We start from the raw sequence: 227,728 nt of genomic DNA on the forward strand, positions 1-227,728 counted from the left end.
GCCTTCTTCATGCCCCGGCTGGTGCTGGTGCTGTATTCCGCGCTGGACCCGAGCGTGATGGGCGCGTGCGCGCGGGCGGGGGTGGCGGGCTATCTGCCCAAGGCCTCCAGCCCGGACGCACTGGCCGCGGCGGTGAGCCTGGTGATCGCGGGGGGCGAATGCTATCCGCAACCCGCGGGCAGGCCGCAAGGGGCGCCGCACACCTCGGTGCAGGAACTGCGCGAACTGACGCAGCGCCAGGAAGAGATCCTGCAGTTGCTGGTACAGGGCAAGACCATGCGCGAAATCGGGCAGCAGGTAGGCATATCGGTGGCCACCGTGAAAAGCCACGCGCGCACGCTCTACTGGAAACTGAACGCGCGCAACCAGGCCGAGGCGGCCTACATCGCGGTGCAGATGGGATTGGTCAGAAGCGCCAACGGCCCCGCGCCGGGCAAAGGCGAGACGGGCTGAGGCGCAATGGAGTCAGGGCCTGTGCGGGTTGCGATGGCAGCCCCCACAGGCCCTGGTTCGTTCAGAAGGAATGGACCCTCGGACCCGCGATGTCCGTGGCTCCGCGGTCGATCAGATATCGCCTTCGCGGGCGCGCGTATCCGCCGGCGCGGGCTTGCCCTTCGATGCCACGATGGCCGCGAATTCGCGTTCCGCGGCGCTCAGCACGGCATCCACGTGCAGATGGGCAAGGGCGTACTGGCGCGCGGCCGCGCCCAGGGTCTCGCGGATCTGCGAGTTGTAGCTCAACTTGCGCACGGCTTCGGCCATGGCCACCGCGTCTTCGGGCGGCGTCAGCAGGCCGCAGTGCGCCACCACGCCAGCCAGCTCCGTGCCCCGCGCCGCGCCGCACACCACGGGCCGGCCGCTGGCCAGCATGCCGGTCAGCTTGGACGGCATGACCAGGTCCGCCGCGCCGGCCCGTTGCGGCAATAAATGGATATCCGCCGTGTTGAGCAGCGCGCCCAGGCGGTCGGCCGGTTGCAGGTCCAGGAAGACGACGCGGGGCAGGCCCTTGCATTTTTCTTCGAGTGGCGCGCGTTCCGGGCCCTGTCCGCAGAAGATGAACCACAGCCTGTCCTCGCGGCTCAGCCTGCGGGCCACCTCCGCCAGCGTCTGCAAGCCCTGTTTGCCGCCCATGTTTCCGGAATACAGGGCGACGATGGCGCTGTCGGGGATGCCGAGCTGGGCGCGGTACGCACCGCGCTCGGCATGCGGCGTGATGGCGTTGACGTCGATCCAGTTGGGCAGCAGCACGGCGCGGTCGGGGGCCACGCCCTTGGCCAGCGCCAGTTCCAGCATGCGGTTCGATATGGTGGAGACGCGGTCGAAACGGCGCATCAGCCAGCGCTCCGCGCGCTTGACCAACGCGCGCAGGCCCGCGCCCTTGAGCAGGCCCAGCTCGAACGCGGCGTCCACTTCATAGTCCTGGATGTGCAGCCAGGCACGGGCGCCGCAGAGCCGCGCGGCAAGCCAGGCGCCCGGCGCGCAAAAGAGCGCGGGCTCCACCACGAGGATGACATCGGGCCTGCGCGCGGCCGCACGCAGCAGCGACGGCAGGCTGGACAGGGCGAAGCTGGCCAGGTGGACCAGGCGCTTCGCGCCGCCCGGCCTGGCGGGCACCCACAGCGGCGCCCGCCGCACCGTCACGCCCCGGCGTTCTTCCGTGGCGTAGCGGCCGGCCCGGTAGCCGTCGTGGACCCGCCATTGCGGATAGTAGGGCGGGGCGGTCACGACGCTGACCTCATGGCCGCGCGCGGCCAGCCATTCGGCCATCTCGGCGCTGTACTTTCCGATGCCGGTCAGTTCGGGCGCGTAGTTGATGCCGTAGATGAGTATTTTCATGTCGACGTGGCCGCCCGGGGCCGGATGGGGCGGCACGGGTTGCCGTGGCAGACCATGGCCGACGGCATGTTGCGGAACACCGAGCTGCGCGCACCGACCACGGCCTCGCGCCCGATGGTCACGCCCGGACCGACAAACACGTCGGTCGCCACCCATGCGCCTTCCTCGATTCGCACGGCCCGTTCGCGCAAGGGAAAATCGGGCTGCCCGGCGTCGTGGTCCGCCGCGCACAGGTAGCTGCGCTGGGACACCACGGCATGCGCGCCGATGTGGATCGGGCCCAGGCTGTATATCACCGCGTCGTCCCCGATCCAGGCGTAGTCTCCGATCTCCACCTTCCAGGGGTAGGTCACGGTGGCGGTGGGCCGGATCAGCACCTTGCGGCCCACGCGGGCGCCGAAGCGGCGCAGCAGCCAGCGGCGAAAGCCGTAGGCCACCTGGGGCGACCAGCGGAACAGCGTCCCTTGCACCATCCACCAGAGCTGCACGGTCAGCGCCGAACGGCCGCGCTGCCCCGGCGCCAGCGCAAACTGGTCCAGGCGTTGCAGTGCGCTCATTTGGTCGCTCCCGCCACGGCGTCGCGCTGGGAGGCCGCCGCGCTGGCCCGCCGCGCCTTCAGGATCTCTTCGGTCTTGATGCGGATCTGCCAGTAATACATGGCGCGCGCGACCGCGTAGTCATAGCCGGCCTTGCCGTCCAGGAAGCCCAGCCGGAAGACATAGGAATGCAGGAACGAGATCGGCGCCTTGAACGGCATGGCCTGGAAGATCCGCTTGAGCAGGGCGCGCCCGCCCACGTTGGCTTCGCGCGGGTCGTTCATCAGCCCCTTGGTGCGCAGATTGGCCTCCCAGTCCGAATAGCGGTTGTGCTTGTCGAAATAGTGGTAGAGCGAATCATGATCGTTGTGGACCATGCGCTGGCGCAAGGCGAACGTCTCGCCTTCGACCTGCGGCTGATAGTGGCCTTCCACTTCCCACATGTTGGCGACGTCCAGGTCGTCATAGTCCAGGAAGCGGGAGCGGTCGCGCGCCAGCAGCGCCAGCTTGTATACGCGGTGGCCGTGTTCCAGCTTCTTGCCGCAGAACACATAGTCGAACGGCACGAAGGCGCCGCCAGCGCCCGCCGCGAAGCGCGGCAGCGTTTCGCGTATCTCGGCGGCCAGGCCGGGCGTCATTTCCTCGTCGGCGTCGACGTACAGCACGACGGGATGCGTGAACGGCAATTGCTCCAGGCACCATTGCTTCTTCTTGGGGTACTTGCCGTCCCACTGGAAGTTCGAGACGCGGGCGCCCAGCGCGGTGGCCATCGCGCAGGTGGCGTCCGTGCTGTTGGAGTCCACCACAAAGACTTCGTCAAATTCCACCAGCGCTTTCAGGCACTTGGTGATGTTGCGTTCCTCATTCTTCGTCATGACCACGACGGATACCGGTATCTTCTGCATGATGCTGTCCTGTTCAGGGCGTGCCGCGCTGCATGAGGGGCTGAAATAGCTCGATGACGTTGCGGCAGTGCCGCTCCAGGGAAAATGCGTCCGCGCGCTCCGGCCCCTGGGCCGCCAGCTTTTCGCGCATGTCGCCGTCGTAGGCCAGGCGCCGTACCGCCGCGGCCAGTGCCTCGGCGTCGCCCACCGGCACCAGCAGGCCGTATCGGCCCGCGTCCAGGATCTCGGCGGGGCCGTGGGGACAGTCGGTCGAGATCACGGGCACGCCCAGGCACAGGGCTTCCACCAGCACGTTGCCGAAACTCTCCCGGATGGACGTCAGCGCGAACGCGCCGGCGCCGGCGATGAACGGAAATGGATTGTCGATGTGGCCCGCCAGGGTGACCGGACTGCGCGACGCCTTGTCGTCGATCCGCTTCTGCAGGGCGGCGTGTTCGGACCCTTCACCCAGGATCGTGAAGCTGATCCCGGGATCGTCCAACAGGGCGGCGGCGTCGATCAGCGTGGCGTAATCCTTGACGGCCTCCAGCCGGCCGACGGCCACCACCTGATAGGGCGCGTCGCGGGTGGCGCTGTCCTGCTGGCGCGCGCCCTGCTGCCGCACGTTGTCCAGCGGCACGCCGTTGTAGATGGTGTGGACCTTGCCCCGCAGCGGCGGAAACATGCTGACCAGGTCTTCCTTCACGCCGCGCGACACGCCCACCACGGCGTCGTGCCGCCGGTAGGTCTGGCTGACCAACCAGCACTTCAGGCGCCGCATGCGGGAAGCGCCGTAGTGGATGGCGGGGCTGCTGTGTTCGAAGGCCACGGTGCTGAAGTTGCCGCGCAGGATCTTCTTGGCCAGCACGACCAGCATGTTGCACAGCAGGCCGTGCGAGCAGACGATGGCCGGTTTGTCGCGGCGTATCTGGGCAAGCAGTTGGAAGAACGCAAAAGGCAGCCTGAGCCGCAACTGGGTCGGGGACTCGATGATGGGTAATGCGCGCGTGACTTTGGGGTTGGCGATGGGATATTCGCGGTTGCGTGAGCGCAACAGGAACAGGGCGGAATCGACTCCCTGTTCCGGCAGGGCATCCACGATGAAGGCGACGCATCTTCCGACGCCACCGTGCAAGTCCGGCGCGACAAACAAAACATCAGGCATGGGGTAGTACTCGCGGTGGCACCCGGCGCATGACGTCCGGGCGAGGGCTGGGAACGGACGGTTCTTGATGAGGCACGGGCATCGCCTGCGCATTGCGCATGAGCGACAGGCAATAGCACAGCAGGAATCCGGTGAAGGCGGTCTTGGGCGCGTAGGCCAGGCCGCCGGACAGCGAATCGATGAAGATGTAGATGGGAGCCGTTGCCAGCAGGTAGCGCCGGTGCATGTCCAGGCCGGGATGGGCATAGCGCCTGAACAGCGTGAGCAGCAGGATCAGCAGGGGCGGCAGCATGATCATGATCGTGCCCACCACGCCGAACTTCATCAGGTAGAAGGCCCAGGAATTGTGCGCGAACGTGCTCAGCTCGAACCCGTTCTCGCCCATGACCCAGCTACGGAAACCCGCGCCCTTGCCGAACACGGGGCTTTCCGCGAAGAAGTCCATCTGCCCTTGCATTTCCTGGACGCGCGCGCCGTAGCTGGAGTCCTCGTCCAGCTTTTCGACGCTGAAGATCCGGTTGGCCAGCACGTCCAGGTAGCCGATGCTGGCGAATATCAGCACACCGGCCACGGCGGCGGGCGCGAACACCAGCACGGCGCGGCGCCGGATGTCGGCGCTGCCCGCCAGCAGCACGGCGATCAGGACCGAGATCGCAAGCTGCAGGTACTGGCTGCGGTTCAGCGAGAAGACCAGCGCCATCACCATGTACAGGGTCAGCGCGTAAGCCTTCGGGCCCGACACATTCAGGGTGCGGCGGAAGTACAGCAGCGACACCACGCCCATCGGGATGGCCCAGACGCCCAGCCGCACGTTGCGCAGCGGGTTGGCCACGCTGAAGCCCTGCATCTGCTCCAGCAGCATCAGCGTGGCCACCGCCAGGCAGGCGGCCACGATGTACTTCTGCAGCACCGCGTAAGCGCCCGGACTGTCGATGTCCTTGTAGCAAAGAAAGGGCGTGCACAGGAAATAGAACACGATGCGTAGATCCCGCGCCACATCGCCGGCTTCTATGCCCGGGTGGTCGATGGACACCAGCAGCAGGTAGATCACCGACATGGCCTGGAACGCCAGCAACATGCCCAGCATGCCTCGCGGCAGCGAGTAGGCGCGGGGGTCGGCCAGCCTCAGCGCCTTGACTACCAGCATCGCGACGAACAGCACATCGAAGGGCGACAGCTTGAAGCTGCCCACCCCGACGATGAACCGGTCGTCGTTCAGCGCAAGCGCGGTGAACACGAAAAGGCCCAGCAGGTGCAGGGTGGAGAGGCGGCGGCGCGTTTTCATTGCAGCTCCGTTTCAGGATGAGCCGGCGCTAGTGCGCGGCCCAGTCGTCGCGCCCGAAAATCTTGGTGGTCAATTTTTCGAGCAGGTACGACAGGTCTCCCTGGCGCGCATGGGCCGCCACCTTGGATGCGCGGCAGGACAGTTCGAACATCCGCCCCAGGCCCGGTTCGGTGCGCCGGATCCGATTGACGATCTGTTCGCGCTCTTCCAGCAGCACGTCCTGCATCAGCGCGGTCTTGGTTTCGTCGTGGGCGGTGTAGACGCCCAGCGCATCCGGAACGATCAGGTTCTTGCCGTCGCGCAGCAGGCGGCTCCAGAGTTCCAGGTCCATGCAGTAGCGCATGCTCTCCTGCAGCAGCCCGTACTTGCGCAGCAGGTCGCGGCGGAAGATGGCGGACTGGTTGGGGATGGACGCCTTCACCACCGTCAGCGTGCCGCGGTTGACGGGGGTGTAGTGGATCTTGCGGAAGATGCGGTTGTCGGCGTCCGCCACGAAGAGATTGCCGCTCACGATGGGCGCGCGGCCGCGCGCCGCCGCCGTGCCCAGCTTGCGCAACGCGCCCGGGAAGTACAAGTCGTCCGAATTCTGCCAGCCCACGTAGTCGCCGGTGGCGCGCTCGAACCCCTTGTTGATGGCGTGCGACTGGCCGCGGTCAGGGGTGCTTTCCCAGTACGTCAGGTAACGCTCGTACTTCTTGATGATGTCCACGCTGCCGTCGGTCGAGCCGCCGTCGATGATGATGTATTCCAGCCGCGGATAGCCCTGGTTCAGCACGGACAGGATGGTGCGCTCCAGGAACTTGGCCTGATTGAACGAGGGCGTCACGATCGTCACTTTGGGCAGCAGGCCGCTGGCGATCGGCGCTGGCGGGCGGAGCTCGCGGACGAAGTCGATGAGCTGGCGTGAATACTCGTTGTGGCGCTTGCGCATGTAGGACCTCAGCATGTTGGTTAACGGGTGGCCGCAGGCATGGCGCCCGGGAAGTCGGGGCGGGATTGACGGATGGCGAGTGCCACGCCGGCCAGCGTGATCGCCGCATAGGCCATGCGGCCCCAAGCCGCGGCGTGTTCGCCCGCCACGTGTACCAGTCCCGCCATGACGCACAGCATCGCCAGGCCGCCCAGTCCGTTCAGGATCGCGACGGCGCGGGAGTTGCCGAGCCCAAGGAGGGAGAAATGCGCCGCGGCGTTCAGGGACAGCAGGCCCGAGGCCACGATGAGCAACTGGAAGGTGCCGAGATGGCCGCTGGCGACGTTATCGCCCAGCAGCAGGTTCAACAGCGGCCGGCTGACCGCCAGCACCGCGAGCGTCGCGCCCGCCGAAAGCGCCAGGTTCCACAGCATCATGCGGCGGATCTCGCGTTCGGCGGCGCCGGCATAGGGAGGCGACACGGACAGGCGGCTGATGCGCGGCATGGCCTTCTGGAAAATGGCGACCGACGCGGTATGGATGATCTGGCCTACCTGCACGCCGACGGTATAGATGGCCAGCGCGGCGGGGCCCATCAGGCTGCCCACCAGCACCCGGTCCACCGAGCCGAACGCCAGCGCGCTCAGGCTGTTCAGCCAAGACCAGCGCGAGAACTTGAAGGCGTCCATCATGGCGCCGCGGTCACGCACCGGGCGCACCAGAATGTGGCCATAGGCGCGGGAGAACACACGCATCTTCACGGTGCCGGCAAGCAGCAGGCCGGCCGCCTGGGCCAGGCCGGTCCAGGTGGGCGACGCCGTCAACGTGGCCGCCGCGCAGGCCAGCGCCATCGTGCCGGCGCGGCTGAAGACCTCGCACAGCGCGGTGGAGCGGAAGTCCTCGCGCCCCTTCAGGCAGCCCGAGAATAGCTGGTCATACTGCTGCGTCAGATAGATGGCGAGCGCCGGCATGGCCAGCATCGTCACCGCCACGCCGCCGAACGTGGCGGCGGGCCAGCCCAGGCCGACCACCCCCCACAGAAGAACCGCCGCCAGTGTCACCACGGCCAGCGCGCAGCCGATCAACGACATGCTGACGCCCGCCGCGCGGTAGGCGCCGCCCGGCTTGTGCATGCTCTCGGACACCAGCTTGGTCGCGGTCACGGCGGCGCCCAGGTTGGCGGCATTGCCGAACCCGGCCAGGGCAATGATCATGGAGTACTGGCCAAAGCCCACCGTCCCAAGCTGCCGGAACAGGATGGGCAGCGCCACCAGCGCCGCCACGGGGCCGATGCCGTATTCCACCAGCCCCCAGAAGGAAGCATTGCCGGCGATGTGTTTCCGTACGAACCCAAGCATCGGGAATCCTATTGTTCATGCTGCGCGGTTGTCAGGCCACGGGCAGCGCATGGTGGGTGCGCTCACGCAGGAAGTGCCCATAGGCCAGCGTGATGCCGTGCGTCAGCGAGATCTCCGGCCTCCAGCCCAGCGACTGCACGCGGGACGAATCCATCAGCTTGCGCGGTGTTCCGTCGGGCTTGCCGGTGTCGTAGACGATGTTGCCGCCGTAGCCCACGACGCGCGCCACCAGCCGCGCCAGATCGGCGATGGAGATGTCCTGGCCGGCGCCGATGTTGTAGATGCCCTCGGCGTCCGGATGCTCCATCAGCATCACGCAGGCCTGCGCCAGATCGTCCACGTACAGGAACTCGCGCAACGGCGTGCCGGTGCCCCAGATCGTCACGCTTTCCTGCCCGGCCTCGCGGCCCTCGTGGAACTTGCGGATCAGGGCGGGCAGCACGTGGCTGCTGTGCAGGTCATAGTTGTCGTGCGGGCCATACAGGTTGGTCGGCATGGCGCAGATGAAGCGCGCGCCATACTGCCGCTGGTAGGCCTCGCACAGCTTCAGGCCCGCGATCTTGGCGATGGCGTAGGGCTCGTTGGTGGCTTCCAGCGGGCCGGTCAGCAGGGCGTCTTCGCGGAGCGGCTGCGGCGCCTCGCGGGGATAGATGCATGACGAACCCAGAAACAGCAGCTTGCGCACGCCCGCCGCATACGCGGCGCGGATCACATTGCACTGGATCATCAGGTTCTTGTAGAGGAAGTCCACCGGATGCGTCTGGTTGGCCAGGATGCCGCCCACCTTGGCGGCAGCCAGATACACCACGTCTACCGGCGTCGTCGAAAAGAAGCGGTGGACCTGGTTCTGGTTCTCCAGGTCCAGTTCTTCCCGGCTGCGCGTCAGCACGTTGGGGTAGCCGCGGCGGTGCAGTTCGCGGGTGATCGCCGCGCCCACCATGCCGCGATGGCCGGCGACAAACACGCGTTGGTCCAGGTTCGTCATGTCTGACTACTCCTTGTAGGCGTAGATTTCGTAGCCGTTCTGCTCGACCAGCGCATCGCGCCGCGCGTCCTTCAGATCGCTTTCGACCATTTCCTTGACCAGTTCCGCGAACGTGGTGCGCGGCGACCAGCCGAGCTTTTCACGGGCCTTGGTGGGATCGCCCAACAGGGTCTCGACTTCGGTCGGGCGGAAGTAGCGCGGATCCACGCGCACGATGACCTGGCCGGGCTTGATGTCGTGGACCGGCGAGAACAGCACGGTCGCCGTTTCTTCCAGGCCTTCGCCTTCCCAGGCCAGCAGGATGCCGAGTTCGCGCGCGGCGGTGTTGATGAATTCCCGCACGCTGTATTGCATGCCGGTCGCGATGACGTAGTCCTCGGGCGTGTCCTGTTGCAGCATCAGCCACTGCATTTCGACGTAGTCCCGGGCGTGGCCCCAGTCGCGCAGCGCGGACAGATTGCCCAGGTACAGGCATTCCTGCAGTCCCAGCACGATGCGCGCCAGGCCGCGGGTGATCTTGCGCGTGACGAAGGTTTCGCCGCGCTTGGGCGATTCATGGTTGAACAGGATGCCGTTGCACGCATACATGCCATAGGCTTCGCGGTAGTTCACGCTGATCCAGTAGGCGTACAGCTTGGCGGCCGCGTAGGGGCTGCGCGGATAGAACGGCGTCGTTTCCTTCTGCGGCGTTTCCTGCACCAGACCGTACAGCTCGGAGGTCGACGCCTGATAGAAGCGCGACTTGTTCTCCAGCTTCAGGATGCGGATGGCTTCCAGCAGGCGCAGGGTGCCCAGGCCGTCGGCGTTGGCGGTGTATTCCGGTTCTTCGAACGACACCCCGACGTGGCTCTGCGCGGCCAGGTTGTAGATCTCGTCGGGCTGCACCGACTGGACGATGCGGATCAGGCTGCAAGAGTCGGTCATGTCGCCGTGGTGCAGCACGAAATTGCGGGGCTGGTCGTGCGGATCCTGGTACAGATGGTCGATGCGCGCGGTATTGAACAGCGAAGCGCGCCGCTTGATGCCGTGAACCTCATAGCCCTTGGCGAGCAGCAGCTCCGCCAGATAGGCCCCGTCTTGGCCAGTAACGCCGGTAATCAGTGCCCGTTTTGGCATGGTTGTGTCCTTAAGACTTAGTAACTGCACGAAAGGAGCCGATGGCTGCGGTAGCTATGTGCAATGAGATTACTGTTGCACCAGCCGCTAAGATATCGGCCAAAAGGTCTAAGAGTTCAGCCTGTCGGTAGGGAAAAAAGGACTGGATTGATTCATCCAGCGCACCCATGGCGGTGGCCGCCAGCATGGCCACCAGCGCGGGGCGCCGGTTGACCGAGACGTAGATGAGCCCGGTCAGGAAGGCGTAGGCGGCCAGATGCAGCCGCTTGTCGCCAAAGGCGTCCGACATGTCCGCCGCCAGCCCGGGCACGTTGCCCACCGTCACCAGCACGGCGAAGAACAGCGCCGCCACGGGCAGGCAGATGCGGGCCATCCCCGGCCGCCAAAAGGGGGCGGGCTCGGCTACGCCTTTGCGCCGCTCCGCGACCGCGGGATTGGAGACCGGCGGTTCATACACGGCCGTACATGTCCTGGAATCGGACGATGTCATCCTCGCCGAGGTAGGCGCCCGATTGGACCTCGATGATCTCCAGGGGGATCTTTCCGGGGTTTTCCAGGCTGTGGATCTCGCCCAGCGGGATGTAGGTCGACTGGTTCTCCGTCAGCAGGTATTGCTTGTCGCCGTTGTAGATGCGCGCGGTGCCGGACACCACGATCCAGTGCTCGGCCCGGTGATGATGCATCTGCGAGGACAGGCGCGCGCCCGGCTTGACCGTGATGCGCTTGACCTGATAGCGGGGGCCCTGGCCCACCGAGTCGTAGGAACCCCAAGGCCGCTGCACCTCGCGGTGGTGGTTCAATTCGGACCGGTGCTGGGCCTTGAATATCTCGACCAGGCGCTTGACGTCCTGCGATCTGGACTTGTGCGCCACCAGCACGGCATCGGCCGTTTCGATGACCACGATGTCGTCCAGGCCCACGGAGGCGACCAGGCGGCTGGTGGAATGGATCAGGCAGTTGCGGGAGTCCTCGACCATGACGTCGCCGGTGGTGGAATTGCCCTCCAGGTTCTTCTGGGCGATGCCCCAGACCGCGTCCCAGGCCCCCACGTCGCTCCAGGAGGCCGCCAGCGGGATCACCACGGCGCTGTCGGTGCGTTCCATGATGGCGTAGTCCATCGAGTCGCTGGGGCAAGCCTCGAAGGACGGGCCGTCCAGGTGGAACAGGGCGTTCTCGCCGTGGCCCGTGGCCACGGCGGCCTGCACCTGCTCCAGCATCTTGGGCGCCAGGCGCGCCAGCTCGGACAGGAAGACGGACGCCTGGAAGGCGAACATGCCGCTGTTCCAGTAGTAGCCGCCGTCCTCGATGAAGCGCTGCGCGACCTCCGGCGAGGGCTTTTCGACAAAGCGGCGCACACGGCGCGCGGGCGCCATCGCGCCGGGCTCGTCGGCCTGGATGTAGCCATAGCCGCTGAGCGGGGCGGTAGGCGTAATCCCGAAGGTCACCAGGGCGCCCTGGCGGGCGGCCTGATAGGCCTCCGCAAACGCCGCGCTCAGCACCTCGCCGTTTTCGAGCACATGGTCGGACGGCATGATGAGCATGATGGGGTCTTCGCCGTCTCGCATGGCCCGCAGCGTGGCGGCGGCAATGGCCGGCGCCGTGTTGCGCGCGAACGGCTCCAGGATCACCTCGACGTCCTTGATGCCCAGTTCCAGCGCCTGCTCCGCGGCGATGTAGCGATGGGCGTCGTTGCACACGAGCGTGGGCCTGGCCTGGGCGCCCGCCGCGCCCAGGCGCAGCAGCGTGTTCTGCAGCAGGCTGCGGTCATCGGTCAGACGGATGAACTGCTTCGGCAGCAGTTCGCGCGACAACGGCCACAGGCGCGAGCCTGAACCGCCGCAGAGGATGACTGCCCGGTACGGGGGAGGGGGATTCGTCATGGCGCTCACTCCTTGAAGTAGGCCTGGGTGTACGGATGCACGCCGGGGTCGGCGGCGATCACTTCCGCGGGCAGCCAGCGGTAACCGTTGTGCTGGACCAGGGGAAGGCTTGCGGTATCCAACGAAAGCTCGGCCTCATAGGCGAGGACGACATAGTGGGTGGAGCGTCCGGCTTCACCCGCGAAATTGGTGCCATAGAAGTGCTCGTACACGCCGCGAGGCTTCCATGCGTGCTCCGGCAAGGACAGGCCCAGCTCGTCATGGACGATGCGGCGCAATGCGTCGCGCAGGGACTCGTTCTTTCGGATCCGCCCGCCCGGCACGAACCATGCGCCCTGGGCCGGGGGATTGGCGCGCAGGCCGGTCAGGTAGTGCCCCGCGGCATCGCGCAGCAGCAGGTCGATCGATACCAGCGGCAGCATCTCCACCGCCTGGCGGAAGTCCGACTGGGCCAGCACGCCGCCGCGCGTCACGGGCGCTTCCCGCACGGGCCATCCCAACGGTTTAGTAGACATTGCGGCCCGTCCATCCCGATACCGCCGTGCGGGCGATGATCAGCAGGTCCATCCTGAACGTCCAGTGCTGGATGTAGTAGATGTCGTGTTCGACCCGGTCGCTCATCTTGCGCAGCGTGTCGGTCTGCCCGCGGAAACCGTTGACCTGCGCCCAGCCAGTGATGCCCGGCTTGACGCGGTGGCGCATCATGTAGCGCTGCACCAGGTCCTTGTACAGTTCGTTGTGCTCCAGCGCGTGGGGGCGCGGCCCCACGACCGACATGTCGCCCATCAGCACATTGAGGAACTGGGGCAGCTCATCCAGGCTGGTGCGCCGCAGGAAGCCGCCGATCCGCGTGATGCGGTTGTCGTTGCGCGTGGCCTGCGTGACCACGCCGTGCTCCTGGTGCACGGTCATGGTGCGGAACTTGTAGACGTGGAACACCTTGCCGTCCACGCCCAGCCGGGGCTGGGTGAAGAAGACCGGGCCGCGCGAGGTGACCTTGACCAGCAGGGCCACGGTCAGCATCACGGGAGACAGGCCGATCAGCGCGCAGAACGCGAAGCTGCGGTCGAAGACCTCCTTGGCCCAGCCGCGCACGCCGGCCGCGGGCAGGCTGTTGAGCTGGATGGCGGGCAGGCCCAGGAACTCGCCGATGCGGTGTCCCAGCAACTGGATGGACATCACGTCGGGAATCCAGCGGATGTCCACCAGGTCGTTGCGCAGGTGATACAGCACTTCGCGCAGCTCCTGGCCTGCCTCCATCGGCAGCACGATCCAGATCTCGCGCACATTGTTCTCGTGCACGAAGCCGTGCAGATGGTCGAGATCATGCAGGCGGCGGACCTGCGGCGGCAGGATCTCATGCGGTTCCGCATAGATGCCGGCCACTTCATAGCCGGCTTCCCGATATCTTTCGACGCGGCGCCACAGGTCATGCCCCAGGGCGCCGAAGCCCACCAGCAGCACGCGCTTCTTGTTCAGGCCGCGATCGCGCGCGGCGCCCAGCACCGCATAGACGGCAATGCGTACACCGGCCAGCGCCAGCGCCGCCATGCCGAACCAGGTAGCCGCCCATATGCGGGATACCGCGCCGGTCTGGTGCATGAGAAAACTGACGAATATGCCCAACGCGAAAACCGTGGCCCACGCCGCCAGGCTGCGCACCACCAGATCGGTCAGCAGGCGGCCGCGCCAGGACACGTACAACCGGAAGGCCGGGAAGATGGCGATCACGCCCAGGCCGCAAAGATAGATCAGGAACAGATGAATCTGCGGAGGTTCGGCCAGCGCATCTTCAGCGAATTTCAAGCCGGTGGCAGTCAGGCCGCAGGTGATGACTATCGCGGCGTCGAGCAAGCGATAGAGATAGCTTGCCCCGCTGAACCTTGCCGACGTGTCCGTTTGGGACGGGTCCATCGTGCACTCCTGTTCGCGTGGAGCCGGTCTTCGCACAAGTCTTCAACTCGTACTCCACATAGAAAAAGCCTCTGGCTCGAGGGAATTTGCCTGCCGTCCGAGTAGCGGCATTGCGGACTATCAAACTAAAGCTTGCGAAGGGCGAAAGACATCAGACATGTCAGATTTCTTCGCTGGAAAGCCGCAGCTATCATGGCGGTCCCCTGAGCCTGATCCCCCTGCAAAAAGCGAAATAGCGCAGCGCCGCAATGCCTGTGGCTACCGACAAAATCTTATTGAGTGCGCGGCTTACCCGAAACCTCCAAACGATGTAGGAGAAGGCTTAGGACATCCGTCGAATGTGCGGGCCTAGGAAAAGAGAGTGGAATGTCGCAACCCGTTACGCATCGGGCTCCTTTCCAAGCAACGAAGTCATTCACTGTGGATTTGCCATGACTACATTTTTCGGAACGTTGAGCCGAGCCATAGCCGCTATCGCGCTCGTGTCCTCGCTGGGCGCTTGCGCCTTGTCTCCCGGTATGACGTTCAACGCCAACCAGCTCGCGGATCCGCTGGACCCGAACTCCAAGGCGGTCATCAAGGAAATCACGCCATCCCTGGTTCTCGAAGATCAGCGCGCGCGCATGGCGCTGCTCGACAACGAGGGTATCGGCCATCTGATCGGCAAGCCGGGGCCTTACCTCATCGGGCCGGGAGACATCCTCTCGATCGTGGTGTGGGATCACCCCGAGCTCGTGCTTCCGACGCAAACCTACGCCATTGGTTCTGGGGCAACGGAACTAGCCATTGGGGATACCGCCTCGGGCATTCCGGGCTATACGGTCTCATCCACTGGATATATCCAGTTTCCGTATACCGGACTGCTGAAAGTGGCGGGGTTGACGGAACTTCAGGCGCGCAATCTCATAGTCAATAGTTCGGGCAAGTACATACAGGACCCGCAGATCACCGTCCGTGTTCTGGGATTTCGCAGCAAGCGCATTTTCGTCGATGGCGCGGTGACGACGCCGGGTACGGTCGCTATCAACGATGTCCCGATGACCCTGTTGGAAGCGATCAACAGGGCCGGCGGCATTCTGCCGACCGGAGACCGCAGTGCGGTCTACGTGATCCGCGACGGCCGGCGTACTCGCGTGAACCTGCCCGCGCTGATCGAGCGTGGCCAGGACCTGAACCAAGTGATGCTGAAGTCGGGCGACATCGTAAGAGTCACGCCGCGCGACGACAGCAAGGTATTCGTGATGGGCGAAGTGTTCGTGCCCAGCGCGCCAGTGATGCGTGACGGACGCATGTCGTTGACCGAGGCGTTGGGTTTGGCGGGGGGGCCGAACCAGCTCACTTCGGATCCGTCGCAGATATTTGTCGTACGCAGCACGGAGGACGCGACGCCGCTGGTGTTCCATCTGAATGCCGGATCGCCGCAGGCTCTGGCCGTAGCGGAGAAGTTCGAGTTGCAACCCAAAGACGTCGTGTTCGTGGATTCGGCGGGCCTGGTGCGGTGGAACCGCTTCATCAGCAACCTGTTCCCGAGCGCGCAAACCGTTCAGACCGTCAAGTCCATCGATTAGTTCGCCTCAGAAAACCACGCCTTTGGGGGCGCCGCGAGCGCGGCGGCGCCCTCTCTTGGAGAGCTGCATGTCGTTGCCCATCGAAACGTTCGAGCCATCAGTCCCGGCTCGTCAGCAGGAAACCCCGTTGTCGTCGCATGTGGACGCCATCTTTTCCAACCGGTGGATGATCATCGCGATCACCATGGTCGCCTTGCTCGGCGCCCTGGCCTATGTGATGGTGACCCCCTCAGTCTATTCGGCTGACATCATCGTGCAGGTCGAGGAGGAAATGCCAAATGGGCAGGCGCGCAGCCTGCTCGGCGATGTTTCATCGATGTTCGACACCAAGGCGGAAACGTCGGGCGAAATGGAAGTGCTGCGTTCGCGCATGGTCGTCGGCCCCGCCGTCGACAAGTTCCTGCTGTACATCCACGCCAAGCCGCGCTATTTCCCCGTGGTGGGAGAGTGGCTGGCGCAACGCTACGAAAGCCTGCCGTACCCTTCCAGCTTTCCGCGCGGCGGCTACGCCTGGGGCGGAGAAGCCGTCGCGATCTCTCAGCTCGATGTGCCGAACGAATGGCTGGGCAAGCCCCTGCGCCTGACCACGCTGGGAGAAGGGCGCTATACGCTGAGCGACAAGCTGACCGGCGCGACGTTCACCGGCACGGTCGGCAAGCCCGAGCATTTCCTCTTGCCTGGCGGCGGCGCGATGGACGTGCACGTCGATGCGCTGGCGGGCCGCCCAGGCACCGAGTTCACGGTGTCGCGCAGTTCGCGCCTGGCGGCGATCGAAGGCGTGCAATCGCGCATGGGAATCTTCGAGCGGGGCCGCGCATCGGGCGTGATCGGCGTGACGCTCGAAGGCAATGATCCCGCGCTGACCACCGCGGTCCTGAACCAGATCGGTCAGGAGTATGTGCAGCAGAACGTGAACCGCAAATCGGCGCAGGCCGAGAAGTCGCTGGCGTTCCTGGAGCAGCAGCTTCCCCAGCTCAAGGGCGAGCTGGATGCCGCCGAAACCAAGTACAACGCCCTGCGCAACAAGCGTGGCACGATCGACCTGAGCGAAGAGGCCAAGCTCATCCTGGCGCAGTCCGTGGATGCGCAGACCCGGGTGATGGAGCTGCGTTCCAAGCGCCAGGAACTGATCACGCGCTTTGCGCCGACGCACCCCAGCATCGTGGGCATCGACCGGCAGATCGCTTCGCTGACCGGCGACGTCAACCGCATCGGCAACAACATCAAGCAGCTTCCCGACCTTGAGCAGGACGTGGTGCGCCTGGTGCGCGATGTGCGCGTCAATACCGAGCTCTACACGGCGCTGCTCAATAACGCCCAGCAGCTGAAGCTGATCCGGGCGGGCAAGGTGGGCAACGTGCGCATCCTGGATGCGGCCGTGCAGCCCGACAAGCCGGTACGCCCCAAAGGCGCCATCATCATCGGCGTGGCCACGGCCATCGGCCTGATCTTCGGCATCCTGTGCGCCTTCGTCCGCAGCGCGCTGTTCGGCGGCCTGTCCGAGCCGGAAGATGTCGAACGCCATACCGGCCTGCCGGTGCTGGCCGCCATTCCGTACAGCGACGTCCAGGACAAGCTGTGGCGCCGCAGCCGGCGCAAGAACGCCACCGTGCCGGCGTTGCTGGCCCAAAGCCAGGGCAACTCGCCGCCGATAGAAAGCCTGCGCTCGTTCCGCAATGTGCTGCAGGCATCGCTGCGCCAGTCCGCCAACAACATGGTCATGTTCACCGGCCCGGTGGCGGGCGTGGGCAAGTCCTTCCTGTCCGCGAACTTCGCGTTCATCCAGGGCGGGGTGGGCAAGCGCGTGCTGCTGATCGATGCCGATTTCCGCAAGGGGCAGCTGAACCGCTACTTCGGCCTGCCCAAGGAAGACGGCCTGTTCGAAGTGCTGTCGGGCACGATCCCGCTGAACCGCGTCAGGAAGCACAGCGTGTCCGAGGGCGTGGACTTCATCGCCACGGGCGCCGTCACCTTCGACCCCTCCGAACTGCTGGCTTCTCCGGTATTTGGCGAAACCCTGCGCGAGCTGGCCACCCAATACGACATGGTCATCCTGGATACGGCGCCCGTGCTGTCGTCTCCGGATGCGGCCGTGGTGGGCACGCACGCCGCGGCGGTGATGGTGGTGGTGCGGTCCGGCATGAACACGGTGGGCGAGATCCGGGAAACGGCCAAGCGCCTGATCCAGGCCGGCGCACCGGTGGACGGCGTGCTCTTCAATGGTCTCAAGCTCCTGCCGGAACGCTTCGGCTTCCGGTCCAAGTACGGCGGTTATCGATACTCCCGTGCGGCGTACTACGGCGATTTCAAACAGAACGGTCCCAAGTAAACGCCACCCGGAGAAACTGGCATGCACGGAACTTTTGGCTGGGACACCCCGCAAATTCTGGATGCGGTTTTCAAGGCTTATGACATACGCGGCACGGTGCCGGACGAGATTGATGCCCGATTTGCCCACAGCCTGGGCATGGCGGTGGGGACCCGGGCGATGGAGCAGGGGGCGAGGTCGATCGTGGTGGGGCGGGACGGCAGGCTGAGCAGCGTGGAGCTGGCCGCGGCGCTGCAGGCCGGCCTGCGCTCGGCCGGTGTGCACGTCATCGATATCGGCATGGCGACCACGCCCATGGTGTATTTCACGACCCGCCTCATGGACACGGGCGCGGGCATCGCGGTCACCGGCAGCCACAACCCGCCCGCGCACAACGGCTTCAAGATCGTGCTGGAAGGCGCGTCGCTCTATGGCGAAGGAATCACCGCCTTGCGCGACGCGATGCGCCTGCCCATCGAATCGGCGGCCACGCCCGGCGGCCGCACCCAAATGCAGATCATGCCGTGCTATGCGGCGCGCCTGGTGGGCGATATCCGCATGGCCCGCCCCATGAAGATCGCCATCGACTGCGGCAGCGGCGTCGCGGGCGCGGTGGCGCCCGCGCTGTTTCGCGCGCTGGGCTGCGAAGTGACGGAGCTGTTCTGCGAGGTGGACGGCTCTTTTCCGGGCCATCATCCAGATCCCGCCGATCCGCACAACCTGCAGGACCTGATCTATTGCCTGCGCTATTCGGACTGCGAAGTCGGCCTGGCATTCGACGGCGACGGCGACCGGCTCGGCGTGGTGACGAAATCGGGACAGATCATCTGGCCGGACCGGCAACTGATCCTGTTCGCGCGCGACGTGCTGGCGCGCAACCCCGGCGCCGAGATCATCTACGACGTCAAGTGCAGCCGCCATGTGGCGCGCGCCATCACCGAGGCCGGAGGCAAGGCCACGATGTGGAAAACGGGACATTCGCTGATCAAGGCCAAGATGCGCGAGTCGGGAGCGCTACTTGCTGGAGAGATGAGCGGCCACATTTTTTTCAAGGAGCGCTGGTACGGCTTTGACGACGGCATCTATGCCGCCGCGCGCCTGCTGGAGATCCTGTCGTCGGCGCCAGACCCGTCAGCCTTGCTCGAAGGCCTGCCGCAGTCCTGCGCGACCCCCGAATTAAAACTGGAGACCGCCGAAGGCGAAAGCGTCGAGCTGGTGGAGGCATTGCGCGCGCAGGGAGATTTCCCGGGCGCGGTGTCGATCAACGAGCTGGACGGCATCAGGGTGGACTACGCGGACGGTTTCGGCCTGGCGCGTCCATCCAACACCACGCCGACGGTGGTACTGCGGTTTGAAGGAGACAACGTGGCCGCGTTGGCCCGTATCGAGGAGGATTTCCGCAACGCGTTCAGGCGCATTGCACCTCACATCCGTTTACCGTTCTAAGGAGCATCAGGCGATGGGAAAGGCTCAACTTGCGATTGAGGCGTTACGGGCGAATTCCGGGCTGGCGGACAGCCCGGAATGGGTGGCTTTCGCGCAGGCCGCGCAAAGCGCCGAACTGGACGCCAGCGCGCTGAAAGTGATCGAAGCGGCAGGACTGTGCGTGGATTTGACGATGCAACGCCAATCGTCGGCGCTGGACGCCGCGGCGCTTGCCCTGCTGCAGGCGCGCGGCTTGCAGGATGCGCGCGACAGGCTGTTTGCCGGAGAACCGGTCAACTGGACCGAAGGCAAGCCCGCATGGCACACGGCGCTTCGGGCGGGGCGCACGCGCGAGCAACCGGACGGGCAGGATGTGGACTCCGTCTGCGAGTATTCGCGCATGACCGACTTCGTGCGGCGCGTGGACCAGACCGCCGATTTTTCCACCATCCTGCACATCGGTATTGGCGGCAGCGATTGGGGGCCGCGCCTGGCGGTCCAGGCTTTTGGCGGCCCGCAGCAGCGCCGGCAGATCCGCTTCGTGTCCAACATCGACGGCCACGCCTTCCATGACGCCGTGGCCGGGCTGGACCCGCGCCGCTGCCTGGTGGTCGTCTCGTCCAAGTCCTTCACCACGGCCGAGACCCTGCACAACGCGCGCGCGGCCATCGCCTGGCTCAAGCAGGGCGGCGTGGCCGATCCGTCGGAACACCTGGCGGCCGTGACCGCCAATGTGCCGGCGGCCCGGGCGCTGGGCGTGCCGTCCAGCCAGATCTTCAAGATGTGCGATTGGGTGGGCGGGCGCTATTCGGTCTGGTCCGTCGCGGGCCTGTCGATCGCGCTGACCGTCGGCGCCGACGTGCTGATCGGCATGCGGGCGGGCGCGGAAGCGATGGACCAGCATTTCCAGCAGGCGCCGTTCGCGTCGAATGCGCCGGTCCAGCTTGCGCTGTCCGGTCTGGTCAATTGCAGCGTGCTGGGGCAAAACTCGCTGAACATCGCGGCCTACAGCGCCCGCCTGCTGCACCTGGTGACCTATCTGCAGCAACTGGAAATGGAATCGCTGGGCAAGCGTGTCGCGGGCGACGGCGCGGCGGTGGGCGTGCCCACGGCCCCCATCATCTGGGGCATGCCGGGCACGGACGGCCAGCACACTTTTTTCCAATGGCTGCACCAGAGCGAGGAAGGCGCGCCGGTGGACTTCATCGCCAGCCTGCAAGGCCACGCGGACAGTCCGGACGCGCATCGCATGCTGCTGGCCAACTGCCTGGCGCAGCGCCAGGCGCTGCTGCGCGGCAAGAGCCTGGAGGAGGCGCTGATGGACGTCGCCCACATCGACGACCAGGAGCGCGCGCTGAGCCTGGCCCAGCACATGGTGCATCCGGGCGGGCGGGCTTCCACCCTGATCGTCCTGCGCCAGCTCGACCCTCGCGGGCTGGGCGCGCTGCTGGCCCTGTACGAGCACAAAGTGTTCGTGCAGAGCGTGGTCTGGGGCATCAATCCCTTTGACCAATGGGGCGTGGAACTGGGCAAGCGGCTGGCCAGCGGCATCGAGCGCGAGCTCGCCGTGCCGGTCTCGGCCGGTGTGGTCGATTGGGGCCATGACGCCTCGACGTCCTACTGGATCGATCGCTACCGCAGCCACGCGCAGGCCCCGCGTCCCCGCCATGCGTGGGTGCCCGGCATGACGGCCCATCTTTGACGGAGCGAGGACATGCCGGACACGCATGTGCTGGTGACGGGCGGCGCGGGCTACATCGGCACGCACACGCTGGTCGCGATGCTGGCGGCGGGCCAGCGGCCGCTGGTGCTGGATAACTTCAGCAACGGCAGCCGCGAGGCCGTGCGCCGCGTCGAGCGGCTTTGCGGCGCGCCCATACCGTTGATCGAAGGGGACATCCGCACGCCGGGGTTGATCGAGTCGGTGCTGACCGACGCGGCGGCCCAGGGCCGGCCGGTGCAAGCGGTGCTGCACCTGGCGGGCTGCAAAGCGGTAGGCGAATCGGTGGCGGACCCGCTCAAGTATTACGACAACAACGTGAACGGGTCGCTGGTCCTGCTGCGCGCGATGCGGCTGGCGGGCGTGCGCAGGCTGGTGTTCAGTTCGTCCGCCACCGTCTACGGCGAACCGCGCTATCTGCCGTTCACCGAAACGCATCCGCTCGCGCCCACCAATCCCTACGGCCGCACCAAGCTCATGGTTGAGGAAATGCTGCGCGACGTCTGCGCCGCCGATCCCGCCTTCAGCGCCGTCACGCTGCGTTATTTCAACCCGATCGGGGCGCATCCCAGCGGGCAGATCGGCGAGAGCCCGCGAGACCTGCCCAACAATCTCTTTCCCTTCATCACCCAGGTGGCGGTGGGGCGGCAACCCTTTCTGCGGGTGTTCGGCAACGACTACGACACCGCCGATGGCACCGGTGTGCGCGACTACCTGCATGTCATGGACCTGGCGCGGGGCCATGTGCAGGCGCTGTCGTATTCGGACGGCCATCCGGGATTCGTGGCGGTCAACCTGGGAACGGGGCAGGGCACCAGCGTGCTGGAACTGGTGCATGCGTTCGAACGGGTCAACGGCTGCGAGATCCCGTTGCGCACGCTGCCCCGGCGGGCGGGCGATGTCGAACGCATGTGGGCCGACCCGGGGCTGGCGGCGTCGCTGCTGGGCTGGCGCAGCACGCACGACGTCGAGTCCATGTGCGCCGATGGCTGGCGCTGGCAGCGGGGCAACCCGCAAGGGTACGAGGCGGATCCGGCCGCGGCATAACCCCTGCGCCATGTCGGGCGGATTCCGGGAAATGCGCGCAAGCGGTTACAGTTGACGGGATTATTGCGAAGCAGCATCGTCCCCGCGGTCCGGCCGTCCGGACGATGCACCGTCAGCGAGGCACGCCCATGTTTGAATTCCTTTCCTACGCCGAATCCGCCGGCGCCCCGTCGGGGGCGCGGCAATGAACGGCCCCACCCATATTCCCCCCGCCCACTGGAACCTGGACAGCATCGTGTCCGGCCTGCGCGACGCGCGCGTCGCCTGGCGCGGTCCCCGAGGCCGGCTGCGCGACGACGCCGGCCTGCGCGAGTTCCCCTCGCAGGAAAGCCTGCGCCAGATCGTCAAGGATCTCTGTGGGGCCTTGTTCCCGATGCGCCTGGGTCCCATCGACCTGCGCGAAGAGGTCGAGGACTTCTATGTCGGACACACCATCGGCGCGGCCCTGGATGCGCTGTTGCACCAGGTGCGCCTGGAACTGCATTACGTCGGCCGCCACGATCCTGCCCTGCATGCGGAAACGCAGCAGCGCGCCACGGAGATCGTGCGCCGCTTCGGCGCCGAACTGCCCGCCGTGCGCGCCGCGCTCGACCTGGACGTGATGGCGGCCTATCAGGGCGATCCGGCCGCGCACAACGTGGACGAAGTCCTGCTGTGCTATCCCGGCGTGGCGGCGATGATCCACCACCGCCTGGCCAACGTCCTGTACCGCCTGGGCGTGCCGATGCTGGCGCGCATCGTGGCCGAGATCGCGCATGCCGATACCGGCATCGACATCCATCCCGGCGCCACCATCGGCCGCAGCTTCTTCATCGACCACGGCACCGGTGTCGTGATCGGCGAAACCGCCATCATCGGCGACCGCGTGCGCCTGTACCAGATGGTCACGCTGGGCGCGAAGCGCTTCCCGCCCGGCGAAAACGGCGAACTCAAGAAGGGCCTGGCGCGCCACCCCTTGATCGAGGACGATGTGGTGATCTACGCTGGCGCCACGATTCTCGGCCGGGTCACGATCGGCAAGGGATCGACCATCGGCGGCAATGTCTGGCTGACGCGCAACGTGCCTCCGGGCAGCAACGTGACGCAGGCCAGCCTGGTCAGCGACATGCCCGACTGCGGGCTGGGCGGCTGAACGCCGTCTTCCCGCGCGCGGCATCCGCCGCGGCGCGGGGCCGCGAAAAAGGAATCAGGATGGACACAGGAGTCTCGGAGCTGGCCGCGCTGCGGGGGTTCATCGACCGCCACCCGCGGCTGTTCGTACTGACGGGAGCGGGCGTCAGCACTGACTCCGGCATCCCCGACTACCGCGACACCGACGGCGAATGGAAGCGCCAGCCGCCCATGACGCTGCAAACCTTCATGGGCACGGACCTGGCCCGGGCGCGCTACTGGGCACGCAGCATGGTGGGCTGGCGCCGCTTCGGACAGGTGGAGCCGAATGCCTCTCACCGCGCGCTGGCCGGCCTGGAATCGCGCGGACACGTGGCCATCCTGGTCACGCAGAACGTGGACGGCCTGCACTCGGCCGCCGGCAGCCAGGACGTCGTCGATCTGCACGGGCGCCTGGACGAAGTCCGCTGCATGCACTGCGACTGGCGCGGCGGCCGGCACGGCTGGCAGGACGCGCTGCATGCCCGCAACCCCGATTGGGCGCTGCTGGACGCATCGGATGCGCCGGATGGCGATGCGGACCTGGATGGCGAGGATTTCTCCCGTTTCTCCGTGCCGCCCTGTCCGCACTGCGGCGGAATCGTCAAGCCGGATGTGGTGTTCTTCGGTGAAACCGTGCCGCGGGACCGCGTGGACCGCGCCAACGCCGGTCTGGCGAGCGCCGACGCGGTGCTGGTCGTGGGCTCGTCGCTGATGGTGTATTCGGGCTATCGCTTCGTGACCGCCGCGTCGCGCAGCGGCCTGCCTATCGCCGCCATCAATCTGGGGCGGACCCGCGCCGACAGCCTGCTGACCCTGAAGGTGGAACAGCCTTGCGCGGTGGCGCTGGACGCGCTATAGCGCGCGCCGGAGCGGCCGGTTTTTGACCGGTTTAAGCAAGTGCTTGCCCAGCAACGGTTTTTTCGCGCGGTTACAGACCTGTCCAAAGGGTTGTCCACAGGAACTGTGGATAACCCCTAGGGATTACCCCATATTTCGGCCCTGCACCGGACGTTTCTGTCAAGTGTCGGGGGTTTCCAACGCGTCCCCGAGCAGCGCCTTGCGGGCGGCATGCCAGCTTCCCGCGTCGGGGGCGTACAGCAGGCCGCCCGTGCGGTGCGTGGGCTTGTAGGGCGAGCCATCGAAACGTGCCGCGTAACCGCCGGCCTCACGGTGCAGCAGCCAGCCGGCGGCGTGGTCCCAGGCGGTGAGCTGGTTGTACAGGGCCACGTGGCAGTGCCCCGCCGCCAGCATGCGGTATTCGTGCGCGGCGCAGCGCAGCGACGCGGTGCTGCCCAGGCGCGACAGATTGCCGTTGACAGCGGTGCGCAGGGGCTCGGGCAGGGCGCCGGTGGCGATCAGCCCGTCCATGTCTTCCGGGGGCGCGGGGCTGGCGACGGCCAGCGGCGCCCGTCTGCCGTTCTCGTATTCCATCCAGGCGCCTTCGCCCCGCACCGCCAGCGCGCTGTCGCGGCTGACGGGGTCGTAGATGACGCCCGCGATCACGTCGCCGCGGTGGCAGGCCGCGATCATCATGCCGAACAAGGGCAGACCGGCGACGTAATTGCGGGTGCCGTCGATGGGATCGATCAGGAAGGCCAGATCGGCATCGACCAGCATGTTCAGCAGGGCGGGATTGCGCGCCGAGGCTTCTTCGCCGATCAGCACGGCGCCCGGGTGCAGCTTGGCCAGGCGCGCGGCGATCAGGCGTTCGGCGGCTTCGTCGGCGTCGGTGACGAGGTCGCGCGGGGAGCTCTTGCCGCGCACCGAGCCTTCCGGCAGGTTGCGAAAGCGTGGCATGACCTCCGCCAGCGCGGTTTCTGCCAGGATAGCCGCCAGCTTGCGGGTGTCCTCAAGGGTGAAAGTTCTGCTCATACCGATTCGTCCACGGAACGCGCGAATCTATCATGCCTGCGTGACGTCTGTGGCATCCCGGGTGCGCGGCGGCGCGCCGCGCACCCAGGGCATCAGGCGCCCAGGTCGACGCAGAGGTACTTGATCTCCAGGTACTCTTCGATGCCGTACTTGGAGCCCTCGCGGCCCAGGCCCGACTGCTTGACGCCGCCGAACGGACCGACTTCGTTGGAGATCAGGCCGGTGTTGATGCCGACGATGCCGTACTCCAGCGATTCGGACACGCGCCAGATGCGGGCGTAGTCGCGGGTGAAGAAGTAGGCGGCCAGGCCGAAGATGGTGTCATTGGCCATGCCGATGACTTCTTCTTCCGTTTCGAAGCGGAACAGCGGCGCCACCGGGCCGAAGGTTTCTTCGGTCGCAAAGCGCATCGACTGCGTCACGTCGCGCACCACGGTCGGCTCGAAGAAGGTGCCGCCCAGCGCGTGCGGCTTGCCGCCCGCGATGACCTTGGCGCCATGGGCCGTGGCGTCGGCGATGTGTTCCTGCACCTTTTCCACCGCGTTGCCGTCGATCAGCGGGCCTTGCGTCACGCCGTCGGCGAAGCCGTCGCCGACCTTCATGGCGTTGACCTTGGCCACCAGGCGCTTGGCGATTTCCTCGTAGACGCCGGCCTGCACGTAGATGCGGTTGGCGCACACGCAGGTCTGGCCGGCATTGCGGTACTTCGAGGCCAGGATGCCGTCGACCGCGCGGTCCAGGTCGGCGTCGTCGAACACGATGAAGGGCGCGTTGCCGCCCAGTTCCAGCGACAGCTTCTTGATGGTGGGCGCGCATTGCTCCATCAGCGTGCGGCCGACTTCGGTCGACCCCGTGAAGCTCAGCTTGCGCACGACATCGCTTTCGCACAGCGCGGCGCCGATATCGCGCGAGCTGCCGGTGATGACGTGGAACACGCCCGCGGGCACGCCGGCTTCTTCAGCCAGCACGGCCAGCGCCAGCGCGGTCAGCGGCGTCTGCTGGGCCGGCTTGACCACCATGGTGCAGCCGGCGGCCAGCGCCGGACCGACCTTGCGGGTGATCATGGCGGCGGGGAAGTTCCAGGGCGTGATCGCGGCGGTGACGCCGATGGGCTGCTTGAGCGCCAGCAGGCGCTGCCCGGCCTTGGGGCTTTGCAGAATGTCGCCGTCGATGCGCTTGGCCTCTTCGGCGAACCATTCCAGGAACGACGCGGCGTAGGCGATTTCGCCCGCGGCCTCGGTGACCGGCTTGCCTTGCTCGGACGTCATGATGGCGGCCAGGTCCTGCTGGTTCTGCATCATGAGCTGGGCCCACTTCAGCAGGATCGCGGCGCGTTCCTTGCCGGTCTTGGCGCTCCAGGCGGGCAGCGCGGCCTGAGCGCTGGCGATGGCCTGTTCCGTTTCCTTGCGGCCCAGCTTCGGCACGGACACGATGGTCTTGCCGGTGGAGGGGTTGTCGACGGGGATGGAGGCGCCGCCGCCGGCGCCTACCCACTTGCCGTCGATGTAGCAGGCATCGCGCAGCAGATCGGGACGCGAGAGGGGATGGGTCAATGCTGTCATGTCGTGAGTCTCCTTGATGGATGCGGCCGGCCAAGCGAAACGGGCGTGGCGGGCACCGGCCTGGGATCCAAGCCGGAATGCCTGCTACGCCCGCGATCCTTGCGCCTGTCGGCCGGATAACCGGTTATTCAGGGCCTGCGTCTCAGGCTGCGAGCGTCTCGGACAGGATGTCCAGCGCGCGCGCGAACTGGGCGTCGGGAATGGTCAAGGGATACAGGAAGCGCAGGACGTTTCCGTATACGCCGCAGCTTAGCAAAATCAGGCCGCTTTCGAGCGCGCGCGCCTGCACGCGCTTGACCGCTTCGGCGTCCGGCTTGCCGGCCGGGTCGTTCAGTTCCAGTGCGACCATCGAGCCCAGGCCGCGCACGTCGGCGATGCCCGGGACCTTGGCGCGCAGGCCTTCCAGGTGCGCGCGCAGCTTGTCGCCGAGTTCGGCGGCGCGTTCGCACAGCTTTTCTTCGGCAATGACGTCCAGCACCGCATGCGCTGCGGCGACCGCCAGCGGGTTGCCGGCGTAGGTGCCGCCCAGGCCGCCCGCGGCGGGGCCGTCCATGACGTCGGCACGGCCGACCACGCCCGAGATCGGCATGCCGCCGCCCAGGCTCTTGGCCATCGTGATCAGGTCGGCCTGAACCGAGTGGTGCTCCATCGCGAACAGCTTGCCGGTGCGGCCAAAACCCGTCTGGACTTCGTCGGCGATCAGCAGGATGCCGTGTTCGTCGCAGACCTTGCGCAGCGCCGTCATCAGTTCGGGCGGCGTGATGTTGAAGCCGCCTTCGCCTTGCACGGGCTCGATGATGATGGCCGCGACGCGCTTGGGATCGATGTCGACCTTGAACAGCATGTCCAGCGCCTTCAGCGAATCCGCCACACTGATGGCCTGCGTGGCGTTGGGGAAGGGCACGTGATAGATGTCACCGGGCATGGGGCCGAACGACAGCTTGTAGGGGGCGACCTTGCCGGTCAGCGCCATGCCCAGCATGGTGCGACCATGGAACGAGCCCGAGAAGGCGATGACGCCCGAACGGCCGGTGGCCGAACGCGCGATCTTCACGGCGTTTTCAACGGCTTCGACGCCGGTGGTGAAGAAGGCGGTCTTCTTCAGGCCGTCGATGGGCGCCAGGCGGTTGATGCGCTCGGCCAGCGAGATATAGCCTTCGTACGGCACGATCTGGTAGGCCGTGTGCGTGAAGTTGTCCAACTGCGCGGTGATCGCGGCCTTGATCTTCGGGTGCAGGTGGCCCGTGTTCAGCACGGCGATGCCGCCGGCGAAATCGATGTATTCCTTGCCATTGGCGTCCCACAGCGTGGCGTTTTCGGCGCGCACGGCATAGAAGTCGCACATGACGCCGACGCCACGGGGCGTGGCCAGGGAACGGCGGGTATTCAGATCCTGATTCTTCATCTTGGCCTCGAAGCGCGTGATGGACGGTAAAAACCTTATTTAATGCTACGATGGCCCCACTTGTGGGAACCACTTTGATAAATCAGGTAGAACCAATTGCGTTCCATCGTAGGTGACTTGCTGCTGCTTCGCCTGGCCGACGGGTCCAGTGATCCCATGAACAAGCGGCTGTACCGCGGCGTGCGTGAAGCCATCCTGGATGGTTCCATCGCCGCGGACTCCCGCCTGCCCGCCACGCGCGACCTGGCGGCCGAACTGGGCATCGCCCGCAACACGGTCGTCCACGTCTACAGCCAACTGCTGGCCGAGGGGTATACCCGCAGCCGCCAGGGCAACGGCACCTTCGTCAACGCCTCGGTGCCGGATTCCTACCTGGCCAGTGGCCGCCGCCTGCGCCAGGCGCAGCAGGCCCAGGCCCGCCCGGCGCTGTCGCCGCGCGGGGCGGCGATCGTCGACAGCGTATCGGCGTCGCCCTACCAGTGGGGCGCCTTCATGCCCGGCGTGCCCGACCTGACCGAATTCCCGCACAAGAAATTCGGGCGTATTTTCAGCGCGCTGTGGCGCAACCCGTCGCCCGACCTGCTGACCTACGCCTATGGCGGCGGCCTGCCCGCGCTGCGCGAGGCGCTGGCGCAGCATCTGGCGCTGACCCGTTCGATCGACTGCGATCCGGAACAGATCATCATCACCGAAGGCTCCCACCAGGCCATCGACCTGACCACCCGCATCCTGGGCGAAGCAGGCGAGACCGCCTGGGTCGAAGACCCGGGCTACTGGGGCGCGCGCACCATCCTGCAGGCCAACGGCCTGCGCACGGTGCACCTGCCGGTGGACGAAGAGGGCATGCGCCTGCCGGACACCGTCGGCGTGCCGCCGCGCTTCATCTTCGTGACGCCGTCGCACCAGTACCCGCTGGGGCCGGTCATGTCGCTGACCCGCAGGCGTCAACTGCTGGCGGTGGCGCGCCAGAGCGGCAGCTGGATCATCGAAGACGACTACGACAGCGAGTTCCGTTTTTCCGGCCGGCCCATCGCGTCCCTGCTGGGCCTGGAGCCAGACGCGCCGGTCATCTACATGGGCACCTTCAGCAAGACGCTGTATCCGGGCTTGCGCGTGGGCTATCTGGTGCTGCCCAAGGCCCTGACCGCGGCGTTCCAGGCGGCCCATGCGGAGCTGTACCGCGAAGGCCACCTGATGACGCACGCCGCGCTGGCGACCTTCATCTCCGAAGGCCACTACGCCGCTCACATCCGGCGCATGCGCATGCTGTACGGGCGCCGCCGCGCCATGCTGGTCAACCTGATCGAACGCCGGCTGGGCGCCGATTGGCTGCATCGCGACGCCAGCATGGCGGGCCTGCACCTGGTGCTGACCCTGCCGCAGGGCATGGACGATCTGCGCGTCGTGGACGTGGCGCGCGGCGAGGGCGTGCTGACGCGCGCGCTGTCGCGGTACTACGTCAACGACGAGGGGCGCCGGCCCGGCCTGCTGCTGGGCTATGCCTGCGTGCCCGAACACGACATCGCACGCAAATTCGAAGTGCTGCTGGAAAGCCTGGCCGAAGTGGCGCGTTCGCCTATGCCGCCCATACCGGCCGCGGCCCTAGAACGGCAGTAGCGCCGACGCGAAGGCCGCGGCGTTGCGCATGCCCTGGTCTTCGAAGTTGGTGTTGAACACGGCATGCGACTGCGCGCTTTGCGCCGCCAGCCGGGTGAAGCGTTCGGCCAGTTCGGCCAGTTCCTGCTCGGAATACTCGTACTGGAAGCGGCTGGAAGAGGCCGCGCCCGACACATTCCAGGTGGCGGCGTTGCGTCCATGCAGGCGCAGCAGGGTCAGGTCGGGATGGGTGGATTCCCAGACCGCCGGCACGGTGTTGTCGAAGCCCTGCGGCGCGTCCACCACCGTGTGCGCGACACCCAGGTCGCGCTCGAAGGCCAGCGTATCCGCCGTGGCGGCCGCCGTGTCGAACCAGCTTTTGTGGCGGAATTCCACCGACACCAGGTGTTCGTCCATGCGCCGCGCGCAGTCGGCCACGCGCGCCATGCCGCGCGCGTCGCGCCGCACCCACGGGGGAAATTGGAAGTGCACGGCGCCCAGCTTGCCCGGCAGGCGCAGGGGTTCCAGCGCGAGCTGGTAGCGGCGCCAGAGCTCGTCGCGCAGATCGGGCGGCATGCGGTCGTGGTAGATGACCGGTTCCGTCCATCCGGCGAGCTCCCGGCGGATGTCGGCGGGCAGGGCGGACAGTGGCGTCTGGTGGCCGGTGAACAGCCGGAAGGCCTTGATATTGAAGACAAAATCGTCCGGTGTCCGCGTGGCCCACAAATAGGCGTTTTCCGCCGTGGGCATGGCATAGAAGCTGGAATCGATCTCGGCCATGGGAAAGCGCGACGCATAAAAGCGCAGCCGGGCTTCGGCGCTGCGGGCCTCGGGGGGGTAAAACCGTCCGCAGGCCAGCAGGGTCGGGTCGGTCCAGGAGGCGGTGCCGGTCAGGATGCGAGGCGGGCTGGGGGTCACGATACAGGGGCGGATGCGTGGGGCAGGGCCCGGGAGGGCGCGGCGCCCGGGCGAATCAGACGAAACCGAAAAAATTCTGTATAAATATACAGTGCTCATCCGGAACCGGGCAACGCCAGGGTTCCTCAATCTTGCGGCCGCAGCGCTGCGGCCCCGCTCCATGTCCGACCCAGTCAATTTTCCTTCCCCGCCCGCCCAAGAACGTCCCGATCCCCTGGCCGACCTGAATCCTGCCCAGCGCGAGGCGGCCGAATTCGGCGTGGCCGGCGCGCCGGGGGACGACGGCCCCTTGCTGGTGATCGCGGGGGCGGGTTCGGGCAAGACCAACACCCTGGCCCATCGCGTCGCGCACCTGATCCTGAACGGCGCGGATCCCCAGCGCATGCTGCTCTTGACCTTCTCGCGCCGCGCGGCGATCGAAATGGACCGCCGCGTCGGCTCGGTGCTGCAGCGGGTGATGAACCTGCGCTCCTCGCAGCAGGCGCCGTCCTTGCCCTGGGCCGGCACCTTCCACGCAATCGGCGCGCGCCTGCTGCGCGATTGCGCGCAGCGCATCGGCCTGTCCGAGGCCTTCACCATCCACGACCGCGGCGACGCCGAAGACCTGATGGGCATGGTGCGCCATGAACTCGGCCTGTCGTCCACCAAGTCCCGCTTTCCGCTCAAGGGCACCTGCCTGGCGATCTATTCGCGCGTGGTCAACAGCCAGACTCCGGTGGCCGACGTGCTGAAGACGTCCTTTCCGTGGTGCGCCCAATGGGAAGACGAACTGAAGAACCTGTTCCGCGCCTACGTGGCGGCCAAGCAGGACCAGCAGGTGCTGGACTACGACGATCTGCTGCTGTACTGGGCCGAGATGATGTCGGATGCCGAGATCTCGGCCGACGTGGGCGCGCGCTTCGACCATGTGCTGGTGGATGAATACCAGGACACCAACCGGCTGCAGTCGGCCATTTTGCTGGCGATGAAGCCCGACGGGCGCGGCCTGACGGTGGTGGGCGACGATGCCCAGTCCATCTATTCCTTTCGCGCGGCCACGGTGCGCAACATCCTGGACTTCCCGGCCCAGTTTCCCAAGCCGGCGCGCGTCATCACGCTGGACCGCAACTACCGGTCCTCGCAGCCTATCCTGAACGCGTCCAACGCCGTGATCGGACAGGCCACGGAACGCTACGCCAAGGACCTGTGGACCGACCGTCAGTCCTCCCAGTTGCCCGAGCTGGTCACGGTCAGCGATGAAGCCGGGCAGGCGCGCTGGGTGGCCGACCAGGTCCTGGCTCAGCGCGAGGGCGGCGCCACGCTCAAGTCGCAGGCGGCGCTGTTCCGGACGGCCAGCCACAGCGCGGCCCTGGAGCTGGAGCTCACCCGCCGCAACATCCCCTTCGTGAAATTCGGCGGCCTGCGCTTTCTGGAAGCCGCGCATGTGAAAGACCTGCTGTCGCTGCTGCGCTGGGCCGAGAATCCGCGCGGGCGCATGGCGGGTTTCCGCGTGGCGCAACTGATGCCCGGCATCGGTCCCGCCACGGCGGGCAAGCTGATGGACGCCATGTCGGCGTCGGCCGAGCCCTTGCGCGTGCTGCGCGAATTCAAGCCGGGCGCGGCGGCGCAGGAGGAATGGGGCGCCTTCGCGGACACCTATGCCGCGCTGTGCGATCCCGGGCTGAAATGGCCCGCCGACGTGGACCTGGCCCTGCGCTGGTACTCGGGCCAACTGGAACGCCTGTACGACGATGCGCGCGTGCGCAAGACCGACCTCGACCAGCTTGTGCGCATCGCGGCCGGCTACCCGTCGCGCGAACGCTTCCTGACCGAGCTGACCCTGGATCCCCCCGACGCCACCAGCGACGAATCCGGGGCGCCGCTGCGCGACGAAGACTACATGATCCTGTCGACGATCCATTCGGCCAAGGGCCAGGAATGGAAGGCCGTCTATGTGCTGAACGTGGTCGACGGCTGCATTCCGTCCGACATGAGCACCGGCACCGCCGAAGAGATCGAGGAAGAGCGCCGCCTGCTGTACGTGGCCATGACGCGCGCCAAGGAACGTCTGCAGCTCGTCGTGCCGCAGCGCTTCTATGTGCACCAGCAGACCGGCATGGGCGACCGCCACGTGTACGGATCGCGGACGCGCTACATCACGAACGCCATGCTGCCGCTGTTCGACCACCTGCCCAAGCTGCCCGACCTGCCGGCGGGGCGCGGCGAGCCCAAGGAACCGCAGGCGCCGCGCATCGACGTGGCCAAGCGCGTGCGCAATCTGTTCTAGGGCGTGGGCCTTCAGCGGGCTGGGCTATCATCGGCCGATACGCATAAGCTGTCCGGCAGGGATCGATTTGTCCAAGGATGTATATGTCTACTGAAGAGCAGGCCGCCGCCGCGCCCAAGGGCGAGGTCGTGGCGTCGATCGCCTATGTGAACGGACGGCGGGACCGCGAGGTTTCCATCGATGAAGCGGGTCAGTACGTCAGCCAGCGCCAGGGCCAGAGCATGCTGTGGATCGGCTTGCGCAACCCCAGCCCCGAGACGATCGCGAAGGTCTCGAGCGAACTTGGCGCCTGCGGCAAGAACCAGGAAGAAATGCTGGAAACCCACCGGCGGCCGAAGATCATCGACTACGGCAACATGATCCTGATCGTCGCCATCACGGTCGAAGTCGAGGCCGAGCGCCCCATCTTCGGCGAAACCCAGTTCCTGATCGGCGACGGCTTTCTGGTCACGGTTCGCCGTGGCGCCACTGCCGGCCACAGCCCCTTGCGCGAGCGCCTGGAGGCCTCGCCCGACCTGCTCAAGCGGGGCAGCGACTACGTGGCGTCCGAACTGCTGGACTGGCTGGTGGACCGCTACGTCGCCGCGGCGGTCAAGATCGAATCGGTGGTGGAAGGCGCGGAACAGAAGCTGCTGATCCGCGGCGCCAAGGACTCCGACATCCGCAGGCTGTACCGGCAGCGCCGGGACCTGCTGCGCATCCACACCGTCGTGTCGCCGCTGGCCGAGATCTGCCGCCGCCTGGCGCGCGTCGAGATGTCCGCCGTCGACGAACACGCCCGCCCGTATTTCGGCGAGGTCGCCGACCGCGTGCTGCGCGTGGACGAACTGTTCAATTCCCTGCGCGAATCGCTGGCGTTCGCGTTCGAAGCCAGCCTGATGATCGGCCAGGCCGCGCAGAACGACACCACCCGAAAACTGGCTTCCTGGGCCGCCATCCTGGCGGTGCCCACGGCCATCGCCGGCATCTACGGCATGAACTTCGAATTCATGCCCGAGCTCAAAACCCCCTGGGGCTATCCCATCACGCTGGGCGTCATCGCGTCGGTCTGCTCCGTGCTGTATTGGCGCTTCCGCAAGTCCGGCTGGCTCTGATTCGCCTGGGCCTGGCACCGCTGGCGGGCGCCGGCATGGCCAGCGGGCTTGTGGCAAACTGCCTCTCGTTTTCTCAACTGGAGCCCGGCCGGTGCGTGGCAGACCTTCTTTTCGAGGCGGCAGCAAGCTGACCGCCCTTGTCGTCGCCCTGATCCTCGCGGCGGCGGGAGCCATCGTCAACTGGCTGCAGCCCTCCGGGCGCCAGGAGCAGCGCCCGGGCGAACGGCCGGCCGCGTCCGCGCCCTCGGTCCAGAACCAGCCGGGGGCCGCCGCGGGTGGCATACCCCAGGGCAGCTATGCGCTGACCGGCACGATCGTCAACGTGGCCGACGGCGACACGGTGACCCTGCGCACCGCCGAAGGCCAGCGGCGCATCCGCATGGACAGCATCGACGCGCCGGAAGAAGGGCACGGCACCGAACAGCCCGGCCAGCCCGACGCCGAGGCCTCGCGCAAGCATCTGGCCAGCCTGGTGGCAGGCAAGACGCTCACCGCCCAATGCTACGAGCAGGATCAGTACGGCCGCGACGTCTGCGCGCTGATCCTGGACGACGGCCGTTCCGCCAACCGCGTGCAGGTCGAAGACGGCTATGCCTGGGCCTACACCGCCCGCAAAGGCGATTACCTGCGCGACAAGGCCATGCCGGAGCTCCAGCGCCAGGCCAAGGCGGCCGGACGCGGGCTGTGGACGCGGCGGGATGCCGTGCAGCCCTGGAAATGGCGCTACGACTGCTGGCGGCAGCGCCAATGCGGCTGAGGCCCTAGGGGGATGCCTGGGTACTGGCTGCGGCCCGCGTTTGCTATCCTCTGTCCGCAACAATACGAAGGGAAGGTTTCCATGGGTGTAATGAAGCGGCTCTGGGCGTCGGCCATGCTGCTGTCGCTGGCTTTGACGGGCTGCTCGCAAGAAAGCCCCATCAACAGCCCGTATCCTTCCGGCGCCGAAAGCCAGAACACGCTTTATTCCGCTTTCGTCAAACGCTCCCCGAAGTACCTGGATCCGGCCAGTTCCTATTCCGGCGACGAAACACCCTATACCTACAACATCTACGAGCCGCTCTACGGGTATCACTACCTGAAGCGGCCCTACGAGCTGGTGCCGCGCGCGGCGGCCTCGATCGATCCGCCGGTCTATCTGGATGCGCAGGGCAAGCCCCTGCCGGCGGACGCGCCCGGCGAACAGATCGCCCAGAGCGTCTACGACATCAAGATCCGGCCCGGCATGCGTTTCGCGCCGCACCCCGCCTTTGCCCGCAAGGCCGACGGCAGCGACGCCTACTATCCGCTGGCGCCCGGCGAACTCGACGACAAGTTCTACATTCCCGATTTCCCGCTCACGGGCACGCGCGAGCTCACGGCCGACGATTACGTCTACGCCTTCCGGCGCCTGGCCAGCCCGCGCGTGGTGTCGCCCATCTATTCCTTGATGGCCGAGCATGTGCAAGGCATGAAGGACTACGGCGACCGCCTGCGCAAGCGCGACCAGGCGCTGCGGCGCGACATGCCCGGCGGCGCGGGCGCGCCGCCCTGGCTGGACTTGCGCGACGCCGACGGCTTCACGGGCGTCGAGGCCCTGGACCCGCACACGCTGCGCATCCGCGTCGACGGCAAGTACCCGCAGTTCAAGTACTGGCTGGCCATGACCTTCACCGCGCCCATCCCCTGGGAGGCGGACCGCTTCTACAGCCAGCCCGGCATGGCCGCGCACGACCTGTCCTTGAATACCTGGCCCGTGGGCACCGGCCCGTACATGCTGGTCGAGTCCCTGCAGAACCGCCGCCATGTATTGGGCCGCAACCCCAACTTCCATGGCGAGCCCTATCCCTGCGAAGGCGAACCGGGCGACGCGGCGGCGGGCATGCTGGCCGATTGCGGCAAGCCCACGCCCTTCATCGACCGCGCGGAATTCAGCGTCGAAAAGGAAGCGATCCCGCTGACGGGCAAGTTCCTGCAGGGCTATTACGACGTGCCCCAGATCGAGCGCGGCGAATATGGCGTGGCCATGCTGGTGGCGGCTGGCGACAGCCAGGACAAGGCGCGCAGGTACCACGAGCAGGGCATCAAGCTGCCTACCACGGTCGAAACCGCCAACTGGTACATGGGATTCAACTGGCTGGACCCGGTGGTGGGCAAGGGCGACACGCCCGAGCAAGAGGCACGCAACCGCAAGCTGCGCCAGGCCATCAGCATCGCTTTCGACTGGGAAGAGTATGTCGCGGTGTTCGAGAACAGCCAGGCGTCCGTGGCGTACGGCCCGGTGCCGCCGGGCGTGCTGGGCTACCGGGATCCGCCCGAAGGGGTGAATCCGGTCGTCTATGACCTGGTCGATGGCAAGCCCGTGCGCAAGCCCATCGACGAGGCCAAGCGGCTGCTGGCCGAGGCCGGTTATCCGGACGGCCGCAACGCCACGACGGGCGCGCCGCTGGTGCTGTACTACGATTCCATGTCCGGCGGCGGGTCCAACCCGCAGTTCGACTGGATGCGCCGCCAGCTTGCCAAGATCGGCGTGCAGCTCGATGTGCGGGCGACCGACTACAACCGGTTCCAGGACAAGATGCTGCGCGGTTCCGCGCAGATCTTCCTGTGGGGCTGGAATGCCGACTATCCGGACGCCGAGAACTTCCTGTTCCTGCTCTATGGCCCGAACGCCAAGGCCAAGGGCGGCGGCGAAAACGCCGCCAATTATTCCAGCCCCGAATTCGACCGGCTGTTCGAACAGATGAAGTTCCTGGACGACGGGCCGGAAAAGGCGGAGCTGATCGCCAGGATGATCGCCGTCGTGCAGCGCGACGCGCCGTGGATGTTCGGCTACTTCCCCATGTCGGGCGGCGCCTATCAGCAATGGGTGGGCAACGCCAAACCCACGCAGATGGTGCGCAATACGCTGCAGTACATGAAGATCGACCCCGAACTGAGGCAGCGCAAGATCGACGAATGGAACTCGCCCAGGTGGTGGCCCATCGCGGTCTTCGTGCTGTTGCTGGCGCTGGCGATCTGGCCTTCGTATGTGGCGCTCAAGCGGCGCGAACGCCAGACGGCCTTTGGCCCGACCGAGCGCAAGGAGCATCAATCATGATCGGCTACGTGATCCGCCGGCTGCTGTATGGCGTGCTGATTCTGATCGGCGTGAATCTGTTCACCTTCATCCTGTTCTTCGCGGTGAACACGCCCGACGACATGGCGCGGCTGGCCATCGGCGGGCAGCGAGTCAGCCAGGACGCGGTGGAAAAATGGAAGGTCGAGCGCGGCTATGACAAGCCGCTGTTCTTCAATGCCGAAGCCCAGGGCACGGCGCGGCTGACCGACACCGTGTTCTACCGGCGCTCCGTGCCGCTGCTGGTCATGGACTTCGGCGCGTCCGACGGGGGCCGCGACATCGGCCGCGAGATCAAGACGCGCATGGGCCCCAGCCTGGCCCTGGCGGTGCCCACGTTCTTCCTGGGGCTTTTCGCCAGCATCGTCTTTTCGCTGACCCTCGTGTATTTCCGCGCCACCCGGCTGGACTTCTGGGGCGTCGTGCTGTGCGTGATGCTGCTGTCCATTTCCAGCCTGTTCTACATCATTGCCGGCCAGTGGGTTTTTGCCAAACTGCTGCGGCTGGTGCCGTTCTCGGGCTATTCGGGCGGTCTGGACATGGTCAAGTTCCTGGCGCTGCCGGTGCTGGTGGCCATCGTGTCGCGGCTGGGGCCCGAGGCGCGCTTCTACCGCACGCTGTTCCTTGAAGAAATCGGCAAGGACTACGTGCGCACCGCGCGTTCCAAGGGACTGGCCGAGCGTGTGGTGCTGTTCCGCCACGTGTTGCGCAACGCCATGCTGCCCATCCTGACCAGCACGGTCGCCGCGCTGCCGCTGCTGTTCATGGGCAGCCTGATCGCGGAATCGTTCTTCGGCATCCCCGGCCTGGGCAGCTACACCATCGACGCCATCAACGCGCAGGACTTCTCCATCGTGCGCGCCATGGTGTTTCTGGGCGCGGCGCTCTACATCGTGGGGCTGATCCTGGCCGACATTTCCTACACGCTGGCCGACCCCCGCGTCCGATTCGAGTAGCCGCCATGCCCAAGTTTGTTTTTCTCTGGACCGATATCGCGCTGTGGCTGATGGTGCTGGGCGCCCTGGCCTACGTGTGGCACGTGCGGCGCAGCCCCAATCTGCGGTCCACCTGGGCACGCGTGGCCCGCGACACGCCCGCCATGTGTTCGGCGGTCATCCTGATCGCCTTTTCGGCGGTGGGCCTGCTGGATTCGGTGCACTACCGTCCGCTGCTGCCGCCCGCGCCCGGCGTCGCCGCGAACGCCCCGCCGGTCTACGCGCCCGTCGTCAAATCCGCCCTGGACGGGCTGCTGGCCGGCACCGTCCTGACCCGGCCAGAGAAGAACTACTCCGCGCCGCTGGCGGCGCACCTGTACACCAAGGAAACCATGCTTGTCGACGACAAGCCGGTGCGCGATTTTCCGCGGCTGCGCGGCGCCGCCACGCATCTTGACGACCCCGCCGAGGAACGCCTGGCCGATATCGGCAAGCGCCTGGGGCTGGGCCTGGCGGTGGGATTGCTTGTGTCGCTGGCAGGCGCGGCCTTGCTCTTCGCCTGCCTGGCGCGTGCCGCGGGCTCGGCGTCGCATGCCGCCGAGGAGCTGCTGGCCGGCCGTGCCGACGTGCCCTGGCGCGCCATGGCGATCACCTTCGCCCTGCTGTGCCTGAGCGTCGGCGCGCTGGCCGGCCTGTCCAGCGGCTATCACGCGCTGGGCACGGACCGCATCGGCAACGATGTGCTGTGGCAGGCCCTGAAAAGCATACGCACGGCGCTGGTCATCGGCAGCCTGACCACGCTGGCGATGCTGCCGCCCGCCATCGTCTTCGGCATCGCCGCCGGCTACTTCAAGGGCAAGGTCGACGACGCCATCCAGTACCTCTACACCACCATCACGTCGATTCCAGGCGTGCTGCTGGTGGCGGCCTGCGCGCTGATGATGCAGGTGTACATCGACAACCACGCCGATCTGTTCGATACCGCCGCCGCCCGCGCCGACCTGCGCCTGTTCCTGCTGTGCATGATCCTGGGCCTGACGGGCTGGGCGGGGCTGTGCCGCCTGCTGCGCGCCGAAACCCTCAAGCTGCGCGAACTGGAGTACGTGCAGGCCGCCCGCGCATTCGGCGTGTCGCACTGGCGCATCATGACCCGCCACCTGCTGCCCAACGTCGCGCACCTGGTGCTGATCACCGTGGTGCTGGAGTTCTCGGGCCTGGTGCTGTACGAAGCCGTGCTGTCCTACCTGGGTATCGGCGTGGATCCCAGCATGAACTCGTTTGGCTCCATGATCGACGGGGCCCGGCTGGAAATGTCCCGCGATCCCATGATTTGGTGGAACCTGATGACCGCCTTCATTTTCATGCTGGCGCTGGTGCTGGCGGCCAATCTGTTCGCGGACGCGGTGCGCGACGCCTTCGATCCGCGCACCCGCCGCTTCAAGCCCAGCCGTCTAGCGCGCCTGGGCTTCTTCGGCCGCCGGCCGGGCGCGGTGCTTGCCGCCGACGCGCGCGCGTCCCGAACCGGAGAAGCGCCATGAGCCACGATGCGCCTCTGCTTGTGGTGAAGGGCCTGGACGTCGACGTCGCGGGCGAAAGCGGCATGACGCATGCGGTCAAACGCCTGGAGCTCGCCATCTCGAAACGCGAGACCTTCGCGCTGGTCGGCGAATCCGGCTGCGGCAAGAGCATGACCGCGCTGGCGCTGCTGCGCCTGCTGCCGGATGCCGGCCGCATCGTGGGCGGTCAGATCGACCTGGACGGCGAAGACCTCAACCGGCTGCCCGAAAGCGCCATGCGCGGGGTGCGGGGCGGGCGCATCGGCATCATCTTCCAGGAACCGTCCACCAGCCTGAACCCCGTCATGCGCGTGGGCGACCAGATCACCGAAACCCTGACCGCGCACACGCCCCTGCGCGGCGCGGCAGCGCGCGCCAGGGCCATCGACTGGCTGCGGCGGGTCGGCATCCCGGAACCCGAACGCCGCATCGACGACTATCCGTTCCAGTTCTCGGGCGGGCAGAAGCAACGCGTGATGATCGCGATCGCGCTGGCGGCCGAACCCGTGCTGCTGATCGCCGACGAACCGACCACCGCGCTGGACGTCACGGTGCAGGCGCAGGTGCTGGACCTGCTGGCAGGCATCCAGCAGGAAATGGGCATGGCGGTGCTGCTCATCACGCATGACCTGGCGGTGGTGAAGAACGTGGCGCACCACGTCGCGCTGATGCGCGGCGGCGAAATCGTCGAGAGCGCTAGCGCCGAGGAGTTCTTCCGCGCGCCCAAGCACCCCTACGCGCGGCAGCTCTTCGAAGCGATCCCGACCTTCGACAAGCGCGGCGTGCCGCTGACGGAACAGGGACGCGACGCGGCCGCGCAAACCCGCGGCCAGCGCGCCGTGGGCGGGTCCGGTCAGACGGCGGGCGTGGTGCTGGACGTGCAGGACCTGAAGGTTCACTACCCGGTGCGCAAGGGCCCGTTGCGCCGCATCGTGTCCTGGGTCAAGGCCGTGGACGGCGTGACCTTCACGCTGCGCGCGGGCGAGACCCTGGCCCTGCTGGGCGAATCCGGCTGCGGCAAGACCACCACCGGCAAGGCGCTGCTGCGGCTGATCGAGGGCGCGCGGGTGTCGGGCCGCGCCATGCTGCAAGGACAGGATCTGTTGTCCGCCGACCGCGGGCAGCTACAGCGCCTGCGTCAGGACATTCAAATCGTTTTCCAGGATCCCTACGCATCGCTGGATCCGCGCATGCGCGTCGGAGAGATCCTGGACGAAGGGCTGGCGTCCCTGCGGCGCGGCATGAGCAAAGAGGCGCGGGGCAAGCATGCGGCGCAATTGATCGAGCGGGTCGGGCTGCCGGCCAACACCCTGACACGCTATCCGCACGAATTCTCGGGCGGCCAGCGCCAGCGCATCGCCATCGCGCGCGCGCTGGCCGTGGAGCCCAAGGTGCTGATCTGCGACGAACCCACGTCCGCGCTGGATGTCTCGGTGCAGGCCCAGATACTGGACCTGCTGCGCGAGCTTCAGAGCGAGCTCGGTATCGCCTACCTTTTCATCACGCACAACTTCGGCGTGGTCGAATATCTGGCCGATCGCATTGCCGTGATGGATGGCGGGCGCATCATCGAGCTGGGGCAGGCTGAATCGGTGCTGCTGGCACCCCGCCAGGAAGTGACGCGCAGGCTGCTGGCGGCGGTTCCGCGCCTGCATTTCGGGCCGCAGGCTTAGGCCGAATCTTGTATTCTGGGCGTAGAACCCCATATAGATGCCATGGCCCTCAAAGTTTTTGACCTTCAGTGCGACCACAGCCATATTTTCGAAGGCTGGTTCGGTTCGCACGACGACTATGACGCGCAACAGGCGCGTGGTCTTGTCACGTGCCCGGTTTGCGGTTCCGCCAGCATCACCAAGCGCTTGTCCGCGCCCCGGCTGAACGTCGCCCATCTGCATGCGCCCGCGGCACAGCCCGCCGTGCCGGCCGGCGCCTCCGACGCCGAAAAGATGGCGGCGCTGCAAGCGGTCGTCATGCGCCAGGTGCGCGCCTTGGTGCGCAGCACCGAAAACGTGGGCCCGCGCTTCGCGCAAGAGGCGCGCCGCATCCACGACGGCGACGCCGACGACCGGCCCATTCGCGGCACGGCCACCCCCGAAGAGCGCGAATCGCTGGCCGAGGACGGCATCGAGGTCATGGCCGTGCCCGACTTCCTGGACGACGAACGCCTGCAGTAAGCGGCCGCGCGGTGTACTGCAAAAAAAAAGCCAGACCCGTGTAGGTCTGGCTTTCTCGTGCCTGCCGCCGGATCAGTTGTTGACGCGGCTGCGGTATTCGTTCGTGCGGGTGTCGATTTCGATCTTGTCGCCGATGGCGCAGAACAGCGGCACGTTCAGTTCGTAGCCGGTGTTGATCTTGGCCGGCTTGGTCACCTTGCCCGACGTATCGCCACGGACGGCGGGTTCGGTGTAGGTGATTTCGCGCACGAGCGTCGTGGGCAGTTCCACCGAGATGGCGCGGCCGTCGTAGAAGACCACTTCCACGGGCATCGCTTCTTCCAGGTAGTTCAGGGCGTCGCCCATGCTGTCAGCTTCGATTTCGTACTGGTTGTACTCTTCGTCCATGAAGACGTACATCGGGTCGCCGAAGTAGGAATAGGTGCATTCCCTGCGATCCAGTTGGACCACTTCGAACTTTTCGTCGGCCTTGTAGACCGATTCGCTGGCCGAGGCGGTCAGCAGGTTCTTGAACTTCAGCTTCACAACGGCGGCGTTACGGCCAGACTTGTTGTATTCGGCTTTCTGGACCACGAGGGGATCCTTGCCGACCATGACCACGTTGCCGACTCGCAATTCCTGAGCGGTTTTCATCGATAAAACTCCGGGGGTGATGGGTGCACTCGCCGTGCTTGCAGAAGTCGCCGTTGCAGAGGCGGGTCTGGGTAGACCCAAGTCTGGGTAGACGGTTTCGTGCACACCCCGGGAGGCGTCATAGTTGAGGCCCGACAAATTCAGGGCAACTCAGAAAACTCTCTATTCTAACGTTTCTTGGCCAACTCTGCGCAAAACGCGACCAGATTATCAGCCAGACCTGGCAGCGCCGACTGGCTGGCGTCCCATTGCCGGGCGGCGGCGGCCCAGGCCTGCCCGGCGGCAGGCTCCAGCACGGCCTTGACCGCGGCCACGGTCTGCCCCGCTTGCGGCTGATTCCAGGCCCGGATCAGCGCCTGCGCCGACTCGGGGGCCGGATAGCGGGCGAGCCAGGCGTCCAGTTTTTCCAGATGGACGTTCTGGTCCTGAGGGTAGATCTGCCAGACCAGCGGGCGGGCGGCCCAGGCGGCCCGGACAAAGGAATCCTCGCCGCGCACGAAGTTGATGTCGGCGCACCAGAGCAGGCGGTCGAAATCGGGCTGGGCAACGAAGGGCAGGCGGACCAGCCGGGGCGCGCCGGGCGATTGGCAGGCCGCTTCCAGGCCGGGCGCCACGCCCTGGGGCGCGAGCAGCACGGTGGCGCGCGGATCCGCCGCCAGGGCCTCGACGAGCTCCCCGGCGGGGGCGGAGGCGTAGCAAAATAGGGACACCGTGCGCGCGCCTTGGCGCCGGAGTGCCAGCGCCTCGTCCGGCACGCCGACCGACCGCAGGAAACTGTCTTGCGTGGCGGTCGATCCCTGCAGCGCATCGCGCTCGGCGGACAGGCCAGGTTCGCGCAGCAGTCCCCCCGTGGCGGGGGTGAAGCCGGGAAAGAAGAAGTGCTTCACCAGGCCGTCGGGCCGTTGCGAAGGCAGGCCGTGGCAACTTTCCACCCAGGATTCGGCGCTCAGGTATTCCAGGTTGATCCAGACCGGATGGGTGCGGCGCATGCTGTCCACGAACGCTTCGGGCGGATCGCAGGCGAACGCCTCGATCACCACGTCGCGCGCGGCCAGCACCGGGGCGGGCGTGTCGGACCAGTGGACGATATCCACGCCAGCCAGCCCCTGGCGCGGGGAGCGCGCGTCGATGCCGGGCTGGATATGCGCAAAACTGGCCAGATCATCGACCCACAGCCGCACATCCCAGCCGTGGCTGTTCGCAAGCTGGCGCGCCAGGCGCCAGCAGACGCCGATATCGCCGTAATTGTCGACGACCCGGCAGAAGATGTCCGCTTGCATCGCCGCCCTAGTGGAACTGCGCGGGGGCCGCTTCGGCGTCTTCGGGCAGCTCGGCGTGCACCAGCTCGCCCAGCGGGTTCGGGAAGTAGGGCGCGCCGCAGTCCTCGCAATACTCGGGCGGGAGCACGCCCGGAATACGGCGCACCTCGGTAACGCCGTATTCCTTCAACAGCGCCGCGATCTCGTCGACCACGTCGGGCTGGCCTTCGTCGGACACCAGGTCTTCCTCGCGTCCGTACAAGGGCCACACGCAGCCGTAGTAGACGTCGTTGCTGCTGCGCGCAGTAAAGCTGATGCGGTATTCGTCGATGCGGCCTTCGCCGCAGCCGGCCACCACGGCTCGCAATTGCGAGGCTTCAAGGCTGACGGCGCCTTCCAGCCAGCTTATCGCGGCGCGCAGGGACAGGGGACGCACCTGGCGGTCCGCCTCGCGGTTGCTGACATAGTAGGCATCGGGCAGCAGCGATTCAAACCCGCAGCCGGGCAGCAGCGTGGCCAGCGTAGGCTGGGCCTGCTCGGCCCATTGCTTCAGGCAGGCATCGCGGCTGGCCTCGGCGTCGCCCAGGTGTTCCTGCCAGCGGAAGATCGGCTCGTTTTCGGGGACCGCCACGGCTCCCACGATATAGCGCGTGTCGGCCAGCATGTTCGCCGTCTCGACTTCGGTATTCAGCACCGGCTTGGTGGTTTCGGCGCCCAGCGCCTGCGAACCCAGGCGTTGCAGCCAGTGCCAGGTCTCGGAGAAGGTGCGGGGCATCTGATCGACGCTGACCACCAGAGGCATCAGCGCGCTGCGGGCCTTGCTGGACAGGACATGCCCGTGCAGTTGGGCCTGCAAGGCCTGCTGGGCGCTGGCGGAAACAGGGCCGGTCGGGATGGCGTAACGGGTCCAGGCGACGATGGGGGCGACGATCAGCAACACGTCGTACCGGACACCGTTCTTTTCGATCTTCATCGATTCGGACAGCGTTTCGGCCTGTTCGATCAAGACTTCGTAGGCGCCCACGTCGCTTTGCGCAAGGTGGTCCAGCGCCGCCTCCAGGGGGGCATCCTGTCCCGCCTTGAGCAGCTTGGGAATCGCTTCGCCAAGCTGGTTCTCCCAGAACACGTCTTCGACGCGGCTGCCCGAACGGTTCAGCGCCTGGGCAAGCGCAACCAGGCGGGTGGCGTCACGGGTCATGCGGGGAGTGGATTGGCTGCGGGATCGGGCCATAACTTCGGGGGACGTCCAGTAAGTGTGTAACGACGTAGTTTAACGCCCGCCACCCTCGACCGGGGGCCGGCGCGCTGGGTCTGGCTGGAGCCGGCTCCGGCCATTCCTTGCGGCCGGGGAATCCAGGCGCGGGATCGGATCGAATTGATGCTGTTTTAGCAACAGATTATGTTGGTGTGGAGGGTTTATTGCCGCGTTGAAACAGCCGAAAATGACGCCATCGACATGATTTTATGGAGGCATCGCCATGCGTTGGCCTACGCTTTTTGTTTCCCACGGTTCCCCCATGCTGGCCGTTGAACCGGGCCTCACCGGTCCGGTGCTTGCCGATTGGAGCGCCGCGCAGGGCCGCAAGCCCCGGGGCATCCTGGTGGTGTCGCCCCACTGGATGGGCGAAGGGCTGGCGCTGTCCACGCGCGACCACCAGGTGGCCTGGCACGACTTCGGCGGATTTCCGCCCGAGCTCTACACCTTGCAGTACGCGGCGCCGGGCTCGCCGGAACTGGCGGCGCGCACGCAGGCCCTGCTGGCCGAATCGGGCATCGCCGCGGACCGTGATCCGCGCCGTCCCCTGGACCACGGCGCCTGGGTGCCCTTGCGCTATCTGTACCCGGACGTGGACGTGCCCGTCGTGCAGCTATCGCTGGACATGGGGCGCGATGCGGCAGGCCAGATGGCGCTGGGCCGTGCGCTGGCGCCCTTGCGCGACGAAGACATCCTGATCATCGGATCGGGTTCGCTCACGCACAATCTGCGCCACGTCCGCATGCCGCAGGACGCGCCCGCGGCGGCTTATGTGCCCGCATTTCAGGAGTGGTACGCCCGCAATCTGGCGGACCACAACGTGCCGGCCCTGCTGGATTGGCAGGCCGAGGCGCCCGCCGCCCTGCAGGCGCATCCGCACGATGACCACCTGATGCCCCTGTACGTGGCGCTGGGCGCGGGCGGTCCGGCGGCCAGGGCGCGGCGGCTGAATGACGAGATCTCGTACAGCGCACTGGCGATGGACGCGTATCAGTTCGACTGAGGGCGCGCGGCGGCGTCCGGCTCGGCGGCGCCGCCGCCCCTAAAAAAAACGCCCCGGGACCGAAGCGCCGGGGCGTTTTTTTGATGTGTGCGCCCAGCATGGGCGCACTCCGGTATGAGCCCGCATGCCGGGGGAAATGACAGCGGGCAGCCCTCTCGGGCTGCCCGCTATGCCGAAGCGCCTACCGTTCAGGCGGCCAGCAGTTGGCGCAGCACGAAGGGCAGGATGCCGCCGTGCTGGTAGTAATCGACTTCGATGGGGGTGTCGATGCGCAGCAGCACCGTGACGTCCTGCTTCGAACCATCCTTGCGGGTGATCGTCAGGGTCACGTCCTGCATCGGCTTGATGCCGTTTTCCAGGCCCGAGATGTCATAGGTTTCTTCGCCGGTGATGCCCAGCGACTGCACGCTGTCGGTGCCCTTGAACTGCAGGGGCAGCACGCCCATGCCCACGAGGTTGCTGCGGTGGATGCGTTCGAAGCTGCGGGTGATCACGGCCTTCACGCCCAGCAATTGGGTGCCCTTGGCCGCCCAGTCGCGCGACGAGCCGGTGCCGTATTCTTCGCCGCCGAACACCACGGTGGACGTGCCGGCCGCGACGTACTTCATGGCCGCGTCATAGATCGACATCTGTTCGCCGGTGGGCTGGAACAGGGTTTCGCCGCCTTCGAAACGGCTGCCATCGGGCAGCGACGGGATCATGAGGTTCTTGATGCGCACGTTGGCGAAGGTGCCGCGCATCATGATTTCATGGTTGCCCCGGCGCGAGCCGTAGCTGTTGAAGTCGGCCTTCATCACGCCGTTTTCCTTCAGCCACTTGCCCGCGGGCGAGCTTTCCTTGATGGAGCCGGCCGGCGAGATGTGGTCGGTGGTGACCGAGTCGCCAAACACGCCCAGCGCGCGCGCGCCCTTGACGGCCGGCATCGCGCCCGGCGTCATGCCGAAGCCTTCGAAGAAAGGCGGTTCGGCGATGTAGGTCGAATCCGGCCAGTTGTAGGTGTCGCCGTTGACGCCCTTGATGTTCTCCCAGAGCTTGCCGGGGTTGCTCTTGACCTGGCCGTAGTTGGCCTCGAAGACCTTGGGGTCGAGCGCATGCTTGAGCAGCGCGTTGACCTCTTCGGCGGTGGGCCAGATGTCGCCCAGCCAGACGTCGCCATTCTTGCCGCGGCCCACGGGTTCGGTCATCAGGTCGCGCGTGACCGTGCCGGCCAGCGCATAGGCCACGACCAGCGGGGGCGAGGCCAGGAAGTTGGCCTTGATGTTCGGGTGGATGCGGGCTTCGAAGTTGCGGTTGCCGGACAGCACGGCCGAGCACACCAGGTCGTTGCCGATGATGGCTTCGTTCAGGTCGGGAGTAAGGTCGCCCGCGTTGCCGATGCAGGTCGTGCAGCCGTAGGCCGCGACGTCGAAGCCCAGCTTTTCCAGGTAGGGCAGGAGGCCCGTCTTGGTCAGGTAGTCGGTGACCACGCGCGATCCGGGGGCCAGCGAGGTCTTGATGTGCTTGGGCACCTTCAGGCCGGCTTCCACCGCCTTCTTGGCCAGCAGGCCGGCGGCCAGCAGCACGTTGGGATTGGACGTGTTGGTGCAGGACGTGATGGCGGCAATCAGGATGTCGCCATTCTTGACCTTGGTGCCGGCGCTGGTGGTGAAGGTCTGTTCGAGCTTCTGGGCGGGCTGGTTGAAGCCGTTCTCGGCGATCGGCTTGGAGAACAGGTCGATGAACGTGTTCTTGACGTTGCCGATCTCGATGCGGTCCTGAGGACGCTTCGGGCCGGCCAGGGACGGCGCCACGGTGGACAGGTCCAGCGTCAGCAGCTTGGTGAAGTTGATGTCCTGGGCTGCCGGGATGCCGAACATCTTCTGCGCCTTGAAATAGGCTTCGAAGGCGGCGATTTCCTCTTCGGTGCGGCCGGTGCCGCGGAAATAATCGATGGTGTGATCGTCGACCGGGAAAAAGCCCATGGTCGCGCCATATTCCGGCGCCATGTTGCCGATCGTGGCGCGCTCGGCCACGGTCAGGCTGGCCGTGCCTTCGCCACAGAATTCGACGAACTTGCCCACGACCTTTTCGCGGCGCAGCATTTCGGTGATGGTCAGCACCAGATCGGTGGCGGTGACGCCGCCGCGCAACTGGCCCTTGAGCTCGACGCCGACCACGTCGGGCGTCAGGAAGTACACGGGCTGGCCCAGCATGCCGGCTTCGGCTTCGATGCCGCCCACGCCCCAGCCGACCACGCCGATGCCGTTGATCATCGTGGTGTGGCTGTCGGTGCCCACCAGCGAGTCGGGGTAAAAGACATTGTTTTTCTTGTCCTGGTGCACGCCGCGCGCGAGGTATTCCAGGTTGACCTGGTGGACGATGCCGAAGCCCGGGGGCACGACGCCGAACGTGTCGAACGCCTGCATGCCCCATTTCATGAACTGGTAGCGTTCCTGATTGCGCTTGAACTCCAGCTTCATGTTCAGGTCCAGCGCGTCCTTGGTGCCGAAGTAGTCGATCATGACCGAGTGGTCCACCACCAGGTCCACCGGCACCAGGGGCTCGATGCTCTTGGGGCTCTTGCCCATCTTGTCTGCCACCGAGCGCATGGCGGCGATATCGGCCAGCAGCGGCACGCCGGTGAAGTCCTGCAGCACGACCCGCGCGACCACAAAGGGAATTTCGTCTTCACGCTTGGCGTTGGCCTGCCAGCTGGCGAGCTGCTTGACGTGCTCTTCGGTGACCTTCTTGCCGTCGCAATTGCGCAGCACGGATTCCAGGACGATGCGGATGGACACCGGGAGCCGCTGCACATCGATGCCCAGGGCCTTGCCCAGCGCCGGCAGCGAGTAGTACTGACAGGACTTGTTGCCGATCTTGAAATTCTTGAGTGTGTCTAGGGTGTTGTGCGGCATGATGGACTCCGTGGTTTTGCCCAGCTGAAGGCGGCATTTTCAGGCGTTTTGGCGCGTTTGTCATTCTATGTGAGACAAGCGCGCGGGTAGTCTTGTGTCTTGTATCTTATATAAGACTCAAGCTGTGCGTCAAAGTTCCGGCCCGGTTTCGCGCCGGACTATTCAGGCTGCGGCGAAGCCCCTACTTTGGCGGACGCGCGCAAAGCCCGCAAGACCCCTTGGCGCCAATATCCCCAGTCATGCCAGAAGCGCGGGCAGTTCCGCGCTGGCGTATTCCACGAAACGCCGCAAGGCCAGGGGCTCGCCGCGTCTGGCGGGCATGATGACGTAGATGCGCGCGGGCGTGGCGTCCCAGGCCGGCAGGATATGCACCAGTTCGCCCTTGGCCAGCAGCGCCGCGCACAGATAACGCGGCACCAGCGCCACACCCAGGCCCCCGCGCGCCATTGCCCGCAGGGTCGCCATGTTGCTGCTCAGGCTGCGCGGCTGGAATTCAACCGATTCCGCGGCACCCGCCGGTCCGGTGAAGCGCCAGGTCTGCGTGCCATCCTGCGTTGCATGGGCCAGCAGGGGCAGGGCGGCCAGATCGCGCGGATGCGCGGGCGCGGCCTTGGCCATGGCGGGGCTGCACACCAGGATCAGGGGAACCGTGGCGATTTCGGCAGCGTGCAGCCGGGAATCCGTCAATGAAGAGGCCTGGGCGCGGAACGCCAGATCGTAGCCTTCGCCAACCAGGTCGATGATCTGGTCGCGCGAGTCCAGCAGCACCCGGACGCCGGGATGGGCCAGGCAGAAACGCGCGACCAGCTCGCCAAGCAAGGTGACTGCCATGGGGGAGGGGGCGGTGATGCGCAACAGGCCGGCCGGGGTGTCGCCCATGGACGCGGCCAGGTCATAAACCGTTCGCGCTTCGCGGACCATTGCCTGCGCGTGCGCGTAGATCTGTTCGCCCATCGGCGTGAGCGATACGCGGCGCGTGTTGCGCTGGAGCAGCCGCACCCCCAGGCGGGCTTCAAGTTCGGCCACTCGCCGGCTGAGCTTGGAACGTTGCATATTCAACACACGGGCAGCCGCCGAGAAACCGCCTTTTTCCACGACTTCACTGAACAGCAGCAGGTCGTCCAGGCGATGAAGAGAGGTAGGCATACAGTGTTTAAAAGAAGATGGGGGAAGTTGGAGCATTGTCCTGTATGGCAGGACAATTATTCCTGAAATTAAACTCTACTGCCCGGTTAATAGAACTCATAAGCTGTGCGCTGCGATATTTTCAGCATTACTTCAGGCAGCATTTCTTGACCCTTCACCTCAGTGCCGTCGTCGCCGGTTCCATCAAGTCCCCGGACGACGCGTGCCAGATCCGGCAGTTCCGTCATACCGATTTTTCCAGGGGCATGTCGCCGGTGGTGCTGGTGGACCACTTCGTCATGACCGGCCCGTCCTTCGGGCCCCATCCGCATGCCGGCATCGGCGTGGCCACGCTGTTGCTGGAGGACAGCACCGGCGAGATGCAGAGCCTGGAAAGCATCGAGAACAACCGCGAGATCCGCGCGGGGGACCTGCACTGGACGCTGGCGGGCAAGGGCATCGTTCACGCCCAGCGGCCCGCCGGGGAAGCCCGGTTGCACGGTTTGCAGATATTCATCGACCTGCCGGAACACGCGAAAGCCCTGCCTGCCTCGACTTCGCTCCTGCGCGCTTGGGAAATGCCCGTCATCCAGACCGTTTCAGGGCGGATCAGGGTGGCAGCAGGCAGTTACGGCGGCTGGCAGTCGCCCCTGCAAATCCCCGAGCCGTTGTTGATTCTGGATGGTTGGCTGCGGCCGGGCGCCTCCATGCTGGTTACCATGCAGCCCGGCTGGAATGCCTGGATCTATGCCGTGCAGGGCGACCTGGGCGTGCGCGCCAGGCATCGCAGCAAAGGCGCCGCGCCCTTACCCAAGATGGCGGGCGGGGATCCGGACTTCGCGGTCCTTCCGGCGGGATCGGCGGTGGCCGCGGGCGCCACGCCGGATGGCGAGGAAGGCGTGCTGATGCTGATGGCGGGCAGGACGCCCGCGCATTTCGTGCTGATTTCCGGCCCGGCCGCCGACGTGGCCGCGGGCAGCCGGGGCGTGTCGACGCGGGCCGGCCAAGAGGCGCTGGCCCAGGCGCTGGCGGCGTATGAAGGTGCCGAAACCGTGCCGCAAGGCGTCGCCATGTGAACCAGAAGGGTCATTTGTTGCAGTAGCGCAACGAATAGAGGGAATTCTCATGAGGGACGCAATGAGAACGATTCTCTTTTGGTAACATCTGTCGCGTTAGACCTCAAGACCCCAGCGTGAGCGGGCTTTGCAAGTGCCGGTTTGCCGGCGCCGCGTCAGTTCAGATCGGGATTTTGCGGATCTCCTACCGCAACGCGGTTTCCTCCGCCCCACCAGCGTCCCGTTATGAAAATTCGAACTCTTGCTTGCATGGCCGCCGCGCTGCCGTGCTTCGGCGCCGTCCATGCCCAGACCGCGCCCCAGGTTGCCCCCCAGTCCCAGCCGGCCGCGACAAACGGCTCCGTGACCTCAATGGACGCCATCCGGGTCGAGGCCAGCGCTGACGCATCGGCAGGCGGTTTGTCCGCGCCCTTCGCGGGCGGGCAGGTGGCGCGCGGGGGACGCGTCGGCATCCTCGGCACCGAGGATTTCATGAGCACGCCGTTCAGCATCACGAGCTACACCAATGAGCTGATCCAGGACCGGCAGGCGCGCAGCGTGGGTGACGTGCTTCAGAACGATGCGGGCGTGCGCGTGGCGCGCGGTTTCGGCAATTTCCAGGAGTCGTACTTCATCCGCGGCTTCGTCCTCAGCTCGGACGACGTAGCCTACAACGGTCTGTTCAGCCTGTTGCCGCGCCAGTACATCGCTACCGAGCTGTTCGAACGCGTTGAAGTGTTGCGCGGCGCATCAGCCTTCCTGACAGGCGCCCCACCCAGCGGCGGCGGCATTGGCGGTGTTATCAATTTGGTGCCCAAGCGGGCGCCGAACGAACCTTTGACCCGCGTGACGACGGGCGTGTCTAGTGGCGGGCAGTTCCAGCTATCCACCGACATCGCGCGCCGCTTCGGTCCGGACGACAGCACCGGCATCCGCTTGAACGCCGCGCAGCGCAGCGGCGATACAGGCATCGACGATGAGCATTCTCGCACCAGCCTGGTTTCGCTGGGTTTGGACTGGCGGTCGGCGGACACGCGATTGTCGGCTGATATCGGGTGGCAGGAAAACAAGCTGAAACGCACGCGACCGAACGTGACTTTGAGCAGAGACGTGACTGTGGTTCCCGATGCACCGGACGCCAGTTCCAACTTTGCGCAGCCGTGGTCCTACTCTAATGAACGCGACGTGTTCGGTACTGTGCGGGCCGAGCATGATTTCAGCGACAAGCTGACGGGATGGGCCGCTTACGGTTTCCGACGCAGTGATGAATCCAATTCTTTGGGTAACGTGACAGTCACGAATGGGAGCACCGGCGCTGCACAATTCTCGCGGTTTGATAATGTTCGCGAGGACCAAGTCGATACGGGTGAGTTTGGGCTGCGGGCGAATGTGCAGACCGGGTCTGTGGGTCATCAATTTGTCGCCTCGGCCGCGTTTTTCCAATTGAAGAAAGACAATGCTTATGCCACGGGCGGCACGCGCCTGACCAACATATACAACCCCGTTTCGTACTACGACGCGCCTCCGCTTACGAGGGTTGTAGGCAATATGGATGATCCGTCTTTGCAGGGTCGCCTCAAGACCAGCAGTTTTGCATTTGGCGACACGATGTCCTTCCTTGATGATCGTGTTCTGTTTACTGCTGGGATTCGACATCAGCGCCTGTCGAGCCGTAGCTATGACTACGACAGTGGCAGGGAGACCGGATCGTACGATGCGAGCCACAATTCCCCGGCTGCGGGGCTCGTAGTCAAGGTTTCTCCCAACGTGTCTCTTTACGCGAACTACATCGAAGCGTTGGTCGCGGGTGATACCGCGCCAGCCACTGTCTCTACAAGCGCAGGCGCGTTGGATGTGGTGAACGCTGGTCAGATCCTGGCACCCTATGTTTCCAAGCAAAAGGAAATTGGGGTGAAGTACGAAGGCGAGTACTTTGGCTCCACCTTGGCACTGTTCACCACCGACAAGCCTCGCGCCTACACGGACCTTTCAGATCTCACTTTCAAGGAGGCAGGCAAGGATCGTCACCAGGGCGTTGAATTGAACGCTTTTGGGGAAGTGTCACGTAGCGTGCGCCTCTTGGGAGGCTTCACGTGGTTAGATGCGGAACAGCTGTCCACCGGGGATCCGGCTATCGATGGTAACCGCGTTATCGGGGTTCCGCGATTCCAGACCACCATGGGCGCGGAATGGGATATCCCCGGTGTACAGGGCCTGACGGTCGACGGTCGTGTCGTCTATACCGGCTCTTCATACGCGAATGCGCAAAATACCCTGAAAGTGCCGGGCTGGACGCGCTTTGACGCTGGAGTTCGCTACATGACGGACGTGGCTGGTCACACGCTGACGTTGCGTGCTCGTGTGGAGAACATTGCCAACCGCAATTATTGGGCTTCCGTTGGGGGCTATCCAGGCTCCGGTTATCTGGTCCTGGGCGGCCCGCGCACGTTCTCGCTGTCGGCCAGCATGGACTTCTAAAGCCGGTCGGCCCCGGCCGGCAAATATGAAAAACCCCCGCTCAGGACCGGCGGGGGTTTTTTTTCGCCGGCATGCAGGCGCAGGGTTATGCGGACGGCGTGTCCTTCTTCACCAGAGCCATCCCCCGCGCGTCAGATCGCCCTCGCAGTTCTTGTACTGCGCCGTGAACTTCTCGGCGCGCGCCTGCACCTTTTGCGAAACGGTCTTCAGCCAGGCCTTGCGGTCGTAGCTGCGGTTGCGGTAGCCGGTCCAGCCCTCGTGGTAGTTCAGGTACTGTCCGTACGCATCCCATTTCGAGATGCCGTTGATGCGCTGGGTCTTGCTCATGTACCAGCCCATGAAGTCCAGCGCGTCGGCGAAGTCGTCGCGGCTGGATCCCCAGCCGCCGGCGTCTTTCTTGTAGTCGGCCCAGGTTTCGTCCTTGGCCTGAGCGTAGCCGTAGGCGGAACTGACGCGGCCCCACGGGATGATGCCCAGGAAGTAATAGCGGGGCGGCACGGCGTCCTGCTTGAAGGAGGATTCCTGGTACATCATGGCCATGGGGACCGGCACCGGGGCACCCCATTTCTTCTGCACCTTGAGCGCGGCATCGTGCCAATCGGGCTTCTCGCGGAAGATCGCGCAGATGTTCTCGGGGTTCGAGGGCGGCGCGGTGGCGCAGCCGCCCAAAGCCATCAGTAGGGTCAGCAGTAGCGGCGGCCCTGGTCTCATTGCCGGTTTCCTTGTGCACAAGATGGCCGCATTCTAAGGGTTCTTGCACACCAGTCCACCGGGTCGCCGTCAATTTCCGCGCGGATCACTGCAGCGCGCGGGGTTCCCAATGCCAGGGCAGCCGGCATCACAACATTTCGACGGTAATGCACCCCAGGAAGCATAAGGAGCGGATGACTTGCTCACGTACTTTGACCAATGGGAAAACAGATTCTCGTTGTCCACGTTCTGCGAGATGCACGACTCCTTCTGCGGCACGCACGCGAAGTCGCATTCATGGACTCGTCTGAATTCACCGTAATCACATCGAAATTTGTTTCTAATCTATTGCGCCTCTCTATTAAAACAAGTAGATTAACTCCATCATTCCTAGAGATTTCGTCTATTTCTGGTAAATATTATGGATAATAATAGCTATCGTCTCCTAATTGCCGTGCTCGTCATTGTCGCCCTGATTGCTTTTTTTTTGTACTGTGACTACAAGATGAGTAAGCGAACAGGAAAGAGCTTGGTCAAATATATTTTAGGATCTTTCGCATTGTTAATCTCTAATATTTTCTTCTGACTACATATTTCTCAGGTCGGCCACCCCACATTCGCCGAAATTTGAAAAAATATATCCTAGTCGCAATCCCGTCATCCGATCGGCCCTGTCTACACGTAACACGATTGTCTGTATATTGCGGTGATTATTGGGGCGCCAAATAAAACTTGTTCCGTTTTTTTCGAACGGACCATATTTGTTTTCTAGAATTCTTCCGATTTTAACCAGCGATGCCTGTATCTCTAGCTCAGGTGCAGCCTTGCTAATGGCTGTGACTCGACATAGCCCAACTTCGGGAGAAATCGTATAAACATAGGAAACGAATTCTTTTTTGCTCGAGGGCGCCTTTGTGCTTATATACTCACTCTTGCGACCCGTAAGCGGTCTAATGTCCACTTGCTCGCTTAGTTGAGTGTGGGTCATTCCCATATGTACACCAAAGGGCCTCAATTCCCTTGAATACGAAATTCTTGCAAAGACTATAAGAAAAAATATAAGTGCTAGCTTTGCAATACGCTGTGATCGCCTGGGATTTTTCATTTTTGTCCTAAAATTTTGATACGCTCATAGAGCGTGTAAATCTATATCCCATCTATCATTGCAGCCAACCTTGACTGAGCAATCATAAGCGCAGAAATAGTTTTATTTTTTTCCAATGCTGCATCCGTCAACGCCTTTTGCGCCTGCAATAGCTCCAGCATGGTGCCCACGCCCGTCTTGTACCTTCCAAGTGCCAGGTCATGCGATTTTTCTGCTGCGTTTAGCAAATCCGAAATTAGAACTAATTTCGATAATTGAATATCTATCTGTTCTTTCTGTTGCCACAATTTAAGAGCCGCCTCTCGTTCCGCCTTTAACGTGGCAGCAATCCTAGAATTTCTCTGTGCGATCGCCGCCTGCTCGCTATGAAAACTTGAAAAACCAGAGAATAAGGGGATTTTCACCTGCAGCCCAATTGACCAGCCCCGAATTCTCTGCTCTGTGGCTGATTCAGTGGGAGGAGTCAAACTCCGACTAGTGCTCGCCGCTAACGCGACCGTCGGCCGCCGCTCAGCCGCCATCAACGCAATATTTGCCTGTGCGGCATTTGTCTCCTCCACTGCCGACATAACCGCCGGATTCCGACGTACCCCTTCTTCAAGCAAGTAGGCCATGTCCGATTGAATCAAATTTGGATTCACATCCTTTACCTGCTGTGTAACTCTGATTTCAGCGTCCCGGCGCAGGCCTAAGATACTAGCCACTTCGGAGAGGGCTTCGCGTTCGATAGCAACAGCTTCCCCCAAATCTATGCGGGCTTGTATAAAAGTAGTCTCCGCCAACAACATGTCGCCGCGCGCCCCTACGCCCAAATCAAGCAGTCTCTTCGCCAATTCGACGCCGGTACGGCTTCGGGCTACAGCTTCTCTTCCTGCGGCGACCGATTCAGTCGCGGACTGAGCTTTGTAGAATGCGTCGGATGTCGCCATGAGTGTTTCCATCAAGACACCGCTATTCACATGCCGAGCGACAGCCAAAAGGTACTCAGCCTTATGCAGATTCGCCTCTCTAGCTCCGCCGTCGTACAGCACCCAGTTCAGCGATAAACTTGTTGCGCCCGTAAGCCCGCGCAACGAGTAATTCGCTTCAGAGAAACTTTTGTAATATACGTTTTTACTAAATCTGCTGCCGGAGATATTCGCCTCCAGGGTGGGCCAATATTTCGAATTTGCGAGATGGACGTTCGCCTCTTGTTCAGAAATTGACGCGACACTCATTTTCAGCGAAGGATTTGAACAAAGGGCAGCACGAAGGATTTCATCCAAACCCAATGCCAAATCTGTCGCAATATTTTCTGCACAAGCCGATGGAGGATTGAATACAGCCCCCGAATGGTGTAGGTCCGGCGGGCGAGCCAATGTCGGCCAGGTTGCCGCTTGCAAGGCCGCTGCCGGGCCGCTTAAAAAAAACGATGCGATTAGCCAAGAATAAATAAAATTTCGGCGGAAAGATGACATAAATGTTTACGCAATTGCATTCGGAAGGTTTTCGAAGAGATAGCCGTTTTTGATGTTAAGGACTCGGTCGGCAGACGAAATCAGTTCAGGGCGGTGAGCCACGTATATTTTCGTTAGAGGGAGCTGATTTAATGCGCGTACAATCTCCGCTTCTTTGTCGACGTCCAAATGACAGGTCGCTTCATCTAGGACTAGAATTCGGGGCTCCATATAGAGCGCGCGCGCCAATAGAATTCTCTGCTTCTGTCCTCCTGACAAAGAAGTGCCCATGTCGCCAACCAACGTGTTGTAGCCCATTGGCATTAGAACGACTTCATCGTGAATGCCACATATGGAGGCATATTTTTTAACTCGTTCGATATCTATTGCTGGATCAAAAAAGCTTATATTTTCCGAAATGGATCCTGCAAACAAAACGTCGTCCTGAGTTACGGTTCCCGTAATGGATCTTAATGAAGTTATTCCCATATGTTTTACATCAGTAGCTCCGAGAAACACACTTCCTTGAGTTGGTGTCAATACCCCCAAGATTATGTTTATCAATGTTGTCTTGCCGCTTCCCGTCTTGCCAGTCAAGGCAACGCTTTCGCCTGCTGAAATAGTAAGGTCTATTCCTTTCAAAACAGTTGCCTCGCCGTGTGCGTAGCGGTACTCGACCTTTTTTAAACAAATTGATGGATCCGCGCCCGGTAATAGGTTTGAGTCTATTGGAGTTTCCTGCATAGGCTCAGCAAGAACAATGTCTGCTAGCCTCTCGCTTTGCAGACTAAGCATTTTTAATTCAAAATAGTTATCAATTAATGCCCCTACTCGAGAGTTAAACTGGCTCTTGTAGGAATTGAATGCCATAAGCATGCCCACACTCATCAGCCCATCCATGACAAATTTTGCGCCTAGCCAAATAATTAAAATGCTCTCGATGCCAAAAATTAACCCGTTTCCTTGCTGGTAGATCAATTTCAGTTTTTGACTCTTCAACCCTACATTGATTTGATCAATCAGGAGGGAGAGCCAGGCTGATCGTCGGTCATCCCTTCTGCCGAAGAGTTGAATTGCCTTGATTCCACGCATCGTTTCCAGAAAATGGCTTTGGGTCTTAGCAGATCGAACGATTAACTCGCTGCTGACGGAACGGAGAGGTCTATACCAAAGTACTCTTCCTATGCCATATAGAATCATTGCGGAAACGGCTATAGCACTTAGCTCCAAGCTAAAAGCAAACATCATAGTTAACGTGATGCAAGTCATAACTCCGTCAAGAATTGCAGACACTAGTGATGCGCTTAGAGTTTGCTGTATAGTATCGACAGATCCAAACCGTGAAATGACATCTCCAATATGTCTTTTCTCAAAGTACTGAGTAGGCAATCTTAGTAGATGGTTAAAAACATTCGCCTTGCTTTGATAGCTGAGGTTTGTGCCGAAATTCATGACCACTAAACTGCGCAAGCCACCTATTGCTTGTTGAATCAATAGGAGTAACCCAAATCCGATAGCCAGCGTAGTTAACAAATCTGCGTCAGCGCTGACGATTACGTGATCGACGACCCACTGCAGAAACAATGGGCTGAGAACGGCGAATACCTCTAAGACACTCGACAAGAGTATTACTTGGATTATTGAACGCTTAAACCCGACGATTTTTCCAAGCATCCCCCTTAGTTCTATCTTCGGAGCTACCGTCTTTGGTGAGAAGTCCGGCCCAGGCCATATCTCTAGAGCAACTCCAGTGAATCGCTCGACGACCTCTTTCATAGGGTGTCGTACACGGCCACGCGCCGGATCGTGCAGCGTCACATTGCCACGACCGACTCTTTCTAGAACCACAAAGTGATTCATCTCCCAGTGTAGGATGCAGGGCAATCGTACGCGGCCGAGGTCTTCCACATCTAGGCGTACTGGCCGAGCTGCGAGATTCAGTTGCGCACACATCTTCATGAGCTGAGCAAGAGTCACTCCCTTGAGCGATACTGGAAAGCGTTGTCGCAGATATGCTAAATCCAAGGTAAGTCCGTGAAACTTGGCGATCATCGATACGCAGGCGGAACCACATTCAGCAGATTCCGTCTGCAGAACAACTGAAAGCCGCGGTTGACCAATAATTTTGTTCGAGCCGTGTTTCATGGGGACCTCTCTGTTTCTAGATCATCAACCTGATCAAACTCAGACGCAGTTCGCGAGCCTCGCTGGTTGAACGCAAATAGTGGCTCGAAAATCCACTCAAATATTGTTCTTCGATCACGTAGGATGTCTGCGTCAACCATCATGCCCGCGACCAGAGGCAAGGTCCGTTTTGGATCGAGATCGCCAGGTTCGATGTTCACTGAGATTCGGTAATATTGCTCTTGGTTGTTGTTTAGATCAGCCCCTGGAAGGCTCCCAGTCAATCTGGATAATTCAGATATGGAAAAGGCTGCTACTGATACAGATCTGATTCGAGCTGCGCGTTGTCCGAATTTCTGGTACGGATATGCTTGAATCCTTAGTAGAACAACATCACCAGGGTGCACAAATCCTATACTTCGGCTCGGAGCATATAGTTCAGCTCGGAGTGTGGAATTGAGAGGCACGATACTGGCGATTGGAATAGAACCGTCGACCATCGCACCAACCTCGCTAAGCAGACCCGTAACCCTGCCATCTCCAGGCGAGATAATGTGAATTTCACGTTTTTGCTCGCTCTCAATTAGTTCTTGCTCAGACTGTAGAAGGTTGCGCTTTAACTGATTTTTAATGTTTTCGTGTTTCAGCGGAACGGAAGCAATTTCGGATTTAGCTGTTTCAAGCTCGAGCTCCTTTTCATCATGCTCTCGCACGAGCGCGCGCAGTTTCGTCTGTTGCTCCAGGAGATAGATCTGCTTTTCCTGTAGTTGATCCATGGAAATGAATTGTTCGCGTGATAGGGCGGTGTACCTTTGCACGCCATTGGACGCGACCTTAATCATGCTACGCACGCCTACGAGTTGGTCCCGTATCGCGCGTATCGAGACCTCCAAAGATTTCGCTTTTATGTTCAGAGCGTTAATTTCATTAATTTGCAGTACCTGCGTCGCCGCTAATTCCGCTCGAATTGAATTTTGACGAGACCGAATTTGGGAGCTCACAGCCTGTAGAGATTGGCCTTGAAGCGCGCTTGACCGTTCCCCCGATATTACGAAGAGCAGGTCGCCAGTTTTAACAGTACTACCCTCCTTTACCAGCTTAGAAACAAGAATGCCGGGCGCGGGTGAAACCACTTTTAAAACGCCGGCATCCGGGATGATTTGTCCCGTAATAGTTGCTCTCTTGGTATATTCACCGGTGAATATAAATACCAGTAGGCATGCGCCGACGCCCGCAAAGAAAATTGTCAGGAGAGTGAAGGTAAGGGGCTGTGTAATTATGACGCTGCCCAACAGCTTTGGTCGGGTTGCCGAGATAGCCTCATGTCTAAAGAGAGGCGTCTCACTTCGATTTGCGTTCTTCATTAAATAGGTTCTTTTGAATATAAAAGAGTCCGGGCGGCTCTATAGACCACCCGGTTTCTATACTCTTTTTTTTAAATCAGTACCCATCTCCGTCATTTCCGTCATCGGGATAGTAGTCTTGCAAGCCCCACTTGCAAGCATTTGAGACTGCAAAACTAGTGACCGCTGATAGCAATGGCGAACCAGCGGCGGCCACGACCCCCACCCCTTTTCCGATTGCCATACATGTCGCGTAAAGTCCAATATTGAGCTCAGCGAATGGCGCGTTACCTCCTTGAGAAAGTGTTATGAACCAACTGCCCTGCGCAGATTGATAGAAGTTGACATCCAATCCCCCTGCGCCCACGTCAACTATAGAGTCGATAACGACCATATTCATTGCGCCCGACACTTGCATCACTTCATCCTCAGTTAATAGTCGCATTTCTTTCCTTTAGGTTGGTTTTTTAGGTTGAAACGTTCGTGCTGCGGCACGAGTCTTAACGCGCGCATCTCTTTTATACAAAGAGAGCTGTTCATCAGTGTTAGATTTTTTTCAATATGGAATGAACGAACTGAGATGCCTATTGCGCATGGAGCCTATCCCCTCCATGTATTCCGTTAAGCAACACGGATCTGCAAGTCTGTCGGCGATCGCCTTCGCCGCCTCCCGAACTATCGACGCGTTGAGGTCATGTGCACCAACTTTCAGGCCGCGGCGGAAAACTACATATTGCGGAAGGATCTGAAGGCATAGCCATTCAAAGTAGTCCACCACTTTTGTTGTGTGGATTCCAGCTGCAATATGAAATGATGCCTGTTTGGGGATCGGAATGGCTTCATGCCACCATCCACGAGGTAAGTACAGAACATCACCCTCTTCTAATACCCGATCTATTACAGGATCGCAGGGGCAATATGATTTGTAATTGGTACTCCGCTGTTTTGGAAGCGGGAGCTCGTATGATGGTTCGTAGATTTTCCAGTGCTTTTTTCCCTGCAACTGAACGATGAATACATCATGCGTATCCCAATGCCTACCGAATGTCCCGCTCCCTCCAAATGCCAGATATCCGTTGGCTACTATTTTTTCGTTTGCGAATTCGGACAGCTCTCTGCATATCTCTGCGAAGTAGGTGGATCGCCTTTCCAGGCGATTTAAAACTAATGACGCACCCTCTTCAAGGTATATCCGTACACGATCCGGTAACAGGCGAATTCGGATATCATTTAAATCTTGGTAGCGTTCCGAATAATAACTCTCTGGCAACCGGCCATCTTTATACATGGCCACGGTGCCGGCTGAGGAGTCCCATGTTTCCAGTAATGATTCAATCGTTTCCGTAGAGAAGGCTGTTGTAGGTGTAAATCCTCCAGATGAAAAGTACGGCTTCTTGTCATAATGCGAGGCGACAAATTCTTTGGAGTCAATTCCCAGTGTGAGCATTTGAACCTCTTGGCTAGTTATTTTTTAATATGGATTAACGGTCGATGAAAATTAACAAATGAATGCTGACAATTTCCTGAAAAAAAATTGGTCAAATTTTTTTGAATGCCGTGGCTCACCCTATGCGTACACGATTGCATTGAAAAGAGAGTTTTTTAGTATTAGTCATAGTCGATGTGGGAAAAAGTTGAACTGATCAGGGGGGCGGTTTCTTATAAAAATATTTAATAGTATTTATTAGAATTTGCGCTTTAGATGGAGGCGGCGATTGGAACGCCCTGATTGCTCGTCGTACTTTGGGGTGTTCACAAGTTTGGTCGTCATGCGGCGCGAATGCCTTAGAGGCGCGATGGCAGGGACGCTGTGGCCCTATGCAGGATGCCGGCCGACCACGAGGGCATTTGATAGGCGCTCGATGAAGTCTCGGAAATGAAGATGGCGAACGCGCTTCGTTCACCTCGCTGCATACGACGTCGGGGGGCAAGGGAGATCATGAGGTGCCGGGCATTTGGCCACGCCCAACTCATGGGCGTGGGACCGCACGTCGCGTTCTGGCGACTCGGCCGGTATACGGTGGCTCAGGATCAGGTAGCAGTTCCGACATGCCGGAGATTTTGTTGCGTTGCTCTGTCAGAGCTTTGTCCAAGCCGTGTCGTTCAATCATGGGTCTATGCCGCATGACGGTGCTCTGGGCTGTTTTGGCTTTGGTAGCGACCGAGGTTGCCTAGGGCTCGACTTCAATCGACAGCCCATGCAGGCCAAAAGCGTCGGCCGAGGCGTGGAATGGAGCAATCGACTCAGTATTTGAATGGTCTGCGCGCACGGCGCGCCAGCGTCTGCAGCTGCAAGTCGCTGGTCTCTCTGCCCGAACGGCACTAAAGAAAACCGCAGCGGCAACTAGTGAAAGGCCGCCGGCAGTGCAGAGTTGTAGGGAAAAATCGATAAATGCCGGGACTTTTTAACTGACGCCGACATCATTTTGCGGATACCTGCGCGGCTTCTTGACATGCGCAGAGCATTATGGTCCGCAGGACGCCCACTATTGCTCGGCGCGGGCCATCAGAAGGGGCCGCAATAGCGACGCCTTGGTCGGTGCACCACGCTGCCGTCATTTCCCAACGCGCAACGTCATCGCCTGCCGAACGCGGTGCCTGGGTATAGGCCCCGCGTCGGCCCCGCGCGGCTCAGCCCGTGGCTCACTGAGCCGCCCAGCGCGCTATTGCGGTGACGCGCTCATCTTCGTGGGGCTGCCCGATGAACTGCACGCCAAACGGCATGCCGTCGACGGACAGCAAAGGCGCGGCCACGGCGGGCGCGCCCAGGTAGGATGAGACGCAGCTGAACGAGACATCGCCCGTGGGATACGGCGTATCCCGGGTCGCGTCGAATCGCGGCGCGGGGCCGCAGGAAGCGGGGCTGATCAATGCGTCGCAATGGCCGGCCAGCGCGGCCAGGCGCTGGCGCGCCAGGTCGCGCAAGGCCAGATCCTGCCGGAAGGTTTCCAGTGTGACGCCGCGCCCGCCTTCCAACTGGCGCAGCAGGCTCGGGCCCAAGGTGCCCGGATGCTGCTCGACAAGGTTTTCAAGCGACCAGCGCTGCTCCCATGAAATCAGGCGCAGCATGTTGTCCGTGGCCGTGGCGATGGACTGTTCGAAGATCTCAAGCAGCAGCAGATCGGATCGCCGGACGATCTCCACGCCTTCGCCCCGCAGCCTTTCCAGCAGTGCTTCGAATGCGTTCCGGGAGGCGGCGTCCAGGCGCGGCCAGCCTTCCGTTTCCATCACGGCCAGGCGGCGCGGCTTTTCCGGCTGGGGCGCGGACAGGCCGCCGTACAGTCCCGGATGGCCGGGATCGCCGCCGACCCGCGTCACGATTTCCATGGCCGTCGCCCACATGTCCTGCGCGCAGCCGGCGTGTATGCCAACGTGGGACTGGCTGTAGCCCAGCCGTTCGCCGCGGTTGATGCCGCCGAAGGTCGGCTTGAGCGCCCAGTTGGCGTTGAAGCTGGCGGGGCGCAGCACCGATCCCACCAGTTGCGAACCGATGGCGACGGGCACCATGCCGGCGCCGACCGCCGCGCCGGAACCGCTGGACGAGCCCCCCGGCGTGCGCTGCGGATCAAACGCATTGGTGGTGGGGCCCGGATCCAGGAAGCCCAGGGCGGTGGTCACCGTCTTGCCCAGGATGATCGCACCCGCGTCGCGCAATGCCCTGACCAGGGCGCTATCGCGCTTGGGGAAGCTGCCGGCATACGCGGGGCTGCCCATCTGGGTTGGCATGTCCTTGGTTTCGATCAGGTCCTTGATGCCGACTGGCATGCCGTCGATCTGCGATAGCGGTTTGCCGGCGCGATAGCGCCTGTCCGATTCCTCGGCGGCGGCGCGCGCCCCTGCTTCGTTCAGCACCACCCATGCCTTGACGACGGGTTCGCGCTGCCGGATGGTTTCCAGGCAGGACGCCAGAAATTCACTGGGACGTTGCGTGCCCGCCAGGAAGCGTTCCCGCGCGTCGCCGAAGGACAAGGCCTGATAGGTGTCCGGGTGGTAATTCATTCGTCTGCTCCTCGTTGCGGTCTGGTGTCAGTTGCTTTGGATGCCGGCATTGACGATCAGGTCGGTCCAACGGCGGTATTCCTTCTTGAAGAACGCGTCAAACGATTCCGGCGTGCCCGTATCGACGGCCATGCCCACGCCCTTCAGCCGTTCCTGCACGTCCGGCATCTGCAAGACCTCGATGACATCCTGGTTCACCTTGTCGATGATCGACCGGGGCGTGCCGGCCGGCGCGAACACGCCGTACCAGGCTTCAAGCTGCAAAGAGGGCAAGCCCGCTTCCGCCGTCGTCGGGACATCCGGCAACGTGGGCAGGCGCTCGGGCGAGGCAATCGCGTAGGCCTTGGTCCGGTTCGCCTTGACGTAGTTCTGCACATTGCCCGACGCGAACTGCACCAGCACGTCCACCTCTCCGGAGAGCATGGCGGTGGAGGCCTCCAGCGCGCCCTTGTACGGCACGTGCATGATGTCCACGTCCGCTTCCTGCTTGAACATCTCGGAGTAGAGCTGAAGCACGCCGCCGGAACCATTGGAGGCATAGGTCAGCTTGCCCGGATTCTGCTTGGCTTCGGCGATCAGTTCGCGCAGCGAATTGGCCTGCACCTTCGGATTGGCAAGGATCAGAACGGGCAGGGTGCCGATCTTGCCGATGCGCTCGAATCCCTTTACGACATCGACCTTGGCGTGTTTGTTGATGGCCGGCAGGGTCGCCAGTTCATTGAAGGTCAGCAGCAGGGTGTAGCCGTCGGGCTTGGCTTGCGCCGCGTAGTCGGTGCCGACCAGGGTGCCCGCGCCCGGCTTGTTCTCGATGATGACCGGATGGCCCCACTTCACGGCCAGTTTGGGTCCGATCAAACGGGCCAGCAGATCCGCCGTGCCGCCGGGAGTGGTGGGCACCACGATGGACACGGTCCGGGTGGGATAGGGCGCCGGGTCGGCGGCCGACGCCGGCTGGATTCCGATGACCAGATAAAGCAATACAGCCGCGCAGTTGCGCCAAAGTCCCAGCTTCATGCTTGCCCCGCTTGTTTAATAAATGATTAAGGGAAAATTCATCAAACGTTCATTCCTGCGGTGAATCGTAGAAACCGGCGCGTGGGTGGTCAATCAACTTCTCCGCTGCTACGATTTAGTTTTGGTTAACTGAAACATATGGATTCGCTCCCCCCGCTCAACACGCTGCGTGTCTTCGACGTCGTGGGGCGCGTATCCAGCGTCACGGCCGCCGCTCAGGAACTCTGCGTGACGCCGGCCGCCGTCAGCCGGCAGATCCGCTTTCTCGAGGATCATCTGCGCATCCGGCTGTTCGACCGGCATCACCGGCGGATCAGCCTCACGCCGGCGGGCCGCGATTACCACCAGGAGGTGTCCCGTCATCTGGCGGGGCTGCGCCGGGCCACGCTGGATTTGCACCAGGCGGCGCGGTCGCGCATCTTCAACCTGCGCGCGCCTCACACGATCGCCATGCGATGGCTGCTGCCGCGGCTGGCAAGCCTGCATGCCGCGCATCCCGAACTGGAAGTGCGCCTGCATACCTCGACCAGTCCGCCCGACTTCGAACGCGAAGACCTGGATGCGGCCATTGTGATCAGCCACGGGCATGAGCCCGGCGTGGTGCACTACAAGATCATGGAAAACGAGATCGCGCCCGTTTGCACGCCCGGCATGGCGGCCCGCCTCCAGCGCCCCGAGCAACTGCTGGACGAGACCTTGCTGCATACGCATGCCCGGCCTGACGATTGGCAGATGTGGTTCACGCATGCCGGCCTGCATTCGCCTTTGACCCGTCGCGACATGCGTTTCGAGTCTTCGGCGCTGGCATACGAGGCGGCGCTGGCGGGCTTCGGCGTGGCGATAGGGCAAAGGTCCCTGATCACCCAGGAGCTCAATGACGGCAGCCTGGTGGCCCCGTTCGGGCAATGGGTCAACCTGGGCAGTTTCAGCTACTACTTCGTCATGCCCAAGGCGTTCTACGCGCGCGATACGCCCGAGGCCGCTGTGTTGAGGCAATGGATTGCCTCGATCTCGCTGCCGCCGGCAAAGCCGTAGAAGAACAGGATTCCCAGGCCGCGCCGATTGCGGGGCCTGCCGCGCTCATGCGGGCAGTTTTCCCTTGAGCGGGCAGGGATAAAAAAAACCCCGGGCGGATCCGCCCGGGGTTTTCAGCCGCGCCGGCAAGCGCTGGCGGGGAAGTCTTAGACCTCGATCACGTCGGCCACGTCCTTGTAGTCGGGGATCTTGTCGAAGTTCAGGTACTGATAGATCTGGTCGCCGCTCTTGTTGATGACGCCCATGTCGGCCATGTACTCGTCCTTGGTCGGGATGCGGCCCAGCTTGGAGCAGATGGCGGCCAGTTCCGCCGAACCCAGGTACACGTTCGTGTTCTTGCCCAGGCGGTTCGGGAAGTTGCGGGTGCTGGTCGACATGACGGTGGCGCCTTCGCGCACTTGTGCCTGGTTGCCCATGCACAGCGAGCAGCCCGGCATTTCCGTGCGGGCGCCGGCGGTGCCGAAGACGCCGTAGTGGCCTTCTTCGGTCAGTTGCGTGGCGTCCATCTTGGTCGGCGGGGCGACCCACAGTTTGACCGGGATGTCGCGCTTGCCTTCCAGCAGCTTCGACGCCGCGCGGAAGTGACCGATGTTGGTCATGCAGCTGCCGATGAACACTTCGTCGATCTTGGCGCCGGCGACTTCCGACAGCGTCTTCACGTCGTCCGGGTCGTTCGGGCAGGCCACGATGGGCTCGTGCACGTCGGCCAGGTCGATCTCGATGACGGCGGCGTATTCGGCGTCGGCATCCGGGGCCAGCAGCTGGGGATCAGCCAGCCAGGCTTCCATGGCCTTGATGCGGCGGCCCAGCGTGCGCTCGTCTTCGTAGCCGTTGGCGATCATCCACTTCAGCATCACGATGTTGCTGTTGATGTATTCGATGATCGGTTCTTTGTTCAGGTGCACCGAGCAGCCGGCGGCCGAACGTTCGGCGGAAGCGTCCGACAGTTCGAAGGCTTGTTCGACCTTCAGGTCGGGCAGGCCTTCGATTTCCAGGATGCGGCCGGAGAAGATGTTCTTCTTGCCTTGCTTGGCAACCGTCAGCATGCCTTGCTTGATGGCGTACAGCGGGATGGCGTTGACCAGGTCGCGCAGGGTGACGCCGGGCTGCAGCTTGCCCTTGAAGCGCACCAGCACCGATTCCGGCATGTCCAGCGGCATCACGCCCGTGGCGGCGGCAAAGGCCACCAGGCCCGAACCGGCCGGGAACGAAATGCCGATGGGGAAGCGGGTGTGCGAGTCGCCGCCGGTGCCGACGGTGTCGGGCAACAGCATGCGGTTGAGCCACGAGTGGATCACGCCATCGCCCGGGCGCAGCGAAATGCCGCCGCGGGTGCTGATGAAGTCGGGCAGCGTGTGGTGCGTCTTGACGTCGACGGGCTTGGGATAGGCCGCGGTGTGGCAGAACGACTGCATCACCAGGTCGGCCGAGAAGCCCAGGCAGGCCAGGTCCTTGAGTTCGTCGCGGGTCATGGGGCCGGTGGTGTCCTGGCTGCCGACCGAGGTCATCTTCGGCTCGCAGTAGGTGCCCGGGCGGATGCCACGGCCTTCCGGCAGGCCGCAGGCGCGGCCGACCATCTTCTGGGCCAGGGTGTAACCCTTGCCGGAGTCGACCGGATCCTTGGGCAGGCGGAACAGCGTGGATGCCGGCAGGCCCAGCGCTTCGCGCGCCTTGGCGGTCAGGCCGCGGCCGATGATCAGCGGAATGCGGCCGCCGGCGCGCACTTCGTCGAACAGCACGTCGGACTTGACCTCGAATTCGGCGATGACTTCGCCGTTCTTGATGGCTTTGCCGTCGTAGGGACGCAGTTCGACCACGTCGCCCATTTCCATCTTGGAAACGTCGAGTTCGATCGGCAGGGCGCCGGCGTCTTCCATGGTGTTGTAGAAGATCGGGGCGATCTTGTTGCCCAGGCACACGCCGCCAAAGCGCTTGTTCGGCACGAAGGGGATGTCTTCGCCCGTGAACCACAGCACCGAGTTGGTGGCCGACTTGCGCGACGAACCCGTGCCGACCACGTCACCCACATAGGCGACCAGGTGGCCCTTGTCCTTCAGGGATTCGATGAACTTGACCGGGCCGCGCTTGCCGTCTTCTTCCGGTTCGAACGCGGCGCCGTCGCGCTTGTTCTTCAGCATCGCCAGGGCGTGCATCGGGATGTCGGGGCGGGTGGTGGCGTCGGGAGCCGGCGACAGGTCGTCGGTGTTGGTTTCGCCGGGCACCTTGAAGACCGTGATGGTCAGGCTTTCCGGCAGTTCCGGACGGCTGGTGAACCACTCGGCGTCGGCCCAGCTTTGCATGACGGACTTGGCGTTGGCGTTGCCGCGGTCGGCCTTTTCCTTCACGTCGTGGAAGGCGTCGAACATCAGCAGGGTCTTCTTCAGCGCATCGGCGGCGATGGTGCCGATTTCCGCGTCGTCCAGCAGTTCGACCAGCGGGCCAATGTTGTAGCCGCCGAGCATCGTGCCCAGCAGTTCCGTCGCCTTGGCACGGCTGATCAGCGCACAAGCTTCCTTGCCCAGCGCCACGGCGGCCAGGTACGAGGCCTTGACCTTGGCGGCGTCGTCCACGCCGGCCGGCACGCGGTAGGTCAGCAGTTCGACCAGGTTCTGCTCCTCGCCAGCGGGCGGGTTCTTCAGCAGTTCGATCAATTCAGCGGTTTGTTTGGCCGTAAGGGGCAGCGGGGGAATCCCCAGAGCCGCGCGTTCGGCAACGTGTTGGCGGTAAGTATCCAGCATGTGAGGCCTGCTCAAAGTCGGGTTGGAAGAAGGGTTGTTGGCGGGAATTGTAGAAGGAAGTGGGGGCGGCAAGCAAATGTCTTATATCTTATATAAGACCTGGCCGCCCGGCTGTTGCGCCAGGGCGACGGCGCCCGTCCGGCGCCTTGCCAGGGCAGGACGACGCGAAGGCGGCCGCGGCGGCGGCGGCCTGCCTGGCGTAGCCGGCCAGCGCGTCAGCGGGCCGTGGCGTCGTACACCACGCCGACGCGGGCAAAGTTGCCGCCGTATTGCTTCACGTTGACTTCGAACGGCGCGCTGTCGCCCGGTGGCAGCCGGGGCAGGCGCAATTCCTGGAAGCTCGCCCCGGTCAACTGATCCTGGGCGTCGTACAGGCTGACCCAGACGCGCACGTTCTCCACCTCGGACGGGCTGTCGTTGCGGACCCGGCCATGTACCGTCACGTATTTGTAACGGTAGCGGTAGCTGAAGTTGAGCGTGCCGGTGCCGACACCGGCCTCGGTGTTTTCCACCGACACGGCGAGCTGCGGCCGGGGGCCCGGCAGGGCGGCGCGCTTGGCCGGCAGCCAGGCGGTCTTGACCTCGGTATAGCGGTCGACGCGGCCGCTCAGCGCCACCGGCACCCGTTCGCCGGGATACAGGCGGGCGGGCAGGCTCCAGACCTGGCGCAGGTCCAGCTTGCGTGAACCGTCGAAAACCGAGATGTCCGCCTTGGGCGCCAAGGCAACATACCGGTCGCTGGTGTTGACCAGTTCCGCATACAGGATCGGCCGTTCGATCTCGTCAAGCAGCCGGCGTGGCGCGGACAGCTTGAGCGCGGCCGGATCGAACAGGGTGAAATCCGGGTCCAGCAGTTCTTCGGTGCTCAGGCGCACGTGGTCGATAACCCGGACTTGGGCCGGGCTGACGCGCACGATGCGGCTGGCAGGGCCCTCGTCGCGAGGCGCCGCCGGGGCGGCGGTCCCGGCGGCAGGCTGTCCGCTCCAGGACAGGACGTCCGTGTGCTTCCATAGCGCGAATCCGCCTGCGGCAAGCACCGCCAGCGCGAGTCCGGCCGCGGCCGGACGGGACAGGCGCGCGGAACGGGAGGGGTCAGCTTTCACTTTGCACCATGTAATCGTAGGAGGCGACCTGGGCGTCGCCCAGCATTTCGCAGCGCACGTCGAAAGACGTGAGCGCGCCCGGCCCCAGCGGGCTGGCGGTGGCATAGCCGTTGCCGGTGCCGGCCAGCCTGCCATCCGCGCCGTACAGCATCACGGTGATCTGGGTGCTGTTGGCCGGCGTGGCGCCCTGGTTGCGGATCAGGCCGACAAGGCGATAGCTGCCATCGTTGCGCACCAGCTGGACCTTGCTGGCGGCCACGTCGTTGTTCGTGCCGCGGGCGGGCGAGGGCGTGGCGACCTGCAAGGCATAGCGGGTGTATGCCTTGTCCGGCGCTGAAATCGTCAAGTAGGTGTATTCGCCGGGCTGCAGCGAGCGCGCCGGCGCCGAGCCCGACGCGGACGAGAGCGACAGCTCGTCCTGGAAGAACGACGCCGTGACGCGGGGCACGTCGATCTTCCTGCCGGTTTCGTTGCGCATGATCATCACCAGCTGTGTGCGGCCGCGCGTCTTGATTTCCTGGATGTCCGTCAGCTTGACCAGCGAGGCATCGATGGGCGCCGCCGCCGCCGGGCGGCTGGGCGCGGCGCCGCGGCTGGAACTCATCAGCGATCCGGCCAGCGGAATGACGATGGCGGCCGCCACGGCCAGTCCGATCGCCACCAGCGCGGCCGGTTTGACCGGCGGGTGCCGGGGCGCCTGGATATTGCGCAGGAGCTTTTCGAGCCGTTGCGCGACGTTGTCTTCGACCAGCGTGACCGCGTGGCAGTGATTGCAGCGGTATTCGTTGGCGTCCAGCTTGGTGAATTGGCCGCTGCCGCAGGCCGAGCAGGTGAGGGTCACCGTGTTGATCGTGGTCGGTTTGGGGGTCATTCTGCAATGCGGGCTGGGCCGGCCCGGGCGGCGTCCCAGGATGGGCGGCGGGGGCAAGGCGTGACGGAGTGTGCTGGGCGGCAAGAATAGCGGCAGGCGGAACGCGGGGTGTGCATGAGCGCATCCGTTTGTGACGAGATATGTGCGGCCGCGTCCGCTGGGCGGCCGGGGGGCGGAAACCGCGGTGCTATCATCGCCGGCTTCCCACCGTTAACCCGTTAGCACGCCGTTTCCCGTCGATCCGCTCCAGGCCGCCTTGCCGCGCCGCCGGGGTTGAGCCGAGGCTGGCCTGGCTCTTTCCCCCGCATGAGTATTTTTCAACACTTGCTGTTCCTGGCCTGCGTGGCGCTTGCCACCTATGCCCAAACCATGACGGGCTTTGCGTTCGGCCTGGTGCTGCTGGGCCTGTCCGGCGTGTTCCAGCTTGCGTCCGTGTCCGAAGTGGCCAACGTGGTCAGCGTGCTGTCGCTGGTGAACGCCGCCGTCACGCTGGCGCGCGCCAAGCCCAAGGTGAACTGGCCGCTGCTGACGCCCGCCATGGTCAGCAGCCTGGTGGGGGTGGGAGTGGGCGTTGCCGCGCTGACGTGGATCAGCGGATCGATGGCGGTGTTGCTGCAGTTGATGCTGGGCATCACCATCCTGGCTTGCGCGGTGCTGCTGGTGGCGCGCACGCAGCCGCTGGCGCAGCTTTCGTCGCGCACGTCGTCGGTGTTCTTTGGCGGCGTGTCGGGCGTGCTGGGCGGGTTGTTTTCCAGCGCGGGGCCGCCGATGGTCTACCACCTGTACCGGCAGCCCTTGCCGTTGGCGACGATCCGCAACAGCCTCCTGATCCTGTTCTCGGTCAATGCCCTGGTGCGCCTGACCCTGGTGACCGGGCAGGGGGCGTTCATGGCCTCTTCGTTCTGGCTGAGCATGCAGGCGCTGCCGATCGTGATCGGGGTGACGTGGATGGCGCGCCGCTACGGCACGGCGGATTCGATGAAGACCGTCAAGCGCATGGTGTTCGTGCTGCTGCTGGCCGCCGGCCTGGGGCTGATCGTTCCCGCGTCGCGGATGCTCGCGACGGGTTGAGCCGCCGCGAGGCCCGCTGGCAGGGCGCGGCGCTAGCCGCGTTCGCCGGTGATGTAGCGCTCGAGTTCGTGGATGATGAACTTCTGTTCGCTCATTACATCCTTGACCAGGTCGCCGATGGACAGCAGGCCGACGAGCTTGTCGTTGTCGATGACCGGCAGATGGCGGAAGTGCCGTTCGGTCATCATGGCCATGCAGTGTTCCCGCGTGTCGGCCGGGCCGACGTAGTAGACGGAGTCGGTCATGATGTCGCGGACCTTGGTGGTGCGCGAGGATCTGTCCTGCAACACGACCTTGCGGGCGTAGTCGCGTTCGGTGAACATGCCCAGAACCACGTCGCCTTCCACCACCACCACGGCGCCGATGCTGCGTTCGGCCATGGTCTTGACCGCGTCGAACACCGATGAATCCGGCGTGACCGTCACGACCGCGTGATTGGCTTTTTCCCTGAGAAGCTCAGCAACTGTCTTCACGATGTGCTCCCGAATCGCTGGTTCAAATGCCGGCCCCGCCTGGTGCCGGGCGCCCGGCGGGCGCCGCGGCGTGGCGTGGGCATGCTCCATCCTAAGCCTGGGGGCCGCATTGCCGCAAGCGGGGCGGTTTTTTTCGTGTGTTTGCCGCCAACGGCCTGGCCCGGCCAGGCTGCGGTGGCCTTGCAAACCCCTCGGATCCGTGCGTGTGCCGCGGTTCAGGGCGCAAGCGAGCCCTGGGCGGCCTGGCGCCGCAGTTGGTCCAGGGTGGCGGCCGGCGTGATGGCCTGCGGATCGACCTGGATCTCGATCAGGGTTGCGCGCCGTTCGCGCACCGCCGCGTCGAACGCCGGCGCGAACTGCGCGGTGTCGGTCACGGTGACGCCGTGCAGCCCGAACGAGCGCGCAAAGACCGCGAAGTCGGGATTGGTGAGCTCGGTGCCGATGACGCGGGCAGGATAGGTCTTTTCCTGATGCATGCGGATGGTGCCGTACATGCCGTTGTTGACCACGATGAAGATGATGGGCAGCGCGTAGCGCGCGACGGTGGCCAGTTCCTGTCCGCTCATCAGAAAGCAGCCGTCGCCGGCAAAGCACACCACCTGCCGCTCGGGATGCGCGATCTGGGCGGCGATGGCCGCCGGCACGCCATAGCCCATGGCGCCGCAGGTGGGGGCGAGCTGCGTGCCGCGGCGGCGGTAGGCGTAGTAGCGGTGCAGCCAGATCGCATAGTTGCCGGCGCCGTTGGTGACGATGGCGTCGTCGGCCAGGCGTTCGCGGACATGGCGCACGATGCGGCCCATGTTGACGTTGCCGGGCACTTCGGTCACCACCTGCCATTGCTCGTAGCCGGCTCGCGCCTGGCGCACCCAGACGGCTCGCGCGGCGGCGGCGTTCGCGGGCACGGGCAGCGCGCGGGCGGCGTCGGCGAATGCAGCGGGTCCGGCGTTGATGGCCAGCGCCGGGCGATACACCCGGCCCAATTCTTCGGCGCCCGCCAGCACGTGGACCATGGGTTTGCCGGGATCGGGGTTGGCGATCAGCGTATAGCCCAAGGTGGAAGCTTCGCCCAGCCGCGTGCCGACCACCAGCAGGAAATCGCTGTCGCGCACGTGTTGCGCGAGCGTGGGATTGGGCGCCAGGCTCAGGTCGCCCGCATAGCAGGGATGATCGTTGTCGATGATGTCCTGGCGCCGGAATGCGCAAGCCACCGGCAAGCCATGGGCCTGCGCGAAGCCGCTGATGTCGCGCGCCGCCTGTTCGGTCCACCCGCTGCCGCCCACGATCATCATCGGCCGCTCGGCGTGTTCCAGCATGCCGGCCAGCCGCTGCATCTGGCTGGCGCCGGGCGCCGCCTGGACGGGCTGCCAGGGCGGCGAATCGACGGCCTCGACCACGTCCGTCAGCATGTCTTCCGGCAGCGCCACCACCACAGGACCCGGCCTGCCCGATACCGCAAGCTGGTAGGCATAGCCCACCAGTTCCGGCACGCGCCGCGCGTCCTCGATCTGGATCACGCCCTTGGCCAGGCCGCCGAACATCTGCCGGTAGTCCACTTCCTGGAACGTGTCGCGCTGCGAGGCGTCGCGGCCGACCTGGCCGACGAACATGATCATCGGCGTGGAGTCTTGCCGTGCCGTGTGCACGCCCGTGCTGCCATGCGTGGCGCCGGGGCCCCGCGTGACAAAGCAGACGCCGGGACGCCCCGTCAGCTTGCCATGCGCTTCGGCCATGTTGGCGGCGGCCGCTTCGTGCCGGCAGGTGATCACGCGCACGCTGTCGCGATGCTCGTACAGGCCGTCGAGCACGGCCAGATAGCTTTCGCCCGGCACGCAGAAGACGGTGTCGGTGCCATTGATCGCAAGCGCGTCGGCAAGCAGTTGCCCGCCGGCACGCGGCGCACGGTTGGGGGTCATGGAGGTCTCCGGGTTTTTCTGATGGCGACGCAGCGTCGTCGATGAGGCAGAATATGGCGCACAGGCAAACCATTCCAATATTATTTTCTGAAAAAGTGATACGTTCCTGATATCACCAGCGTGAGGAGACCATGGACTTCAAGCATTTCCAGCAGTTCCTGACGCTGGCCGAAACGCTCAATTTCCGCCGTGCCGCCGAAAAGCTGCACATGGCGCAGCCGCCGCTGTCCGTGTCGATCCGCAAGCTCGAAGCCGAAGTGGGCGTGACGCTGTTCACGCGCGGCAAAGACGGCGTCAGGCTCACCGAAAGCGGCGAGGCGGCGCTGGGCGAGGCGCGGCGCGCGCTGTTCCACGCGGCGCAGTTCCGCCAGGCCGCGCGGGCGGCCTCGACGGGCGACCTGGGCACCTTGCGCATCGGCTTCGTGGGGTCGGCCACGCACGAGGTATTGCCGCGTCTCTTGCCGCGCTTCCATGCGCTGTATCCCGGCGTCGAGCTGGAACTGCGCGAGGCGATCTCGATCCGCATCATGCAGGGCATCGAAGAAGAATCCATCGACATCGGCGTGGTGCGCGTGCCGGTGGCGATCGGCTCGAATACGCGGCTGGCCACGCTGTTCACCGAGACCTTCGTGCTGGCCGTGCCCAAGAGCAATCCGCTGGCCCAGCGAGCGACGGTCAGGCTGAAAGACCTGTCCGATGAGGGGTTCATCCTGTACTCGGGCGTGGACGCGCCCGGGCTGCGCACCGCGGCAATCCATGCCTGCCAACTGCGCGGCTTCATGCCCCGCGTCACACAAGAGGCCATCCAGGTTCAAACCGTGTTGAGCCTGGTGGAGGCGGGCTTCGGCGTGGCGCTGGTGCCGTCCGTCTCGCGCCGCTTCAACAGCCGCCACGTCATCTACAAAAAACTCGCGGATTTTCCCGCCAGCGCCTCGATCGGGATATCGCTGGCATGGAGGCCGTCGGCCGAGAGCGCGGCCGTGCGTAACTTCCTGGACGTGGCGGCCCAGGTGTTCAAGGAATAGGGGGCTGCCCCCGCAAGAGCGGACCGGGCGCCTTGCGGCCAGCGCCGTGACGGTCATCCAATGCGGTAGCGCGCGATGACCTCGGGGTCGGGGTCGCAGCCCAGGCCGGGGCCCTGCGGAATGGCGACTTCGCCATCCGGGCCGGGCAGGCCGACCGCGCCGAACAGTCCCGATTCGAGCTGCACGCCGAATATTTCGATGCCGCCGATGTGGGCGTAGACGGCCGCCATCTGCAGCGTGGCCAGCAGCCCGGGCCCGAAGTAGGGCGAATGCGGCGCCACCGCGCGTCCGTGCGAGCGGGCTAGCTCGGCCACGGCCCGGAATTCGGTGATGCCGCCCACCTTGGTGATGCTGGGCTGGAAGTAATCCAGCGCCCCGGATTCGGCCAGCGGCTGGAATGCCCAGGCGTTGCCGACGTTTTCGCCAGCGGCCAGCGGAATATTGGCTTCGCGCCGCAGGCGCGCCAGGCCGGCCACATCTTCCGGCGGCCAGACCGGCTCTTCCAGCCATTTGAGCCCGTAGGGTTCCAGCCGGTGCGCCATGCGCAGCGCCTCATCTGCGGGCCAGGCGCAATTGACGTCCAGCATCAGCTCGACGTCCGCGCCCAGCGCCTGGCGGGCCGCCGCCACCGCGGGCACGGTGATCTCGTGCAGCTTCAGCCTGCGGAACCCGCGTTCGAGCGCGCGTTCGCACGCGGTGGCCACCGTGGCGGGCTCGTGCAGCCGCATCAGGCTGGTATAAGCCGTGACCGAACGGCGCGACCCGGCCCCCAGCATCCGGCACACGGGCAGGCCGGCGCGCTTGCCCGCCAGGTCCCACAGGGCGATGTCCAGGCCCGACAGCGCGTACATGACCGGGCCGTTGCGGCCGAAGATGTGCAGCGGCCGCTTCAGGTCTTCCATCAACTGCACGATATCGTCGGCATCGCGACCGATGGCCAGTGGGGCGACGATTTTCTCCAGCGCCGCCACGGTAGCGGGAATGGCGTTGTAGCCGAACGCCTCGCCCCAGCCGATCAGGCCGTCGTCGGTGCTGACCTTGACCAGCAGGTAGTTGAGCTTGGCCCACACCGTGCCGCCGAAACCGGTGGGTGGCCCATCGTGGCGATAAGGAATCGAGACGACGATGGGCTCGATGGCGGTGATTTTCATGGCGTGGCTCCTGCGGGATGAGAGGCGGGCTCGGCGCGGCCGCCCAGGTAGATGCGCTGGATCAGTTCGCCGGCCTGCACCTCGGCGGGCGTGCCCTGGCCCCCGATATGGCCGGTCTCGACCAGATAGCAGTAATCGGCGAAGCGCAAGGCTTCCTTGACCAGTTGTTCGACCAGCAGCACGGCCATGCCGCTGCGGGTCAGGTCCTTGGCGACCGTCAGGATGCGATCCACGACCAAGGGGGCCAGGCCGCCGGACGGCTCGTCCAGGATCAGCAACGCGGGCTCGGCGATCACGCCCTGGGCCACCGCCAGTATCTGCTGCTGCCCGCCGCTCAGGCGCGAGGCCGGCTGCAGGCGCTTTTCGGCCAGTTCGGGAAACAGATCATAGATGCGCGGCAGGCGCGCGCGGTCGCCGTGCCGGTGGGTGGCGTACGTGCCCAGCAGCAGGTTGTCTTCCACGGTCAGGCCTGTAAAGACGCGGTGGCCTTCCAGCACGACATTGATGCCGGCCCGCACGGTGGTGCGCGCATCGGCGGCCGTGATGTCGCGGCCCTTGAAGGTGACATGGCCTGCGCGCTTGGGGATCAGGCCGGCCAGCGCGTGCAGCATCGAGGTCTTGCCGGCGCCGTTGCGGCCCAGCATCACCACGAATTCGCCCTGGTGCACCCGCAGGTCCACGCCGTGCACGACCTGCGCCTTGCCGTAGGCCACCTGCAAGCCGGTCACGTCCAGCAGCACGGGAGCGGAGCTATGCGTACGTTGAGGATTCTGCATGGTCAGGCTCCGAGGTAGACCCGAATGACTTCGGCGTTGTCGCGGACTTCGCGCGGCGCGCCCTGGGCGATCATGCGGCCCAGGTTCAGCGTGGTGACGCGGTCACACAGTCGGAAGACGAAGTCGGTATGGTGTTCCACGATCAGCACGCCCAGGCCGGCTTGGCGCACGGTGCCCACGATCTGGGCCAGTTGCTCGATCTCGTGCTCGGTCAGGCCGCCGGCGGGCTCATCCAGCAAGAGAAAGCGCGGCCGCATGGCCAGGCCGCGCGCGATCTCGAGGAAGCGCTGTTCGGCGTGGTCGAGCATGTTGGCGGGCCGGTCGGCCACGCGCTCAAGGCCCACGCCGCACAGCATTTCATAGGCCAGGTCGCGGGCCTCGCGTTCGCGCCGGCGCATGGCGGGCAGCGCCAGCGCGGTGCGCAGAAAGCCCGCGTTGCTGTGCTTCCAACTGCCCAGCATGACGTTCTGCCAGGCGCTCAGGCTGCCCAGCAGGCGCGGCTTCTGGAAGGTGCGCGCGACGCCCTGCAGCGCGCGCCGTTGTACCGACGTGTCGGTGATGGGGACGTCGTCGAGCATCAGCGTGCCGCCATCGATGGGGTAGTAGCCGGACAACAGGTTCAGCAAGGTGGTCTTGCCGCTGCCGTTGGGCCCGATCAGGCCGTGGATTTCCCCTTCGGCAAGCGTCAGGCTCACGCCATCGACCGCGGTGATGCCGCCGAATCGCTTGGTGACGTCATTGGCTTGGAGCGTGCTCATGACGGGCGCCCTCCACGCAGGGCCGCCGCGAGGCGGGGCAGGTCGGGCGCGACCACGTGCTTCTCGGGCTTGCGCGGCGCGAACTTGTCGCGCAGCACGCGGACGATGCTGCCGATTCCTTCCGGCACCAGCAGCACCACCAGCAGCAGCAGGATGCCGTAGAACAACTGTCCCCAGCGGGCCAGCGGCGCGACCAGCTCGGGCAGCGCGGCCAGCACGATGGTGCCCACGAAAGGCCCCATGATCACGCCGCGCCCGCCGATCACGATGCAGACGAAGAAGAACAGGCTGAGCTCGAATACGAAGGTCTCGGGCGTGATGTAACTTTGCAGCGAGGCGAACAGCGCGCCGGCAACGCCCGCCGTGACGCCGCTGAAGGTGAAGATCGCCAGCTTGACGCGGAACACCGGTATGCCGACCGCGGCGGCGGTCACCGTGCTGTCGCGCAAGGCGATCATGGCCCGGCCCCACGAGTAGCGGGCCAGGTTCCACACCAGCCAGCTGACGATGCCGGCCACCGCCGCCACCAGCCAGTACAGGCCGGCAGGGCTGTCGAATGGCGAATCGAACGAGGCCACGCTCAGGCCCGCCCCGCCGCCCGTGAGTTCGTCTCGGGCCAGCGAGAACTCGGTCACCATCATCGCGAAGGCCATGGTCGCCATGGCGAAATAGAAGCCCGGCAGCCGCAGCGAGGGCAGGCCCAGCAGGAAGCCGCAGGCCCCGCACAGCACGGCCGAGGCCACCAGCGCCACCCAGGGACTGGCCTCGTAGTGGCCGGTCAGGATGGCGAAGGTATAGGCGCCGATGGCCAGCAGCCCGACGTGTCCGATGGAAAGCAGCCCGGTGTATCCCACCACCAGATTGAGGCTGGCGATCAGGATCCAGTAGGTGCCGATCAGGGTGGCGACGTGCAACTGGTACGGATTGCCGGCCCAGAAAGGCAGCAGCGCCAGCGCCGCCACGCCGATGGCCAGTGGCCAGTGGAAGTTCTTTTGGGTTTTCATACGTGGCGCACCTGCTTGTTGCCGAACAAGCCTTCCGGCTTGATCAAAAGAAAGACCATCAGCAGGCCGACCGCGATGGTCTGCTGATATTCCCCGCCGAAGAAGTACGTGGCGAAGGTGCTGAGCAGGCCCAGCGTGAGGCCGCCCACGATGGCCCCCGCGTTGCTGCCCAGGCCGCCCGCGGCCAGTGCGATGAATCCGTACAGCGTCAGCGTCAGCCCCAGCGCGAAGAAGGCGAAGGTGAGCTGACCGGCCGCGAAACCGACCAGGCCGCCCAGCAGGCCCGCCAGCCCGTACGAGAACGCGCGCACGCGCTCCGTCGAGATGCCGCGCGCGCGCGCCGCGTAGGCGTCTTCGGCCACCGCCAGGAACACCTTGCCAAACAGCGTGCGCCGGTAGAACAGGTCCAGCCCCAGCGCCAGCAGGGCCACGCACGCGATCGGCAGCCAGTATTTCTGGTCCCAGATGCCGGCGGTGAAATCCTGCGGGATCAGGCGCGGAAAGGCGCGCGGCTCGGTGCCCCACCACAGCCCCACCGCCTGCTGCACGATGGTGGCCAGGGCCAGGGTGCTGAGCAGCCACAGATGCTCATCCGAGCGCGCCAGGATGCGGCGGATCGCCACGGCCTCGGTGATCAGGCCGAACGCGATGGCGGCCGCCACCGCGCCGGCCAGCCCCACGGCGGTGGGCAGGCCCAGGTCGCCGATCAGCCAGGCGCCGACGACGCTGCTCAGCATGAACAGGTGGCCCGTGGTGATGCTGAGCACCTTCGAGGTGGAATACATCACGTTGTAGGCCAGCGCGGCGGCGGCGTAGAGCGCGCCGATGGCCAGGCCGGTCACGAGGACGGTCAGCATGGGAAGGACTCCTCTGGACGATGGCGGGTTATTTGGGGGCCAGCTCGAAGCTGCCGTCCTTGAAGGTATTTGCGCGGTTCACGACCATGCCGGAATCCGGAAAGCCGTTGTGGTTGTCGGCGGTCCAGGTGTAGTCGGCATAGACGCCGGGCATGCCGCGGGTGCTCTGGAGCGTCTTGCCGAAGGCCTGCGCATCGGTGCCGCCGTTTTGCTTGACGGCGTGTTCGATGATCTTGACGGTGTCATACCCCAGCGCCACCCACCAGAAGGTGAAGTCGATCTTGCCGCCCAGCTTGGGCCGGATCTGGTCCATCAGCGCCTGGGTGCGTTCGGGCAGCTTGCCGGCCGCGTCATAGGTGGTGCTGGCATAGCCGGCCGCATAGGTGTTGTCCCAGTACGAAGGCTTGTTCAGCAGGTCGCGGATCGGCAGTCCCATGAGCGCGGGGTGGCCCACCACCGGAACGTCCCATTGCAGGTCGCCGCGCGCATTCAGGATGCGGGCCAGCAGGCCCGTGGCGGCCGACCAGGGCATGATCACGTCCGCGCCGGCGGCGCGGGCCTTCTCGATCTCGTCATTGACGCTGGTCTTGTTGGGGTCGATCAATGCGGAGTACACGGGTTTGATGCCGGCGGCTTCGAGCAACGCGGCGGCCCGCTTGGCCGACGATGCGCCGTAGCCGGTGGTGTCGCCCAGCACGGCGACCTTGCTGCGCTTGAGCGTTTCCAGGGCGTACTTGTTCGCCGACGTGATCCACTGTTCGTTGGTGTTGATCACGCGGAACGCCAGCGGATATTTCTTCGCGTTGGTCAACTCGTCGACCGTGCCGATGATCAGGTTGGGTATCCCCGCCTTGGCCAGGATCGGAACCGTGGCCAGCGACTCGCCCGAGTTGACCGGGCCGATCACGTAGGCGACCTTGTCATCGTAGGCGAGCTGCTTGGCGAAGTTGACCGCCTTGGTCGGATCGCCGGCGGTGTCACGCGTGATCAGTTCCAGCTTGCGGCCGTTGATGCCGCCGGCCTTGTTGATTTCTTCCACGGCGAATTGCACGCCCTGGTTCTCGGCGATGGCGGCCGACGACAGCGGGCCGGTCAGTGACGACAGCCAGCCGATGCGGATCGGCCCGTCTTTGTTGTCGGCCGCGTGGGCGAATGGACTGCCGGCTGCCAGGGCAGCCGCGCAAAACAGGGGCGCTGCAAGTTTCTTGATGGGGTTCATGATGTCTCCGTATGTTCCGTCCACTTCGAACGAGTGGACTGTGGCGGCAATGCCGGCACCCCCTGCGGGCGTGCCGGTCCACGCCTAGCCGCCGGCGGTGCGTGGTGAAATCAGGTAGGCGTCGATGCGGTCCCAGTCGAACGAGAAGCCCGTGCCGGGGCGGTTGGGCACGGCGATGCAGCCGTCGGCCTCGACCTCCATGCGTTCATGGAACAGCGGCTCGAACCAGGGCATGTGCTCGGCCCAGGTGGCGTTGCCGGCGGCCGCCACGATATGCAGGCTGTGTTCCGTGAAGATGTGTGGCGCGACCGGCAGGTCGTGCGCCGCCAGGTAACGCACCGCCTTGAGCATCTCGGTATAACCGCCCATGCGCTGCAGGTCGGGCATGAACACAGTGGCCGCGCGCTCGCGCGCCATGCGCCGGATGCCGTAGCGCGTGTACTCGGTTTCGCCGCTGGCGATGGGCATGGGCAGGCGGCGCACGATCTCGGCGGCGCTGTCGTCGTCCCAGGTGGGTACGGGCTCTTCAAACCAGGCCAGATCGAAACGGGCCAGTTCGCGGCCCAGCCGCAAGGCCCGCGTCAGGTCCAGGCCCTGGTTGGCGTCGGCCATCAGGGTGATCTGGTCACCGATGGCATCGCGCACGGCTTCCACGCGGGCAATGTCTTCCTTCCAGTCGGGCGAGCCCAGGCGCATCTTCATGGCCTTGAAGCCCTGGTCCACGAACTGGCGCGCCTCGTCGCGCAATTCATCGCGGCTGGACGATAGCCACAGGCCCGCGCTGGCATAGACCGGCACGCGCTCCCGATGCGCGCCGAACAGCTTGTAGAGAGGCCGCCCGGCCAGCTTGCCGATGATGTCCCAGCACGCGATGTCGATCGGGTTGTAAGCCAGGATCGACACGCCGCTCTGGCCATAGAAGTTGCAGCTGCGCAGGAAATCCGTCCAGAGGGCTTCCACGTCGTGCGGATCGCGCCCGACGATCAGGGGGGCGAGCGACTGCGTGAACTGCGCGATAGCTTCGAGCCGCTGTGCGTTGAAGCAAAAGCCATAGCCTTCGCCGGTGACGCCGGCATCGGTCTCGACCGAGACCAGCAGGCAGCAGACATCGGCGATTTCATGGATCGATGTCTTCAGCGGGCGCGGCAGGGGGATCCGGGCAAGCCGGGTGTGCAGGGCAGTGATACGTACGGCGTTCGACATGATGGGCTCCGGTGTTAGCTGGGAATGAGGACGGCGGCCGCGATGCTGCGCTTTTCCAGCGCCGCGTGGGCGCGGGCGGCCTGGGCCAGCGGATAGTGGCGCGGAATGTGCGCATGCAGCGCCTTGGCGCGCATGTGGCCGAAGAGTTCGGACGCCGCGGTCAGCAGGCGCGCTGGCGTATTCAGATAGGCCGCCAGGCTGGTGCGCGTCAGATACAGCGATTGCTTCTGCAGGGCCGACAGCGCCACGTTCGTCACCGGGCCGCTGGCATCGCCGAAGCTGACCAGCAGCCCGCGCGGGCGCAGGCTGTCCAGCGAGGCTTGCCAGGTGTCGCGGCCCACGCCGTCGTAGACCGTCGCCACGCCGGCACCGTTGGTCAGGGCCATGACCCGCGCGGCCACGTCTTCGTGGCGCGTATCGATGACGCGCCAGGCGCCATGCTCGCGCGCCAGCGCGCCGCCCGCCTTGTCGCTGACGGTGCCGATGAGCTGCACGCCAAGCAGGCGCGCCCATTGGCAGGCGATCAGCCCGACGCCGCTGGCCGCCGCGTGGAACAGCACGGTTTCCCCAGCTTGCGGGCGATAGGTCTGGCGGAACAGGTATTGCACCGTCAGGCCCTTGAACAGCATGGCCATGGCCGCGTCGAAGCCGATATCGGCCGGCAGCTTGATGAGATGCTGCGCCGGCAGGTTGCGGGCCTGGGCGTAGGCGCCCAGCGGGCCGGTGGCGTAGGCCACGCGGTCGCCCGGCCGCAGCCCCGTCACGCCTGCTCCCACGGCCTCGATCACGCCCGCGCCCTCGAAGCCCAGGCCGTGCGGCAGGGCATGCGGATACAGGCCGCTGCGGTAATACAGGTCGATGACGTTGATGCCCACGGCGCGATGCGCCACCGTGACCTCGCCCGCCGCCGGGGCGGGCAGGCTGCTGTCGGCCACCCGCAGGACGTCCGGGCCGCCATGCGTATCAAGGATCACGGTCTGGTTCATGCCGCCTCTCAGGCCACGGCGCCGGCATCGCGCCAGCCCTGGATGTCGGCGGCGCTGGCGCCCAGCACCTGGGTCAGCACTTCGGCCGTATGTTCACCCAGACGGGGCGGGGCGGTGGGCTCGCGCGGCGGCGTGCCGCGCAGGTGCAGGGGTGAACGCATCAGCCGCAGGGAGCCATGCCGGGGATCCGGGGTGTCGGTCAGCAGGCCGCGCGCCGCGATCTCGGGGGCATCCAGCGCCTGCGGCACGGTGCGCACCGGACCGGCGGGGATGCCGGCGGCACGGATGCGCGCCAGCCAATGCGCGCTGGATTGCGCCAGCAGGATCTGCTGCAGCGCGGGCACCAGCGTGTCGCGGTTCATGGCGCGGGCCCGGTTGGTGCGATAGCGTTCGTCCTGGGCCCATTGGGGCTCGCCCAGCGCCGCGCACAACGCGGCGAACTGCGTGTCGTTGCCCACGCCCAGCGCGAATGCGCCGTCGGCCGTGGCGAAGATCTGGTAGGGCACGACCGTCGGATGCCCGTTGCCGAAACGGCGGGGCTCGTGCCCGGCCGCCAGGTAGCCCGCGCCGACGTTGGCCAGGATACTGACCGCGCTGTCGAGCAGCGCCAGGTCGATCAATTGGCCCTGGCCCGTGTTGTGCCGCGCCAGCAGGGCCGCCAGAATCGCCTGCGTGGCGTTCATCCCGGTGACCAGATCTGTGATGGCCACGCCCAGCTTCATCGGCGCGCCGTCGGGTTCCCCCGTGATCGACATCAGGCCGCTCTCGGCCTGGATCACGAAGTCATAGCCGGGTTCGGCCGCGCGCGGGCCGGTGCGGCCATAGCCGGAGATCGAGCAGTAGATCAGGCGAGGATTCGCTTGCGACAGCGTGTCGTGGTCGAGCCCGAACTTGGCCAGCGCGCCCAGGCGGTAGTTTTCCACCAGCACATCGGCTTGCAGGGCCAGCCGGGTCACCAGGGCGCGGCCTTCGGGGTGGCGCAGGTCGACCGCCAGCGATCGTTTGCTGCGATTGGCGCACATGAAATAGGTGGATTCCCCGTCCACGTCCGGCGGCGTCCAGCCGCGGGTGTCGTCGCCATGGCCGGGCGCTTCGATCTTCCATACGTCGGCGCCCAGATCGGCCAGCGTCTGGGTACACCAGGGGCCGGCCAGCACGCGGCTCAGGTCGAGCACGCGCACGCCGGCCAAGGGCAGCGGGCGGGAGGCGGCGGCGCTCATTCGATCACCGCGTAAAGATGGGACCGCACGTAATCGAGCGCCGAGAGCTCGCGGGCGGCCAGCGCGTGGGCGCCGACGCGGGCATTCCAGTGCAGTTCGCCGCCCGCCGCGCGGCGCCATTCGCGCAGCCGGCGCGAATAGTATTGCAGGTCGTATTCGGCCGTGACGCCGATGGCGCCATGCACCGCGTGGGCAATATCGGCGGCGCGGGTCACGGCCGCGCTGGCGCGGGCCTTGCCCTGCGCCGCCAGCAGCGGGCGCGGCATCCAGGTGGGGCTTTGAAACGCCAGTTGGGCGGCCGCGCGCACGGCCCAGACCTGCTCGGCCAGGACGCTGATCTGTTGCTGCACAGCCTGGAAGCGGCCGATGGGCTTGCCGAACTGCGTGCGCTGGTTGGCGTAGTCCACGGTCAGTTCCAGGATTCGATCCAGGGCGCCGGCGATGATTCCCGCGTAGGCCACGGCGGCCAGGTCGGCCAGGTCGGCGTCGGCCACGTTGGCCAGCGGCGCTACATCCACCACGGCGCCGGGCCAGCGCAGATCGGCGTCGAGGCTGCCGTGTCCGCCCGATGCCGCCGCCTGCCCGCCGGCGACGGGCAGCAGCCGGGCGCCGCCAGGCACGGCGGCCAGCACCCATTCGGCGGCCAGGGCGGCACCCACCGCATGGGCCTGGACGCCATCGGCATCGATGACGACCGCCGCCGGCGCCAGGGCAATCGGGCCCGCGGGCGGCGTATGGCCGGCGGCGTGCAACCAGGCGCGCGCAAGCAGTGTCTGGATGACCGGCGCGCCGACGGCATGCCAGCCAACCGCCTGCGCCAGGGGCGCGATATCGGCCAGGCGCAGGCCGGCGCCGTTCGCGTCTTCGGGCAGGAGCGCATCCAGGAAGCCGGATGCTTCGATGGCCTCCCAGGCCGCCGCGGGCGCCTGTCCGCGTTCGACGGCGCGCAATACGTCGGTAGGGTAGGCCTGCGTCAGCAGGCGGCGGGCGGTGTCGCCGAACAGAGAGTCCGTCATGTTCCTTCCTATCTGAGACCGAGGCCGCGGGCGATGATGCCGCGCAGGATTTCGCGGGTGCCGCCGCGCAGCGAGAACGTGGGGCTGACTTGCTCCACGTAGGCCAGCGTGCGCATAAGTTCGGGCGGGGCGGGGCGGTCCGGGTTTTGGCCCAGCGCCTGTGCGACCAGGTCCGGAATGCGCTGTTCCAGTTCCGTGCCCAGGTCCTTGACCAGGGCGGCCTCGATGACGGGGCTGAGCCCGCGAGCCAGCTGACCCGCGATCGCCAGCGACATGGCGCGCAAGGAGGCCAGTTGGGTCAGGACATCGCCCAGCGCCGCGACGGTTTGCGCGTCGTCGATCTTCGCGGCGCGGCAATGCGCCAGCCAGCATTGCACCAGCGCCATGCTGGAATAGATGCGCTCGGGGCCGCTGCGCTCGAACGCCAGTTCGGCATTGACCTGCTGCCAGCCGTCGCCTTCGGTGCCGATCAGCGCCTGCGCGTCGAGGGTAACGTCGTCGAAGAACACTTCCGAAAAATGCGCGTCGCCGGCCAGGTCCTCGATGGGACGCACCGTCACGCCGGGCAGGGAAAGATCGACGATGATCTGCGACAGCCCCTGGTGCCTGTCGGCCGCCGTGCCCGAGGTCCGCACCAGCGCGATCATGTACTGCGAACGATGGGCATTGGTGGTCCAGATCTTGCTGCCATTGAGCAGCCAGCCGCCGTCGCGCGGTTCGGCGCGGGTGCGGATGCTGGCCAGGTCGGAACCGGAATTCGGCTCGCTCATGCCGATGCAGAAAAAAGCTTCGGCGCGGCAGATGCGGGGAAGATAGAACTGGCGTTGCGCCTCGGTGCCGTACTTCAGGATCAGCGGCGCGCTCTGGCGATCGGCGATCCAATGCGCCGATACCGGTGCGCCCGCGCACAGCAGTTCTTCGGACAGCACGAAGCGCGCGAAGTGACCACGCGCGGCGCCGCCGTATTCGCGCGGCAGGGTCATGCCCAGCCAGCCGCGCGCCGCCAGCGCGCGGCTGAAATCGGCGTCAAAGCCCATCCATGAGCGCGCCCGCCGGTCGGCGGGCACGTCCGCCATGGCGCCTGCCAGGAAGTCGCGTATCTCGGTTCGCAGCGCCTCGTCCTCGGCGGGAATGGCGGTCAGCTCAAGGGTATCGATCATGTCTCCATCCAACATCTCTTTTGCGATGGACTATCCCCCGTGGTGCTGAGACCCGTCTAATATTTTTTTTTGGCTGGTTGATATGTTTTTCGTATCGAAGGCCGGGAGTAACCCTGATGCGCCAGGGCCTGCGCTGTGCCTGGGGCGCCACGCGAACAGTGATATCGCATCGGTATCGGGCGGCGCCCAAACAGTATTGGACGCATCGCGCGCGCGCCGCCTACGCTGGATGCGGCCCTGGGCTGCCGGCTCGCGAATTCGCAACGGCTCCGGGCATGTATCGAGCCTGACCTACCAGGTTTGTATCCACCCCATCAGCGAGGCATTGCGGGCATGAGCGATTTATTGCAATACGAGCAGGATACGGACGGCATCGTCGTCCTGACGCTGGACCATCCCGAAACCCGCAATGCCCTGACCGGCAATGCCATGGTTGATGCCTTGCTGCAGGCGTGCGCGCGCATCGAGGGCGATCCCACGGTACGGGTCGTCATCCTTACCGCCCGCGGGTCCGTGTTTTCTTCCGGGGGCAATATCCACGACATGCAGCGCCAGATCGGGCCCGAGGTTGGCGCCGCTTCGCTGCGCCAGGAATATCGGCACGGCATACAGCGTCTGCCCCTTGCCATGCACGCGCTCGAAGTCCCCACCATCGCCGCCGTCAATGGCCCGGCCATCGGCGCGGGCTGCGACCTGGCCTGCATGTGCGATGTGCGCATCGCGGCCGACGAAGCGACCTTCGCCGAGAGTTTCGTCAAGCTGGGCATCGTGCCCGGTGACGGCGGGGCCTGGTTCCTGCCGCGCCTGATCGGCATGGCGCGCGCGGCCGAGATGTCGTTCACCGGCGACGCGATCGACGCGCGCACGGCGGCCGACTGGGGCCTGGTGTCGCGCGTGGTGCCGTCGGCGGACCTGCTGCCCACCGCCCGCGCGCTGGCGGGCCGCATGGCGGCGAATTCCCCCGAGGCCGTGCGCATGACCAAGCGCCTGCTGCGCGAAGGCCAGCACGCGCGGCTGGATACCTTGCTGGAGCTGTCGGCGGCCTACCAGGCGCTTGCGCACAAGACGCCGGCGCATGCCGAGGCGGTCGAAAACTTCATCGCGCGCCGCGCCGCGCGCAAGCCGCAAGGATGAGGCGGGGACAGCGCGCGGGGCAGTATGATGGAAAGCACCACAAGGAGGAAACATCATGAATGAAGTCATCGTCGCTTCGGCCGTTCGCACCGCCATCGGCGACTTCGGGGGCGCGCTGAAAGATGTGCCGCCCTGCGACCTGGGCGCGACCGTCATCAAGGCCGCGCTGGAACGCGCCGGCGTCGCGGGCGACGAGGTCGGCCATGTCGCCGTCGGCCACGTCATCAACACCGAACCGCGCGACATGTATCTGTCGCGCGTCGCGGCCATGAATGCCGGGATCGCCAAGGAAACGCCGGCCTTCAACGTCAACCGGCTGTGCGGGTCGGGCCTGCAGGCCATCGTGTCGGCGGCGCAGACCATCATGCTGGGCGATGCCGAGATCGCCGTGGGCGCCGGCGCCGAAAGCATGAGCCGCGCGCCCTACATCGCACCGGCTCAGCGCTGGGGCGCGCGCATGGGCGACAGCGTCATGCTGGACATGATGACCGGCGCGCTGTCCGATCCCTTTGGCCGCATGCACATGGGCGTCACGGCTGAAAACGTGGCGGCCAAGTTCGGCATCAGCCGCCAGGACCAGGACGCCGTCGCCGCCGAATCGCACCGCCGCGCGGCGGCCGCCATCGATGCGGGCTACTTCCGGGACCAGATCGTGCCGGTGGTCATGAAGTCGCGCAAGGGCGAAATCGTGTTCGACACCGACGAGCACGTGCGCCGCGACGTGACCGCGGACAGCCTGGCGACGCTCAAGGCGGTCTTCCAGAAGGAAAATGGCACCGTCACGGCGGGCAACGCCTCCGGGCTGAACGATGGCGCGGGCGCGCTGGTGCTGATGAACGCCAGCGTGGCGGCCAAGCGCGGCGTCAAGCCGCTGGCCCGCCTGGTGGCCTATGCCCACGCGGGCGTGGACCCCGAGATCATGGGCATCGGCCCGGTGCCGGCCACGCAGGCCGCGCTCAAGCGCGCCGGCCTGACCGTCGACCAGCTTGACGTGATCGAAGCCAACGAAGCCTTTGCCGCGCAGGCATGCGCGGTGTCGCGCGAACTGAAGCTGGATCCGGCCAAGGTGAATCCCAACGGCAGCGGCATCGGCCTGGGCCACCCCATCGGCGCGACGGGCGCGATCATCGCCACCAAGGCGCTGCACGAACTGCAACGCGTGGGCGGGCGCTACGCGCTGGTCACCATGTGCATCGGCGGCGGCCAGGGCATCGCCGCGATCTTCGAACGGATCTGATCCCGCCGGCAGGCCCGCGCCCGCCATGGTCCTGGAAATCCGCGCCCGCCGTGGCTTGGATTTTCCGGGCCATGGCGGGCGCGGCTTTTCAGGCGTGGCCCAGGTAATCCTTGGCCCAGGCCTGGCATTCGGCGTGCAGCAGTGCGCCCATCTGCGCCCGACGCGGCCCGTCGAGCCGGCTGCTGATCGCGCCAAAGCTGAACGCCACCCAGGTCAGTTCCGACACCGGGAATGCGACGCCCACGCCCGAGACGCCCGGCGTGATGGTATCCACGATTTCGGCATGGCCCGTCTGGCGGGTCTGTTTCACGGCCTTCATCAGCGCGGTGCTGGACATGCCGATCTGCGCGTAGCTGGCGGCATGGCGCGCATACAGCGCCGAAATTTCCTCATCCGGCAGGCTTGCCATCAGCGCCAGCCCGCCCGCGCCCACGCCCAGCAGGCGGCGCTCTCCCTGGTCGATGGTGAACACCTTCACGGGGAACGAGCCGGCCTCGCGCAGCAGGCACAGCGCGTAATCGCCCTGGCGGATCACCAGGAACACGGTGTCTCCGGACAGGCGCGCCAGCTTTTGCGCGAACGGACGCAACGCGTCCAGCAAGGGCGTGCGCCGCAATGCGGCAAATCCCAGTTGCATGGAGTCCACGCCCAGCCGGTAGCGCCGGCTGCGGGCGTCGCGCTCCGCGAACTGTTCTTCCAGCAGGCAGCTCAGCAGGCGGTGGGCGGTGGAGCGTTCCAGTCCGGTGGCCGCCATGACGCCTTGGAGGTCTATGCCTTCTTCCTGGTGCTGCGCCAGCACGCGCAGCATGCCCAGGGCGCGCCGCATGCTTTGGGTGCCGCCGGTGGAGCCTGTGGTGTTCATATTGTGGGAAACCTTGGTTGAATATTTTGTATTCTAGGATTCTGGGTGCGTTAATTCAAACCAAGCGATCGTGCCGCTTTCGACGGCGCGGCAACACAAGGACGAGGAGACCATGGAATACGCCACCCTGGCCGTCGAGCGGCACGACTCGGTATGCCGCATCAGCCTGGCGCGGGAATCCGCGCGCAATGCGCAAAGCCAGCAGATGCTGGACGAACTGGATGACGCCCTGACGCGGGCCGAACAGGACGACTCGGTGCGGGTCGTGGTGCTGGCCGGCCGAGGCGCGCATTTCTCGGCGGGACATGACTTGAAGGAGGCCCAGGCGAAACGGGCCGACTTCACGGTGGAAGAGCGTTGGGACTACGAGTCGCGCCGCTATTACGGCTACTGCCTTCGCATCTGGGACTTTCCCAAGCCTACCGTGGCGCAGGTGCAGGGGGCGTGCGTGGCGGGCGGTTTCATGATCGCCAACATGTGCGACCTGGTGGTGTGCTCGGATACCGCCTACTTCTCGGACCCGGTGGGCCATACGCTGGCGGCGGCCGCCACCGAAGTGCTGATCCATCCCTGGGTGATGGGGCTGCGCAAAGCCAAGGAAATGCTCTACACCGGCGAAAAGGTGGATGCGCAGGAAGCGCTGCGCATCGGCATGGTGAACCGCGTCGTGCCCGAAGCCGAGCTGGACGAGGCCACCCTGGCGCTGGCCCGGCGCATCGCGCAGGCGCCGCCGTTCGGACTGCGGCTGATCAAGCGTTCGCTCAACCGCACGGCCGACGCGCAGGGCTTTCGCACGGCGCTGTCGGCGCACTTCGATACCCACCAGTTATCGCACCTGAGCGAAGAATTCCAGGCGGTGCGCGAACGCGGCCTTGCCCAGGCGATCCAGCGCAACAAGGGCGAAGCGGCATGACGCCTAGCCTCGACCCCCTGCTCAACCCCCGCTCGATCGCGATGATCGGCGCCAGTTCCAATCCCGGGCGCATCGGCGGCATGCCGCTGGAACTGCTGAGCCGTTTCGGTTTCCAGGGTGGCATCTATCCCGTCAACCCGAAGTACCAGGAGGTGTTCGGCCTGCGTTGCTGGCCCGACATCGAAGCCGTGCCGGAGCCGGTGGATCTGGCGGTGCTGGCGATCGCCGCGGCGGAAGTGACGCCCATGCTGCGCCGCTGCCACGCCAAGGGCATTCGGGCTGCCATCGTTTACGCGGCCGGCTTTGCCGAGGCGGGCGGCGGGGGCATCCGCCTGCAGGACGAGCTGGAAGCGTTCGTCGCGGAAAGCGGCATGGCCGTGGCCGGCCCGAACTGCATGGGCTTCGCCAACCTGAACACGCAGGCCCACACCGCGTTCGCATCGGTCTTCAAGACCGCGCCGGCGCAGGACGGACCCGGCACCGTCAGTCTGCTCACGCAGAGCGGCAACGTGTGCGCGGCTGTTTATGCCATCGCGCGCAGGCTGGGCCTGCCGTTTTCGCACTTCATCAATACGGGCAACGAGGCCTGCCTGGATTTCTCGCAATATCTGGAGTACCTGGCGGCCGACCCCCATACGGAAATCGTGCTGGGCTACATCGAGCAGCTGCGCGACGGCGAACGCTTCGTGCGCGCGTGCCGCGAAGTGGAGCGCCAGGGCAAGCTGCTGATCGCCCTGAAGGCGGGCACCACGGACAAGGGGGCGCAGGCGGTGCAATCGCACACCTCGGCGCTGGCCGGCGACCGGCGCGTGTACGCGGCCGCCTTTCGGCAATTGAACGTGATCGAGGCCACCGATTTTGCGCAGATGGCGCACGTGGCCAGCCTGGCGACGCTGCGGCATCGCACGGCCGGCAAGCGCGTGGCGGTGCTGACGATGTCCGGCGCCCTGGGAGCCATCCTCGCGGACAAGTTCATCGCGGCGGGACTGGAACTGCCGGACCTGCCGGCCGAGCTGCAGGCGGTGCTGCGCGGCGGCATTCCCGACTATGGCATGGTGGGAAATCCGGTGGACGTGACCGGCAACGTGGTCAACGATCCCGCCTTCGTGCGCACCGTGCTGCAGGCGTTGGCCACCACGGACGCGATCGACGCCGTGGTGGTGTATGCGCCCGGCTACATGCTGGACCGCATGGCCGACGCGCTGGCCGATGTGTCGCGCCAGCACCAGCGCCTGTTCGTCGCGATCGATACCGGCCTGGCGCAAAGCCGGGACGCATTGCGCGAAGCCGAGGTGGCGGTGTTCGACGATCTGGGCCTGGCCGTGTCGGCGCTGGCGCCTTATCTGCTGTGGTGCGAGGCACGCGCGGCCCGGCGGCAGGCGCCCGCGCCTCGGCTCGATTCCACGCCGGCGCCATCCTTGCCCTGCAACGAAACGCAGGCGCGCGCCTACGTGGCCGCCTTCGGGCTGGATCAGGCGCGGGCATCCGCGGCGCGCGGCGCGGAGGATGCCGTGCGGGACGCGCGGATGGCGGGATATCCGGTCGCCTTGAAGATCCTGAGTCCCGACATCGCGCACAAAACCGAAGCCGGCGGCGTGGCGCTGAATCTGGCCGACGACGAGGCCGTGCGGCACGCCTATGCGCAGGTGACCCAGGCCGCGGCGCGGCTCCGGCCCGATGCGCGCATCGACGGCGTGATGGTTCAGAAGATGGAACGCGGCGTGGCGGAGCTTATCGTCGGCGCCGCGCGCGACCCGGTCTTCGGTCCCGTGCTGACGGTGGGGCTGGGCGGCGTGCTGACGGAGATCTATCAGGACACCAGTCACCGCCTGCTGCCGGTGGACGAGGACATCGCCTTGCAGATGTTGCGTGAACTCAAGGCGTTTGCGTTGTTGGACGGCTATCGGGGCAAGCCCCGGGCGGATCTGGCGGCGGCATGCAGGAGCATCGTGGCCGTGGGCAATGCCTTGCTTGCCGCGCCCGCGCATGTGGCGGAAATCGAAGTGAATCCATTGCTGATCAAAGAGGCGGGACAAGGCGTCGCCGTGCTGGATGCCCTGATCCTGCCCGCAATCCCATAGCGCGATAACGCGCAGCCTACCCCAGGAGGAGACAAGCATGATCAAGAGACTATTGGCCGGCGCCGCGCTGGCCTGCATCGGTGTCGCGGGCCCCTCGCATGCCCAGGACACTTACCCCAGCCGTTCCGTTCGCATCGTGGTGCCGTTCTCGCCTGGCGGCGCGACGGACATCATGAGCCGCCTGTTGGCGGAAAAGCTGAGCGGCAAGCTTGGCCAGCCGGTGATCGTGGAGAACAAGCCCGGCGGCGGCACCATGATTGCATCCGATTATGTGTCGCGCGCCGAACCGGACGGCTATACCTTGCTGATGGCCGCTTCGTCCCTGGGCATCGCGCCCAGCATCTACGCCAAGGTGAACTACGACCCGATCAGGGACTTCGCGCCGGTCGCGCAGGTGGCATCGGTGGTGCATGTGCTGGAGGTGCACCCGTCGATCCCGGCCAAGAATGTCGGCGAACTCATCGCCTACCTGAAGGCGAACCCGGGCAAGGTGAGCTACGGGTCGGTCGGCACGGGCAGTTCGACCCATCTGGAGGCAGAGCTGTTCAACAGCATGGCCGGCGTGCAGATGGCGCACATCCCCTACAAGGGCAGCGCGCCTGCACTGAACGATCTGGTGGCGGGACGCGTGCAGGTCATGTTCGACGCGTGGGCCTCGTCGGGGCCCTTCGTCAAGGACGGCAAGCTGCGCGCCCTGGCCGTCACCACGGCCCAGCCGTCGGCGTCGGTGCCGGACCTGCCCACCGTCGCGTCCTCCGGCCTGCCGGGCTATTCGGCCATGCCGTGGCTGGGCCTGGTGGCGCCGGCGCGCACGCCCCAGCCGGTGATCGACAAGCTGTACCAGAACCTGGCGCAGATCCTGCAGCAGCCGGAGGTGAAGGCGCAGTTCGTGGGGCTGGGCCTGGACATCATCGGCAGCGATCCCAAGACGTTCGGCGCGTTCCTGCATCAGGACGTGGCGACGTGGGCCAAGGTCGCGCGCGAATCGAACATCCGGCTGGAGTGAACGCATGACGGTGCCGGATTTCACCGAACGGGAGGACGAGTCCTTTCGCCTGGGCCTGCGTGGCTGGCTGGAATCGGCCTATGCGGCGTTCGCAAGCGCCTGGCCCGGCGGGGCCGACCCGCGCAGCCTGGACTATCGCCGCGCCTGGGAGGACACCCTCTGCGGCCACGGCTGGTCCGGGCTGGGCTGGCCGAAGGTCCATGGCGGGCGGGACTTGCCCCTGTCGCGCCAGGCGATCTTTCACGAAGAGCACGCGCGCTGCGGCGCGCCGCTGGGCGTGAACCTGATCGGCCACGGTATCCTGGCGCCCACCTTGCTGCACTTCGGCACCGAGGCGCAAAAGCGCCGGCTCCTGCCCGGCATTCTGTCCAACCGCGACGTGTGGTGCCAGGGGTACTCCGAGCCCGGGGCGGGCTCGGATCTGGCGTCGGTGCGCACGCGGGCGGCGCCGGCGTCCGGGGGCTACTGCCTGAACGGGCACAAGATCTGGACGTCGTTCGCGGATCGCGCGCAGTGGTGTTTTGTGCTGGCGCGCACCGATCCGCAGGCGCCCAAACACAAAGGCCTGAGCTTTTTGCTGGTGGACATGCGCAGTCCGGGCGTACGGGTCGAGCCCATCCGCCAGATCACGGGAGAGGCCGAATTCTGCGAGGTTTTTTTCGAGGACGTGTTCGTTCCTGAAGAGGGCCTGCTGGGCGAGCGCAACCAGGGGTGGAAGATCGCGATGGCGGCGGCCAGCTTCGAGCGCGGCACCTACTTCATTCCGCGCCTGGTGCGCTTTGCGCAGGAGCTGCGGCAGGTGCGCGAGCTGTCGCTGCGCGCCGATGCCCATGGCCACGTTCCGGCCTCGTCGGCCGCGGTGCGCCACCGCTGGGCAAGGCTGGCGGCCGACAGCCACGTGCTGGCGCTGAAGTCGCAACGCGCCCTGTCCGGCGCGATGCGCGGCGATCCGCCGGGTCCGGAAGGGTCGTCCACCAAGATCCACTGGAGCGAAGCGCATCAGCGCCTGCTCGAACTGTCCCTGCAACTGCTGGGCGAAGACGCCTGCCTGGCCGACGGCGCCACCGACGTGCGCGCGGCGGATCTTACGCACGCCTATCTATGGTCGCGCGCCGAGACCATCCTGGCCGGCACGTCGGAGATCCAGCGCAATATCATCGCCGAGCAGATGCTTGGCCTGCCCAAGGCTTGAGATCCCATGACACGGCAACTGAATCTGCACCTGAGCGTAGACCAGCGCATGCTGCGCGACGCGGCCGATCGCTTTCTGGCGGATCGCCATCCGGTGGCCCAGGCGCGCGCCGCCTGCCGGCAAAACGCGGAAGCGCGCGGGGTGCTGTGGCGCGCGCTGGCGGAGCAGGGCTGGCCCGCCTTGATGGCGCCCGAGCCGCACGGCGGGCTGGGACTGGGCCTGCGCGAAGCCTGGATCGTGGCCGCAGCGGCTGGGCGGCATCTGCTTAGCCTGCCGCTGGTGGCCAACATGGCGGTGCTGCCTACGCTATGCGGGGCGGCGGGTCCGTCCGCAGAATGGGCCAGCGCCATGATCGCGGGCGAGACCTGGTACGCCGATGCGGCCTTGCGTCCTGACGGCTCGGCGTTCATCGAAGGCGCAGGGGAGGGAGTGCGCGCCCTGGCCGTGCGCAGGGTCGGCCCGGACGCCTTGCGGCTGGAGCTGTTTGCGCCGGTGCCTGGCCTGGCGGGGCTGGACCCGGCCATGCCCGTGGCGCTTGCATCGACCCCGCGGGTGGTGGCCCGCGACGACCTGGAGGTCGCGCCCGGAACGTGGGGCCGGCTGCGCACGCGCCTGCGCCTGCTTCGGTGCGCCGAAATGCTGGGCGCGGCGTCGGCCGCGCTGGACATGGCGGCGGCCTATGCACGCGAGCGCCGCCAGTTCGACCGGCCCATCGGCGCCAACCAGGCGATCAAGCATCGTCTGGCCGAGGACTGGATGGCCCTGGACGATGCGCGGCTGGCCGGGTGGGCGGCCGCGGCCGCGCTGGACGCGGGCGCGGTGTCGGCGCAACGGGACAGCCTGTTCGCGCCGCTGCTGGCGGTGGAGAGCGCCCGCCGCGCCGCGCAGAACGCCGTGCAGACGCACGGCGCGCTGGGCGTGACCTGGGAGTGCGACGCGCACCTGTATCTGAAGCGGGTATTGCGTCTGGCGGCGAGCCTCGAGGCCGAGCTGTCCAGCACGGCGCTGCTCGAGCAGATCTGGGAGGGCGCGGCCGAACCGGCGCTGGCGTAGCCGGCAGCCGCGGGCGAGCCCCCCGGGCCGGGTGGGACCTACAATCCCGCCATGCATAAATCCAACTTCCCCTCCGAACTCGACCAGCCCACGCTTTCCGAAGCGGACGGCGTCCGCTATCTGCACTTCAATACCCAGTGGGTGCAGGGCGCGATGAACATCAAGAGCCCGTCCGACCTGGTGCTGGAATACACCGCCCAGATGATGGCCTGGCTGCTGTTCCTGGAGCCGCCCAAGGAAGAGGCCATCGGCATGCTCGGGCTGGGCGCGGGGTCGCTCGCGCGGTTCTGCGTCAAGCACACGCGCAGTCCGCTGCTGGCCGTGGAGTGGAATCCGCGCGTGACGGCCGCCTGCCACATGTTCTTCCGCCTGCCCGGGTCCAACCGGCTGCAGGTCGAACACGCGGATGCCGGCGTGTGGGCGGCCGACCCGCTCAATGCCGGGCGTTGCCCGGTGCTGATGGTGGACTTGTATGACGCGGCCGCCGAGGGGCCGGTGCGCGACAGCGTGAAGTTCTACCGCGATTGCCGCCGGGTGCTGGGCGACGTGGGCATCCTGGCCGTGAACCTGTTCGGACGCCACGAGAGCTTCGCCAAGAACATCGACAACCTGTCCAAGGCGTTCGAGGACCGTGTGGTGCTGCTGCCCGAGGTCGAGGCGGGCAACCAGATCGTGCTGGCGTTTTCCGGCCCGCGCCTGGCCATCACCCCCGCGGAACTGCTGGAGCGGGCGGAGGTGGTGGAAGGCAAATACGGCCTGCCGGCGCGCCGCTGGGCCCGTTCGCTGACCCGTCACGCGGTGGACGGCGTCCTGCACTTCTGAGTGCGGGGTTCAGGCGCGCAGTGTTCTGAGCGGCCGCCTGGCGAGCTTTGTTTTGAAGTCCTGCCGGCTGTCGCAAATGAGGTGGATATGGACGGTATCCGCCACCACCTCTTGGATGACCCGATTCCTGGCCGCGACACTTCCAGGAAGTGGGTGGCGGGAAGTTCGGGGGAGCATGTCCCGCCAGCGGGAATTGCGGGACGCCCGTTGCGGGGACGCCTTAGGGTTCGTACCGAGCCGGGCGGGCTTTACCTTTGCGGACCTCGGCCCTATCATCGGTTTATTCATAATTATGAATTACGGCGTAGTCCAGCCGTCAGCCCATGACCCACCCCATCGTCCGGCAAGCCCTGTACCTGGAAGTCGCGGACCGCCTGCGCGGCATGATCCACGCGCGTTCGCTGCGCAACGGCGAATGGATCGACGAACTGCGGCTGGCGGGCGAAATGGGCATTTCCCGCACCCCCTTGCGCGAGGCGCTCAAGGTGCTTGCCACGGAAGGGCTGGTGCGGCTGGAACCCCGGCGGGGCTGCTTCGTCAACGAACTGTCGCTGCAGGACCTGGAAGACATCTTCCCGCTGATGGCCATGCTTGAAGGGCGCTGCGCCTATGAGGCCGCGCGCAAGGCCAGCGACGGGCAACTGGCCGCGCTGGAGCCGCTGCACACCGCGCTGGCGGACCATGCCCGGGCAGGCCGTATCGACGCGTACTACAAGACCAACTACCTCATCCACGAAGCCGTCCAGGCCCTGGCCGGCAACCAATGGCTGTCCGATATGGTGGGCAACCTGCGCAAGGTGCTCAGCCTGTCCCGCCATCGCAGCCTGTCGCGGCCCGGCCGCATCGACGAATCCTGCGCCGAGCACCTGGCCATTTTCCAGGCCTTGAAGGCGCACGACTCCGACGCCGCGCAGGCGCTCGCGCATACGCACCTGATGCGCCAGCTTGAAGCGCTGCGCGTACTAAGCCATGAAGACGCCGCCGATGCGGCGCCTTCCGATCCCATCGTCATCGAGGAGCCCGCCCATGTCCGCACCCGCCAATCTCGCGCCCGCGCGCGGCGCACGCACGCCTGAGCCCGAAGCCGACCTCGTCGACGCCGCCGCCGCGGCCGAGAGCGCCAGCCTGATCACACGGCTGGGCAGGCTGTGGGAGCGCGGGCGCCTGCCCAGCGAATCCGAGGTCCGGCGCCTGTTCGAGGCGCGCCTCACCGACGTGGCCGCCAACAAGCTGGCGCGCCGCTGGTGCGAGCAATACGCCACGGCCGACGGCAAGGACCGCCGGCTGATGCTGGCCGCCCTGGCGCAGGTGCGCGCCACCTATGCGGGCGATGGCGGCGAAGGCGTGCGGCTGTTCAAGCGCTTCAACGCCCAGCCCCAAGGACTGCGCTTCCTGGTGGAGCTGCGCGCCGACATGTTGCGCTGGCGCAAGCAGGTGGCGGGAATCCAGGCGCTGGACAAGGAACTGGAAGGCCTGCTGTCGGCATGGTTCGACGTGGGCCTGCTGGAACTGCGCCCGCTGACCTGGGATTCGCCGGCGTCGCTGCTGGAAAAGCTGATCCTCTACGAGGCCGTCCACGAGATCAAGTCCTGGGACGATCTGCGCCACCGCGTGGCGCCCGACCGCCGCTGCTATGCCTACTTCCATCCGCAGATGCCCGGCGTTCCGCTGATCTTCGTGGAAGTGGCATTCGCCAGCCAGATGGCCGACAACGTGCAGGTGCTGCTGGACAGCACGCTGCCGCCGCAGGATCTGGACAAGGCGCGCTGGGCCATCTTCTATTCCATCTCGAACACCCAGCCGGGCCTCAAGGGCATCAGTTTCGGCAACTTCCTGCTCAAGCGCGTGGTCGAGCAGTTGCTCGACGAACTGCCCAAACTGAAGTCCTTCGCCACCTTGTCGCCGATTCCGGGTTTCGCGGACTGGCTGGGCAAGCTGGACGCGGCGGCGGTCGAAAGCATCGTGCGCGAAGACAAGGCGCGCGCCAAGGACCGCCAGCGCGAAGGCGTGCCGGACGGCCAGCGCTGGGTCGCGCGGCTGGCCAAGGATGCCCAGGGCAAGACGTCGGACGTGGTCAAGCGGGCCGGTTTCCGGCTGGCGGCCAACTACCTGCAATCCATGAAGAACGGGCTGCCGGTGGACGCCGTGGCGCGGTTCCACCTGGGCAACGGCGCGCGCATCGAACGCCTGAACTGGGCGGCCGACACCTCGCCCAAGGGTCTCAAGCAGTCTTGCGCCATGATGGTCAATTATCTGTACGACCTGGACGAACTGGACACCAACCTCATGCGGCTGGGCGAAGGCAAGCCCCAGGTCAGCCGAAGCGTGGGACGCGTGGCCTGACCGCCGGAAACACGGCTGCGGAACATATATAAAACAAGGGCAGGGGACATGACGGAGAACGTGGCTGGCCGCGTGCTGCTGGAGCGCGAAGGGCATCTGGCCCTGGTGACGCTATCGCACCCGGGGCGCCTGAATGCGATCACGGTGGGCATGTGGCGCGAATTGCATGACGTGTTCACGCGCATCGCGCAGGACGACGCCGTGCGCTGCGTCATCGTGCGCGGCGAGGGCGGCAATTTCGCGGCGGGCGCGGACATCCGCGAATTTCCCGCCGAGCGCGCCGATATGGCCGGGGTGCAGCACTATCACCGCCAGGTGCTGGCGCCCGCCTTGCAGGCCGTGGCCCAATGTCCGCAGCCCGTGGTGGCGCAGATCGAAGGCGTGTGCGTGGGCGGCGGGCTGGAAATCGCCAGCCAGTGCGACCTGCGCATCGCCGGCGCATCGGCGCGCTTCGGCGTGCCCATCAATCGCCTGGGTTTTCCGATGGCGCCGGATGAAATGCGCGGCCTGCTGGCGCTGGCCGGCCGCGCCGCGACGCTGGCCATCCTGCTGGAAGGCCGTGTGTTCGGCGCCGACGAGGCGCGCGAACTGGGCCTGCTGACCCGCATCGTCGCCGATGAACAGGTGGCCGACGCCGCCCGCCGCAGCGCCAGCCGCATCGCCCAGGGCGCGCCGCTGGCCGCCCGCATCAACAAGCGCTTGTCCGCAAGGCTCGCCACCGGCGCCGCCTTGACCGAAGACGAGTATCGGGATTATTTCTCCTATGCCGACAGCCGAGACCACAAGGAAGGCGTGCGCGCTTTCCTGGCCGGCGCAGACCCTTCCTTTTCCGGAGACTAGACAGGTGAGCAACGCCAACCTATATGCTGTCCTGCAAGGCGGCTTTCCCAAAGACCGCAGCAAAGTCGCGCTGGAAACGCCCGACCTCCAATACACCTGGGACGACATCGACCGCGCCACCGCGTGCCTGGCGAATCTGCTGGACTCGCTGAATCTGCCCGACGGCGCGCGCGTGGCGGTGCAGGTCGAGAAATCCCCGGAAGCCTTGCTGCTGTACCTCGCGACCCTGCGCGCCGGCCTGGTGTATTTGCCGCTGAACACCGCCTACCGCGAATCGGAAATCGAATATTTCCTGGGCAATGCCGAGCCGTCCGTGGTGGTCTGCTCCAGCAAGAACCTGGACTGGGTGAAGCGCGCCGCCGACAAGGCCGGCTGCGCGCACGTCTACACGCTGGACGAGGACCGTACCGGCAGCCTGCTGGACGCCGCAGGGGGGCTTGCGCAGACCTTCAAGACCGTCGAGCGCAAGCCCGACGATCTGGCTGCGATCCTGTACACCTCGGGCACCACCGGCCGCAGCAAGGGCGCGATGCTCTCGCATGGCAACCTGGCGGCCAATGCGCGCGTGCTGCACAAGTATTGGGGCTGGCGCGAGGACGACGTGCTGCTGCACATGCTGCCGATCTTCCACGTGCACGGGCTGTTCGTGGCGTCCCATGGGGCGTTGCTGGCCGGCGCCCGGATGATCTGGCTGCCCAAGCTGGATGCGGACCAGGCCCTGCGCTATCTGCCGCAAAGCACGGTGATGATGGGCGTGCCCACGTATTACGTGCGCCTGCTGGCGGACCCGCGATTCACCCGCGAGGTCTGCGCGAAGATGCGGCTTTTCATCTCGGGCTCCGCGCCCTTGCTGGCCGAGACCTTCGCCGACTTCAAGGAACGCAGCGGCCACCCCATTCTTGAACGCTACGGCATGAGCGAGACCGTCATGCTGACGTCCAACCCCTATGATTCCAAGCTGGGCGAACGTCTGGCCGGGACCGTGGGCCGCGCCTTGCCCGAGGTGCAGGTGCGCGTGGTCGACGATGCCGGCGCCGCGCTGGCGCCGGGCGAGATCGGCAACGTGCAGGTGCGCGGCCCGAATGTGTTCTCGGGCTACTGGCGGATGCCGGAAAAGACCCGCGAAGAGTTCACGGAAGACGGCTGGTTCAAGACCGGCGACGTGGGCCGCTGGGGCGGCGCGTCCGCCGGGCGCGACGTGCCCGCCGACTACCTGTCCATCGTGGGCCGCAGCAAGGACCTGATCATTTCCGGCGGCTTCAACGTGTACCCCAAGGAAATCGAAACGCTGATCGACGACATGCCCGGCGTTGCGGAATCGGCGGTCATCGGCGTGCCGCACGCGGACTTCGGCGAAGCCGTGGTGGCGGTGGTGGTGCCCAAGGACGGCGCGGCGCTGGACGCGTCGGCGATGCAGGCCGAGCTCAAGTCGCGTATCGCCAACTTCAAGGTGCCCAAGCGCGTGCATATCGTCGACGCGCTCCCGCGCAACACCATGGGCAAGGTCCAGAAGAACGTGCTGCGCGAAACGTACAAGGCGCTCTAACCCGGCGGAACCGCCGGTCCCTGGCGGCCGGCATCTTTTTCAAGGAGATCATCCCCATCCAGTACCGCGCAAGACCCAGCAGCCGCATTCAATAAGAATTCAAGAGACGAGACGCCAAAAAACAGGCGCCGTCCCCCCCGATGCAGCAAGAGGAGACAACATGAAATATCGCACCATCGCCGCGGCCCTGTTCGCCGTGGCAGCCACGGGTTTTGGCGGCGCTGCCGCCGCGCAATGGCCCGAGCGGCCCATCACGCTGATCGTTCCGTTCCCCGCAGGCGGCGGCACGGATACGTTCGCCCGTCCGCTGGCCGCGCAACTGACCACGCAGCTCGGCCAGACGGTGGTCATCGACAACAAGGGCGGCGCGGGCGGCACCGTGGGCGCCGGCGTGGCGGCCAAGGCGCGTCCGGATGGCTACACCTTCTTCATGGGCGGCGCGCACCACGCGCTGGCGCCTTCGCTGTACAAGAACCTGAGCTACAACATCCAGAAGGACTTCGTGCCGGTCGCCCTGGTCGCGCAGCCGCCGCAGGTGGTCGTCATCAACGCCAGCAAGCTGCCCGTGAAGACCTTGCAGGAATTCATCGACTACGCCAAGAAGCGTCCGGGCGAAATCAACTTCGGCACGGCCGGCAAGGGCAGTACGCACCATCTGGCCGGCGAGCTCTTCGCCATGCAGACCGGCATCAAGCTGGTCGACGTGCCTTATCAGGGCGCGGGCCCGATGCTGTCGGCCCTGATCGGCGGGCAGGTGGACCTGGCCTTCGACGGCTTGGGTTCGTCGTCCGGGCACATCCGGGCCGGCGCGATCAAGCCGCTGGCCGTGGCCGCCACCGAGCGTTCGCAGTCGCTGCCCGACGTGCCGACGGCCGCCGAGGCGGGGGTGCCCAACTACAACGTGTCGACCTGGTACGCGATCTGGGCGCCCGCCGGCACCCCCAAGGAAGCGGTGGACAGGATGATCGCCGAGATCACCAAGGCCCTGAACACGCCGAAGCTAAAGGAAACCTGGGCCGGCAACGGCACGGCGGTGCCCACGCTGACGGGCCCCGATTTCGGCAAGTTCGTCGACAGCGAGGTCGACCGCTGGGCCAAGGTGGTCAAGGACTCCGGCGTGACGCTCGACTGACGCCTCAGCGCCACTCGCTGGCCTGGCTGAGCCGGGCTAGCTGGTCATGCGTCAGCGTCAGGCTGGCGGCCTTGACCAGCTCGTCGAGCTGGGCGAGCGAGGTGGCGCTGACGATGGGCGAGGTGATGCCCGGCTGCGCGATCTGCCAGGCCAGCGCGGCCTGCGCGGGCGTGCAGCCGGCGTCCTCGGAGACTTCGTCCAGCGCCTTCAGGATGCGGTAGCCGCGGTCGTTCAGATAGGTGTCCACGATCTTCTTGCCGCGCGCGCTCTTGCCCGCGTCCTCGGGGCCGCGGTATTTGCCGCTGAGAAACCCGCTGGCCAGCGCGAAATAATTGATCGTGCCCATCTGCTGCGTCTTCACCAGGCTTTGCAGCCCGGACTCGAAGGGCTCCCGGGTGTATAGGTTGTACTCGGGCTGGATGCTCTCGTAGCGCGGCAGGCTGTGCCGTTCGCTGGCGATCAGCGCTTCGGACAGGCGCACGGCCGTGTAGTTGGATGCGCCGATGGCGCGCACCTTGCCGGATTCGATGTGCTTGGCGTATTCGGCCAGCGTATCGGTCAGCGGCGTGTCGGGATCGTCCTGGTGGGACTGGTACAGGTCCACGTGATCCGTCTGCAGGCGCGCGAGCGACGCTTCCAGCGAGCGGCGGATATAGGCGGGGGCCAGCCCCTTTTCGCCCGGCCCCATTTCCATGCCGACCTTGGTCGCGATGAGCACGCGGTCGCGCTTGCCCGAGCGCTTGAGCCATTTGCCGATCAGCGTTTCGGATTCTCCGCCCTGGTTGCCCGGCACCCAGCGGGAATACATGTCTGCCGTGTCGATGAAGTTCAGGCCCGCGTCGACCAGGGCGTCGAGCAAAGAAAAAGTGCCGGCTTCGTCGACGGTCCAGCCGAAGACGTTGCCGCCGAAGGTGAGCGGGGGAATCTGCAGGCCGGAACGGCCCAATGCGCGTTTGATCATGTCTGGCCTCGGGATGCGGCGGACGGTTGCGGGAATGGCTTGCCCCCTGGGTACGCATGCACCATTTCAGGGATTCCCCCCAAGTTCTTTTAGGGGGCGGCAAGTTAGACTATACGGCTTTATGGCTAGCTCACCGGGGTGGAATTCCTGGCGCGGCCATGAAGAAACCGGCAAATTCAACAAGCAACACCAAGGGTTCAAGGAGCTTATATGCTGATCGGAAAAAAACACTTTCTGACGGTTGGCGCCATGGCGCTGGCGATGGCTATCGCCGCGCCCGTGGCCGCGCAGCAAAAGTCGGTGGCGATCACCGCCATCGTCGAGCATCCGGCGCTGGACGCCGTGCGTGATGGCGTGCAGGACGCCCTCAAGCAAGCCGGCTACGAGCCGGGCAAGAACCTGAAGTGGCAGTATCAAAGCGCCCAGGGCAACAACGGCACCGCGGCGCAGATCGCCCGCAAGTTCGTCGGTGACCGGCCGGACGCCATCGTGGCGATCGCCACGCCGTCCGCGCAGGCCGTCGTCGCGGCCACCAAGGACGTCCCGGTGGTGTATTCCGCCGTGACGGATCCAGTCGCCGCCCAGCTGGTTTCCAGCATGGACGCCTCCGGCACCAACGTGACCGGCGTGTCGGACCTGCTGGCCCTGGACAAGCAGGTTGAACTGATCAAGAAGATCGTGCCCAACGCCAAGCGCGTGGGCATCGTCTACAACCCGGGCGAGGCGAACTCGGTCGTGGTGGTCAAGAAACTCCAGGAAATCCTGCCGAAGTCCGGCATGAGCCTGGTTGAAGCCGCCGCGCCGCGCTCGGTGGACGTGGCCTCGGCCGCGCGCAGCCTGATCGGCAAGGTCGACGTCATCTACACCAACACCGACAACAACGTCGTGTCGGCGTATGAATCGCTGGTCAAGGTGGGCAACGACGCCAAGATCCCGCTGATCGCATCCGACACCGACAGCGTCAAGCGCGGCGGCATCGCCGCCCTGGGCATCAACTACCGCGACCTCGGCGTGCAGACCGGCAAGGTCGTCGTGCGCATCCTGAAGGGCGAAAAGCCCGGCGCCATCCCCTCGGAAACGGTTTCGAAGCTGGAGCTGTACGTGAATCCGGGCGCCGCCGCCAAACAGGGCGTCACGCTGTCCGACGCCATCATCAAATCGGCTGCCGTGGTCGTGAAATAATACGGTTGGCTATCGGCCCCGCCATGCCTGACCGGCGTGAGCGGGGTTTTTCTTGCGTTTTTTCCGGCGCAAAACTGCAAACCGGGAAACGTTTGTTGCGAAAGCGCGGGTAAAACTGACCCGCGAACGCAAGAAATCCCGCGTTTCACTTCTTTAATATGCTTGTTTGTTTACCTGATTGGATCTGACCCATGTCATTGTTCTCGCTGTTGGGCGCGCTGGAGATCGGACTGATCTTCAGCCTGGTGGCCTTGGGCGTGTTTATCTCTTTCCGCCTGTTGCGCTTCCCGGACCTGACCGTGGACGGCAGCTTCCCGCTGGGCGGCGCGGTCTGTGCCACGCTGATCGCGTCGGGCACCGATCCGTTCTCGGCCACGATCATCGCCACCATCGCCGGCGCGGCCGCCGGGCTGGTCACCGGCTGGCTGAACGTCAAGCTCAAGATCATGGACCTGTTGGCCAGCATCCTGATGATGATCGCTCTGTACTCGGTCAACCTGCGCATCATGGGCAAGCCCAACGTGCCGCTGATCACCGAACCCACGGTCTTCACCATCCTGCAGCCCGGGTGGATCTCCGACTACGTCGCCCGTCCGCTGATCCTGATCGTCATCGTGATCCTGGCCAAGCTGGCGCTGGACTGGTTCTTCGCCACGCAGACCGGCCTGGCCGTGCGCGCCACGGGCTCCAACGGCCGCATGGCCCGCGCCCAAGGCGTGAACACCGGCCGCATGATCCTCGGAGGCATGGCGCTGTCGAACGCGCTGGTCGCGCTGGCGGGCGCGCTGTTCGCGCAGACGCAGGGCGGCTCGGACATCTCGATGGGCATCGGCACCATCGTGATCGGCCTGGCCGCGGTGATCGTCGGCGAAAGCATCCTGCCGTCGCGCAAGCTGGTGCTGGCGACGCTGGCCGTCATCATCGGCGCCATCGTCTACCGCTTCTTCATCGCATTGGCCCTCAATAGCGATTTCATCGGCCTGAAGGCGCAAGACCTGAACCTCGTCACCGCGGTGCTGGTCACGGTCGCCCTGGTCATCCCCATGCTCAAGCGCCGCCTGGTCGGCAAGAAGGGGCGCTGATATGTTGTCCGCAAAAGACCTGAAAATCACCTTCAACGCGGGCACGCCGATCGAGACGCGCGCCCTGCGCGGCCTGTCGCTGGAGATCCCGTCGGGCCAGTTCGTGACCGTCATCGGCTCCAATGGCGCGGGCAAGTCCACCTTCCTCAATGCGGTCTCGGGCGACTTGCCCGTCGATTCCGGCACCATCGACATCAATGGCGTGGACGTGACCCGCCAGCCCGTCTGGGCGCGCGCCGGCCGCGTGGCCCGCGTGTTCCAGGACCCGATGGCCGGCACCTGCGAAGACCTGACCATCGAAGAGAACATGGCGCTGGCGCAGATGCGTGGCGCGCGCCGCGGCTATGGCCGGGCGGTCAAGGCTTCCATGAAAGAGGGCTTCCGCGAACGCCTGGCCACCTTGGGCCTGGGGCTGGAAAACCGGCTTTCGGACCGTATCGGCCTCTTGTCCGGCGGGCAGCGCCAGGCGGTCAGCCTGCTGATGGCGGCGCTGCAGCCGTCGCGCATCCTGCTGCTGGACGAGCACACCGCGGCGCTCGACCCGCGCACGGCGGACTTCGTGCTGCAACTGACGGCGCGCATCGTCTCCGAAAGCCAGCTCACCACGATGATGGTGACTCACAGCATGCGCCAGGCCCTGGACGTGGGTGATCGCACCGTCATGCTGCATCAGGGGCAGGTGGTGCTGGACGTGTCCGGCGACGAACGCCGCGGCATGGACGTGCCGGATCTGCTGGCCATGTTCGAACGCGTCCGCGGCGAGAAGATCTCGGACGACGCCTTGCTGCTGGGATAAGGCTCCCGGGCTGCAATGCGCCGGCCGCGCCTGGCGTCAGATGAAGCGGCCGGGACGGAACGCGTGGTGGCGTGAAGCCGCGCCGCCGTCCAGCATCAGCTCGGCCAGTATCTTCGCCGTGCCGGGGGCGGTGCTGAACCCGATGTGCTGATGCCCAAGCGCCAGCCACAGTCCGGGATGGCGCGGCGCTTCGCCGATCATCGGACGGCTGTCGGGCAGGGTGGGGCGGCGCCCCAGCCACGCGGCCGCATCCAGCCGCTGGCCCAGCGGAAAGGCCTCTCGCGCATGGCGCTCCGCCAGATCCAGCTGGCCCGTGCGGGCGGGCGCGTCGCAGGCGTCCAGCTCGACGCCGGTGCTCAGGCGTAGCCCGCGCGCCATGGGCGACAGCACGTAGCCGCCGCCGGTGTCGTAGACGGGGCGGGTGACGCTGGCGCCGTCCAGGCCGCTGTAGTGCATGTGATAACCGCGCTCGAACGCCATGGGCAGGTCAATGCCGGCCGTTTTCAAGAGATCCTTCGACCACGGCCCCAGGGCCACGACCAGCCGTTCCGCCGTCAGCGATCCGGATCCCTGCGCGCCCTCAACCGTCCAGCCCTGGCCGTCGCGGCGGATGCCGCCAGCCGCCATGCGTTTGAATTGCCCGCCCTCCCGGCGGAACAGGTCGGCATAGGCGGCCACGACCTCGTGCGGATCGTCGACGGAATACGAGCCCTGGATCCATAGCGCGCGATGAAAGATGGGCGCCAGCGCGGGCTCCGCTTCGGCCAGCTCGGCGGGGCTCAGTTCGCGGGTGGGGACTTCGAACCGCGCAAAGGTGCGGCGGGCAAGCGCCCCGGCCTGCCAGGCGGATTCCGTGCGGTACAGGAAGATCCAGCCGGTATCGCGCAGACGCCGCCGCGCGCCGCTGGCGTCCAGCAGCTTCAGGTGTTCGGGGGCTGACAGCCGGATCAGGCCATCCAGCGCCGCCACGGTTTCGCGGAAAACGGACGGCCGCGCGTTCAGCAGGAAGCGCGTCGCCCAGCCCAGGTTCCGGGCCAGGTACGGCCAGCGGTAGCGGAATTGGACGGTATCGTTTTTCAGCAGGCGGGGCAGTTGGCCCCATAGGCCGGGATGGTTGAAAGGCATCAGCGAACTGCGGGCCAGGACGCCGGCATTGCCCATCGACGTCTCCATGCCCGGCTCCCGCCGGTCCACCAGAGTGACCGACAGGCCCCGGCGCAACAATTCCAGCGCGCAGCAGACGCCGACGATGCCCGCGCCCAGCACAATGACGTGTTTTCCCATGTCGCTTTTCATGTGTGTCCGGTCAAACCAGCCGGCCGTTGCCCGAGGATGCGCCCCGCCGCCGTCACGCCCCACCACGAGGCTTCCTCGAAAACCGAATACCCCGACAGGTCGGCGTGCGCGAACAGCACGGGACCATCCACGTCGCGCAGGGCCGCCAGGCCGGGGTTGGACAGGTAGCCGCACAGCGGCGAGGCCATGGCGTGGCCGCGCACCGTGATTTCAAGCTGGCGCGCATGGCGCCAGAATTCCTTGCCGTACGCCGCGATCAGGTCGGCCGCCGCCTCGTCGCGCAGGGCTTCCGGGCTGGCGCGGGTCAGCCAGTCGCGCGCGGCTTGCGGCGTCTGGCCGCTCAGCGCGTGGTAGGCCGTGAAGACGCTGCGGGGGGAACGCGCCACGCGCAGGAGCTGGTGCGTGGAGACGACATAGCCCAACGCCTGCCCCTGGTAGACCACGTTGTCCCAGGATAAGGGCTCGCCGGGCGCCTCGATGGGATAGCCTTCCATGACGAAGTTCGACACCATCCAGGGCGCATGCGCGGAGGCATGCACGGCCGGGTCGTAACCATAGGCGCGGATGTCGGGCAGCAGGCGCTGGGCGACGAACAGCGGCATGGCGCACACGGTGCGGCGGGTTTGCAGCACGCAGGCGCGCACGGCGGAATCCGGACCCGGGATCAGGCAAGTGACTTGCGGACCGGCGGGCGAGTCCCGCACCGCCACCGCCGTGCCCGGGATCAGCCAGCCGGCGTGGCCGAGCTTGCGGGTGATCGAATCCCGCATGCGCTGCGCCAGGACGGCCAGCCCGCCGGGCCAGGTCAGCACCGCGCCTTCGGCGGCGTTGGCGGCGTGGCCGTCGCGGCTGGCGAAATAGTGCAGGCCGGCCCATGCCGAGACCACGTCGTACCGCGCGCCGTAGTCATCGCGGCAGCAGTAGTTCACATACCAATGCAGGGCGGGCGACGTATAGCCCTCGCGTTCCAGCCATTGCCTGAAAGTCAGGGCGTCCAGCGCGCGCCACGCCGGGTCGTGCGACGACAGCGCGATCGGGATGCTGAACACCTTGCGCCCGTCGTTGCCCACCTCGGTGTGCAGGCGGCCGATCAGGGCCAGGAATCGACGGTGCTGTGCGATGTCGCCTTCCGGCAGCCCCGTCATGGGCAGCAGGCCTTCTTCCCATTGTCCGTCGCGCAGCAGCCTTTCCTGCGGCGAATGCACCAGCGCGGATTCGTCGTAATAGGGCCGGACATCGCCCGCGCCACGCTCGATGATGCCGAAGTCAGCCAGCATTTCGCGCACGTGGACGGAGGCCAGCGACGGCAGCGGCAGGTAGTGCGCGCCCAGCGGATAGTCCAGGCCGTCGCGCTGGCCGCCCGCGGCGTTGCCGGCGAACTCCGGGCCCTGCACCACGACGAAATCGGTGTAGCCTTCGCGCGCCAGCTTCCAGGCGCAGGACAGTCCGGCGACGCCGGCGCCCAGTATCGCGACCTCGTGCCGCCGCGTGGACGACGGCTGCGGCCAGGAGGCGCCGTCGCGCAAGGCATGGCCGGCCTGCATGCCCGGGGTGTGGATGGCCGGCGTGGTTTCGACGATGCGCGACCGGTAGTAGCCGGCGGTGCCCGCGACGGCCGCCGTGGCGGCGCCCAACAGGAAGCTGCGGCGCCGCATCAGCGGATGACCTTGCGCCAGTCCTCGTCGAAGTAGCGCACGAGCGACTGCTCGTTCAGGCGGTTCGGCGGCATGGTCAGCGCCGGCATGTCGGCGGGGAAGTGGAACAGTTCGCGCGTGGTGACGGGGTCCAGATAGCGCGTGGCCACCGTGATCCGGTCGGGCGGCGTGTAGTCGCGCCGTTTGCTGGCCAGGATGAAGCCCCAGTCGCCGAAGGACGGCACGTAGGTGTGGTACGGCCAAGTGTTCAGGCCGGCTTCCTTCAGGGTGGCGTCCACGCTCCAGAACGAGCGCGGCGCGAAATAGGGCGAGGTGGACTGAACGACCATGTAGCCGTTTTCCGCCAGGTGGCGGGCCATCAGGTGATACACCGGCACCGAATACAGGCGGCCCAGGCCGAAATTGGACGGGTCGGGAAAGTCCACCACGATGAAGTCGTAGACCTCGGCATGCGTCTCCAGCCAGCGTCCGGCGTCATCGTTGATGACGGTGACGCGAGGGTCCTTGAGCGAGCCTTCGTTCAGCTTGACCAGTGGCTCGGAGCGCGAGAACAGCCCCGTCATGGCGGGGTCCAGGTCCACCAGCGTGACGTGTTCGATGTGCTTGTATTTGAGGATCTCGCGCACGGCCAGGCCGTCGCCGCCGCCCAGCACCAGCACGTTGCGCGCCCAGGGCAGGACTTGCAGTCCGGGATGCACCAGCGCCTCGTGGTAGCGGTGCTCGTCGCGCGACGAGAACTGCAGGTTGCCGTTGATGTACAGGCGCAGGTCGTCGTGCCAGCGCGTCACCGCCAGGCGCTGGTACTGGGTGGTTTCGGCATGGATCACGTCGTCGCCGTACAGGCCTTTCTCGGCCCAGGTGGTCATGCTGCCCGAATAGATGAAGCCCAGGCCCAGCAGACCCATCACGACGCCGGCGCGCACCGCTTTCTCGCCCGGGCGGCGGACTTCGGCGCGGAACAGCCAGGTGGTCCAGAGCGCCACGCTGGCGTTCAGGATGCCGAACAGGAAACTGGTGCGCAGCAGCCCCAGCTTGGGCGCGAGCAGCAGGGGGAATACCAGCGACACCGCCAGCGCGCCCAAATAATCGAAGGTCAGCACGCGGCTGACGATTTCGCGGAATTCCGCCTTGCGCTGGTTGAATACGCGCATCACCAGCGGGATTTCCATGCCGACCATCAGGCCGATGACGAAGACGCCCACGTACAGCGCGGCGCGAAAGGGCGCGGCCAGCCATGCGAACACCAGGAAGAGGACCGCCGCCGACACCCCGCCCAGCAGGGCGACCAGCAGCTCCACGTCGATGAACCGGTCCAGGACGTCTTCGTCTTTTACATATTTTGACAACCACGACCCGATGCCCATGGCGAACAGGTAGCAGCCGATGACGGAAGAGAACTGCAGGATCGAATCGCCCAGCAAATAGCTGGCCAGCGCGCTGCTGATGAGCTCATAGCCCAAACCGCAGGAGGCAACGATCAATACCGAGAGGATGAGAACGCGGTCGCGCATGAGGTGTCCGACACGAAAAATGCGTTCGCAGTATATCGAACGCCGCGTATATACTGCGCGCAATTGGGAGGGGGCAATGGGAGAAGCAATGCATCCGGCGGTGACCTATCTGATCTATATCGTTTCGGCGCTTGTCATGCTGGGTATATTCACGGCGGTTTACACGGCCGTCACCCGCTACAAGGAATTCGAACTGATCCGCGAAGGCAATATCGCGGCCATGCTGTCCTATGGCGGCGCGCTGGTCGGCTTCAGTTTCACCTTGTGCTCCAGCATTGCCGTCCACGCCAGCTTTGTCATGTTCCTGGTATGGGGCGTGGCCGCGATGGCGGTGCAGATCGTCGTGTACGCCGGGATGACCCGGGCCATCCGCGGCATGAACGACGCCATCGCGGAAAACAATATCGCCATGGGCGGCCTGATCGGGGCAATCTCCCTGGCCGCCGGCATCGTCAACGCCGCCTGCCTGACCTGAGCCAGGCGTCCCCGCGCAATCCGATCCGACAGGAGGGCTTTCCATGAGTCTCGGTTCATTCATCCGCAAGCAGTTCATCGACATCCTGCAATGGAACGAGGACCGCGATGGCGTGCTCGCCTGGCGCCATCCGATGCAGGATTTCGAAATCCAGTACGGCGCCAGCCTGACGGTGCGGGAATCGCAGATGGCGGTGTTCGTCAACGAAGGCAAGGTGGCCGACGTGTTCGGCCCCGGCATGTACAAGCTGACCACGCAGACGCTGCCGGTGCTGACCTACCTGAAGAACTGGGACAAGCTGTTCGAGTCGCCCTTCAAGTCGGACGTGATCTTCTTCAGCACGCGCCTGCAGCTCGGCCGGCGCTGGGGCACGGCGCAGCCGGTGACGCTGCGCGACAGTGAATTCGGCATGGTGCGCCTGCGCGCCTTCGGCGTGTACTCGTACCAGATCGCGGACCCAGCCAAGTTTTACCGCGAGATCAGCGGCACCCGCGACGAATACACCGTGGACGACCTGGAAGCGCAGCTGCGCAACATGGTGGTCGCGGCCATGACGACCGCGCTGGGCGGCTCCAAGGTGCCGTTCCTGGACATGGCCGGCAACCAGGGGCTCATGTCGCAAAGCATCAGCGAACAACTGGCGCCGGTGTTCGACCGCTATGGCGTCAAGCTGGACAACTTCACGGTTGAAAACGTGTCGCTGCCCGAAGCGCTGCAGAAGGCGCTGGATACCCGGATTTCGATGGGCATGGCGGGCGACCTGGGCAAGTTCACCCAATACCAGACCGCCACCTCGATTCCGCTGGCCGCGCAGAACGAGGGCGGCATCGCCGGCATCGGCGCGGGCCTGGCCGCGGGCGCCGCCTTGGGCCAGACCATGGCGCAGGGACTGGGCGCGGCAGCGCAACCCCAGCCGGCGCAACCGGCCCAGCAGCCTGCCCCGCAGCCAGCCTCGGGCGCGGCCGGCGCGGACCCCGTGCAGCGCCTGCAGCAACTGAAGGACCTGCTGGACAAGGGGCTGATCAACGCCGCGGACTACGATTCGGCCAAGGCCGAAGTGCTGAAGAAACTTACCAGCTAAGGCCCCATGCAGCAGGTTCTGTGTCCGCAGTGCGGCGCTCCCGTCAAGTTCACGTCCGCGGCTTCCGTCATGGCGGTCTGCGGCGCGTGCCGCAGCACCTTGCTGAAGGACGCGGAATCGGTCAGGCGCATCGGCGAGATGGCCGAGGTCCTGGAGGACTATTCGCCCCTGTGCCTGGGGGCGGCAGGCACCCACGACGGCAAGCGCTTCGACATCATCGGCCGCATCCAGCTCCGGTTCGACGACGGCTTCTGGAACGAGTGGTACCTGTGGTTCGAGGACGCCTCCGACGGCTGGCTGTCGGACGCGTCGGGCCAGTACGCCGTGACCCGGCGCCGCAAGGTCAAGACCACCCAGGGCATGCCGGCGTTCGAAGATATCGCGCCGGGCGACGAGCTGAAGCTGGACGGCCAGCGCTTCGTGGCGGCCGACGTGCGCGCCTGCCTGGCCGGGGGGGCGCAGGGTGAACTGCCCTTCGTGCCCGGCGACGGCTGGCAGGCCAAGGTGGCGGACTACCGCAGCCTGGACGCCTTCCTGACGCTCGATTTTTCCGACGGACCCCAGCCCGAGCTCTATATCGGCCGCGCGTTCGACCTGTCCGCCATGCAGGCGGGCTCGCTGCGCAGCAACGAGCAGGTGGAGGAAACCGCCGGCCGCTTCCGTGGCCAGATCAAGGCGCTGGACTGCCCCAACTGCGGCGGTCCGATCTCTTTCGTGGCCGCGATGGCCACGCATGTGGTCTGCCCGTCGTGCGCGGCGGCGGTCGATTGCTCCGGCCCCACGGCCGAAGTCATCGACAAGGCGCACAAGGTCAAGGCGATCCGGACCACGCTGTCATTGGGCGCGGTCGCCAAGCTGGAAGGCACCAGCTACACCCTGATCGGTCTGATGAAGTGCGCCGATCCGGATCCCGAAGAACCTTCGAGCTGGATCGAGTACCTGCTGTTCAACCCGGTCAAGGGATTTGTCTGGCTGGTGGAGACGGACGAAGGCTGGGAGCGCGTGCAGGTCTGCGACACCTGGCCCAGCCTGAACAATGCCACCAGCGTGCGCTGGCGAAACAGGCTGTACCAGAAGCTGTACGACTACACCTCGCGTGTGGAAGTGGCGCTGGGCGCATTCAATTGGCGGGTCAAGGTTGGCGACAGCACCCGGATCACCGATTACAAGGTCGGCACGCTGAAGCTCACCCGCGAGCTGGGCGATGCCGAGCTGGGCTGGTCGGCCGCCGTACCGGTGTCGCCGGCGCAACTGGCCCAATGGTTCGGCGCTCCCGAACTGGCCAAGCAGAAGGCCATGCCTGCCGGCCCCAAGCCCGGCGGCTACCGCAAATGGGCCAAGGCCGCGCTGATCGGCATGGTCTTCCTGAACTTCAACAACATTTTCAGCGGCCGCTTCATCCCGGTCTTGATCGGGATGGCGTTTCTCTGGCTGCCGGCCCTGCTGGCGGACAAACTTTCAGGCGAGGACGACTAGCATGAAGGGCAAGCTCCTGTATGCCATCTACGCGGTGGTGGTCGTGCTGGCCACCACCGGCGCAAGTTCGCCCGGCGCGCGCATCGCCAGCGGCGGCGGCAGCAGTAGCTGGGGCGGCAGTTCGTCCGGGTCGGGCTGGTCGTCGGGCGGATCCCACAAGTGACCGTGCACGCCACACCCGGCCGGCATGTGCTGGCGGACTTTCGCGGCGTGTCCGCCGGCCTGCTGACCGACGCGCAGGCGCTGGAGCGCCAGATGACGGCCGCCGCGCACGCCGCCGGGGCGCAGGTGCTGAGCGCCCATTTCCATCATTTTGGCGCGGGCGCCGGGGTCACCGGCGTGGTCATGCTGAGCGAGTCCCACATCAGCATCCATTCATGGCCCGAGCACCAGTTCGCGGCCCTGGACATCTTCATGTGCGGCGCGGCGCGGCCCGAGCTGGCGCTGGATTTCCTGCAGGAGGCGCTGGCCCCCGAATCGGTTCACGTCACCACGGTGGCGCGCGGCTGAGTTTCGGCCGCGATTCCCTTCTTGATATTTGGCAAACCCGCTTCAGGCACCAAATTGACGAGCGTTATATACCGCTATATATTTCGTTACCGATTCAGTGATTACCGCAGGAGAAAAACATGGCCCACAAGCGCCCCATCATGGTGTTGACCCTGGCGCTGGCCGCCGCATGGGGCGCAAGCGCCCACGCCGGCGACCTGGTGGTGTCGGCCGCCGCCAGCCTGACCAATGCCTTCAAGGAGGTGGCCCAGGGCTACGAAAAACAGCACGCCGGCACCAAGGTGATCCTGAACTTCGGCGCCTCGGATGTGCTGCTGCAGCAGATCGTGAAGGGCGCGCCCGCCGACGTCTTTGCCTCCGCCGATCAGAAGGCGATGGACAAGGCCGTCGAAGAGAAGGCCGTCAAGCCCGCCTCGCGCGTGGACTTCGCCGCCAACCAGATCGTGCTGATCGTTCCGACGGACAGCAAGGCCAACATCGCCGCGCTGCAGGACCTGTCGCGCGAGGACGTCAAGCGCATCGCCTATGGCAACCCGGCGTCGGTGCCGGTGGGCCGCTACACGCAGGCCGCCTTGCAGGCCGCCGGCCTGTGGGATGCCGTGCAGGCCAAGAGCGTGCTGGCCCAGAACGTGCGCCAGAGCCTGGACTATGTCGCGCGCGGCGAAGTCGATGCGGGCTTCGTGTTCGCGACCGACGCGGCCATCATGCCCGGCAAGGTCAAGGTCGCCGTGCGCGTGCCCTCGCAAACGCCGGTGACCTATCCCATCGCCCTGACCACCCGCGAAGCCGCCGCCAAGGAAGCCGAAAGCTTTGTCGCCTATGTGATGTCGCCCGCCGGTCAGGCGATACTGTCGCGTTACGGCTTTCAAAAGCCCTGAGCTCCTGTTGAATCGTAGGCATCGATGAGTGATCCGGTTTGGGTGCCCCTGCTGCTGTCCTTGAAGGTGGCGGGCTGGGCGACGCTATTGGCCGCCGTGGCCGGGACGGGGGCGGCCTATGGCCTGTCGCGCTGGCGCTGGCCGGGGCGCGACCTGCTGGACGCCATCCTGACCCTGCCACTGGTGCTGCCGCCCACGGTGCTGGGCTACTACCTGCTGGTGCTGCTGGGCCGGCGCGGCATCATCGGCGAAACGCTGGCGGGCTGGGGCATTGAACTGGTCTTCACCTGGCAGGGCGCCGTGATCGCGGCGTCCGTGGTGGCGTTTCCGCTGGTGTTCAAGTCGGCGCGGGCCGCGTTCGAAAACGTGGACAGCCAGCTGGAAAACGCGGCCCGCGTGCTGGGCGTCGGCGAGGCCGGCGTGTTCTTCCGCGTGACCCTGCCCTTGGCCGCGCGCGGCATCGCCGCCGGCGTGCTGCTGGCGTTCGCGCGGGCGCTGGGCGAATTCGGCGCCACGCTGATGATCGCCGGCAATCTGCCGGGCCGCACGCAGACCCTGTCGGTCGCCATCTACGAAGCCGTGCAGGCCGGAGACGACGCCACCGCCAACATGCTGGTGCTGGTCACGTCCGCCACCTGCATCGTGGTGCTGCTGGTGGCGGGTAAGCTGGTGCCCATCGGCGCGGGCCAGCGCAACGGAGCCGCGCGATGAGCGTCGGCATCCAGGTCAGCAAGCGGATGGTGTCCGGCGACCGGCACTTCGAGCTGGACGTGGCGTTCACCTCGTCTTCCAAGCGCATCGCCTTGTTCGGGCCGTCGGGGGCGGGCAAGAGCCTGACCTTGCGGGCGGTGGCCGGGCTGCTACGTCCGGACGCGGGCCGCATCGAGATCAATGGCCGGGTGCTGTTCGATGGGCAGGCCGGCATCTGCCTGCCCACCCGATCGCGCCGCGTGGCCTATCTGTTCCAGGACTATGCGTTGTTTCCGCACCTGACCGTGGCGCAGAACATCGCCTTCGGCCTGCGGCGGGGCTGGCTCAATCCGCCCAGGCGCGAGGTCGGCGAGCAGGCCCGGCGTTGGGTCGATGCGTTTGAACTGGGTTCCATCGTGGGCAGCTATCCCCACGAGATCTCGGGCGGACAGAAGCAGCGCGTGGCGCTGGCGCGGGCCCTGATGCTGCAGCCGGACATCCTGCTGCTGGACGAACCGTTTTCGGCGCTGGATTCGCAGTTGCGCGGCAAGATGCGGCAGGAGCTGAATGCCCTGCAGCAGCGGCTGGACGTGCCGATGCTGCTGATCACGCACGATCCCGCCGATGTGGATGTCCTGGCGGACGAGGTCTTTGAAGTGCGCGAGGGCAGGGTGCGCCGCCGCGACGAGGACGAGGGCATCTGAACGCCGCCGGGCCGCGCGCGGCCTGTCAGTCCAGCACGCCCAGGATCACGCTGGATGCCTTGAAGATGGCCACGGCGTCGGCGCCCACGTCCAGCTTCAGGTCTGCCGCGCTTTCGTTCGTGACGATGGCGGCCATCGTGGCGCCGCCCTCCATGGCGATCAGGATTTCACTGTTGACCGCGCCCGTGCGTACGTCGCTGATCCTGCCTTGCAATTGATTGCGGGCCGACAGCCGCAGGCCGGGCCCCGGCGCGCCGACGATGACGGACGACGCCTTCACCAGCGCGATGGCTTCCTTGCCCATTTCCAGGCCCAGTTCCTTCGTGCTTTCGCGGGTGATGGTGGCCGTGACGGTATGGCCGCCGGCGATGCGCAGCAGGATTTCGTCGTTGACTGCGCCCGGGCGGATCCCGATGACGGTGCCCAGGAATTTGTTGCGGGCGCTGGTCTTCAGCATGAAACGCCTCATCAGGTCGATGTCACCGCTGGCATCCAGCCCAGCACGCGTCAGGTTGTCCATGAACTTCCGGTGTTCGGCTTCAAGCGCCCGGAACGTCGCGATCAGGCGGCGCGCCCGGTCGGTAAGCTGGGTGCCCCCGCCGCCCTTGCCGCCCGCCGCCCGCAGCACCAGCGGTTCGCCCGCCAGGTTGTTCATGGCGTCGATGGCATCCCAGGCGCCCTTGTAGCTCATGCCGGCGGCGCGCGCCGCCGCGGTGATGGAGCCGGTGGCGTCGATCTGCGCGAGCAGATCTATGCGGTTCTTTCCGCCCCAGGTCTGGGCGCCGGAGCGAAACCATATCGAGCCGTCGAGTTCCAGCATGGGTATGGGGTACGTCTGCAAGTTAAGGGATCAGGGGGGAAGTGTAATGGACCCGCCGGGCGCGCGGCTGGGTGCATTTTTCGCGATGCGAATGAGATTCTGTTGAAAACTTAAGGGCTTCGCGGCACTATGTTCAAGCCTCGGGCTCACGGAGATATCGACATGAATGCGTTCAAATTGGTGGCGGCGGGTTCCATGACGGTTTTATTGGCGGCCTGCGCTTCAGGCCCAACGGTCAAAGGCGATTACGACCGCCAGGCCGATTTCGCGCAGTACCGGACCTTCGGCTACATGACGCCGCTGGGCACGGACAAGGCGGGCTACAGCAGCCTGCTGACCGAACGTCTCAAGGAGGCGACCCGAGGCCAGATGGAAATGCGCGGCTATGCGTACAGCGCGTCCAATCCCGACCTGCTGGTCAACTTCGGCGCCAAGCTGCAGCAAAAGACAGAGGTCACGCCGTCGCCCGCGCCGATGGGACCGTATTATGGCTACCGCATGGGGTTCTACGGCGGCTGGCCCGGCTACGGCTGGGGTGACGACGTCTACCAGTACACCGAGGGTACCCTCAACATCGACCTGGTGGACGCGCGCCGCCGCCAACTGGTGTGGGAGGGTGTCGCCGTCGGAGAAGTCCAGAATCCCGAAGCCGCCGGGTCGCCGCAGAAGGTGGACAAGGCCGTCGCCGAGATCTTCGCCAAGTATCCGTTCCGGGCCGGCGTGGCCGCGCCGCAACTGCCGGACAAGAGCAAACCGTAGCAAGCCCTATCCAGAGGTAGCTGAATGACCACTCGCCGCAAGGCCCTGACCGAAGACACCGGCGATACGCCGCCCTACGACACCGTCGCCCTTGTGCTGCAGGGCGGCGGGGCGCTGGGTTCCTACCAGGCCGGGGTGTACCAGGGCTTGCACGAAGCCGGCATACGGCCCAACTGGATATCGGGCATTTCCATCGGGTCCATCAACGCGGCCATCATCGCCGGATCCCCCGAGGACGAGCGCGTCGACCGCCTGCGCGGCTTCTGGGAAAGCATCTGCCGTCCGGCGGGCTTTGCCTCGGTGCCCTGGGGCGAAACGCTGGCCGGGCTGTTCGAAGGCATCCCCTTCGGCTTTGGCTCGCCGGCGATGAACGGGCAGGTCTCGGCGCTGCAGGCCCTGTTCTCGGGGCAGCCGGGCTTTTTCAAGCCGCGCGTTCCGCCGCCGTATATGGTGCAGGGGCGCGGGGCGGCGTCCACAAGCTTCTACGACACGACGCCGTTGGCCGCGACCTTGCGCCAGTTCGTGGACTTCGACCTGCTCAACAGTGGCGCGGTGCGGGCCAGCTTTGGCGTCGTGAATGTGCGCACCGGAAACTTCGCCTATTTCGACAGCCTGAAGGACACGCTCGGACCCGAGCACATCATGGCCTCGGGCGCCTTGCCGCCGGGCTTTCCGTCGGTGGAGATCGACGGCGAACACTACTGGGACGGCGGCGTCGTTTCCAACACCCCGCTTGCGCAGGTGCTGACCACCGACAACATGCGCGACACGCTGGCATTCCAGGTGGACCTGTGGCCGGCGCGCGGCGGCCTGCCCACGTCCCTGGAAGAAGTGGCCGAACGCCAGAAGGACATCCAGTATTCCAGCAGGACCCGCCTGGTCACGGACCAGTTGCGGCGCGTGTTGAAGCTGCGCCACGGCTTGCAGCGCCTGCTCGAGCGGCTGCCCGAGGCCGACCGCAATGCGCCCGAGTTGGCGGATATCCGCAGGCTGTCGCACACGCCGGCCACCAACATCGTCAACCTGATCTACGAGTCCAAGCACCTCGAGCGCTATTCCAAGGACTACGAGTTCGGCACCGAGGCCATGCGGGAACACTGGGAATCGGGCCTGTCGGATATCCGCCGGACCCTGACGAAGCCGGGCATCCTGGCGCGGCCCACCGAGGATAGTTGCTTCGTCACGCACGATATCCACCGCAACGGCACCAAGCACTCCTAGCCGGGACACACGGTATCCACTGCAATGGCACCACGCACTCGTAGCCGGGCGGCGTGTGGCCCTGTTGTGCGTTCAAGGTGGGGATTGGTCCTATAGATGGCTTCCAAAGGACCCGGTGCGGCATCGTGGCGGTAGTCTTTCGGGACAAACTGCAACCTTGTTCCGGGGCGGTCCGCGGCCTGTCGGCGTGGGGCCGGCCTGGTGGAGAACCCGCCATGAATGCACCCGACCTTTTGGCCACGGCGGAGCCCGCCCCGTCTCAGCACCCCGGCATCGCGCAAGCCGGCCCGGCGCCGGCCGCAACGGCTTCGAACCCGCCCGACGGCTGGTGGAGCCTGCTTTACCGGGGCTGGACGCTGCAGATGCCCAGCGGCGCGCGTCTGGACCTGACCGAGATCGAGCGCGCCTGCTTCGTCTGCCTGCTGAAGAATCCCCGCCGCGAATTGCGCCGCGACGAGCTCAAGGCCGCGCGCAAGGGCACCAACATGCGCACCCTGAATGTGGCGATCTGCCGGCTGCGCGGTAAGGTCCAGCTGGCCGGCGCGCGCCTGCCGTTGCACACCGTGCATGGCGTCGGCTACGCGTTTCTGGGCAATCTGCGGGCGCTTGCCAGCCCTCGGTAATGTTGCGTAATTACTTCCCCGTGTAACGTCAAGACGCTTCAAAGTACGTGATTTCCCCAATATCTGAGTTACATTACTGGGCTATTCACGTGTCGTTGGTGACGCATGGTTATATTTTGACCGCTGCTTGGTGGCGCGGTTGAATGCTGCGGTAACTTGACGCGCTTTCATGACGCGCTTTACTTCGCTACGCGGGGGTTTCAATGCGGTTTTCGCCTAAACGTATTTCGGGTCTTGCAGTTTCCGGTGGCGTCCTCGCGCTGATATTGGCGGGTTGTGGAGAGCGCCCGCAGATGAACCCTGGCATGCCCCAGGTCAGCGTCATCACCGTGCAACCGCAGCGTACCCCCATCGTCTCCGAACTGCCCGGCCGCGTCGACGCGGTGCGCGACGCCCAGATCCGTTCGCGGGTGACCGGCATCGTCCAGCGCATCACCTTCGAGCAGGGCGGCGACGTCAAGGAAAACCAGCTTCTGTTCAAGATTGACCCGGCGCCCTACAAGGCGGCGTACGATCAGGCCACGGCGCAGCTCAAGCAGGCGCAGGCCAATCTGTTCAGCGCCAAGCTGCTGGCCGACCGCTACGGTCCGCTGGTCAAGGCCAACGCCGTCAGCAAGCAGGAATACGACAACGCCGTGGCGTCCTATCGCCAGGCCGACGCCGCTGTCGCAGCCGCGAAGGCCGCCCAGGACAACGCCGCCATCAACCTCGGTTTCACCGACGTCACCTCGCCCATCACCGGCCGCATCGGCAAGCCGCTGGTCACCGAGGGCGCGCTGGTCGAATCCACCTCCGCCACGCAGATGGCCACCGTGCAGCAACTGGACCCGATCTACGTGGACTTCACGCAGTCCACGACGGACCTGGCCGCGCTGCGCCGCGCCTTCGCCAGCGGCAGGCTGCAGCAGGTGGGCAAGGACGCCGCGCGCGCCACCGTGGTGCTCGAGGACGGCACTGAATACGATCATCCTGGCAAGCTGCTGTTCACCGGCATCACCGTGGATCCGTCCACCGGCCAGGTGAACCTGCGCGCCGAGGTCCCCAATCCCGACGGCATCCTGCTGCCCGGCATGTACGTGCGGGTGCGCCTGGAGCAGGGCGTGGACGACAGCGCCCTGGTGGTTCCGCAGCAGGCGCTGCAGCGCACGGCGGACGGCACGCAAAGCCTGATGCTGGTGCGGGACAACAAGATCGAGCAGTTGTCGGTCACCACCGGCGGCGCCATCAAGAACAATTGGCTGATCACCAGCGGCTTGAAGGCTGGCGACGTGGTCGTGGTGGAAGGGTTCCAGAAGATCCGTCCCGGCGCTCCTGTGCAGGTCAGCGAATGGAACAGGAACGGCGCACCCGCGCAAGGCGGCAAGCCCGCGGCGCAACCCGGCGCCAAGCCGGCCCCGCAGCCTGGCGCCAAACCCGCCGAAACCGCCCCGCAGCCCGGCGCCAAGCCGGCCGAAACGGCCCCGCAGGACAAGGCCGCAGGCCAGAAATCGTAAGCGGCACGCGGCGCAGCAAGCGCCGCGTTCCTCTTTGGTGAGCATCGCTTTCAGAGTCAGCCCACATGCCGCAATTTTTTATCGATCGTCCAATTTTCGCCTGGGTAGTTGCCCTGTTCATTCTGCTGGCGGGGGTGCTGGCCATCCCGAACATGCCGGTTGCGCAGTACCCGGACGTGGCGCCTCCCGCCATCACGATCACCGCCACCTACCCCGGCGCGTCCTCCAAGGAAGTGGCCGAATCGGTCACCAGCATCATCGAGGACCAGCTCAACGGCGCCAAGGGCCTGATCTACTACGAGTCGGTCAGCGATTCCTACGGCACCTCGACCATCACCGCCACGTTCGCGCCCGGAACCAATCCGGACCTGGCGCAGGTGGACGTGCAGAACCGCGTGTCCAACGTGATCGCGCAGTTGCCGTCCGCCGTGCAGCAGCAGGGCCTGCAGTATGAGCAGACCAGCACCGGCTTTCTGATGATCGTGACGCTGTCGTCCGCCGACGGCTCGCTGGACCAGACGGCGCTGGCCGACTACATCACCCGCAACGTGCAGAACCCGGTGTCGCGAGTGCCTGGCGTGGGCCAGTTCCAGTTGTTCGCGGCGCCGCGCGCCATGCGCATCTGGGTGGACCCGGCCAAGCTGGTGGGCTTCAACCTCAGCATGGCCGAGGTCAACAACGCGATCGCCGGCCAGAACGTGCTGGTGTCGGGCGGCAGCATCGGCTCTCCGCCCAACCCGGACTCGCAGCGCATCACCGCCACGGTCACGGCCAACGGCCAGCTCAGCACGGTCGACGGTTTCGGCAGGATCGTCCTGCGCGCCAATACCGACGGCTCCAAGGTGCTGCTGCGCGACGTCGCCCGCATCGAGGTGGGGGCGGACAACTACCAGTTCGGCGCCCGCCTGAACGGCAAGCCGACCGCGGCCTTCGCCATCGTGCTGTCGCCCAACGCCAACGCGCTGGCCACGGCGCAGGGCGTGCGCCAGCAGATGGAAGAGCTGTCCAAGTATTTCCCCGGCAACATCCAGTACTCCATTCCCTACGACACCGCGCCCTACGTGAAGGTGTCCATCGAGCAGGTGCTCCACACCCTGGCCGAGGCCATGGTGCTGGTGTTCCTGGTGATGTACCTGTTCCTGCAGAACGTGCGCTATACGCTGATCCCCGCGCTGGTGGTCCCGGTGGCCATGCTGGGTTCATTCGCGGTGATGCTGGGGCTGGGCTTTTCGATCAACGTGCTCACCATGTTTGCGATGGTGCTGGCCATCGGCATTCTGGTGGACGACGCCATCGTGGTGGTCGAAAACGTCGAGCGCATCATGGCAACCGAGGGCCTGCCGCCCAAAGAGGCCACCAAGAAAGCGATGCCGCAGATCAGCGGCGCCATCATCGGCATCACGCTGGTGCTGGTGACGGTGTTCCTGCCGCTTGCCTTCATGAGCGGCTCGGTGGGCGTGATCTACCGGCAGTTCTCGGTGGCCATGGCCGTGTCGATCTTCTTCTCGGCCCTGTTGGCGCTGACCTTCACCCCGGCGCTGTGCGCCACGATCCTCAAGCCGGTGCCCAAGGGCCACCACGACGAGAAAAAGGGTTTCTTCGGCTGGTTCAACCGCAAGTTCGACGCCACCACGCACGGCTACCAGAACTGGGTCTCGCGCATCCTGCACAAGGGTGGCCGCATGATGCTGGTCTTCCTGGCGCTGGTCCTGCTGCTGGGCTGGCTGTACCTGCGTCTGCCGTCGTCGTTCCTGCCCGAGGAAGACCAGGGCTACGTGGTCAGCAACATCGAACTGCCCACCGGCGCCAGCGCCAACCGCACCGTCGAGGTGATCGAGCAGGTCGAGAAGTACTTCGGCAGCATCCCGGCGGTCGAGAACATCATCGCCGTGCAGGGCTACAGCTTCAACGGCAACGGCCTGAACGCCGCCATCGCGTTCACCACGCTGAAGGACTTCAAGGACCGCAAGGAACGCAAGGACTCCGCGGGCGCCATCGCATTCACCGCCTTCGAAAAGCAGTTGATGGGCATCCACGACGCGCAGGTGTTCACCCTGGTGCCGCCGGCGATCTCGTCGCTGGGGAACGCCACCGGTTTCGACCTGCGGCTGCAGGATCGCGGATCGGCGGGCACTGACGCGCTGGCCGCGGCCACGGCCCAGTTGATGGGCGAGGCCATGAAGAGCCCGGTGCTGTCGCAGGTGCGGATCACCGGTCTTGCCGCGGGCACGCAGCTCAGCCTGAATATCGACCGCGACAAGGCGGCGGCACTGGGGGTGGATTTCAATGAAGCCGCCACGCTGATCTCCACGGCGGTCGGTTCGGCCTACCTGAGCAAGTTCCCCAACATGGGCCGGATGCAGAACATCTGGGTGCAGGCCGATGCCCCGTACCGCATGCAGTTGTCCGACGTGCTCAAGCTGAATGCCCGCAACGGGCAGGGCGGCATGGTCCCGCTGTCCACGTTCGTGACGGCCGAATGGGTCCAGGGCCCGGTGCAGGTGGTGCGCTACAACAGCTACGAGTCCATGCGTATTGGCGGCAGCTCGGCGGCCGGCTACACCACGGGCGAGGCCATGGCTGAAATGGAGCGCCTGGTCGCGCAACTGCCGCAGGGCTTCGGCTACGAGTGGACCGGCCTTTCCTACCAGGAACGGCAGGCCGGCAACCAGGCTCCCATCCTGATGGGCCTGTCGCTGCTGGTGGTGTTCCTGGTGCTGGCCGCGCTGTATGAAAGCTGGGCCATCCCGATCTCCGTGATGCTGGTGGTGCCGCTGGGCATGCTGGGCGCGGTGGCGCTGGTCAGCGCGCTGGGCATGTCCAACGACGTGTACTTCCAGGTGGGGATGGTGACCGTGATCGGGCTGGCGGCCAAGAACGCCATTCTTATCGTGGAATTCGCCAAGGACCAGTACGCCCGGGGCATGGGGCTGTACGAGTCCGCGGTGGAGGCCGCGCGCCTGCGGTTCCGGCCCATCCTGATGACGTCGCTGGCGTTCATCCTCGGCGTGATTCCGCTGGCGCTGGCCACGGGCGCCGGCGCCGCCAGCCAGCGCGCGGTGGGCCTGGGCGTGCTGGGCGGCATGTTGGCCGCCACGCCGTTCGCCGTGATCTTCGTTCCGACCTTCTTCGTCGTGGTGCTGGGCCTGTTCAAGACCCGGCCCCGCCTGATGGGCGCCGAACTGCGCGCCTTCCAGGAAGAGCAGGCCGCCAAGAAGGCAGCCGGCGAGGCCGCTCCCGAGGCGCCTCCGCCTCCCGCACAACCCAACGGTGGCCAGGAGGGCAAGGTATGAAAGCCCTGAAGTTCAGACAGACCGCCTTGTCCGCCTTCGTGGCGGTGGCGTTGGCCGGCTGCTCGCTGGCGCCCGATTACAAGCGGCCCGACGCGCCGGTGAGCGGCGCCTGGCCCGATCAACCCAAGGTGGAGTACGGCGCGTACACGCGTTCGACCACGCTGGGCACGCAGCCTGCCTCGGCGGTGGTGCCGCAAGACGGCACCCCGGCCGCCGAAATCGGCTGGCGCGATTTCTTTCGCGATCCGCGCCTGCAAAGCCTGATCGAGCTGTCGCTGGTCAACAACCGCGACCTGCGCGTGGCGGTGCAGCGGGTCGAAGAGGCCCGGGCGCAATACGGTGTCCAGCGCGGCGCGCAATGGCCCAGCATCGGCGCGGGTGTCCAGGGCCAGCGCCAGCATCTGCCGGCCAACATGCGCGCGGCGAATTCAAGTTCGATCAGCAGCTCGTACCAGGCCGGCATCGGCCTGACGACATTCGAGATCGACCTCTTCGGCCGGCTGCGCAACCTGTCCGAGGCGGCGTATCAGCAGTACCTGTCGACCGAGCAGGCGCAAAAGACCGTGCACATCACGTTGGTGGGCTCGGTGGCGCAGTCGTACTTCAATTTCCGCGCGGCGGAAGTCCAGCTCGATCTGACGAAGCGCACGCTGGCCTCGCGCCAGGAGTCCTACGACCTGGTCAAGCGCCGCTTCGACGGCGGCGTGGCGTCCGAACTGGACCTGAACCAGTCCAAGTCGCTGCTGGACACGGCGTCCGCCGATCTGGCGCAACTGGCCCGGGCACGCGCCCAGGCCATGAACGCGCTGGTGCTGCTGGTGGGGGCGCCCCTGCCCGAAACGCTGCCCCCGCCGGCCACGTTCGGCCGTGACCAGCTTCTGGCCACGGTGCCGTCCGGCCTGCCGTCTGACCTGCTGGAACGCCGTCCCGACATCGCCGCGGCGGAAAACCAGCTGCTGGCCGCCAACGCCAATATCGGCGCGGCGCGCGCGGCGTTCTTCCCGACCATCTCGCTGACCGGCCTGCTGGGCGTGGCCAGCCCGTCGCTGGGCGATCTGTTCAAGGGCGGCCAGGGCTACTGGAGCTTCTCGCCGTCGATCACGACGCCGCTGTTTGCCGGGGGCAGCATCCGCGAAGGACTGAACGTGGCCAAGGCGCGCGACAATATCGCGGTTGCCCAATACGAGCAGACCATCCAGCAGGCGTTCCGCGAAGTCTCGGACGCGCTGGCCGGCGAAGCCACCTATGGGGCGCAGCTTGACGCCCAGCGCGCGTTGCAGGATTCGTCGGCGCGCACGCTGGAACTGTCGAATTTGCGTTATACCAATGGTATCGACAGTTATTTGCAGGTGCAGACCGCGCAAGTGGACTTTTTCAACGCCCAGCTGTCGCTGGTGCAAACCGGCCTGGCCGCGCTGATCAACCGCGTGGAGCTCTACAAGGCGCTGGGCGGCGGCTGGGAAGAAACAACGAAAGTGCAATGATAGAACTCGGTGTAAATATCGATCACGTCGCCACGCTGCGGCAACAACGCCATACGGTCTACCCCGATCCGATCGCCGCCGCGCTGCGCGCCGAAGACGCCGGGGCCGACCTGATCACGCTGCATCTGCGCGAAGACCGGCGCCACATCCAGGACGCGGACGTCTATGCCATCCGTCCGCAGTTGCGCACCCGCATGAACCTGGAATGCGCGGTCACCGCCGAAATGCTGGAGATCGCCTGCGCGGTGAAGCCCAGCGATGTCTGCCTGGTGCCTGAAAAGCGCACCGAGCTGACGACGGAGGGCGGGCTGGAAGTGGCGGGCGCCATGGGGCCGGTGTCGGACGCCGTGGCCCTGCTGGCCGAGGCCGGCATCCGCGTGTCGCTGTTCATCGATCCGGATCCCGTGCAGATCGCCGCGGCGGCCAAGGCGGGCGCGCCCGTGATCGAATTGCACACCGGCGCCTATGCCGAAGCCGAAGGCGAGGCCGCCGAAGCGGAACTGCGGCGCATCCGCGTGGCGGTGACCGAAGGGCTGCGCCACGGCTTGCGGGTGAACGCCGGGCATGGCCTGCACTATGGCAACGTCAGGCCGGTGGCAGCGCTGGACGGCATCTCCGAACTCAATATCGGCCACGCCATCGTGGCGCAGTCGATATTCGACGGCTGGGAAAAGGCAGTGCGCGACATGAAGGCGTTGATGGTGCAGGCGCGCCTGCAAGCGCTGCGCGGGCTTTGAGCGCGGGCCGATGACGCGTTTTGACGGTTTTGCCCAGCGATGACGCCCATGTCTGATCCTTCCTCCGCCACGTCGCCCGGCGCCATCGCCGGCATCGGCATGGATCTGCTGCGCATCGACCGGATCGAGCGCGCCCTCGAGCGCCACGGCGATCGCTTCGCCGAGAAGATCCTGGGCACCGAAGAACTGCTGAAATTCCACGCGCGCCGCGCGCGCGACCCGGTGCGCGGCCTGCGTTTCCTGGCCACGCGCTTTGCCGCCAAGGAAGCGTTTTCCAAGGCGATCGGGCTGGGCATGCGCATGCCCATGACCTGGCGGCGCGTGCAGACCCTGAATGCGCCCGGCGGACGCCCGGTGCTGGTGATCGCGCCCGAACTGCTGGATTGGTATGCCCAGCGGTTCGGCGCTGCCCATGTATCCATTACCGATGAATCCGATATGGCCGCCGCCTACGTGGTGGTCGAACGCAAGCCCTGAGCCCGGGTTCCCCGGCCGGCTTGCCGGACATAGACACAAGGACAGCCCCCTATGGCCAAGAAGAAATCCAAGGCGGTTCTGCCCCCCGGCCCCGTGATGGTCGATGTGGCGGGATACGCGCTGACGAAGGCTGAAAAGAAGCGCCTGCGCCACCCCCTGGTGGGCGGCGTGATTCTTTTCGCCCGCAATTTCCAGGACCGCGCCCAGCTCACTGAGCTGACACGGCAGATCCACAAGGCCCGCAAGGAGCCGCTGCTGATCCTGGTGGATCACGAAGGCGGTCGCGTGCAGCGCTTCCGCGACGATGGCTTCACGGCGTTGCCGGCGATGCGCGAGCTGGGCGCGCTGTGGGACCGCGACCCCCTCGAAGCAATGCGCCTGGCGACGGAAGCGGGTTACGTGCTGGCCGCCGAGCTGCGCGCCTGCGGCGTGGACATGAGCTTCACGCCCGTGCTGGATCTGGACTACGGCGTCAGCCAGGTGATCGGCAACCGCGCCTTCCATGCCGATCCGCGCGTCGTCGCGATGCTGTCGCGCGCTCTGATCCAGGGCCTGGCGCTTGCCGGCATGTCGGCTTGCGGCAAGCACTTCCCCGGCCACGGCTTCGTGGGCGCGGATTCGCACCATGAGATTCCCGTGGATCCGCGCACGCTGGACGAGATCCTGAAGGACGACGCCGCCCCGTACGCCTGGCTGGGCGACGCGGTGCTGCCGTCCGTGATGCCCGCGCACGTGATCTATCCGAAGGTCGACAAGCATCCGGCCGGTTTCTCCAAGCGCTGGGTGCAGGATATCCTGCGCAAGCGCCTGGGCTATGACGGCGTCGTGTTCTCGGACGACCTGACCATGGAAGGCGCGTCGGTCGCCGGCGACATCCTGGCCCGCGCCAATGCCGCGCTGCGCGCCGGCTGCGACATGGTGCTGGTGTGCAACCGGCCGGACCTGGCCGACGAGCTGCTGTCGCGGCTGACCTTCGACCACGCACCCGAGTCCGTGGCCCGAATCCGCCGCCTGATGCCGCGTTTCGACGCGCCCGATTGGGACACCTTGCAGGCCGAAAGCCGTTATCAGAATGCCCGACGACTTCAATCTCAAATCGTTCCTGTCTGATCTGCCGCATCTGCCGGGCGTCTACCGGCACCTGGATGCGGCGGGCGAGGTCATGTATGTCGGCAAGGCGCGCGACCTGAAGAAGCGCGTCTCATCGTATTTCCAGAAGAACCTGGCCAGCCCGCGCATCGCGCAGATGGTGTCGAAGGTAGCGAAACTGGAAGTGACGGTGACGCGCTCCGAGGCGGAAGCGCTGCTGCTGGAAAACAACCTCATCAAGAGTTTGAAGCCGCGCTACAACATCCTGTTTCGCGACGACAAATCCTACCCCTACCTGCTGATTACCGGCCATGACTGGCCGCGCATTGCCTACTACCGCGGCGCCACGAGTAAACGCGGGCAGTTTTTCGGCCCGTTCCCCAACGCCTGGGCCGTGCGCGAAACCATCCAGATCCTGCAGAAGGTCTTCCGCCTGCGCACATGCGAGGACAGCGTCTTCGCCAACCGCTCGCGGCCCTGTCTGCTGCATCAGATCGGGCGCTGCTCGGCGCCTTGCGTGGGCGCCATCGAGGCCTCGGAGTATCAGCGCGACGTGCAGCGGGCGGTGCGCTTCCTGAATGGGGAAGCCAAGGACGTGATGGGCGAAATCGAGGCCCGCATGCAGCAGGCCGCCGGCGAACTGCGCTTCGAGGAAGCCGCGGCGCTGCGCGACCAGATGGGATCGCTGGCGCGCGTGCTGCACCAGCAGACCATGGAGAACGTCAGCGGCGAGGACACCGACATCATCGCGGTGGCGATCGCGGGCGGCAAGGTCTGTGTCAACCTGGCGATGGTGCGCGGCGGCCGCCATCTGGGCGACAAGCCCTTCTTTCCCACGCATGCCGAAGGCGAGGCCGCGCCGCAGGTGCTGGAAGCCTTCGTGGCGCAGCACTATGCCGACAGCGCGATGCCGCCGGTGCTGGTCTGTTCGCACGCCTTGCCCGATCCGGACCTGATCGCCCTGCTGGTGGAACAGTCCGGCGGGCGGCCGTCACGGGTGCTGACGCGCCCGCAGGGCACGCGCCGGTCCTGGCTGGAGCAGGCGGTCAAGAATGCGGAAATGGCCTTGGCGCGCGCGCTGACCGAATCCGGCGCCCGGGCGGCCCGCACCCTGGCGCTGGCCGAGGCGCTGGACCTGGACACGGACGAGGCCGCGCTGGACGCGCTGCGTATCGAATGCTTCGACATCAGCCACACGGCCGGCGAGGCCACCCAGGCCTCGTGCGTGGTGTTCGAACACCACGACATGCAGCCCTCGCTTTACCGCCGCTACAACATCGCCGGCATCACGCCGGGCGACGACTACGCCGCGATGCGCCAGGTGCTGACCCGGCGCTTCGCCAAGGTGGCCGACGGCGACGCCCAGATGCCGGGTCTGGTCCTGATCGATGGCGGCAAGGGTCAGGTGGAAGTCGCGCGCAAGGTGTTCGCAGAACTGGGCCTGGATATCCAGACGCTGGTGGGCGTGGCCAAGGGAGAAGGGCGCAAGGTCGGCCTGGAGACGCTGGTGTTCGCCGACGAGCGGCCGCCCGTGGCGCTGGGCGGCGAATCCGCGGCCTTGATGCTGATCGCCCAGGTGCGCGACGAGGCGCACCGGTTCGCCATCACCGGCATGCGCGCGCGGCGCGCCAAGACCCGCAATGTGTCGCGCCTGGAAGAGATCGAGGGCGTCGGCGCCCGCCGCCGCCAGCGCCTGCTGGCCCGCTTCGGCGGCTTCTCGGGCGTGGCCTCCGCCAGCATCGAGGACCTGGCATCCGTGGACGGCATCTCCCAGGACCTGGCCATCCGCATCTACGAAGCCCTGCGCTGAAGCAGCCCGCGTGAATCAACGCCCCGCCCGAGCACAAGCAAACCCGCGCATATCAACGCCCCTAATGAGCAAGCGCGGCCGCGCGGATCCGGCTCCGCCGGTCCGCAGCGGCGCCCCCTTGAGGGGGAAGCGCCGCAGGCGCTGCGGGGGTGGGCTCTACTGATGTAGCATACGGACACTATGCCAATTAATGTACCCATTATCCTGACGTGGCTGCGCATCGCCATGATTCCGCTGGTGGTCGGGCTCTTCTACCTGCCCGAAAGCTGGATGTCCGTTCCCACGCGCGACACGTTTGCCGCGTGGGCGTTCATCATTGCCGCGCTGACGGACTGGTTCGATGGCTGGCTGGCCCGCCGTTGGAACCAGACGTCGGCGTTCGGCGCCTTCCTGGATCCCGTGGCCGATAAGCTGATGGTCTGCGCCGCCCTGATCGTCCTGCTGCACCTCAAGCGTGTCGACATTTTCATCGCGCTGATCATTATTGGCCGTGAAATCACGATTTCCGCCCTGCGCGAATGGATGGCCAAGATCGGCGCCAGCGCCAGCGTGGCGGTGCATCGCCTGGGCAAGTTCAAGACGGCCGCGCAGATGGTGGCGATTCCGTGCCTGCTGTACGACCAGACGGTCTATGGCATCAACACCAAGCTGCTCGGCGATGTCCTGATCATCGTGGCGGCGGTGCTGACGGTGTGGTCGATGCTGTATTACCTGCAGCGCGCCTGGCCCGCCATCCGCGAAAAGGCCCTGTAGTCCCGATTTGACGGGCCGGCGTCTTTTGCCGGCCTGGTTTGACTGCATTCCCCATGGTGGCCCGGCTCGCGCAAGGCGGCCGCCATGACACTTGAAGAGCGATTGCCGGCTGGATCCGGCTCGGCGCGCGCGCCGCAATCGCCGCAGACACGACGCCCGGCCCGCCTGGGCGTCGCCGGAGACAACCCGCGAGCCGCTTTGCGCGGACGCATCCTGCCGCTGCCCGCGGCCTTGGCAATGAACACCGCTACCGTTGCAAGTACTCCGCTCTCGGACCCCGCCGTCCGCCGGCGCGACTGGAAGATCATCCTGCTGATCGGCGTGGCGCATGCGTCTTCCCACTTTTTCCAATTGGTTCTGCCGTCGCTCTATGGCGCCCTGGGCCTGGAGTTCGGGCTGGACTTCGCGCGTCTGGGGCTGCTGGTCTCCGCTTTCTACGTGGTGTCCGGCATCGGCCAGGCGTCCTCGGGCTTTGTCGTGGACCGGATCGGCGCCCGTCCGGTGCTGTGGTTCGGGCTGGGATGCTTCGTGCTGTCCGGACTGCTGATCGGATCGGCCACGGGCTACGCCATGCTGATGGCCGCGGCCATCGTGGGCGGCATCGGCAATTCGGTCTTCCATCCGGCGGACTATTCCATCATCAACCACCGCATCACCGCGCCCCGGCTGGGCCATGCGTTTTCGGCGCACGGACTGACCGGCAACCTGGGGTGGGCGCTGACGCCCGTGTTCATCACGTCCATCACGCTGCTGGCCAACTGGCGTGTGGCGGCCTATAGCGCCGCTGGCCTGGTGGCGCTGGTGCTGCTGCTGACGGTGCTCGGGCGTGGCCTGATCGGCGGACCCTCGCCGCTGGACGCACCGGCCGACGCCAAGGACGGCGCTACCGCCGCCAAGCCGGCCGCCAAGCCCCAGGAGAGCGTGCTGACCACCCTGGGCGCGCTGCTGGCCAAGCCCGCGTTGTGGGGCGCGTTCCTGTTCTTCGCCTGCACGTCCATTGCGCTGTCGTCGGTCCAGAACTACACGATCCCGCTGCTGGGCCAGCTCTACGACCTGTCCAAGGTGACCGCCAGCTCGGCCTTGTCCGGGTACATGGTGGCCTCGGCCGTGGGGATGGCGGCCGGCGGCTTCCTGGTGTCCGCCAACCCGCGCACGGAGCGCACCGTGATGGTGGCGCTGATCCTGGCGGGCCTGACGCTGGTGGTGCTGGCGCTGGGCCTGGTGCCCGCGGTGCTGGCGGCGCCGGTGGTGGGGCTGGCGGGTTTCTGCTCCGGCGTGGCCGCGCCCTCGCGCGACATGCTGATACGCAAGGTGACGCCCAAGGGGTCCACCGGCTCGGTCTACGGCCTGGTCTATTCAGGCATGGACGTGGGTTCGGCCCTGGGACCGCTCGCTTTTGGCCTGCTGCTGGACGCCGGCCTGCGCCAGGGGCCCTGGGTGGGCGCGGGCGTGGCCTTCGCGGTCGCCGCCTTCCTGGCGCAATGGATCGCCGTGCAGGCCCGCCGTACCGAACCGCCGGCCATGGCGGCGCCGGCGCGGTCCTGACCGGCGCGGCCGGCCGACTGGCGCCAGGGTTGATCGGCCGATCAGCGTGACCACCTGATCGCCGTGACCACCTGATCGGCGCGCCGGGTTTTCCTTGCGCGCCGTCAATGTTCCCCGTTACCGCGCCCAGGCGGCCTGCGCCGCTTGACGCGCCGCAAGGCCGCCGCTCTCCATGCTCGCTGTAATAACCCTGTGGCAAGACAGGTTATTCACAGGAGAAGCAAAATGAGAAAGCAAGGAACGCTGCTGGCGATGGGCATCGTGCTCGGCCTATGGGCGGGGCAAGCCTGGAGCGCGTCGCAGGAACCCATCCAGCCGATCGAACCCGTGGTGATCAAGGAACCGGCCAAGGTCGAGCTGGGCAAGAAGCTCTTCTTCGATCCGCGCCTGTCGCGCTCCGGCGCGATCTCCTGTAATTCCTGTCACAACCTGGGCATGGGCGGGTCGGACAACCTGAAGGCCTCCATCGGCCACAAGTGGCAGCAGGGCGGGATCAACTCGCCCACGGTGCTCAATTCCAGCCTGAACATCGCCCAGTTCTGGGACGGCCGCGCCAAGGACCTGCGCGAGCAGGCGGGCGGGCCCATCGAAAATCCCATGGAGATGGCGTCGTCTCACGAACTGGCGGTGCAGGTGCTGAACTCCATCCCCGGCTACCGCGCGGAATTCAAGCGGGTCTTCGGCAAGGACGGCATCACCATCGGCGAGGTGACGGGCGCGCTGGCCGCGTTCGAGGAAACGCTGGTCACGCCCAATTCCCGCTTCGACGAATGGCTCAAGGGCGACAAGAAGGCGCTGACGGTCCGCGAAGTGGCGGGCTACGAGCTCTTCAAGAACAGCGGCTGCGTGGCCTGCCATAACGGCGTGGCGGTAGGCGGCAACTCGTTCCAGAAGATGGGCCTGATCACGCCCTATGTGACGGAGAACAAGGCCGAAGGCCGGGCCGCGGTGACGGGCAAGGATGCCGACCGCTTCAACTTCAAGGTGCCGACCCTGCGCAACGTGGCGCTGACCTATCCGTACTTCCACGACGGCGAGGCCGCCACCCTGACACAAGCGGTGGACGTGATGGGGCGCCTGCAATTGGGCCGCACCTTCTCGGCGGACGAAAATGCGCTGATCGTGTCGTTCCTGAAGACGCTCACGGGTGAGCAGCCGGCGATCCAGTACCCGGTGCTGCCGCCGTCCGAAGACGACACGCCCCGGCCCGAACCCTTCGTGAAGTAAGTCCTTCGTGACGTAAGCGGACGCGGCCGCCCCTCGGGGCGGCCGCTGCCATTATTGGCGGACGGTGCGTACGTCCGCGGGCGGCACGGTTTCGAAGTTGCTGCGCCACGGATTGATGTCCAGCCCGCCGCGGCGGGTGTAGCGCGCGTACACGGTCAGCTTTTCGGGGCCGCAGGCCTGCATGATGTCGCTGAAGATGCGTTCCACGCAATGTTCGTGGAATTCGGCATGCTGACGGAACGACACAACATAGCGCAGCAGCGATTCGCGGTCTATCGGCGCCCCGCGATAGCGGATCTGCACGCTGGCCCAATCGGGCTGGCCCGTCACCGGGCAGTTCGATTTCAGCAGGCGCGACGCCAGCGTTTCCTCGACCACGTCGCCCGGCCGGGTGCGCAGCACCTCGGGCGCCGGCGCGTAGGTGTCGATCTCGATATCCAGCTTGTCGATATAGATGCCGTCCAGCTCCTCCATGCGCAATTCGGAAAAGCGCCGGGGCAGGAAGAAATCCAATCCCACGGGCGCGCCCGCGGCGACGCTCAGGTCGCGCTCCAGGCGGCCGCGCAGGGCGGCGGAGTTGACCAGACGGGTCTGGTTGAATGAATTCAGATAAAGCTTGAACGACTTGGACTCGATGATGTTGGGGCTGTCCGCGGGCACCGAGAACGTGGCCATGGCCACGCGCGGCTTGCCCTTGGCGTCCAGCCACGACAGCTCGTAGGCGTTCCAGAGGTCCACGCCCGTGAAGGGCAGGCTGCCCGCGCTGAGGTTGAGCGCCGCGCGGTTGTGCGAACGCGCGATGGGAAAGAGCAGCGAGGGGTCGTACTGCGAGGCGTAGGCCACGCTCTGGCCCAGCGGGCCGTGAGACAGGGTCATGGCAGGGTCTTCGGAAAAACAGGAGGAATGACGGCATTGTAGGCGCTCGTAAAACGCCTCATTTTCCGCATTGTGAAATGTAACCTTCGTCATGTGAAAGTGCCTGCTGCGCAGCAGCGAGCGGCCATTTCACAGGCAACAATGACGTTTCACAATATGGAATATAAATCTTAAGTCATTGAGTTATATAAATAATATTTTTTGTCTTCTATAAGACTCAGGTTCACATTGCTCCGCAGCAGAGGCATAGACTTTGTCCAACGATTCACGCAATGCAAGACGCGAATCCTTTGACGTTCTCTCAATCACTGACCAGGAGCATCACCATGAGCAATCGCGAAACCGAAATCCGCAATCTGCAGAAAGACTGGGCCGAAAACGGCCGTTGGCAGGGCATCAAGCGCGACTACAGCGCAGAGGATGTCATCCGCCTGCGCGGGTCGATCGGCGTCGAACACACGCTGGCGCGCCGTGGCGCCACCCGCCTGTGGGAACTCCTGCATAGCGAGCCTTTCGTGAATTCGCTGGGCGCGCTGACCGGCAACCAGGCCATGCAGCAGGTCAAGGCCGGCCTGAAGGCCATCTACCTGTCCGGCTGGCAGGTCGCCGGCGACGCCAACCTGGCCGGCGAGATGTACCCCGACCAGTCGCTGTATCCCGCCAACTCGGTGCCGCAGGTGGTCCGCCGCATCAACAATTCGCTGACCCGCTGCGACCAGATCCAGTGGATGGAAGGCAAGAATCCCGGCGACGAAGGCTATATCGATTTCTTCGCGCCCATCGTGGCGGACGCCGAGGCCGGTTTCGGCGGCGTGCTCAATGCCTATGAACTGATGAAGGCCATGATCGAGGCCGGCGCCTCGGGCGTGCACTTCGAAGACCAGCTCGCCTCGGTGAAGAAGTGCGGCCACATGGGCGGCAAGGTGCTGGTCCCCACCCGCGAGGCCGTGGCCAAGCTGGTGTCGGCCCGTCTGGCCGCCGACACGATGGGCACGCCCACCGTGCTGCTGGCGCGCACCGACGCGGATGCCGCCGATCTGGTCACCAGCGACGTCGATGAAAACGACCGTCCGTTCATTACCGGCGAACGCACCGTGGAAGGCTTCTTCCGCACCCGCGCCGGCATCGATCAGGCCATCTCGCGCGGCCTGGCCTACGCGCCGTACGCCGACCTGATCTGGTGCGAGACGTCCACGCCCAACCTGGAATACGCCCGCAAGTTCGCCGAGGCCGTCCATCGCCAGTTCCCGGGCAAGCTGCTGGCCTACAACTGCTCGCCGTCGTTCAACTGGAAGAAGAACCTGGACGACGGCACCATCGCCAAGTTCCAGCGCGAGCTGGGCGCCATGGGCTACAAGTTCCAGTTCATCACGCTGGCCGGCTTCCACGCGCTGAACTACGGCATGTTCGAACTGGCCCACGGCTATGCCCGCCGCCAGATGAGCGCCTTCGTGGAATTGCAGCAGAAGGAATTCGCCGCCGCCGAAATGGGCTTCACCGCCGTGAAGCATCAGCGCGAAGTGGGCACCGGCTACTTCGACGCCGTGACCCAGACGATCGAAGGCGGCAAGTCTTCCACCACCGCGCTGACCGGCTCGACGGAAGAGGCCCAGTTCGAACACGGCAAGGCGCAGAAGGTGGCCTAAGGAATTAAAGGGTTTTGCAGTTGTAGTTGCAGGTGCTGTTGTAGGGTGGATTCAGGGTGCCTGCGGGCACCCTCTTTTTTGCCATGCCGCCGACCCGCGCAACGCGGCCGGCAATTTCATGGCCCGGCACCAGGAATTTCACGGCCGGGCGCCTTCCAGCAGGGCCTGCACCAGCCGGCTTTCCTGGTCGGCCTGGCGGCACACGAACGAGATCTGCCGGTAGGGCGCCTGCTTGCCCAGCGAGAGCACGCGCACCGGGTGCACGTTCAGCAGGTTGGGGCCGGGTTCGGGCAGCACGCAGACGCCCAGGCCGGCGGACACCAGCGCCGTCAGCGCCGCCAGCGACTGCATGTCGATGCGGCAGCGGGCATGCGGCGCATGCTGCGCCACATACCGCGCGGCCAGCCGCCCGCCGATGGTGGTCTTGTCGAAGCGGATCCATTCGTACTGCTGGAAAAGCTCGGCAATGCGCGTCTCGCGCGACTCGGGCGGGGCGATCAGCACCAGCGTTTCGCGGAACAGCGGCGTCCATGACAGCCGGCTGGAACCGCCGGTCTCCGGCTGGGTGATGATGGCGGCGTCGATATCGCCTTTCTTCAGCCTTTCCGTCAGCTCGGTGGCGCGGCCCCGCTCCAGCCGCACATCCAGCAGCGGATAGCGCTCTCGCAGCTTGCGCAGCAGCGGCGGCAGCAAGGTCACCTGCAGCGGTTCGATGGTGCCCAGCCGTACCCGGCCCTCGACGGCGGGCGTGCTGCGGCGGCGCAGCTCATCCAGGCGGGCCAGGGCCTCCTGCAGCACCGTGTCGACTTCCGCCGCAAAGGCATTGGGCCGGACCTGCAGCGCGGAGCGGTCGAACAGCGGCTGTCCGAAGTACTCCTCCATCTGCTTCATCTGCAGGCTGACCGCGCTGGGCGACAGATTCATGTCGGCCGCGCCCGCCGCGAAGCTTCCGCCGCGCAGCACGGCATTGAGGGTACGGAAAGATTCGATCTTCATCAGAAATCCTCACGTAGTGTTTTAAGAATCCTCGCTTTATATCACCAGGTGCCAGGCCTAGTATTCCTTTCAGAAAAAACGACAACCGGCTGGATTCCAGGCATGCGTGGCATGCCGGCCAGACCGGAACCGAGGAGACTGGCCATGATCAAGACCTTGACCGGCGTGCGCGCCGCCCTGTTGCCCGCATTGGCGCTGACTGTCGCGATGGGCGGCCCGGGGGCCGCGGCGGCCCAGACCGCCGCGCCCGCCGTGCCGGCCACCATCACGATGGTGGTGCCGTTCCCGCCGGGCGGCAGCAACGACGTGTTCGCGCGCGTGCTGGCCGAGAAGCTGGGCGAACGGCTGTCGTCGACCGTCATCGTGGAAAACCGGCCGGGGGCGGGCGGCGCGATCGGCGCGGAGTATGTCGCCCGCGCGCCCAAGGATGGGTCGGTGCTGATGCTGTCGTCGTCCACCCTGACCACCAACGCCGCCGTGCAGACCAACCTGAAGTACGACGTGGTGCGCAGCTTTGCGCCGGTGGCCATGCTTGCCCGCAGCCCGATGGCCTTGGTCGTGGGCAAGGATTCGCCTTACCAGACCATGGCCGATCTGCTGGCCGCGGGCCGCAAAGAGCCGGGCAAGCTGACCTATGGCAGCGCCGGCCTGGGCTCGGTCAACCAGATGGCCAGCGAGATCCTGGCGGGCGGCGAGAAGACCTCATTCACGCATGTGCCCTACAAAGGCATGTCGCATGCGCTGAACGACCTGGCGGGCGGACGCGTGGACTTCGTGATCGGCAGTTTCGCGTCCACCGCGTCCCTGCTCAAGGGCGGGCGCTTGAAGGTGCTGGCCGTGACCTCGCCCGAACGGTCGCAGTTCTATCCGGCGCTGCCCACCATCGGCGAAGGCCAGCCCGGTTATTCGGTGGAATTGTGGTGGGGCGTGCTGGCCCCGGCGGGCACGCCCGCGCCGCTGGTGGACAAGCTGAACGCCGAGATCCGCGCCATCGTCAACGACCAGAAGATGCGTGCCATGTTCGCCGAGGAAAGCGCGGTGCCGGCCGAGTTGACCGTGTCGCAATTCGCCGACCTGGTCCAGGCCGACGCCACCAAGTGGAAGCAGGTGGCCCGCGACCGCAACATTTCCATCCAGTAAGCGCGCTCCCGCAACCAACCTATCCAAGAGTCCACGCATGAGAAGCAAGCTATTCGTACCCGGATCGCGTCCCGAGCTGTTCGGCAAGGCACTGGCGGGCCCGGCCGATGCCCTGTCTTTCGACCTGGAGGACGCGGTGGCTCCCCAGCGCAAGGACGAGGCCCGCGATCACCTGGCCCGCATGCTGGCCACGCCGCAAGCCGCCGCGTCGGGCAAGACGCTGATCGTGCGGGTCAATGCGCTGGACTCCGGACAGTTCCATGCCGACGTGCGGGCGGTGGTCCGGGAAGGCCTGCACCTGGTGAACCTGCCCAAGGCGGAAACCGAAGCCGATGTGGTGGCCGCCGCCGCCGCGATCGAGCAGGCGCGCTGCGCCAACGGCGTGGGGCATCCGGTGGGGCTGCTGCTGAACATCGAATCGCCGCGCGCATTGCGCCGGGCCGCGGACCTGGCGGCGGCGCATGCCTGCGTGGCGGGTCTGCAGCTGGGGCTGGGCGACCTGTTCGAGCCGGCCGGCATCTCTCGGCGCGAACCGGCGGCGGTGCACCAGGCGATGTTCGCGCTGCGCATGGCGGCGGCCGAGGCGGGCGTGTTCGCGTACGACTCGGCTTTCGCCAACATCGAGGACGAAGCCGGCTACCGGGCCGAGGCCGAGCTGGCGCGCCGCCTGGGCTATCTGGGCAAGAGCTGCATTCATCCCCGGCAGGTGCCGCTGGCCAACGCCGCGTTCCGCCCGTCCGACGAAGAGATCGCCCATGCGCAGCGCGTGGTGCAGGCGGCGCGCGACGCGTCCGCGCAGGGTGTCGCGGCATTCGTGGTGGATGGCCGCATGATAGACGGCCCCTTCCTGCGCCGTGCCGAGACCATCGTGCGCGCCGCCGCCGGGCTGGGCCTCGTGAGCGCGGCGGGGGAGCAATGATGCCGGACAACGCGCAATCGCCGGGCGGTCCCCTGGCCGGGGTCCGGGTGCTGGACCTGAGCGCCTACATCGCCGGACCCTACGGGTGCGCGCTGCTGGCGGACCAGGGGGCCGACGTCGTCAAGATCGAGCCTCCCGGCGGCGACAACCTGCGCAAGTATCCGTCCACCCTCGACACCGAGAGCCGCGCGTTCCTGGGCGTGAACCGGGGCAAGCGTGGCCTGGTGCTGGACCTGAAGCAGCCGGATGCGCTGGCCGCGCTGCACGAACTGGCGCGCCAGGCGGACGTGCTGGTGCACAACTTCCGCCCCAGCGTGCCCGCGCGGCTGGGCATCGGCTACGAACAGCTTGCCGCGATCAATCCCCGGCTGATCTACTGCGCGGTCAGCGGCTACGGAGAGACCGGGCCGCTCAAGGACAAGGCAGGCTACGACCAGGTGCTGCAGACGATGACGGGCATGTGCGCCTTGCAGGGCAAGGCCGAAGGTCCGCCCGAAATCTTGTACGGATCCATCGTGGACTATTACGCCTCGTCCATGGTGGCCGCGGGCGTCGCATCCGCGCTGTACGAGCGCGAGCGCAGCGGGCGCGGCCAGTTCGTGGGCGTGTCCCTTTTGCGCAGCGCACTGGCGCTGCAATCGGCGCGGCTGGTCTGGGCCGAAGGCGAGCCCCGCGAAATCGGACGCGACATGCGTTCGGGCGGTATCACCGGCATCCATCCCACCGGCGACGGCCATCTCTACATCTCGGCGAACACGCCGCACTTCTGGCAGGCGCTGTGCGCCAAGACCGGCTTGCAGGAACTGGCCGCGAATGCGCGCTACGACTCGGTGCGCAAGCGCGCCCAGCATCGCCACGAGATCGTGCCGCGCCTGCACGAGGCGCTGCGCGCGCGTAGCGCGCTGGAATGGGAGGCGTTGTTCGGGGAAGAGGTGCCTTGCGCCGCCGCGCGCGGTGTGGAGGACATGTTCGATTTTCCGCAGGTGCAGGCCGAGGACATGATCTCTACGTTCGCGCATCCCGTGGTGGGCAGCTACCGCGGTTTTGCCCAGGCCATCAAGTTCGGCCGCAGCCAGCCGGCCGTGCCGCGCGCCGCGCCGGCATTCGGCGAGCACAGCGCGCAGGTGCTGGCGGAGGCTGGCATGTCCGCCGCGCAGTTGACGGCGCTAAGGGAAAAAGGGGCGCTTGGATGAGGCGGGGCCGGCTCGGGCAGACCCCAGCGTCGCGCGCGGCAGGGCCTGCCGGCAGGCGCTAGTCCGCCTCGGCCGGCGCGCCGTCCAGCGCCGCCAGGCATTCCGCCAGCGGCGGGATGCCCTGCGCCAGCAGGTCCACCGCGGCGGCGTCCACCCGGGGCAAAGGCGGAATCTCGGCCAGCACGCGCACGCCGCCGAAGCGTTCGATGGCCTCTTTGTTGCCGGCCGACAGCGGGCCGCTCATCACCACGCCCAGCAGCGGAATGCCGCGCCGCTTGAGCGCCTCGATGCTGAGCAGGGTGTGGTTGATGGTGCCCAGCCCGCTGCGCGCCGCCAGCACGACCGGCATGTCCAGCCGCGCAATCAGGTCGATCATCATGTGCGTGTCGTCGATGGGCACGTACAGGCCGCCCGCGCCTTCCACGATCAGCGGGGCCCGCGTGGCGGGCGGGACGATGGTGGTCGCGTCGACCACGGTGTCCTCAAGCGTGGCGGCCGCCCACGGCGACAGCGGCGCCTGCAGCACGTAGGCGGGCAGGTGCAGGCGGTCGGGCGCAAGCCTGGCCAGTTGCGCCACGGTCTCGGTGTCGCCCGGTTCTTCGGACACCCCGGTCTGCACCGGCTTCCAGTAGTCCGCGTTCCAGGCGCGGGCCAGGATGGCCGACACCAATGTCTTGCCGATGCCCGTGTCGGTGCCGGTCACGAAAACCCCGGCGGGGCGTTGCGTCGATTTTTTCCACATACCGTAGGCCAGGTGATAGGTCACCGTGGCTCCGTGTTCGTCAAACTCGGCCAGCACGCGGCGCAGCGCGGCCGCGCCGAGCGGCGGCCGGCCGGGCGCGGGCGTGGTGGCGCCGATGCCTTTCAGGCCTTTCAGGAAGTGCAGGCCATCAGGATGATTTTGTATCAGCCGCTCGCTGCGCACGCCACCGGCCAGATTGATCATGGCCGGACGGATGGCGCCGGCGGGCGGGTAGGGCGGCGTGGCCGCCGCCAGGCCGGCGGCCACGTGGGCGGCCTGCCATTCGCCGAACGTGCCGGCCGCCAGGGTGGCCACGGCCAGGTGGCCGCCCGGGGCCAGCAGCGCGGCCAGCCGGGCCAGCCCCGTGTTCAGGTCCGCGAACCACTGCACGGCCAGGCTGGAACAGATGAGGTCGTAGCCGCCGGCAAGCGCGCCGGGATGCTCGCCGTCCAGCACCTGATACCGGACGCTGCCGGGCGGAGCGGGTCCGCGCCGCGCGGCGGCCAGCATCGCGGGCGATATGTCCGTCACTGTCCAATCGGCCGGTCCCAGGCGGCGCGCCACCGCCTGCGTCAGCAGGCCGGTGCCGCAGCCGATTTCGAGGATGCGGGGGACGCGGGGCAAGGGAAGCAGGGCGATGTCGCTGGCCAGCCGTTCGGCCGCGATCCGCTGGATGGCGGCGTGGTCTTCATAGCGGCTGGCCGCCGCGCCGAAACGGGCGCCGACCTGGGCGTTACGCGTGGCCAGGGTCATGGGGCCGACTCCATCAGGACCAACTTCATCGGGGCCGACGTCACGGGGTCAAGCTCATGATGCGGGCCCCAGGCGGGACGCGTAGGCGCGGATAAGGCCGGCGCACCAGCCCGGGTCCGACACGGGCAGCAGATGGCCGCCGTGCTCGCGCCAGTGCCGTTCATCGCCCGGGCGGGCGGGAAAGGCGGCTTCGGTCATCGCCGCGGAAACGATGGGATCGGCCTGGCCGGCCAGCATCAGAAGCGGCACGGGCAGCGCGGCAAGCGCCGCGCGCTGGTCTTCGTCGCGCAGCGCCTCCAGGTCTCGGGCCAGGGCCTCCATCCGGGGCTCGCCGAACGCGGATGGGTCGCCGCAACGCTGGCGGAAGTCCTGCAATACGGCGCCCGGCGCCTCGGACAGGCGCTTGCGCATGCGGTCCAGCATGCGCGGCGGCACGCCGGCGGCGAAGTCCGGCGCTGCCCCAAAGCGCGGAAATCCGTTGATCGACACCAGGCCCAGGCAAGAAGCCGGCAGGCCGCGCAACAGGCGCAGCATGCCCAGCGAGTGGCCGATGGCGATGACCGGGCCTTCGAGGGCTGGGGCTTGCGCGGGGCCGAAGTAACCGGCGTCGTCGACGGCCTGGGGCCAATCGGCCAGTTCCGCGCGCAACGGCGCCCAGACCGAAGCGTCGAAGGCCCATCCATGGGCGAACAGCAGCGTGGGGCGCACGGCCAGCGGAACGCTTGCCGTCATGCCAGCACCGCGGCAAAGCCGTCTATCAGTTGCGACACGTCGGCCTCGCGATGCGCGGCGCTGAGCGTGACGCGCAGCCGGCTGGTGCCGGCGGGCACCGTAGGCGGGCGGATCGCCACGGCCAGGAGGCCGCGTTGTTCCAGGGCGGCCGCCATCGCCAGCGCGCGGGCTTCGTCGCCCACGATGGCCGGCACGATCTGGGTGGACGATGCGCCGGTGTCCAGGCCCATGCCTTGCAGCGCGGCGCGCAACCGCGCACCGCTGGCCGCCAGCCGGGCGCGCTCGGCGTCCAGCGCGGGCACCAGATCCAGCGCGGCGTCCATGGCGCCCAGGACCGCGGGCGGCAGCGCCGTTGTGTAGATGAAGCCCGAGCAGGTGTTGATCAGGAAGTCGCACATCGCCCGCGACCCGGCGACATAGGCGCCGAAACCGCCCAGCGCCTTGCTGAAGGTGCCCATGGCCAGATCGATCCGGCCGGGAGCCAGGCCGGCCAGGCCCATGCCTCCGGGGCCCAGCACGCCAGTGGCGTGCGCCTCGTCCAGGTAGACAAAGGCCTGATAGCGGTCGGCCAGATCCGCCAGCCGGGCCACATCGGTCCGGTCGCCGTCCATGCTGAACACGCTCTCCGTGACGATGAACCGGGTGACCGGCTTGCCGGCGGCCGGGGGCTCGTCTTCAACTCCCCCGGCCCTGGACGCCAGCAGGCGCTCCAGATGGTCCAGGTCGTTGTGGCGGAAGCGGATCTGCCGGACGCCCGCGGCCTGGCAGCCGTGGTGCAGGCTGGCATGGTTGAGCTTGTCGGCGTACAGCTCCACCTCGCCCTGGCTGGCGGCCGCGCGCAGCAGGGCGGGCAGCACGGCCGCGTTGGCCTGCCAGCCCGAGGCCAGCAGCAGGGCGGCTTCCGTGCCTTTAAGCCGGGCCAGCTTGGCCTCCACCTGCTCGTGCAGGTCCAGGTTGCCGCAGACCAGCCGCGAGGCCTGTGCGCCCGCGCCGTGACGGGCCGCCCATTCGCGGGCGCGTTCGATCAGCAGCGGGTGCCTGGACAGGCCCAGGTAGTCATTGCTGGAAAAGTTCAGGGCGGGCGCGCCGTTCAGCACGATGCGCCCGGCCGGGGCGGCCGAGGCGGTGCGCAGGCGGCGGCGCACACGGCGCGTTTCGGCCTGCGCCAATTCAAAGGAAAAAAGCGAATCCAGCTTTGACATCAAGATATCCGGCAGCGGCCAGGGGCCTGCCGGCCGCAAGGCGTGAGGCAGGCGCGGGCGCGGGGGCGGCCGCGCCAGGCCGTAGAATGCGGGCCATTGTAGTGGAGGTGCGCAAGCCGCCTTTGCCGGCGGAAGCGCCGGAAAGCCGGCCGCGCGCCGCCGGTTTTCGAGAGGTGAACCATGCACGCGCCCGACTGGATGGCCCAGGGCCAACCCCATATCTGGCTTCCCTATGCCCAGATGAAGACGGCGACGCCGCCCTTGCCCGTGGTGCGCAGCCACGGCAGCCGCCTGGAACTGGCCGACGGCCGCAGCCTGATCGACGGGGTGGCGTCGTGGTGGACGGCCTGCCACGGCTATAACCATCCGCACATCGCCCAGGCCGTGCGCGCGCAGCTCGACGCCATGCCGCACGTGATGTTCGGCGGGCTGACCCACGAACCCGCGCTGACCCTGGCCCGCCGCCTGGCCAGCCTGCTGGGTCCGGGCCTGGACCGGGTCTTCTATACGGACTCCGGCTCCGTGGCGGTGGAGGTCGCCATGAAAATGGCCCTGCAATTCTGGCTGAACCAGGGCGAGCGCGGCCGCGGCCGGTTCCTGGCGTTCCGGGGCGGCTACCACGGCGACACCTTCGGCACCATGGCGGTGTGCGACCCCGACGACGGCATGCACAGCCTGTACCGGGGCATGCTGGCCGAGCACGATATCGTCGACCTGCCGCGCGACGAGGCCGGGCTGGCCCGACTGGACGCGTGGCTGGAAACCCGCGCGTCCCAATTGGCGGGGATACTGGTCGAGCCGCTGGTGCAGGGCGCGGGCGGCATGCTGCTGCATGACCCGGAAGTGCTGCGCCGCCTGCGCCGTGTGGCGGACAAGCACGGCCTGTTGCTGATCTTCGACGAGATCTTCACCGGTTTCGGCCGCACCGGGACCCTGTTCGCCTTCGAGCAGGCGGGTATCCGGCCCGACATCATCACGCTGTCCAAGGCGCTGACCGGCGGCACCTTGCCGCTGGCCGCCACGGTGGCCAGCGAACGGGTGTTCCAGGCGTTCTGGTCCGACGATCCCGCGCACGCGCTGATGCATGGCCCCACCTTCATGGGCAATGCGCTGGCCTGCGCGGCGGCCAACGCGTCGCTGGACCTGTTCGAGACACAGCCCCGGCTGGCGCAGGCGCAAGCGATATCGGCGGCCCTGGCCGCCGGCCTGGCGCCCTGCCGTGAGCTGCCCTGGGTGCGCGACGTGCGCGTGCTCGGCGCGATCGGCGTGGTCGAACTGGACGGCATCGCCGACCGCGAAGCCCTGAAGCGGCGGCTGGTCGAGGCGGGCGTCTGGGTGCGTCCTTTTGGCAATGTGGTCTACCTGACCCCGGCGCTGACCATCGGCGAAGAGGACCTGGCCACGCTGACGCGGGCCGTGGCGGACGTCCTGCGCCGGCAGCGTCCCTGAACCCCGGGGGGCCGGCGCGGCGTTGCGCCGGCAAACCGCGAAAGGCGCCTTGATCCATATCAAGGCGCCGGCGCGTAGCGCTGGTTACCATCGGCGCATGCGTGCAAAATCGATTTTCGCCGTCCCGGCCCACCTGCCCGATGCCGACCGCCAGCAGCGCCGCCATGCGCTGGTGCGCCTGTCGCTGGCGTGGCTGGCGATGATGCAGGTGATGATGTTCGCGTGGCCCGGCTACCTGCGCCACGAAGACATGCCCGCCGACGCGCTGGAAACGCTGGACTGGGCCATCGTCCTGATGAACTGGGCCAGCTTCGCGCTGACGGTGCCGGTGGTGCTGTATTCCGCCTGGCCCATCTGGCGCCACGCGGGCGACAACCTGCGCCACGGCCGAGCCGGCATGGACGTGCCGGTGGCGCTGGGTATCGTTGCCGCTTTCATTCCCAGCGTGCATGCCACCTACACGGGCGTGGGCGAGGTGTACTTCGATTCCGTCACGATGTTCGTGGCCTTCCTGCTGACCGCGCGCTACCTGGAGCTGTGCGCCCGCCAGTCGTTCGGCGGCGCGGCCGGCGGCCAGCGCCACGCCCGCGTCGAGGCGCAACGCCTGCGATTGGGCGCGCGCGCCGACCGCCTGGCCTCGCGCTTCGTCCTGATCCAGGTTGCGCTGGCGCTGGCCGCCGCGGCCGGCTGGGCCTATATCGACCCCGCGCACAGCATCCCCGTGATGGTGGCCTTGCTGGTGATGAGCTGTCCGTGCGCGATGTCGATGGCGGTGCCCACCGCCATGGCCTCCGCCCATTCCGCGCTGGCGGCGCATCCGAACATGCCCGAGGCGGCGCTGGACGCGCTGTTGGACGAGGCGCGGCGCAAGGCCCGTCAGAACCTGAATGGCTCGCTGGCCTGGCATCTGCTGATGACGCCGCTGGCGCTGGCGGGCTGGGTCACGCCCTGGCTGGCCGCGATCACCATGCTGGTGTCGTCGCTGGCGGTCGCCTACAACTCCTGGCGCCTGTGCCGCCGCGACTGGTCGGGCGAACCCGCGGCCGGCGGCGCGCTGGAAGCGGCGCGATGACCATTCTCTACCTGCTGCTGCCGCTGTCGCTGTTGTTCGTGCTGGCCATCGGGGTATCGCTGTGGTGGGCCGTGTTCAACGGCCAGTACGACGATACCGACAACGCCGGCACGGCCATCCTCCGCGACGACGACAGCGGCGCCGCCAGCCGTCACTGAGCAGCGCCCCAAGGGCCGCCGCAAGCCTTTTCACGGGTGGATACCCCTTTCGCTGTTGCGGTTATGCCGCTATGTCTAAGCCGTCGCTGTGCGATTGATCCAGATCAACGCCGACACGGGTGACTAGTCCCATCATCGAACCCTGGAGCTATTTGTTACTTTAGGGGAAGGGTGATGAACGATTGCGCCGCAATCGCAAGCAAGGCCGATACCTTCAACTACAAGGTCGTGAGGCAGTTCGCGCTCATGACGGTGGTTTGGGGCATAGTCGGCATGGCTGTAGGCGTTTTTATCGCCGCGCAGCTTATTTGGCCGCAGTTGAACTTTGACACCGCATGGCTGAGCTACGGCCGCCTGCGTCCGCTGCACACCAACGCGGTGATTTTCGCGTTCGGCGGCAGCGCACTGTTCACGACGTCGTACTACGTGGTTCAACGCACCTGTCAGGCGCGCCTGTTTTGCGGCCCGCTGGCCGCGTTCACGTTCTGGGGCTGGCAGATCGTCATCGTCGCCGCCGCCATCACCTTGCCGATGGGTTTCACCAGCAGCAAGGAATACGCCGAACTGGAATGGCCCATCGACATCCTGATCACGCTGGTCTGGGTGGCCTACGCCATCGTGTTCTTCGGCACCATCATCAAGCGCCGGTCCAAGCACATCTACGTGGCCAACTGGTTCTTCGGCTCGTACATCCTCACCATCGCCATCCTGCACATCTTCAATAACATCGAGATGCCGGTGTCGCTGTGGAAGTCCTATTCCGCCTACTCCGGCGTGCAGGACGCCATGGTGCAGTGGTGGTACGGCCACAACGCGGTGGGCTTCTTCCTGACCACCAGCTTCCTGGGCATGATGTATTACTTCGTGCCCAAGCAGGCCGGCCGTCCCATCTATTCGTACCGCCTGTCCATCGTCCACTTCTGGGCGCTGGCCTTCACCTACATGTGGGCGGGCCCGCACCATCTGCTGTACACGTCTTTGCCCGACTGGACCCAGTCGCTGGGCATGACCTTCTCGCTGATCCTGCTGGCGCCTTCGTGGGGCGGCATGATCAACGGCATCATGACCCTGCAGGGCGCCTGGTACAAGCTGCGCACCGACCCGATCCTGAAGTTCATGGTCACCGCGCTGTCGTTCTACGGCATGTCGACCTTCGAAGGCTCGATGATGTCGATCCGCACGGTCAACGCGCTGTCGCACTACACGGACTGGACCATCGGCCACGTGCACTCCGGCGCGCTGGGCTGGGTTGCCATGATCTCCTTCGGCTCGCTCTACTACCTGATCCCGCGCCTGTACGGCCGTGAAAAGATGCACAGCGTGAAGGCCATCGAACTGCATTTCTGGATCGCGACCATCGGCGTGGTGCTGTATATCGCCGCCATGTGGATCGCCGGCGTGCAGCAGGGCCTGATGTGGCGCGACACCGCTCCCGACGGCACGCTGGTCTACAGCTTCGTCGAAGAACTGAAGACGCGCGTCCCGTACTACCTGATCCGTTTGCTGGGTGGCACCTTGTTCTTGTGCGGCGTGTTCGTCATGGCCTGGAACGTGTGGAAGACGGTGAGCGGCGCGCAGCCGGTCAACCCCGCCATTCCGCAAGACGATCCCCACGCCGCCCGCGCGCCGGCCGCCGCTGCCGCGGCGCCCGTGCCGGCTACTGTTTGACGAGGACATCATGGCCAACAAGAAACCTGGCTTCTTTACCCACCAGACCCTCGAGAAGAACATCGGCTGGATGATCATCGCCAGCATCCTGGTCGTGTCCTTCGCGGGGCTGGTCCAGATCATCCCGCTGTTCTTCCAGCACAGCACCACCCAGCCCGTGGCGGGCGTCGAACCCTACAGCGCGCTGCGGCTGATGGGCCGCGACGTCTACATCCGCGAAGGCTGCGTGGGCTGCCACTCGCAACAGGTGCGCGTGCTGGCCGCCGAAGTGCAGCGCTACGGTTCGTACTCGATCGCCTCGGAATCGGTGTTCGATCACCCGTTCCTGTGGGGCTCCAAGCGTACCGGTCCCGATCTGGCTCGCGTGGGCGAACGCTACTCCGATGACTGGCACCGCATCCACCTGCGCGATCCGCGCAAGGTGGTGCCGGAGTCCAACATGCCCGCCTATCCCTGGCTGGAAAAGACGGTCATCACCGGCCAGAACGTAGAGCAGCGCATGCGCGCCCTGCGCACGCTGGGCGTGCCGTACACCGACGAGGAAATCGCCGCCGCGCCCAAGGCCATCGAAGGCAAGACGGAAGAGGACGCGCTGGTCGCCTATCTGCAGGGCATGGGCGTGGGCGTGCGCAAGGCCCAGCTTGCCAAGCAGGCCGAACAGGCCAAGAAGGCGGAAGAGGCCAAGAAGGCTCAACAGCCCGCTGCCCAGTCCGCCGTGCAGCCCGCCGCGCAAGCGGCGGCGGGAGGCTGATCATGGTGGGCTACCTGAGCGCAATCGTCACCGCCATCTCGATGGCAACCTTTTTCGGCATCGTCTGGTGGGCCTGCTCGCGCGGCCGCCAGGGCGCCAACCGCGAATCGGCCATGTTGCCGTTCGCACTGCCCGATGAATTCGGGCAGGCACAACAAGATGGAGCGAATCGGTCATGAGCGATTTCGTTAATGGCTTCTGGGGATATTTCATCTCGATCGTCGCCGTGGGCGGCGTGGTCTGGTGCGTCTGGCTGCTGTACACGCAGCGCCGCTGGCTCAGCTCCAAGCCCGCCAACGGCCAGGTCGAGGACACGGGCCACGTCTGGGACGGCGACCTGACCGAGCTCAACAACCCGGTCCCCACCTGGTGGACCTGGATGTACCTGCTGGCATGCGCGTTCGCGCTGGGCTATCTGTTCCTGATGCCCGGACTGGGCCAGTACAAGGGTCAGCTCGGCTACAGCAGCACCGAAGAGGTCGCGCAGCAGCAGGCGAAGATGGCCGAGGCTGTCCGTCCCATCTACGCGCGCTTCGAGACCATGACGGTGCCGCAGATCGCCCAGGATCCGGGCGCCCGCGAAATCGGCCAGCGCCTGTTCCTGAACACCTGCGCGCAGTGCCACGGTTCGGACGCGAAGGGCGCGCCCAGCTTCCCCAACCTGGCGGACGGAGACTGGCTGCACGGCGGCTCGCCCGAGTCCATCATGCAGACCATCAAGGAAGGCCGCCACGGCGTGATGCCTCCCTGGAAGGACTCGATCGATCCCAAGATGGCGGGCGACATCGCGCAATACGTGCGTTCGCTGTCCGGCCTGACGGCGGATCCGGTGCGCGTGTTCCGGGGCAAGCGCGACTACGGCAACTTCTGCGTCGCCTGTCACGGTGTCGACGGCAAGGGCAACCAGCTCGTGGGCGCGCCGAACCTCACGGACGACGTCTGGCTGTACGGCAGTTCGGAAGCGACCATCGTCAAGACGATCCTGGACGGCCGCGACAACCGCATGCCGGCGCACGAGCACATCCTGAGTCCCGAGCAGATCAAGATCCTGACTGCCTGGGTCTGGGGGCTGTCCAACAAGCCGGATGCGCAGAAGCAGGCGGCGGCAGGCGCCGCCGAGCCGGCCACGGTGAAGTAGCGGGCCGCGCCACATAGATGGGGGTCCGCGGCGCGGCCCCCATATCACTTGGACTTACAGTACGGAGCAGCAAATGGAAGATGGGTCAACCGCAAGCGTCGGCAGTTCGCCCGGCGGTGACCCGCCGCCCTGGCGGCCGCATACGCGGCCGCCGCGTCCCGGCCAGGAAACCCTGGAACAGACGCTGGCGGGGGTGCGCAGCAAGATCTATCCGCGATCCGTCAGCGGCATCTTCGCCCGCTGGCGCATCGCGTTCGTCTTTATCACCCAGATCATCTTCTACGGCCTGCCGTGGCTGCAATGGAACGGGCGGCAAGCCGTGCTGTTCGACCTGGGCGCGCGCAAGTTCTACCTGTTCGGCCTGGTGCTGTGGCCGCAAGACGTCGTCTACCTGGCCGTGCTGCTGGTCATCTCGGCGCTGGCGCTGTTCCTGTTCACCGCGGTGGCCGGACGCCTGTTCTGCGGCTACGCCTGTCCGCAGACCGTCTATACCGAAATCTTCATGTGGATCGAGCGCAAGGTCGAAGGCGACCGCATCGCGCGCATCCGCCTGGACGAGTCGCCGTGGAGCTGGCGCAAGGTCCGCCTGAAGTTCACCAAGCACTTCCTGTGGATCGCGCTGGCGTGGTGGACCGGATCCACCTTCATCGGCTATTTCGCGCCCATCCGCGAACTGGGCCACGAGCTCTTCGCGCTGCAGCTTGGGGGCTGGCAATGGTTCTGGATGCTGTTCTACGGCTTGGCCACCTGGGGCAACGCCGGCTTCCTGCGCGAATCGGTGTGCAAATACATGTGCCCGTACGCCCGCTTCCAGAGCGTGATGGTGGACCCGGACACCTTCGTGGTCACCTACGACAAGCGCCGCGGCGATCCGCGCGGCAGCCGTTCGCGCAAGGTCGACCACAAGGCCGCGGGCCTGGGCGATTGCGTCGATTGCAGCCTGTGCGTGCAGGTCTGTCCCACGGGCATCGACATCCGCGACGGGCTGCAATACATGTGCATCGGCTGCGGGGCCTGCATCGACGCCTGCGAACAGGTGATGGACAAGATGCAGTACGAGCCCGGCCTGATCCGCTACACCTCGGAGCGCGCCATGCTGGAAGGGTTGCCGGCCAAGACCGCGCGTTCGCACCTGCTGCGCCCGCGCGTGCTGATCTACGGCACGATGATCCTGCTGCTGGCGGTGGCCTTCGTGGTGTCGCTGGTGGTGCGCAACCCCTTGCGCGTGGACGTCATCCGTGACCGCGGGGTGCTGGGCCGCGAAGTCGCCGGCGGCCTGATCGAAAACGTCTACCGGCTGCAGATCATCAATACGTCCGACACGCCGATGCGCCTGCGCCTGACGGCGGAGGGCATGCCGGGCCTGGCGGTGCTGGCCGGCCAGCAGGGCTCCGAGGAGGTCGAGGTGGAAGCCGCGGCCAACAAGCTGCTGCCCATGGTCATCCGCGCCCCGGCCGGCGCCGCGCCGGGCGCGCATCCGATCACGCTGCGCGCGCGCGGGCAGGACGGCGAAAGCCGGACGGTCGAGACCGACGAAGCCGCCAGTTTTTACGTGCCCGATTAAGCAAAACAAGGATATCGATATGAATGCCGCGCAAATCGCCAACGCGCCTTCCCATCCCGCCAAACCCTGGTATCGCGAACCCTGGCCATGGATCCTGATGGCGGGTCCGTTCGCGGCCATGGTAGGCTGCTTCGTCACGATCTATTTCGCGGTGACGCAGTTTGGCAATCAGCCCATCCAGGACGGCGTCGTCAAGCGTGGGCTGGTCATCGAGCAGGCCGCGGGCAAGGCCGCCGAGGGCGTTACGTCCTTGAACGCCGGCGCCGCGCCCGCCAAACCTTGACAGAAAGAGAGCACGCATGGGATTGCGATCGCTGATGTGGATCTTGTGGCCGTCTTTTCTGGCCGCCGCGGCGGGAAGCGCGCTGATCTTCGCCCTGATAGACCCGCTGGACGTCGCCATCTTCGGCCACGTCCCCACGGGCAGGACGGGTTTCTATACCGTGTCGTTCTTCGTGCTGTGGGTGATGGCGGGGCTGTCCAGCACCCTGACGGCCTATCTGATGCCCAAGGTCGAAGAGGACGAGGACTTCTGAGGCTCAGGCCTTCCTGACGAACTCGGTCTTCAGGCTCATGGGGCCGAAGCCATCGATCTTGCAGTCGATGTCGTGGTCGCTGTCGACGAGGCGTATGCCCTTGACCTTGGTGCCCATCTTGATCACGCCGCCCGAACCCTTGAGCTTCAGGTCCTTGATGACGGTGACGGTGTCGCCGTCCTGCAGGACGTTGCCCGCGGCGTCGCGGTAGACCTTGCCGGCGTCTTCCGCCGCCGCCTCGGCCTGCGCCGGCCACTCGTGCGCACATTCCGGACAGACGAAAAGCGTACCGTCCTGGTAGGTGAATGCGGATTGGCATTGGGGGCAGGAAGGCAGTGCGCTCACGGTTGAACCTCGAGTAAATGGCGCGCATGTCGCGCAACCCCGAAGTATACGTTGCCGCGCGGGTGTAAAACCCCTTGAAACCCCTTTAAAAAGGCCTGCGGGGTGATGGCCCCTGCATTGCCGTCATGCCGCGCCGCCGTGCAACAAACCCACGAAATCCCGGGCCGGCGCGCTTAGCGGACGGTCCCGGGGCACGATGCTGCCGAAGGCCGTCAAGGTCTGCCGGATCCGGTACGGCAGGATGGCCAGCAGGCCATGCGCGGCATAGCGGCTGGCCACCGACTCGGGAATGACGCCGAGCATCGTGGACTTCATCGCCAGGTTCGTGGTGGTCAGGATGGAAGCCGACTCGATCAGCCCCTGCGGCGTCGTGGCGTTGTGCGAACGGAACTCCTGTTCTATCACATCGCGCATCGGGCTGCCGTGCGGCTGCAAGACCCAGGGATAGGCCTGCATGGCCTCGAAGCTCACGCGTTTGCGGCCGGCCAGCGGATGGTCCACGGCGGCGATCACCGACAGCGCCTCGTCGCCGATGGGGCGGAAGCGGTAGTGGCGGTCCGACAGGGTCAGCATGCGTCCGATCACCACATCCAGCTTGCCTTCGTTCATGCGCCCGATCAGCAGGTCGCTGGTGCCGGTGGATATTTCCACGGACAGCAGCGGGTAGATCCGCTTCAGGCTGAGCAGGGCGTCGGTCAGGTGGCCGGGCGACGCCGCCATGATGCTGCCGATCAGGAGCTTGCCCGCGCTGCCCAGGCGCAATTCCTCGAGCTCGCGGGCCAGGGACGACACCGTTCCGCGCATGCCCCGGAAGTATCCCATCACGCATTCGCCGGGCGCGGTCAGCGCCAGGCCGCGTCCCACCCTTTCGAACAGCGGCTGGCCGATGGCCAGTTCCAGTTCGTGCAGCATCTTGCTGGCGGCGGACTGGGTCATGTTGAGCTGCGCCGCCGCGGCGCGCAGCGTGCCGCGCTCTTCGATGGCCAGCAGCAGCACGATCTGCCGCATGCGCAGCCGGGACAGCAGGGCGGGGACGTTCTGGGTGCGTTCCATGATTGATCGCCTGAGGTGAACGGTTGGTGCAAAAGTTTCATTTTACGGAAACAGATCTTCTTTCTAAGATTGACGCATAAGAAATCCCCGCGCCGCGGGAAAAAAAACGATCAATCAAGGAGACAACCATGAAGATCCGCGTATACGCCGCGTTGGCGGCAGGCGCCCTGTGCCTGTCGGCCCTGGCGCCCCTGGCATCGGCGCAGTCGTCCGCCGCCGACTGGCCCGCCAAGCCGCTGCGGCTGCTGGTGGGGTCCGCCCCGGGCGGCGGCACCGACGCCATGGCGCGCGCCGTGGCGGACAAGCTGGGGCCCCTGCTCAAGCAGACCGTCGTGGTCGAGAACAAGCCCGGCGCGTCCAATACGCTGGCCGCCGACCTGGCCGCCAAGTCGACGGACGGCCATACCCTGGTCATGGGCGTGTCCACCGCGCATGCGATCGCGCCGCATCTGCTGAAGCTTTCCTATGACAATGACCGCGACCTGACGCCGGTGGTGTTCGTGGGCGCCGTGCCGAACATCCTGGTGGTCAACAACCAGGTGCCGGCCAAGTCGGTGCAGGAGCTGATCGCGCTGCTCAAGAGCAAGCCGGGCGAATACAACTTCGCCAGCAGCGGATCGGGCAGCACGCAGCACATCGCGGCCGAACTCTTCAAGGACGCCACCGGCGTCCAGATGACGCACATCCCCTATCGCGGCAGCGGTCCGGCCATGGTCGACCTGATGGGCGGGCAGGTGCAGATCGCCTTTGAAACCGCGTCGTCGGTGATTCCGCACATCAAGAGCGGCAAGGTGCGCGCGCTGGCTGTATTGAGCGCCAAGCGCAACCCCCAACTGCCCGACATGCCGACGATGGCCGAGGCCGGCGTGCCCGGCGTGGAGATGAGCGCCTGGTACGGCATCTACATGCCCAGCGCCACCCCGGCCGCCGTCCAGAAGCGCATCCATGACGCGGTCAACAGCATCATTGCGCTGCCCGACACCCAGACCCGGCTGCTGGCGATCGGCGCCGACATCAGTCCGATGAGCCAGGAGCAGTTCGCGCAGTTCCACAAGGCCGAGAACCAGCGCTACGCCGGCATCATCAAGAAAAACAACATTTCTGTGGAATGACCCCATCATGACTACGCAGCAGAAACCCGTTGTCGCCCTGACGCTGGGCGACCCGGCCGGCATCGGCCCCGAACTGATCGCGCGCCTGCTCGCCATGCCGGAAGCGGCGCGGCGGGCCAACATCGTGCTGGCGGGCGACGCCTGGCTGTGGCGCGAGGGGCAGCGGGTGGCGGGCGTGCAGATCCCGACGCGGCCCGTGGACAGTTTCGAGGCGGTGCGCGGCCGGCCGGACGACGGCATGCCCGCCTGGCTGGAGATGGATACGGTCAGCCCCGCGCAGGTGCGCATCGGCCAGGCCCAGGCGCCGGGCGGCGCGTCCGTGCTGCGGGTGCTCGACGCCTGCATGGACGCGGCGCTTGGCGGACACATCGACGCCATCTGCTTCGCGCCGCTGAACAAGTACGCGATGAAGCTGGGCGGCCTGCGGCATGGCGACGAGCTGCACCACTTCGCGCAGTACCTGGGCGTGACGGACTACTTCTGCGAATTCAATACGCTGGGCGATCTGTGGACGGCGCGCGTGTCGTCGCATATTCCATTGAAGGACGCGGCCGCGGCGCTGAGCATCGACGGCATCAAGGCCGCCACCCGGCTGATCTCCCGGTCCCTGCAGGCCAACGGTATCGAGGCGCCGCGCGTCGCCGTGGCGGCATTCAATCCGCACGGCGGCGACGGCGGCACCTGCGGCCGGGAAGAGGTCGACATCATTGCTCCCGCCGTGCGGCAGTTGAATCAGGAAGGGCTGCCGGTGCAGGGGCCGTTTCCCGCCGACACCATCTTCCTGAAGGCGCAGGCGGGCGAGTTCCAGGCCATCGTCACCATGTATCACGACCAGGGGCAGATCGCGATCAAGCTGCTGGGCTTTTCGCGCGGCGTGACGGTGCAGGGCGGCCTGCCCATTCCCATCGCCACGCCCGCGCACGGCACCGCCTACGACATCGCCGGCCAGGGCCGCGCCAATGCCGACGCCATGTGGCAAGCCTTTCAGATCGCGTGCCGCATGGGCACGACCACCTTGAGCAGGAACCCGTCATGAAAATCAAATCCGTCCGCGCGCGTGTCTACGAATGGACCGGCAAGACCGTGCCGCCGCAAGGCAACTTCTGCTCCAACGCCATGGACCTGCTGTATTCCGGCCAGGAAACCATGAGCACCTTCCGCTTTCACGGCTGGACCGTCGTTGAAGTGGAAACGGACGATGGCATCGTCGGGCTGGGCAACGTGGCGCTGGCGCCGCGCGTGGCCAAGGCCATCGTGGACCAGTACCTGGCCCCGCTCGTCATCGGGCAGGATCCCTGGGACTACGAGTACCTGTGGCAGCGCATGTACCGGTCCACGCACGCCTGGGGCCGCAAGGGCGTGACGATGGCGGCCATCTCGGCCATCGATCTGGCCATCTGGGACATTCTTGGAAAATCGGTGAACAAGCCGGTCTTCAAGCTGCTGGGCGGGCGCACCAAGGAGAAGATTCCTGTCTACTACTCCAAGCTGTACCGCACCGACCTGAAGGCGATGCAGGAAGAGGCGCAGACCTACCTGGACCAGGGCTTCACCGCGTTCAAGATGCGCTTTGGCTACGGCCCGGCGCATCTGCAGAAGGGCGTCTCGGAAAACCTGAAATCGGTCGAGGCCGTGCGCGAAGTGATCGGCTACGACACCGACCTGATGCTGGAATGCTACATGGGCTGGAACCTGGAGTACGCCAAGCGCATCCTGCCAAAACTGGAAAAGTTCGAGCCGCGCTGGCTGGAAGAACCGGTCATTGCGGACGACATCGACGGCTATGCGGAACTGAACCAGCTCACCTCGATTCCTATTTCCGGCGGCGAGCACGAATTCTCGCTGTACGGCTTCAAGCAACTGCTGGACCGCAAGGCGGTGTCGGTGGTGCAGTACGACACCAACCGGGTGGGCGGCATCACGGCGGCGCACAAGATCAACGCGCTGTGCGAAGCCTATAGCGTGCCGGTCATTCCGCACGCGGGCCAGATGCACAACTACCATCTCACGATGAGCACGCTGGCCTCGCCCATGAGCGAATACTTCCCGATGTTCGATGTCGAGGTCGGCAACGAGCTGTTCTATTACATCTTCGATGGCGAGCCGGTGGCCAAGGAAGGGTTCATCGATCTCGACGACAGCAAGCCCGGCCTGGGCCTCACGCTGAAGACCGAATATCTCAACGACTTCAACATCATCGAGTAGGCCCGCCATGACCCCAGTGCAGACGCCGCGCTACCGCGGCATATTTCCGGTGGTGCCCACCCCGTTCACCGAATCCGGCGAGCTGGACCTGCCGAGCCAGAAGCGGGCAGTGGACTTCATGATCGATTCCGGGGTGGACGGCCTGTGCATCCTGGCGAACTTCTCCGAGCAGTTCGTGCTGTCCGACGACGAACGCGAGGTGCTGACGCGGACCATACTTGAACACGTGGCCGGCCGGGTTCCGGTGATCGTCACCACGACGCACTTCGGCACCCAGGTCTGCGCCGCGCGCAGCCGGCGCGCCCAGGAGCAGGGCGCGGCCATGCTGATGATCATGCCGCCCTATCACGGCGCCACGATCCGAGTGTCCGAAGAGCAGGTCGCGGGATTCTTCCAGCGCGTGTCGGACGCGGTGGACATCCCCATCATGATCCAGGACGCGCCGGTGGCGGGCACGCCGCTGTCCGCCGCCTTGCTGGCGCGCATGGCGCGCGAGATCGAACATGTGTCGTACTTCAAGATCGAAACCGCGGGCGCGGCCTCCAAGCTGCGCGACCTGATCGCATTGGGCGGCGCGGCGGTGGAGGGGCCCTGGGACGGCGAAGAAGCCATCACCCTGCTGCCGGACCTGGACGCCGGGGCCACGGGGTCCATGACGGGCGGCGGCTTTGCCGATGGCATCCGCCCGATCATCCAGGCGCATCTGGCCGGGCGCCGGGACGAAGCCTATCGGCTATATGAGCGCTGGCTGCCGCTGATCAACTATGAAAATCGCCAGGGAGGCATCCTGACGGCCAAGGCGCTGATGAAGGCCGGCGGCGTGATCGCCTGCGAGGCGCCCCGGCATCCGTTCCCGCCGATGCGCGACGAGGTGCGGCAGGGCCTGCTGGAAACGGCCAGGCGGCTGGACCCGCTGGTGCTGCGCTGGGGGCGTTAGTTACTGGAATCCAAACACACCGTTCCGCCACGCAGAACAAGCGGCAAGCGCGTGGCGGGTAAAATCCCCGGCTATTGGTCAAGTTAGGGGCTCGTGTGCAGCCGGTCATTTCAGTTCAGGATTTATCCAAACGGTACGCCTCGGGATTCCAGGCGCTAAAGAGCGTAAACCTGGATATCCAGCGCGGCGAGATTTTTGCCTTGCTCGGGCCCAACGGCGCGGGCAAGACGACGCTGATCAGCATCATCTGCGGCATCGTCAATCCCACCGGCGGCAAGGTGCTGGCCGATGGCCACGATATCGTGTCGGACTTCCGCGCGGCCCGGTCCAAGATCGGGCTGGTGCCCCAGGAAATCTCCACCGACGCCTTCGAGAGCGTCTGGAACACCGTCACCTTCAGCCGCGGCCTGTTCGGCAAGCCGGCCAATCCCGCGTACATCGAAAAGGTGCTGCGCGACCTGTCGCTCTGGGACAAGAAAGACAGCCGCATCATGGCGCTGTCCGGCGGCATGAAGCGCCGCGTCATGATCGCCAAGGCGCTGTCGCACGAGCCCGCCATCCTGTTCCTGGATGAGCCCACGGCCGGCGTGGACGTGGAACTGCGCCGGGGCATGTGGGAAATGGTGCGCCGCCTGCGCGAAAGCGGGGTCACGATCATCCTGACCACGCACTACATCGAAGAAGCCCAGGAAATGGCCGACCGCATCGGCGTGATCCGCAAGGGCGAGATCATCCTGGTCGAAGAAAAGAACGCGCTGATGGCCAAGCTGGGCAAGCGCCAGCTTGCCCTGACGCTGAAGGCGCCCCTGCCCGGCGTCCCGACCGCGCTGGACGCCTATCAGCTCGACCTCTCCAGCGACGGCTACAAGCTGGTCTACACCTACGACAACCAGGGCGGCGGCGATATTTCCCGGCTGCTGCAGGACCTGAGCAGGCTGCAGATCGAATTCACGGACCTGAATTCATCGGAAAGCTCGCTCGAGGACATCTTTGTCAGCCTGGTACACGGTCAATCATGAACTTCTACGCCATACGCGCTATCTACCTGTTTGAAATGGCCCGCGCCTGGCGCACGCTGATGCAAAGCGTGCTGTCGCCGGTGATCTCCACCTCGCTCTATTTCGTGGTGTTCGGCTCGGCCATCGGCTCGCACATGGTCGAGATCGACGGCGTCAGCTATGGCGCCTTCATCGTGCCGGGCATGATCATGCTGTCGCTGCTGACGCAAAGCATCGCCAATGCGTCCTTCGGCATCTACATGCCGCGCTTTTCCGGCACCATCTACGAAATCCACTCCGCGCCCATCTCCTACGTCGAGATCGTCATGGGCTACGTGGGCGCCGCCGCCAGCAAATCCATCATCCTGGGCCTGATCATGCTGGCCACGGCGCGCCTGTTCGTGTCGTTCGAAGTCGAGCACCCGTTCTGGATGCTGGCCTTTCTGGTGCTGACCGCGGTCACGTTCAGCCTGTTCGGCTTCATCATCGGCGTCTGGGCGGACGGCTTCGAGAAACTGCAGATCATTCCGCTGATGATCATCACGCCGCTGACCTTCCTGGGTGGCACCTTCTATTCCATCAACATGCTGCCGCCGTTCTGGCAGACGGCCACGCTGTTCAATCCGGTGGTCTACCTGGTCAGCGGCTTTCGCTGGGCGTTCTTCGGCGTGGCGGACGTCAGCATCGAGATCAGCGTGGGCATGACACTGGCGTTTCTGGTGGCGTGCCTGGTGGGCGTGCGCTGGATCTTCAAGACGGGTTACCGCTTGAAGACGTAGGGGATTCGCGCCGGAAGACGCAGCCCCGCCGGCGCCCGGACGGCGGCGCCATTCCCCCTCACGTAAAAAACGCCACGCGCCCGGATGGGCGGGTGGCGCGGGCTTGCAGCCGGATGGGCTGCAGGCGGGGCGCTGGGCTTAGCGCGGCGCGGCGCCGCCCTTGCTCATGCCGATCACGCGTTGCTTGAGCTGCGGGTCCTGCTGCACGGCCTGGCCGATGCCGTTGAATTCCTCGACGGTCAGGCCGTCGGCACGCACCAGTTGCACCATCTTGGCGTCCGCTTCCTGGACGACCTTCTGCTTGGCTTCGTCCGACTTGGCGGCGTCGACCTTGGGACGGTATTCGTCCACCACGCCCGAGATCTTCTGCGACGCCGACGCAAAGCGCTGCAATTGCTGATCGGAAGGCTGCTGCACGGCGGGCGCCATGCCCGGCTGGGCCTGAGTCTGCCCTTGGGGCTGGCTGGCCTGTTGCGCCAGGGCAGGAGCACCGGACAGCGCCGTCGTCAGTATGGCGGCGGATAGGAATGCGTATTTGGAACGCTGCATGAAACCTCCTTGTTCCGGTTGAATGTCCGATCATGATGACGACGGGACCGGGGAGGGGACAAGTTTCCCGATGTGTTTTCCTGTGTCGGCAGGCCACGATATGCGCAGGCGCCGCAGGAGGGCGGCCCAGGGGGCGGCCCGGAAACGTTTTGCGCGGTTTCGTAGTCGCTGCTGGCCGCGATGTGTCCTTAGGTTTGCGCGCCGTGGCGCCTGGCGTCAGGCGGCGTACCAGAACACCGCGAAAAAATGGCAGACGGTGCCGGTCAGCACGAACAGATGCCAGATGAAATGGCCGTAGCGCCAGCGGTTGTCGAACACGAAGAACACGACGCCGCCCGTGTAGGCCAGCCCGCCCGCCACCAGCCACCACAGCCCGCCCGTGGGCACCAGTTCGATCAAGGGCTTGGCGGCGATGACGACGATCCAGCCCATCGCCAGATACAGCCCGGTCGAAAGCGCTGGCCGGTTGAGCCGCTTGCTGGCCTTCAGCCCCACGCCCAGCAGCGCCAGCCCCCAGACCAGTCCGAACAGGGTCCAGCCCCAGGGGCCGCGCAACGCGCCCAGCGCGAACGGCGTATACGTGCCCGCGATCAGCAGATAGATGGCGGAGTGGTCGAGCACGTTGAAGATCTGCTTGGCGCGGCAGGGGGGCAGCGCGTGATAGATGGTGGAAGCCAGATACAGCAGGCACATCGAGGCCGCGAACACCGCCGCGCCCGCGATGAAGGCGGCGTCGCCCTGGCGCACGGCGGCGGCGATCAGAAGCGGCGCCGCGGCCAGCGCGCCGGCGGCGCCGAGTCCATGGCTGATGCTGTTGGCGATTTCTTCGCCCAATGTCTGGGGACGGTCGTTAGGGAACATGGGCACTTGATGTCGGGCTGGACTGGTTGGGAACAAGGCTTCCACCATAGGCGTTTTACGGCGGCTGCTCAAGCGCGCAGGCCGTGCTGGGCGCAGCCATGCGGGGCCGGTTTGATCTGGTGCAAATCCGCCGGGGACCCCGCATAAAAAATGGGCCGGAACAGTTACTGTGTGATACATTTGACGCGCCAACAAGCCGCCCGCAGAGGTGGCCAGCATTCTTCTTTCCGGGCTTGCACCAGCGGCGCGCGTCAGCGCGTCCGCAACCGATACTCTTAGGGGAGGCACCGATGATTCCGGCAATTGGCCTTATGGTTGGGGCATACATCGTCACGCGCATGACGGCGATGCTGACCCGGCCCGACTCGAGTAAAGTGGTCAAGGTGCTTTCGATAATCACGATCGCCGTGGCGCTGGTTTCCTGTCTGGAATTGCTCACAGGCGCCGCAGCCCTTCCGCCCGCCCGGTTCTAAGGCCAGGCGTCCCCCCTCACGAACGGCATGGCCGCCGCAATCGGCACCTGGCGCGGTCATGCGCGCCGGGACCTTGACGTGAGGTAAGAGGATCTACCGAACAGGCCCTAGCAATGGCGCGCAGTTTCAGCAGTCTGTTTTTCAAAGCCGCAAAAAAAATCAGCAAGCTCCAGCGCGCCGCGTTGCGCATGGCAGCGCCCAAGGCCGCCCGCAAGCGCACCGTCTCGGCGCGCAAGGCCGCGGTCGCGGCGGGCCATGCGGCCAAGGCCGCCAAAGCCGCCAACGCCGCCATCGCGGCCAAGGCCACTTCCGGCGCCGCGCCGCGCAGCACGGCGGCGCCGCCGCTGGGCAACGGACGCTGGGAAGCCTCGCGCCAGTTCTCCGACGGTGCGGGGCGCAGGCTGGCTTTCGCGCGCTATACGCCGGCCGCCCCGCCCGCTACGGGCATGCCCGTGGTCGTGATGCTGCATGGCTGCCGGCAGACATCGGTGGCGTTCGCGCGCGGTACGCGCATGAACCAATGGGCCGATGCGGGCGGCTTCATGGTGTTGTATCCGCAGCAGTCCATGGCGCGCCAGGTGCAGCGTTGCTGGCGCTGGTTTCAGCCCGACGCCCACCATGGGGGCGCCGAGGCCGACCTGATCGCGGCAATGATCCAGGCCGAGGTCGCGCGCCACGGCCTGGACCCCGAACGCGTCTATATCGCCGGGCTGTCCGCGGGCGCGGGAATGGCGGCGCTGGTAGCCTTGCGCCATCCCGGGCTGATTGCCGCGCTGGCCATGCATTCCGGCCCCGTCGTGGGCGACGCCCACAACGCCGCCAGCGGCATCGGCACGATGCGGCGCGGCAGCATCAAGCCCTTGTTTCCGCTGCTGGAATCCGTAGCGGATCCGGCCGTGCTCCAGCTTGGCATGCCCGCCCTGATCCTGCAGGGGCAGCTCGATCCGGCCGTGGCCCCGCGCAATGCCCGGCAATTGTTCGAACAGTTCCGGGCATTGAACCTCCCGCACCCGGAAGACGTGCCGGTCGAGCGCGTGCTGGGCCTGGGCACCGAAAAGGCCTATCGCCGGGTGGACATGCTGCGCGGGCGCAAGACCGTCGTGCGCCTGTGCGAGATCACGCGGCTTGAGCACGCGTGGAGCGGCGGGGATCCCGCAGTGAGGTATCACGCGCGCAGCGGTCCCGATGCCTCGGCGTTGATCTGGCGATTCTTCCAGGGCCAGCGGCGCGTCGCCGCCGTCCCGGCGGAGCTGGGGCAGGCCGCCACGTAGATGCGGCGCGCGATTGTTCGCGCGTGAGGAATGCATATGTCGCGCCCGCGCGCGTCCGGATCGGCCGGACGCGGCGTAAGATCGCCGCATTCCCGACAAGCCCGGAGCGCCGTGCTCCGGCCAGGAAGTCCCTACGGAAATCAAGCCATGTCTCTGTCCATGTACCAGGCGTCCGTGCCTGTCTTCGTTCGCGGCCTGACCGTGCTGGCCGCGCTGCTGGAAAAAGCCGCCGCCCATGCCCAGGCGGCGGGTATCGACCCGTCCCAGCTCGTCAACGCCCGCCTTGCCCCCGACATGTATCCCTTGTCGGGCCAGATCCAGCGCGCAAGCGACGCGTCCAAGTTTGCCGTGCAGCGCCTTACCCAAGGCGACGCCCCGAAATTCCCGGACGACGAAACCACGCTTGCGCAATTGCAGCAGCGCATCGCCGGCACCATCGCCTATCTGCAAAGCGTGACGCCTGAACAGATCGATGGCGCGGAAGGCCGCAAGGTCACCTTGAACTGGGGGGAATTCAAGCCCGAATTTCAGGGCGACAGCTATCTGCTGACATTCGCGTTGCCCAACTTCTACTTCCACGTCACCACCGCCTACGGCATCCTGCGCCAGGCGGGCGTGCCCATCGGCAAGCTGGATTTCCTGGGGCCGTACCCTCAATAGGACGGCTCAGGCGCGCAATCGGGGCCGTCGCCGTGCGGCCCCCGGCCTGGTCATGTTTTCGCGGCGTCGCCGCAGCCTTCCAGGTTGCCCATCTTCGCCATGTTCTGCTGGATCTCTTCCGGCGTCAGGTCCTGCTTGTGCGTCGCGATGGACCAGCGGTGGCCAAACGGATCCACCACCTGGCCATAGCGGTCGCCCCAGAACATGTCGGCCGCCGGCATCGTCACCTGCGCGCCCGCGGCCACTGCCTGCTGCATCGCGGCGTCGACATCGTTCATGTACAGGTGCAGGGTGACCGGGGTGCCCTTCAGCGCCCGGGGTCCCAGTGTGCCCCAGTCCGGAAAGTCGTCCATCAGCATCAGGACGGAATCGCCGATGCGTATGGCCGCGTGCATGATCTTGCCGCCGGGGCCCGGCAGGCGCGTGATTTCCTGGGCGTTGAACGCTTTTTTGTAGAAGTCGATGGCATCGGAAGCTCCTTCGCACACGATGTGCGCGGTCAGCGTATGCATGCCTTCGGGTATGGGTTTGACTGCGGTGGTGGCCATGGTTTGTCTCCTGGTTAGTCTGATTGGCTGCGTTCGCGGCGCAGCCCGGGCGAGGGTGCGCGCTACTTGCCGATCAGGGAGGTGAATCCGCCCCAGCACATGCGCTTGACATCGAATACTCCGTCGCAGCACATGTCCGCGAGCCGTGGATCCGCCATGACTTTCGCATTGATCCGGTCGCGTTCGGCTTTGCTGGCGTACAGGATCCAGGCAAAGACCACGGTCTCGCCGTCGCGCGCGCCAGCCGCCGCGCTGAACGATGCGAAGCCCTCGCCGTCGATGTCGTCGGCGACGCCTTCCCGGTAATCGAGCGCGCCATGCTCCAGCCAGATGCCTTGGGCATGCTGCGCCATTTCCTTGTACTTCTCCAAGTTCTCCTTGGGGACGGTAAGCAAGAAACCATCTATGTACTTTTCCATCGATCACTCCTTTTGTCCGTGTTGTTCTGCCTTCTGCCTGGGCGCCCGCAAGCCGCCTTGGCCGCCGTCCGGATTCGGGATCGGCAGGTGTCACTTTATCGGGATATTTCCGCGTTTCAGATAGGCAATTGCGACAATCTTGCGGGTGGATTGCGTCAGCTTGCAGGCGTATGCTTGGCAACATGAAAAACGTCGCGTTCCTTCTGCCTCAGGCGGCCAATATCGCGTCCCTGGAAACCGCGCGCCATGGCTTCCTGGTGGCCAACGAATACCTTGCCGCGCATGGCCGCGAGCCGCGTTTCCACGTGCGCACCCTGGGCCTGACGCGCGAGGTCAGCCTGGACGACGGACGCATCAAGGTGCAGGCCGACATGGTGCTGGCGGACGCGCACGACATCCACATCTGCATCGCGCCTCCGCTACTCGGTTCGGTGTCCGACGCCGTGCTGTCCAACCGCGAGCTCATCGAATGGCTGTCGCGGCACCACCGCGAAGGCGGCGAGGTCGCCAGCCTGTGCATGGGCGCCGCGCTGCTCGCGGCGGGCGGCGTGCTGGACGGGCAGCAGGCGGTCGTCCATTGGGTGGCGCAGAACCTGTACGCCAGCCTGTTTCCCAATGTGCGGTGGATCAGCGACCGCGTGGTCATGGCGGAGAACGGGGTCTACACCAGCGGCGGCGCATTTTCGGCGGCGCATCTGGTCCTGCACCTGATCGAGAAATACACCGACCGCGACACCGCCATCTGGTGCGCCAAGTATTTCCAGCTTGACTGGAGCCGTCAAAGCCAGTTGCCGTTCTCTGTCTTCATGGGCCAGAAATCGCACGCCGACGACATCGTGCGCGCGGTGCAGGACTACATCGAAGGCCGCTACACAGAGAAGATCACCGTCGAGGATCTGGCCGGGCGCCACGCGCTGGGCCGCCGCACGCTGGAGCGTCGTTTCCGCCAGGCCACCGGCAACAGCATCGTCGAGTACGTGCAGCGCGTGCGCGTGGAAGCGGCCAAGCAGCGCCTCGAAACCTCGCGCAAGAGCGTCGCCGAGGTCATGTACGAGGTCGGCTACAACGACACCAAGGCGTTTCGCGACATCTTCAACAAATACTGCGGCATGTCGCCGGTGGGGTATCGCGAGCGCTATCAATAGCGCGGCCCGCGATCAGCCCTGGTAGCGGTACACCCGCGTGTCGCGCATGACGAAGCCCGCCGATTCATACAGGTGATGCGCCGACAGGCGGCTGGGGTTGGACGTCAGGTCCAGCGTCCGCGTCTTCAGTTCACGGCTCTTCACGATGGCGGCATGGGTGAGCGCCAGGCCCACCTTCAGGCCGCGCGCCTGTTCATCCACCACCACGTCCTCGATCCATGCGCGCACGCCGGTCGGAATGCGGAAATGCACCAGCGTGAGCGTGCCCACGATCCGCTCGTCGGGACCCATGGTGGCGATGAACACATGATTGCAGGGCGCGCGGATGATCTCGTCCAGGTCGGCTTCCGATAGCGGCGGGGCGGTCTTCGAGAGCTGGGGCAGCAGCCGCGCAAAGGCCTGCGCCAGGCGTGCGTCGGCGTGGGACGCCAGGGTCACGGTCACGCCATTGTCCAAGGGTTTCATGGTTGTCTCCGCAAGGGGGATGCTGTGTCGATCTTAGCAACGCCGCGCGGCGATATCTCGGCTGTCTTTGCAGAATCGCAAACAAGTCTCACGTAAATCTTGCAAATTGTGTCAATGAAATTAGACTGGGGTTTTCCCTGGTTCGATGTTCTGTGTAATTTCCGTGTGGTAATGCCCGACAGCATGGCGATGGCGGAGATCGACGCCCCTGACCGTAGACGACAATGACGATTCTCCGCATCAATTCCGGCAGTTTTTCCATCGGTGCCCGCCTGGCGCTGGGCTTTGGCGCGGTGCTCGCCCTGCTGCTGGCGCTGGCCGGCCTGTCGCAGTACGAACTCACGCACATCGGCGGCATCAACCGCGCGATCACCCAGGAAACCTGGACCAAGGCCAGCGCCATATCGGTCGTGGACGTGACGACGCGCGCCAATGCGCGCGTCAACCTGGAACTGATCGTCAACGCCAACCCCGCGGCTGCCGACAAGCTGTTTCTGCAGATCGACGCGAACCGCAAGGCCATCGATCAGGCGCTGGCGACGCTGCGGCCCTTGTTCAAGGCCGAGGATGCGCGCGCAAGGCTGCGCACGCTCGAGGACTTGCGCGGCCGCTACGTCAAATCCTTCCAGTCCGTGGGCGCGATGCTGAAAAGCGGTGAGCGCGACGCGGCGCGCCAGCGCATGCTGGCAGAGACCCTGCCGCTGCTCGACAGCCTGCAGGACCACATCATCGAGCTGTCCAGGCTGCAGTCCGTCGAAATGAACGAGGCCGCCGTCGCCAGCCAGGAAGTCATCCTGGAGGCGGAGCGATTGAACCTTGCCCTGGCGGGCCTGGCCCTGGTGCTGGGCGCGCTTTTCGCCTGGCGGGTCACCCGCTCCATCACCCACCCGCTCGCGCGCGCGGTCAAGGCGGCCGAAACCGTCGCGGGCGGCGACCTGGGCCAGCGCATCGAAGCCGGCGCCAAGGACGAAACCGGGCGTCTGCTGCACGCCTTGCAGGACATGCAGGAAAAGCTGGCTGGCGCCGTTCGCGTCATCCGGCACGGATCGGAAACGATATCCAGCGCTTCCGGCCAGATCGCCGCGGGCAACGCGGACCTGTCCAGCCGCACCGAAGAGCAGGCCGCTTCGTTGGAACAGACCGCCGCGTCGATGGAAGAGCTTGCATCGACCGTGAAGCAGAATGCCGACAACGCGCGCAAGGCCAACGGCCTTGCCGCCAACGCCTCTGAAATCGCCCATCGCGGTGGCGCGGCCGTGTCCGCCGTGGTCGGCACCATGCACGACATCTCCGCCAGTTCGCGTAAGATATCCGAGATCGTGTCCGTCATCGACGGCATCGCGTTCCAGACCAATATCCTGGCGCTCAACGCGGCGGTCGAGGCCGCCCGCGCGGGCGAACAGGGCAAGGGCTTCGCGGTCGTGGCGGGCGAAGTGCGCTCGCTGGCGCAACGCAGCGCGCAGGCCGCCAGGGAGGTCAAAGCCCTGATCGAGGAATCCGTCGGCAAGGTCGGCGAGGGATCGCGGCAAGTCCAGGAGGCGGGCGCCACCATGGAAGAAGTGGTGACGTCCGTGAAGCACGTGACCGGCATCATGGGCGAAATCGCCGCGGCCTCGCAAGAGCAGGCCAGCGGCATCGATCAGGTGAATCGCGCCGTGGCCCAAATGGACGAGGCAACCCAGCAGAACGCGGCCCTGGTCGAAGAGGCCGCCGCCGCCGCGGGGTCCATGCAGGATCAGGCGCGTGAACTGGTCAGGGCGGTGGGCGTGTTCCGGCTGGCGGAAGATGCCGTGCGCCGCGGCCAGGGCGAGGCCGCGGGGCAGGGGCATGCCAAGCTGTTGCTGGCTTGACGGGCCGGGCGCTCAGCGCGCCAGGTGCGCCACCGGGATCGGACGGTCTCCCGATATCGTGGTCCGGTGCATCTCGCGGTCGAAGCCGTCATAGTCGTTCATCGCAAGATGCTGGGTGCAACGGTTATCCCACAGCGCCAGCGATCCGGGCGTCCAGCGGAAACGGCAGGTGAATTCGGGCCGGGCCGCATGGCGGTACAGGAACTGCAGCAGCGGCTCGCTTTCCTCCTGCGTCATGCCGTCGAACCGCAGCGTATAGGTGCCGTTCACATACAGGGCCTTCCTGCCGGTTGCCGGGTGCACGCGCACCACCGGGTGGATCACCTCGCTGATGGCGCGATTGTCGGTACGCACGTCCATCTTGTGCGCCGGGTCTCCGTTGTTCACCACGGCGCCGCCCGCGCCGTACGATCGGACCGCGCTGTGCACCGCGCCCAGCCCGTCGAGAATCTCCTTCAGGCGCTCCGACAGGCCCTCGTAGGCGCGGTACATGTTCGCCCACATCGTGTCGCCGCCATACGGCGGAATGATCCGGCCATACAAGGCCGAGCCCAGCGGAGGTTCTTCGGCATAGCTCATGTCCGTGTGCCACAGGCCGCCGAACAGGCGGCGGGTGCTTTCCGCCTTGCCCTTCATCACGGGAAGGATGGTCGGATGACCTTCCAGCGCGCGCACGAACGGCACCTCCAGCAGCTCTCCGAAGCGCGAGCTGAAATCGATGTGTTGTTGCGGCGTTAATTGCTGGTCCCGGAAAAACACCACCAGGTGTTCATGCAGGGCGGTGCGTACCTCTTCGAACTGATCGTCGGACAGCGGCCGGGACAGGTCGATGCCCCGGATCTCGGCGCCCAGGGCGCCGGCGATGGGATACGTTTCCAGATGGCGATACAGGGTCATGCTTGTCTCCTGGCTTATTGGATCTTGATCTGGGCGCTGCGCACGAGCGCGCCCCACTTGTCCGTTTCCGCGGCGATATACCGCCCAAAATCCGCCGGGCCTCCGGCGGCGATGATTCCGCCCATGGCCGCGATCTGCTCGCGCACATCGGGCAGGGCCAGCACTGCCAGCAACTCCTTGTGCAAACGCTCCACGACGGGCTTGGGCGTTGCCGCCGGCGCCAGCACGCCGAACCATCCGGCGATTTCATAGCCCGGCAAACCCGCCTCTGCCATCGTCGGCACGTCCGGCAGTTGCGGCGAACGCGCGGCGCTGGTGATGGCCAGCGCCCGCAACTTTCCTGCCTTCACCAACTGCAGCGCGGAGGGCATGTTGTCGAACATCATGGGCACATGTCCGGCCACCGTGTCATTCAATCCTGGCGCGCTGCCCCGATAGGGAACCTGCGTCAGCCGCAGGCCCGCCGTCGACGCGAACAGCTCGCCCGCCAGATGCAGCGACGTTCCCGTGCCCGGCGTTGCATAGCCCAATGGCTCGGGCGCCTTGCGGGCGTAGGCGATCAGCTCCTGCACCGAGCGCACCGGCAAGGACGGATTCACCACCAGCAGATTCGGCACGCTCATCAGCATCGCCACGGGCGCCAGATCACGCTGCGGCTTGTAGGGCAGGTCCGGGTACAGGGCGGGGTTGATGGCGATGGGGCCGATATTGCCCATCACGATGGTGTAGCCATCGGCGGGCTGCTTCACCGCGTAATCGGTGCCGACGTTGCCGCCGGCGCCGGCCTTGTTCTCGACGATGACGGGCTGCCCCAGGCGTTCTCCCAGCTTATGGCTGACCAGCCGGGCAAGCATGTCGGTCGATCCGCCGGGCGGATACGGCACGATCCATTTGATGGGTTGCGACGGCCATGGCGCTTGCGCCAGGACCGGCCCCGTACAGAGGGCAAGGCCTGCCGCAAGCGCGAGTGCGATGCGTTTCATGTTTGTCTCCTTCCCTGGCTCGCCGGTCTTGCCGGGAGCATCATTAGTGTGTAATGTTCACCTAGTGATCAATATGTTTATCAGGTGAACGTGTGAAGAATAATAGATCGATCCAGAGGTGTCTATCCATCATTCGGGCCTTCCGTGGCAACGGCCGGCCCACGCTGGCCGAACTGGCGCGCGCGGTGGAACTGCCGCACGCCACCGTGCTTCGCTTCCTGCAAACGCTGGAAGAAGAGGGCTACGCCGCGCGTGAAGGCAGCCGCTGGCGGCTGACTCCGCAGGTCTTCGAACTGGGATTCGCGGCCATGGAAAGCCTGGGCGTGACGGATGCGGTGCAGGAGATCCTGCAAAACCTCGCCGACACCTACTCGGGCACCTCCAACCTGGGCGAGGCCAATCCGGAAGGCGTCATCATCATCGGCCGCGCCATGGCGCCGGCCGAACGGCGCCGGCTCGTGGTGATGAACCTGCGCGTCGGCAGCATATTGCCGCCGGCCAGCGCCCTGGCCGGCGGGCTGCGCCTGCCGGCCGGGCAATGGAGCCGATTCGACTACCCCGACAGCAATCAGGTGTCCGTGGCGGTGCCCGTGACGCAGGCCGGTGCGCGCGTGCTGTCAGTGGGAATTTCGGTGGCGGCGCCTGAGGCGGCAGGAGGCAGGCTGGAAGCAGAGATGGTGCCGGCGCTGCAGCGCGCCGCCGAGAGCATTGGGGGAGTAATACGAGTGGGCGTGGTCTGAGTGCCTGGGAGGCCATCAAGCCCAGTAGATGGCGCGCGTCCGCCTCCAGCGGCGGCACGTCCTGCATCCGCAGGCAAAGCTGCTCGGCCTGCGGGGCCTGCCTCGCTGTCCTCGTTCGCTGCGGCCCGGTCCAAAAACCGTCAGTCGCCAGCAGGCCGGCCCGCGCCATAGCGGACTTTCACGTGACTCGAAAACGCCAGATACAGCGTCCAGCCCGTGGCGGCAAGCATGGAGCGCAAGAAAGTGGCCGGCGCGCTGGTGTCCAGCAGGCTGGTTAGCGGCAAGTTTCTGGCCCACAGGGTGACGGCGAGCATCACCGCGCCCGCGATGGGCCCGGCGAGCCACAGGGCCAGATGGACGATCTTGACCGTCGAGGGCTTGCGGCGGGCAAAGAGTAGCGCGCCGGCTGCGATGCTCAGGACGGAGCACGCCGCCATGATGACCAGGATGGTCCACCAGAACCAAGGCACTGCCGGCTCCATCGCGTTGATCGCCTTCAGCAGCGGGATGCCTTGCGCAAGCTCGAACAGCGGCCGCACGCAAAGCAGGTGTATGCCAAGAAACATGAGCCACGCATTGAGAGCCCCGGGGTCGGCTTCGGGATTGGCCGGTAGGGAGGGGGCGTTCTGAAAGGGGCGTGCGGGTTTGGAGGTCATCCAAATACTACGGCCAAGCGCGCGGATTTTTAAGCCGGCAACGCAAGCCCGGCTTGAGATTCGACAACGGGCGGCAGGTTCCCCGCCGCCCGCAGGCCACCTGCAAAGCCTTCATCTGAGCGCTGCCTTCGGGGAAGCGGACGAATTGAACCTGGCCATCGTCGCCAAATTCGTCGCCCATCCTGTCTACGAGATCGTCGTTCATGTAGAAGCTCGTGGCCGCAAGAAAGCCGACCCGTGACTGCTTGCAGTCGAACACCACGTCCGTGATCGAGCGGTTGTAGGCCCTGATTTTTTGTCCTTGCCCGGGGTGCTCTGGGGCGTGGCATACCGCAATTCCATTTTCCCCTTCGCGCTTCCGGAAGGCTGCCGCGAATCCGGCATGGCTCCGATCCTGATGGCGGTACTGGGATGGTCGGGGCGAGGCGGCACCTCGAACCATTTCTGCGCGAGGGCGGCGGGGCAGAACAGGGCGGCTGCCGCAACGGCCAGGCCCAGGCGCGCCATCAAGCCCGGCGCACAGGACTTGCGAGCGGCGAGTGCGGGCGCTGCGTGCCTTCTCGTGCCATGACCGGGATCTGGTTTCATGAGCCGCTTGCCCTGTGTTGTTACGGGTGGATCGTTCCATCCGGTCGCGGCTTCAAATGTAGCAAAATGCCGTCTCGCGCTGAATGCGCGGTGCTTTTCCACCCAGGGTTCACCCTTCTTCTCCTTCCCATGTCCAAGACTTCCATCCAGCACCTCCGCGACCAGTTCTCCAGATTTGGCGAACTTCGCCCGCAGTCGCGCGACCAATGGAAAGGCGAGATCCCGCTGCCGGACGTGCTCGTCGATTTCTACGAGCGGATCGGCCCGTGGGGCGCTACCCATCACCAGAGCGTGGGCCCGGTCGGCATCACGCTTTCCGAGACGAACATCAGTTTCCTCCCGCTGCATCGGCTGTGGAATCTGCAGGCCGGCTATCGCTGGGACGCGTCTGACGGGCAGCGCGTGCCGCAATGGCAGGAGAACTGGCTTGTCATCGCGGACCAGAACGCGGATCCGTTCATACTCGACACCGAAACTGGAAGGATCCTGTACGCCATGCACGGCACGGGCGCCTGGGATCCGTACGAAGTGGCGCCGGACCTGTATACGCTGGCCGCCGCCCTGGCGGCGGTGGGCGTGGTGTTCCTGGAAGCGGATGAGGACCTGCGCGACGACGACTGGGCGGTGAAGCCCGAACACCGGCTGCGGGCGATGCGCGAGCTGGCCGCCGTCCTGGGCGACGCGCAGGATGCCGAGAATTTCCTGGCTGTTCTGGAACTGTAGCTTCCCTTACCGCGGCGGCACGGCTTCGCTGACGCTCGCCGCCAGCATCTGCGCCGTGGCGGCCGACAAGGTCCATCCCAGGTGGCCATGGCCCGTGTTGTAGAACACGCCCGGGCGTTTTCCGGGGCCGACACGCGGCATCATGTTCGGCGTCATCGGCCGCAGGCCGCACCACGGCACCACGCGGGAGGTCCGGATACCCGGGAAGTGCTTGCGCGTCCAGTCCACCAGCGGCTGCACGCGCTCCGCCCGGATATCCATGTTGAAGCCGTTGAATTCCGCCGTCCCCGCAACGCGGAACCGGTCGCCCAGCCGGCTGGTGACGATCTTGGCGGCTTCGTCCAGCAGGCTGACGCTGGGCGCGCTGGCTAGGCTCTGCGCGTCGTCCAGGTGCACGCTGATCGAATAGCCCTTGACCGGATAGATGTTCAGCGCGTCTCCGAGCTGCCTGGCGAACTGGCGGCTGGCGGCGCCGGCGCAGACGACGATGGCGTCGGCTTCGTGCTGCTCCCGTTCGCGGCCGTCGTCGCGCAGCATGTCCAGCACGTAGGGGCGGCTGTCGCGGCTGATGTGGCGGATGTCGGCGTCCTGCACGAACCTCACGCCGCGCCGCTCGCACGCCTGCGCCAGTCCGCTGGTGAACTTGTGGATGTCGCCGGTGGCGTCCGACGGGGTGTAGAAGCCGCCGTGGCAGCCCGTCCGCAGGGCGGGTTCGATGGCGAGCGCTTCCTGGCTGGATACGGCGTAGCGGTCCAGCCCGCCTTCCCGCAGCAGGGCATTCGCGCGGCGGGCCGTTTCGAAGCTGGCGGCGTCGTGATAGATGTGCAGGATGCCCCGGCGCTCCAGATCGAAGTCGATGCCTTCTGCTTCGGCCATGTCGAACAGGTGCTGGCGAGCCTGGATGGCCAGGCGCGTGGTCGCGATGGTGTTTTTTCTGTAGTGGGGAATTTGTGCCACGAACTGCGCCAGCCACGAGTACTTGTGCCAGCCCGGCCTGGGATTCAGCAGCAGCGGCGCATTGCGGCGCCACATCCAGCGCAGGCCCTTCATGAGGGTGGCGGCGCTGTTCCAGACCTCGGCGTTGCTGGCCGATAGCTGGCCGCCGTTGGCATAGGAAGTTTCCATGGCGGGGTAGCGCTGGCGGTCGTAGACCGTGACCGTGTAGCCCAGCTTGCAGAGGGCGTAGGCGGACGTGACGCCGGTGATACCGGCGCCGATGATGGCGATGCGGGGCATGATGGCTCCAGAAAGGGTGGCCGCGGCCGTGGTTGGCCGCCGCACCCCATCTGTCTCGGTACCTGAGAGCTTCACCCGTGGCGCGCTAGGCGGCGGGATCCCCTTCGGTGGGCGCGCACGGCGCCTCTCTCCAGATTGTCTAGACCGCGCAGTCCTGTTGCCTGAGAGTTTCCGGGGCGGTTGCTCCGTCGGCGCCCGCCACGGGGGCGAGTCTCTTCTGCGGGGTTTTAAATCGACCCGCAGAGCATAGCCAAAAACCTGAGCGGCGAGCTTAGGGGTTAGTACCAGGAGCGCCCGGCGCCACGGTACGATGCACGCAGTGCCGCGCGCCGCGTCTGTGGCCCAGCGCGCGCCGGCCGGATTCCGACACATAGAGGACGATGCATGCGTATCCGAAGACTGCTCCGCGCAGGCTTGGTTTTCATCAGTGTTTTCACCGGCGCGGCCGGCCCGGCCTGCGCGCGCTCGGAGCTGCCGTACATCGACAGCGTGGTGAACGAGGCCGCGCGCGCCGCCATGCGGCAGCATGACATCGCGGGGATGGTGATCGGCATCACGCATCAAGGCCGGCAGCGGTTCTACACCTACGGCGTGGAATCGCTGCAGACGCGGCGAGCCGTCACGCGCGACACGCTGTTTGAACTGGGGTCGATCAGCAAGACCTTCACGGCGACGCTGGCGGCCTACGCGCAGGCCAAGGGCCAGCTCGCGCTAAGCGACAGCCCCGCCCGATTCCTGCCTGAACTGGCCGGCAGCGAGTTCGCGAAACTGACGCTGCTCAACCTGGCCACGCACACCACGGGCGGCTTTCCCTTGCAGGTGCCCGACGCGGTGCGCAACGAGGCGCAACTGATGGATTACCTGAAGGCCTGGAAGCCCGAACATGCGCCCGGCACCTACCGCAGCTATGCCAACCCCGGCATCGGCATGCTGGGCGTCGTCGCGGCCGCAAGCATGAAGCAGCCCTTCGCGCAGGCGATGGAAAAAGAGCTGTTTCCGAAGCTGGGCCTGTCCAGCACGTACGTCGATGTTCCCGCCGCCAAGGCATCGCGCTATGCGCAGGGCTACAACAAGCAGGGCGCGCCCGTGCGTGTGAATCCCGGCGTGCTCGCGGCCGAGGCCTACGGGGTCAAGTCCAGCGCGCGCGACATGCTGCGGTTCGTGGAGGCCAACATGGGCATGGACGTCCTGGATCGCGACATTCGGCGCGCCATTGCGGATACGCACGTGGGCTATTACCAGGTGGGCGGGATGACACAGGACATGGTCTGGGAACAGTTTCCGTACCCGGTGACGCTGGACACGCTGCTGACGGCCAATGCGGGCACGCTGAACAGCCAGAGCCACGCGGCCTCGGCCCTGATCCCGCCGCTGGCGCCGGAGGACGCGGCCTGGATCAACAAGACGGGGTCGACCAACGGCTTCGGCGCCTATGTGGCGTTCGTGCCCGCCAGGAAGCTGGGGATCGTGATCCTGGCCAACCGCAATTATCCCAACGAGGCGCGGGTCCGGCTGGCGGCCGGCATCCTGGGCGAACTCGACAACAAGGCGCCGTCGGGATGGGCGCCGCCCTGATGTCAGTGGGGTCTATTTAGATACCAATTACAACCCCGGCCAGCGTGGCCGCGCGAGGGCAATCGACGGCTTCCTCTCCAAACTGTTTCAACCTATCACCACTAACACCCGTCCCCAATAACGACTCCGGTTTCTTGGCCGATAATGCAGGTTCGTTGCCCCAAGCCGGACCCCCTATGCCCTGCGTCACCCGCCGTATCGCTTTTCCTCTGCTCGCCACGTTGACGGCTGTTCTGGCCGGATGTTCCTCCCCCAAGCCCGCCTACGAAAAAGAGGACTTCGCGCAGAGCGACACGTTCTCGCGGACGTTTCCCGCCGGTAGCAACGCGACGTGCGACGCCGGCCGCCGGGCCTTGCTGAGCCAGGGATACAACATCGACAAGTTCGAGCCGTCGCGCGTGACCGGCCACAAGAATTTCCAGGGCGAGGACGGTCAGCACACCCAGATCAGCTTCAATATCGAATGCGCATCGGACGCCAGTTCGAACGAGCGCGCGACGGTGTTTGCGAACGCGGTGCAGGATCGCTATTCGATCAAGCGCACCAGCAACTCCGCCAGCGTGGGCGTGAGTGTGCTGGGCCAGGTCTCCATGCCCTTCGGCGCCAGCGACGACTCGCTGGTGAAGACGGGCAGCCAGACCGTGACGCGGCCCAAGTTCTACGACGGTTTCTTCCAGTTGCTGCAGCGTTTCCTGCCGGATGCGCAGGCGGCCGCGGCGCCGCACGTGCCGCCGCCCAGCCACGGCAAGGCCGCGCCGGCCAAGGCGCCGCCCGTGCCCGCCGATCCCGTGGTCTCGCCCGAGGCGCCCGCCGACACCTTGAATCCGGCGGCTGCCAACGGCGGCGCGTCGAACGGGGGCGGCAAGCCGGCGCCTGCCGCGACGGCGCCGGCATCGGCCGCGCCCGCCGCGGCTTCGCCCCCTTCGGGCAATTCCGAAGCCGGCGCGGCGCCGGACGCAACGCCCGCGCCGACCCCGCCCGCGTCGGGCAGTTCCGAAGCTGCCGCATCGCCAGAAAAGCCGGCCGCGCCGAAAACGGACAACTGAGGCGCGGCGGGCAGGGCGAACGATGCGCTGTTTGCCGTAGCGCAAATCCCGGATGCCGCCCGGCGGTTCCACGCCACGCGTGAACGGCGATAATGCCGGCCATGACCTACCAACTCCTGAAAATGGCCCACGTCGCGGCCGCCGTGGCCTGGCTTGCGGGCTCGCTCTTCGTTTCCCTGTTTCTCCTGTCCTCGCAGCCGCAGGACGGCGACGAAGCGCCCAAGGAGCGCAAGATGCTGAAGGCGCTGCGCCGCTGGACGCTGTTCGTCACCACGCCCGCCATGGTCATCACATGGCTGATCGGCCTGCACCTGGCCATGACGTTCGGCTGGTTCGCCATGAACTGGATCTGGATCAAGGTGGCTTGCGCGCTGGCGCTGTCCGGCCTGCTGGGCCTGCAGAGCGCCTCGTTGCGCCGCATGGCCAACGGCAGCGCGCACCGTCCGCCCATGGTGGACCTGTACGCGCCGTTCACGGTCGTGGCCTCCGCGGCCATCGTGACGCTGGTGGTGGTCAAGCCGTTCTAGCGGTGCGGCATATTCTGTCGGGGCATATCCAAACGCCCGGTAATAAGGACGCAACCAACGCGTCGTTCGTGTCAGCGAAGCTCCTCCCTAGAATCGTCTCCTTGATCACTGCGTTGACCTGGAGGCGATTCCATCATGACAGTCCATACGTCTGTCGCCGCGCCATGCCGGGAAGCGGGCCTGGCACTTGTTCCGCAGCAGGCGAACGCGTCACGCGCGCCATTTTTCAAGCGTCTGGTGTACGCGGTGCTGGCGTCGGCGTCCATGTTCCATGGTCCGGGCTTCGGGCCCGACCCCGATCCGCCGGAAGGCCGCTAGCGCGCCGCCACGCCACCCATTCACCCTCGCCGTCGCAATGGTGGGGGCCGCGCCTGGCCGTAGCCAGCCCTGCCCGCAACACCTGCATGTCCAACCCCGGCAGATTGCGCAACAGGGCCGGGGGCAGGCGGTCAAGGTCCAGCTTCGATTGGTCGAAGTCCAGCAGCAGCAGTCCGCCGCCATCGCTCGGCACCCGGAAGAACCACAGGCTTTCCATGTAATGGCCGAACCAGGGGTCCGGGAAGATGGCCTCCGTGAACAGGAAGCCGAACTCATGGATGTCGCTCCAGGGCCAGAATTCCCGAAAACCCATGGCGCGCGACAACGCGTTGGTCCGCGTAAAGCCGGCGTCGTCGAAGGACACGATCTGCTGCAAGGGGTCGGGCGGCGCGGGCGCCCGCGCAACCCAGCGTTTGATGTATGACCACATGGCGTTTGTTTCAGTAGGGTGGAAGCTCGAAAGGCCGCGCGCTGAATGCCCCATCCCCGAGCCGCGCTGCATTGGGCCCGGCGTACGCCGGATCGCGGGAATCCATGTCCAGGTTCACTGGCCGGCCTGGCCGTGGCGGCGATGCTCGGAAAACAGGCGGCGCGGCAAGCGGCATATTCTGCCTGACGAGCGCAAGGCGTTCCTTGATGGCGATGTCCGTCAATAAAAAATTCCAGGCGACATGATAGGGGCTGCTGGCCGCGCTCAAATAGTCCGTCGAGACGGGCGTGGCGCGGATGCCCAGCCGTGAAAACCGCAACATCGCCCTGCGTGAAAATACCGCGGGCGAAACCAGATATACCTTGTCGGCCTGCCAGTCATTGATCGCCAGATGCGCGCCATCGTCGATTTCCGCTTCGGCTGAAAACAGATCGGTATCGGGAATCATGTCGCCGTCGTCGACGCCCAGCGCGCTCAGCCTTTTGCGGTATGCCTCGAAATCCGGGGTTTTTATATAGCGCGACGTGGTGCCCGCAACAAAAATCCTGCAAGCCGCCGATTGCTCCATGCAGTGGCGGTACAGCTGGGCGGCGGCAATCACGCTCTCTGAAATGAAAATATCGGATTCCGCGCGCACGCCCGACGCCGGCAGCCCGGGCCCGGGGTCCAGCAGCACAATCGCATTGACCGATCCAAAGGCGGCATCAGAGCCATGGGCAGGCTGCAGATCATCCAACAGCCACGACGCCAGCCTGCCGTCCCCGACCAGCGCACCCGCGGCAATCGCGGATGCATAAAAGAGCGAGCTGATCCGCCGGCGCTTCAGTATGTTGAACAGCATGCCCAGCAGCATCAGCAGAAAAACAGATCCTGCAGCCATGCTTGATTCCTCGTGCCGCCTACACTGGGTTAATGGAAAATCAGGCCTTCATGTTAATGCGCGGTGGCCGTGCAAGATATGGGTATAAATGCTCAATCTGGCCCGGATGGTCCGCCGGACGTGCGCGCAATGGCAAAAATAAGTAATTCATCTCTGGATAAACGCGTCCGCGTTTAGCAAGCTGGGTGGAGTCCGGCAGAAAACAGGCAGAATCGTGAAATTCAAAAGGCGCAGAAAAGACTGGCTGGGTAAAGCCGATGTCGTGGTACTGATATGCTTGCTCTTCGCCATATATTGGGCGCTTTCCACCAATACCCGGCCGCCCCTCTATCCGGTCGAGGCCTTCTTTGCGCTGTCGCCCCGAACGGATTTCCAGATTTCCCGGGACGGAAAACACCTGGGCTATATCGAGAGCGGCGTGGACACCGACGGAACGCCGTTGCGGGGGCTGTTCGTGCAGTCGGTCATTGCCGGAACGCCTGATGCGGCGGCCAGGCGAATATCGGACGAGCGCGACGGGGCCATCAAGGGCTATGCCTGGAAAGATTCCTCGACGTTATTGGTATACAAGGAGATGCGCGAAAACCGGCTTGTGCGCATCATCGCCATCGACGCCGGTACCGGGCGTTCGACAAGCCTGGCCATGCCCCAAGACGGTCCGGTGCGCCTTGAAGACATCCTGCTGCACGACCCGCATCGGGTCTTGATCAGCCGCGATGGCGCCGATGGCGTCAGCACGCTGATGCAAGTGGACGTCCGCGACGGACAACAGACGGAAATCGCGGCGCTGCCTGAAAATGTGATCGCCTGGATCGAAGGCGATACAGGCCTTGCGCGCACCGCCATATCCAGAATCGGTTCCGACCTCTGGATCTACGCGCAGCAAGACGCAGAATCCGGGTTGCGCGCGGTATTGACCGTGGATTTTCGGACGGTATTTCAGCCAATCCGGTACGCGCCCGGCAGCGGCTCGCTTTATGTGCTGTCGAACCGAAACCGGGACAAGGTCGCATTGGTTAAATGGAACCCCGGCTCGCCCGACGCGGAGGAACTGTTATTCGCTTCCGAGTCGTTCGACGTGACCGGGATGGATTATTCGGAAGGCCGCGCCCAGGTGGACAGCGCGTCGTATCGGGATTCCAGGCTCGCCTACCATTTCTTCGCGGCGAAATCCGAACTGCTACACCGGAAACTGAGGCAAAGGCTGGACGACCGCGAATTGGTGTTGTCGGGGTCAAATGCCGACGAAACGCTTTATATCGTGCGGACATCCGGTGACCGCGACCCGGGCGGCGAATACCTGTATTACGCCCCGACGGACACCTTGACCAAACTGACGCTGGACACGGAATTGATTCCGCCGGCAGCCCTGGCCGGCATGCAACCGGTAGCGTATGCGGCGCGCGACGGCAGGGATATCGAAGGCTATTTGACGCTGCCCGTCGGCCTGGAGGCAAAAAGCCTTCCGTGCATCGTGATGCCTCACCGGAACCCCTGGGGCCGGGACCGCTGGGAATACAACCCGATCGTGCAACTTTTCGCCAACCGGGGCTACTGCGTCATGCAAATGAACTACCGCGGTTCCGCCGGGTACGGCCGCGCATTCCGGGAGGCGGGATTCGGCCAGTGGGGGCTGGAAATGCAGGACGACATTACCGACGCGGCGAACTGGCTGATCGCCACGGGGGTGGCGGACGCCAACAGAATTGGCATCTTCGGCATGAACTACGGCGGCTATGCGGCGATCGCGGGCGCGGCGTTTACACCGGGCATGTATGGCGCGGCGGTAAGCTACGGCGGAATGGCCAATCTGTTCACGACGTATGCCACGGTGCCCCACGAGTGGGACGGAATCCTGCCCATGATCGGGGAAGTGCTGGGCGACCCCATCAGGGATAAGGGCAGGCTCGTGGCCACGTCGCCGATATTCCATCTGGACAGGATCAGAACGCCATTGTTCATCGCGCACGGGCAATCCGATGCGCGCGTGCCGCGAGCGGAGATCGCCAGCATGGTCAGATTGCTGCGCCAGAGCGGCGCGCAGGTGAAGTACATGACCAAGCCCGGCGACCACGGCGGCTTCTCAAGCGCGTCGGATAAATTGCAGTTCTATCATTCGATGGTCCAGTTCTTCGACAGCAAACTGGCATTTGTTCAAGAATGAGCGTGCGCGTATCGAAAGGTAAATTGGACTGACTTGAGTACAAATACTCTGGCTCCGGTTTTGTTTTGAATCAAAAATTTGCCAAAAGAAACCTGGGTGCGCATGCGTCCACGTTGAGATCGTGCCTCTATTCTTGAAACCAGAACAAATGAGCAATCCCCAGCAGTTGTTTCGTCTTCCTTTTGACGAGTTGGCAATTCCGGCCCCGATAGGCCCCGTACCGCAAAACAAGGCCGCCACATTCCGCCGGGCCAATTATCTTCGAGCCGCCGCCAAGGTGTATGTCGTGGACGACGACGACCTTGTGGTCTGGATAATAAAGCAGCAGCTCAGGGACCTGCGCGTCGAGATCGTAGCCTATTCGTCAGCGGAGGCATTCATGGCGCAATATTCGCCCGCCGAATGCGAATGCCTGATCCTTGATTTGAGAATGCCGGCATTGGATGGGCTGAGCCTGCAGCGCTACCTTCTGGAAAAGGGCGTGGCGCCACCCATCATCTTCATCACGGCGAATCCCGACTTCGACGATGCAGTCGAGGCCATGAAGCATGGCGCGTTCGATTTTCTATCCAAGCCGCTTCAAGCCGACCGATTATGCGACGTGGTGCATGCCGCCCTGGAGACAAGCCGGAAAATGCATGTGAAGCGGCTTCAGGAAGAAGAAGAAAACGCAAGAAAGGCGCTACTTACATCGCGCGAACTTTCCATCGTCGAAGGAGTGATCGCCGGGTATTCCAGTAAAGAGATCGCAGAGCGGCTGCATCTGTCCGTGCGCACCGTCGAAAATCACAAGGCGCACATCTATTCCAAACTGGGTATCCATTCGTCCCTAGGCCTGGCCCGCCTGTTCATCGGGCTGGTGAATCCGGGGCACGGCCAGTAGCGGCTGGCGTATTGGGGAAGGGTGCGCCTGCCTGCGGCTTGGACGCCGTCCTTCGGCGCGAGCGGGCTATTTCAAGAAAAATGAGTAATTTTGCTCTGTGGGTCCCCGTCCAAGTATTGAAATAATGCGACGCATCATGTTGCCAGGTGCTGCCATCAGCCATTTCGACAGCATTTGACGCATGGAATTCTCAATGACCAAGGATCACGCTATGGGAAATCGAATTATTCATTCTGCTGCTACGTTTGGGGTGGCGCTAGGGGTATTGGCGCTGGCGCTGGCGCCGGCCCATGTCGCGCACGCGGCGGAAGACAGGGGACCCGTCGGGAAAATCACGGAACGGGTCGTGCCTGCCCGGAACGGGCCGTCCACCGCGCCGGGCGCGGCGCCCAGCAATGGCGCGGCGACGCCAGCCCGGGCCCCGGAATCCAATCAGCCCGCGGATCGCGGCTTGTCCATTACCTCGGGCGCCGCGCTGAATTCCCAACTGGTGAAGGTACGCACGTCGGGCGGCACCGGATCCTTGTCTTTCCGGCTGCTGGACCCCAGCGGCAAGCCCGCCGAATTGCCGCCCGGCCTGGTATTCGGCTCGGATGGCTCGCTGTCGGGCGAGGCGCCTTCGGTGTCCACCCCCAAGACGATCACGTACCTGATCCAGGTGCAGGACAGCGGCGGCGGCAAGGCGAGCAGGACGGTGCGGCTGACCATCAATCCCCCCTTGAGCGTGCAGGGCGGCGCCATCCAGGCTACCGCCGGCGGCAAGATCAAGAGCCCCGTGAAATTCCTTAATGTGTCGGGCGGCACCGGCAAGTACACGGTCGCGTATTCGAACGCCGAAGGCGGAGCCATGCGGATGCCCTCCGGCCTGATACTGGACGGCGCGGGCAATGTCAGCGGGTCGGTGCCCGCGTCGGCGGAGAAGATGGCGGGACTCACCGCCACGATCACCGACGAAGGCGGGGCGCGTGTGTCGATGCCGGTCGAGTTCAACCTGGCTCCCGCGCTGGAAATCGCGACGAACCCCGTGGAACTGACCGCCGGCGCGGCCATTCCGGCTCCGATCCCGGTGGTCTCGTCCATGGGCGGAAGCGGCGCTGTCCGCTATACCTTGCTCGACAAGGACGGATCCACGCCGGCCCGGCTACCGGAGGGATTGCGGTTCGATTCGACCGTGGGCGCGCTTACCGGCCTGGTGCCCTCGACCCCGCAGGAAGGCAGGTACGTCGTGCTGGCGCAGGACGCCGGGGGCGGCGAGGCCAACGCAAGATTCGAATGGAAGGTCAACCCGCAGCTGCAAATCTCCCTCGAATAATCTGACGAAGCGCAGGCCGGCGCGCATCTGACAGCAGCGTGCGTGCCGGCGCGTGGCGCGGGAGGTGAAGAAAATGGGGAAGCTACAGGCGCTTGCATTCGATCCCGGCGGACAGCAGGCCGAGCCCGGCCGCATCCAGTCGAATGTGGCGCCGATCTCTGCAATCCGCAGCTTGCGTGGCAGAAGCGGGCTGGTGATTCCGGTACGCAACGTGCGAGTCAGCCTGTCGGAGACTTTTGTAACCCGGTATCAGGCAAGGCGCGTATTGAATACGGTGCCGCCGGGCACCCTGCGCGTGTGTTTTGATTTCTCTGGCATCGGCAGCATAGGCCCTGCGTTCGCGGACGAAATATTCTTTATTTACGCGCGGCAAAACGCAAGCACGGAAATCGCCTGGGAAGGCGCCGAAATGCATGTGAAAAACCACATCCTGTGGGCGGTATCGCGCGCGAAGCAATACCAGCCGGCGCCGGTCTGACATCGCATAACACCACACCCGAATAACGCCTCGTCGCTTTAGTGCGACGAGGCGTAGCCGTATTCGGATTGGAAACGAAACGGCTGCGGTGAATCAGCAATATGGAGTAATCGTACTCTCGGCGCGGTGGCGGCGGGTGGGGAAAATTGCGCCTTGAAACGATCAGGGTTCAGTTTTTTTAAACCAAAGATATTACAAAGCCCAGGCTTTTCGGTGCGGTGTTTTACGCCGCGACCGCTGCTTTGTGTGTCTTCCAATATGCCGAGAGAAATAATGAGTATTGATTCCCGCCATTTTTCGTCGTGGGCGGCCAGCCGCAGGAATATCTTCAGGGCCAGGCACTCGGGACTTAAGTTGTGCTGCAGCCTGGCAATACTGTCCGCCGGCGTGCTGGCTTCGACGGAAGCGATGGGCGTGATTATCGGGGAGGCGGGAACCGGGGGCGTGGGCGGAGCGCGGAACGGCGGAGATGGGGGCGATGGCGGAGACGGCGGCGCCGCGCTGACCCTGACGGATTCGTACACGACCATAGACGACGTGGAAGGTGCGCCTGGCGGAGGTGGAGGCGGAGGAGGCGGCGGCGGGGTCGGCGGAGTTAGTTTCAATGGCGGCGCGGGCGGCAACGGAGGTGGCGGCGGGCACGGCATCGTTTTGTCCGGCGATGGCATCGTCTTGAAAAACGATGGCTGGTCGATCAGCGGAGGAAAGGGCGGCGGCGGCGGTGGCGGCGGCGGTGGAACATACAGCGACGAGGTTGAGAGCGACGGAGGGGCCGGGGGGAATGGGGGCGGCGGCGCAGGGGGAGGCGGCGGCGGCGGCGGTGGAGGCGGGGCCGACATCAACGAATCATACTTTGGAGGCCTTCCTGGAACCGGCTACGGCGGTGACGGCGGCAATGGCGGGGAAGATGGGCAGGCCGCCGGCGGAGACGACAACGTACACGGTGTTTATGCGGGCGGCGGCGGCGGCGGTGGCGGCACCTACACGCACGGCGGGGAAGGAGGCGGGTCCGTGGAGACGACCGGTATCGTCGGTCTCGGCTCGCCGGGCGGTCGCGCGGGGGGTGCCTCTGGAGTCGACGGTCTTGCCGGCGCAAGCGCACAGATCGTGGGCGGAGGATGGTCTGGGGGAGGCGGGGGCGGCGGTGCGGCTGGCGGAGCCGGCGGGGCCGGGGCCAATGGCCGCCGGGTTGAGGGGGGCCCTGCCGGCGGCCCCGGTGGCAGCAGCGGCTATGGGATCTACGTACTGAGCGCCAACACCCTCATCATCAACGCCGGACAAGTCCACATGGGCCCGGTCAACCAGAACACGGCGATCAAGTATGCCGCCAGCGCCAGCAATTCCACCCTGGCGCTCCAGGAGGGCAGCCAGATATTCGGCATCGTGGACGCGACCGAATCCACCGGTGTGAACACCTTCGTCCTGGACGGCGGATCGGCGCTGGCCTTCGACGCCAGCAAAATCGGAGGCGGCAGCGCGCCAGACCAGTATCTGGGCTTCACGGCATTTGAAAAGACGTCCGCGGGAACCTGGTCGCTGACCGGGACGCCCGCGCAAGCGCTTACGCCCTGGACGCTTTCCGGCGGCTGGCTGGCGATCCAGCACGACGCGAGCCTGGGAGATTCCGCTGGCGCCCTCGCGTTCAATGGCGGCGGGCTGCAACTTGACGCCAATATCGATTCGCAGCGGGAAATGCATCTGGCGGGCGATGGCACGATCCAAACGCCGGAGGGAACCGTTTCCGTGTGGCGTGGCCAGATCAGCGGCGCGGGCACCCTGACCAAGACGGCGCCCGGCGTGCTGATCATCGGGGGCGGCAACGTTTCGTCGGGCGCCACCGTGGTCGACCAGGGCACCTTGCAGGTGGGCGCGGGCGGGACCGCCGGCTCGCTTGGCACGGGTGCGGTGTTGAACAACGCCGTCCTGGCGTTCGACCGCGCCGACACGCTCAGGGTATCCAACGCGATATCGGGGACCGGCGAGCTGTGGCAGGCCGGTTCGGGGACGACGGTCTTGTCCGGGCCGCTTGCCTACACCGGGATTACGCGGATCAACAACGGCACGCTGGTCATCGACGGCACGACGCTGGGCGAGCCTGAACAAGGCCGCGCCCGGGTGGTCGGCGCGGGCAATGCGCAACTCGGGCTGAGCGGCGGCGCGGCGCTGAACGGCTGGGTGGACGGCCCCAGCGTCGAGATCGATTCGGCCAGCCAATGGAACGTGCTGACGGATCCGGCGAACCCGGCTCAGGGGAACAACCTCAGCACGGCGTACACCATCAAGCTGGCCGGGCGCATCCAGTTCGCCGAACCGGCGGTCTGGACCAACGACGCCATCGAACGCACGCTCACGGCAGACAATCTGGTGGGAGAAGGCGGCGAGATTCAATTGCACATGATTCCGTTTGCCTCGGGAACCAGCGATTACCTGACGCTGAACCAGGGGGCGACTGGCCTCAGCAATATCGCGCTCAACGCTCGCGGAAAACTGGGTGATCCCCTGCCGGGCAATGGTTTCCTGGCCGTGAAAGCCGGGGCCAGCACGGACAATGCGTTTCAGCGTAGTCCAGGCGCGCCGCTGCGCGGCGGCGCGTTCAACTACACGCTCATGCATGGCGCGAAAGACGGCGCTGCGGCGTTCGCGAACAATTGGTACATCCGCAGCGAAATCCGCCCCGAGGTCTCCATCTACTCACAGCTTGGAAGCCAGTCCGTCCGGCAATCGGAGCTTGCGGTCGGAACGCTCAACGAGCGCATGGGCGCGACGGAGACCCTGTCTGGAAAGGTATATCCGTATGCCTGGGCAAGAACGCTGGGCGCGCTGGAACGCCGCGATGGCGCCGCGAGGGGCATCATGCAATCGCACGTGGCCGCGGACACCCGGCTGGGCGGCTTTCAGATGGGCACCGACCTGCTGGTGGTGAACAAGGGCATCAGCCGCCGAAGCGCCGGCGTGTTCGGGACCGTGATGGCTTCCCGCAACGACGTGGACCACTATCGCGAGTCAAGCCATTCCACGGTACGCGCGGGCCGCAGCGACCAGACCACTTACGGCCTTGGCGGCTATTACACCCTGCTGGACGGCACCGGCGGCTACGCCGATTTCGTGACGCACCTGAACCGATATGGCGTAAAGACCCAATCCGGGGGCGCCGATGGCGTATCGATGCGGACTTCGGGATGGGGCGGCGCGTTGTCCGCGGAGGCCGGGAAGGCCTTCCTCATGGGCAGTGGAGAGGGCAATTTCAGGATAGAGCCCCAAGCGCAACTCATGTACCAGCACGTCAAGCTGCGCGATGGCGACGACGGCGTAAGCACCGTGTCGCTTCCCGCCGTGAACAGCCTGCATTCCCGGGTGAGCCTCAAGGTATCGAAGTCCTGGGGCGAGGGGGCCGCGCCGGTCAGCAACGGCTGGCTGATGCTCAGCTACCTCCATACCTTGGGAACGTCGTCCAGCACGTATCCCACGGCGACGCAAGGAACGGTCTCGTTCGACAACGAGCTGGACGGTTCCCGGCTGGGTCTGAAGGCGGGCTATGACCGCAGCGTTGGCAAGAACACTTACGTCAATCTTCAGGGGAGTCTGGAGCATGGCCTGGGCGGCGATTCGACAATGCGGAGCGCGGGCGCGATCGTGGGGATAAAGCACCTCTTCTGATCCGGCTTTTCCACGCGTGCGTATCGCACTTTCGAAAGGGGATTCGCTCCCCTTTCCCGCCTTGTCCTTTTGAGTAATTCGACTCTTGTTGCCCGGCCGCCAGGCGTCTTTAATAGCGCTGTTCAACTGAAGCCTTGGTGGTCATGCCCGACACGGAAAACGGCTATTTTGACGATATTCTGTCGTCGGGTCTGTCTGCCTATGCCGGGGTAAAAAGTTCGACGGCAACGTCGATCCCGGATTCCATATCGCATCTCGTCCGCGAAGAGCGGATGAGCACCTTGCGCGCGTGGCGTATCCATCTGGAAATATCCGTCCGGGAGTTGTCATCGAGCTCCGGAATTTCCGTGCCGGCGATTGAACTGCTGGACCGCGGCGAACTGTCTCTGTGCCTGTGGATGGCGATACGGATAGCCGCGGCCCTGCAGGTGGTGAGCGTGCAGAGCATCCTGGCTACTGAATGTCTTGTGTCGTGCCGTACCTATAACGACAAGGAATAGCCGTGCTCGCCATTTGCCACGGAGGTGTGCTCTTATCGCAGCAGAAAATTCGGGCATGCGCGGGCCGGATCCGCACGGCGTTGCACGAATACGGGATCGAATCCACGAGGCAAGAGATCGGTAGATATGGGCGCGACGATGTCGGAGTACCGCCGGAAAATATTCCTCATACTGTTTTTTTTGTTGGCGCTGGTGATTGGCGGTTCGGTTGCTTCCATCGCTTTCTTGAAGGAAATGGCGGAGCAGGAAATATTGGTTCAGTTGTTGGCGCGGCTGCGGCTCATGCAGCCTGCCGGCGACCGGGCTGACAGCCAGGATCTGGCCAGCATGGCTTACCTGCTTGTCGGCGCCAGTCTTGGGAACACGCCAAGCCATTCCGTGGGGCCGTCCGGCGAAGCGCGGCAAGGGTCAACGGACGCGGCGCTCGGCGGGGCGAGCCAGGCCCCTGCAACGGAGTTGATGAACTACGTCAATCCACTCGGCGTGCGGGTCTATGCGGTCAGGGGCAACAGCGCCGCGGGCGGCGTGACACTCTATGCCGAACAAGAGGCAGGCCAGGTATTGGCCACCTTTCACGCGGCAAGACGGATCGTGCTGGGATTCGCGTTGTTGTTTGCCGTTGTGGCCGCCACATTCGCGGCGTTTCATATCCGGTGGCAACGCCTGTCCAGGCTGAGCGAACGCGGACGGAAGGCGTTTGGCGACTGTACGCCGGCGGCGTGGTCGATGCCGGATCCGCGCGGCTGCCGCACCCATGGCAATGCGCCGGTCGGCGAATCCAGACTGCTGGGTGAAACGCTGGAACTGCTGTGGGAACAGGGAACACACGCGTTGCCCGCATCCGCCGCAAAGGCCAGGGCGGAAGCCGCCGAGAAGCTGGATATCCTGTCGATGATCGCGCACGAGATCCAGACGCCGATCAGCGCCATTGCGGGCATCGCCTTTCTGATGAAACAGGCGCGTGCCGAGGAGATGCCGGGGCACGTGTCCCGCTTGATCGAGACAAGCCATTACCTGTCCGCGGTGGTGCGCAATGCGCTGGATCTTTCCAGGCTCGAATCGGGCAGGATGGATATACAGCTCAGAAAGTTCTCGCTGCGTGGCCTTGTCCAGCACGTCTTCGAGCTGGTGTGGGACAGCGCCATGGAGAATGGCGTGAACCTGTTCACGAACTTGCCGCCGGATGTTCCGGATCTGCTGGTGGGCGACGACGTGCGCATCAAGCAGATTCTGCTGAATTACATCCAGAACGCGATCAGGCATGGCGGGCCGGGCCTGGTCGTGCTCGATATCGCGGCGGACGACGATAACCCCTGCGTAATGCGCAACTTCACCTTCGTGGTGCGGGACCGCGGGCCAGGCATCGAACGGGAGGAACTGGACAGGCTGTTCAAGCCTTTGCCGTGGATCGCCGGAAGATCCCGCGCACAGGGCAACGGGCTGGGCCTGAACATCACCAGGCGTATCGCGGAATTGATCGGCGGTCAGACATGGATCGACAGCCGCCCCGGCCAGGGCGCGGCCTGCATCGCGAAACTGCCCTTGGCGGTGGACGTGTCGCAGGATGCCGGATTCAGCGTGTCGCAATTCGCGGGCAAGCGCATCTGGGTGGTGGATCCATCGGGTGAATTGACGGCGGCCATTCACGCGGGGCTTGCCGCGCGCGGCGCGCGGGTGGATGAGGCCGGCGGCCAGCGGCTGCTGTGCCCCGGCGCGATTGCAAACGGTTCGGGTGATTCGGGCGAGGCGGCGCCTGACTACGTCATTGTCGACTGGCGGTGCTTTTCGCAAGCGCTGATGGACCGCTGCGATGCGATGTTCAAGGACAATCGCGCGCGCTTTATTGTGCTGGGTCCCCCCTTGGGCTCCTGGACCCCGGATACGTCCAGGCCGGATAGGGTGCATGTGCGGTTCAAGCCCACGCTGCTGTCCGAAACCGGCGCAAGACCGTTCAACCCCAGTGCTACGCTCAAGGGAAATATGTCAGGCCAGGATTGCTGCATCGACAAGAATTGGCTGGCCCGCTCTGTGGTGCTGCTGGTCGAAGACGACGATATCGTCCGCTCCGTTTTTCGGGAAATCCTGGTCCTGGCGGGCGCGGAGGTTCTTGTCGCGGGCGACGGATTCGAGGCATTGACCATCTTGGGGCATTCCCACATCGATATCGTTCTGATGGACCTGCAAATGCCGGGCCTGAGCGGTTTTGAAACCGCGCGGAAAATCCGGGCCATGCCAGGGATGCGCGAGCTTCCGATCATTGTGATCACCGCGAACCCGACAGAGATGGATCGCGCCACGGCCTCATGGTATGGCGTGACGTGTTCCCTGACCAAGCCGGCAAACCCTTCCCAGCTGCTGGAACTGATGCGCGGCTTGCTTGAGCGGCGTGAAGGCGGAGGATTCGGGTTGGCGGATCGCGAGATGCTGGCGGACAGTCCGGCGAGCGGCGCGGATGCATGCCGCGCGATATCCGCCGGCATCGCGGCGCTGGATGAAATCAGGATCGACAACGCGCTGGCGCGGCTTGGCGGCCGCCACGAGATATTCGTGAATATCGTTCGGCGTGTGCTGGAGCGCGCGGACTCCGCGAAGTCGCCCCTTGCTCCCTTGGTCGAGTCCGAGGACCTGGGTTCGGCCACCGCGGCGTTTCACAAACTGGTTTCGGAGCTTGGCATCATCGGCGCGGAACCCTTGCAGGCGTGGGCCGCGGAACTGGAATCGGCTGCCCGCCGGTCCATGCTTGAACGCAGCGCTGTCGACGCGTTTGTCAGGCGCTATCGAAAATTGATCGCGGACCTGCGCCGCGTCGCGTAATCCGTTCGTCCACACGAAGACCCGCCGCCGCAAAAATGTTACAAGCCTTGATTCACATCAATTCCCCGCGGCGCGGGGCAAGTTAGGGTTGCGCTTTTGCCTGACGGGTCGCCGGCGACTGGCCGGCCGGCGCGGACTGGCGCCCAGCGCAGCAAGGATAGGATCAATGACCGACAAGACATCGAAGATTTCGGAACAAGAAATTGCCGCTGCGCCGAAAAAGCGCGCTAGCGGTTCGCAGGGGGCCGCCGCCAAGCGCACCGCCCGCGCGCGCCGCGCCCCGGCCGGTGATGCCGCCAAGTCCGCTGCGGGGATTTCCGCGGAAGCCGCCGCGGGTGCCGCCGCCAAGCCTGTCGCGGCAGCGGCGGCCGCGCCCGCCATCGAGCCCGCCATCGAACCCGCCGTCGAGCCCGCCGCCGAAATCCGCAAGCGCGTGGCCGCTCGCCAGGATGCGGCCCGGCAAGAGACCGCCGCGGTGCTGGCCGATATCGCCCGGCGCTATACCGTCGGCGCGCCCGGCGAGGCGCATGATGCCTTGCGTTCCGTCATCGATGAGCTTTCTGCGGACGATGCGCGCGCGGTGCATCGCGCGCTGCTGGAAGCCAACACGCAGGCGCCGGCCTCCCGCCGCAATCCCGACGATGAGCTGGCCGTGGATTGGCGCGAGGGCATCTACCCGTACCGCCATCGCATGCTGCGCCGCAATTACGAAAAGCAGAAGTACCAGCTGCAGGTCGAACTGCTGAAGCTGCAGGCCTGGGTCAAGGCCACGGGCCAGCGCGTCGTGATCCTGTTCGAAGGGCGTGACGCGGCAGGCAAGGGCGGCACCATCAAGCGCATGATGGAACACCTGAATCCGCGCGGCGCGCGCGTGGTCGCCCTGGAAAAGCCATCCGACACGGAAAAGGGCCAATGGTATTTCCAGCGCTACGTGCAGCACCTGCCCACGGCCGGCGAGATCGTCATGTTCGACCGGTCCTGGTACAACCGCGCCGGCGTCGAGCGGGTGATGGGTTTTTGCTCGCAAGACGATTACCTGGCGTTCCTGCGGCAGACGCCCGACTTCGAACGTCACCTGGTCACCAGCGGCATCATCCTGATCAAGCTCTGGTTCTCGGTGAGCCAGGAAGAGCAGCGCCGCCGCTTCATGCAGCGCAAGGTGCATCCGCTCAAGCAATGGAAGCTGAGCCCGGTGGACCTGGCGTCGCTGGACAAGTGGGACGACTACACGCGCGCCAAGGAAGCCATGTTCGCGCACACGGACACCGCGGACGCGCCGTGGATCGTCGTGAAATCCGACTGCAAGAAGCGCGCCCGCCTGAACGCCATGCGCTATGTGCTGAGCCGCATGCCGTACGAAGGCAAGAGTGACGATCCGCAGATGGCGCTGGATTCCCTGATCGTGGGACGCGCCCTGTAGGCCTTCAGGCGCCCAGCGCCTGCAGGTTCAGCGTATGGCTGCGCCCGATCCACACGGCGCAGTCGCGGTGATCCCGCAGTGAATGGCCGGTGTTGGGATGCATGAAGACATCGAGCCCGCCGTGGTTGAGCGTCAGCCACGTCAGGATCTCGGCCAGGTGCTGGGGGGTGAACGCGATCTGGTAGCTCCATTGCGGATGCGGGCCGACGGGACGCTCATGGAAGCGTCCCATTTCCATCCTGTCGCCGAACGTCGCGATCACGCGCTCGCGCAGCGCGAAAGCGGCGTCGCGGCTGGCGGCGTCGAAGTACACATGGGCATGCCAGCTGGCCACATCCGCCACGGCGGAATTCCCTTCAGGCTGCGCAGGTTCAAAATCGTGCATCGTGTTCTCGTCCAGGTTCAGCCGCCGGCGCGCTTGGCGCGATGGCCTTGTTTTGTCAGCGCTTCGATGATCCGGTCGCAGTGTTCTCCCTGCACCTCGATCACGCCGTTCTTGACGGTGCCGCCCGACCCGCAGGCCGTGCGCAATTGCTTGCCCAGCACTTCCAGCGCCACGGCGTCCAGCGGCAGCCCCCTGACCAGTGTCACGCTCTTTCCGCCGCGGCCCTTGGTCTCGCGCGACACGCGTGCCACGCCGTCGCCAGCGGGCGCCGGGCGGGCAGCCTGCTTGCAACGGCATTGCGCAAGCGGCTGTCGGCACTCGGGGCACATGCGGCCGGACTCGGTGGAGTAGACCAGGCCGCCGGTCGAGCCGCGCTTCATTGGGGCTTGCCTCGCATCTGGTCGATCAGGCGCCGGTCCCGCTTGGTGGGGCGTCCCGCTTCGATACCCAGCGCGGGCTCGGGCGCAAGGCGGCGCATTTCCGCCGCGCGTTCGCGCGCCGCCACGCTGTCGGGCGTTTCTTCGTACAACAGGCGGGCCACCGGGGCGGGGCCGCGCACGCCGCTGACCGCCACGACGCGCACCTGCACGGCGGGGTCTTCCTTGCGCACGGTGATCAGGTCGCCAGCGGCGACTTCGCGCGAGGGCTTCGCGGGCTGATCGTTCACGAAGATCCGGCCCTTGCCGATTTCCTGCACGGCCAGGCTGCGCGTCTTGTAGAAGCGGGCCGCCCAAAGCCATTTGTCGAGTCGGATCTTGTCCATCCTGGGAGTTCCTGCGGAAAAACTGTCTGAAGGATCAATGATAGCCGGGCCTACGGCGCCAAGCGTCGCCACGCTGCGAGGCCTCGGCCCGAGGGACGGCGCTTTGGCTTGGGGCGACCCCACGGCAAAAGGCCAAAAAAAACGGCGCTCCGAAGAGCGCCGAAGGACCGGCTAACCGGCAGCCAGGGCCAGGCCCGGCAGTACTCAATCCAGTTTCAGACCCGCTTCCTTCACGACGCGCTGCCACTTGGCGATCTCGGCGCGGCGGAAGGTATCCAGGTCGGCGGGGGTGGAACCAATGGGTTCCGCGCCGATGCCGGCCAGTTGCTCGGCGATGGCCGGATCCTTCAGCACCTTGGCCAGCGCCTGCGATACCTGGTCGACGATGGCGGGCGGCGTGCCGGCCGGCGCGAACACGGCGTTCCATTCATAGGTTTCATAGCCCGGCACGCCGGATTCGGCGATGGTGGGCAGGTCCGGTGCGGTCTTGGACCGTTCCAGTCCGCCGACGGCCACGGCGCGCAGCTTGCCGTTCTTCACGTGCTGCCATGCCGAGCCCATGCTGGCGAACATGACCGGGACCTGGCCCGCCATCACATCGATCATGGCCGGACCGCCGCCCTTGTACGCGACGTGCTGCAACTGGGTCTTGGCCAGCAGGTTGAACAGTTCGCCCGCCAGATGCTGAGCGGAGCCGGGGCCGGCCGAGGCGAAGTAGACGTGGTCCTTTTCGCCGGGCTGGCCCAGCTTGATCAGGTCCGCCACCGTCTTGACTTCGTACGAGGGCGTGACGACCAGCACGTTGGGCACGCGCAGCAGCAGCGACACGGGCGCGAAGGCCGTCAGCGTGTCGAACTGCATCTTGTCGTGCAAGGCGGGATTCTGGGCGTGGTTGGAGGCGTCCAGCATCAGCGTGTAGCCGTCGGGCTTGGCCTTGGCGACGACGGCGCCGCCGATCATGCCGCCCGCGCCGCCGCGGTTTTCAATGACGACGGGCTGGCCCAGTTCGGCGGCGAGCTTGGGGCCGATCAGGCGGGCAACCACGTCCACGGTGCCGCCGGGCGGATAGGTGACCACCAGCGTGACCGCGCGCTCGGGATAGGCGGCGTGCGCCGCGCCGGCCGCGCCGGTCAGCAATCCGGCGGCGGCGAGCAAGGCGCTGCGGCGCGCCAGGCGTTTGAACAGGTGGGTCATGGTGTCTCTCCTTGGAATTGGAACAGCTTCAATGGGGTGTCCGCCAGCAGGATGCGCCGTTGCGCGGGATCGTCGATCCAGGCGTCCAGCCACTGCGTCGCCGCGGGGTAGGACGCCAGGTGGCGGTGTTCGGTATGGGGCCAGTCGCTGCCCCACATGAGGCGTTCGGGCGTGTAGGCGTCCAGAAGCTGCTGCGCGGCCAGGCGGCCGGGCGCGGCGCATGCGGGGGCGGCCCAGTTGCGGTAAGGGGCCGACAGCTTGACCCAGACGCAGCCGCTGTCGGCCTGCCGCAGCAAGTGCTGGAAGCCGGGGTCGGACACGCCGAGCGCCGGGTCGGGGCGGCCGAAGTGGTCCACCACGACGCGGCAGCCGGCCGCAAGCAGGGCGGACAAGGCGCCCTGCAGGCGGGCTGCCTGCAGGTGGATTTCCACGTGCCAGTGCAGCGCGTTGACGCGGTCCAGCAGGGTCCGCCATGCGGGTGCATTCAGGTCGGGCAGTTCCAGCCCGATCAGGTTCAGGCGGATGCCGACCACGCCGGCGTCGGCCAGTGTCCGCAATTCGGCCTCGGACACCTCCGGCGTCACGACGGCCACGCCGCGCAGCCGCTTGGAGGCGGCGCGCAGGGCCTGGACCATATGGCTGTTGTCCGTACCCAGGAAGCTGGGCTGGACCAGCACGCCGTGGCTCAGCCCGTGCGTGTCCAGCAGGGCCAGATAATCGGCCAGCGTCGCGTCGTAGTCGGGCGTGTGGCGGCGCGTATCGGCAAGCGCCAGGCCTTGCCGGAATACGTGCGCATGGGTGTCGACGGCGGCGCCAGTGACGGGCGGGGGCAAATCGGTCTCCTGATTCTGCATGCGGGGCATTGGCCCTGCAGGCTCTTCTATACGGCGGGATTCTAGGGAGTCAGGGTATAGTTTTCCATTGTGAAAAAGTGCTTTTTATATATTGGATTGATATGGAAACCCGGCACCTGAGGTATTTTCTGGCGGTGGTGGACCACGGCAGCGTCAGCCGCGCGTCGGAATGGCTGGGCATCGCGCAGCCTGCGTTGAGCCAGGCGCTGACCCGCATGGAAAGGGACCTGGGCGCGCGGCTGTTCGAGCGTTCGCGCCAGGGCTCGACGCCCACGCCCGCCGCCGAGGCCATCCTGGAGGACGTCCGGGCCAGCGTGGCGCGCATCGATGCGGCCACGCGGCGCGCGCGCGAGATCGGGCGTGGCAGCGCGGGCCAGTTGACGGTGGGGCTGGTGTCCTCGGCACTGTTCGACACCCTGCCGCGCGCGTTGCGCGAGATGCGCAGGCAGGCGCCCGGCGTGCGCGTGATCCTGCGCGAGATGAGCAACGCCGAGCAGGCCGAAGCCCTGCAGACAGGCGAGATCGACATCGGCCTGATGCATACACCGGTGGCGGTGGGCGGGCGCATGCGCGAGCGCCAACTGCTGCGCGATCGCCTGGTGGCGGCCGTGCCCGATGAATTCCAGGTGGCGGCCGATGGCCAGGTATCCATGGCGCAGATCGCGCAGGCGGGCCTGGTGATGTATCCGCAGACGCAATTGCCCGCGTTCTACGCGGGCATCCTGGACGCCATGCGCAAGGGCGGGCACGATGCGCACGTCGCGCAAGAGGCCAATCGTACGCTGACGGTGCTGTCCTGCGTCGCGGGCGGCTGCGGCGTGGCGCTGCTGCCGAGCTGGATCCGGTCGTTGAACTTTCGCGGCGTGCGGTTTTGCGAGGTGCGAGACGGCGATCGCCTGCCCAGCTTCGACCTGAGCGCAATCTGGCCGGCCCGGTCCGTGCCGACCCTGGCGGATCTGTTCGCCAATCTGGACCTGGGCGCGGGCCATTGAAGGCATCCGCTTTCATCGCGCATTCAATTTCACGCAACAACGCTTAAGCCAGGCTTAAGACGGCATTTTGTCCGGAACTAGGCGGGGCGCCGCCGTCTAACCAGGAACTAACATTCAAGGTTCCTGGCTCATGGATCTGAATTGGCAGCAGCAACTCGCGGAAAGCGCCTTCTGGCTTTTGCAGGCGTTCGGCATCTCGGCCGTGGCGCTGGCGCTGGTCACGCTGGTGCTTGCGCGCACCACGCGGTGGGGCCGCAAGTTCTGGCGGCTTGCGTGGCCATACCTGACGCCCAGGCGCAGCTGGAAGCCGCTGCTGACACTGGCGCTGCTGCTGTTCCTGGCCATGTTCGCGGTGCGCATGACGGTGCTGTTTTCGTTCTGGTACAACGGCTTCTATAGCGCGCTGCAGGCGCTGGACCAGTCGGCGTTCTGGCGTTTCCTGGGCATTTTCGCGGTGCTGGCCAGCGTGCACGTAGTGCGCAGCCTGGCCGACAGCTACGTGGGCCAGGCCTTCGACATCCACTGGCGCGTGTGGCTCAACGAGCGCCTGACGCGCGACTGGCTGGGCGCGGGGGCCTATTACCGGGGGCACTTCCTGGATGAGCCCGTCGACAACCCCGATCAGCGCATCGAACAGGACATTTCGCAGTTCGTCACCGGTTCCCGCACGCTGGCCATCGGCGCGCTGAGCGCGATCGTATCGCTGGTGGCGTTCACCACTATCCTGTGGGGGCTGTCGGGGCCCCTGGCGGTGGCGGGCGTGGAGATCCCGCGCGCCATGGTGTTCATGGTCTACCTGTACGTGATCGTCGCGACCTGGTTCGCGTTCAAGATCGGACGTCCGCTGATCAAGCTGAATTTCCTGTCGGAACGCCTGACGGCCAATTTCCGCTATGCGTTGGTGCGCTTGCGCGAAAACGCCGAGAACGTCGCCTTCTATCAAGGCGAGGACGTGGAACGCGCCACCTTGTGGACGCGCTTCACCGCTTACATCGCCAACCTGTGGGCCCGCGTGTACCGGGGGCTGAAGTTCGACGGCTTCAACCTGTCGATCAGCCAGATCGCGGTGGTGTTCCCCTTCATCCTGCAGGCGCCGCGTTTCTTCAGCGGCGCGATCAAGCTGGGCGACGTCATGCAGACCTCGCAGGCGTTCGGGCAGGTGCAGGATTCGCTGTCGTTCTTTCGCAGCTCTTACGACGCGTTCGCGCAGTACCGCGCCACGCTGGACCGTCTGAACGGATTCCTGGATGCCAACGAGGCCGCGCGCGCCTTGCCGTCCGTGCGGACGCAGGCCAAGCCCGACGGCATGGACATCGACGGCCTGCAGGTGTCGCGGCCCGACGGCACGCCATTGCTGCGGGATCTGAACCTGCGCCTGCGTCCCGGTCAGGCTCTGCTGATCAAGGGGCCTTCGGGTAGCGGCAAGACCACCTTGCTGCGCGCGCTGGCCGGCCTGTGGCCCTATGCGCAAGGCAGCGTGCTGCGGCCGGACGGCGCGTCCGCGCTGTTCCTGTCGCAGCGGCCTTATCTGCCCCTGGGCGACCTGCGCGGCGCGGTGGCGTACCCCGCGCTGGCGCGGCCGGAAGACGATGCGCGGCTGGCCGACGCGCTGCGGCAGGTCAACCTGGGGCATCTGGCTGGCCGGCTGGACGAGGTGCAGGATTGGTCGCGGGTCTTGTCGATTGGCGAGCAGCAGCGTGTGGCGTTCGCACGCGCGCTTTACAACCGGCCGGCGATCGTGTTCCTGGACGAGGCCACATCGGCCACCGACGAAGGCCTGGAACACGCGCTATACAGCCTGCTGCGCACCGCGTTGCCGGACAGCATGCTGGTCAGCGTGGGACACCGGAGCACGCTCGATCCCTTCCATACCCACCGCCTGGACCTGCTGGGCGGGGGCGGATGGGCGATGGGCCCGATGGCGGCGGGACGCAATCCCGGGACGCTGCGGCGCGAGGCCGCTTAGCGTCCCGCGCGGGTTCAGGTGCCGACGCGCAAGGGGCCGGTCAGCTTGCGCAATGCCGCCACCACGCTTTGCGCGGTGATGCGCCCGGTCTTGGGATTGGCCGACGGGATGTTCTGGATCTCCATCGAGAACGAGGCCGAGTCGGACACGACCTCGACGCGGTGGAGGTTGCGCTCCAGCGAGGGATCCGCCCAGATTTCCAGTGTGGTGCGGTCCGGCCCGATGCCCGCCAGCGACACGCTGACCGCCACGTTCAGATTGGCCGGAAAACCCACCGCCGCTTCGCGCGGCGAACCGCGGAAGATCAAACGGGGTTCGGTGATGTCCGCGATGTCGATGTTGTTGTCGGTCAGGTAGGGCGCGCCGAGCAGGCCGCGCACCGGCTTGCGGGTGATCATCGTCACGGAATGGATGACGCCTTCGGCGGCCGCGGTGATGGCGTCCAGGCCCAGGATGGCGCCGGACGGCACGATGATCTGCCCGCCATGCTGGCGGGCGACTTCGATCAGGTCGTCATTGCGCAGCAGCGCACCGGAGCTGAGCACCACCAGCTTCTTGCCGGCGCGCAGCACGGGTTCGGCCAGGGCGCGGAACACGGCGGCAGGCGCGCATTCGACGACCACGTCGCAATGCTCGGCAAGCGCGTCGATGGTGGTGAAGGCGGGGGCGCCATTCGTCCACGCAAAGGCAGGCGGGGCCTTGGGGTCGCGCACGGCGACCGCGGCGAGCGTCAGGCCGGACAGGCCGGCATCCAGGGATTGCGCCACGGCCTGGCCGATGGCGCCAAAGCCGGCAATGCCGACGCGGTAGCTGTTCATGGGAATCCAAAGTTGATCAGGCGGAAAGGGCCGTCGGCAACTGTAGCCAGTGCATGGCCATGCGTCAACGAGGCCTACTTCGCGATCCGCGCATCCAGGCTGTTGTCCGCCAGGGCCTGGGCCTGCGCCCGCGACATGCCCAGGTGTTCATACAGCGCGTGGAAGTTCTCGTTGACGTAGCCGCCGAAATACGCGGGATCGTCCGAGTTGACGGTGACCTTCACGCCGGCGTCCAGCAGCGACAGGATGTTGTGGTCGCGCATGTGGTCGAACACGCGCAAGCGGGTGTTCGACAGCGGGCAGACCGTCAGCGGAATCTGTTCGTCGATCAGTCGGGCGATCAGCCTGGGGTCTTCCGCGGCGCGCACGCCGTGGTCGATGCGCAGCACATGCAGCAGATCCAGCGCTTCCCAGATGTATTCGGGCGGGCCTTCCTCGCCCGCGTGGGCCACGGCGGGCAGCCCCTCGGCGCGCGCGCGGTCGAACACCCGCTGGAACAGGCGCGGCGGAAAGCCCTTTTCGCTGCTGTCCAGGCCCACCGCGATGAACGCGTCGCGGTAGGGCAGTGCGGCGTCCAGGGTGCGCATGGCCTGTTCTTCGGGCAGGTGGCGCAGGAAGCTCAGGATCAGGCCGCTGCTTACGCCCAACTGCTTGCGGCCGTCTTCGAGCGCCTGGCTGATGCCGTTCACCACGACTTCGAACGGCACGCCGCGGTCGGTGTGGGTCTGCGGATCGAAGAAAGGCTCGGTGTGAACCACGTTCTGCTCGCGGCACTTCAGCAGATAGGCCCAGGTCAGGTCGTAGAAGTCCTGTTCGGTGCGCAGCACGTCCGCGCCCATGTAATAGAGGTCCAGGAATTCCTGGAGGTTGCCGTAGTTGTAGGCGCCGCGTAGCGCATCGATGTCGGGCCAGGGCAGCGCCACGCCGTTTCGCTGCGCCAGCCGGAACAGCAGCTCGGGTTCGAGCGAGCCCTCCAGGTGCAGATGCAATTCCGCCTTGGGCAATGCGTTGAGCCAGTCGTACATGGATGCTCCAATCTAGAGGTGATGCGTATTCAGTGGCTGCCAGTGGCGGGGCGCCGATCATATCCGGAATATCCAGGCCGGCCTGGAGGGTGCCTGGGACAAGGACGATGTGCCGATTATTCTCCGCCGCCGGGCGCTTGGCAACGCGGATGCGGATACAAGTTCCAGCGCGCCCGCGCTACCAGGCGTGCTGCGCGTCAACGGGAAACGAACCGTCCTTGACCGCGCGCGCGTAGGCCGCGAACGAGGCTTGGACCCCGTTTGATCCATCCGCGAAGTTGCGCACGAACCTGGGCATTTTCCCGATGTTGAGCCCAAGCATGTCGTGCATGACCAGCACCTGGCCATCGGTGCCGGAACCGGCGCCGATGCCGATGGTTGCGCAGGAATTCATCGCACCGGTGAGTTCGGCGGCCAATCGGGCGGGGATCATTTCCAGCACCAGCATCGACGCCCCGGCCTGGTCAAGCTCGCCGGCGTCCCGCAGCAGCTTGGCCGCTCCGTCTTCGTCGCGTCCTTGAACGCGGTACCCGCCCAGCGCCGAGACGGTCTGGGGGGTGAGTCCCAGATGGCCGCATACCGGAATGCCGCGTTCGACGAGGAACCTGACGGTCTCGGTGGTCCAGCCCCCGCCCTCGAGCTTCACCATGTGCGCCCCGGCCTGCATGAGGCGGATCGAGGACGCCATCGCCTGGTCGGCCGAGCGGTGGTAGGACCCGAAAGGAAGATCCGCCACCAGCAGGGCCGCTCCGTTCGATTTCTCCAGTCCGCGGGATACGCATTGGGTGTGATAGGCGATGTCTTCGAGCGACACGCCGACCGTGCTGGTCCTGCCCTGGCACACCATGCCAAGGGAGTCCCCGACAAGGAGGCTGTCGATGCCGGCGGCGTCGGCGGCGGCGGCGAACGTCGCGTCGTAGGCCGTCAGCATGGATATTTTTTCACCGGCCTGGCGCATGTCGGCGATCGTCCTGACCGTGACCTTCCTGCGCCTGGCGGGACCGCCTGCGGGTGGCACGCCGCCATAAGGCGCGGCGGCGCCGTCCTGGGCGGAGGTTTGCGTGGGATCGTTCGGCTGGGACATGTCCGTTCTCTTTTCGATTTCACAGAGCAGGTGCATTTGCCGCTGTCGCGCGGGTGCGCAGCGGCCGTTGCATCGTAGTACAGATCTGCCGGACGGCCGCTGGCGTCGAGGTTCCGCGGGTCCGGGAATGCGGGTGACAGGCCGCCGCAGCGGGATTCGGATATAGTCCCCGCCTGCCGGCGAGCTTGGGGCGGCGCGGTCCGGCGGAAGCCACGCCTGGGCCAGCAACGGGAGAAACGGTCATGATTACAAGAATGCCTGGCGCGCGGCGTGCGATCCGGTTGGCGGCGGCCACGCTGGCGGTGGCTGCGCTGAGCGCGTGCGGCGTGTCGCGGGTGGACGGCGTGTCCGTGAAATGGCCGCCCTTCAAGGAAGGAACGCTGCTTGCCTTGCCCTCGGACCCGGCGCAATGCCCGGACCTGGCCGGCACGTACCGCGCCCAGGGCGAGCGCCAGTCGGGCGACCCGTCGGTCTCGCTCGCGGACCTGCGCGACTTTCTTGTGTACCCTTTGGACCTCCCGGGCATGGGTGACACGCCCTTGCCGGCGTGGCGCTCGTCGCCTGATGCCACCGTTTCCCTGTCCAAGGACGTGGCGGCATGGGACGTGCTGGCGCAGGACGGCCACGGGGCGCGCTCCGCGGGGCGCTTGCCCTTGCACGAGGGCGGCAAGGCGTCCGCCGCCGAAGCGCAAGCGTCTTCGCACCGGCCGGGCGACGTCATCCAGCGGGAGGCCGGATGCACGCAGGGCCGGTTGTGGGTCAGCGTGCGGCACGATTGGCGCCAGCACGAGTCCGTGGGCGTGCGGCGCCATGTCGCGATCCTGCGCAAAGAGGCGGACGGCCTGCTCGTGACCGTCCAGCGAGAATCCGACAGCATAGGCATGCTGTTGCCCTGGTACACCAATGAGAGCGGTCTGTCCCAGTACTGGTTTGCGCCGGTGGCGGACCTTCCTTGAACCTCCGCGGGCTCGCGCCCGCTCTTGCCGATACTGCTTCATGACTGCTAAACGACTGATTGTCTGGACCTTCTTCTTCGCGCTGTTCGTGGCGCTGGTGGCGCTGTTCTGGCGCGAGCTCTTCGACCAGACGCCGCGTTCGCTGCGCGACCTGGGCGGCCATCCCGAGGGCGGCGACTTCCATATCTATGGCGAGTCGCCCCGGCACGATGGCATGGCCGACCGGGCGCTGCTGGCCGCCGCCCAGCGCGGCGATCCGGGCGCTCAATATATGCAGGGCATCGTCATGGAGCACTTCGACATGAAGGAAGCGCTGCGCTGGTACGAGAAGGCCGCGGCCCAGGGCGACGAAGCCGCGCAGGAACGCCTGCAGCAACTGCGCGAAGCGCCGCCCGCCGCGCGGTAGAAGGCCTGCCTTGAACACCCCCGCGCAACACGCCCGCTTCGTGAGCGGCCCTCTCGGCGGCCACGTCATCGAGATGATCCTGACCGGCTGGGCAAGCATGCTGGCGGTGTTCGCCGTGGAGTTCCTGTCGCTGCTGTACCTGGGCACGCTCAAGGACGAGGCGGTGCTTGGCGCGGTGGGCTTCGGGTCCATGACGCAATTCACGATCATCTCGGTATGCATCGGGGTGACGGTCGGCGGCGCGGCGCTGGTGTCGCGGGCGCTGGGGGCTGAAGACGCGGCGCGCGCCCGGACGTTGGCCGGCGCCTCGCTGATTCTGATGGCCGCCACCGCGCTGGCCGCTGGCGCGTTGTTCCTGGCGGCCATCGGCCCATTCACCGCCGCGATCGGACTTGCCGAGGACGTGCGCGGGCATCTGCTTTCCTATGTGCTCATCACCACGCCGTTCGCCGTGGTGATGGGCCTGGGCATGATGCTGTCCAACCTGCTGCGCGCGGCGGGCCATGGACGTCAATCCATGTGGGTGCTGCTGGCCGGCACGGCGACGGTGGCCGTGCTGGATCCTATCGTCATCTTTGTGCTGGACGGCGGCATGGAAGGCATCGCGTGGGCAGGCGGGGTGGGGCGCGTGGCCACGCTGGCGCTGGGCGGCTGGCTGGTGTTCCGCAAGCACCGGCTGGTGGCCTGGCCCGCCAGGAAAGCGCTGCGCGAGCACCTGACGGCGATCGGAAGCATCGCCTTGCCCGCCGCGCTGACCACCCTGGCCACGCCCGCTTCGGTCATCTTCACCGTGTCCACCTATTCAAGCTTCGGGCCTAGCGTGCTGGCGGGCGCCACCGTCGTGGACAGGCTGCTGCAGCTTGCCTATTCGCTCTTCTTCGTGCTGCCGGGGGCCATCGGGCCGATCCTTGGACAGAACCTGGGCGCGGGCCAATGGGAGCGCGTGCAGCAGACCGTGGGCCTGACCGTGCGTTGGGCGCTGCTATACGGCTTCGCGGCGGCGATCGTGCTGGCGGTGCTGGCGCCATGGATGCCCGATGTGTTCCAGGTGACCGGCCCCGGCCGCGACCTGATCATATTCTTTTGCCGCTACGGCGGCTTCGCCTGGGCGCTCAACAGCCTGTTCTTCGTGTCCATCGCCGTCTTCAACAACCTGGGATATGCCACCTATTCCACCGCCATCGGCTGGCTGCGCGCCACGCTGGGCACCTTGCCGTTTGTCTGGGTGGGCGCGCACTACGGCGGGCCCGAGGGCGTGATGCTGGGCCAGATGGCCGGCTTTGCGCTATTCAGCCTGATTGCGATGGCGCTGTGCCGGCGCGTGCTTCGCGCGCCACCCGCCGGGTACGCCGCCCGGGCGGCTGTCTAGGGGCGGAGCAGGGCACCTCTCAACGTGAACCGACGCAGGCCCGCCCGCCGGCGGTTCGATTTCGCCGGCTGGTCGCGGTACGATCCCGGCTGACTTCGAATTTTCAGGAAAGCCATGCGTCAGAGTTCCATTCGTCCTCGAATCGACAGCTTCTCCCGCGTGCTCGCGGCCGCTGCCTTGGCCGCTGCGGCCAGCGCCGCACAGGCGCAGTCCCCGGGGTCTGCGACCGGATCGCGGGTCCAGTCGCCCGCGCCTGTGCAACCCCAGACTCCGCTTACACCCAAGCGCAGTTTCGACGACGCCCCGGCCGCACGCGCCCACGAGGCGCCGTCAGCCGCGGCGCCTGCCGCCGCTCCGGCCCCGGCTGCAGCGCCGGCCCCGGCTGCCACGCCCGCCGCACCTGCTGCCGCAACGCCTGCCGCAACGCCTGCCGCCGCGCCTGCCGCCGCGCCTGCAGCAGCACCCACGGTCATCATCCCGACCGAGCTGGACACCAAGGCCTGCATCGCCAAGCTGCGCAAGGGCGCGGCCGCCAATGGCCTGACCGTCGCGGACTGGGACAAGTACACCGCCAACGCCACGCTGCTGCCCACCACGGTGGCGTCCGCCAAGGGCCAGCCCGAAGGCCGCGAAAGCTGGTGGGACTATATCGCCAAGACGGTCGACGACGAGCGCGTGCAGGACGGCCGCGCCGTGATGAGCAAGTACGGCTCGCAACTGGCCAGCATCAGCCAGCAGTACCAGGTCGACCCCGCCACGCTGGTCGCCATCTTCGGTATCGAAACCAACTACGGCCGCCAGGTCGGCAAGACCAACGTGCTCGATGCGTGGCTGACCCGCGCCTGCACCGAGAACAAGCAGCTCTGGGAAAAGAACGCCTACGCCTCGGTGCGCCTGCTGCGCGACGGCACCGTGCCGGCCGACAAATTCGTCGGCTCCTGGAGCGGCGCCTTCGGCATGACGCAGTTCATCCCGACATCGTTCTACGAACTGGCCGCCGACGGCGACGGCGACGGCCGCATCGATCTCTACAACTCGCTGCCCGACGCGCTGGCCTCCACGGCCAATCACCTGCGCAAGCGCCGCGCCAAGTGGACGCACGGCCTGCCGGCGGTGGTGGAAGTGCGCGTGCCGGCCGAACTGGCCGCCGCCATCCCTCCGGAACCCGACGCGGAATACGTGGGCTCGCAGGACCGCCGCACGATTGCCCAATGGGCGCAGGCCGGTCTGAAGCAGGGCGACGGTTCGGTGCTGAAACTGCCCTCGGGCAATGAAGAGCAGGCCTACCTGTTCGCGCCAACCGGCGCGCGCGGCCCTGTGTTCCTGGCCACGGTGAATTTCGACGCGATCCTGCACTACAACCAATCGCGCCGCTATGGACTGGCCGTGGCGCTGCTGCTGAACCGCCTGCAAGGCGGTCCGGCCATCGCCGCCGCCTGGCCTACCGATGACCCCGGGCTGTCGCGGGCACAGATCAAGGAACTGCAGGAACAGCTCTACGGCCGCGGCTACGACATCGGCGTAGCGGACGGCATCCCGGGCGCCAAGACCCGCGACGCCGTGCGCGCCGAACAGGAACGGCGCAACCTGCCGCAGGACGGACGCGTCGGCAAGCGCATCCTGGATGCGCTGAAGGCCGACCAGCCCGACGCCATGCGGGCGTATCCCTCGCGATGAGCGGGCCGCCGATCGCGGGCACGGCGGGGTATGGCGAGAATGCCTCGGCGCTCGCTGACCAATACGAGAGCATCGCGTTTTCGTACGTGCACCGCGATGTCGCGCATCTGATCCCGGCCGCGCCGGTCCGCATTGCCGACATCGGCGCGGGGTCGGGCCGCGATGCCGCGGCGCTGGCCCGCCTGGGCCATTCGGTCGTGGCCGCCGAGCCCACGCCCGAGCTGCGCCGGGAGGGGCAGCGCCGCCACGCCCTGCCCAATCTGGAATGGGTGGGCGACGCCTTGCCCGGCCTGTCGGGCCTGCGCGGGCAGGGCCGCGTGTTCGACGTGATCATGCTCACCGCGGTCTGGATGCATCTGGACGCCGCGGAACGCGCGGCGGGCATGGCCAGCCTTGCGGCGCTGCTGGCGCCGCAGGGACAGATCCTGATGTCGCTGCGCCACGGCCCGGTGCCGGACGGGCGGCGGATGTTCGACGTCTCGGCCGAAGAGACCATCGCGTTGGCCGCCGGACATGGCTTGTCCAGCCATCATCTGTCCACGCGCGAAGACATGCTGGACCGTGCCGACGTGCACTGGAGCTTCCTGGGATTGCGGCGTATCTGAGGGTTAGGCGGGAGTGTGCCGGCGCGTGCCTGCCGGTATGATCGGCGTATCCCGCCACCACTCCCGACCGTCATGCCGACAGCCGAGTTTCCCGACGACTTTCTCACTCAGCGCCTGCATGCCCGCCGCATGTCGCAGGCGCATCTGCCTTTCATCACAGAAATGCACGCGAACACCGATCTCATGGAATCCATGGGCGGAACGCGCGACGCGGCGGCCAGCCGGCGATACGTCGCGCAGAACATCACGCACTGGACCGAGCACGGCTACGGCATGTATGTGCTGGACGACCGCGACACGGGCAGGCTTGCCGGGCGCGCCGGCCTGAAGGTGTCCACATCGCCGGGGCGCGCCGGCATCGAACTCGCCTATGCCCTGCACCCCGATTGCTGGGGCAAGGGCTACGCGCCCGAGATCGCCCGCGTGCTGATCGCGCTGGGATTCAGGCTGCTGCCCGTGGATGTGCTGGGCGCGGTGGCACTGCGATCCAACACGGCGTCCCGGCGCGTCATGGAAAAAACCGGGCTGCGCTATGTCGGCATGACCGGCGATAAGCCCGAACCGAAGGTGTGCTACGAGATACGGCGCACGGATTGGCGCAAGCTGGAAGGGGTGTGACCGCCGCTGGCGGACAGGGCGGGATGCGAAAGCCTCGCCCGCAAGGCGCGATCGCGCCGCGCTAACATTGCGGCATGAGCACCCAGAAGCTACCCGACGACGATCCGCAGCCCGTTCCCCCCGAGCGCCCCGCGCCCGAGGAATGCTGCAACAGCGGTTGCATCCCCTGTGTCTATGACCTCTATGACGAGGCCATGGACCGCTATCGCGACGCTCTGAAGGCCTGGCGCGCCCGGCACGAGCCGCCGGAGGGCTGAGCCGCGGGTTCGGCTGAGCGCGCGCGGCGCTCAGCCGGCCAGCTTCATGTGGATGATGGGAAACGGCCGGCCCGAATCATCGTAGGCGGAACGGCCCACGTCCTCGAAGCCGTAGTGCTTGTAGAACCCATGGGCCTGCGGGTTCTGCTCGTTCACGTCGACCAGCAGCGTGCCGTGCAGCGAACGCGCGAAGTTCAACAGGCGCCGGCCGGCACCCTTGCCGCGCTTGTTGGCATCCACGAACAGCATTTCGACCTTGTTGCCGTTCAGGCCCATGAAGCCGGCCACTTCGCCGGCATCGTCCTCGCAGACCCAGACCCGCACCGAGGGCAGGTAGGTGTTCAGCACCTGCGGGTACATGGCCTGGATTTCCTTTTCGGAAAGGAAAGTATGGGTGGCGCGCACCGAACGGAGCCAGATGTCCACCAGGGCCAGATCGTCGCCGTGGTTGCGTTCTCGGATGTTCATTTTTATTGATTCTGTAGGTCGGATGCCGACTGCGGTCCTTGGCCGCTAGAGTCCTGAACGGTAGAGGTCCGTCGCCGCCAGCACCGTTTCCATCTGCACAGTATGCGCGAAAACGAATCGGTCGCCGTAGACGGTTTCATCCGGAAACTCCGAGATCAGCGCCAGCGGCAGCTCCTCCCGGTCGGTCTCCGTGACCTGCACCGGAATGCCGTTCAGCACGTCAAAGCCCGATTCGAGCGCGTGTGCATGGAATAGTTCCAGTTGACGGGCGTTGAACTCCACCAGCCCGGGCACATTGCGGGCCAGCCGGGCAGTGACGCCTTCGATCAGGCGGCGGGCGCGTTCGCGCCAGCCGGGATGATGGCGCAGCACCAGGAAGAAGCCTTTGGGAATCGTCCAGAGCTCGAAATGACGCGGCAGGTAGCCCGACAAGGGGCGCGTCCATTCGTGCGCGGGATAGCCGTGCAGGTTGATGTGCAGTTGCGCGCCGCTGATGGCGTGCGCCTGGTGCCTGCCCTCGCGCTCGAAGAACGGCGCATGCTCGCGGTAGGCGATGTCGTCGCCCAGCGCGCTGTAGCGCGATGCGTGCAGCATGTGGCGCGGATGGTGGGCGCGCAGGCGGTTAAAGAGCGCGTATCCGTCGGGATTCTCGGCGGCGATCAGCGCGAAATGCGCATCGCCGCGCGCGTTCAGCGCCTGGGCCGCGCGCAGCGCGCCCACGACGCCCGAGGTTTCGTTGGCGTGCTGCGCCCCGGAGATGAAGACCGCGGGGCCGGGGCCGCGCACATAGGTGCCCAGCACCGGACGGCCCTGCCGGGACACGGCCTGGAAGGCGTCCCCGCCGAAGGCCGCCATGCATCCGGCGATCTGTCCGGCCGACAGCGGTTCGCGTGTCTGCGCCAGCGGGGTGTCGAGCTGCGCCGGTGCGACAGGCGCCAGCGCGGCGAAGGGCTCCAGCGAGATCTGCACGCGAGCCGCGCCGTCGTGGCGGCGGATGTCGGGGATGATCTGGCCGGGCTGCAGCCCGCGGTCGCCGGACGGACGGCCGGAATGCTGCTGGAAGTGTTCCAGCAGCGAGAAGTAGATGTCTTCGTGCAGCGCCTCGAAGGTGCTGACGATTTCTTCGTCCACCGGCAGGGCGAAGTCCATGCCCGGCAGGTCAACGCGGATTTCCAGGCGGTCGAAATACGGTTCGTGCGCGCCCCAGGCATGGTTGCGCACGGTGTCCATGATGCTGCGGAACAGAAGCTGGTATTCGGTAGCCTGCGCGGCGTCGGTCTGCACCGCGCCATCGGCGTCCAGCACGCGCAGCCAGCCCGTGGGCGACAGTTCGGGCGTGCCGTCGGGTGCGTGCCCGACCTGGTTCGGCGCGTACACGCGGGTATCGGTCTTGCGGCCGTCGGCATAGGCCAGGCTGACGTCGTAGTGCAGATCGGCGGCGCCGGGCTGCATGGTCACACGCACGCCGTCCAGCAGCGCCACGAGCGGATACGCTTCCAGCGTGAAGCGCTTGGCCTGGGCGTGCTCGTGCAGCGGATAGCGCACGGCGACCGACACCAGCCCTTCGAGATCGGCTTCTTCCAGGAAGTAATGCAAGAGCGGCTTATAGGCGCTGCGAAAGCGCGCCTTGACGCCGGCCTGCTCCAGACGCGCCTGCGCCGCGCGGCGGGCCTCCACGCCTTCGAACAGCCAGCCTTCCACGACCGCGCCGCGCCAGGCCGGCGCCAGGTAGGCGTGCGTCCAGGCATCCAGCGTGCGGTCAAACGATTTTTCCAGCAACGACATACTCAGTATTCCTTCCGGGCCCGCGGGGCCGGATCGATTTTCAGACCTTGCCGGTCGGGTCCAGGCGGTCGCGCAGCCAGTCGCCCAGCAGGTTCAGGCCCAGCACCGTCAGCATGATGGCCAGCCCGGGAAAGACGCTGACCCACCAGGCGGTCTGCATATAGGTGCGGCCGTCGGCAAGCATACCGCCCCAGCTCGGGATCATGGGATCCACGCCCAGGCCCAGGAAGGTCAGGCTGCTCTCCAGCAGGATGTTGTTGGCCACGTTCAGGGTCATCAGGATGACCAGCGGACCCAGCAGGTTCGGCACGATGTGATGTCGGATCATGGCCAGGTCGCGCACGCCGAAGGCGCGGGCGGCCAGCACGAATTCACGCTCGCGCAGCGCCAGCACCTGCGCCCGCACCAGCCGTGCGTATTGCACCCACTGCGACACGATCATGAAGAAAATGACGTTGAACAGCCCGCCGCCCAGGATCGCGATGAACGTGATGGCCACCAGGATGAACGGCAGCGCAAGCTGCACGTCGGCGAAGCGCATGACGATCATGTCCCAGAAGCCGCGGTAGTAACCGGCGATGAGGCCCATGACGATGCCCAGCAGCGCGCCGCCGATGACGGACGCAAAGCCCACCATCAGCGAGATCTTGCCGCCGACGATGACGCGGGCCAGCACATCGCGGCCGAGGGGGTCGGTGCCGAAGGGATGGGCGGCCGACGAGAAGGGCGCCATCAGGCGGCCAGCCAGATCCATGGATTCGCCGCCGTCCGGAAAGAGCCAGCCAGAGGTCAGCACCAGCGTGACCATGACGCCGGTCAACAGCGCGCCCAGTATGAATTCCAGCGAGCGGTAGCGGCTGCGCGGCTTGAACGCCTTGGGGGCGGTGGCGGTAGGTGTGGTTGTCTGCATAAGGCTCAGCGCGTGCGGATACGGGGATCGACGATGCCGTAGGCGATGTCGACGATCAGGTTGACCAGGACGATGACGGTGGCCAGCACGGTGACCGTGCCTTGCAGCACCGGGTAGTCGCGGCCCGAGATGGCGTCGAACGCCAAGGTACCCAGGCCGGGCCAGTTGAACACCATCTCGATCACCACGATGCCGCCGATCAGGCCGCCGAACTGCAGGCCCAGGTAGGTGATGAGCGGAATCGCGCAATTGCGCAGCGCATGCTTGTACAGCACGACGCGTTCCTTCAGGCCCTTGCTGCGCGCCACCATGATGTACTGCGCCGACAGCGTCTCCAGCATCGTGGTGCGCACCAGCCGGATATTGGTGGCGCTGAGGATGACGGCCATCGTGAGCGACGGCAGCACCAGGCTGGCCGGCCCGCTCCAGCCCGACGGCGGCAGCAGCGGGAAGGTGATCGACAGCAGCAGCACCAGCATCAGCGCCAGCCAGAAGTTCGGAAACGACAGGCCTACCAGCGACAAAATGCGGATGGCCTGGTCGGTGGCCTTGCCGCGCTTGATGGCGGCCTGGATGCCCAGCGGCAGGGAGATCAGGATAGAGGCGATCAGCGACGTGAAGGCCAGCATCAGCGTGGCGGGCAGGGCGTCGCCGATCAGCTTGGCCACCGACGTGCCGCCCATGAAGCTGCGGCCGAAATCGCCGTGCAGCAGGCCCTGCATGTACGACAGGTATTGTTCGTGGAACGGGCGGTTCAGCCCGAGCGCCTGGCGGATGTTGGCCAGGTCTTGTTCGGTGACGCTGCCCGAACCCTGGCTGAGCATCAGCGCGGGGTCGCCGGTCAGGCGCACGGCATAAGAGACAAGCAGTGTCACGGCGACAATCACGAAGACGGCCTGCAACACGCGTTTGATGAGAAATCCGGTCATAAGGCGCCGCCCCGGTTTTCGCCGGGATGAGTAGGTGGGGTTAAAGCTTCAACAGGCATCACAAACATGCATCGTTCTGGCGGAACGCCGCGGATCCGGCTCGGCCGGGTCCGCGGCTGCTCCCTGGGGGAGGCGCGTAACGCTTCGGGGGGTTACTGCACTTCGGTTGCAAGGAAGCGGAAGCGGATGTCGCCCGGAACCTCCAGGTTCTTCACGCGCTTGTTCACGCCCACGATCGTGTTCAGGCTGTACAGCGGCAGTTCCAGCGCCTGGTCGGCGACATATGCGGCGATCTCCTGCAGCATGGCTTCGCGCTTCTTCACGTCATAGACCGTGCGCTGCGCTTCCAGCATGCCATTGAGCTTGGCGTCGTTGTCGTACGGATTCCACTTCTGGCCCGTGTGATACATCAGGTAGGCCGTGTTGTCGTAGTCGTACGTCCAGCCGCCCCATTGGTTCTGCCACATCTCGCCCGTCTTGCCGCCGGGGATGATGTCGTTGAGCAGCACGCCGGTTTCGTAGGGCTTGATGGTGGCGCGCACGCCCACGCCTTGCAGATAGCCGGACACCGCCTGGGCCACTTCGCGGAAGTTCGAATCGCTGCCGCGCACGTCGATCTGCACCGTGGCGCCCGGCTTCACGCCGGCGGCGGCCAGCAGCTTCTTGGCTTCGGCGGGGTTGAAGGGCAGGGGCTTCTGTTCCGGGTTGAAACCGAACGATTGCGGGCCCTGGAAGCTGGCGATGGTCTTGGCCTGGCCGAGCAGCAACTGCTTGACGATGGCGTCGCGGTCGACGGCCATGATCAGCGCGCGGCGTACGTCGCGGCTTTGCGTGATGCCGTTCTTGGTGTTGTAGCGCAACGCGAAGGCCACCGGGCCGCCGGTGGAGATGACGTCGGCATTGCCCGACTTCTTCACGGTCTCGATCAGGCCCAGCGGGATCAGCGTGGCGATGTCGATGCGGCCGGCCTGCAGCTCGGCGACCTGCGTGCCGGGCTCGCCGATGAACCGGTACACCACCTTGTCCAGCTTGGGCTTGCCGCCCCAGTACTCGTCGTTGCGCGCGAGCGTCACGTTGACCTTGGGCTGGTAGCTTTCAAACTTGAACGGGCCGGTGCCGACCGGGTTCGTATTGAAGTTGTCCTCGCCCTTTTCCTTGATGTACTTGGGCGGCACGATCATCGCGCCATAGCCGGCCAGCTTGGTCAGCAGAACGGGATCGGGCTGCTTCAGGATGAAGTCCACCGTGTACTCGTCCACCACCTTGATCTCGCCGATCGAGTCGTAGTTCGACTTTTGCGGACCCTTGGCGCCTTCCGCGCCCAACAGGCGATCAAACGTGAACTTCACGGCTTCGGCGTTGAAGGGCTCGCCGTTATGGAACTTGACGCCTTCGCGCAGCTTGAAGCGCAGGCGCTTGTTGTCGTCCAGGTACTCCCAGCTGGTGGCCAGGCCCGGCTGCAGCTTCAGGTCGGCGCCGCGCATGGTCAGGCCGTCGTACAGGTTGCCGCCCACCGAACCCCAGAAGGTCACGAAGGTGTCGATGGGATCCCAGCTTCCCGGATCCTGGTTGATGGCGACGCTGAGCGTGCCCGCCGCGTGCGCGGACGAGACAACGGCGGGCAGCGCGCCGCCCAGCGCCAAGGTCAGGGCGGTGGCGGTGAAGGTGGTGCGTAGGAATTGCATGTTCGCCTCCAGGGACGGAAATCGGGGGTGCCGACGGATGAAAGGGTTCAGGCTGCCCGGGCCACCAGATGGCCGGGCGCGAATTCGGTCAGGGGAATGATCGCGGGTTCATCGCCCACCCGGCGCACCGGACTGGGGATTTCGCCTTCGATCAGGGACGTGTCGATATGGCGGCCGGGTTCGGCCACGGGCACGGCGGCCAGCAGCTTGCGGGTATACGCGTGCTGCGGCGATTCGAAGATCTGCCGGCGCGTGCCCAGCTCGACGATCTGGCCCAGGTACAGCACCGCGACGCGATGGCTCACCTTTTCCACCACCGCCATGTCGTGGGTGATGAACAGATAGGACAGGCCGCGGTCCTTCTGCAGGTCCATCAGCAGGTTCAGGATCTGCGCCTGGATGGACACGTCCAGTGCCGACACGGATTCGTCCGCGATGATCAGCTTCGGGTTGCTGGCCAGCGCGCGCGCAATGCATACGCGCTGGCGCTGGCCGCCCGAGAATTCGTGCGGATAGCGCTTGGCATGCTCGGGCTTCAGGCCCACCTGTTCCAGCAGTTCGCCCACGCGGCGGGCAATCGCGTCCTCGCCCGACAGCAGGCCGTGCGTGCGGATCGGTTCCGCAACGCTGAACGCCACCGTCTTGCGCGGATCCAGCGACGCGTAAGGGTCCTGGAAAATGTATTGGATTTCCTGGCGCAGGCGCTGACGGCCGGCGTTGTCCATCGAAAAAACGTCCTGGCCGTTGTAGCGGACCGCGCCGGAGGTCGGCGCCACGAGCTGCTGCAAGGTCTTGCCGATGGTGGACTTGCCGCTGCCCGATTCACCAACCAGCGCCAGCGTTTCGCCGGGATAGACGTCGAAGCTCACTTCCTCCACCGCGTGGACGCGATGCGTCGCGCGGCCGAACAGGTTGTGGCCGACGTCAAAGCGCGTGGTCAGCTTGTCCACGCGCAGCACGGGCTCGTCATAGCTCGCCGTGTCCTGCTCGCGGGTTTCACCCACCTCGCGCAGCGTGTCGCCTTCCAGCACCGTCTGCGGCGTGCGCAGCGGCAGGTCGCGGCCCGTCAGGCTGCCCAGGCGCGGCACCGCGGCCAGCAACGCGCGCGTGTAAGGATGCTTGGGCGCGTTGAAGATCTCGTCGACGCTGCCTTGTTCGACCTTCTTGCCGCGCAGCATCACCACCACGTCGTCGGCCATCTCCGCCACCACGCCCATGTCATGCGTGATGAAGATGACGGCCGTGCCCAGGTCGCGCTGCAATTCGCGGATGGTGTTCAGGATCTGCGCCTGGATGGTGACGTCCAGCGCAGTGGTGGGCTCGTCCGCGATCAGCAGGCGCGGCTGGCACGACAGCGCCATCGCGATCATCACGCGCTGGCGCATGCCGCCCGACAGTTGGTGCGGATAGCGGTCCAGCAGTTGCGCCGCGTCCGGCAGACGCACTTTTTCAAGCAGCTTGCGAGCCGATTGGCGGGCCGCCGATCGCGATAGCTGCTGGTGCAGCATGATGGCTTCGACAATCTGGTCGCCGATCGTGAACACCGGATTCAGCGACGTCATCGGCTCCTGGAAGATCATCGCGATGTCGTTGCCGCGGATCGCGCGCATCTGCTCGTCGGTGGCGGCGGTCAGGTCGACCTCGCGGTCGGCGCTGTCGCGAAACAGGATCTGTCCGGTCGCGATGCGGCCGCTGGTGTAGTCGGTCAGGCGCATGATGGCCATGGACGTGACCGACTTGCCCGAGCCGGACTCGCCGACGATGGCCAGCGTCCTGCCGGGCCGAACCTCGAAATCCAGGTTGTCGACGGCGCGGAACACGCCACTTTCCGTATTGAAGTCGACCGAAACGCCGCGCACGGACAGCAGCGGGACGGAAGAGGAAACAGTAGTGCTAGACAACGTGGATTCTCACAGCGAGGTGGCGGCGCGGGCGGCCTGGTCGTACAGGCCCGAGAGCGCGCGCAGGGTATTGGCCAGTTGATGGCTGGCGTCATCCGCGGCGGGGGAGTCGATGAACGGCTTCACGAGGCATTGTTCGCGGACTTCGGCGTAGCGCTGGATCGCGGCCGCGCCGGCGTCGGTCGTGGTGTAGACCACTTCCTTGCCGGTCTTGGCGCTTTGCACCACGCCCAGGCGCTCCAGCTTCTTGAGCGAATAGTTCACCAGATGGGTGTCTTCGACATTCAGCGTAAAGCAGATGTCGGCCAGCTTCTTGCCGCGGCCGCGATGGAACACATGGTTGAGCACCAGGATGTCCAGCGACGTCAATTCGGGCAGCCCCGCGCAGGCCATGCACCGCACCATCCAGCGGTTGAACGCATGGGACGCGATGATCAGGCCGAATTCGACTTCGGACAGTTCTGGCGCGGACGAGGCCAGATGGGAAGAGGAAACGATGGCGTCCCGGACGGAAACAGGCATGTGTGAGGCAGATAGGGACGGATCAGCGACAAAACGTTGGCGAATTATTGACGATTTGTTTGTATGCAGGCATTCGGGATAACCCCTGAATGCACGCGGCGGGTTCGGATTGTCGGAGCGGCCGGAACAGCCGGGAATCCGGGCGGCGGCGATGTCGGTTTATTGCGTTGCGTAAATTCCACTATTCGGAAGAAGAATATCTTCTCTCAACTGACGCGCTACCTCTGTCAAATATCAAAAATCCCACCTAAAGTCGTCTGTATACAAAAGATATATATTGTAATCAACGATTTCTTTCCGCAAAATTACAAAAAATTGAACTCAACGGAGAGGGGCGCACTGGCGGCACGACTGTCTGCGTCAAGCGGGTATGAAAGGATTTTGGCGGGGGATCGCGGTGTGGATTTGCGCGGGGGCGGCTGGCGTCCCCGTGATGTCGGAGGCGCAACCGGTGCCGGACGCGGTCTTGCGCGCCACCGACATCCAGCGCCGCCAGGAACAGGAGGTGGATGCGCAGCGCGCCCGCGCGGCGGCGCGTCCGGATGTGTTGTCGCCTGCGGCGCCGCAGCAAGCTGGCGGCTTGAGCTTTCCCGCCGAAACGCCGTGCTTTGTCATCCGGGACCTGTCCTGGGAAGCGGCGGCGCCGCCCGAAGCGCTGGCGCGCGCCGCCAGCGCCGTGCTGGGCCAATGCGTGGGCGGCCTGGGCTTGCGCGCGCTGCAGGAAGCCTTGATCGGCATGCTGGTCGACGACGGCCAGATCACCGCCCGCGTCGTGGTGCCGGAGCAATCGCTGGCGGCGGGCACCCTGACGCTGCGCTATTTGCCGGGACGCATATCGGCCGTCAACGGCGAGGGCACGATAGGCTGGTGGCGCACGGCCCTGCCCACGGGTCCTGGCGGAGAACTGAATCAGCGCGACCTGGATCAGGCGCTTGAGAACGTGCGCCGGCTGGGCAGCCAGGCCGACGCTGTGATCGACATCGCGCCAGGCCCGCAGCCGGGCGACTCCGACATCATCGTGCGTCCGGGCACGGGCAAGCGCTGGCATGGTTACCTGGGCGGCGACAACGGCGGGATGGACACCGTTGGCAAGTACCAGCTCAACGCCGGCCTGACGCTGGATTCCCCGCTGTTCCTGTACGACCAGTTGTCGGTGTCCTGGAACAGCAACGCGCACTGGCGCGATGCGGAATCGCACACGCGCGCCGCCTCCATCAACTACAGCATTCCCTTCGGCTACTGGGCGTTCTTCGCGGGCGCCAGCAGATCCACCTACCGCCAGACCGTGGCCGGTTTCGAGGAACCCATCCTTTACGGCGGCACCACCAAACAGATTCAGGCGGGCGTGTCGGTCGTGCCCTATCGTGGCACCGCCTACAAGGGCAACCTGGCGTTCACCCTGCTGCGCAAGCGCACCGAAAGCACACTGAACGACATCCCCATCGATGTCCAGCGCCGCGACGTTACGGGTTACGAGATCAGCTACGGACATCGCCACTATGTGGGCCAGGCAGTGCTGGACATCGGCGGCGGCGTGCGCGGCACGCTGCCGCAGTTCTCCGACCAGCCCGGCTATGTCTACGGCGACCCGGACTGGAACGGCCGCAGCACCATCCTCACCGCCAACGCCGGCCTTTACCTGCCGTTCAAGGTGGCGGAGCAGCCCTTCGCCTATCAGGCCAACTGGCAGATACAGCACGCCAAGACGGCCATCGTGCCGGCGGACTACTTCACCATCGGCAACCGCTACGCCGTGCGCGGCTTTGACGGGCAGGTGACGCTGGCCGCCGAAGACGGCTGGACGCTGCGCAACGATCTTTCGCTGGATCTCGAGCGCGTGACGGGCGTCCCGGGCCAGCAGCTTTACACCGGCGTGGACGTGGGGCGCGTCGGCGGGCCGTCCGCGGCGTACCTCTCCGGGCGGACCCTCGTCGGCGCCGTCGCGGGGCTGCGCGGCCGGTTCTCCCTGCCGTACATCAATGCCAGCTACGACCTGTCCGCCGGCTGGCCGCTGAAAAAGCCCGAGTCTCTGCAGACCGCATCCACCGTCTTCGCGATGGCCGTGATGTTCGAGTTCTGAATCCGTTATTGCCTACCTGGTGCGCATGATGTCCAAGCTTCGTTCGTTGATTGTCTGGTCCGTGGTCTTCACCCAATTGTGGACGCCGGTGCTGGCGCAGACCCTGCCGATTTCGGTGGACAAGAGCGTGCCCGGGCAGAAGCCGACGGTGGGCGTCAGCAACGGCGTGCCGGTCATCAACATCGCGCCGCCGTCGGCGGGGGGCGTCTCCAACAACCGCTACACGCAGTTCAACGTGGGCCCGTCGGGCGTGGTGCTGAACAACAGCGGCGGCGCAAGCCAGACTCAGCTTGCCGGACAGGTGGCGGGCAACGTCATGCTGGGCAACCAGCGCGCCGCCACCATCTTGAACCAGGTCACCGCGCCCAACCCCTCGCAACTGATGGGCATGCTGGAAGTCGCGGGCAACCGGGCCAATGTCATCGTTGCCAACCCGGCCGGCATCACGTGCAACGGCTGCGGATTCTTGAACGCGGGCCGCGCCACCTTGACCACCGGGCGGCCGCAAGTCGGGCCCGACGGAAGCATCGCGCTGGACGTGGCCGCGGGCAAGATCCGCGTCGAAGGTGAAGGCCTGTACGGGGCCAACGTCAGCCAGGTCGATCTGATCGCGCGGTCGCTGGAGATCAACGCCGGCGTCTGGGCGGACCGGCTCACGATGACGGCGGGCGCGGCGCGCGTGGACTACGCGACGGGCGCCGTATCGGCCCAGGCGGGAGACGGGGCCGCGCCCGCGGTGGCGCTGGATACCGCCGCCCTGGGCGGCATGTACGCCAACAGCATCCGGCTGATCGGCACCGAGGCCGGCGTGGGCGTGAACGTGGGCGGCGATCTGGTGGCCCTGACGGGCGACCTGCAGGTCAGCGCGGCGGGCGACGTGCGCATCGCGCCCAGCGCCACCATGCAGGCGGCACGCGATCTGCGGCTGACGGCCGGGCGCGACCTGGCCGTGGATGGCGCGGCGCAGGCCGCGGGCGCCGTTGCGCTCGCGGCGGGCCGCAACGCCGAGATCAAGGGCGCGGTCGGCGCCGGCGGGCCGCTGGATGTGGACGCCGCGGGCGACGCGACCGTGGCCGCGCAAGGCGCATTGCAGGCCCAGGGCGCGCTGCGCATCGCGGCGGGGCAGGATCTGTTGCTGGGCGGATCCCTGCTCATGGGCGGCCAGGACGTGCGCGTGGAGTCCGGGCGCAATGTGCGGATCGGCGGCAATGCGTCCACACCCGGCACGACGCCGCCGGCCACCGGCGGCTCGGGCTCGGCGGCCGGCGGAACTTCGTCGGGCGGCGCGGGATCGGGCAGCGCTTCGGGCGCGGGCGGTTCTTCCACGGACGGCACGGCATCGGCCGCATCCGGCGGCGCCGGTCAGGCCGGCGCCGATTCCAGCGGTCTGGTCACGGCCCGGGGCGGCATCGCCCTGAGGGCCGGCCGCGACATGACGCTGCCCGCGCAGGTGACGGCGGCCGGCGCGCTGCATGCGCAGGCCGGCGCGGACCTGACCACGGGCGCAACCGCCCAGTTGCAGTCGGGCGGACCGGCGACGATACGCGCCGGCGCGGACCTGCGCGTGGGCGGCTTGGTCGGCGCGCGCGGCGACGTGTCGCTGATGGCGGGCCGCGACGCCCTGGTGTCCGGCAAGGGCGCGGCCACCGGCCGCCTTGCCATGGACGCCGGGGGCGACCTGCGCCTTGAGGCGCCCGCGCAATGGGATGCCGAAGGCGCCGCGGCCGCAAAAGCGGGCGGTGACATGGCGCTGGCCGGCGTGCTGCGCGCCAACGGCGACACGGTAATCACGGCCGGCGGCAAGCTGGCGATCGACGGCGCCGTCTCGGCCGCTTCCGGCGGCATGAATGCCTCTGCGGGCGGCGATGTATCCGTGGGCGCGCAGGCGCAGGTGGCCGCGGCCGGACCCGTCGGCCTGAACGCGGGAGGCAACCTGCAAAGCTTCGGCAAGGTCACGTCGCTGAAAGACCTGTCGCTGCAGGCGGCTCGCAACCTTGCGCTGGACGGCGAGACGCTCGCCACCGGCGATCTGCGGTTGCAGGCGGGCGAAGTTCTGGCGGCGTCTTCCGCGTCGCGGCTTCAAGCAGACGGTTCGGTGATGGCTGCCGCGGGCAACGCATCGCTGGCAGGCCTGCTCATCGCGGGCCAGTCCGCGCAAGTGAACACGCGGGACGGCCTGCGCGTGGACGGCACGTTGCTGGCTGACGCGGGCACGCTCAAGGCCATCAGCGGCGGCGACGTGACGCTGGGAAGCGCCAGCGTGCTGCAGGCGGGCCGGCAGCTCGACGCGCAGGCGGGCGGCAAGCTGCTTGCGGACGGCACCATCTCAGGTGAAACAGACATCCGGGTTTCCGCGGGGACCAACGCCGAACTGAATGGCAAGACGGTCGCCAACGGCGCCCTGCGTGCCGAAGCGGGCGCGGACCTGACCATCGGACAGGCAGGCCTGGCGCAGGGCAGCGGCATGTTGTTCCTGGGCGCGGGCCAGGACCTGCGTGTGGCGGGTACGGCCGGCACCGCGGACATGGGGCAGGGGGGCGACGGCTTCCTGCAGGCCCAGGCGGCGCGAGACATCTTCGTGACCGGCATCGTGACGGCAGGCACGCCTGCCAGCCTGTCCGCAACGCGCAACCTCGGCATCGACGGCACGGTGACGGCGCTGGGGGGTGGACTCACGGCCGACGCCGGCGATCAGTTGCGCGTCGGCGCAACCGGCCGCATGCAGGCCGCGCAGAACCTGATTGCCCGCTCGGGTGGAGACCTGGACTCTGACGGTGTCTTAGTCGCGGGCGGCGGCCTTGCGCTGACGGCCACGGGCGATGCTCGTTTGGGCGGCACCGCGGCCGCGCTGGGCGACGCCGCCGCGGGCAACCTGCTACTGGGCGCACGCGATGTGACGGTCAAGCAGGGCGGGCAGTTGCAGGCCGCGGGGACACTGACGGCGCAAGCCCAGCGTGATCTTGTTGCCGCCGGCAGGCTGGCCTCGGTAGAGGACATGATGCTGGCCGCCGCGCGCGATGCGCGCGTGGACGGCACGGCGGCCAGCGATACGAACCTGTCGCTCACCGGCCGCAACGTGGCCGTGGGCGCGGCGGGCCTGGCGCAAGCCGCCGGCACGCTCACCGCCACGGCGCAAGGCACGCTGCTCGCCGTGGGTAGCATGTTGGCGGGCGTCACGCAGACGCTCACGGCCGGCGACGACATGACCGTGGACGGCACCGTCGCGGCATTGCAAGGCGACCTGACGCTGGAAACCCTGCGGGGCAATCTGGTCCTGGGCACCGCGTCGAACCAGCAGGCGGGCGGGATGCTGGCCGCCACCGCCGGCGGTGCGCTGCAGGCCTTGGGATCGGCGGCCGCCGGGCAAGGCCTGACGCTGCGCGCGGGCACGGACGCCACGCTGGGCGGCATCGCCGCCGCGCGGGCAGGCAACGTCACCGCCACCGCCAACCGGAATCTGACGACCACCGCCGACGGCCGAATTCAGGCCGCCGACGCCATTGACCTCGAGTCTGGCGGCGCGCTGCAGAATGCCGGCATCCTATCGGCCGCGGGCGCGGCCACGCTGCTGGCCCGAACCTCCCTCAATAATTCGGGTTCGGTGCTGGCGGGCGGCGACGTCAACGCCACCGCGCTGGGCGCGCTGACCAACGCCGGCCGCTTCATCGCGGGCGTCGACGAAGACGGCGCGCTCAGCCTGCCGGGCAGCGTCAAGCTGACCGCCGCCTTCATCACCCATCCGGGCATCAGCGCGGCCGGCAAAGACATGACCTTGTTCGCGGACGGCATGGACCTGTCCGCCGGCAACCTGTCGTCCATCGGCAAACTCGCGCTGACCTCGCCCGGCGACATCGCCACGCGCAACGCCGTCCTCCACGGCGGCACCCTCGACATCGCCGCCGCCAACCTGCGCAACCAGGGCGGCAAGCTGACGTCTGCCGGCGACGCCGTGCTGACACTGGGCGCCGAACTCGACAACACCACCGGACTGATCGCCGCCGCCGGCAATATGCAGATCGAAGCGGCCCGCGTCGGCAACGCCGCCGGCACGCTGGCGGGTGGGGACCTGACCCTGGCCGCAGCCGGCGCTGTCGACAACCGCGGCGGCCTGATCCAGGCCGACGAAACCCTGACCCTGAACGCCGCCGGCCTGGACAACAGCGCCACGCTGACCGCCGCCGCAGCGCCGCCCAAGGGCGTGCTGGGCAAGCTGGTCACCATCGTCGCCGACCGCGTCAACAACCAGGGCGGCTCCATCAGTGCCGGCCAGGACCTCGCGATCACCACCGGGGAACTGGACAACGCTGGCGGCGAAGTCGCCGCCCAGCGCTACGCGACGGTAGACGCCGCGCTGCTCAAGAACAGCCAGGGCAAGGTGATGGCCGGCGAACGCCTCGCCATCATGATCCAGGCCCTGCAGGGGCTCGGCGCCCTGCAGTCCGCGCAGGACCTGTCCTTCACCTACACGGGGTCGCTCAACCAGACCGGCGACATTGCAGCGGGCCGCGATCTGAGCATGTCCGTCGGCGGCGCCATGGACAACAGCGCCACGGTCAGCGCTGGCCGCGACCTGACCATCTCGGCCGCCTCGCTCAACAACCAGGCCAGCGGCGAGCTGCTGGCCGGGCGCAACAACACCATCAATGTCACCAACGGCCTGACGAACTCCGGCCTCATCGACGGCGGAGCGACCAACATCAACGCACGCCGCGTCGACAACTTCGGGCGCATCTACGGCAACACCATTTCGATCCGCGCGGGCGAGCTGGTCAACGGCGCGGGCCCGGGCGGCGGCGCCGTCATTGCAGCGCGCGGCGACCTGGACCTGGGCGTGGGATCGCTGGTGAACCGCGACCACGCGCTGATCTACGCGGGCGCCGATCTGCGCATCGGCGGCATGCTGGACGCCAACCGCAAAGCCATCGGCCAGGCCGTGTCGCTGCTGAATGCGTCAGCCACTGTCGAGGCAGCGGGGAATGCGGCGATCTCGGCCGCGTCGCTGCAGAACGTCAACACCAACTTCGTCAGCCAGACGCTGCCGGTCCTGACGGTCCCCAAGCTGTATGTGACCCCGGCCGGGTCGACGGACATGTACGACATGGAGACCAACTGGTTCTGCGACCAGGTAACGCCAATGTGCGGCAAGGTTCCCGAATGGTTGAACGACGATCCGGAGCGCCGCTTCCTGTTGCCGTCGGACAGGTATCCGGCATCGCGATTTGGGCCGCCGTTTGATTATGTGCCGAACATCAAGGGCCGGGCAGGTCAGACCGCGCCGATCCCGGTGACGTATTTCGCACAAATGGAATCCTGCGGGGGCGATGCCGGCAATTGCATGGTTACGCCGGAGCGTTTTGTGTACGCCAACGATGCGCCGATCTGGGCGGTCTTTGGCGTCACGCCGCCATCGGGTCCTCTGCCGGTCTGGCAGCCGCTGCAACAAGACTGTTTCGGCCCGGAAGCATGCGCTGCTGAAGCTGCGCGTCGCCAGGCGTACGAAGATGCCTACACAGCATTCAAGGCCCAGCATCTCGAACTGGACCAGCGCATCCGCGAGTTCAACGCCGACTTCGACAACCGCCTCGTAGGCACCTTCACCTACTACCAGGTTGACGAAACCGTCACCGAAACCCGCACCGTCTCATCAGACCCCGCCAAGATCCTGTCGGGCGGCTCCATGACGCTTACCGGCACCGTCACCAACGACAAGAGCCAGATCGCCGCGGGCGGCACCCTGTCCGTCGCCGGCCCCGCCATCAACAATATCGGCGCCGGCGGTGAGCGGATCATTACCCGCATCGGCACCCTTACCGTCACCCAGGCACGCGACCGCGACCGCAAGGACACCACCAGCGCCTACACGCAAACCCTGGCCGCAGAATCCATCGAACTGCCCGTCGGCACCTCCGGCGGCAACGTGTCTGTTTCGCTCAGCGGCGGCGCACCCGGCGCCAGCGGCGCCACTGCGCCCGGCCCCGTCCTGATCGCCAGCATCGGCTTGCCCGGCGGCAACGTCGTGCGCACGGTCTCCAACCCGGCAACCATCCCGGACAGCCAGCTCTTCGCCGTCAACGGCACGCCCGACGCGCCCTACGTCGTTGCCACCGACCCGCGCTTTGTCGGCAACCGCCCCACGGTCTCCAGCGACTACCTGTTCGACCTGCTGCAGCAGCCCGGCGCACCCGTCGGCAACAGCGGCGCCTCCGGATCCGTCAACGCCGGCCTCGGCAACCGACTCGGCGGCCTGAACGCCCTGATCCCAGCCGGCGCAAAATTCCTCACACCGTCCGGCCAGCCCCGTCGCCTGGGCGACGGCTTCTACGAACAGAAACTTGTCGCCGACCAGATCCTGGCTACCTCCGGCCAGCGCTTCCTGGAAGGTTTCGGCGACAACGACAGCCAGTACAAGGCATTGCTCGCCAACGGCGCGCAGTTCGCGCTGGACAACGGCATCAAGCTGGGCGCCGCGCTGACCGAAGCGCAGCAACGCCAGCTCACCACCGACCTGGTCTGGCTGGTCGAGCAGACCGTCACGCTGCCCGACGGCAGCACCGAGACCGTGCTGGTGCCGCAGGTCTACCTGCTGGTGCGTGAAGGCGATCTGAAGGGCGACGGCACCCTCATGGCCGGCCGCGACGTCAAGCTTGCGGCCGACGGCGACATCGTCAACAGCGGCACCATCGGCTCGCGCGACGCCACCGTCATGACCGCCGCCAACATCATCAACCAGGCCGGCGGCCTGATCCAGGGCGCCGTCGTCGACCTTGCGGCGCGCGAAGACCTGACCAATCTGGTGTCGCTGATCAAGGGCGACTACGTCGCCCTGTCGGCGGGACGCGACATCGCGCTGACCTCGACCGCGGCTACGGAGAACAACGGCGCCACATGGGGTTCGTACGTCTCCGGCGTATCGCGCGTGGACGCGGGCAACCTCAGCATGCAGGCAGGACGCGATCTCAACCTGACGGCGGCGCAAGTCACGGTCAAGGACGACGCGCGTCTGCAGGCGGGCCGTGACATCAACCTCGCCACGCTTGAAGAAAGCCACGGCGAGTCGCTGGCGCGGAACAAGAAGAACCGCCACGACCTGAGCACCAGCACTGAAATCGGTTCGGTGATCGCGGCGGGTGGAAACCTTACGCTGATCGCCGGGCAGGATGTGAATGCGCGCGCGGCGGATGTCACGGCGGGGAAGCAACTTGCCGTGGGCGCCGGCCGAGACATCAACCTGACGGCGGGCGTGGAGACCGGCTCGGCTTACGACGAAACGCACTACAAGACCAGTGGGTTTATGTCGTCGAAGACGACGCACACGATCACATCTAGCGACTGGGCAACGGCCAAGGGTTCGAACTTCACGGGCGACACGGTTGCGCTCATGGCAGGACGCGACCTGACCGTGCAAGGATCCAACGTCATTGGCGATAACGACGTATTGCTGATGGCAAACCGCGATATCACCATCGCGGCGGCGGCCGAATCGTACAAGGACTATCAGTACGAAAAAGTGACGCGATCGGGCCTGGGCGGCGGTGGCGGCTTCAACATCGGCTATAGCAAGCAAGCCCGAACCGATTGGATGAAGGGCGAGAGCGGCGGCTATTCCAGCAGCACCGTAGGTAGCGTCGGTGGCAATGTGACCATCGACGCCGGGCGCGACGTGGGCGTGTTTGCCAGCAACGTGCTGGCGCAGGACGGCGATATCTCGATAGCCGGCCGCAATGTGGCCATCGTTGCCGGGGTGGGTGAGGCCCGCCAGCACGAATATCACGAGTTGAAGCAGTCCGGGATCACCATAGGCGTAGCTGGTGGCGTGCTGGGCGCGGCCCAACAAATACACGGCACGCTCAAGCAGGCAGGCGAAGCCAAGAGCGGCCGCTTGGCGGCGGTCAAGGTGGGGCAGGCGGCCTATCAAGCCGTGCAGGCCAATCGCATGATGGATGCAGCGAAAGGTTCCGAGGCGACGACAGCCCAAAAGGAAGCCGCAAGCGCCCAAATCCAGATCAGCATGGGGGCCAGCAAATCGGTCAGTGAAACGAAGCGCACGCAAGAGACTGCATTCGGCTCATCCGTCATGGCGGGCGGCAACGTCTCGATCGTCGCGCTGGGCGAGCGTGGCGTGGCCGGCTCGGGCAACCTGTCGATCATTGGAAGCGATGTCAGTGGTAAGAACGTGCTGCTGGCGGCAACGAACGACCTCTTTCTGCTGAGCCAGGCACAAACGGCAACGGAAGTCTCCACCAACAAGAACAGCGGCTGGAAGGTCGGCGTGGGCATCGGCGTATCCGACAGTGGCAGCGGTGGTGGCATCAACATCTTCGCGAGCGGATACGCGGGAAAAGGCAACGCCAACGGCAACGGCACGACCTATCGGGAAACCCAGGTCAGCGCACAGGACAACCTGACGCTGATCTCGGGTCGGGACACCGTGCTGATGGGCGCCCAGGCGCGCGCCGACAGCATCCGCGCCGACATCGGCCGCAATCTGACGATCGCCAGCCAACAGGACACGGACCGCTACAACGCCAAGCAAAGCCAGATCAACGCGGGCGGCAGCTTCAGTTTCGGCTCCATGTCCGGCAGCGCCTATATCGGCGCCAGCACGGGCAAGACCAAGTCGAACTACGACAGCGTGGCCGAACAGTCCGGGCTGTACGCTGGGACGGGCGGCTTCGATATCTACGTCGGCAAGCACACGCAGTTGGACGGCGGGGTGATCGCGAGCGACGCGGCGGCGGCCAAGAACAAGCTGTCGACCGAGACCTTTGGCTATACGGACCTGCAGAACAAGGCCGAATACAAGTCCACCACCGTCGGCGTGAACCTGGGCATGTCGGGCGCGTTCGACGTCGCCAACAAGGGCGGCGCAAACGCCATCGGCCCGTCGGGCTTGAGCTTTGCCCAGACCAGCGGAAGCGATTCTGGCACGACCTACGCAGCGATTGCGCCGGGCACGATCGAGGTGCGCTCGGACAAGGATACCGGTCGGGATAGTACGGCGGGCTTGAGCCGGGACACTGCGGGCGCCAATGGCAGCATCGGGCAGATCTTCGACAAGGACAAAGTCCGCGAGCAACTGGAGTTCCAGCAGGCGTTTGGCCAGCTGGGGATGCAGATTGCGGGGGATGTGCTGAAGGATCTGAAGAAGGATAACCCCGATCTTTGGGGTGAAGGCAAAGCAGGCGCGATTGCAATGCATGCCGCAATCGCGGGGATTGGTGCGGCGTTGGGAGGGGGGAATGTAGCGGGTGCGATTGGGGGGACTATTGCTGGTGATCTGGCGAGCAACTTAGTCCAAGACCAGATCGCTCAAGCGGTGGCGGGTTTGCCTGAAGGTATGCGCGACCAGGTGTCGAAGGTGATCACCAACGTTGTGGCGAGCGCGGCTGGAGGGGCCGTCGGGGGACTTAGTGGCGCAGGAGGGGCATCGCTTGCTGATATGTACAACAAACAGTTGCACGAGGACGATTACAAGTACGCCAAGTCGAATGCGAAAGATATCGCTAAAAGACTGGGTATCACGGAGGAGGCTGCCGAGGCAAGAATACTTGCAGCGCTACTCCAGGGCATGGACCAGGACGCGTCGGGGCAAGCGGCAGGAAAGGTGGACTGGGAGTTGCGTGGGTTGATGGGTTGTGGAGATCTAAAGTGCTTTAGCGGGTCAAAAGATCCGGATTACGCAAATTCGTCGGTGAATACAGAATATATCTTGTCAAATTGGGATGCCTATAGTCGAGCAAGAGAATTCTTAGGGCAAGGGCAGACTTATAATGAAAGGGTGGCCGCCAATGTCAAAAATGATCCAGTGGGCACTGCCTTATTGGGTGGGATGTCGATGGCATACGGTGTCGCGTTGACAGGATCCATTCCGACGTGGAACGTGTTGGTTACCGGTGGGATTATTGGCGGGTCAGTTAATGCCGGATCTCAGTATGTCGTAAACGGACAAGTAAATTGGAGTGATACTGGAATGGCCGGCGTGACTGGTGCCTTAACCGGTGGTACTAAACTGTGGCCTGGTGTTCTCATTAATGCGGGCGGGGCGTTGGTTGGATCTTCGATTAAGGGGGAAAATCCTAATGGTGGAATGGCGGGGGCAGCTCTT

At 65.9% G+C, this 227,728-nt stretch carries 197 protein-coding genes and 2 riboswitches (2 of these 199 running past the window's edge); of the genes, 109 read left to right on the plus strand and 88 right to left on the minus strand.

Annotated features, from left to right (window positions below):
* On the plus strand, positions 1-453 hold the 3' portion of the coding sequence (locus tag ASE30_RS00540; protein ID WP_057282317.1) for a response regulator transcription factor. It extends 210 nt beyond the left edge of the window; 453 of the gene's 663 nt are visible here — the last part of the coding sequence; its start codon lies off the left edge, out of view; it ends in the stop codon at positions 451-453.
* Between the two features lie 111 nt (positions 454-564).
* Here ASE30_RS00540 and ASE30_RS00545 read toward each other — a convergent pair whose 3' ends face one another.
* The 13 genes from ASE30_RS00545 to ASE30_RS00605 form a co-directional block, all read right to left on the minus strand.
* Positions 565-1,836 (minus strand): glycosyltransferase WbuB, encoded by a 1,272-nt coding sequence (locus tag ASE30_RS00545; protein ID WP_057283199.1) that lies wholly within the window; start codon positions 1,834-1,836, stop codon positions 565-567.
* Positions 1,833-2,393, minus strand: coding sequence for a putative colanic acid biosynthesis acetyltransferase (locus tag ASE30_RS00550; RefSeq protein WP_057282318.1), 561 nt, complete (start codon positions 2,391-2,393; stop codon positions 1,833-1,835). Before ASE30_RS00550 ends, ASE30_RS00545 begins: the two co-directional genes overlap by 4 nt.
* Entirely contained in the window at positions 2,390-3,277 is an 888-nt protein-coding gene (locus tag ASE30_RS00555) for a glycosyltransferase family 2 protein (RefSeq protein WP_057282319.1), read from the minus strand. Before ASE30_RS00555 ends, ASE30_RS00550 begins: the two co-directional genes overlap by 4 nt.
* 13 nt (positions 3,278-3,290) lie before the next feature.
* A complete protein-coding gene (locus ASE30_RS00560; RefSeq protein ID WP_057282320.1) occupies positions 3,291-4,421 on the minus strand; it encodes a glycosyltransferase in 1,131 nt (376 codons plus the stop codon).
* Positions 4,414-5,706: an O-antigen ligase family protein gene (locus ASE30_RS00565; protein ID WP_057282321.1), complete on the minus strand. Its 1,293-nt coding sequence runs from the start codon at positions 5,704-5,706 to the stop codon at positions 4,414-4,416. The genes ASE30_RS00560 and ASE30_RS00565 overlap by 8 nt, the downstream gene beginning before the upstream one ends.
* A gap of 28 nt (positions 5,707-5,734) precedes the next feature.
* Positions 5,735-6,652: a glycosyltransferase family 2 protein gene (locus ASE30_RS00570; RefSeq protein ID WP_235515153.1), complete on the minus strand. Its 918-nt coding sequence runs from the start codon at positions 6,650-6,652 to the stop codon at positions 5,735-5,737.
* 5 nt (positions 6,653-6,657) lie between these two features.
* Positions 6,658-7,974 carry a lipopolysaccharide biosynthesis protein gene (locus ASE30_RS00575; protein ID WP_057282323.1) on the minus strand — a complete coding sequence of 439 codons (1,317 nt, stop codon included), beginning with the start codon at positions 7,972-7,974 and terminating at the stop codon, positions 6,658-6,660.
* Between the two features lie 31 nt (positions 7,975-8,005).
* Positions 8,006-8,959: a GDP-L-fucose synthase gene (locus tag ASE30_RS00580; protein WP_057282324.1), complete on the minus strand. Its 954-nt coding sequence runs from the start codon at positions 8,957-8,959 to the stop codon at positions 8,006-8,008.
* Between the two features lie 6 nt (positions 8,960-8,965).
* Positions 8,966-10,075, minus strand: a complete 1,110-nt coding sequence (gene gmd, locus ASE30_RS00585; RefSeq protein WP_057282325.1) for a GDP-mannose 4,6-dehydratase — start codon at positions 10,073-10,075, stop codon at positions 8,966-8,968.
* A gap of 10 nt (positions 10,076-10,085) precedes the next feature.
* Positions 10,086-10,448 carry a VanZ family protein gene (locus tag ASE30_RS00590; protein WP_057282326.1) on the minus strand — a complete coding sequence of 121 codons (363 nt, stop codon included), beginning with the start codon at positions 10,446-10,448 and terminating at the stop codon, positions 10,086-10,088.
* Between the two features lie 76 nt (positions 10,449-10,524).
* Entirely contained in the window at positions 10,525-11,955 is a 1,431-nt protein-coding gene (locus ASE30_RS00595) for a mannose-1-phosphate guanylyltransferase/mannose-6-phosphate isomerase (RefSeq protein WP_057282327.1), read from the minus strand.
* A 5-nt stretch (positions 11,956-11,960) separates the two neighbouring features.
* Positions 11,961-12,413: a GDP-mannose mannosyl hydrolase gene (locus ASE30_RS00600; RefSeq protein WP_200964384.1), complete on the minus strand. Its 453-nt coding sequence runs from the start codon at positions 12,411-12,413 to the stop codon at positions 11,961-11,963.
* 46 nt (positions 12,414-12,459) lie between these two features.
* Entirely contained in the window at positions 12,460-13,869 is a 1,410-nt protein-coding gene (locus tag ASE30_RS00605; protein ID WP_057282328.1) for an undecaprenyl-phosphate glucose phosphotransferase, read from the minus strand.
* A gap of 431 nt (positions 13,870-14,300) precedes the next feature.
* Here ASE30_RS00605 and ASE30_RS00610 point away from each other — a divergent pair, with 431 nt between their 5' ends.
* The 7 genes from ASE30_RS00610 to ASE30_RS00640 all read left to right on the plus strand — a co-directional run bounded on the left by ASE30_RS00610 (position 14,301) and on the right by ASE30_RS00640 (position 23,947).
* The gene (locus ASE30_RS00610) at positions 14,301-15,437 is read left to right on the plus strand and encodes a polysaccharide biosynthesis/export family protein (RefSeq protein ID WP_057282329.1); all 1,137 of its coding nucleotides are present in this window, start codon (positions 14,301-14,303) and stop codon (positions 15,435-15,437) included.
* A 67-nt stretch (positions 15,438-15,504) separates the two neighbouring features.
* Positions 15,505-17,766: a GNVR domain-containing protein gene (locus ASE30_RS00615; RefSeq protein WP_057282330.1), complete on the plus strand. Its 2,262-nt coding sequence runs from the start codon at positions 15,505-15,507 to the stop codon at positions 17,764-17,766.
* A gap of 21 nt (positions 17,767-17,787) precedes the next feature.
* Positions 17,788-19,191 (plus strand): phosphomannomutase/phosphoglucomutase, encoded by a 1,404-nt coding sequence (locus tag ASE30_RS00620; protein WP_057282331.1) that lies wholly within the window; start codon positions 17,788-17,790, stop codon positions 19,189-19,191.
* Positions 19,192-19,204: 13 nt separating this feature from the next.
* Positions 19,205-20,872 carry a glucose-6-phosphate isomerase gene (pgi, locus tag ASE30_RS00625; RefSeq protein WP_057282332.1) on the plus strand — a complete coding sequence of 556 codons (1,668 nt, stop codon included), beginning with the start codon at positions 19,205-19,207 and terminating at the stop codon, positions 20,870-20,872.
* 12 nt (positions 20,873-20,884) lie between these two features.
* On the plus strand, positions 20,885-21,937 hold the full coding sequence (galE, locus tag ASE30_RS00630) for a UDP-glucose 4-epimerase GalE (protein ID WP_057282333.1): 1,053 nt from the start codon (positions 20,885-20,887) through the stop codon (positions 21,935-21,937).
* Positions 21,938-22,121: 184 nt separating this feature from the next.
* Positions 22,122-23,069, plus strand: coding sequence for a serine O-acetyltransferase EpsC (epsC, locus tag ASE30_RS00635; protein ID WP_057282334.1), 948 nt, complete (start codon positions 22,122-22,124; stop codon positions 23,067-23,069).
* A gap of 59 nt (positions 23,070-23,128) precedes the next feature.
* Positions 23,129-23,947, plus strand: coding sequence for an NAD-dependent protein deacetylase (locus ASE30_RS00640; protein ID WP_057282335.1), 819 nt, complete (start codon positions 23,129-23,131; stop codon positions 23,945-23,947).
* Between the two features lie 159 nt (positions 23,948-24,106).
* Here the strand turns inward: ASE30_RS00640 and ASE30_RS00645 are convergent, their stop codons facing one another.
* The 3 genes from ASE30_RS00645 to ASE30_RS00655 form a co-directional block, all read right to left on the minus strand.
* Positions 24,107-24,961 carry an inositol monophosphatase family protein gene (locus tag ASE30_RS00645; RefSeq protein WP_057282336.1) on the minus strand — a complete coding sequence of 285 codons (855 nt, stop codon included), beginning with the start codon at positions 24,959-24,961 and terminating at the stop codon, positions 24,107-24,109.
* A gap of 92 nt (positions 24,962-25,053) precedes the next feature.
* Positions 25,054-26,523 (minus strand): NAD-dependent succinate-semialdehyde dehydrogenase, encoded by a 1,470-nt coding sequence (locus tag ASE30_RS00650; RefSeq protein ID WP_057282337.1) that lies wholly within the window; start codon positions 26,521-26,523, stop codon positions 25,054-25,056.
* 142 nt (positions 26,524-26,665) lie between these two features.
* Positions 26,666-27,928 (minus strand): 4-aminobutyrate--2-oxoglutarate transaminase, encoded by a 1,263-nt coding sequence (locus tag ASE30_RS00655; protein ID WP_057282338.1) that lies wholly within the window; start codon positions 27,926-27,928, stop codon positions 26,666-26,668.
* Between the two features lie 96 nt (positions 27,929-28,024).
* Between ASE30_RS00655 and ASE30_RS00660 the strand changes: the two genes are divergently transcribed.
* Complete coding sequence (locus ASE30_RS00660; protein WP_369819281.1) at positions 28,025-29,545, plus strand: PLP-dependent aminotransferase family protein; 1,521 nt, start codon at positions 28,025-28,027, stop codon at positions 29,543-29,545.
* On the opposite strand, the gene ASE30_RS00665 is transcribed toward ASE30_RS00660, so the two are convergent.
* On the minus strand, positions 29,531-30,541 hold the full coding sequence (locus ASE30_RS00665; RefSeq protein ID WP_082601404.1) for a DUF72 domain-containing protein: 1,011 nt from the start codon (positions 30,539-30,541) through the stop codon (positions 29,531-29,533). The two genes, ASE30_RS00660 and ASE30_RS00665, sit on opposite strands and share 15 nt — an antisense overlap.
* Before the next feature lie 61 nt (positions 30,542-30,602).
* Here ASE30_RS00665 and ASE30_RS00670 point away from each other — a divergent pair, with 61 nt between their 5' ends.
* The 8 genes from ASE30_RS00670 (at position 30,603) to ASE30_RS00705 (ending at position 41,561) form a co-directional block, all read left to right on the plus strand.
* The gene (locus tag ASE30_RS00670) at positions 30,603-32,708 is read left to right on the plus strand and encodes an ATP-dependent helicase (protein WP_057282340.1); all 2,106 of its coding nucleotides are present in this window, start codon (positions 30,603-30,605) and stop codon (positions 32,706-32,708) included.
* A gap of 83 nt (positions 32,709-32,791) precedes the next feature.
* Positions 32,792-33,802, plus strand: coding sequence for a magnesium and cobalt transport protein CorA (locus ASE30_RS00675; protein ID WP_057283202.1), 1,011 nt, complete (start codon positions 32,792-32,794; stop codon positions 33,800-33,802).
* A 91-nt stretch (positions 33,803-33,893) separates the two neighbouring features.
* A complete protein-coding gene (locus ASE30_RS00680; RefSeq protein ID WP_057282341.1) occupies positions 33,894-34,559 on the plus strand; it encodes a thermonuclease family protein in 666 nt (221 codons plus the stop codon).
* A gap of 81 nt (positions 34,560-34,640) precedes the next feature.
* Positions 34,641-36,878 (plus strand): ABC transporter substrate-binding protein, encoded by a 2,238-nt coding sequence (locus ASE30_RS00685; protein WP_057282342.1) that lies wholly within the window; start codon positions 34,641-34,643, stop codon positions 36,876-36,878.
* A complete protein-coding gene (locus ASE30_RS00690) occupies positions 36,875-37,852 on the plus strand; it encodes an ABC transporter permease (RefSeq protein ID WP_057282343.1) in 978 nt (325 codons plus the stop codon). The genes ASE30_RS00685 and ASE30_RS00690 overlap by 4 nt, the downstream gene beginning before the upstream one ends.
* A gap of 5 nt (positions 37,853-37,857) precedes the next feature.
* A complete protein-coding gene (locus ASE30_RS00695) occupies positions 37,858-39,369 on the plus strand; it encodes an ABC transporter permease (RefSeq protein WP_057282344.1) in 1,512 nt (503 codons plus the stop codon).
* On the plus strand, positions 39,366-41,060 hold the full coding sequence (locus ASE30_RS00700) for an ABC transporter ATP-binding protein (RefSeq protein WP_057282345.1): 1,695 nt from the start codon (positions 39,366-39,368) through the stop codon (positions 41,058-41,060). Before ASE30_RS00695 ends, ASE30_RS00700 begins: the two co-directional genes overlap by 4 nt.
* 42 nt (positions 41,061-41,102) lie before the next feature.
* The gene (locus ASE30_RS00705) at positions 41,103-41,561 is read left to right on the plus strand and encodes a DUF1178 family protein (RefSeq protein WP_057282346.1); all 459 of its coding nucleotides are present in this window, start codon (positions 41,103-41,105) and stop codon (positions 41,559-41,561) included.
* Between the two features lie 72 nt (positions 41,562-41,633).
* On the opposite strand, the gene efp is transcribed toward ASE30_RS00705, so the two are convergent.
* The 3 genes from efp to ASE30_RS00720 all read right to left on the minus strand — a co-directional run bounded on the left by efp (position 41,634) and on the right by ASE30_RS00720 (position 44,684).
* On the minus strand, positions 41,634-42,194 hold the full coding sequence (gene efp / locus ASE30_RS00710; protein ID WP_057282347.1) for an elongation factor P: 561 nt from the start codon (positions 42,192-42,194) through the stop codon (positions 41,634-41,636).
* Between the two features lie 167 nt (positions 42,195-42,361).
* Positions 42,362-43,474, minus strand: coding sequence for an elongation factor P maturation arginine rhamnosyltransferase EarP (gene earP, locus ASE30_RS00715; protein WP_057282348.1), 1,113 nt, complete (start codon positions 43,472-43,474; stop codon positions 42,362-42,364).
* Positions 43,475-43,481: 7 nt separating this feature from the next.
* A complete protein-coding gene (locus ASE30_RS00720) occupies positions 43,482-44,684 on the minus strand; it encodes a DUF2863 family protein (protein ID WP_057282349.1) in 1,203 nt (400 codons plus the stop codon).
* A 247-nt stretch (positions 44,685-44,931) separates the two neighbouring features.
* Between ASE30_RS00720 and ASE30_RS00725 the strand changes: the two genes are divergently transcribed.
* Positions 44,932-45,711 (plus strand): class III extradiol ring-cleavage dioxygenase, encoded by a 780-nt coding sequence (locus ASE30_RS00725; protein WP_082601405.1) that lies wholly within the window; start codon positions 44,932-44,934, stop codon positions 45,709-45,711.
* 188 nt (positions 45,712-45,899) lie between these two features.
* Here ASE30_RS00725 and acnA read toward each other — a convergent pair whose 3' ends face one another.
* On the minus strand, positions 45,900-48,605 hold the full coding sequence (gene acnA / locus ASE30_RS00730) for an aconitate hydratase AcnA (protein WP_057282351.1): 2,706 nt from the start codon (positions 48,603-48,605) through the stop codon (positions 45,900-45,902).
* A 237-nt stretch (positions 48,606-48,842) separates the two neighbouring features.
* Complete coding sequence (locus ASE30_RS00735; RefSeq protein WP_057282352.1) at positions 48,843-49,751, minus strand: LysR substrate-binding domain-containing protein; 909 nt, start codon at positions 49,749-49,751, stop codon at positions 48,843-48,845.
* A 146-nt stretch (positions 49,752-49,897) separates the two neighbouring features.
* On the opposite strand from ASE30_RS00735, the gene ASE30_RS00740 reads away from it, so the two are divergent.
* Together ASE30_RS00740 and ASE30_RS00745 are read left to right on the plus strand one after the other, a co-directional pair.
* Positions 49,898-50,806 carry a pirin family protein gene (locus ASE30_RS00740; RefSeq protein ID WP_057282353.1) on the plus strand — a complete coding sequence of 303 codons (909 nt, stop codon included), beginning with the start codon at positions 49,898-49,900 and terminating at the stop codon, positions 50,804-50,806.
* Positions 50,807-51,031: 225 nt separating this feature from the next.
* Complete coding sequence (locus ASE30_RS00745) at positions 51,032-53,263, plus strand: TonB-dependent siderophore receptor (protein WP_057282354.1); 2,232 nt, start codon at positions 51,032-51,034, stop codon at positions 53,261-53,263.
* 108 nt (positions 53,264-53,371) lie between these two features.
* Here ASE30_RS00745 and ASE30_RS00750 read toward each other — a convergent pair whose 3' ends face one another.
* The 8 genes from ASE30_RS00750 to ASE30_RS00770 all read right to left on the minus strand — a co-directional run bounded on the left by ASE30_RS00750 (position 53,372) and on the right by ASE30_RS00770 (position 64,974).
* Positions 53,372-53,974 carry a hypothetical protein gene (locus ASE30_RS00750; protein WP_057282355.1) on the minus strand — a complete coding sequence of 201 codons (603 nt, stop codon included), beginning with the start codon at positions 53,972-53,974 and terminating at the stop codon, positions 53,372-53,374.
* Positions 53,975-55,099: 1,125 nt separating this feature from the next.
* Positions 55,100-56,515 carry a TolC family protein gene (locus ASE30_RS28270; protein WP_082601406.1) on the minus strand — a complete coding sequence of 472 codons (1,416 nt, stop codon included), beginning with the start codon at positions 56,513-56,515 and terminating at the stop codon, positions 55,100-55,102.
* 6 nt (positions 56,516-56,521) lie between these two features.
* A complete protein-coding gene (locus ASE30_RS00760) occupies positions 56,522-58,639 on the minus strand; it encodes a peptidase domain-containing ABC transporter (RefSeq protein ID WP_057282357.1) in 2,118 nt (705 codons plus the stop codon).
* A complete protein-coding gene (locus ASE30_RS28275) occupies positions 58,636-59,982 on the minus strand; it encodes an HlyD family secretion protein (RefSeq protein ID WP_082601407.1) in 1,347 nt (448 codons plus the stop codon). The genes ASE30_RS00760 and ASE30_RS28275 overlap by 4 nt, the downstream gene beginning before the upstream one ends.
* A gap of 76 nt (positions 59,983-60,058) precedes the next feature.
* Positions 60,059-60,406: a hypothetical protein gene (locus ASE30_RS28785; protein ID WP_156407491.1), complete on the minus strand. Its 348-nt coding sequence runs from the start codon at positions 60,404-60,406 to the stop codon at positions 60,059-60,061.
* A gap of 111 nt (positions 60,407-60,517) precedes the next feature.
* Complete coding sequence (locus ASE30_RS28280) at positions 60,518-61,408, minus strand: JmjC domain-containing protein (protein ID WP_082601408.1); 891 nt, start codon at positions 61,406-61,408, stop codon at positions 60,518-60,520.
* Between the two features lie 1,196 nt (positions 61,409-62,604).
* Positions 62,605-63,960 carry an amidase gene (locus tag ASE30_RS00765; protein WP_057282358.1) on the minus strand — a complete coding sequence of 452 codons (1,356 nt, stop codon included), beginning with the start codon at positions 63,958-63,960 and terminating at the stop codon, positions 62,605-62,607.
* A 27-nt stretch (positions 63,961-63,987) separates the two neighbouring features.
* Positions 63,988-64,974, minus strand: a complete 987-nt coding sequence (locus ASE30_RS00770; protein WP_057282359.1) for a tripartite tricarboxylate transporter substrate binding protein — start codon at positions 64,972-64,974, stop codon at positions 63,988-63,990.
* 138 nt (positions 64,975-65,112) lie between these two features.
* Here ASE30_RS00770 and ASE30_RS00775 point away from each other — a divergent pair, with 138 nt between their 5' ends.
* A complete protein-coding gene (locus ASE30_RS00775; RefSeq protein WP_057282360.1) occupies positions 65,113-66,009 on the plus strand; it encodes a LysR substrate-binding domain-containing protein in 897 nt (298 codons plus the stop codon).
* A gap of 146 nt (positions 66,010-66,155) precedes the next feature.
* On the opposite strand, the gene acnB is transcribed toward ASE30_RS00775, so the two are convergent.
* From acnB to ASE30_RS00790, 3 genes are all read right to left on the minus strand, one after another.
* Complete coding sequence (gene acnB, locus ASE30_RS00780; protein ID WP_057282361.1) at positions 66,156-68,747, minus strand: bifunctional aconitate hydratase 2/2-methylisocitrate dehydratase; 2,592 nt, start codon at positions 68,745-68,747, stop codon at positions 66,156-66,158.
* 215 nt (positions 68,748-68,962) lie between these two features.
* Complete coding sequence (locus ASE30_RS00785; RefSeq protein WP_057282362.1) at positions 68,963-69,850, minus strand: FxLYD domain-containing protein; 888 nt, start codon at positions 69,848-69,850, stop codon at positions 68,963-68,965.
* Positions 69,840-70,721 carry an FxLYD domain-containing protein gene (locus ASE30_RS00790; RefSeq protein WP_057282363.1) on the minus strand — a complete coding sequence of 294 codons (882 nt, stop codon included), beginning with the start codon at positions 70,719-70,721 and terminating at the stop codon, positions 69,840-69,842. Before ASE30_RS00790 ends, ASE30_RS00785 begins: the two co-directional genes overlap by 11 nt.
* A 306-nt stretch (positions 70,722-71,027) precedes the next feature.
* Between ASE30_RS00790 and ASE30_RS00795 the strand changes: the two genes are divergently transcribed.
* On the plus strand, positions 71,028-71,792 hold the full coding sequence (locus tag ASE30_RS00795) for a TSUP family transporter (RefSeq protein ID WP_057282364.1): 765 nt from the start codon (positions 71,028-71,030) through the stop codon (positions 71,790-71,792).
* Between the two features lie 32 nt (positions 71,793-71,824).
* Here the strand turns inward: ASE30_RS00795 and ASE30_RS00800 are convergent, their stop codons facing one another.
* Complete coding sequence (locus ASE30_RS00800; protein WP_057283203.1) at positions 71,825-72,265, minus strand: CBS domain-containing protein; 441 nt, start codon at positions 72,263-72,265, stop codon at positions 71,825-71,827.
* A 215-nt stretch (positions 72,266-72,480) separates the two neighbouring features.
* The gene (locus tag ASE30_RS00805; protein ID WP_057282365.1) at positions 72,481-74,178 is read right to left on the minus strand and encodes a thiamine pyrophosphate-binding protein; all 1,698 of its coding nucleotides are present in this window, start codon (positions 74,176-74,178) and stop codon (positions 72,481-72,483) included.
* A 131-nt stretch (positions 74,179-74,309) separates the two neighbouring features.
* Between ASE30_RS00805 and ASE30_RS00810 the strand changes: the two genes are divergently transcribed.
* Positions 74,310-75,203, plus strand: coding sequence for a LysR family transcriptional regulator (locus ASE30_RS00810; RefSeq protein WP_057282366.1), 894 nt, complete (start codon positions 74,310-74,312; stop codon positions 75,201-75,203).
* A gap of 53 nt (positions 75,204-75,256) precedes the next feature.
* Here ASE30_RS00810 and ASE30_RS00815 read toward each other — a convergent pair whose 3' ends face one another.
* The 11 genes from ASE30_RS00815 to ASE30_RS00865 all read right to left on the minus strand — a co-directional run bounded on the left by ASE30_RS00815 (position 75,257) and on the right by ASE30_RS00865 (position 86,553).
* On the minus strand, positions 75,257-76,354 hold the full coding sequence (locus ASE30_RS00815) for a mandelate racemase/muconate lactonizing enzyme family protein (RefSeq protein ID WP_057282367.1): 1,098 nt from the start codon (positions 76,352-76,354) through the stop codon (positions 75,257-75,259).
* Complete coding sequence (locus ASE30_RS00820) at positions 76,351-77,130, minus strand: ABC transporter ATP-binding protein (protein WP_057282368.1); 780 nt, start codon at positions 77,128-77,130, stop codon at positions 76,351-76,353. Before ASE30_RS00820 ends, ASE30_RS00815 begins: the two co-directional genes overlap by 4 nt.
* 2 nt (positions 77,131-77,132) lie before the next feature.
* A complete protein-coding gene (locus ASE30_RS00825) occupies positions 77,133-77,888 on the minus strand; it encodes an ABC transporter ATP-binding protein (protein WP_057282369.1) in 756 nt (251 codons plus the stop codon).
* Complete coding sequence (locus tag ASE30_RS00830; RefSeq protein ID WP_057282370.1) at positions 77,885-78,892, minus strand: branched-chain amino acid ABC transporter permease; 1,008 nt, start codon at positions 78,890-78,892, stop codon at positions 77,885-77,887. The genes ASE30_RS00825 and ASE30_RS00830 overlap by 4 nt, the downstream gene beginning before the upstream one ends.
* Entirely contained in the window at positions 78,889-79,749 is an 861-nt protein-coding gene (locus tag ASE30_RS00835; RefSeq protein ID WP_057282371.1) for a branched-chain amino acid ABC transporter permease, read from the minus strand. The genes ASE30_RS00830 and ASE30_RS00835 overlap by 4 nt, the downstream gene beginning before the upstream one ends.
* Before the next feature lie 28 nt (positions 79,750-79,777).
* Positions 79,778-80,968 carry an ABC transporter substrate-binding protein gene (locus tag ASE30_RS00840; protein WP_057282372.1) on the minus strand — a complete coding sequence of 397 codons (1,191 nt, stop codon included), beginning with the start codon at positions 80,966-80,968 and terminating at the stop codon, positions 79,778-79,780.
* 84 nt (positions 80,969-81,052) lie between these two features.
* Positions 81,053-82,171, minus strand: a complete 1,119-nt coding sequence (locus ASE30_RS00845; protein WP_057282373.1) for a mandelate racemase/muconate lactonizing enzyme family protein — start codon at positions 82,169-82,171, stop codon at positions 81,053-81,055.
* 14 nt (positions 82,172-82,185) lie between these two features.
* Positions 82,186-83,169: a quinone oxidoreductase gene (locus ASE30_RS00850; protein WP_162259904.1), complete on the minus strand. Its 984-nt coding sequence runs from the start codon at positions 83,167-83,169 to the stop codon at positions 82,186-82,188.
* The gene (locus ASE30_RS00855) at positions 83,166-84,377 is read right to left on the minus strand and encodes a CaiB/BaiF CoA-transferase family protein (RefSeq protein ID WP_057282375.1); all 1,212 of its coding nucleotides are present in this window, start codon (positions 84,375-84,377) and stop codon (positions 83,166-83,168) included. The genes ASE30_RS00850 and ASE30_RS00855 overlap by 4 nt, the downstream gene beginning before the upstream one ends.
* Positions 84,374-85,393 carry an acyl-CoA dehydrogenase gene (locus tag ASE30_RS00860; RefSeq protein WP_057282376.1) on the minus strand — a complete coding sequence of 340 codons (1,020 nt, stop codon included), beginning with the start codon at positions 85,391-85,393 and terminating at the stop codon, positions 84,374-84,376. The genes ASE30_RS00855 and ASE30_RS00860 overlap by 4 nt, the downstream gene beginning before the upstream one ends.
* An 8-nt stretch (positions 85,394-85,401) precedes the next feature.
* Entirely contained in the window at positions 85,402-86,553 is a 1,152-nt protein-coding gene (locus ASE30_RS00865) for an acyl-CoA dehydrogenase family protein (protein ID WP_057282377.1), read from the minus strand.
* A gap of 333 nt (positions 86,554-86,886) precedes the next feature.
* On the opposite strand from ASE30_RS00865, the gene ASE30_RS00870 reads away from it, so the two are divergent.
* A complete protein-coding gene (locus ASE30_RS00870) occupies positions 86,887-87,687 on the plus strand; it encodes a crotonase/enoyl-CoA hydratase family protein (RefSeq protein ID WP_057282378.1) in 801 nt (266 codons plus the stop codon).
* Between the two features lie 55 nt (positions 87,688-87,742).
* Positions 87,743-88,924, plus strand: coding sequence for an acetyl-CoA C-acyltransferase family protein (locus tag ASE30_RS00875; RefSeq protein WP_057282379.1), 1,182 nt, complete (start codon positions 87,743-87,745; stop codon positions 88,922-88,924).
* An 88-nt stretch (positions 88,925-89,012) separates the two neighbouring features.
* On the opposite strand, the gene ASE30_RS00880 is transcribed toward ASE30_RS00875, so the two are convergent.
* On the minus strand, positions 89,013-89,786 hold the full coding sequence (locus tag ASE30_RS00880; protein ID WP_057282380.1) for an IclR family transcriptional regulator: 774 nt from the start codon (positions 89,784-89,786) through the stop codon (positions 89,013-89,015).
* Between the two features lie 112 nt (positions 89,787-89,898).
* On the opposite strand from ASE30_RS00880, the gene ASE30_RS00885 reads away from it, so the two are divergent.
* From ASE30_RS00885 to ASE30_RS00935, 11 genes are all read left to right on the plus strand, one after another.
* The gene (locus ASE30_RS00885) at positions 89,899-90,699 is read left to right on the plus strand and encodes an enoyl-CoA hydratase (protein WP_057282381.1); all 801 of its coding nucleotides are present in this window, start codon (positions 89,899-89,901) and stop codon (positions 90,697-90,699) included.
* A complete protein-coding gene (locus ASE30_RS00890) occupies positions 90,696-92,780 on the plus strand; it encodes an acetate--CoA ligase family protein (protein WP_057282382.1) in 2,085 nt (694 codons plus the stop codon). Before ASE30_RS00885 ends, ASE30_RS00890 begins: the two co-directional genes overlap by 4 nt.
* Positions 92,781-92,817: 37 nt before the next feature.
* Positions 92,818-93,786, plus strand: a complete 969-nt coding sequence (locus ASE30_RS00895) for a tripartite tricarboxylate transporter substrate binding protein (protein ID WP_057282383.1) — start codon at positions 92,818-92,820, stop codon at positions 93,784-93,786.
* A 4-nt stretch (positions 93,787-93,790) separates the two neighbouring features.
* The gene (locus ASE30_RS00900; RefSeq protein ID WP_057282384.1) at positions 93,791-94,978 is read left to right on the plus strand and encodes an acyl-CoA dehydrogenase family protein; all 1,188 of its coding nucleotides are present in this window, start codon (positions 93,791-93,793) and stop codon (positions 94,976-94,978) included.
* A gap of 6 nt (positions 94,979-94,984) precedes the next feature.
* Positions 94,985-96,031, plus strand: a complete 1,047-nt coding sequence (locus ASE30_RS00905; RefSeq protein WP_235515154.1) for an acyl-CoA dehydrogenase family protein — start codon at positions 94,985-94,987, stop codon at positions 96,029-96,031.
* Between the two features lie 51 nt (positions 96,032-96,082).
* Positions 96,083-96,853: a hypothetical protein gene (locus ASE30_RS00910; RefSeq protein WP_057282385.1), complete on the plus strand. Its 771-nt coding sequence runs from the start codon at positions 96,083-96,085 to the stop codon at positions 96,851-96,853.
* Between the two features lie 323 nt (positions 96,854-97,176).
* On the plus strand, positions 97,177-97,929 hold the full coding sequence (locus tag ASE30_RS00915) for a GntR family transcriptional regulator (protein WP_057282386.1): 753 nt from the start codon (positions 97,177-97,179) through the stop codon (positions 97,927-97,929).
* Positions 97,880-99,196 carry a malonyl-CoA decarboxylase domain-containing protein gene (locus ASE30_RS00920; RefSeq protein ID WP_057282387.1) on the plus strand — a complete coding sequence of 439 codons (1,317 nt, stop codon included), beginning with the start codon at positions 97,880-97,882 and terminating at the stop codon, positions 99,194-99,196. The genes ASE30_RS00915 and ASE30_RS00920 overlap by 50 nt, the downstream gene beginning before the upstream one ends.
* 48 nt (positions 99,197-99,244) lie before the next feature.
* On the plus strand, positions 99,245-100,036 hold the full coding sequence (locus ASE30_RS00925; protein ID WP_057282388.1) for an enoyl-CoA hydratase/isomerase family protein: 792 nt from the start codon (positions 99,245-99,247) through the stop codon (positions 100,034-100,036).
* Positions 100,037-100,040: 4 nt separating this feature from the next.
* Entirely contained in the window at positions 100,041-101,582 is a 1,542-nt protein-coding gene (locus ASE30_RS00930; RefSeq protein ID WP_057282389.1) for a malonyl-CoA synthase, read from the plus strand.
* 160 nt (positions 101,583-101,742) lie between these two features.
* Positions 101,743-102,714, plus strand: a complete 972-nt coding sequence (locus tag ASE30_RS00935) for a tripartite tricarboxylate transporter substrate binding protein (protein WP_057282390.1) — start codon at positions 101,743-101,745, stop codon at positions 102,712-102,714.
* Between the two features lie 4 nt (positions 102,715-102,718).
* Here the strand turns inward: ASE30_RS00935 and ASE30_RS00940 are convergent, their stop codons facing one another.
* On the minus strand, positions 102,719-103,675 hold the full coding sequence (locus ASE30_RS00940) for an aldo/keto reductase (protein ID WP_057282391.1): 957 nt from the start codon (positions 103,673-103,675) through the stop codon (positions 102,719-102,721).
* Positions 103,676-103,885: 210 nt separating this feature from the next.
* On the opposite strand from ASE30_RS00940, the gene ASE30_RS00945 reads away from it, so the two are divergent.
* The 3 genes from ASE30_RS00945 to ASE30_RS00955 all read left to right on the plus strand — a co-directional run bounded on the left by ASE30_RS00945 (position 103,886) and on the right by ASE30_RS00955 (position 106,735).
* Complete coding sequence (locus ASE30_RS00945) at positions 103,886-104,857, plus strand: ABC transporter substrate-binding protein (protein WP_057282392.1); 972 nt, start codon at positions 103,886-103,888, stop codon at positions 104,855-104,857.
* Between the two features lie 191 nt (positions 104,858-105,048).
* Positions 105,049-105,939, plus strand: a complete 891-nt coding sequence (locus ASE30_RS00950; RefSeq protein WP_057282393.1) for an ABC transporter permease — start codon at positions 105,049-105,051, stop codon at positions 105,937-105,939.
* Between the two features lies 1 nt (position 105,940).
* Positions 105,941-106,735: an ABC transporter ATP-binding protein gene (locus ASE30_RS00955; RefSeq protein WP_057282394.1), complete on the plus strand. Its 795-nt coding sequence runs from the start codon at positions 105,941-105,943 to the stop codon at positions 106,733-106,735.
* Between the two features lie 36 nt (positions 106,736-106,771).
* Here ASE30_RS00955 and ASE30_RS00960 read toward each other — a convergent pair whose 3' ends face one another.
* Genes ASE30_RS00960 through ASE30_RS00970 form a run of 3 tightly spaced genes read right to left on the minus strand, consistent with a single transcriptional unit; the run spans position 106,772 to position 111,197 of the window.
* Entirely contained in the window at positions 106,772-108,019 is a 1,248-nt protein-coding gene (locus tag ASE30_RS00960) for an FAD-binding oxidoreductase (RefSeq protein ID WP_057282395.1), read from the minus strand.
* A gap of 8 nt (positions 108,020-108,027) precedes the next feature.
* Positions 108,028-109,686 (minus strand): NAD(P)-binding protein, encoded by a 1,659-nt coding sequence (locus ASE30_RS00965; protein ID WP_057282396.1) that lies wholly within the window; start codon positions 109,684-109,686, stop codon positions 108,028-108,030.
* The gene (locus ASE30_RS00970; protein ID WP_057282397.1) at positions 109,686-111,197 is read right to left on the minus strand and encodes a polyamine aminopropyltransferase; all 1,512 of its coding nucleotides are present in this window, start codon (positions 111,195-111,197) and stop codon (positions 109,686-109,688) included. The genes ASE30_RS00965 and ASE30_RS00970 overlap by 1 nt, the downstream gene beginning before the upstream one ends.
* A gap of 88 nt (positions 111,198-111,285) precedes the next feature.
* On the opposite strand from ASE30_RS00970, the gene ASE30_RS00975 reads away from it, so the two are divergent.
* From ASE30_RS00975 to ASE30_RS01005, 8 genes are all read left to right on the plus strand, one after another.
* A complete protein-coding gene (locus ASE30_RS00975) occupies positions 111,286-111,672 on the plus strand; it encodes a DUF350 domain-containing protein (protein ID WP_057282398.1) in 387 nt (128 codons plus the stop codon).
* A gap of 43 nt (positions 111,673-111,715) precedes the next feature.
* Positions 111,716-112,753 (plus strand): SPFH domain-containing protein, encoded by a 1,038-nt coding sequence (locus ASE30_RS00980; RefSeq protein WP_057282399.1) that lies wholly within the window; start codon positions 111,716-111,718, stop codon positions 112,751-112,753.
* Between the two features lie 6 nt (positions 112,754-112,759).
* Positions 112,760-114,229, plus strand: coding sequence for a DUF4178 domain-containing protein (locus ASE30_RS00985; protein ID WP_057282400.1), 1,470 nt, complete (start codon positions 112,760-112,762; stop codon positions 114,227-114,229).
* 1 nt (position 114,230) lies between these two features.
* Positions 114,231-114,392 (plus strand): hypothetical protein, encoded by a 162-nt coding sequence (locus tag ASE30_RS29210; protein ID WP_200964375.1) that lies wholly within the window; start codon positions 114,231-114,233, stop codon positions 114,390-114,392.
* Positions 114,389-114,739, plus strand: a complete 351-nt coding sequence (gene speD, locus ASE30_RS00990) for an adenosylmethionine decarboxylase (RefSeq protein WP_057282401.1) — start codon at positions 114,389-114,391, stop codon at positions 114,737-114,739. Before ASE30_RS29210 ends, speD begins: the two co-directional genes overlap by 4 nt.
* 119 nt (positions 114,740-114,858) lie before the next feature.
* The gene (gene modA, locus ASE30_RS00995; RefSeq protein ID WP_057282402.1) at positions 114,859-115,617 is read left to right on the plus strand and encodes a molybdate ABC transporter substrate-binding protein; all 759 of its coding nucleotides are present in this window, start codon (positions 114,859-114,861) and stop codon (positions 115,615-115,617) included.
* A gap of 24 nt (positions 115,618-115,641) precedes the next feature.
* Entirely contained in the window at positions 115,642-116,328 is a 687-nt protein-coding gene (gene modB, locus ASE30_RS01000; RefSeq protein ID WP_057282403.1) for a molybdate ABC transporter permease subunit, read from the plus strand.
* Positions 116,325-117,011, plus strand: coding sequence for a sulfate/molybdate ABC transporter ATP-binding protein (locus tag ASE30_RS01005; protein WP_057282404.1), 687 nt, complete (start codon positions 116,325-116,327; stop codon positions 117,009-117,011). Before modB ends, ASE30_RS01005 begins: the two co-directional genes overlap by 4 nt.
* Before the next feature lie 25 nt (positions 117,012-117,036).
* Here ASE30_RS01005 and ASE30_RS01010 read toward each other — a convergent pair whose 3' ends face one another.
* A complete protein-coding gene (locus ASE30_RS01010; RefSeq protein ID WP_057282405.1) occupies positions 117,037-117,831 on the minus strand; it encodes a TOBE domain-containing protein in 795 nt (264 codons plus the stop codon).
* A 162-nt stretch (positions 117,832-117,993) separates the two neighbouring features.
* On the opposite strand from ASE30_RS01010, the gene ASE30_RS01015 reads away from it, so the two are divergent.
* The 13 genes from ASE30_RS01015 to ASE30_RS01075 all read left to right on the plus strand — a co-directional run bounded on the left by ASE30_RS01015 (position 117,994) and on the right by ASE30_RS01075 (position 134,342).
* Positions 117,994-118,590: a DUF4136 domain-containing protein gene (locus tag ASE30_RS01015; RefSeq protein WP_057282406.1), complete on the plus strand. Its 597-nt coding sequence runs from the start codon at positions 117,994-117,996 to the stop codon at positions 118,588-118,590.
* 24 nt (positions 118,591-118,614) lie between these two features.
* Entirely contained in the window at positions 118,615-119,811 is a 1,197-nt protein-coding gene (locus ASE30_RS01020; protein ID WP_057282407.1) for a patatin-like phospholipase family protein, read from the plus strand.
* A 215-nt stretch (positions 119,812-120,026) separates the two neighbouring features.
* Positions 120,027-120,434 carry a helix-turn-helix domain-containing protein gene (locus ASE30_RS01025; protein ID WP_057282408.1) on the plus strand — a complete coding sequence of 136 codons (408 nt, stop codon included), beginning with the start codon at positions 120,027-120,029 and terminating at the stop codon, positions 120,432-120,434.
* 203 nt (positions 120,435-120,637) lie between these two features.
* On the plus strand, positions 120,638-121,927 hold the full coding sequence (locus ASE30_RS01030; RefSeq protein ID WP_057282409.1) for an efflux RND transporter periplasmic adaptor subunit: 1,290 nt from the start codon (positions 120,638-120,640) through the stop codon (positions 121,925-121,927).
* 65 nt (positions 121,928-121,992) lie between these two features.
* On the plus strand, positions 121,993-125,220 hold the full coding sequence (locus tag ASE30_RS01035) for a multidrug efflux RND transporter permease subunit (RefSeq protein WP_057282410.1): 3,228 nt from the start codon (positions 121,993-121,995) through the stop codon (positions 125,218-125,220).
* A complete protein-coding gene (locus ASE30_RS01040; protein ID WP_057282411.1) occupies positions 125,217-126,704 on the plus strand; it encodes an efflux transporter outer membrane subunit in 1,488 nt (495 codons plus the stop codon). Before ASE30_RS01035 ends, ASE30_RS01040 begins: the two co-directional genes overlap by 4 nt.
* A complete protein-coding gene (pdxJ, locus tag ASE30_RS01045; RefSeq protein ID WP_057282412.1) occupies positions 126,701-127,441 on the plus strand; it encodes a pyridoxine 5'-phosphate synthase in 741 nt (246 codons plus the stop codon). Before ASE30_RS01040 ends, pdxJ begins: the two co-directional genes overlap by 4 nt.
* 39 nt (positions 127,442-127,480) lie before the next feature.
* On the plus strand, positions 127,481-127,918 hold the full coding sequence (gene acpS, locus ASE30_RS01050) for a holo-ACP synthase (RefSeq protein WP_057282413.1): 438 nt from the start codon (positions 127,481-127,483) through the stop codon (positions 127,916-127,918).
* 51 nt (positions 127,919-127,969) lie between these two features.
* Positions 127,970-129,028 (plus strand): beta-N-acetylhexosaminidase, encoded by a 1,059-nt coding sequence (nagZ, locus tag ASE30_RS01055; RefSeq protein WP_057282414.1) that lies wholly within the window; start codon positions 127,970-127,972, stop codon positions 129,026-129,028.
* Entirely contained in the window at positions 128,991-130,817 is a 1,827-nt protein-coding gene (gene uvrC, locus ASE30_RS01060) for an excinuclease ABC subunit UvrC (protein WP_057282415.1), read from the plus strand. Before nagZ ends, uvrC begins: the two co-directional genes overlap by 38 nt.
* Before the next feature lie 180 nt (positions 130,818-130,997).
* Positions 130,998-131,570, plus strand: a complete 573-nt coding sequence (gene pgsA, locus ASE30_RS01065; protein WP_057282416.1) for a CDP-diacylglycerol--glycerol-3-phosphate 3-phosphatidyltransferase — start codon at positions 130,998-131,000, stop codon at positions 131,568-131,570.
* 237 nt (positions 131,571-131,807) lie between these two features.
* Positions 131,808-133,115, plus strand: a complete 1,308-nt coding sequence (locus ASE30_RS01070; RefSeq protein WP_057283205.1) for an MFS transporter — start codon at positions 131,808-131,810, stop codon at positions 133,113-133,115.
* A gap of 225 nt (positions 133,116-133,340) precedes the next feature.
* Positions 133,341-134,342, plus strand: a complete 1,002-nt coding sequence (locus ASE30_RS01075) for a cytochrome-c peroxidase (protein WP_057282417.1) — start codon at positions 133,341-133,343, stop codon at positions 134,340-134,342.
* A gap of 51 nt (positions 134,343-134,393) precedes the next feature.
* Here the strand turns inward: ASE30_RS01075 and queF are convergent, their stop codons facing one another.
* Positions 134,394-135,218: an NADPH-dependent 7-cyano-7-deazaguanine reductase QueF gene (queF, locus tag ASE30_RS01080; protein ID WP_057282418.1), complete on the minus strand. Its 825-nt coding sequence runs from the start codon at positions 135,216-135,218 to the stop codon at positions 134,394-134,396.
* Positions 135,219-135,544: 326 nt separating this feature from the next.
* Between queF and aceA the strand changes: the two genes are divergently transcribed.
* Positions 135,545-136,864, plus strand: coding sequence for an isocitrate lyase (gene aceA, locus ASE30_RS01085; protein WP_057282419.1), 1,320 nt, complete (start codon positions 135,545-135,547; stop codon positions 136,862-136,864).
* 4 nt (positions 136,865-136,868) lie between these two features.
* On the opposite strand, the gene ASE30_RS28790 is transcribed toward aceA, so the two are convergent.
* Both ASE30_RS28790 and ASE30_RS01090 read right to left on the minus strand, forming a co-directional pair.
* Positions 136,869-137,006, minus strand: coding sequence for a hypothetical protein (locus tag ASE30_RS28790; RefSeq protein WP_156407492.1), 138 nt, complete (start codon positions 137,004-137,006; stop codon positions 136,869-136,871).
* Complete coding sequence (locus ASE30_RS01090) at positions 137,003-137,860, minus strand: LysR family transcriptional regulator (protein WP_057282420.1); 858 nt, start codon at positions 137,858-137,860, stop codon at positions 137,003-137,005. Before ASE30_RS01090 ends, ASE30_RS28790 begins: the two co-directional genes overlap by 4 nt.
* Before the next feature lie 144 nt (positions 137,861-138,004).
* Here ASE30_RS01090 and ASE30_RS01095 point away from each other — a divergent pair, with 144 nt between their 5' ends.
* Genes ASE30_RS01095 through ASE30_RS01105 form a run of 3 tightly spaced genes read left to right on the plus strand, consistent with a single transcriptional unit; the run spans position 138,005 to position 141,112 of the window.
* Entirely contained in the window at positions 138,005-139,000 is a 996-nt protein-coding gene (locus ASE30_RS01095) for a tripartite tricarboxylate transporter substrate binding protein (RefSeq protein WP_057282421.1), read from the plus strand.
* A 37-nt stretch (positions 139,001-139,037) separates the two neighbouring features.
* Positions 139,038-139,919 (plus strand): CoA ester lyase, encoded by an 882-nt coding sequence (locus ASE30_RS01100; RefSeq protein ID WP_057282422.1) that lies wholly within the window; start codon positions 139,038-139,040, stop codon positions 139,917-139,919.
* A complete protein-coding gene (locus ASE30_RS01105; protein ID WP_369819282.1) occupies positions 139,916-141,112 on the plus strand; it encodes a CaiB/BaiF CoA transferase family protein in 1,197 nt (398 codons plus the stop codon). The genes ASE30_RS01100 and ASE30_RS01105 overlap by 4 nt, the downstream gene beginning before the upstream one ends.
* 58 nt (positions 141,113-141,170) lie before the next feature.
* Here the strand turns inward: ASE30_RS01105 and bioD are convergent, their stop codons facing one another.
* Genes bioD through ASE30_RS01120 form a run of 3 tightly spaced genes read right to left on the minus strand, consistent with a single transcriptional unit; the run spans position 141,171 to position 144,541 of the window.
* Complete coding sequence (gene bioD / locus ASE30_RS01110) at positions 141,171-142,607, minus strand: dethiobiotin synthase (RefSeq protein WP_057282424.1); 1,437 nt, start codon at positions 142,605-142,607, stop codon at positions 141,171-141,173.
* A gap of 54 nt (positions 142,608-142,661) precedes the next feature.
* Positions 142,662-143,339 (minus strand): alpha/beta fold hydrolase, encoded by a 678-nt coding sequence (locus tag ASE30_RS01115; protein ID WP_057282425.1) that lies wholly within the window; start codon positions 143,337-143,339, stop codon positions 142,662-142,664.
* Complete coding sequence (locus tag ASE30_RS01120; protein WP_057282426.1) at positions 143,336-144,541, minus strand: aminotransferase class I/II-fold pyridoxal phosphate-dependent enzyme; 1,206 nt, start codon at positions 144,539-144,541, stop codon at positions 143,336-143,338. The genes ASE30_RS01115 and ASE30_RS01120 overlap by 4 nt, the downstream gene beginning before the upstream one ends.
* 180 nt (positions 144,542-144,721) lie before the next feature.
* Between ASE30_RS01120 and ASE30_RS01125 the strand changes: the two genes are divergently transcribed.
* The 10 genes from ASE30_RS01125 (at position 144,722) to ASE30_RS01170 (ending at position 152,877) form a co-directional block, all read left to right on the plus strand.
* On the plus strand, positions 144,722-145,990 hold the full coding sequence (locus tag ASE30_RS01125) for an adenosylmethionine--8-amino-7-oxononanoate transaminase (protein ID WP_057282427.1): 1,269 nt from the start codon (positions 144,722-144,724) through the stop codon (positions 145,988-145,990).
* A gap of 97 nt (positions 145,991-146,087) precedes the next feature.
* A complete protein-coding gene (locus tag ASE30_RS01130; protein ID WP_057283207.1) occupies positions 146,088-147,062 on the plus strand; it encodes a hypothetical protein in 975 nt (324 codons plus the stop codon).
* On the plus strand, positions 147,059-147,220 hold the full coding sequence (gene ccoS / locus ASE30_RS01135) for a cbb3-type cytochrome oxidase assembly protein CcoS (RefSeq protein WP_057282428.1): 162 nt from the start codon (positions 147,059-147,061) through the stop codon (positions 147,218-147,220). The genes ASE30_RS01130 and ccoS overlap by 4 nt, the downstream gene beginning before the upstream one ends.
* A gap of 174 nt (positions 147,221-147,394) precedes the next feature.
* Complete coding sequence (ccoN, locus tag ASE30_RS01140) at positions 147,395-148,888, plus strand: cytochrome-c oxidase, cbb3-type subunit I (protein WP_057282429.1); 1,494 nt, start codon at positions 147,395-147,397, stop codon at positions 148,886-148,888.
* A gap of 10 nt (positions 148,889-148,898) precedes the next feature.
* Positions 148,899-149,639 carry a cytochrome-c oxidase, cbb3-type subunit II gene (ccoO, locus tag ASE30_RS01145; protein WP_057282430.1) on the plus strand — a complete coding sequence of 247 codons (741 nt, stop codon included), beginning with the start codon at positions 148,899-148,901 and terminating at the stop codon, positions 149,637-149,639.
* Between the two features lie 2 nt (positions 149,640-149,641).
* Positions 149,642-149,818: a cytochrome oxidase gene (locus ASE30_RS01150; RefSeq protein ID WP_056563017.1), complete on the plus strand. Its 177-nt coding sequence runs from the start codon at positions 149,642-149,644 to the stop codon at positions 149,816-149,818.
* Entirely contained in the window at positions 149,815-150,777 is a 963-nt protein-coding gene (ccoP, locus tag ASE30_RS01155) for a cytochrome-c oxidase, cbb3-type subunit III (RefSeq protein WP_057282431.1), read from the plus strand. The genes ASE30_RS01150 and ccoP overlap by 4 nt, the downstream gene beginning before the upstream one ends.
* 73 nt (positions 150,778-150,850) lie before the next feature.
* On the plus strand, positions 150,851-152,341 hold the full coding sequence (ccoG, locus tag ASE30_RS01160; protein ID WP_057282432.1) for a cytochrome c oxidase accessory protein CcoG: 1,491 nt from the start codon (positions 150,851-150,853) through the stop codon (positions 152,339-152,341).
* A gap of 19 nt (positions 152,342-152,360) precedes the next feature.
* Positions 152,361-152,624, plus strand: a complete 264-nt coding sequence (locus tag ASE30_RS01165; protein ID WP_057282433.1) for a FixH family protein — start codon at positions 152,361-152,363, stop codon at positions 152,622-152,624.
* A gap of 16 nt (positions 152,625-152,640) precedes the next feature.
* Complete coding sequence (locus ASE30_RS01170) at positions 152,641-152,877, plus strand: hypothetical protein (RefSeq protein WP_057282434.1); 237 nt, start codon at positions 152,641-152,643, stop codon at positions 152,875-152,877.
* A 3-nt stretch (positions 152,878-152,880) separates the two neighbouring features.
* Here the strand turns inward: ASE30_RS01170 and ASE30_RS01175 are convergent, their stop codons facing one another.
* Both ASE30_RS01175 and ASE30_RS01180 read right to left on the minus strand, forming a co-directional pair.
* Positions 152,881-153,222 (minus strand): zinc ribbon domain-containing protein YjdM, encoded by a 342-nt coding sequence (locus ASE30_RS01175; RefSeq protein ID WP_057282435.1) that lies wholly within the window; start codon positions 153,220-153,222, stop codon positions 152,881-152,883.
* Positions 153,223-153,345: 123 nt separating this feature from the next.
* Positions 153,346-154,275, minus strand: coding sequence for a LysR family transcriptional regulator (locus tag ASE30_RS01180; protein ID WP_057282436.1), 930 nt, complete (start codon positions 154,273-154,275; stop codon positions 153,346-153,348).
* A 128-nt stretch (positions 154,276-154,403) separates the two neighbouring features.
* On the opposite strand from ASE30_RS01180, the gene ASE30_RS01185 reads away from it, so the two are divergent.
* From ASE30_RS01185 to ASE30_RS01210, 6 genes are all read left to right on the plus strand, one after another.
* Positions 154,404-155,387: a tripartite tricarboxylate transporter substrate binding protein gene (locus ASE30_RS01185; RefSeq protein WP_057282437.1), complete on the plus strand. Its 984-nt coding sequence runs from the start codon at positions 154,404-154,406 to the stop codon at positions 155,385-155,387.
* Positions 155,388-155,394: 7 nt separating this feature from the next.
* Positions 155,395-156,423 carry a 4-hydroxythreonine-4-phosphate dehydrogenase PdxA gene (locus ASE30_RS01190; protein WP_057282438.1) on the plus strand — a complete coding sequence of 343 codons (1,029 nt, stop codon included), beginning with the start codon at positions 155,395-155,397 and terminating at the stop codon, positions 156,421-156,423.
* The gene (locus ASE30_RS01195) at positions 156,420-157,592 is read left to right on the plus strand and encodes an L-rhamnonate dehydratase (RefSeq protein ID WP_057282439.1); all 1,173 of its coding nucleotides are present in this window, start codon (positions 156,420-156,422) and stop codon (positions 157,590-157,592) included. Before ASE30_RS01190 ends, ASE30_RS01195 begins: the two co-directional genes overlap by 4 nt.
* 7 nt (positions 157,593-157,599) lie before the next feature.
* A complete protein-coding gene (locus ASE30_RS01200; RefSeq protein WP_057282440.1) occupies positions 157,600-158,529 on the plus strand; it encodes a dihydrodipicolinate synthase family protein in 930 nt (309 codons plus the stop codon).
* Positions 158,530-158,624: 95 nt separating this feature from the next.
* A complete protein-coding gene (locus tag ASE30_RS01205; RefSeq protein ID WP_057282441.1) occupies positions 158,625-159,548 on the plus strand; it encodes an ABC transporter ATP-binding protein in 924 nt (307 codons plus the stop codon).
* Entirely contained in the window at positions 159,545-160,306 is a 762-nt protein-coding gene (locus tag ASE30_RS01210) for an ABC transporter permease (RefSeq protein ID WP_057282442.1), read from the plus strand. The genes ASE30_RS01205 and ASE30_RS01210 overlap by 4 nt, the downstream gene beginning before the upstream one ends.
* A 138-nt stretch (positions 160,307-160,444) precedes the next feature.
* On the opposite strand, the gene ASE30_RS01215 is transcribed toward ASE30_RS01210, so the two are convergent.
* On the minus strand, positions 160,445-160,855 hold the full coding sequence (locus ASE30_RS01215; RefSeq protein ID WP_057282443.1) for a DUF4168 domain-containing protein: 411 nt from the start codon (positions 160,853-160,855) through the stop codon (positions 160,445-160,447).
* Between the two features lie 216 nt (positions 160,856-161,071).
* The gene (locus tag ASE30_RS01220) at positions 161,072-161,716 is read right to left on the minus strand and encodes a hemolysin III family protein (protein ID WP_057282444.1); all 645 of its coding nucleotides are present in this window, start codon (positions 161,714-161,716) and stop codon (positions 161,072-161,074) included.
* A gap of 290 nt (positions 161,717-162,006) precedes the next feature.
* Here ASE30_RS01220 and ASE30_RS01225 point away from each other — a divergent pair, with 290 nt between their 5' ends.
* The 3 genes from ASE30_RS01225 (at position 162,007) to ASE30_RS01235 (ending at position 164,120) form a co-directional block, all read left to right on the plus strand.
* Positions 162,007-162,189, plus strand: a complete 183-nt coding sequence (locus tag ASE30_RS01225) for a hypothetical protein (RefSeq protein ID WP_057282445.1) — start codon at positions 162,007-162,009, stop codon at positions 162,187-162,189.
* Positions 162,190-162,377: 188 nt separating this feature from the next.
* Positions 162,378-163,460, plus strand: a complete 1,083-nt coding sequence (locus tag ASE30_RS01230; RefSeq protein ID WP_235515155.1) for a PHB depolymerase family esterase — start codon at positions 162,378-162,380, stop codon at positions 163,458-163,460.
* Positions 163,461-163,607: 147 nt separating this feature from the next.
* Positions 163,608-164,120, plus strand: a complete 513-nt coding sequence (locus ASE30_RS01235; protein WP_057282447.1) for a DUF1993 family protein — start codon at positions 163,608-163,610, stop codon at positions 164,118-164,120.
* 50 nt (positions 164,121-164,170) lie between these two features.
* On the opposite strand, the gene ASE30_RS01240 is transcribed toward ASE30_RS01235, so the two are convergent.
* Both ASE30_RS01240 and ASE30_RS01245 read right to left on the minus strand, forming a co-directional pair.
* Entirely contained in the window at positions 164,171-164,668 is a 498-nt protein-coding gene (locus ASE30_RS01240) for a VOC family protein (RefSeq protein WP_057282448.1), read from the minus strand.
* A gap of 62 nt (positions 164,669-164,730) precedes the next feature.
* The gene (locus ASE30_RS01245; RefSeq protein WP_057282449.1) at positions 164,731-165,087 is read right to left on the minus strand and encodes a DUF1428 domain-containing protein; all 357 of its coding nucleotides are present in this window, start codon (positions 165,085-165,087) and stop codon (positions 164,731-164,733) included.
* A 170-nt stretch (positions 165,088-165,257) separates the two neighbouring features.
* Between ASE30_RS01245 and ASE30_RS01250 the strand changes: the two genes are divergently transcribed.
* Entirely contained in the window at positions 165,258-166,232 is a 975-nt protein-coding gene (locus tag ASE30_RS01250) for a GlxA family transcriptional regulator (protein WP_057282450.1), read from the plus strand.
* A gap of 12 nt (positions 166,233-166,244) precedes the next feature.
* Here the strand turns inward: ASE30_RS01250 and ASE30_RS01255 are convergent, their stop codons facing one another.
* The gene (locus ASE30_RS01255) at positions 166,245-166,697 is read right to left on the minus strand and encodes a GNAT family N-acetyltransferase (protein WP_057282451.1); all 453 of its coding nucleotides are present in this window, start codon (positions 166,695-166,697) and stop codon (positions 166,245-166,247) included.
* A 224-nt stretch (positions 166,698-166,921) separates the two neighbouring features.
* Here ASE30_RS01255 and ASE30_RS01260 point away from each other — a divergent pair, with 224 nt between their 5' ends.
* On the plus strand, positions 166,922-168,547 hold the full coding sequence (locus tag ASE30_RS01260) for a methyl-accepting chemotaxis protein (protein ID WP_082601409.1): 1,626 nt from the start codon (positions 166,922-166,924) through the stop codon (positions 168,545-168,547).
* Positions 168,548-168,559: 12 nt separating this feature from the next.
* On the opposite strand, the gene ASE30_RS01265 is transcribed toward ASE30_RS01260, so the two are convergent.
* Positions 168,560-169,444, minus strand: a complete 885-nt coding sequence (locus ASE30_RS01265; protein ID WP_057282452.1) for a TauD/TfdA family dioxygenase — start codon at positions 169,442-169,444, stop codon at positions 168,560-168,562.
* 14 nt (positions 169,445-169,458) lie between these two features.
* Complete coding sequence (locus ASE30_RS01270; protein WP_057282453.1) at positions 169,459-170,427, minus strand: tripartite tricarboxylate transporter substrate binding protein; 969 nt, start codon at positions 170,425-170,427, stop codon at positions 169,459-169,461.
* A gap of 92 nt (positions 170,428-170,519) precedes the next feature.
* Between ASE30_RS01270 and ASE30_RS01275 the strand changes: the two genes are divergently transcribed.
* Positions 170,520-171,167 carry a helix-turn-helix domain-containing protein gene (locus ASE30_RS01275; RefSeq protein ID WP_235515156.1) on the plus strand — a complete coding sequence of 216 codons (648 nt, stop codon included), beginning with the start codon at positions 170,520-170,522 and terminating at the stop codon, positions 171,165-171,167.
* Positions 171,168-171,307: 140 nt separating this feature from the next.
* Here ASE30_RS01275 and ASE30_RS01280 read toward each other — a convergent pair whose 3' ends face one another.
* Together ASE30_RS01280 and ASE30_RS28800 are read right to left on the minus strand one after the other, a co-directional pair.
* A complete protein-coding gene (locus ASE30_RS01280) occupies positions 171,308-171,733 on the minus strand; it encodes a DUF2569 family protein (protein WP_057282454.1) in 426 nt (141 codons plus the stop codon).
* 97 nt (positions 171,734-171,830) lie between these two features.
* The gene (locus ASE30_RS28800) at positions 171,831-172,028 is read right to left on the minus strand and encodes a hypothetical protein (RefSeq protein WP_156407494.1); all 198 of its coding nucleotides are present in this window, start codon (positions 172,026-172,028) and stop codon (positions 171,831-171,833) included.
* 512 nt (positions 172,029-172,540) lie between these two features.
* On the opposite strand from ASE30_RS28800, the gene ASE30_RS01290 reads away from it, so the two are divergent.
* On the plus strand, positions 172,541-173,134 hold the full coding sequence (locus ASE30_RS01290; protein ID WP_057282456.1) for an SUKH-4 family immunity protein: 594 nt from the start codon (positions 172,541-172,543) through the stop codon (positions 173,132-173,134).
* Between the two features lie 6 nt (positions 173,135-173,140).
* On the opposite strand, the gene ASE30_RS01295 is transcribed toward ASE30_RS01290, so the two are convergent.
* Positions 173,141-174,370 (minus strand): D-amino acid dehydrogenase, encoded by a 1,230-nt coding sequence (locus tag ASE30_RS01295; protein WP_057282457.1) that lies wholly within the window; start codon positions 174,368-174,370, stop codon positions 173,141-173,143.
* A gap of 46 nt (positions 174,371-174,416) precedes the next feature.
* A riboswitch (glycine riboswitch) is annotated at positions 174,417-174,508 on the minus strand.
* 1 nt (position 174,509) lies between these two features.
* Positions 174,510-174,600, minus strand: a riboswitch (glycine riboswitch).
* 154 nt (positions 174,601-174,754) lie between these two features.
* On the opposite strand from ASE30_RS01295, the gene ampC reads away from it, so the two are divergent.
* The 3 genes from ampC to ASE30_RS01310 all read left to right on the plus strand — a co-directional run bounded on the left by ampC (position 174,755) and on the right by ASE30_RS01310 (position 177,518).
* On the plus strand, positions 174,755-175,945 hold the full coding sequence (gene ampC / locus ASE30_RS01300) for a class C beta-lactamase (RefSeq protein ID WP_082601410.1): 1,191 nt from the start codon (positions 174,755-174,757) through the stop codon (positions 175,943-175,945).
* A gap of 176 nt (positions 175,946-176,121) precedes the next feature.
* A complete protein-coding gene (locus ASE30_RS01305; RefSeq protein WP_057282458.1) occupies positions 176,122-176,991 on the plus strand; it encodes a DUF2242 domain-containing protein in 870 nt (289 codons plus the stop codon).
* 101 nt (positions 176,992-177,092) lie between these two features.
* Positions 177,093-177,518 carry a CopD family protein gene (locus ASE30_RS01310; RefSeq protein WP_235515157.1) on the plus strand — a complete coding sequence of 142 codons (426 nt, stop codon included), beginning with the start codon at positions 177,093-177,095 and terminating at the stop codon, positions 177,516-177,518.
* Positions 177,519-177,744: 226 nt separating this feature from the next.
* Here the strand turns inward: ASE30_RS01310 and ASE30_RS01315 are convergent, their stop codons facing one another.
* Positions 177,745-178,266 (minus strand): hypothetical protein, encoded by a 522-nt coding sequence (locus ASE30_RS01315; protein WP_235515158.1) that lies wholly within the window; start codon positions 178,264-178,266, stop codon positions 177,745-177,747.
* Positions 178,267-178,276: 10 nt separating this feature from the next.
* On the minus strand, positions 178,277-179,119 hold the full coding sequence (locus tag ASE30_RS01320; RefSeq protein ID WP_057282460.1) for an ElyC/SanA/YdcF family protein: 843 nt from the start codon (positions 179,117-179,119) through the stop codon (positions 178,277-178,279).
* 241 nt (positions 179,120-179,360) lie between these two features.
* On the opposite strand from ASE30_RS01320, the gene ASE30_RS01325 reads away from it, so the two are divergent.
* The 4 genes from ASE30_RS01325 to ASE30_RS28805 all read left to right on the plus strand — a co-directional run bounded on the left by ASE30_RS01325 (position 179,361) and on the right by ASE30_RS28805 (position 183,983).
* On the plus strand, positions 179,361-181,310 hold the full coding sequence (locus ASE30_RS01325) for a S9 family peptidase (RefSeq protein ID WP_156407495.1): 1,950 nt from the start codon (positions 179,361-179,363) through the stop codon (positions 181,308-181,310).
* Positions 181,311-181,458: 148 nt separating this feature from the next.
* Complete coding sequence (locus ASE30_RS01330) at positions 181,459-182,193, plus strand: response regulator transcription factor (protein ID WP_057282462.1); 735 nt, start codon at positions 181,459-181,461, stop codon at positions 182,191-182,193.
* A 211-nt stretch (positions 182,194-182,404) separates the two neighbouring features.
* The gene (locus ASE30_RS01335) at positions 182,405-183,505 is read left to right on the plus strand and encodes a putative Ig domain-containing protein (RefSeq protein WP_156407496.1); all 1,101 of its coding nucleotides are present in this window, start codon (positions 182,405-182,407) and stop codon (positions 183,503-183,505) included.
* 73 nt (positions 183,506-183,578) lie between these two features.
* Entirely contained in the window at positions 183,579-183,983 is a 405-nt protein-coding gene (locus tag ASE30_RS28805) for an STAS-like domain-containing protein (RefSeq protein WP_156407497.1), read from the plus strand.
* A gap of 38 nt (positions 183,984-184,021) precedes the next feature.
* Here ASE30_RS28805 and ASE30_RS29710 read toward each other — a convergent pair whose 3' ends face one another.
* Positions 184,022-184,507, minus strand: coding sequence for a hypothetical protein (locus ASE30_RS29710; RefSeq protein ID WP_156407498.1), 486 nt, complete (start codon positions 184,505-184,507; stop codon positions 184,022-184,024).
* 763 nt (positions 184,508-185,270) lie between these two features.
* Here ASE30_RS29710 and ASE30_RS01350 point away from each other — a divergent pair.
* The 4 genes from ASE30_RS01350 to ppk2 all read left to right on the plus strand — a co-directional run bounded on the left by ASE30_RS01350 (position 185,271) and on the right by ppk2 (position 192,374).
* On the plus strand, positions 185,271-187,640 hold the full coding sequence (locus ASE30_RS01350; RefSeq protein ID WP_057282466.1) for an autotransporter outer membrane beta-barrel domain-containing protein: 2,370 nt from the start codon (positions 185,271-185,273) through the stop codon (positions 187,638-187,640).
* Between the two features lie 143 nt (positions 187,641-187,783).
* A complete protein-coding gene (locus tag ASE30_RS01355) occupies positions 187,784-188,140 on the plus strand; it encodes a hypothetical protein (RefSeq protein WP_156407499.1) in 357 nt (118 codons plus the stop codon).
* 126 nt (positions 188,141-188,266) lie between these two features.
* The gene (locus ASE30_RS01360; protein WP_057282468.1) at positions 188,267-190,954 is read left to right on the plus strand and encodes a sensor histidine kinase; all 2,688 of its coding nucleotides are present in this window, start codon (positions 188,267-188,269) and stop codon (positions 190,952-190,954) included.
* Positions 190,955-191,120: 166 nt separating this feature from the next.
* Positions 191,121-192,374 (plus strand): polyphosphate kinase 2, encoded by a 1,254-nt coding sequence (gene ppk2 / locus ASE30_RS01365; protein WP_156407500.1) that lies wholly within the window; start codon positions 191,121-191,123, stop codon positions 192,372-192,374.
* A gap of 4 nt (positions 192,375-192,378) precedes the next feature.
* Here the strand turns inward: ppk2 and ASE30_RS01370 are convergent, their stop codons facing one another.
* The 5 genes from ASE30_RS01370 to ASE30_RS01390 all read right to left on the minus strand — a co-directional run bounded on the left by ASE30_RS01370 (position 192,379) and on the right by ASE30_RS01390 (position 195,570).
* Positions 192,379-192,759, minus strand: coding sequence for a DOPA 4,5-dioxygenase family protein (locus ASE30_RS01370; RefSeq protein WP_057282469.1), 381 nt, complete (start codon positions 192,757-192,759; stop codon positions 192,379-192,381).
* 17 nt (positions 192,760-192,776) lie between these two features.
* Positions 192,777-193,139, minus strand: coding sequence for a translation initiation factor Sui1 (locus ASE30_RS01375; RefSeq protein WP_057282470.1), 363 nt, complete (start codon positions 193,137-193,139; stop codon positions 192,777-192,779).
* Positions 193,136-193,522, minus strand: coding sequence for an RNA-binding S4 domain-containing protein (locus tag ASE30_RS01380; RefSeq protein ID WP_057282471.1), 387 nt, complete (start codon positions 193,520-193,522; stop codon positions 193,136-193,138). Before ASE30_RS01380 ends, ASE30_RS01375 begins: the two co-directional genes overlap by 4 nt.
* A 204-nt stretch (positions 193,523-193,726) precedes the next feature.
* Complete coding sequence (locus ASE30_RS01385; RefSeq protein ID WP_057282472.1) at positions 193,727-194,716, minus strand: tripartite tricarboxylate transporter substrate binding protein; 990 nt, start codon at positions 194,714-194,716, stop codon at positions 193,727-193,729.
* Complete coding sequence (locus ASE30_RS01390; protein WP_057283212.1) at positions 194,713-195,570, minus strand: amidohydrolase; 858 nt, start codon at positions 195,568-195,570, stop codon at positions 194,713-194,715. The genes ASE30_RS01385 and ASE30_RS01390 overlap by 4 nt, the downstream gene beginning before the upstream one ends.
* Before the next feature lie 101 nt (positions 195,571-195,671).
* On the opposite strand from ASE30_RS01390, the gene ASE30_RS01395 reads away from it, so the two are divergent.
* Together ASE30_RS01395 and ASE30_RS01400 are read left to right on the plus strand one after the other, a co-directional pair.
* Positions 195,672-196,562 carry a LysR family transcriptional regulator gene (locus ASE30_RS01395; protein WP_057282473.1) on the plus strand — a complete coding sequence of 297 codons (891 nt, stop codon included), beginning with the start codon at positions 195,672-195,674 and terminating at the stop codon, positions 196,560-196,562.
* Between the two features lie 130 nt (positions 196,563-196,692).
* Positions 196,693-198,528 (plus strand): ABC transporter ATP-binding protein/permease, encoded by a 1,836-nt coding sequence (locus ASE30_RS01400; RefSeq protein ID WP_057282474.1) that lies wholly within the window; start codon positions 196,693-196,695, stop codon positions 198,526-198,528.
* Positions 198,529-198,542: 14 nt separating this feature from the next.
* On the opposite strand, the gene ASE30_RS01405 is transcribed toward ASE30_RS01400, so the two are convergent.
* From ASE30_RS01405 to panB, 3 genes are all read right to left on the minus strand, one after another.
* Positions 198,543-199,346, minus strand: coding sequence for an aspartate dehydrogenase (locus ASE30_RS01405; RefSeq protein WP_057282475.1), 804 nt, complete (start codon positions 199,344-199,346; stop codon positions 198,543-198,545).
* Between the two features lie 74 nt (positions 199,347-199,420).
* Positions 199,421-200,371, minus strand: a complete 951-nt coding sequence (locus tag ASE30_RS01410) for an adenosine deaminase (RefSeq protein ID WP_057282476.1) — start codon at positions 200,369-200,371, stop codon at positions 199,421-199,423.
* 178 nt (positions 200,372-200,549) lie between these two features.
* Positions 200,550-201,455, minus strand: coding sequence for a 3-methyl-2-oxobutanoate hydroxymethyltransferase (panB, locus tag ASE30_RS01415; protein WP_057283213.1), 906 nt, complete (start codon positions 201,453-201,455; stop codon positions 200,550-200,552).
* A 242-nt stretch (positions 201,456-201,697) separates the two neighbouring features.
* Between panB and ASE30_RS01420 the strand changes: the two genes are divergently transcribed.
* The 7 genes from ASE30_RS01420 to ASE30_RS01450 all read left to right on the plus strand — a co-directional run bounded on the left by ASE30_RS01420 (position 201,698) and on the right by ASE30_RS01450 (position 207,343).
* Positions 201,698-202,411 carry a hypothetical protein gene (locus ASE30_RS01420; protein WP_057282477.1) on the plus strand — a complete coding sequence of 238 codons (714 nt, stop codon included), beginning with the start codon at positions 201,698-201,700 and terminating at the stop codon, positions 202,409-202,411.
* Between the two features lie 40 nt (positions 202,412-202,451).
* Positions 202,452-202,817, plus strand: a complete 366-nt coding sequence (locus ASE30_RS01425; protein ID WP_057282478.1) for a sel1 repeat family protein — start codon at positions 202,452-202,454, stop codon at positions 202,815-202,817.
* Positions 202,818-202,827: 10 nt separating this feature from the next.
* Complete coding sequence (locus ASE30_RS01430; RefSeq protein ID WP_057282479.1) at positions 202,828-204,186, plus strand: MATE family efflux transporter; 1,359 nt, start codon at positions 202,828-202,830, stop codon at positions 204,184-204,186.
* A 114-nt stretch (positions 204,187-204,300) separates the two neighbouring features.
* Entirely contained in the window at positions 204,301-205,863 is a 1,563-nt protein-coding gene (locus ASE30_RS01435) for a lytic murein transglycosylase (protein WP_057282480.1), read from the plus strand.
* Positions 205,860-206,468, plus strand: a complete 609-nt coding sequence (locus ASE30_RS01440) for a bifunctional 2-polyprenyl-6-hydroxyphenol methylase/3-demethylubiquinol 3-O-methyltransferase UbiG (protein WP_057282481.1) — start codon at positions 205,860-205,862, stop codon at positions 206,466-206,468. Before ASE30_RS01435 ends, ASE30_RS01440 begins: the two co-directional genes overlap by 4 nt.
* 72 nt (positions 206,469-206,540) lie before the next feature.
* On the plus strand, positions 206,541-207,086 hold the full coding sequence (locus tag ASE30_RS01445; RefSeq protein WP_057282482.1) for a GNAT family N-acetyltransferase: 546 nt from the start codon (positions 206,541-206,543) through the stop codon (positions 207,084-207,086).
* Positions 207,087-207,160: 74 nt separating this feature from the next.
* A complete protein-coding gene (locus ASE30_RS01450) occupies positions 207,161-207,343 on the plus strand; it encodes an oxidoreductase-like domain-containing protein (RefSeq protein ID WP_057282483.1) in 183 nt (60 codons plus the stop codon).
* A 30-nt stretch (positions 207,344-207,373) separates the two neighbouring features.
* On the opposite strand, the gene ASE30_RS01455 is transcribed toward ASE30_RS01450, so the two are convergent.
* The 7 genes from ASE30_RS01455 to ASE30_RS01485 all read right to left on the minus strand — a co-directional run bounded on the left by ASE30_RS01455 (position 207,374) and on the right by ASE30_RS01485 (position 215,543).
* A complete protein-coding gene (locus ASE30_RS01455) occupies positions 207,374-207,811 on the minus strand; it encodes an acetyltransferase (protein WP_057282484.1) in 438 nt (145 codons plus the stop codon).
* Positions 207,812-207,856: 45 nt separating this feature from the next.
* Positions 207,857-209,596 carry a peptidase M14 gene (locus ASE30_RS01460; RefSeq protein ID WP_057282485.1) on the minus strand — a complete coding sequence of 580 codons (1,740 nt, stop codon included), beginning with the start codon at positions 209,594-209,596 and terminating at the stop codon, positions 207,857-207,859.
* Between the two features lie 40 nt (positions 209,597-209,636).
* Positions 209,637-210,506: an ABC transporter permease gene (locus tag ASE30_RS01465; protein WP_057282486.1), complete on the minus strand. Its 870-nt coding sequence runs from the start codon at positions 210,504-210,506 to the stop codon at positions 209,637-209,639.
* Between the two features lie 5 nt (positions 210,507-210,511).
* Entirely contained in the window at positions 210,512-211,435 is a 924-nt protein-coding gene (locus ASE30_RS01470) for an ABC transporter permease (protein ID WP_057282487.1), read from the minus strand.
* Between the two features lie 152 nt (positions 211,436-211,587).
* Positions 211,588-213,120: an ABC transporter substrate-binding protein gene (locus ASE30_RS01475; protein ID WP_057282488.1), complete on the minus strand. Its 1,533-nt coding sequence runs from the start codon at positions 213,118-213,120 to the stop codon at positions 211,588-211,590.
* 47 nt (positions 213,121-213,167) lie between these two features.
* Positions 213,168-215,021: a dipeptide ABC transporter ATP-binding protein gene (locus tag ASE30_RS01480; protein WP_057282489.1), complete on the minus strand. Its 1,854-nt coding sequence runs from the start codon at positions 215,019-215,021 to the stop codon at positions 213,168-213,170.
* A 9-nt stretch (positions 215,022-215,030) separates the two neighbouring features.
* On the minus strand, positions 215,031-215,543 hold the full coding sequence (locus ASE30_RS01485; protein WP_057282490.1) for a winged helix DNA-binding protein: 513 nt from the start codon (positions 215,541-215,543) through the stop codon (positions 215,031-215,033).
* 433 nt (positions 215,544-215,976) lie between these two features.
* Here ASE30_RS01485 and ASE30_RS01490 point away from each other — a divergent pair, with 433 nt between their 5' ends.
* The gene (locus tag ASE30_RS01490) at positions 215,977-217,623 is read left to right on the plus strand and encodes a ShlB/FhaC/HecB family hemolysin secretion/activation protein (RefSeq protein ID WP_235515159.1); all 1,647 of its coding nucleotides are present in this window, start codon (positions 215,977-215,979) and stop codon (positions 217,621-217,623) included.
* A 28-nt stretch (positions 217,624-217,651) separates the two neighbouring features.
* Positions 217,652-227,728, plus strand: the 5' portion of a protein-coding gene (locus ASE30_RS01495; RefSeq protein ID WP_162259901.1) for a hemagglutinin repeat-containing protein. It continues 231 nt past the right edge of the window; only the first 10,077 of its 10,308 coding nucleotides appear in the window; the start codon lies at positions 217,652-217,654; its stop codon lies beyond the right edge, outside the window.

The organism is Achromobacter sp. Root83 (genome assembly GCF_001428845.1).
Lineage (GTDB): Bacteria > Pseudomonadota > Gammaproteobacteria > Burkholderiales > Burkholderiaceae_B > Achromobacter.

Excerpts from the sequence above, each read along its gene's own strand:
- ASE30_RS00545 (WP_057283199.1), bottom strand. The coding sequence starts at position 1,836 with ATGAAAATACTCATCTACGGCATCAACTACGCGCCCGAACTGACCGGC.
- ASE30_RS00550 (WP_057282318.1), bottom strand. The coding sequence starts at position 2,393 with ATGAGCGCACTGCAACGCCTGGACCAGTTTGCGCTGGCGCCGGGGCAG.
- ASE30_RS00555 (WP_057282319.1), bottom strand. The coding sequence starts at position 3,277 with ATGCAGAAGATACCGGTATCCGTCGTGGTCATGACGAAGAATGAGGAA.
- ASE30_RS00560 (WP_057282320.1), bottom strand. The coding sequence starts at position 4,421 with ATGCCTGATGTTTTGTTTGTCGCGCCGGACTTGCACGGTGGCGTCGGA.
- ASE30_RS00565 (WP_057282321.1), bottom strand. The coding sequence starts at position 5,706 with ATGAAAACGCGCCGCCGCCTCTCCACCCTGCACCTGCTGGGCCTTTTC.
- ASE30_RS00570 (WP_235515153.1), bottom strand. The coding sequence starts at position 6,652 with ATGCTGAGGTCCTACATGCGCAAGCGCCACAACGAGTATTCACGCCAG.
- ASE30_RS00575 (WP_057282323.1), bottom strand. The coding sequence starts at position 7,974 with ATGCTTGGGTTCGTACGGAAACACATCGCCGGCAATGCTTCCTTCTGG.
- ASE30_RS00580 (WP_057282324.1), bottom strand. The coding sequence starts at position 8,959 with ATGACGAACCTGGACCAACGCGTGTTTGTCGCCGGCCATCGCGGCATG.
- gmd (WP_057282325.1), bottom strand. The coding sequence starts at position 10,075 with ATGCCAAAACGGGCACTGATTACCGGCGTTACTGGCCAAGACGGGGCC.
- ASE30_RS00590 (WP_057282326.1), bottom strand. The coding sequence starts at position 10,448 with ATGGCCCGCATCTGCCTGCCCGTGGCGGCGCTGTTCTTCGCCGTGCTG.
- ASE30_RS00595 (WP_057282327.1), bottom strand. The coding sequence starts at position 11,955 with ATGACGAATCCCCCTCCCCCGTACCGGGCAGTCATCCTCTGCGGCGGT.
- ASE30_RS00605 (WP_057282328.1), bottom strand. The coding sequence starts at position 13,869 with ATGGACCCGTCCCAAACGGACACGTCGGCAAGGTTCAGCGGGGCAAGC.
- ASE30_RS00610 (WP_057282329.1), top strand. The coding sequence starts at position 14,301 with ATGACTACATTTTTCGGAACGTTGAGCCGAGCCATAGCCGCTATCGCG.
- ASE30_RS00615 (WP_057282330.1), top strand. The coding sequence starts at position 15,505 with ATGTCGTTGCCCATCGAAACGTTCGAGCCATCAGTCCCGGCTCGTCAG.
- ASE30_RS00620 (WP_057282331.1), top strand. The coding sequence starts at position 17,788 with ATGCACGGAACTTTTGGCTGGGACACCCCGCAAATTCTGGATGCGGTT.
- pgi (WP_057282332.1), top strand. The coding sequence starts at position 19,205 with ATGGGAAAGGCTCAACTTGCGATTGAGGCGTTACGGGCGAATTCCGGG.
- galE (WP_057282333.1), top strand. The coding sequence starts at position 20,885 with ATGCCGGACACGCATGTGCTGGTGACGGGCGGCGCGGGCTACATCGGC.
- epsC (WP_057282334.1), top strand. The coding sequence starts at position 22,122 with ATGAACGGCCCCACCCATATTCCCCCCGCCCACTGGAACCTGGACAGC.
- ASE30_RS00640 (WP_057282335.1), top strand. The coding sequence starts at position 23,129 with ATGGACACAGGAGTCTCGGAGCTGGCCGCGCTGCGGGGGTTCATCGAC.
- ASE30_RS00645 (WP_057282336.1), bottom strand. The coding sequence starts at position 24,961 with ATGAGCAGAACTTTCACCCTTGAGGACACCCGCAAGCTGGCGGCTATC.
- ASE30_RS00650 (WP_057282337.1), bottom strand. The coding sequence starts at position 26,523 with ATGACAGCATTGACCCATCCCCTCTCGCGTCCCGATCTGCTGCGCGAT.
- ASE30_RS00655 (WP_057282338.1), bottom strand. The coding sequence starts at position 27,928 with ATGAAGAATCAGGATCTGAATACCCGCCGTTCCCTGGCCACGCCCCGT.
- ASE30_RS00665 (WP_082601404.1), bottom strand. The coding sequence starts at position 30,541 with ATGAGCACTGTATATTTATACAGAATTTTTTCGGTTTCGTCTGATTCG.
- ASE30_RS00670 (WP_057282340.1), top strand. The coding sequence starts at position 30,603 with ATGTCCGACCCAGTCAATTTTCCTTCCCCGCCCGCCCAAGAACGTCCC.
- ASE30_RS00675 (WP_057283202.1), top strand. The coding sequence starts at position 32,792 with ATGTCTACTGAAGAGCAGGCCGCCGCCGCGCCCAAGGGCGAGGTCGTG.
- ASE30_RS00685 (WP_057282342.1), top strand. The coding sequence starts at position 34,641 with ATGGGTGTAATGAAGCGGCTCTGGGCGTCGGCCATGCTGCTGTCGCTG.
- ASE30_RS00690 (WP_057282343.1), top strand. The coding sequence starts at position 36,875 with ATGATCGGCTACGTGATCCGCCGGCTGCTGTATGGCGTGCTGATTCTG.
- ASE30_RS00695 (WP_057282344.1), top strand. The coding sequence starts at position 37,858 with ATGCCCAAGTTTGTTTTTCTCTGGACCGATATCGCGCTGTGGCTGATG.
- ASE30_RS00700 (WP_057282345.1), top strand. The coding sequence starts at position 39,366 with ATGAGCCACGATGCGCCTCTGCTTGTGGTGAAGGGCCTGGACGTCGAC.
- ASE30_RS00705 (WP_057282346.1), top strand. The coding sequence starts at position 41,103 with ATGGCCCTCAAAGTTTTTGACCTTCAGTGCGACCACAGCCATATTTTC.
- efp (WP_057282347.1), bottom strand. The coding sequence starts at position 42,194 with ATGAAAACCGCTCAGGAATTGCGAGTCGGCAACGTGGTCATGGTCGGC.
- earP (WP_057282348.1), bottom strand. The coding sequence starts at position 43,474 with ATGCAAGCGGACATCTTCTGCCGGGTCGTCGACAATTACGGCGATATC.
- ASE30_RS00720 (WP_057282349.1), bottom strand. The coding sequence starts at position 44,684 with ATGGCCCGATCCCGCAGCCAATCCACTCCCCGCATGACCCGTGACGCC.
- ASE30_RS00725 (WP_082601405.1), top strand. The coding sequence starts at position 44,932 with ATGCGTTGGCCTACGCTTTTTGTTTCCCACGGTTCCCCCATGCTGGCC.
- acnA (WP_057282351.1), bottom strand. The coding sequence starts at position 48,605 with ATGCCGCACAACACCCTAGACACACTCAAGAATTTCAAGATCGGCAAC.
- ASE30_RS00735 (WP_057282352.1), bottom strand. The coding sequence starts at position 49,751 with ATGCCTACCTCTCTTCATCGCCTGGACGACCTGCTGCTGTTCAGTGAA.
- ASE30_RS00745 (WP_057282354.1), top strand. The coding sequence starts at position 51,032 with ATGAAAATTCGAACTCTTGCTTGCATGGCCGCCGCGCTGCCGTGCTTC.
- ASE30_RS00750 (WP_057282355.1), bottom strand. The coding sequence starts at position 53,974 with ATGAGACCAGGGCCGCCGCTACTGCTGACCCTACTGATGGCTTTGGGC.
- ASE30_RS28270 (WP_082601406.1), bottom strand. The coding sequence starts at position 56,515 with ATGTCATCTTTCCGCCGAAATTTTATTTATTCTTGGCTAATCGCATCG.
- ASE30_RS00760 (WP_057282357.1), bottom strand. The coding sequence starts at position 58,639 with ATGAAACACGGCTCGAACAAAATTATTGGTCAACCGCGGCTTTCAGTT.
- ASE30_RS28275 (WP_082601407.1), bottom strand. The coding sequence starts at position 59,982 with ATGAAGAACGCAAATCGAAGTGAGACGCCTCTCTTTAGACATGAGGCT.
- ASE30_RS28785 (WP_156407491.1), bottom strand. The coding sequence starts at position 60,406 with ATGCGACTATTAACTGAGGATGAAGTGATGCAAGTGTCGGGCGCAATG.
- ASE30_RS28280 (WP_082601408.1), bottom strand. The coding sequence starts at position 61,408 with ATGCTCACACTGGGAATTGACTCCAAAGAATTTGTCGCCTCGCATTAT.
- ASE30_RS00765 (WP_057282358.1), bottom strand. The coding sequence starts at position 63,960 with ATGAATTACCACCCGGACACCTATCAGGCCTTGTCCTTCGGCGACGCG.
- ASE30_RS00770 (WP_057282359.1), bottom strand. The coding sequence starts at position 64,974 with ATGAAGCTGGGACTTTGGCGCAACTGCGCGGCTGTATTGCTTTATCTG.
- ASE30_RS00775 (WP_057282360.1), top strand. The coding sequence starts at position 65,113 with ATGGATTCGCTCCCCCCGCTCAACACGCTGCGTGTCTTCGACGTCGTG.
- acnB (WP_057282361.1), bottom strand. The coding sequence starts at position 68,747 with ATGCTGGATACTTACCGCCAACACGTTGCCGAACGCGCGGCTCTGGGG.
- ASE30_RS00790 (WP_057282363.1), bottom strand. The coding sequence starts at position 70,721 with ATGACCCCCAAACCGACCACGATCAACACGGTGACCCTCACCTGCTCG.
- ASE30_RS00795 (WP_057282364.1), top strand. The coding sequence starts at position 71,028 with ATGAGTATTTTTCAACACTTGCTGTTCCTGGCCTGCGTGGCGCTTGCC.
- ASE30_RS00805 (WP_057282365.1), bottom strand. The coding sequence starts at position 74,178 with ATGACCCCCAACCGTGCGCCGCGTGCCGGCGGGCAACTGCTTGCCGAC.
- ASE30_RS00810 (WP_057282366.1), top strand. The coding sequence starts at position 74,310 with ATGGACTTCAAGCATTTCCAGCAGTTCCTGACGCTGGCCGAAACGCTC.
- ASE30_RS00815 (WP_057282367.1), bottom strand. The coding sequence starts at position 76,354 with ATGAAAATCACCGCCATCGAGCCCATCGTCGTCTCGATTCCTTATCGC.
- ASE30_RS00820 (WP_057282368.1), bottom strand. The coding sequence starts at position 77,130 with ATGCAGAATCCTCAACGTACGCATAGCTCCGCTCCCGTGCTGCTGGAC.
- ASE30_RS00825 (WP_057282369.1), bottom strand. The coding sequence starts at position 77,888 with ATGAGCACGCTCCAAGCCAATGACGTCACCAAGCGATTCGGCGGCATC.
- ASE30_RS00830 (WP_057282370.1), bottom strand. The coding sequence starts at position 78,892 with ATGAAAACCCAAAAGAACTTCCACTGGCCACTGGCCATCGGCGTGGCG.
- ASE30_RS00835 (WP_057282371.1), bottom strand. The coding sequence starts at position 79,749 with ATGCTGACCGTCCTCGTGACCGGCCTGGCCATCGGCGCGCTCTACGCC.
- ASE30_RS00840 (WP_057282372.1), bottom strand. The coding sequence starts at position 80,968 with ATGAACCCCATCAAGAAACTTGCAGCGCCCCTGTTTTGCGCGGCTGCC.
- ASE30_RS00845 (WP_057282373.1), bottom strand. The coding sequence starts at position 82,171 with ATGTCGAACGCCGTACGTATCACTGCCCTGCACACCCGGCTTGCCCGG.
- ASE30_RS00855 (WP_057282375.1), bottom strand. The coding sequence starts at position 84,377 with ATGAGCGCCGCCGCCTCCCGCCCGCTGCCCTTGGCCGGCGTGCGCGTG.
- ASE30_RS00860 (WP_057282376.1), bottom strand. The coding sequence starts at position 85,393 with ATGACGGACTCTCTGTTCGGCGACACCGCCCGCCGCCTGCTGACGCAG.
- ASE30_RS00865 (WP_057282377.1), bottom strand. The coding sequence starts at position 86,553 with ATGATCGATACCCTTGAGCTGACCGCCATTCCCGCCGAGGACGAGGCG.
- ASE30_RS00870 (WP_057282378.1), top strand. The coding sequence starts at position 86,887 with ATGAGCGATTTATTGCAATACGAGCAGGATACGGACGGCATCGTCGTC.
- ASE30_RS00875 (WP_057282379.1), top strand. The coding sequence starts at position 87,743 with ATGAATGAAGTCATCGTCGCTTCGGCCGTTCGCACCGCCATCGGCGAC.
- ASE30_RS00880 (WP_057282380.1), bottom strand. The coding sequence starts at position 89,786 with ATGAACACCACAGGCTCCACCGGCGGCACCCAAAGCATGCGGCGCGCC.
- ASE30_RS00885 (WP_057282381.1), top strand. The coding sequence starts at position 89,899 with ATGGAATACGCCACCCTGGCCGTCGAGCGGCACGACTCGGTATGCCGC.
- ASE30_RS00890 (WP_057282382.1), top strand. The coding sequence starts at position 90,696 with ATGACGCCTAGCCTCGACCCCCTGCTCAACCCCCGCTCGATCGCGATG.
- ASE30_RS00895 (WP_057282383.1), top strand. The coding sequence starts at position 92,818 with ATGATCAAGAGACTATTGGCCGGCGCCGCGCTGGCCTGCATCGGTGTC.
- ASE30_RS00900 (WP_057282384.1), top strand. The coding sequence starts at position 93,791 with ATGACGGTGCCGGATTTCACCGAACGGGAGGACGAGTCCTTTCGCCTG.
- ASE30_RS00905 (WP_235515154.1), top strand. The coding sequence starts at position 94,985 with ATGACACGGCAACTGAATCTGCACCTGAGCGTAGACCAGCGCATGCTG.
- ASE30_RS00910 (WP_057282385.1), top strand. The coding sequence starts at position 96,083 with ATGCATAAATCCAACTTCCCCTCCGAACTCGACCAGCCCACGCTTTCC.
- ASE30_RS00915 (WP_057282386.1), top strand. The coding sequence starts at position 97,177 with ATGACCCACCCCATCGTCCGGCAAGCCCTGTACCTGGAAGTCGCGGAC.
- ASE30_RS00920 (WP_057282387.1), top strand. The coding sequence starts at position 97,880 with ATGTCCGCACCCGCCAATCTCGCGCCCGCGCGCGGCGCACGCACGCCT.
- ASE30_RS00925 (WP_057282388.1), top strand. The coding sequence starts at position 99,245 with ATGACGGAGAACGTGGCTGGCCGCGTGCTGCTGGAGCGCGAAGGGCAT.
- ASE30_RS00935 (WP_057282390.1), top strand. The coding sequence starts at position 101,743 with ATGAAATATCGCACCATCGCCGCGGCCCTGTTCGCCGTGGCAGCCACG.
- ASE30_RS00940 (WP_057282391.1), bottom strand. The coding sequence starts at position 103,675 with ATGATCAAACGCGCATTGGGCCGTTCCGGCCTGCAGATTCCCCCGCTC.
- ASE30_RS00945 (WP_057282392.1), top strand. The coding sequence starts at position 103,886 with ATGCTGATCGGAAAAAAACACTTTCTGACGGTTGGCGCCATGGCGCTG.
- ASE30_RS00950 (WP_057282393.1), top strand. The coding sequence starts at position 105,049 with ATGTCATTGTTCTCGCTGTTGGGCGCGCTGGAGATCGGACTGATCTTC.
- ASE30_RS00955 (WP_057282394.1), top strand. The coding sequence starts at position 105,941 with ATGTTGTCCGCAAAAGACCTGAAAATCACCTTCAACGCGGGCACGCCG.
- ASE30_RS00960 (WP_057282395.1), bottom strand. The coding sequence starts at position 108,019 with ATGGGAAAACACGTCATTGTGCTGGGCGCGGGCATCGTCGGCGTCTGC.
- ASE30_RS00965 (WP_057282396.1), bottom strand. The coding sequence starts at position 109,686 with ATGCGGCGCCGCAGCTTCCTGTTGGGCGCCGCCACGGCGGCCGTCGCG.
- ASE30_RS00970 (WP_057282397.1), bottom strand. The coding sequence starts at position 111,197 with ATGCGCGACCGCGTTCTCATCCTCTCGGTATTGATCGTTGCCTCCTGC.
- ASE30_RS00975 (WP_057282398.1), top strand. The coding sequence starts at position 111,286 with ATGCATCCGGCGGTGACCTATCTGATCTATATCGTTTCGGCGCTTGTC.
- ASE30_RS00980 (WP_057282399.1), top strand. The coding sequence starts at position 111,716 with ATGAGTCTCGGTTCATTCATCCGCAAGCAGTTCATCGACATCCTGCAA.
- ASE30_RS00985 (WP_057282400.1), top strand. The coding sequence starts at position 112,760 with ATGCAGCAGGTTCTGTGTCCGCAGTGCGGCGCTCCCGTCAAGTTCACG.
- ASE30_RS29210 (WP_200964375.1), top strand. The coding sequence starts at position 114,231 with ATGAAGGGCAAGCTCCTGTATGCCATCTACGCGGTGGTGGTCGTGCTG.
- modA (WP_057282402.1), top strand. The coding sequence starts at position 114,859 with ATGGCCCACAAGCGCCCCATCATGGTGTTGACCCTGGCGCTGGCCGCC.
- modB (WP_057282403.1), top strand. The coding sequence starts at position 115,642 with ATGAGTGATCCGGTTTGGGTGCCCCTGCTGCTGTCCTTGAAGGTGGCG.
- ASE30_RS01005 (WP_057282404.1), top strand. The coding sequence starts at position 116,325 with ATGAGCGTCGGCATCCAGGTCAGCAAGCGGATGGTGTCCGGCGACCGG.
- ASE30_RS01010 (WP_057282405.1), bottom strand. The coding sequence starts at position 117,831 with ATGCTGGAACTCGACGGCTCGATATGGTTTCGCTCCGGCGCCCAGACC.
- ASE30_RS01015 (WP_057282406.1), top strand. The coding sequence starts at position 117,994 with ATGAATGCGTTCAAATTGGTGGCGGCGGGTTCCATGACGGTTTTATTG.
- ASE30_RS01020 (WP_057282407.1), top strand. The coding sequence starts at position 118,615 with ATGACCACTCGCCGCAAGGCCCTGACCGAAGACACCGGCGATACGCCG.
- ASE30_RS01025 (WP_057282408.1), top strand. The coding sequence starts at position 120,027 with ATGAATGCACCCGACCTTTTGGCCACGGCGGAGCCCGCCCCGTCTCAG.
- ASE30_RS01030 (WP_057282409.1), top strand. The coding sequence starts at position 120,638 with ATGCGGTTTTCGCCTAAACGTATTTCGGGTCTTGCAGTTTCCGGTGGC.
- ASE30_RS01035 (WP_057282410.1), top strand. The coding sequence starts at position 121,993 with ATGCCGCAATTTTTTATCGATCGTCCAATTTTCGCCTGGGTAGTTGCC.
- ASE30_RS01040 (WP_057282411.1), top strand. The coding sequence starts at position 125,217 with ATGAAAGCCCTGAAGTTCAGACAGACCGCCTTGTCCGCCTTCGTGGCG.
- pdxJ (WP_057282412.1), top strand. The coding sequence starts at position 126,701 with ATGATAGAACTCGGTGTAAATATCGATCACGTCGCCACGCTGCGGCAA.
- acpS (WP_057282413.1), top strand. The coding sequence starts at position 127,481 with ATGACGCCCATGTCTGATCCTTCCTCCGCCACGTCGCCCGGCGCCATC.
- nagZ (WP_057282414.1), top strand. The coding sequence starts at position 127,970 with ATGGCCAAGAAGAAATCCAAGGCGGTTCTGCCCCCCGGCCCCGTGATG.
- uvrC (WP_057282415.1), top strand. The coding sequence starts at position 128,991 with ATGCCCGACGACTTCAATCTCAAATCGTTCCTGTCTGATCTGCCGCAT.
- pgsA (WP_057282416.1), top strand. The coding sequence starts at position 130,998 with ATGCCAATTAATGTACCCATTATCCTGACGTGGCTGCGCATCGCCATG.
- ASE30_RS01070 (WP_057283205.1), top strand. The coding sequence starts at position 131,808 with ATGAACACCGCTACCGTTGCAAGTACTCCGCTCTCGGACCCCGCCGTC.
- ASE30_RS01075 (WP_057282417.1), top strand. The coding sequence starts at position 133,341 with ATGAGAAAGCAAGGAACGCTGCTGGCGATGGGCATCGTGCTCGGCCTA.
- queF (WP_057282418.1), bottom strand. The coding sequence starts at position 135,218 with ATGACCCTGTCTCACGGCCCGCTGGGCCAGAGCGTGGCCTACGCCTCG.
- aceA (WP_057282419.1), top strand. The coding sequence starts at position 135,545 with ATGAGCAATCGCGAAACCGAAATCCGCAATCTGCAGAAAGACTGGGCC.
- ASE30_RS01090 (WP_057282420.1), bottom strand. The coding sequence starts at position 137,860 with ATGAAGATCGAATCTTTCCGTACCCTCAATGCCGTGCTGCGCGGCGGA.
- ASE30_RS01095 (WP_057282421.1), top strand. The coding sequence starts at position 138,005 with ATGATCAAGACCTTGACCGGCGTGCGCGCCGCCCTGTTGCCCGCATTG.
- ASE30_RS01100 (WP_057282422.1), top strand. The coding sequence starts at position 139,038 with ATGAGAAGCAAGCTATTCGTACCCGGATCGCGTCCCGAGCTGTTCGGC.
- ASE30_RS01105 (WP_369819282.1), top strand. The coding sequence starts at position 139,916 with ATGATGCCGGACAACGCGCAATCGCCGGGCGGTCCCCTGGCCGGGGTC.
- bioD (WP_057282424.1), bottom strand. The coding sequence starts at position 142,607 with ATGACCCTGGCCACGCGTAACGCCCAGGTCGGCGCCCGTTTCGGCGCG.
- ASE30_RS01115 (WP_057282425.1), bottom strand. The coding sequence starts at position 143,339 with ATGACGGCAAGCGTTCCGCTGGCCGTGCGCCCCACGCTGCTGTTCGCC.
- ASE30_RS01120 (WP_057282426.1), bottom strand. The coding sequence starts at position 144,541 with ATGTCAAAGCTGGATTCGCTTTTTTCCTTTGAATTGGCGCAGGCCGAA.
- ASE30_RS01125 (WP_057282427.1), top strand. The coding sequence starts at position 144,722 with ATGCACGCGCCCGACTGGATGGCCCAGGGCCAACCCCATATCTGGCTT.
- ASE30_RS01130 (WP_057283207.1), top strand. The coding sequence starts at position 146,088 with ATGCGTGCAAAATCGATTTTCGCCGTCCCGGCCCACCTGCCCGATGCC.
- ccoS (WP_057282428.1), top strand. The coding sequence starts at position 147,059 with ATGACCATTCTCTACCTGCTGCTGCCGCTGTCGCTGTTGTTCGTGCTG.
- ccoN (WP_057282429.1), top strand. The coding sequence starts at position 147,395 with ATGAACGATTGCGCCGCAATCGCAAGCAAGGCCGATACCTTCAACTAC.
- ccoO (WP_057282430.1), top strand. The coding sequence starts at position 148,899 with ATGGCCAACAAGAAACCTGGCTTCTTTACCCACCAGACCCTCGAGAAG.
- ASE30_RS01150 (WP_056563017.1), top strand. The coding sequence starts at position 149,642 with ATGGTGGGCTACCTGAGCGCAATCGTCACCGCCATCTCGATGGCAACC.
- ccoP (WP_057282431.1), top strand. The coding sequence starts at position 149,815 with ATGAGCGATTTCGTTAATGGCTTCTGGGGATATTTCATCTCGATCGTC.
- ccoG (WP_057282432.1), top strand. The coding sequence starts at position 150,851 with ATGGAAGATGGGTCAACCGCAAGCGTCGGCAGTTCGCCCGGCGGTGAC.
- ASE30_RS01165 (WP_057282433.1), top strand. The coding sequence starts at position 152,361 with ATGAATGCCGCGCAAATCGCCAACGCGCCTTCCCATCCCGCCAAACCC.
- ASE30_RS01170 (WP_057282434.1), top strand. The coding sequence starts at position 152,641 with ATGGGATTGCGATCGCTGATGTGGATCTTGTGGCCGTCTTTTCTGGCC.
- ASE30_RS01180 (WP_057282436.1), bottom strand. The coding sequence starts at position 154,275 with ATGGAACGCACCCAGAACGTCCCCGCCCTGCTGTCCCGGCTGCGCATG.
- ASE30_RS01185 (WP_057282437.1), top strand. The coding sequence starts at position 154,404 with ATGAAGATCCGCGTATACGCCGCGTTGGCGGCAGGCGCCCTGTGCCTG.
- ASE30_RS01190 (WP_057282438.1), top strand. The coding sequence starts at position 155,395 with ATGACTACGCAGCAGAAACCCGTTGTCGCCCTGACGCTGGGCGACCCG.
- ASE30_RS01195 (WP_057282439.1), top strand. The coding sequence starts at position 156,420 with ATGAAAATCAAATCCGTCCGCGCGCGTGTCTACGAATGGACCGGCAAG.
- ASE30_RS01200 (WP_057282440.1), top strand. The coding sequence starts at position 157,600 with ATGACCCCAGTGCAGACGCCGCGCTACCGCGGCATATTTCCGGTGGTG.
- ASE30_RS01210 (WP_057282442.1), top strand. The coding sequence starts at position 159,545 with ATGAACTTCTACGCCATACGCGCTATCTACCTGTTTGAAATGGCCCGC.
- ASE30_RS01215 (WP_057282443.1), bottom strand. The coding sequence starts at position 160,855 with ATGCAGCGTTCCAAATACGCATTCCTATCCGCCGCCATACTGACGACG.
- ASE30_RS01220 (WP_057282444.1), bottom strand. The coding sequence starts at position 161,716 with ATGTTCCCTAACGACCGTCCCCAGACATTGGGCGAAGAAATCGCCAAC.
- ASE30_RS01225 (WP_057282445.1), top strand. The coding sequence starts at position 162,007 with ATGATTCCGGCAATTGGCCTTATGGTTGGGGCATACATCGTCACGCGC.
- ASE30_RS01230 (WP_235515155.1), top strand. The coding sequence starts at position 162,378 with ATGGCAGCGCCCAAGGCCGCCCGCAAGCGCACCGTCTCGGCGCGCAAG.
- ASE30_RS01235 (WP_057282447.1), top strand. The coding sequence starts at position 163,608 with ATGTCTCTGTCCATGTACCAGGCGTCCGTGCCTGTCTTCGTTCGCGGC.
- ASE30_RS01240 (WP_057282448.1), bottom strand. The coding sequence starts at position 164,668 with ATGGCCACCACCGCAGTCAAACCCATACCCGAAGGCATGCATACGCTG.
- ASE30_RS01245 (WP_057282449.1), bottom strand. The coding sequence starts at position 165,087 with ATGGAAAAGTACATAGATGGTTTCTTGCTTACCGTCCCCAAGGAGAAC.
- ASE30_RS01250 (WP_057282450.1), top strand. The coding sequence starts at position 165,258 with ATGCTTGGCAACATGAAAAACGTCGCGTTCCTTCTGCCTCAGGCGGCC.
- ASE30_RS01255 (WP_057282451.1), bottom strand. The coding sequence starts at position 166,697 with ATGAAACCCTTGGACAATGGCGTGACCGTGACCCTGGCGTCCCACGCC.
- ASE30_RS01260 (WP_082601409.1), top strand. The coding sequence starts at position 166,922 with ATGACGATTCTCCGCATCAATTCCGGCAGTTTTTCCATCGGTGCCCGC.
- ASE30_RS01265 (WP_057282452.1), bottom strand. The coding sequence starts at position 169,444 with ATGACCCTGTATCGCCATCTGGAAACGTATCCCATCGCCGGCGCCCTG.
- ASE30_RS01270 (WP_057282453.1), bottom strand. The coding sequence starts at position 170,427 with ATGAAACGCATCGCACTCGCGCTTGCGGCAGGCCTTGCCCTCTGTACG.
- ASE30_RS01280 (WP_057282454.1), bottom strand. The coding sequence starts at position 171,733 with ATGTTTCTTGGCATACACCTGCTTTGCGTGCGGCCGCTGTTCGAGCTT.
- ASE30_RS28800 (WP_156407494.1), bottom strand. The coding sequence starts at position 172,028 with ATGAACGACGATCTCGTAGACAGGATGGGCGACGAATTTGGCGACGAT.
- ASE30_RS01290 (WP_057282456.1), top strand. The coding sequence starts at position 172,541 with ATGTCCAAGACTTCCATCCAGCACCTCCGCGACCAGTTCTCCAGATTT.
- ASE30_RS01295 (WP_057282457.1), bottom strand. The coding sequence starts at position 174,370 with ATGCCCCGCATCGCCATCATCGGCGCCGGTATCACCGGCGTCACGTCC.
- ampC (WP_082601410.1), top strand. The coding sequence starts at position 174,755 with ATGCGTATCCGAAGACTGCTCCGCGCAGGCTTGGTTTTCATCAGTGTT.
- ASE30_RS01305 (WP_057282458.1), top strand. The coding sequence starts at position 176,122 with ATGCCCTGCGTCACCCGCCGTATCGCTTTTCCTCTGCTCGCCACGTTG.
- ASE30_RS01310 (WP_235515157.1), top strand. The coding sequence starts at position 177,093 with ATGACCTACCAACTCCTGAAAATGGCCCACGTCGCGGCCGCCGTGGCC.
- ASE30_RS01315 (WP_235515158.1), bottom strand. The coding sequence starts at position 178,266 with ATGTGGTCATACATCAAACGCTGGGTTGCGCGGGCGCCCGCGCCGCCC.
- ASE30_RS01320 (WP_057282460.1), bottom strand. The coding sequence starts at position 179,119 with ATGCTGCTGGGCATGCTGTTCAACATACTGAAGCGCCGGCGGATCAGC.
- ASE30_RS01330 (WP_057282462.1), top strand. The coding sequence starts at position 181,459 with ATGAGCAATCCCCAGCAGTTGTTTCGTCTTCCTTTTGACGAGTTGGCA.
- ASE30_RS01335 (WP_156407496.1), top strand. The coding sequence starts at position 182,405 with ATGGGAAATCGAATTATTCATTCTGCTGCTACGTTTGGGGTGGCGCTA.
- ASE30_RS28805 (WP_156407497.1), top strand. The coding sequence starts at position 183,579 with ATGGGGAAGCTACAGGCGCTTGCATTCGATCCCGGCGGACAGCAGGCC.
- ASE30_RS01350 (WP_057282466.1), top strand. The coding sequence starts at position 185,271 with ATGGGCCCGGTCAACCAGAACACGGCGATCAAGTATGCCGCCAGCGCC.
- ASE30_RS01355 (WP_156407499.1), top strand. The coding sequence starts at position 187,784 with ATGCCCGACACGGAAAACGGCTATTTTGACGATATTCTGTCGTCGGGT.
- ASE30_RS01360 (WP_057282468.1), top strand. The coding sequence starts at position 188,267 with ATGGGCGCGACGATGTCGGAGTACCGCCGGAAAATATTCCTCATACTG.
- ppk2 (WP_156407500.1), top strand. The coding sequence starts at position 191,121 with ATGACCGACAAGACATCGAAGATTTCGGAACAAGAAATTGCCGCTGCG.
- ASE30_RS01370 (WP_057282469.1), bottom strand. The coding sequence starts at position 192,759 with ATGCACGATTTTGAACCTGCGCAGCCTGAAGGGAATTCCGCCGTGGCG.
- ASE30_RS01375 (WP_057282470.1), bottom strand. The coding sequence starts at position 193,139 with ATGAAGCGCGGCTCGACCGGCGGCCTGGTCTACTCCACCGAGTCCGGC.
- ASE30_RS01380 (WP_057282471.1), bottom strand. The coding sequence starts at position 193,522 with ATGGACAAGATCCGACTCGACAAATGGCTTTGGGCGGCCCGCTTCTAC.
- ASE30_RS01385 (WP_057282472.1), bottom strand. The coding sequence starts at position 194,716 with ATGACCCACCTGTTCAAACGCCTGGCGCGCCGCAGCGCCTTGCTCGCC.
- ASE30_RS01390 (WP_057283212.1), bottom strand. The coding sequence starts at position 195,570 with ATGCAGAATCAGGAGACCGATTTGCCCCCGCCCGTCACTGGCGCCGCC.
- ASE30_RS01395 (WP_057282473.1), top strand. The coding sequence starts at position 195,672 with ATGGAAACCCGGCACCTGAGGTATTTTCTGGCGGTGGTGGACCACGGC.
- ASE30_RS01400 (WP_057282474.1), top strand. The coding sequence starts at position 196,693 with ATGGATCTGAATTGGCAGCAGCAACTCGCGGAAAGCGCCTTCTGGCTT.
- ASE30_RS01405 (WP_057282475.1), bottom strand. The coding sequence starts at position 199,346 with ATGAACAGCTACCGCGTCGGCATTGCCGGCTTTGGCGCCATCGGCCAG.
- ASE30_RS01410 (WP_057282476.1), bottom strand. The coding sequence starts at position 200,371 with ATGTACGACTGGCTCAACGCATTGCCCAAGGCGGAATTGCATCTGCAC.
- panB (WP_057283213.1), bottom strand. The coding sequence starts at position 201,455 with ATGTCCCAGCCGAACGATCCCACGCAAACCTCCGCCCAGGACGGCGCC.
- ASE30_RS01420 (WP_057282477.1), top strand. The coding sequence starts at position 201,698 with ATGATTACAAGAATGCCTGGCGCGCGGCGTGCGATCCGGTTGGCGGCG.
- ASE30_RS01425 (WP_057282478.1), top strand. The coding sequence starts at position 202,452 with ATGACTGCTAAACGACTGATTGTCTGGACCTTCTTCTTCGCGCTGTTC.
- ASE30_RS01435 (WP_057282480.1), top strand. The coding sequence starts at position 204,301 with ATGCGTCAGAGTTCCATTCGTCCTCGAATCGACAGCTTCTCCCGCGTG.
- ASE30_RS01440 (WP_057282481.1), top strand. The coding sequence starts at position 205,860 with ATGAGCGGGCCGCCGATCGCGGGCACGGCGGGGTATGGCGAGAATGCC.
- ASE30_RS01445 (WP_057282482.1), top strand. The coding sequence starts at position 206,541 with ATGCCGACAGCCGAGTTTCCCGACGACTTTCTCACTCAGCGCCTGCAT.
- ASE30_RS01450 (WP_057282483.1), top strand. The coding sequence starts at position 207,161 with ATGAGCACCCAGAAGCTACCCGACGACGATCCGCAGCCCGTTCCCCCC.
- ASE30_RS01455 (WP_057282484.1), bottom strand. The coding sequence starts at position 207,811 with ATGAACATCCGAGAACGCAACCACGGCGACGATCTGGCCCTGGTGGAC.
- ASE30_RS01460 (WP_057282485.1), bottom strand. The coding sequence starts at position 209,596 with ATGTCGTTGCTGGAAAAATCGTTTGACCGCACGCTGGATGCCTGGACG.
- ASE30_RS01465 (WP_057282486.1), bottom strand. The coding sequence starts at position 210,506 with ATGCAGACAACCACACCTACCGCCACCGCCCCCAAGGCGTTCAAGCCG.
- ASE30_RS01470 (WP_057282487.1), bottom strand. The coding sequence starts at position 211,435 with ATGACCGGATTTCTCATCAAACGCGTGTTGCAGGCCGTCTTCGTGATT.
- ASE30_RS01475 (WP_057282488.1), bottom strand. The coding sequence starts at position 213,120 with ATGCAATTCCTACGCACCACCTTCACCGCCACCGCCCTGACCTTGGCG.
- ASE30_RS01485 (WP_057282490.1), bottom strand. The coding sequence starts at position 215,543 with ATGCCTGTTTCCGTCCGGGACGCCATCGTTTCCTCTTCCCATCTGGCC.
- ASE30_RS01490 (WP_235515159.1), top strand. The coding sequence starts at position 215,977 with ATGTCGGAGGCGCAACCGGTGCCGGACGCGGTCTTGCGCGCCACCGAC.